This window comes from Kaistia soli DSM 19436 (assembly GCF_900129325.1).
Taxonomy (GTDB): Bacteria; Pseudomonadota; Alphaproteobacteria; order Rhizobiales; family Kaistiaceae; genus Kaistia; species Kaistia soli.
On sequence record NZ_FQUP01000001.1, the window covers coordinates 1,077,339 to 1,268,213 of the forward strand.

196 protein-coding genes, 2 tRNA genes and 1 pseudogene (1 of these 199 cut by a window edge) are annotated in these 190,875 nt (G+C 64.1%); 119 read left to right on the forward strand and 80 right to left on the reverse strand.

Annotated features, from left to right (window positions below):
• Positions 1 to 630, reverse strand: the 5' portion of a protein-coding gene (locus BUB39_RS05245) for an FAD-containing oxidoreductase (RefSeq protein WP_073051900.1). Its footprint begins 750 nt before the window's first position; only the first 630 of its 1,380 coding nucleotides appear in the window; its start codon is at positions 628 to 630; the stop codon falls past the left edge of the window.
• Positions 627 to 1,091, reverse strand: coding sequence for a DUF4126 domain-containing protein (locus BUB39_RS05250; protein ID WP_073051901.1), 465 nt, complete (start codon positions 1,089 to 1,091; stop codon positions 627 to 629). The genes BUB39_RS05245 and BUB39_RS05250 overlap by 4 nt, the downstream gene beginning before the upstream one ends.
• A 162-nt stretch (positions 1,092 to 1,253) precedes the next feature.
• On the opposite strand from BUB39_RS05250, the gene BUB39_RS05255 reads away from it, so the two are divergent.
• From BUB39_RS05255 to BUB39_RS05270, 4 genes are read left to right on the forward strand one after another with little or no spacing between them, the layout of a single operon-like run.
• The gene (locus BUB39_RS05255) at positions 1,254 to 1,979 is read left to right on the forward strand and encodes a CerR family C-terminal domain-containing protein (protein ID WP_084526898.1); all 726 of its coding nucleotides are present in this window, start codon (positions 1,254 to 1,256) and stop codon (positions 1,977 to 1,979) included.
• Positions 1,976 to 2,950 (forward strand): HlyD family secretion protein, encoded by a 975-nt coding sequence (locus BUB39_RS05260; protein WP_084526899.1) that lies wholly within the window; start codon positions 1,976 to 1,978, stop codon positions 2,948 to 2,950. The genes BUB39_RS05255 and BUB39_RS05260 overlap by 4 nt, the downstream gene beginning before the upstream one ends.
• The gene (locus BUB39_RS05265; RefSeq protein WP_084526900.1) at positions 2,947 to 3,909 is read left to right on the forward strand and encodes an ABC transporter ATP-binding protein; all 963 of its coding nucleotides are present in this window, start codon (positions 2,947 to 2,949) and stop codon (positions 3,907 to 3,909) included. The genes BUB39_RS05260 and BUB39_RS05265 overlap by 4 nt, the downstream gene beginning before the upstream one ends.
• The gene (locus BUB39_RS05270) at positions 3,906 to 5,048 is read left to right on the forward strand and encodes an ABC transporter permease (RefSeq protein WP_073051902.1); all 1,143 of its coding nucleotides are present in this window, start codon (positions 3,906 to 3,908) and stop codon (positions 5,046 to 5,048) included. Before BUB39_RS05265 ends, BUB39_RS05270 begins: the two co-directional genes overlap by 4 nt.
• Here BUB39_RS05270 and BUB39_RS05275 read toward each other — a convergent pair.
• From BUB39_RS05275 to zwf, 10 genes are all read right to left on the reverse strand, one after another.
• Positions 5,027 to 5,683, reverse strand: a complete 657-nt coding sequence (locus tag BUB39_RS05275; RefSeq protein WP_073051903.1) for an Asp/Glu racemase — start codon at positions 5,681 to 5,683, stop codon at positions 5,027 to 5,029. The two genes, BUB39_RS05270 and BUB39_RS05275, sit on opposite strands and share 22 nt — an antisense overlap.
• A 71-nt stretch (positions 5,684 to 5,754) precedes the next feature.
• On the reverse strand, positions 5,755 to 6,282 hold the full coding sequence (locus BUB39_RS05280; protein WP_073051904.1) for a DUF1269 domain-containing protein: 528 nt from the start codon (positions 6,280 to 6,282) through the stop codon (positions 5,755 to 5,757).
• A 129-nt stretch (positions 6,283 to 6,411) separates the two neighbouring features.
• Complete coding sequence (locus BUB39_RS05285) at positions 6,412 to 6,729, reverse strand: 2Fe-2S iron-sulfur cluster-binding protein (RefSeq protein ID WP_073051905.1); 318 nt, start codon at positions 6,727 to 6,729, stop codon at positions 6,412 to 6,414.
• Entirely contained in the window at positions 6,726 to 7,253 is a 528-nt protein-coding gene (locus tag BUB39_RS05290) for a DUF934 domain-containing protein (protein ID WP_073051906.1), read from the reverse strand. The genes BUB39_RS05285 and BUB39_RS05290 overlap by 4 nt, the downstream gene beginning before the upstream one ends.
• A gap of 1 nt (position 7,254) precedes the next feature.
• The gene (locus BUB39_RS05295; protein WP_084526901.1) at positions 7,255 to 8,022 is read right to left on the reverse strand and encodes a phosphoadenylyl-sulfate reductase; all 768 of its coding nucleotides are present in this window, start codon (positions 8,020 to 8,022) and stop codon (positions 7,255 to 7,257) included.
• Positions 8,009 to 9,667 (reverse strand): nitrite/sulfite reductase, encoded by a 1,659-nt coding sequence (locus BUB39_RS05300; RefSeq protein ID WP_073051907.1) that lies wholly within the window; start codon positions 9,665 to 9,667, stop codon positions 8,009 to 8,011. The genes BUB39_RS05295 and BUB39_RS05300 overlap by 14 nt, the downstream gene beginning before the upstream one ends.
• Before the next feature lie 5 nt (positions 9,668 to 9,672).
• Positions 9,673 to 9,987, reverse strand: a complete 315-nt coding sequence (locus BUB39_RS05305; RefSeq protein WP_073051908.1) for a DUF2849 domain-containing protein — start codon at positions 9,985 to 9,987, stop codon at positions 9,673 to 9,675.
• A gap of 19 nt (positions 9,988 to 10,006) precedes the next feature.
• Positions 10,007 to 11,428 (reverse strand): siroheme synthase CysG, encoded by a 1,422-nt coding sequence (cysG, locus tag BUB39_RS05310; protein ID WP_073051909.1) that lies wholly within the window; start codon positions 11,426 to 11,428, stop codon positions 10,007 to 10,009.
• Between the two features lie 290 nt (positions 11,429 to 11,718).
• Positions 11,719 to 13,530 carry a phosphogluconate dehydratase gene (edd, locus tag BUB39_RS05315; RefSeq protein ID WP_073051910.1) on the reverse strand — a complete coding sequence of 604 codons (1,812 nt, stop codon included), beginning with the start codon at positions 13,528 to 13,530 and terminating at the stop codon, positions 11,719 to 11,721.
• Between the two features lie 63 nt (positions 13,531 to 13,593).
• Complete coding sequence (zwf, locus tag BUB39_RS05320) at positions 13,594 to 15,075, reverse strand: glucose-6-phosphate dehydrogenase (protein WP_073051911.1); 1,482 nt, start codon at positions 15,073 to 15,075, stop codon at positions 13,594 to 13,596.
• A gap of 198 nt (positions 15,076 to 15,273) precedes the next feature.
• Here zwf and BUB39_RS05325 point away from each other — a divergent pair, with 198 nt between their 5' ends.
• From BUB39_RS05325 to BUB39_RS05345, 5 genes are all read left to right on the forward strand, one after another.
• Complete coding sequence (locus BUB39_RS05325) at positions 15,274 to 16,170, forward strand: SMP-30/gluconolactonase/LRE family protein (protein ID WP_073051912.1); 897 nt, start codon at positions 15,274 to 15,276, stop codon at positions 16,168 to 16,170.
• A 75-nt stretch (positions 16,171 to 16,245) separates the two neighbouring features.
• A complete protein-coding gene (locus tag BUB39_RS05330; RefSeq protein WP_073051913.1) occupies positions 16,246 to 16,797 on the forward strand; it encodes a hypothetical protein in 552 nt (183 codons plus the stop codon).
• Between the two features lie 7 nt (positions 16,798 to 16,804).
• Entirely contained in the window at positions 16,805 to 17,170 is a 366-nt protein-coding gene (locus BUB39_RS05335) for a VOC family protein (protein WP_073051914.1), read from the forward strand.
• Positions 17,171 to 17,226: 56 nt separating this feature from the next.
• Positions 17,227 to 17,745, forward strand: coding sequence for an MbcA/ParS/Xre antitoxin family protein (locus tag BUB39_RS05340; protein WP_073051915.1), 519 nt, complete (start codon positions 17,227 to 17,229; stop codon positions 17,743 to 17,745).
• Between the two features lie 2 nt (positions 17,746 to 17,747).
• Complete coding sequence (locus BUB39_RS05345) at positions 17,748 to 18,416, forward strand: RES family NAD+ phosphorylase (protein ID WP_073051916.1); 669 nt, start codon at positions 17,748 to 17,750, stop codon at positions 18,414 to 18,416.
• A 5-nt stretch (positions 18,417 to 18,421) separates the two neighbouring features.
• Here the strand turns inward: BUB39_RS05345 and BUB39_RS05350 are convergent, their stop codons facing one another.
• A complete protein-coding gene (locus tag BUB39_RS05350) occupies positions 18,422 to 19,024 on the reverse strand; it encodes a TetR/AcrR family transcriptional regulator (RefSeq protein ID WP_084526902.1) in 603 nt (200 codons plus the stop codon).
• Between the two features lie 93 nt (positions 19,025 to 19,117).
• Between BUB39_RS05350 and BUB39_RS05355 the strand changes: the two genes are divergently transcribed.
• Entirely contained in the window at positions 19,118 to 20,200 is a 1,083-nt protein-coding gene (locus BUB39_RS05355) for an SDR family oxidoreductase (protein WP_073052798.1), read from the forward strand.
• On the opposite strand, the gene BUB39_RS05360 is transcribed toward BUB39_RS05355, so the two are convergent.
• The 5 genes from BUB39_RS05360 to BUB39_RS05380 form a co-directional block, all read right to left on the reverse strand.
• Entirely contained in the window at positions 20,158 to 21,249 is a 1,092-nt protein-coding gene (locus BUB39_RS05360) for an ABC transporter ATP-binding protein (RefSeq protein ID WP_073051918.1), read from the reverse strand. The genes BUB39_RS05355 and BUB39_RS05360 overlap by 43 nt on opposite strands.
• 23 nt (positions 21,250 to 21,272) lie before the next feature.
• A complete protein-coding gene (bglA, locus tag BUB39_RS05365) occupies positions 21,273 to 22,940 on the reverse strand; it encodes a beta-galactosidase BglA (RefSeq protein WP_073052799.1) in 1,668 nt (555 codons plus the stop codon).
• Between the two features lie 2 nt (positions 22,941 to 22,942).
• Positions 22,943 to 23,773, reverse strand: a complete 831-nt coding sequence (locus tag BUB39_RS05370) for a carbohydrate ABC transporter permease (protein WP_073051919.1) — start codon at positions 23,771 to 23,773, stop codon at positions 22,943 to 22,945.
• On the reverse strand, positions 23,773 to 24,741 hold the full coding sequence (locus BUB39_RS05375) for a carbohydrate ABC transporter permease (RefSeq protein WP_139251341.1): 969 nt from the start codon (positions 24,739 to 24,741) through the stop codon (positions 23,773 to 23,775). The genes BUB39_RS05370 and BUB39_RS05375 overlap by 1 nt, the downstream gene beginning before the upstream one ends.
• A gap of 135 nt (positions 24,742 to 24,876) precedes the next feature.
• The gene (locus tag BUB39_RS05380) at positions 24,877 to 26,142 is read right to left on the reverse strand and encodes an ABC transporter substrate-binding protein (RefSeq protein ID WP_073051920.1); all 1,266 of its coding nucleotides are present in this window, start codon (positions 26,140 to 26,142) and stop codon (positions 24,877 to 24,879) included.
• A 396-nt stretch (positions 26,143 to 26,538) separates the two neighbouring features.
• Here BUB39_RS05380 and BUB39_RS05385 point away from each other — a divergent pair, with 396 nt between their 5' ends.
• The 4 genes from BUB39_RS05385 to BUB39_RS05400 all read left to right on the forward strand — a co-directional run bounded on the left by BUB39_RS05385 (position 26,539) and on the right by BUB39_RS05400 (position 29,570).
• On the forward strand, positions 26,539 to 27,561 hold the full coding sequence (locus BUB39_RS05385) for a LacI family DNA-binding transcriptional regulator (protein ID WP_073051921.1): 1,023 nt from the start codon (positions 26,539 to 26,541) through the stop codon (positions 27,559 to 27,561).
• A 76-nt stretch (positions 27,562 to 27,637) separates the two neighbouring features.
• Positions 27,638 to 28,600: a 2-dehydro-3-deoxygalactonokinase gene (locus BUB39_RS05390; RefSeq protein ID WP_073051922.1), complete on the forward strand. Its 963-nt coding sequence runs from the start codon at positions 27,638 to 27,640 to the stop codon at positions 28,598 to 28,600.
• Between the two features lie 13 nt (positions 28,601 to 28,613).
• A complete protein-coding gene (locus tag BUB39_RS05395; protein WP_073051923.1) occupies positions 28,614 to 29,237 on the forward strand; it encodes a 2-dehydro-3-deoxy-6-phosphogalactonate aldolase in 624 nt (207 codons plus the stop codon).
• Between the two features lie 132 nt (positions 29,238 to 29,369).
• Complete coding sequence (locus BUB39_RS05400; protein ID WP_073051924.1) at positions 29,370 to 29,570, forward strand: hypothetical protein; 201 nt, start codon at positions 29,370 to 29,372, stop codon at positions 29,568 to 29,570.
• On the opposite strand, the gene urtE is transcribed toward BUB39_RS05400, so the two are convergent.
• From urtE to urtA, 5 genes are all read right to left on the reverse strand, one after another.
• On the reverse strand, positions 29,560 to 30,255 hold the full coding sequence (urtE, locus tag BUB39_RS05405; protein WP_073052801.1) for an urea ABC transporter ATP-binding subunit UrtE: 696 nt from the start codon (positions 30,253 to 30,255) through the stop codon (positions 29,560 to 29,562). The genes BUB39_RS05400 and urtE overlap by 11 nt on opposite strands.
• A 44-nt stretch (positions 30,256 to 30,299) precedes the next feature.
• Positions 30,300 to 31,103, reverse strand: a complete 804-nt coding sequence (urtD, locus tag BUB39_RS05410; protein ID WP_084526903.1) for an urea ABC transporter ATP-binding protein UrtD — start codon at positions 31,101 to 31,103, stop codon at positions 30,300 to 30,302.
• A complete protein-coding gene (gene urtC / locus BUB39_RS05415; protein ID WP_073051925.1) occupies positions 31,100 to 32,260 on the reverse strand; it encodes an urea ABC transporter permease subunit UrtC in 1,161 nt (386 codons plus the stop codon). The genes urtD and urtC overlap by 4 nt, the downstream gene beginning before the upstream one ends.
• Before the next feature lie 148 nt (positions 32,261 to 32,408).
• On the reverse strand, positions 32,409 to 34,037 hold the full coding sequence (gene urtB, locus BUB39_RS05420; RefSeq protein WP_425292889.1) for an urea ABC transporter permease subunit UrtB: 1,629 nt from the start codon (positions 34,035 to 34,037) through the stop codon (positions 32,409 to 32,411).
• Positions 34,038 to 34,171: 134 nt separating this feature from the next.
• Positions 34,172 to 35,467: an urea ABC transporter substrate-binding protein gene (gene urtA / locus BUB39_RS05425; protein ID WP_073051926.1), complete on the reverse strand. Its 1,296-nt coding sequence runs from the start codon at positions 35,465 to 35,467 to the stop codon at positions 34,172 to 34,174.
• Positions 35,468 to 35,758: 291 nt separating this feature from the next.
• Here urtA and BUB39_RS05430 point away from each other — a divergent pair, with 291 nt between their 5' ends.
• From BUB39_RS05430 to BUB39_RS05450, 5 genes are all read left to right on the forward strand, one after another.
• Positions 35,759 to 39,121 (forward strand): ATP-binding protein, encoded by a 3,363-nt coding sequence (locus BUB39_RS05430; protein ID WP_073051927.1) that lies wholly within the window; start codon positions 35,759 to 35,761, stop codon positions 39,119 to 39,121.
• Positions 39,114 to 40,037 carry a response regulator gene (locus BUB39_RS05435; RefSeq protein WP_073051928.1) on the forward strand — a complete coding sequence of 308 codons (924 nt, stop codon included), beginning with the start codon at positions 39,114 to 39,116 and terminating at the stop codon, positions 40,035 to 40,037. The genes BUB39_RS05430 and BUB39_RS05435 overlap by 8 nt, the downstream gene beginning before the upstream one ends.
• Before the next feature lie 161 nt (positions 40,038 to 40,198).
• Complete coding sequence (locus BUB39_RS05440) at positions 40,199 to 45,700, forward strand: alpha-2-macroglobulin family protein (protein ID WP_073051929.1); 5,502 nt, start codon at positions 40,199 to 40,201, stop codon at positions 45,698 to 45,700.
• Positions 45,701 to 45,709: 9 nt separating this feature from the next.
• Entirely contained in the window at positions 45,710 to 47,851 is a 2,142-nt protein-coding gene (gene pbpC / locus BUB39_RS05445) for a penicillin-binding protein 1C (protein WP_084526905.1), read from the forward strand.
• Positions 47,852 to 47,866: 15 nt separating this feature from the next.
• On the forward strand, positions 47,867 to 48,523 hold the full coding sequence (locus BUB39_RS05450) for a DUF1345 domain-containing protein (RefSeq protein WP_084526906.1): 657 nt from the start codon (positions 47,867 to 47,869) through the stop codon (positions 48,521 to 48,523).
• On the opposite strand, the gene BUB39_RS05455 is transcribed toward BUB39_RS05450, so the two are convergent.
• On the reverse strand, positions 48,495 to 49,013 hold the full coding sequence (locus BUB39_RS05455) for an MgtC/SapB family protein (protein WP_073051930.1): 519 nt from the start codon (positions 49,011 to 49,013) through the stop codon (positions 48,495 to 48,497). The genes BUB39_RS05450 and BUB39_RS05455 overlap by 29 nt on opposite strands.
• 158 nt (positions 49,014 to 49,171) lie before the next feature.
• On the opposite strand from BUB39_RS05455, the gene BUB39_RS05460 reads away from it, so the two are divergent.
• A complete protein-coding gene (locus tag BUB39_RS05460) occupies positions 49,172 to 50,197 on the forward strand; it encodes a hydroxyacid dehydrogenase (protein WP_073051931.1) in 1,026 nt (341 codons plus the stop codon).
• Positions 50,198 to 50,284: 87 nt separating this feature from the next.
• Here the strand turns inward: BUB39_RS05460 and BUB39_RS05465 are convergent, their stop codons facing one another.
• The 5 genes from BUB39_RS05465 to BUB39_RS05485 all read right to left on the reverse strand — a co-directional run bounded on the left by BUB39_RS05465 (position 50,285) and on the right by BUB39_RS05485 (position 56,571).
• Positions 50,285 to 52,264 carry a glycoside hydrolase family 127 protein gene (locus tag BUB39_RS05465; protein WP_073051932.1) on the reverse strand — a complete coding sequence of 660 codons (1,980 nt, stop codon included), beginning with the start codon at positions 52,262 to 52,264 and terminating at the stop codon, positions 50,285 to 50,287.
• Between the two features lie 35 nt (positions 52,265 to 52,299).
• Positions 52,300 to 53,163, reverse strand: a complete 864-nt coding sequence (locus BUB39_RS05470) for a carbohydrate ABC transporter permease (protein ID WP_073051933.1) — start codon at positions 53,161 to 53,163, stop codon at positions 52,300 to 52,302.
• Positions 53,163 to 54,104, reverse strand: coding sequence for a carbohydrate ABC transporter permease (locus tag BUB39_RS05475; RefSeq protein ID WP_073051934.1), 942 nt, complete (start codon positions 54,102 to 54,104; stop codon positions 53,163 to 53,165). The genes BUB39_RS05470 and BUB39_RS05475 overlap by 1 nt, the downstream gene beginning before the upstream one ends.
• 107 nt (positions 54,105 to 54,211) lie before the next feature.
• The gene (locus BUB39_RS05480; protein ID WP_425292895.1) at positions 54,212 to 55,408 is read right to left on the reverse strand and encodes an ABC transporter substrate-binding protein; all 1,197 of its coding nucleotides are present in this window, start codon (positions 55,406 to 55,408) and stop codon (positions 54,212 to 54,214) included.
• A gap of 113 nt (positions 55,409 to 55,521) precedes the next feature.
• A complete protein-coding gene (locus BUB39_RS05485) occupies positions 55,522 to 56,571 on the reverse strand; it encodes a LacI family DNA-binding transcriptional regulator (RefSeq protein WP_073051936.1) in 1,050 nt (349 codons plus the stop codon).
• Between the two features lie 275 nt (positions 56,572 to 56,846).
• Here BUB39_RS05485 and BUB39_RS05490 point away from each other — a divergent pair, with 275 nt between their 5' ends.
• The 3 genes from BUB39_RS05490 to BUB39_RS05500 all read left to right on the forward strand — a co-directional run bounded on the left by BUB39_RS05490 (position 56,847) and on the right by BUB39_RS05500 (position 60,713).
• Positions 56,847 to 58,781: a beta-galactosidase gene (locus BUB39_RS05490; protein WP_073051937.1), complete on the forward strand. Its 1,935-nt coding sequence runs from the start codon at positions 56,847 to 56,849 to the stop codon at positions 58,779 to 58,781.
• Positions 58,778 to 59,461 (forward strand): TetR/AcrR family transcriptional regulator, encoded by a 684-nt coding sequence (locus BUB39_RS05495; protein ID WP_425292896.1) that lies wholly within the window; start codon positions 58,778 to 58,780, stop codon positions 59,459 to 59,461. The genes BUB39_RS05490 and BUB39_RS05495 overlap by 4 nt, the downstream gene beginning before the upstream one ends.
• Positions 59,462 to 59,540: 79 nt before the next feature.
• The gene (locus tag BUB39_RS05500) at positions 59,541 to 60,713 is read left to right on the forward strand and encodes a dihydrodipicolinate synthase family protein (RefSeq protein ID WP_073051939.1); all 1,173 of its coding nucleotides are present in this window, start codon (positions 59,541 to 59,543) and stop codon (positions 60,711 to 60,713) included.
• Here the strand turns inward: BUB39_RS05500 and BUB39_RS05505 are convergent.
• Complete coding sequence (locus tag BUB39_RS05505; protein ID WP_073051940.1) at positions 60,707 to 61,453, reverse strand: SDR family NAD(P)-dependent oxidoreductase; 747 nt, start codon at positions 61,451 to 61,453, stop codon at positions 60,707 to 60,709. The two genes, BUB39_RS05500 and BUB39_RS05505, sit on opposite strands and share 7 nt — an antisense overlap.
• 157 nt (positions 61,454 to 61,610) lie before the next feature.
• Entirely contained in the window at positions 61,611 to 61,928 is a 318-nt protein-coding gene (gene rhaM / locus BUB39_RS05510) for an L-rhamnose mutarotase (protein ID WP_073051941.1), read from the reverse strand.
• 185 nt (positions 61,929 to 62,113) lie between these two features.
• Here rhaM and BUB39_RS05515 point away from each other — a divergent pair, with 185 nt between their 5' ends.
• Complete coding sequence (locus BUB39_RS05515; protein ID WP_073051942.1) at positions 62,114 to 63,598, forward strand: DHA2 family efflux MFS transporter permease subunit; 1,485 nt, start codon at positions 62,114 to 62,116, stop codon at positions 63,596 to 63,598.
• A gap of 84 nt (positions 63,599 to 63,682) precedes the next feature.
• Here BUB39_RS05515 and BUB39_RS05520 read toward each other — a convergent pair whose 3' ends face one another.
• On the reverse strand, positions 63,683 to 63,862 hold the full coding sequence (locus tag BUB39_RS05520) for a DUF2158 domain-containing protein (RefSeq protein ID WP_073051943.1): 180 nt from the start codon (positions 63,860 to 63,862) through the stop codon (positions 63,683 to 63,685).
• 939 nt (positions 63,863 to 64,801) lie between these two features.
• On the opposite strand from BUB39_RS05520, the gene BUB39_RS05525 reads away from it, so the two are divergent.
• Positions 64,802 to 65,530, forward strand: coding sequence for a response regulator transcription factor (locus tag BUB39_RS05525; RefSeq protein WP_084526908.1), 729 nt, complete (start codon positions 64,802 to 64,804; stop codon positions 65,528 to 65,530).
• 174 nt (positions 65,531 to 65,704) lie between these two features.
• Here BUB39_RS05525 and BUB39_RS05530 read toward each other — a convergent pair whose 3' ends face one another.
• Positions 65,705 to 66,415 (reverse strand): phytanoyl-CoA dioxygenase, encoded by a 711-nt coding sequence (locus BUB39_RS05530; protein WP_244540154.1) that lies wholly within the window; start codon positions 66,413 to 66,415, stop codon positions 65,705 to 65,707.
• Between the two features lie 416 nt (positions 66,416 to 66,831).
• Between BUB39_RS05530 and BUB39_RS05535 the strand changes: the two genes are divergently transcribed.
• The 3 genes from BUB39_RS05535 to BUB39_RS05545 all read left to right on the forward strand — a co-directional run bounded on the left by BUB39_RS05535 (position 66,832) and on the right by BUB39_RS05545 (position 70,421).
• Positions 66,832 to 67,764, forward strand: a complete 933-nt coding sequence (locus BUB39_RS05535) for a WecB/TagA/CpsF family glycosyltransferase (protein WP_084526909.1) — start codon at positions 66,832 to 66,834, stop codon at positions 67,762 to 67,764.
• A gap of 242 nt (positions 67,765 to 68,006) precedes the next feature.
• Positions 68,007 to 69,287, forward strand: coding sequence for a sugar transferase (locus BUB39_RS05540; RefSeq protein WP_073051945.1), 1,281 nt, complete (start codon positions 68,007 to 68,009; stop codon positions 69,285 to 69,287).
• Positions 69,288 to 69,335: 48 nt separating this feature from the next.
• Positions 69,336 to 70,421, forward strand: coding sequence for a UDP-glucuronic acid decarboxylase family protein (locus tag BUB39_RS05545; RefSeq protein WP_084527129.1), 1,086 nt, complete (start codon positions 69,336 to 69,338; stop codon positions 70,419 to 70,421).
• 184 nt (positions 70,422 to 70,605) lie between these two features.
• Here BUB39_RS05545 and BUB39_RS05550 read toward each other — a convergent pair whose 3' ends face one another.
• Complete coding sequence (locus BUB39_RS05550) at positions 70,606 to 72,087, reverse strand: lipopolysaccharide biosynthesis protein (RefSeq protein WP_073051946.1); 1,482 nt, start codon at positions 72,085 to 72,087, stop codon at positions 70,606 to 70,608.
• Positions 72,084 to 74,426: a glycosyltransferase family protein gene (locus tag BUB39_RS05555; RefSeq protein ID WP_073051947.1), complete on the reverse strand. Its 2,343-nt coding sequence runs from the start codon at positions 74,424 to 74,426 to the stop codon at positions 72,084 to 72,086. The genes BUB39_RS05550 and BUB39_RS05555 overlap by 4 nt, the downstream gene beginning before the upstream one ends.
• A gap of 315 nt (positions 74,427 to 74,741) precedes the next feature.
• Here BUB39_RS05555 and BUB39_RS05560 point away from each other — a divergent pair, with 315 nt between their 5' ends.
• Positions 74,742 to 75,776, forward strand: a complete 1,035-nt coding sequence (locus BUB39_RS05560; protein ID WP_073051948.1) for a hypothetical protein — start codon at positions 74,742 to 74,744, stop codon at positions 75,774 to 75,776.
• Between the two features lie 78 nt (positions 75,777 to 75,854).
• On the opposite strand, the gene BUB39_RS05565 is transcribed toward BUB39_RS05560, so the two are convergent.
• From BUB39_RS05565 to BUB39_RS05580, 4 genes are all read right to left on the reverse strand, one after another.
• Positions 75,855 to 77,864, reverse strand: coding sequence for a GumC family protein (locus tag BUB39_RS05565; RefSeq protein ID WP_175561740.1), 2,010 nt, complete (start codon positions 77,862 to 77,864; stop codon positions 75,855 to 75,857).
• Positions 77,865 to 78,069: 205 nt separating this feature from the next.
• Positions 78,070 to 79,239 (reverse strand): glycosyltransferase family 4 protein, encoded by a 1,170-nt coding sequence (locus BUB39_RS05570; protein WP_084526912.1) that lies wholly within the window; start codon positions 79,237 to 79,239, stop codon positions 78,070 to 78,072.
• The gene (locus BUB39_RS05575; protein WP_073051950.1) at positions 79,224 to 80,333 is read right to left on the reverse strand and encodes a glycosyltransferase family 4 protein; all 1,110 of its coding nucleotides are present in this window, start codon (positions 80,331 to 80,333) and stop codon (positions 79,224 to 79,226) included. Before BUB39_RS05575 ends, BUB39_RS05570 begins: the two co-directional genes overlap by 16 nt.
• Before the next feature lie 79 nt (positions 80,334 to 80,412).
• Positions 80,413 to 81,627 (reverse strand): polysaccharide biosynthesis/export family protein, encoded by a 1,215-nt coding sequence (locus tag BUB39_RS05580; protein ID WP_073051951.1) that lies wholly within the window; start codon positions 81,625 to 81,627, stop codon positions 80,413 to 80,415.
• A 403-nt stretch (positions 81,628 to 82,030) separates the two neighbouring features.
• Here BUB39_RS05580 and BUB39_RS05585 point away from each other — a divergent pair, with 403 nt between their 5' ends.
• The 8 genes from BUB39_RS05585 to BUB39_RS05620 all read left to right on the forward strand — a co-directional run bounded on the left by BUB39_RS05585 (position 82,031) and on the right by BUB39_RS05620 (position 91,692).
• Positions 82,031 to 83,371, forward strand: coding sequence for an O-antigen ligase family protein (locus tag BUB39_RS05585; protein WP_073051952.1), 1,341 nt, complete (start codon positions 82,031 to 82,033; stop codon positions 83,369 to 83,371).
• Positions 83,368 to 85,527 (forward strand): right-handed parallel beta-helix repeat-containing protein, encoded by a 2,160-nt coding sequence (locus BUB39_RS05590; protein WP_073051953.1) that lies wholly within the window; start codon positions 83,368 to 83,370, stop codon positions 85,525 to 85,527. The genes BUB39_RS05585 and BUB39_RS05590 overlap by 4 nt, the downstream gene beginning before the upstream one ends.
• 298 nt (positions 85,528 to 85,825) lie before the next feature.
• On the forward strand, positions 85,826 to 86,383 hold the full coding sequence (locus tag BUB39_RS05595; RefSeq protein WP_073052808.1) for an acyltransferase: 558 nt from the start codon (positions 85,826 to 85,828) through the stop codon (positions 86,381 to 86,383).
• The gene (locus BUB39_RS05600) at positions 86,371 to 87,399 is read left to right on the forward strand and encodes a Gfo/Idh/MocA family protein (protein WP_073051954.1); all 1,029 of its coding nucleotides are present in this window, start codon (positions 86,371 to 86,373) and stop codon (positions 87,397 to 87,399) included. Before BUB39_RS05595 ends, BUB39_RS05600 begins: the two co-directional genes overlap by 13 nt.
• Positions 87,396 to 88,511 carry a DegT/DnrJ/EryC1/StrS family aminotransferase gene (locus BUB39_RS05605; RefSeq protein ID WP_073051955.1) on the forward strand — a complete coding sequence of 372 codons (1,116 nt, stop codon included), beginning with the start codon at positions 87,396 to 87,398 and terminating at the stop codon, positions 88,509 to 88,511. The genes BUB39_RS05600 and BUB39_RS05605 overlap by 4 nt, the downstream gene beginning before the upstream one ends.
• A gap of 24 nt (positions 88,512 to 88,535) precedes the next feature.
• Positions 88,536 to 89,522, forward strand: a complete 987-nt coding sequence (locus tag BUB39_RS05610; protein ID WP_073052809.1) for an SDR family NAD(P)-dependent oxidoreductase — start codon at positions 88,536 to 88,538, stop codon at positions 89,520 to 89,522.
• Positions 89,519 to 90,694: a DegT/DnrJ/EryC1/StrS family aminotransferase gene (locus BUB39_RS05615; protein WP_073051956.1), complete on the forward strand. Its 1,176-nt coding sequence runs from the start codon at positions 89,519 to 89,521 to the stop codon at positions 90,692 to 90,694. The genes BUB39_RS05610 and BUB39_RS05615 overlap by 4 nt, the downstream gene beginning before the upstream one ends.
• On the forward strand, positions 90,691 to 91,692 hold the full coding sequence (locus BUB39_RS05620) for a hypothetical protein (RefSeq protein WP_244540155.1): 1,002 nt from the start codon (positions 90,691 to 90,693) through the stop codon (positions 91,690 to 91,692). The genes BUB39_RS05615 and BUB39_RS05620 overlap by 4 nt, the downstream gene beginning before the upstream one ends.
• A gap of 289 nt (positions 91,693 to 91,981) precedes the next feature.
• Here BUB39_RS05620 and BUB39_RS05625 read toward each other — a convergent pair whose 3' ends face one another.
• The 27 genes and pseudogenes from BUB39_RS05625 to BUB39_RS05755 form a co-directional block, all read right to left on the reverse strand.
• Positions 91,982 to 92,725 (reverse strand): response regulator transcription factor, encoded by a 744-nt coding sequence (locus BUB39_RS05625; RefSeq protein WP_175561742.1) that lies wholly within the window; start codon positions 92,723 to 92,725, stop codon positions 91,982 to 91,984.
• Positions 92,726 to 93,512: 787 nt separating this feature from the next.
• Positions 93,513 to 94,919: an HlyD family type I secretion periplasmic adaptor subunit gene (locus BUB39_RS05630; protein WP_073051958.1), complete on the reverse strand. Its 1,407-nt coding sequence runs from the start codon at positions 94,917 to 94,919 to the stop codon at positions 93,513 to 93,515.
• On the reverse strand, positions 94,916 to 97,060 hold the full coding sequence (locus tag BUB39_RS05635) for a peptidase domain-containing ABC transporter (protein WP_073051959.1): 2,145 nt from the start codon (positions 97,058 to 97,060) through the stop codon (positions 94,916 to 94,918). Before BUB39_RS05635 ends, BUB39_RS05630 begins: the two co-directional genes overlap by 4 nt.
• A gap of 27 nt (positions 97,061 to 97,087) precedes the next feature.
• Positions 97,088 to 97,396 carry a hypothetical protein gene (locus BUB39_RS05640; protein WP_073051960.1) on the reverse strand — a complete coding sequence of 103 codons (309 nt, stop codon included), beginning with the start codon at positions 97,394 to 97,396 and terminating at the stop codon, positions 97,088 to 97,090.
• Positions 97,397 to 97,447: 51 nt separating this feature from the next.
• The gene (locus tag BUB39_RS05645) at positions 97,448 to 98,671 is read right to left on the reverse strand and encodes a GTP-binding protein (protein WP_073051961.1); all 1,224 of its coding nucleotides are present in this window, start codon (positions 98,669 to 98,671) and stop codon (positions 97,448 to 97,450) included.
• A 9-nt stretch (positions 98,672 to 98,680) separates the two neighbouring features.
• Complete coding sequence (locus tag BUB39_RS05650) at positions 98,681 to 103,699, reverse strand: DUF4082 domain-containing protein (RefSeq protein ID WP_425292890.1); 5,019 nt, start codon at positions 103,697 to 103,699, stop codon at positions 98,681 to 98,683.
• 1,066 nt (positions 103,700 to 104,765) lie between these two features.
• Entirely contained in the window at positions 104,766 to 105,698 is a 933-nt protein-coding gene (locus BUB39_RS05655) for a sensor domain-containing diguanylate cyclase (RefSeq protein ID WP_175561744.1), read from the reverse strand.
• Between the two features lie 586 nt (positions 105,699 to 106,284).
• Positions 106,285 to 106,869: a hypothetical protein gene (locus tag BUB39_RS25695; protein WP_244540157.1), complete on the reverse strand. Its 585-nt coding sequence runs from the start codon at positions 106,867 to 106,869 to the stop codon at positions 106,285 to 106,287.
• Positions 106,870 to 107,138: 269 nt separating this feature from the next.
• A complete protein-coding gene (locus tag BUB39_RS05665; protein ID WP_073051963.1) occupies positions 107,139 to 108,224 on the reverse strand; it encodes a tyrosine-type recombinase/integrase in 1,086 nt (361 codons plus the stop codon).
• Positions 108,225 to 108,241: 17 nt separating this feature from the next.
• Positions 108,242 to 108,391: pseudogene (locus BUB39_RS25970) on the reverse strand (helix-turn-helix domain-containing protein); the annotation flags it as partial.
• Entirely contained in the window at positions 108,388 to 108,567 is a 180-nt protein-coding gene (locus BUB39_RS05675) for a hypothetical protein (RefSeq protein ID WP_073051965.1), read from the reverse strand. The gene BUB39_RS05675 and the pseudogene BUB39_RS25970, both read right to left, overlap by 4 nt.
• Positions 108,564 to 108,965 carry a hypothetical protein gene (locus BUB39_RS05680; protein ID WP_073051966.1) on the reverse strand — a complete coding sequence of 134 codons (402 nt, stop codon included), beginning with the start codon at positions 108,963 to 108,965 and terminating at the stop codon, positions 108,564 to 108,566. The genes BUB39_RS05675 and BUB39_RS05680 overlap by 4 nt, the downstream gene beginning before the upstream one ends.
• A complete protein-coding gene (locus BUB39_RS05685; RefSeq protein ID WP_073051967.1) occupies positions 108,962 to 109,204 on the reverse strand; it encodes a hypothetical protein in 243 nt (80 codons plus the stop codon). The genes BUB39_RS05680 and BUB39_RS05685 overlap by 4 nt, the downstream gene beginning before the upstream one ends.
• A complete protein-coding gene (gene ssb / locus BUB39_RS05690; RefSeq protein ID WP_073051968.1) occupies positions 109,188 to 109,649 on the reverse strand; it encodes a single-stranded DNA-binding protein in 462 nt (153 codons plus the stop codon). The genes BUB39_RS05685 and ssb overlap by 17 nt, the downstream gene beginning before the upstream one ends.
• Entirely contained in the window at positions 109,646 to 110,656 is a 1,011-nt protein-coding gene (locus BUB39_RS05695) for a phage Gp37/Gp68 family protein (RefSeq protein WP_073051969.1), read from the reverse strand. Before BUB39_RS05695 ends, ssb begins: the two co-directional genes overlap by 4 nt.
• A 3-nt stretch (positions 110,657 to 110,659) precedes the next feature.
• Positions 110,660 to 111,781, reverse strand: coding sequence for a DNA polymerase III subunit beta (gene dnaN, locus BUB39_RS05700; RefSeq protein ID WP_073051970.1), 1,122 nt, complete (start codon positions 111,779 to 111,781; stop codon positions 110,660 to 110,662).
• A 57-nt stretch (positions 111,782 to 111,838) separates the two neighbouring features.
• Positions 111,839 to 112,768, reverse strand: a complete 930-nt coding sequence (locus BUB39_RS05705; protein WP_073051971.1) for a DUF2303 family protein — start codon at positions 112,766 to 112,768, stop codon at positions 111,839 to 111,841.
• Positions 112,769 to 112,807: 39 nt separating this feature from the next.
• Entirely contained in the window at positions 112,808 to 113,149 is a 342-nt protein-coding gene (locus BUB39_RS25410) for a hypothetical protein (RefSeq protein WP_073051972.1), read from the reverse strand.
• Positions 113,150 to 113,161: 12 nt separating this feature from the next.
• Positions 113,162 to 113,389 (reverse strand): hypothetical protein, encoded by a 228-nt coding sequence (locus BUB39_RS25415; RefSeq protein WP_073051973.1) that lies wholly within the window; start codon positions 113,387 to 113,389, stop codon positions 113,162 to 113,164.
• Positions 113,386 to 114,021 carry a hypothetical protein gene (locus tag BUB39_RS05720; RefSeq protein WP_073051974.1) on the reverse strand — a complete coding sequence of 212 codons (636 nt, stop codon included), beginning with the start codon at positions 114,019 to 114,021 and terminating at the stop codon, positions 113,386 to 113,388. Before BUB39_RS05720 ends, BUB39_RS25415 begins: the two co-directional genes overlap by 4 nt.
• Positions 114,018 to 114,332, reverse strand: coding sequence for a MazG nucleotide pyrophosphohydrolase domain-containing protein (locus BUB39_RS05725; protein ID WP_073051975.1), 315 nt, complete (start codon positions 114,330 to 114,332; stop codon positions 114,018 to 114,020). The genes BUB39_RS05720 and BUB39_RS05725 overlap by 4 nt, the downstream gene beginning before the upstream one ends.
• A complete protein-coding gene (locus BUB39_RS05730; protein WP_073051976.1) occupies positions 114,329 to 114,508 on the reverse strand; it encodes a hypothetical protein in 180 nt (59 codons plus the stop codon). Before BUB39_RS05730 ends, BUB39_RS05725 begins: the two co-directional genes overlap by 4 nt.
• Positions 114,505 to 114,762 (reverse strand): hypothetical protein, encoded by a 258-nt coding sequence (locus BUB39_RS05735; protein WP_073051977.1) that lies wholly within the window; start codon positions 114,760 to 114,762, stop codon positions 114,505 to 114,507. The genes BUB39_RS05730 and BUB39_RS05735 overlap by 4 nt, the downstream gene beginning before the upstream one ends.
• The gene (locus BUB39_RS05740) at positions 114,759 to 114,974 is read right to left on the reverse strand and encodes a hypothetical protein (protein ID WP_073051978.1); all 216 of its coding nucleotides are present in this window, start codon (positions 114,972 to 114,974) and stop codon (positions 114,759 to 114,761) included. Before BUB39_RS05740 ends, BUB39_RS05735 begins: the two co-directional genes overlap by 4 nt.
• Before the next feature lie 68 nt (positions 114,975 to 115,042).
• Positions 115,043 to 115,288, reverse strand: a complete 246-nt coding sequence (locus BUB39_RS05745) for a hypothetical protein (RefSeq protein ID WP_073051979.1) — start codon at positions 115,286 to 115,288, stop codon at positions 115,043 to 115,045.
• Between the two features lie 90 nt (positions 115,289 to 115,378).
• Complete coding sequence (locus BUB39_RS05750; RefSeq protein ID WP_139251343.1) at positions 115,379 to 115,651, reverse strand: hypothetical protein; 273 nt, start codon at positions 115,649 to 115,651, stop codon at positions 115,379 to 115,381.
• Positions 115,652 to 116,168: 517 nt separating this feature from the next.
• Positions 116,169 to 116,495 carry a helix-turn-helix domain-containing protein gene (locus BUB39_RS05755; RefSeq protein ID WP_073051981.1) on the reverse strand — a complete coding sequence of 109 codons (327 nt, stop codon included), beginning with the start codon at positions 116,493 to 116,495 and terminating at the stop codon, positions 116,169 to 116,171.
• 95 nt (positions 116,496 to 116,590) lie between these two features.
• Between BUB39_RS05755 and BUB39_RS05760 the strand changes: the two genes are divergently transcribed.
• The 24 genes from BUB39_RS05760 (at position 116,591) to BUB39_RS05875 (ending at position 135,331) form a co-directional block, all read left to right on the forward strand.
• A complete protein-coding gene (locus BUB39_RS05760; protein ID WP_073051982.1) occupies positions 116,591 to 116,794 on the forward strand; it encodes a hypothetical protein in 204 nt (67 codons plus the stop codon).
• The gene (locus tag BUB39_RS05765) at positions 116,791 to 117,111 is read left to right on the forward strand and encodes a hypothetical protein (RefSeq protein WP_073051983.1); all 321 of its coding nucleotides are present in this window, start codon (positions 116,791 to 116,793) and stop codon (positions 117,109 to 117,111) included. The genes BUB39_RS05760 and BUB39_RS05765 overlap by 4 nt, the downstream gene beginning before the upstream one ends.
• 97 nt (positions 117,112 to 117,208) lie before the next feature.
• On the forward strand, positions 117,209 to 117,694 hold the full coding sequence (locus BUB39_RS05770) for a hypothetical protein (protein WP_073051984.1): 486 nt from the start codon (positions 117,209 to 117,211) through the stop codon (positions 117,692 to 117,694).
• On the forward strand, positions 117,694 to 118,350 hold the full coding sequence (locus tag BUB39_RS05775) for a GcrA family cell cycle regulator (RefSeq protein WP_073051985.1): 657 nt from the start codon (positions 117,694 to 117,696) through the stop codon (positions 118,348 to 118,350). The genes BUB39_RS05770 and BUB39_RS05775 overlap by 1 nt, the downstream gene beginning before the upstream one ends.
• Entirely contained in the window at positions 118,347 to 119,084 is a 738-nt protein-coding gene (locus BUB39_RS05780) for a hypothetical protein (RefSeq protein ID WP_073051986.1), read from the forward strand. Before BUB39_RS05775 ends, BUB39_RS05780 begins: the two co-directional genes overlap by 4 nt.
• The gene (locus BUB39_RS05785; RefSeq protein ID WP_084526915.1) at positions 119,081 to 119,632 is read left to right on the forward strand and encodes a DNA methyltransferase; all 552 of its coding nucleotides are present in this window, start codon (positions 119,081 to 119,083) and stop codon (positions 119,630 to 119,632) included. The genes BUB39_RS05780 and BUB39_RS05785 overlap by 4 nt, the downstream gene beginning before the upstream one ends.
• Entirely contained in the window at positions 119,559 to 120,410 is an 852-nt protein-coding gene (locus BUB39_RS05790) for a DNA methyltransferase (protein ID WP_084526916.1), read from the forward strand. The genes BUB39_RS05785 and BUB39_RS05790 overlap by 74 nt, the downstream gene beginning before the upstream one ends.
• Before the next feature lie 205 nt (positions 120,411 to 120,615).
• Positions 120,616 to 121,797, forward strand: coding sequence for a DUF7146 domain-containing protein (locus BUB39_RS05800; protein WP_084526917.1), 1,182 nt, complete (start codon positions 120,616 to 120,618; stop codon positions 121,795 to 121,797).
• On the forward strand, positions 121,794 to 123,317 hold the full coding sequence (locus BUB39_RS05805; protein ID WP_073051989.1) for a primase-helicase family protein: 1,524 nt from the start codon (positions 121,794 to 121,796) through the stop codon (positions 123,315 to 123,317). Before BUB39_RS05800 ends, BUB39_RS05805 begins: the two co-directional genes overlap by 4 nt.
• 346 nt (positions 123,318 to 123,663) lie before the next feature.
• Entirely contained in the window at positions 123,664 to 124,266 is a 603-nt protein-coding gene (nusG, locus tag BUB39_RS05810; RefSeq protein ID WP_073051990.1) for a transcription termination/antitermination protein NusG, read from the forward strand.
• A gap of 157 nt (positions 124,267 to 124,423) precedes the next feature.
• A complete protein-coding gene (locus BUB39_RS05815; protein WP_073051991.1) occupies positions 124,424 to 124,759 on the forward strand; it encodes an HNH endonuclease in 336 nt (111 codons plus the stop codon).
• 187 nt (positions 124,760 to 124,946) lie between these two features.
• Positions 124,947 to 125,324, forward strand: coding sequence for a hypothetical protein (locus BUB39_RS05820; RefSeq protein WP_084526919.1), 378 nt, complete (start codon positions 124,947 to 124,949; stop codon positions 125,322 to 125,324).
• Positions 125,324 to 127,012, forward strand: coding sequence for a terminase large subunit (locus tag BUB39_RS05825; RefSeq protein WP_073051993.1), 1,689 nt, complete (start codon positions 125,324 to 125,326; stop codon positions 127,010 to 127,012). The genes BUB39_RS05820 and BUB39_RS05825 overlap by 1 nt, the downstream gene beginning before the upstream one ends.
• A gap of 1 nt (position 127,013) precedes the next feature.
• Positions 127,014 to 127,163, forward strand: coding sequence for a hypothetical protein (locus tag BUB39_RS25420; protein ID WP_175561746.1), 150 nt, complete (start codon positions 127,014 to 127,016; stop codon positions 127,161 to 127,163).
• Positions 127,163 to 128,446 carry a phage portal protein gene (locus BUB39_RS05830; protein WP_073051994.1) on the forward strand — a complete coding sequence of 428 codons (1,284 nt, stop codon included), beginning with the start codon at positions 127,163 to 127,165 and terminating at the stop codon, positions 128,444 to 128,446. Before BUB39_RS25420 ends, BUB39_RS05830 begins: the two co-directional genes overlap by 1 nt.
• Entirely contained in the window at positions 128,443 to 129,345 is a 903-nt protein-coding gene (locus BUB39_RS05835) for a S49 family peptidase (protein WP_073051995.1), read from the forward strand. The genes BUB39_RS05830 and BUB39_RS05835 overlap by 4 nt, the downstream gene beginning before the upstream one ends.
• Before the next feature lie 89 nt (positions 129,346 to 129,434).
• Positions 129,435 to 130,880: a phage major capsid protein gene (locus tag BUB39_RS05840; protein ID WP_244540158.1), complete on the forward strand. Its 1,446-nt coding sequence runs from the start codon at positions 129,435 to 129,437 to the stop codon at positions 130,878 to 130,880.
• Positions 130,881 to 130,958: 78 nt separating this feature from the next.
• Positions 130,959 to 131,384, forward strand: a complete 426-nt coding sequence (locus tag BUB39_RS05845) for a hypothetical protein (RefSeq protein ID WP_073051996.1) — start codon at positions 130,959 to 130,961, stop codon at positions 131,382 to 131,384.
• Positions 131,385 to 131,442: 58 nt separating this feature from the next.
• The gene (locus tag BUB39_RS05850) at positions 131,443 to 131,745 is read left to right on the forward strand and encodes a hypothetical protein (RefSeq protein WP_139251345.1); all 303 of its coding nucleotides are present in this window, start codon (positions 131,443 to 131,445) and stop codon (positions 131,743 to 131,745) included.
• A gap of 2 nt (positions 131,746 to 131,747) precedes the next feature.
• Positions 131,748 to 132,383, forward strand: coding sequence for a head-tail connector protein (locus tag BUB39_RS05855; protein WP_073051998.1), 636 nt, complete (start codon positions 131,748 to 131,750; stop codon positions 132,381 to 132,383).
• Positions 132,380 to 132,730 carry a hypothetical protein gene (locus BUB39_RS05860; RefSeq protein ID WP_073051999.1) on the forward strand — a complete coding sequence of 117 codons (351 nt, stop codon included), beginning with the start codon at positions 132,380 to 132,382 and terminating at the stop codon, positions 132,728 to 132,730. Before BUB39_RS05855 ends, BUB39_RS05860 begins: the two co-directional genes overlap by 4 nt.
• Positions 132,730 to 133,398: a hypothetical protein gene (locus BUB39_RS05865; protein ID WP_073052000.1), complete on the forward strand. Its 669-nt coding sequence runs from the start codon at positions 132,730 to 132,732 to the stop codon at positions 133,396 to 133,398. The genes BUB39_RS05860 and BUB39_RS05865 overlap by 1 nt, the downstream gene beginning before the upstream one ends.
• A complete protein-coding gene (locus BUB39_RS05870) occupies positions 133,399 to 133,833 on the forward strand; it encodes a phage tail terminator-like protein (protein ID WP_073052001.1) in 435 nt (144 codons plus the stop codon).
• A 28-nt stretch (positions 133,834 to 133,861) separates the two neighbouring features.
• Entirely contained in the window at positions 133,862 to 135,331 is a 1,470-nt protein-coding gene (locus tag BUB39_RS05875) for a phage tail tube protein (protein ID WP_073052002.1), read from the forward strand.
• On the opposite strand, the gene BUB39_RS05880 is transcribed toward BUB39_RS05875, so the two are convergent.
• Positions 135,328 to 135,771 carry a hypothetical protein gene (locus BUB39_RS05880; RefSeq protein ID WP_073052003.1) on the reverse strand — a complete coding sequence of 148 codons (444 nt, stop codon included), beginning with the start codon at positions 135,769 to 135,771 and terminating at the stop codon, positions 135,328 to 135,330. The genes BUB39_RS05875 and BUB39_RS05880 overlap by 4 nt on opposite strands.
• A 135-nt stretch (positions 135,772 to 135,906) precedes the next feature.
• Between BUB39_RS05880 and BUB39_RS05885 the strand changes: the two genes are divergently transcribed.
• The 18 genes from BUB39_RS05885 (at position 135,907) to BUB39_RS05970 (ending at position 151,472) form a co-directional block, all read left to right on the forward strand.
• On the forward strand, positions 135,907 to 136,251 hold the full coding sequence (locus tag BUB39_RS05885; RefSeq protein WP_175561748.1) for a hypothetical protein: 345 nt from the start codon (positions 135,907 to 135,909) through the stop codon (positions 136,249 to 136,251).
• Between the two features lie 92 nt (positions 136,252 to 136,343).
• A complete protein-coding gene (locus tag BUB39_RS05890) occupies positions 136,344 to 136,583 on the forward strand; it encodes a phage tail assembly chaperone (RefSeq protein ID WP_073052814.1) in 240 nt (79 codons plus the stop codon).
• Positions 136,583 to 140,020 carry a phage tail length tape measure family protein gene (locus BUB39_RS05895; RefSeq protein WP_073052006.1) on the forward strand — a complete coding sequence of 1,146 codons (3,438 nt, stop codon included), beginning with the start codon at positions 136,583 to 136,585 and terminating at the stop codon, positions 140,018 to 140,020. Before BUB39_RS05890 ends, BUB39_RS05895 begins: the two co-directional genes overlap by 1 nt.
• A 36-nt stretch (positions 140,021 to 140,056) precedes the next feature.
• Positions 140,057 to 140,458, forward strand: a complete 402-nt coding sequence (locus BUB39_RS05900) for a hypothetical protein (RefSeq protein ID WP_139251346.1) — start codon at positions 140,057 to 140,059, stop codon at positions 140,456 to 140,458.
• The gene (locus BUB39_RS05905) at positions 140,455 to 140,958 is read left to right on the forward strand and encodes a hypothetical protein (RefSeq protein WP_084526922.1); all 504 of its coding nucleotides are present in this window, start codon (positions 140,455 to 140,457) and stop codon (positions 140,956 to 140,958) included. The genes BUB39_RS05900 and BUB39_RS05905 overlap by 4 nt, the downstream gene beginning before the upstream one ends.
• Positions 140,955 to 141,362 (forward strand): NlpC/P60 family protein, encoded by a 408-nt coding sequence (locus tag BUB39_RS05910; protein WP_073052008.1) that lies wholly within the window; start codon positions 140,955 to 140,957, stop codon positions 141,360 to 141,362. The genes BUB39_RS05905 and BUB39_RS05910 overlap by 4 nt, the downstream gene beginning before the upstream one ends.
• Positions 141,355 to 143,679: a TipJ family phage tail tip protein gene (gene gpJ, locus BUB39_RS05915; protein ID WP_139251347.1), complete on the forward strand. Its 2,325-nt coding sequence runs from the start codon at positions 141,355 to 141,357 to the stop codon at positions 143,677 to 143,679. The genes BUB39_RS05910 and gpJ overlap by 8 nt, the downstream gene beginning before the upstream one ends.
• Complete coding sequence (locus BUB39_RS05920; RefSeq protein ID WP_073052011.1) at positions 143,672 to 144,391, forward strand: hypothetical protein; 720 nt, start codon at positions 143,672 to 143,674, stop codon at positions 144,389 to 144,391. The genes gpJ and BUB39_RS05920 overlap by 8 nt, the downstream gene beginning before the upstream one ends.
• A gap of 11 nt (positions 144,392 to 144,402) precedes the next feature.
• Positions 144,403 to 144,909: a hypothetical protein gene (locus BUB39_RS05925; protein WP_073052012.1), complete on the forward strand. Its 507-nt coding sequence runs from the start codon at positions 144,403 to 144,405 to the stop codon at positions 144,907 to 144,909.
• Positions 144,910 to 144,965: 56 nt separating this feature from the next.
• Positions 144,966 to 148,730, forward strand: a complete 3,765-nt coding sequence (locus BUB39_RS05930; RefSeq protein WP_073052013.1) for a hypothetical protein — start codon at positions 144,966 to 144,968, stop codon at positions 148,728 to 148,730.
• Between the two features lie 53 nt (positions 148,731 to 148,783).
• Positions 148,784 to 149,032, forward strand: coding sequence for a DUF7940 domain-containing protein (locus BUB39_RS05935; protein ID WP_073052014.1), 249 nt, complete (start codon positions 148,784 to 148,786; stop codon positions 149,030 to 149,032).
• Positions 149,019 to 149,546 carry a lysozyme gene (locus BUB39_RS05940; RefSeq protein WP_073052015.1) on the forward strand — a complete coding sequence of 176 codons (528 nt, stop codon included), beginning with the start codon at positions 149,019 to 149,021 and terminating at the stop codon, positions 149,544 to 149,546. Before BUB39_RS05935 ends, BUB39_RS05940 begins: the two co-directional genes overlap by 14 nt.
• The gene (locus BUB39_RS25700; protein ID WP_073052016.1) at positions 149,546 to 149,830 is read left to right on the forward strand and encodes a ubiquitination-like system serine protease family protein; all 285 of its coding nucleotides are present in this window, start codon (positions 149,546 to 149,548) and stop codon (positions 149,828 to 149,830) included. Before BUB39_RS05940 ends, BUB39_RS25700 begins: the two co-directional genes overlap by 1 nt.
• Entirely contained in the window at positions 149,827 to 150,168 is a 342-nt protein-coding gene (locus BUB39_RS05950) for a hypothetical protein (protein ID WP_073052017.1), read from the forward strand. Before BUB39_RS25700 ends, BUB39_RS05950 begins: the two co-directional genes overlap by 4 nt.
• Complete coding sequence (locus tag BUB39_RS05955) at positions 150,128 to 150,424, forward strand: hypothetical protein (protein ID WP_073052018.1); 297 nt, start codon at positions 150,128 to 150,130, stop codon at positions 150,422 to 150,424. The genes BUB39_RS05950 and BUB39_RS05955 overlap by 41 nt, the downstream gene beginning before the upstream one ends.
• The gene (locus BUB39_RS05960) at positions 150,421 to 150,732 is read left to right on the forward strand and encodes a hypothetical protein (RefSeq protein ID WP_073052020.1); all 312 of its coding nucleotides are present in this window, start codon (positions 150,421 to 150,423) and stop codon (positions 150,730 to 150,732) included. The genes BUB39_RS05955 and BUB39_RS05960 overlap by 4 nt, the downstream gene beginning before the upstream one ends.
• On the forward strand, positions 150,732 to 151,181 hold the full coding sequence (locus BUB39_RS05965) for a hypothetical protein (RefSeq protein WP_073052022.1): 450 nt from the start codon (positions 150,732 to 150,734) through the stop codon (positions 151,179 to 151,181). Before BUB39_RS05960 ends, BUB39_RS05965 begins: the two co-directional genes overlap by 1 nt.
• Positions 151,182 to 151,226: 45 nt before the next feature.
• Positions 151,227 to 151,472, forward strand: coding sequence for a DUF982 domain-containing protein (locus tag BUB39_RS05970; RefSeq protein ID WP_073052023.1), 246 nt, complete (start codon positions 151,227 to 151,229; stop codon positions 151,470 to 151,472).
• Between the two features lie 10 nt (positions 151,473 to 151,482).
• Here the strand turns inward: BUB39_RS05970 and BUB39_RS05975 are convergent, their stop codons facing one another.
• Together BUB39_RS05975 and BUB39_RS05980 are read right to left on the reverse strand one after the other, a co-directional pair.
• Positions 151,483 to 151,749, reverse strand: a complete 267-nt coding sequence (locus BUB39_RS05975) for a hypothetical protein (protein WP_073052024.1) — start codon at positions 151,747 to 151,749, stop codon at positions 151,483 to 151,485.
• A gap of 142 nt (positions 151,750 to 151,891) precedes the next feature.
• Positions 151,892 to 151,966, reverse strand: a tRNA-Thr gene (locus BUB39_RS05980).
• A 148-nt stretch (positions 151,967 to 152,114) separates the two neighbouring features.
• Between BUB39_RS05980 and BUB39_RS05985 the strand changes: the two genes are divergently transcribed.
• The 9 genes from BUB39_RS05985 (at position 152,115) to BUB39_RS06025 (ending at position 157,836) form a co-directional block, all read left to right on the forward strand.
• The gene (locus BUB39_RS05985; RefSeq protein ID WP_073052025.1) at positions 152,115 to 152,306 is read left to right on the forward strand and encodes a hypothetical protein; all 192 of its coding nucleotides are present in this window, start codon (positions 152,115 to 152,117) and stop codon (positions 152,304 to 152,306) included.
• 147 nt (positions 152,307 to 152,453) lie between these two features.
• Entirely contained in the window at positions 152,454 to 153,743 is a 1,290-nt protein-coding gene (gene murA / locus BUB39_RS05990) for a UDP-N-acetylglucosamine 1-carboxyvinyltransferase (protein ID WP_073052026.1), read from the forward strand.
• Between the two features lie 89 nt (positions 153,744 to 153,832).
• Positions 153,833 to 154,309, forward strand: coding sequence for a DUF2948 family protein (locus tag BUB39_RS05995; RefSeq protein WP_073052027.1), 477 nt, complete (start codon positions 153,833 to 153,835; stop codon positions 154,307 to 154,309).
• Positions 154,310 to 154,388: 79 nt separating this feature from the next.
• Positions 154,389 to 155,681: a histidinol dehydrogenase gene (hisD, locus tag BUB39_RS06000; protein WP_073052028.1), complete on the forward strand. Its 1,293-nt coding sequence runs from the start codon at positions 154,389 to 154,391 to the stop codon at positions 155,679 to 155,681.
• 46 nt (positions 155,682 to 155,727) lie between these two features.
• A complete protein-coding gene (locus BUB39_RS06005; RefSeq protein ID WP_073052029.1) occupies positions 155,728 to 156,216 on the forward strand; it encodes a UPF0262 family protein in 489 nt (162 codons plus the stop codon).
• Between the two features lie 4 nt (positions 156,217 to 156,220).
• Positions 156,221 to 156,709 carry an arsenate-mycothiol transferase ArsC gene (locus tag BUB39_RS06010; protein WP_073052031.1) on the forward strand — a complete coding sequence of 163 codons (489 nt, stop codon included), beginning with the start codon at positions 156,221 to 156,223 and terminating at the stop codon, positions 156,707 to 156,709.
• Positions 156,710 to 156,786: 77 nt separating this feature from the next.
• Complete coding sequence (locus BUB39_RS06015; protein WP_073052033.1) at positions 156,787 to 157,410, forward strand: Maf-like protein; 624 nt, start codon at positions 156,787 to 156,789, stop codon at positions 157,408 to 157,410.
• Positions 157,411 to 157,421: 11 nt separating this feature from the next.
• A complete protein-coding gene (yacG, locus tag BUB39_RS06020; protein ID WP_073052034.1) occupies positions 157,422 to 157,658 on the forward strand; it encodes a DNA gyrase inhibitor YacG in 237 nt (78 codons plus the stop codon).
• Positions 157,659 to 157,760: 102 nt separating this feature from the next.
• Positions 157,761 to 157,836, forward strand: a tRNA-Phe gene (locus BUB39_RS06025).
• A gap of 82 nt (positions 157,837 to 157,918) precedes the next feature.
• On the opposite strand, the gene BUB39_RS06030 is transcribed toward BUB39_RS06025, so the two are convergent.
• The 6 genes from BUB39_RS06030 to BUB39_RS25430 all read right to left on the reverse strand — a co-directional run bounded on the left by BUB39_RS06030 (position 157,919) and on the right by BUB39_RS25430 (position 160,858).
• Positions 157,919 to 158,803, reverse strand: coding sequence for a tyrosine-type recombinase/integrase (locus BUB39_RS06030; RefSeq protein WP_244540159.1), 885 nt, complete (start codon positions 158,801 to 158,803; stop codon positions 157,919 to 157,921).
• A gap of 457 nt (positions 158,804 to 159,260) precedes the next feature.
• Positions 159,261 to 159,434 carry a hypothetical protein gene (locus tag BUB39_RS25425; protein WP_175561750.1) on the reverse strand — a complete coding sequence of 58 codons (174 nt, stop codon included), beginning with the start codon at positions 159,432 to 159,434 and terminating at the stop codon, positions 159,261 to 159,263.
• Positions 159,431 to 159,691 (reverse strand): hypothetical protein, encoded by a 261-nt coding sequence (locus tag BUB39_RS06040; protein ID WP_073052038.1) that lies wholly within the window; start codon positions 159,689 to 159,691, stop codon positions 159,431 to 159,433. The genes BUB39_RS25425 and BUB39_RS06040 overlap by 4 nt, the downstream gene beginning before the upstream one ends.
• A complete protein-coding gene (locus BUB39_RS06045; protein WP_073052039.1) occupies positions 159,688 to 159,906 on the reverse strand; it encodes a hypothetical protein in 219 nt (72 codons plus the stop codon). Before BUB39_RS06045 ends, BUB39_RS06040 begins: the two co-directional genes overlap by 4 nt.
• The gene (locus tag BUB39_RS06050) at positions 159,903 to 160,580 is read right to left on the reverse strand and encodes a hypothetical protein (RefSeq protein ID WP_073052040.1); all 678 of its coding nucleotides are present in this window, start codon (positions 160,578 to 160,580) and stop codon (positions 159,903 to 159,905) included. The genes BUB39_RS06045 and BUB39_RS06050 overlap by 4 nt, the downstream gene beginning before the upstream one ends.
• Positions 160,581 to 160,717: 137 nt before the next feature.
• Positions 160,718 to 160,858 (reverse strand): hypothetical protein, encoded by a 141-nt coding sequence (locus BUB39_RS25430; protein ID WP_175561751.1) that lies wholly within the window; start codon positions 160,856 to 160,858, stop codon positions 160,718 to 160,720.
• Between the two features lie 227 nt (positions 160,859 to 161,085).
• Between BUB39_RS25430 and BUB39_RS06055 the strand changes: the two genes are divergently transcribed.
• Positions 161,086 to 161,616 (forward strand): hypothetical protein, encoded by a 531-nt coding sequence (locus BUB39_RS06055; RefSeq protein WP_175561753.1) that lies wholly within the window; start codon positions 161,086 to 161,088, stop codon positions 161,614 to 161,616.
• A gap of 13 nt (positions 161,617 to 161,629) precedes the next feature.
• Here BUB39_RS06055 and BUB39_RS06060 read toward each other — a convergent pair whose 3' ends face one another.
• The 3 genes from BUB39_RS06060 to BUB39_RS06070 are packed head-to-tail and all read right to left on the reverse strand — an operon-like array spanning position 161,630 to position 163,947.
• The gene (locus tag BUB39_RS06060) at positions 161,630 to 162,703 is read right to left on the reverse strand and encodes a DUF3102 domain-containing protein (protein WP_073052043.1); all 1,074 of its coding nucleotides are present in this window, start codon (positions 162,701 to 162,703) and stop codon (positions 161,630 to 161,632) included.
• Entirely contained in the window at positions 162,700 to 163,149 is a 450-nt protein-coding gene (locus tag BUB39_RS06065) for a hypothetical protein (RefSeq protein ID WP_073052044.1), read from the reverse strand. The genes BUB39_RS06060 and BUB39_RS06065 overlap by 4 nt, the downstream gene beginning before the upstream one ends.
• Before the next feature lie 60 nt (positions 163,150 to 163,209).
• The gene (locus tag BUB39_RS06070; protein WP_139251349.1) at positions 163,210 to 163,947 is read right to left on the reverse strand and encodes a helix-turn-helix domain-containing protein; all 738 of its coding nucleotides are present in this window, start codon (positions 163,945 to 163,947) and stop codon (positions 163,210 to 163,212) included.
• A 42-nt stretch (positions 163,948 to 163,989) separates the two neighbouring features.
• Between BUB39_RS06070 and BUB39_RS06075 the strand changes: the two genes are divergently transcribed.
• The 8 genes from BUB39_RS06075 to BUB39_RS06115 all read left to right on the forward strand — a co-directional run bounded on the left by BUB39_RS06075 (position 163,990) and on the right by BUB39_RS06115 (position 169,800).
• The gene (locus BUB39_RS06075) at positions 163,990 to 164,241 is read left to right on the forward strand and encodes a transcriptional regulator (protein WP_073052047.1); all 252 of its coding nucleotides are present in this window, start codon (positions 163,990 to 163,992) and stop codon (positions 164,239 to 164,241) included.
• A gap of 73 nt (positions 164,242 to 164,314) precedes the next feature.
• On the forward strand, positions 164,315 to 165,016 hold the full coding sequence (locus BUB39_RS06080) for a ribonuclease H family protein (protein ID WP_210187035.1): 702 nt from the start codon (positions 164,315 to 164,317) through the stop codon (positions 165,014 to 165,016).
• Complete coding sequence (locus BUB39_RS06085; protein WP_073052048.1) at positions 165,013 to 165,786, forward strand: hypothetical protein; 774 nt, start codon at positions 165,013 to 165,015, stop codon at positions 165,784 to 165,786. Before BUB39_RS06080 ends, BUB39_RS06085 begins: the two co-directional genes overlap by 4 nt.
• A gap of 229 nt (positions 165,787 to 166,015) precedes the next feature.
• Positions 166,016 to 166,984: a hypothetical protein gene (locus tag BUB39_RS06095; protein ID WP_139251350.1), complete on the forward strand. Its 969-nt coding sequence runs from the start codon at positions 166,016 to 166,018 to the stop codon at positions 166,982 to 166,984.
• Complete coding sequence (locus BUB39_RS06100) at positions 166,981 to 167,628, forward strand: hypothetical protein (protein ID WP_073052051.1); 648 nt, start codon at positions 166,981 to 166,983, stop codon at positions 167,626 to 167,628. Before BUB39_RS06095 ends, BUB39_RS06100 begins: the two co-directional genes overlap by 4 nt.
• 268 nt (positions 167,629 to 167,896) lie before the next feature.
• On the forward strand, positions 167,897 to 168,337 hold the full coding sequence (locus BUB39_RS06105) for a hypothetical protein (RefSeq protein WP_139251351.1): 441 nt from the start codon (positions 167,897 to 167,899) through the stop codon (positions 168,335 to 168,337).
• Between the two features lie 197 nt (positions 168,338 to 168,534).
• Entirely contained in the window at positions 168,535 to 169,260 is a 726-nt protein-coding gene (locus BUB39_RS06110) for a hypothetical protein (protein WP_139251352.1), read from the forward strand.
• A gap of 165 nt (positions 169,261 to 169,425) precedes the next feature.
• Positions 169,426 to 169,800: an HNH endonuclease gene (locus BUB39_RS06115; RefSeq protein ID WP_084527140.1), complete on the forward strand. Its 375-nt coding sequence runs from the start codon at positions 169,426 to 169,428 to the stop codon at positions 169,798 to 169,800.
• A gap of 66 nt (positions 169,801 to 169,866) precedes the next feature.
• On the opposite strand, the gene BUB39_RS06120 is transcribed toward BUB39_RS06115, so the two are convergent.
• Positions 169,867 to 170,364 (reverse strand): hypothetical protein, encoded by a 498-nt coding sequence (locus BUB39_RS06120; protein ID WP_073052056.1) that lies wholly within the window; start codon positions 170,362 to 170,364, stop codon positions 169,867 to 169,869.
• Positions 170,365 to 170,601: 237 nt separating this feature from the next.
• On the opposite strand from BUB39_RS06120, the gene BUB39_RS06125 reads away from it, so the two are divergent.
• From BUB39_RS06125 to BUB39_RS06195, 15 genes are all read left to right on the forward strand, one after another.
• The gene (locus tag BUB39_RS06125; RefSeq protein WP_073052818.1) at positions 170,602 to 171,045 is read left to right on the forward strand and encodes a P27 family phage terminase small subunit; all 444 of its coding nucleotides are present in this window, start codon (positions 170,602 to 170,604) and stop codon (positions 171,043 to 171,045) included.
• Positions 171,017 to 172,855: a terminase large subunit gene (locus BUB39_RS06130; RefSeq protein WP_084526923.1), complete on the forward strand. Its 1,839-nt coding sequence runs from the start codon at positions 171,017 to 171,019 to the stop codon at positions 172,853 to 172,855. The genes BUB39_RS06125 and BUB39_RS06130 overlap by 29 nt, the downstream gene beginning before the upstream one ends.
• 86 nt (positions 172,856 to 172,941) lie before the next feature.
• Positions 172,942 to 174,183, forward strand: coding sequence for a phage portal protein (locus BUB39_RS06135; RefSeq protein ID WP_244540160.1), 1,242 nt, complete (start codon positions 172,942 to 172,944; stop codon positions 174,181 to 174,183).
• On the forward strand, positions 174,170 to 175,021 hold the full coding sequence (locus BUB39_RS06140) for a head maturation protease, ClpP-related (protein WP_073052059.1): 852 nt from the start codon (positions 174,170 to 174,172) through the stop codon (positions 175,019 to 175,021). The genes BUB39_RS06135 and BUB39_RS06140 overlap by 14 nt, the downstream gene beginning before the upstream one ends.
• A gap of 9 nt (positions 175,022 to 175,030) precedes the next feature.
• Positions 175,031 to 176,350, forward strand: coding sequence for a phage major capsid protein (locus tag BUB39_RS06145; protein ID WP_073052060.1), 1,320 nt, complete (start codon positions 175,031 to 175,033; stop codon positions 176,348 to 176,350).
• Between the two features lie 54 nt (positions 176,351 to 176,404).
• The gene (locus BUB39_RS06150) at positions 176,405 to 176,617 is read left to right on the forward strand and encodes a hypothetical protein (RefSeq protein ID WP_073052061.1); all 213 of its coding nucleotides are present in this window, start codon (positions 176,405 to 176,407) and stop codon (positions 176,615 to 176,617) included.
• Positions 176,618 to 176,658: 41 nt separating this feature from the next.
• Positions 176,659 to 177,030 (forward strand): hypothetical protein, encoded by a 372-nt coding sequence (locus BUB39_RS06155; protein ID WP_073052062.1) that lies wholly within the window; start codon positions 176,659 to 176,661, stop codon positions 177,028 to 177,030.
• Between the two features lie 12 nt (positions 177,031 to 177,042).
• Positions 177,043 to 177,627 (forward strand): head-tail connector protein, encoded by a 585-nt coding sequence (locus BUB39_RS06160; protein WP_073052063.1) that lies wholly within the window; start codon positions 177,043 to 177,045, stop codon positions 177,625 to 177,627.
• 27 nt (positions 177,628 to 177,654) lie between these two features.
• Positions 177,655 to 178,065, forward strand: a complete 411-nt coding sequence (locus tag BUB39_RS06165; protein ID WP_073052064.1) for a hypothetical protein — start codon at positions 177,655 to 177,657, stop codon at positions 178,063 to 178,065.
• 6 nt (positions 178,066 to 178,071) lie between these two features.
• Complete coding sequence (locus tag BUB39_RS06170; RefSeq protein WP_073052066.1) at positions 178,072 to 178,263, forward strand: hypothetical protein; 192 nt, start codon at positions 178,072 to 178,074, stop codon at positions 178,261 to 178,263.
• Entirely contained in the window at positions 178,247 to 178,588 is a 342-nt protein-coding gene (locus BUB39_RS06175) for a head-tail adaptor protein (protein ID WP_073052067.1), read from the forward strand. Before BUB39_RS06170 ends, BUB39_RS06175 begins: the two co-directional genes overlap by 17 nt.
• The gene (locus tag BUB39_RS06180) at positions 178,585 to 179,049 is read left to right on the forward strand and encodes an HK97-gp10 family putative phage morphogenesis protein (RefSeq protein ID WP_210187036.1); all 465 of its coding nucleotides are present in this window, start codon (positions 178,585 to 178,587) and stop codon (positions 179,047 to 179,049) included. Before BUB39_RS06175 ends, BUB39_RS06180 begins: the two co-directional genes overlap by 4 nt.
• Positions 179,046 to 179,462: a DUF3168 domain-containing protein gene (locus tag BUB39_RS06185; protein WP_073052068.1), complete on the forward strand. Its 417-nt coding sequence runs from the start codon at positions 179,046 to 179,048 to the stop codon at positions 179,460 to 179,462. The genes BUB39_RS06180 and BUB39_RS06185 overlap by 4 nt, the downstream gene beginning before the upstream one ends.
• A gap of 20 nt (positions 179,463 to 179,482) precedes the next feature.
• The gene (locus BUB39_RS06190) at positions 179,483 to 179,932 is read left to right on the forward strand and encodes a phage tail tube protein (RefSeq protein ID WP_073052070.1); all 450 of its coding nucleotides are present in this window, start codon (positions 179,483 to 179,485) and stop codon (positions 179,930 to 179,932) included.
• Positions 179,932 to 180,336: a gene transfer agent family protein gene (locus tag BUB39_RS06195; protein ID WP_073052072.1), complete on the forward strand. Its 405-nt coding sequence runs from the start codon at positions 179,932 to 179,934 to the stop codon at positions 180,334 to 180,336. The genes BUB39_RS06190 and BUB39_RS06195 overlap by 1 nt, the downstream gene beginning before the upstream one ends.
• A gap of 155 nt (positions 180,337 to 180,491) precedes the next feature.
• On the opposite strand, the gene BUB39_RS25140 is transcribed toward BUB39_RS06195, so the two are convergent.
• Positions 180,492 to 180,914 carry a hypothetical protein gene (locus BUB39_RS25140; RefSeq protein ID WP_139251353.1) on the reverse strand — a complete coding sequence of 141 codons (423 nt, stop codon included), beginning with the start codon at positions 180,912 to 180,914 and terminating at the stop codon, positions 180,492 to 180,494.
• A 16-nt stretch (positions 180,915 to 180,930) separates the two neighbouring features.
• Between BUB39_RS25140 and BUB39_RS06200 the strand changes: the two genes are divergently transcribed.
• The 7 genes from BUB39_RS06200 to BUB39_RS06230 are packed head-to-tail and all read left to right on the forward strand — an operon-like array spanning position 180,931 to position 190,743.
• Positions 180,931 to 183,831: a phage tail tape measure protein gene (locus BUB39_RS06200; RefSeq protein ID WP_073052074.1), complete on the forward strand. Its 2,901-nt coding sequence runs from the start codon at positions 180,931 to 180,933 to the stop codon at positions 183,829 to 183,831.
• Positions 183,831 to 184,538 carry a hypothetical protein gene (locus BUB39_RS06205; protein ID WP_073052075.1) on the forward strand — a complete coding sequence of 236 codons (708 nt, stop codon included), beginning with the start codon at positions 183,831 to 183,833 and terminating at the stop codon, positions 184,536 to 184,538. The genes BUB39_RS06200 and BUB39_RS06205 overlap by 1 nt, the downstream gene beginning before the upstream one ends.
• On the forward strand, positions 184,528 to 185,100 hold the full coding sequence (locus tag BUB39_RS06210; protein WP_073052076.1) for a hypothetical protein: 573 nt from the start codon (positions 184,528 to 184,530) through the stop codon (positions 185,098 to 185,100). Before BUB39_RS06205 ends, BUB39_RS06210 begins: the two co-directional genes overlap by 11 nt.
• Entirely contained in the window at positions 185,100 to 185,486 is a 387-nt protein-coding gene (locus tag BUB39_RS06215) for a DUF6950 family protein (protein ID WP_073052077.1), read from the forward strand. The genes BUB39_RS06210 and BUB39_RS06215 overlap by 1 nt, the downstream gene beginning before the upstream one ends.
• Positions 185,486 to 187,591, forward strand: coding sequence for a phage tail protein (locus BUB39_RS06220; protein ID WP_073052079.1), 2,106 nt, complete (start codon positions 185,486 to 185,488; stop codon positions 187,589 to 187,591). Before BUB39_RS06215 ends, BUB39_RS06220 begins: the two co-directional genes overlap by 1 nt.
• Before the next feature lie 18 nt (positions 187,592 to 187,609).
• Positions 187,610 to 189,838 (forward strand): sialate O-acetylesterase, encoded by a 2,229-nt coding sequence (locus BUB39_RS06225; RefSeq protein ID WP_073052080.1) that lies wholly within the window; start codon positions 187,610 to 187,612, stop codon positions 189,836 to 189,838.
• Entirely contained in the window at positions 189,835 to 190,743 is a 909-nt protein-coding gene (locus BUB39_RS06230) for a hypothetical protein (RefSeq protein WP_073052082.1), read from the forward strand. The genes BUB39_RS06225 and BUB39_RS06230 overlap by 4 nt, the downstream gene beginning before the upstream one ends.
• Positions 190,744 to 190,875: the final 132 nt, after the last annotated feature.

Consider the following 190,875-nt stretch of genomic DNA (forward strand, 5'->3'; position numbering starts at 1 on the left):
GTCCTCGCGGCCGATCAGGCGCGACCCCTTCTCGACAATCGTGACTTCGCTGCCGAAGCGGCGGAACATCTGGCCGAATTCAAGCCCGATATAGCTACCGCCAACGACGACCAGATGGCGCGGCAGCTCCTCCAGCTGGAGGATCGAAGTGTTGGTGAGGAAATCCACCGAATCGACGCCGGGCATGTCGGGCACCAGCGCACGACCGCCGGTGTTGATGAAGATGCGCTCAGCCTCGAGCAGTTCGTCGCCGACGCGCACCGTCCGCGCGCTCTCGAAACGGGCATGGCCCTCGATCAGCGTGCAATTGGCCATGCCGCCGATCCAGGCCGAAAGACTGGCCTGCGACTTTGCGACGACCGCATCCTTGCGTGCCATCACGGCCTTGAGATCGACGCGGATATCCCCGGTGACCGTGAAGCCGTAGTCGGCGCCGCGCCGCGCGGTGTGGATCGCCTCGGCGCTGGCGACCAGCGTCTTGGTGGGCGTGCAGCCGGTATTGACGCAGGTGCCGCCGATCAGCTTGCGCTCGATCAGCGCGACACTCATGCCGGCGGCCGACAGGCGCCCGGCCAGCGGGATGCCGGCCTGCCCCCCGCCGATGACGATGGCATCGAAACGCCGGGTCATGCGACCGCGGAGACGATCAGGAAGGCCGCGACGATCGCCACCGCATCCTCGATCAGCGCGGCGGGCAGGTCCTTGCCGAAGGCGCGCGCAAGGCGCCCCCGGACATCCGCCCCGCCGAGCGTGCCGATCACCGCGCCGATCGCGCCAGCGATGAGCCCGCCCACAAGCATGCCACCTGCCGTCCCGATCACAGCGCCGCAGAATGCGCCACTCACGATCCGCGCGCCGAACTGCATCGGCACCTTACGGCTCGGCGTCGATGGCAACTGGTCGGTCACGAGCTCGACGAGCGCCAGCAGCGTGAACACGAGCACGGCGATCCAGTGCCCCATGAATGCGGCCCACGACCCCGACACCGCGATCCAGCCGAGATAGGCACCCCAACTCACAGCGGCGGGCGCCGTCATCGCGCGCAGCCCAGCGACCACACCTATCAGCAATGCAAGCAGGTAAACCGACATGGAAGCGCCCCCGTCTTCTCGTTGCGGTAAAGCGAGTGTCCTTCAGACGCGCTGCAATCGCAAGAGGAAGCTGATCTGGATCAATTAAATTCATACGATTGATTGACATTGAAGCGCCCTTCGGCCAGTCTGGGCCGCATCAGACAAAGGGAGCCTCGCGTCATGACCGACAGCGGAATGCCGGAGGCAGCCGCGAGCGAGCGATCGCGCCATTACCAGCGCGCCCGACAGGACCGTGGCGCCGAGACGCGGCAGCGCCTGATCGCAGCAGCGCTCGACATCTTCGGCCGTCAGGGCTTCGAGGCCGCTTCGACGCGCGAGATCGCCCGCAGCGCCGGGGCCAATCTGGCCGCGATCGTCTACCACTTCGGCAGCAAGGAGGGCCTTCACCTTGCGGTCGCCGAGCATGTGACGGGCGAGATCGGCCGGCGCATCGGTGTGACGATCGGCGACGCCTTGCATGCGCTATCGCAAGGCAATCCAGACAAGATCATGGCAAGACGCCTGCTGCAGCAGATCACGGAGGCGCATCTGGAGGCCATGCTGAGTACCAGGGACGCAGAGAACTGGGCGCGGTTCGTCGTCCGCGAGCAGATGGAGCCTTCGCCGGTTCTTGACGTCATCGTCGGCTTCATGGCGCCGGTGCACGCTGTGCTCCGCAGGCTTGTCGGCATCCTCACCGACAGTGATCCCGACAGCGACGAGACAGGCCTCCGGGTCTTTACGCTGATCGGCCAGATGCAGATCTTCCGGGTTGCCCAGCCCCTCGTGCTGCGCATCATGGGCCGCGACGAAATCGGCCCTGCCGATCGTCACAGCATCATGCGCGTCATCAACGCGAACATCGACCGCATTGTCGGCGTCACGGCCGAGGCGGCAAAATCATGATGCGCCGGTTCCTCGTTCGCGGCGCGGCAGCGACGGTCCTGCTCGGCCTCGTCGCGGGCTGCAGCAATGGCGGCGCGGCGCCGACCACACAAGGCTATGTCGAGGGCGACTTCGTGCGCATCGGACCTGAGGCGACGGGACGGCTGGTGTCGCTCGCGGTCGAGAAAGGCCATGCGGTCGCCGCGGGCGCGCCGCTCTTCACGCTGGATGATCGCGACGAACGAGCGGCGCTCTCGGAGGGCGAGGCGGAGCGTGCGGCGGCCGAGGCGAACCTCGCCGACCTCACCACCGGCAAGCGGCCGGAGGAGATCGCGGTGCTGGAGGCCCAGCTCAACGAAGCCGAAGCGCAGCAGCAGGCGGCCCAAAAGACCTTTACGCGCAACCAGGCGCTGGAAACGCGAGCCGTGTCATCGGCTGCCGCGCTCGACCAGGCAAAATCCGATCTCGACGCCGCCAATGCCCGCGTCGACGCGGCGACGCGCAATCTCGCCGTCGCCCGGCTGCCGGCGCGAACCGACGTCATCGAGGCCGCCCGTCAGACATTGGCCGCGCGCGAGGCGGCCGTCAGCGCCGCGAAGACGCGGCTGGCACGGCGGTCCGTCGCCGCGCCCGTCGCTGGCCTGGTCGACGACACGCTTTTTCGCGTCGGCGAGGTTGTTCCGGCCGGCAGCCCCGTCGTTTCGCTGCTGCCGCCCGAGAACCGCAAGATCGTGTTCTTTCTGCCTGAGCCGCAGCGTGCGGCGGTTCGTCCTGGCGATCGCGTCACGCTCGCCTGCGACGGCTGTGCTGCCGGCCTTGCCGCGACCGTGTCGCGGATTGCCGCCAGTGCCGAATTCGCGCCGCCGGTGATCTATTCTACCGAGAGCCGGGCCAAGCTGGTCTACCGGATCGAGGCGAAACCCGAGGGCGACGCGCTCCTGCTCTCGCCCGGCCAGCCGCTCGATGTCACGCTGGCGGGCCGCGCGCCGTGACGGACACCCGCGACGATACGGTGATCTCGATCGTCGGCCTCACGAAGCGGTTCAACGGTCGCACGGTGGTGGACGATGTCGCGCTCGAGGTACGGCGCGGCGAGATTGTCGGCTTTCTCGGCCCGAACGGCTCCGGCAAGACGACGACCATCCGCATGATCTGCGGCCTGCTCAAGCCCGATTCCGGCAGCGGAACCTGCCTCGGCCTCGACATCCTCACCCAGTCAACTCTGATCAAGCGCGAAGTCGGCTACATGACGCAGCGCTTTTCCTTCTACGAGGATCTGACGATCCGCGAGAATCTCGACTTCGTGGCGCGGGTCTATGATCTCGACGACCGGCAGAAGCGCGTCGCCGAAACGATTGCGCGGCTCGGCCTCGAACGACGGCGCGACCAGCTGGCAGGCTCGCTCTCAGGCGGATGGAAGCAGCGGCTGGCCCTCGCCGCCTCCGTCATGCACCAGCCGAAGCTGCTGTTGCTCGATGAGCCGACCGCCGGGGTCGATCCGCAAGCACGGCGCGAATTCTGGGACGAAATCCACCGCCTCGCCGCCGAAGGACTGACCGTGCTCGTCTCGACCCATTACATGGACGAGGCCGAGCGCTGCCACCGGATCGTCTATATCGCCTATGGCCGGATCGTGGCGCGGGGCACCGTCGCCGAGGTCATCGACCGGTCCGGGCTTTCGACGATTGTCGTCTCAGGCGCCAATGTGAACCGGATCGCAGCACTGGTGCGTGGCCGCGATGGCGTTGAACAGGTGGCCCCGTTCGGCAACGATCTCCACGTCGTCGGCCCTGACGCCGCGCTGTTGAAGCAGGCCGTCGATGCGGCTGTGGCGGAAGTCGGTGGCGGCGTGACGGCGGTACCTGGTGCGACCGGGCTTGAGGATGTCTTTATCCGCCTAATGCAGCAGGCTTCGGTCGAGGATCGTGCGGGCAATGGTAGGAGGCCATGAACGCCACCTCCGCCTTCTCGTTCTCCCGCGTGCTCGCGATGATGATCAAGGAATTCATCCAGTTGAAGCGCGACCGGATGACCTTCGCGATGATCCTCGCGATCCCCGTGATGCAGCTGGTGCTGTTCGGCTATGCCATTAACACCGACCCGAAGCGGTTGCCGACACTTGTCACATCGACCGAGAACGGTCCCGAGGTGCGCGCCGTGATCACCGCGCTGGCCACCTCTCGCTATTTCGCTCTCCAGCCCGGCTTCGTCAGCGAGGCGGAGGCCAGCCGCGCCCTCGTCGACGGCAGCGCCGCCTATGTGATCTCGATCCCGCCGGGCTTCGGCCGCGATCTCGCACGCGGGCTCAGGCCTCAACTCCTGATCGAGGCCGATGCGACCGATCCCTCGGCCTCCGCCAACGCGCTGGCCGCCCTCCCGGAGATCCTCGCCTCGGCGCTCTCGACCGTGCTGACCGGTCCGCTCGCCGCTGAGGCCGCCAGCGCTTCGCCCGTCGATCTGGTCATCCATCGCCGCTTCAATCCGGAGGGCGTCACCGCCTACAACATCGTACCGGGGCTGCTCGGCACCATCCTCACCATGACGACGATCTTGATGACCGCGCTGGCCCTGACACGAGAGCGCGAGCGCGGCACCCTCGAGAATCTCATGGCGACGCCAGCGACGCCGCTCGAAATCATGATCGGCAAGATCGTGCCTTATATCGGCATCGGGACGGTGCAGGTCGCGATCATCATCGTCTGCGCGCGCGTCCTTTTCGCGGTGCCGATGCAGGGATCGCTGATGCTTCTGATCGGCATCACCTTCCTGTTCATCGCGGCCAATGTAACGCTCGGCTACACCTTCTCGACCATCGCCAAGACGCAGATGCAGGCGATGCAGATGACCTTCTTCTGGTTCCTGCCCTCGATCCTGCTGTCCGGCTTCATGTTTCCCTTCCGCGGCATGCCGGATTGGGCGCAGACGCTGGGCGTCGTACTGCCGCTGACGCATTACATCCGCTCCGTCAGGGGAATCATGCTGAAGGGCAGCGGCCCTGCCGATCTCGTCGGTGAAATCTGGCCTCTGGCCGCCTTCTGGCTGGCGGTCGGGACCATCGCGCTCCTGCGCTATCGCCGGACGCTGGACTGAGCCGCCGCCACGGCCTGGCGCAGACCGGCCAGCGGGCTCGATGGGGGCTTCGGTCCGGCCGTCACGCGCGACGCGGCGGCAGCCATCGAGGCCTGCGCGAACGCCACCAGCGACGCGCCGTCGCGATAGGACGCATCGGCAGCCGCGGCGATGACAGTGAGGTAGTCCTCGCGCCTGCCGGCTCGGAAGAGGTCCCAGGCACCGTCGACCATGCGGATATCGACCGTGGCACCCGTCCAGGCAGCGGCGGCCGCGAAGAGTTTCGTCGTCGGCGCGATGGTCGTCGCGACGGCGCACAGCGCGACCACAAGGCCGCCCGCGGCGACGGCCTCAGCGGCAAGCGCCGCATCGGCGCGAAGAACCGGCACGGACGCTTCCGCTGCGGCCATGTCGGCGGCCGAACCCAGCGTCGAGCATGTCAGAAGAACGACATCCGCGCCTTCTGCCAACGCCAGCAAGGCCTCGGCCGTCCGGCGGCTGACCTCGTCAGTGACGCCGCCGCACTTCTCCGCCTCGGCGAGGAGTTCGGGGCGAACCACGTGAAGCAGGAGACCGGACGGCAAACCAAGCTCCGCCGCAGCGACGTCAAAGCCTGCGACATTGCTCTCATGCGTATGCAGGCAGGCGATCTTCAAGGGTGGGTCTCGATGAAACGATGGCGCGCGAGCGCGCCATCGACAGTCTCGCGTAAGGGCGCCGTTGCTGCTCAGACGGAGGGAGCCGGCGGAGCGACCGGGGCGTCGACATGAGCATGGCCGGCCAGCGCATTGCGCAGCGCGGTTTCCTTGTCGTTGTCGAGCGAGGTCTTCAGCACGACGCCGCCGTAGCCCTGGATTTCCTCGAGCACCTTGTCGGCGGTCATCGAACGGATCAGCAGGAACAGCGCCGCATTGCCGGGCTGCAGCGATTCCGACAGATCCTTCATGAACTTGTCGTTGATGCCGAAATCGGCGAGCAGGCCGCCAAGCGCGCCCGAGGCAGCGCCGATGACAACGCCGACGACCGGCATCAGGAATACCATGCCGACCAGAAGGCCCCAGAAGCTGCCCGAGGCAGCGCCGGTGGCGGTCGTGTTGACCATCTGGTGCAGCTTGACCTTGCCGTCTTCGGTCTTCACCGCAATGACGGCGTCATCGAGGCTGATCAGATATTCCTTCTGCAGCGTCAGGAATTCCTGGCGGACGGCTTCGGCCTTTTCCAGCGACGGATAGACGATGGCGACGAGATCGGACATGGAGACACCTCGGGATTGAAACGGGTCGAACGCCACGATCGCATAGCATGCATGATCGCCGCGTGACAGGCGCCAGCATAGCGGAAGGCCGCGCAAAGACGAGGCCCGTGGTGCCGTGGTGCTGCCGGATCAGGGCTCGCTGCCGGGCGCGAGGCGCACCTTGAGGCCGTCGAGTTCGTCCGACATCAGGATCTGGCAGGACAGCCGCGAATTCGACTTCACCAGCATGGCGTCGTCGAGACGCTCTTCCTCTTCCTCGGTCATCGGAACGAGGCGGTCGAACCATTCGGGATCGACATAGACATGGCAAGTGGCGCAGGCGAGCGCCCCCCCGCACTCCGCCTTGATCGGCAGACCCCAGTCCCGGATCACCTCCATGACACGCCAGCCTTCAAGCGCCTCGAGCTCGTGCTCGCCGCCGTCCTGATCGGTGACGAAAAGCTTCAAGACTGCGCACTCCCGCCGCTGGCGGGGCGGCGCGCCCAAGGGCGCTTGCCGGCGAGTTGTTCGCCATTGTCGGCGGCGGGCTGGAGATATTCGGCAACTTCCGGCCAACGCCCCTCTTCGAGGCCCCGGATGACAAGCGGATCGTCGGTGGCGAAGGACTCGAAGCCGACCCGCTTCAGGAACGGGATCTGGTCGAGGAAAAAGGCGCCGACGGCGCGCAGTTCACCGGTGAAGCCGTCGCGATCCCGCAGCAGGCGGCCGATCGAGAAGGCGCGACCATCGGCGAATTTCGGCAGGTCGGCTGCGACGACCGCGAAGCGCGGCAGATCGGCGACGATGTCCGACCAGTCGGCGCCGGGTTCGATGACGATGCCGAGCGGCGCGGCGCGCGCGATGAGTGTGTCGCGCTCGGCCCGAAACCGCGCCAGAGACACGATGATGGCGCCGTCGCCGGGGATCTCCGCGTCGTCGGCAAGACGCGTAAACGCGTCCTCGACAAAGCGGCCGTGCTTCCAAAGTGCCATTTCAGATTCCGCTGCCGTCGGCTTCGCCGAGATGGATGCCGCATTCGACCTTGTCGAGGCCCCGCCAGCGGCCGGCGCGTTCGTCCTCGCCCGGCTTGACCTTCGAGGTGCATGGCACGCAGCCGATCGAGGGATAGCCCTCGGCGACCAGCGGATGCGCCGGCAGGTTGTTGTCGGCGATATAGGCCTTGAGCTCAGCCGACGACCATGTCGCGAGCGGGTTGACCTTCACGCGCGCGCCGTCTTGCTCGAACAGCTGGATGCTGGCGCGCGTCGCCGCCTGGAAGCGCTTGCGGCCGGTGAACCAGGCATCGAAGCCGGTGAGCGCCCGGGCCAGCGGCTCGGTCTTGCGGATATGGCAGCAAAGATCAGCATTGCTCATCCAGGCCGCCTTGTAGGGGTCGTTGGCCTTAAGCACTGCTTCGTCCGGCGTCACGGTTCGGACATGCGTCAGTCCGATCCGCTCGACCAACGTGTCGCGATAGGCGAGCGTCTCGGGAAAGAGCCTGAGCGTATCGATAAATACGACCGGCACGTCGCGGCTGACCGAGGCAACGAGATGCAGCAGCACCGAGGATTCGGCGCCGAAGGATGAGACGAGCGCGATCTTGTCGCCGAAGAGCTCGAGCGCCTTGGCGACGGCCTCGCGCGAGGCGAGATGGCCGAAGCGGGCGTTGAGGACAGCAGCGTCCTCGAGGCCGGCATTGTCATGGTCGAAAGGTGGCGCGCCACCGGCAGCGCCGATGGCGGCGGGATCAAGCCGTGCCATAAAGCGCCTCCTTGAACGGGCCCTGGCCGAGGCGGCGATAGGCGGCGAGGAAGGTTTCCTCCGGCGCTTCACGGCGGGCGATATAGGTGTCGACAATGGTCTCGACCGCATCGACGATCTCATCGGTCGAGAAGCCGCGGCCGATGATGTCGCCGATCGCCGAGTTCTCGTCGCCTGAGCCGCCGAGCGAGATCTGGTAGAACTCCTCGCCTTTCTTCTCGACGCCGAGAATGCCGATATGGCCGACATGGTGATGGCCGCAGGCATTGATGCAGCCGGATATCTTGATCTTCAGCTCGCCGATCTCGCGCTGGCGCCCGATATCGCCGAAGCGCTGCGAGATGCGCTGCGCCACCGGGATCGAGCGCGCATTGGCCAGCGCGCAATAGTCGAGGCCCGGGCAGGCGATGATGTCGGTGACGAGCCCGGCATTGGCCGTGGCAAGGCCCGCCGCAACCAGACCATCGTAAACAGCGCGGAGATTGTCCTCCGCGACATGCGGCAGGATGAGGTTCTGCTCGTGGCTGACACGGATCTCGTCGAATGCAAACCGCTCGGCGAGATCGGCAACGACGTCCATCTGGTCGGCCGTGGCATCGCCCGGCGTGCCGCCGATCGGCTTCAGCGAGATCGTTGCCGAGACATGGCCGGCAACGCGATGCGGGAACGTGTTCTGCCGCACCCACGCGTCGAATTCAGGATCCGCCTGGCGCGCTGAGGCAAGGCTGGCGCTCGGCGCCTTCGCGGCGAGGCCTGCCGGCGCGGCGAAATATTCACGGATGCGCTCGACCTCGCCCTGCGGCAGCTTGAGCGCACCGTGGCGGATACGTTCCCATTCCTCCTCGACCTGGCGGGCGATTTCGCCGGCGCCGGTCTCATGCACCAGGATCTTGATACGGGCCTTATATTTGTTGTCGCGCCGGCCGTTCAGATTGTAGACGCGCAAGATCGCCTCCGAATAGGAGAGCAGGTCCTCCTCCGGCAGGAAGTCGCGAATCTTCTTGGCGATCATCGGGGTGCGACCCTGGCCGCCGCCGATATAGACGGCGAAGCCGAGACGGCCGTTCTCGTCCTTCTTCAGATGCAGGCCGATGTCGTGCACCTGGATGGCGGCGCGGTCGCGTTCCGCGCCGGTGACGGCGACCTTGAACTTGCGCGGCAGGAAGACGAATTCGGGATGCAGCGACGACCACTGGCGGAGGATCTCCGCATAGGGGCGCGGATCCGCGACCTCGTCAGCCGCGGCACCGGCGAAATGATCGGCGGTGACGTTGCGGATGCAGTTGCCCGAGGTCTGGATCGCGTGCATCTCGACCGAGGCGAGCTCGGCCAGGATGTCGGGGATGTCGGAGAGCTTCGGCCAGTTGAACTGCAGGTTCTGCCGCGTCGTGAAATGGCCGTAGCCGCGATCATAGCGGCGGGCGATGTCTCCAAGCTTGCGCATCTGGCGGCTGTCGAGCGTGCCGTAGGGCACGGCAATGCGCAGCATATAGGCGTGCAACTGCAGATAGACGCCGTTCATCAGCCTGAGCGGCTTGAACTGGTCCTCCGTCAGCTCGCCTGAAAGGCGGCGCTCCACCTGGTCGCGAAACTGCGCGACGCGGTCGGTCACAAAATCCTGGTCGAACTCGTCATAACGATACATGGACGTCAACCTGCCTTGCTCAGAGCGGCGCGTTCGGCGATTTCGGCTTCGCCATAAGCGACCGTTGGCCCCGCTGCGCGGATGCGCTCGCGCAGGCGGACCGGGACCGGGACGCCGTTCTCCAGCGTGACCTCGATATCATAGGGTTCCACGACGATGCGGGCGTCGTGCTGCGCCTTGCCATAGGCGACCGCCTCGGGCAGCGCATCGGGCCCGACGACGCGCGCATCGGCGAGCCGTTGCGACCACCCGCCATCGGCCGTCAGGAAGACAACGAGGCCGTTGCCGAGATCGTTCGCAGTGATGATGCTGTCGCTCATGATGTTCCGTTCGGGCGCGTCATGCCGCCATCGCGGCGAGCGGCAAAGGGGCGACGCCAAGGGCGCTTTCGGCAACCACGCGGCCGACGATGATAACGACCGGACCGTCGATTTCCGGCCGGTCGGCGATGCGGGCAAGTTCGTCCAGCCGTCCGGCATAGGCCTTGCGGTCGACCCGGGATGCATTCTCGATCACCGCGACCGGCGTCGAGGCGGCAAGGCCGTTCTCGATCAGCCGCGCGGCAACCTTGGAAGCAACGCTGCGCCCCATATAGACGGCGATGGTGGAGCCGGCGAGCGCGAGGCCGGCCCATTCCGGCAGAGTATCGCCGCGCATGTCATGCCCCGTGGCGAGCACGAAGGTCGACGCGACATCGCGTAGCGTCAGCGGGATTTCGTTCTCGGCCGCGGCCGCAATCGCAGCCGTCACGCCGGGCACGATATCGAAGGGGATACCAGCCGCACGGAGCGCCGCCATTTCCTCGCCAGCACGCCCGAAAATGAGCGGATCGCCGGACTTCAGGCGCACGATGCGGCGCCCGTCGCGCGCCTCCCGAACGAGGATCGCGTTGATCTCGTCCTGGCTGGCGGCATGCATGCCCTTGGCCTTGCCGACGTAGATGCGGAGCGCATCGCGCCGGCCCATGGCAACCACGGCCTCAGGCACCAGCTTGTCATAGACGATGACGTCGGCCTCCTGCAGCAGGCGCACGGCCCGCAGCGTCAGGAGGTCCTCAGCACCCGGACCGGCACCGACGAGGCTGACATGGCCGGCATGGCCCTTGGACGCGCTGGCGTCGATCGCCGCATCGGCTTCCGCATCGATGCCCTCGATCTGCCCCGCGAGCACTTTCGCGGCTGCGGGACCGGTGAAGAAATGCGCCCAGAAGCGACGCCGGGCATCGGATGTCGGAATACGTTCAGCGACGCGCTCGCGGAGACCTTCGGCCAGATGCGCGAGATCACCGATCGCGGGCGCGAGCAGGGATTCGATCCGGGCCCGAACATGGCGGGCCAACACGGGGGCCGCACCCTCCGTCGAAATCGCAACCGCCAGCGGCGCGCGATTGACCAGGGCCGGAACGTAGAAATCGCAAAGATCCGGCCGGTCGACGACATTGACCGGGATGCCGGCAGCTTTGCCGAGCGCGCGCACGGCGCTGTCCTGATCCAGGTCGCCCGTCGCGGCGAAGACGAGCGCCGCGCCCTCAAGATCGGAGGCAGCCGGCCAGCGTGGCTCGTGAAGCGCACCGGTCGCGACGACGTCAGCCGCAGCCTCGTCTTCAAGAACAGGCGCAAAGACAACCAGCACCGCGCTGGTTTCGGACAAGAGACGCAGCTTTGCAGCCGCCTCGCCGCCGCCACCGACGACCACGACCCGGCGCCCCTCCACTTTGTGGAAGGCTGGAAAGGTCGAAAGTCTCCGATGGGCAGTCGCCATCGATGTCTCCGGCAGCGCGTTCGGATGGAATGAGCAAAATTCTTGCACGGTATTTAGTGAATGCCGAGCGCAAACACGACAAAGGCGGTTCCAATTGCAAACCCCGCCTTGGAAAATCATTCCAGTCGGCTGCAGGAACCACAACGCACCGGTCTGTCGCGCAACCGCCGAAAGACCTTGGCGAGCAAGGCGCTGGCAGGCAGATCGACGCCCGGGGCACCGTCCACGGGCCTGTCTCGCCCGCTACATAGGCGACTAATCTGGTCGCCTATGTAGAATTTCGTTCCAGATCAGAACACGCCGGCCCCGAGCTCGGCGGCGCCGGCATGCGCGCGGAACATCTCGAAGAGTTCCCGGCCCATGCCATAGACCTCTTCCTCCGGACGAAGCGCCGCCGGCCGCGCCGCGAACTCCGCCGCGTCGACGAGGACGTCCAGCGCGCCGGTCGAGCAGTCGATACGGATCATGTCGCCGTCGCGGATCTTGGCGATCGGGCCGCCCGCCAATGCCTCGGGCGTGACATGGATCGCCGCCGGCACCTTGCCGGAGGCGCCGGACATGCGCCCGTCGGTCAGGAGCGCCACGCGCTGGCCGCGATCCTGCAGGATGCCGAGCGAAGGCGTCAGCTTGTGCAGTTCCGGCATGCCATTGGCCTTCGGGCCCTGGAAGCGGATGACAGCGACGAAATCTCCGGTGAGTTCGCCGGCCTTGAACGCCGTCAGCAGGTCGTCCTGCGCATCGAACACCTTGGCCGGCGCCTCGATGACATGGCGATCGGGCTTGACGGCCGAGATCTTGATGACGGCGCGCCCGATATTGCCGGAGAGAAGCTTCAGGCCACCCGTCGGCTGGAACGCCTTGGAAACCGGGGCCAGCACCTTCTCGTCAAGGCTCTCGCGGGCGCCTTCCTGCCAGGAAATACCGCCGGCCGCGTCCAGCTTCGGCTCCACAGTGTAAGCCGAGAGGCCATTGCCCCAGATCGTCTTGACGTCGTCATGCAGATAGCCGGCGTCGAGCAGCTCGCGGATCAGGAAGCTCATGCCGCCCGCCGCGTGGAAGTGATTCACGTCGGCGAGGCCATTCGGATAGACCCGGGTCAGCAACGGCACCACGTCGGAGAGATCCGAGAAATCGTCCCAGGTAAGCTGGATGCCGGCCGCCTTGGCGATCGCCACGAGATGCATGGTGTGGTTGGTCGAGCCGCCGGTGGCGTTGAGGCCGACGACGCCGTTGACGATCACCTTCTCGTCGACGATCTCGCCGATCGGCGTGAACTCGTTGCCGAGCGCCGTGATCGCGAGCGCGCGCTTGGTCGCGGCCTTGGTCAGTGCTTCGCGCAGCGGCGTGTTCGGATTGACGAAGGACGAGCCCGGCAGATGCAGGCCCATGATCTCCATCATCATCTGGTTGGTGTTGGCGGTACCGTAGAAGGTGCAGGTGCCTGGCCCGTGATAGGAGGCGCTTTCCGCCTCCAGCAGTTCGGGGCGGCCGACCTTGCCCTCGGCATAGAGCTGGCGGATACGCGCCTTCTCGCCGTTCGGCAGGCCGGTCGTCATTGGCCCGGCCGGAATGAACACCGTCGGCAGATGGCCGAACGAGAGCGCCGCGATCATCAGCCCCGGCACGATCTTGTCGCAGATGCCGAGAAAGACCGCCGCATCGAACATGTTGTGCGACAGGCCGATCGCCGCCGACATCGCAATGGCGTCGCGCGAGAACAGCGACAGCTCCATGCCGGTCTGGCCCTGCGTGACGCCATCACACATCGCGGGAACGCCGCCCGCGACCTGCGCGACGCCGCCGGCCTCGCGCGCCGCGTGGCGGATCAGCTCGGGATAGGTCTCGTAGGGCTGATGGGCCGAGAGCATGTCGTTATAGGCTGTGATGATGCCGAGATTGGGCACCACGTCGCCCTTCAGCGCCGCCTTGTCCTCGACGCCGCAGGCGGCAAAGCCATGGGCCAGGTTGCCGCAGGCAAGCGATCCACGCCGCGTACCCGCCTTGGCTGCAGCGGCGACGCGCTTCAGATAGAGCGCGCGACTTGCCACGCTGCGGGCGCGGATGCGCTCCGTGACTTCAGCGACCTTCGGATGAATGGTCATGGCACAACTCCACTTGGTGCCGGGCACGACCGCGCCCGGCATGCGGCGGTCCCGATCGGGCCGCTACTCGATTTCCTCATGCCAGGTCCGGCCGTCGCGCTCGATCAGCGCGATCGCGGCCGACGGCCCCCATGTACCGGCGGTGTAGGACTTCGGCGCTTCGCGCGAAGCCTGCCAGCCATCGAGGATCGGGTCGATCCACTTCCAGGCCGCCTCGACCTCGTCGCGGCGCATGAACAGCGTGGCATTGCCGCGGATCACGTCCATCAGCAGCCGCTCATAGGCCTCGGGGCTGCGCACCTTGAAGGTCTGGGCGAAGCTCATGTCGAGCGGCACATGACGCAGCCGCATGCCGCCCGGGCCCGGATCCTTGATCATCAGCCAGAGGCGGACGCCCTCGTCGGGCTGCAGGCGCATCACGAGCTGGTTCGAGACGAGCTGGCCGGCTGCATCGCCGAAGATCGAATGCGGGATCGCCTTGAACGAGACCACGATCTCGGAATTGCGCGCCGGCAGGCGCTTGCCGGTCCGGATGTAGAACGGCACGCCGGCCCAGCGCCAATTCTCGATCTCGGCCTTCAGCGCGACGAAGGTTTCGGTCATCGAATCGTCGCGGCCGAGTTCCTGCAAATAGCCGGGGACGGGCCCGCCGGCCGAAGCGCCGGCGCGATACTGGCCGCGCACGGTCACGGCCTCGAGCTCCTTCGCCGTGATCGGCTTCAGCGAGCGCAGGACTTTCAGCTTCTCGTCGCGCATCGCATCCGCCTCGAACTGGTTCGGCGGCTCCATGGCGACGAGGCAAAGCAGCTGCAGGATGTGGTTCTGCACCATGTCGCGCAACGCACCGGCGGTATCGTAATATCCGGCACGACTCTCGACGCCGAGATTCTCGGCGACGGTGATCTGCACATGATCGATATGGGCGGCGTTCCAGAGCGGCTCGAACAGCGCATTGGCGAAGCGCAGCGCCATCAGGTTCTGGACCGTCTCCTTCCCGAGATAGTGATCGATGCGGTAGATCTGGCTTTCCTTGAACACCTTGCCGACCGCGTCGTTGAGCGCAGTGGCCGAGGCGAGGCTCTTGCCGATCGGCTTCTCGATGATAACGCGCGTCTGCGGCGTGATCAGGCCATGCGCGCCGATCCCCTCGCAGATGACGCCGAACAGATCGGGCGAAACCGCGAGATAGAAGGCGCGGACGCGATCCTTGCCCTCTTCGAGGACGCGGGCGAGATCGGCCCAGCCGCTGTCATCGATCTTGGCATCGACGGAAACATAGGAAATGCGGGCGAGGAAGGATGCGACCTGCTCAGGCTCGCGCTCCTCGGCCGGCACAAACTTGGTCAGCGCCTCTTCCGTGAGCTTGCGATAATCGTCGTCGCTCAGATTACGGCGCGAGGCGGCGATGATCCGTGAGACCTCGGGGATCTGCTCGTCGCGATGGCGGTGATAAAGCGCCGGCAGCAGTTTGCGATAGGCAAGATCGCCGGTCGCACCGAACACGACGAGGTCGAAGGGGTCGACGGCGATGATTCGACTGGTCATTAAAACCCTCTTTCCCGATTCCGGACGTTTCGGCCAAGCCCGGCCACGCGTGTCCTAGCCAATTCCGCTTCATATGTTGAGGGAGAAAATTAGAGCATCGAAATAAAACTCCTGCGACCAGTTTGCCTTATCGTGCCGAGCGCCTCGCCGAAGCAGCGGCGATCATCAAGCAGGATATGGGCCAAAGGGAGATCACGGATGTCGGAACCTCAATGCATCGTGCCAGCGGGAGACCGCTGCGGCGAGGGCGTCGTCTGGCACGCAGCCGAACGCGCAGTCTACTGGACCGACATCAACCGCTTCCTGATCCATCGGCTCGACACGGAGAGCGGATCGATCCGCAGTTGGTTCTTCGACGAACCGGTGACGGCGATCGGAATCACCGACCGTGCGGACACGTTCATCATCGCCCTTGGCTCCAAGGTCATCCTCTGGCAGCCGGCCAAGGATGCCCGCGCCGACTTCGCACGGCCGGAAGCAAACACGCCGGCTGCCCGGCTGAATGACGGTCGGCCCGATCCGTTCGGTGACCTCATCGTCGGCTCGATGTTCAACAATGTCGCGCCGGACGGCTCTTCGGTCGACATTTCCGGACCGCCGCTCGGCGTACTCTACCGCGTCCGCGCCGACGGGTCGACGGAGACGATCAAGCGCGACATCGGCATCACCAACACGATGGCCTGGGATCTGAAGCGCGGCCGGTTTTATACGGCGGATACGCTCAAGAACGAGATCTGGGCCTTCGACTATGACGCGGCGACCGGCGCGCTGTCCGGCGAACGCGATCATTTCGCCGGCTTCGATCGTGGCTCTCCCGACGGTTCGCAGATCGACGCCGAGGGCCATCTCTGGAATGCCCGGTATGGCGGCGGCTGCGTCGTGCGCATCTCGCCGGAGGGAACAGTATCCAACGTGCTCGACATGCCGGTCGGCAATATCACCAACTGCACGTTCGGCGGCGACGACCTTAAGACGCTCTATATCACGACGGCGCAAGGTGGCTCCGGCCCGCTGGAGCGGCTGGCCGGCGGCCTGTTCGCCTATCGATCGGACGTCCCCGGCGTCGCGGAAACGGTCTTCCGTTTCGATCGCTAAAGCCTGATTGCGCCTCCCGGCGGCGCGGTGCATCGTGCCTGCCGCCGGGTAGACCCGGCGCGAGGAGAATCCCCTATGTCCGAAGCCGTTGCACATTCCCTGCGGATCGTTGCAACCGTGATCGCCTTGCCGCTGCTGGGGAGCATGGCGTCCGCCGCGCCGACCAGCGCGCAGCAGTCGGCGATCAAGTCATCCTGCCAGAGCGATTATCGCGCCAACTGCGCCAGCGTGCCGCCCGGCGGATCGGCAGCGCTGCAATGCCTGCAACAAAATCTCGGCAAGCTGTCACCCTCTTGCCAGCAGGCCGTGACCGCGGCCTCGGGCGGCGCAGCGCCGGCGCCGACCGCTGCCAACCCGCCGCCGCCACCGCCGGGGGCAACGCCGGGCGCGCCACCCCCGCCCAAGGCGCCCACGTCAGCCGCCAAGGCTCCGCCGCCACCGCCGCCGCCTGTGCAGATGTCGCCGCGCCAGGAGGCGATGCTGGTCCGACAATATTGCCGGGCCGACTTCGCGCGCTATTGCAGCACCGTTCGCCTTGGTGCCGGCAATGGTGCCGCCTGCCTCCGCGCCAATGCGGCGCGCCTGTCGCGCGGCTGCCAGCAGGCGCTTGCGGCGGCCATGCGCTAGCACAGTGATGGCGATCACCGACATCGACCATGTCCAGATCGCCATGCCGCGCGGCGAGGAGGAAGCCGCGCGGCAATTCTATGGCGCGATCCTAGGATTGGCCGAGATCGCCAAGCCGGCCATTCTCGCGCAGCGCGGCGGCGTCTGGTTCCTGGCCGGCGCGCGCCAGTTGCATCTCGGCGTCGAAGACGATTTCCGGCCGGCGCGGAAGGCCCATCCCGCCTTTCGCGTCGACAATCTCGATGAATTGCGCGCCCGATGCGTCGCTGCCGGCCTCGCCCCGATCGATGACGACGCCTTGCCGGGTTACCAGCGCTTCTACCTCTCCGACCCCTTCGGCAACCGGCTCGAGTTCCTGGCACTGGATATCTGACGCTTGCTTTTGTCCATATCTGGACTATATGATCCGGAGATGGACAGGAGCTGCTCATGATCCTTTCGGCAACGCCATCTGCCGCGACACCCGCAGGCGAATCCTGGCGTCACTTCTCGGCGGCCGACCGCAAGCGCCTCGGCGGGCCGGGACTGCGGAGCTTTGTCGCGATCGCGGATCTTTGGGGGCTAACGGAGGCGGAGCGCATGCGCATGCTCGGCCTGCCCGGCCGTTCGACCTATTTCGGCTGGCTCGCCAAGGCGCGCACCGATGCGCCGCTGATCCTGCCGCTCGATACGCTGCTTCGGATTTCGGCGGTGCTCGGCATTCACAAGGCGCTGCGCATCCTGTTTGCGAATGACGCAGACGCACAGTTCTGGCTGCGTGCGCCGAACAGCGGTCCACTTTTCGGCGGACAACCGCCTTTGGCGCTGGCCGCGAACGGTACGCAGGATGGACTGATGCTGCTGCGTCGCCATCTCGATGCCTGGCGCGGCGGCCTGTTCTCGGCCCCCCTGCCCGCGCTCGACGATGTCACAGCCCCGATCGACGACAGCGACATCGTCTGGGCCTGACGATGCGGCGCTTTCCAAACGCCCCGATCCCCGGCCCGACACAGCGGCTGATCCCGTCACGCTTTCCGCCGATCAGCGCCTTCGATGATGTCGCCGCCCCGGCCGAACTGGAAGCGGTGATGGAGCTCGAAGGCTGGACCAATGACCGTCTCGTCGCCGAGCGGCTGGCTCGGCTGCCGAAAAGCGAATGGGTCTATGGCAGGCCGAATGCCAGCGTCATCATGGCGTCGTTCCTGCACACGCCGCCGACCGGTCTCCGCTTTTCCTCCGGGGCGCTTGGCGCCTGGTATGGTGCCATGCGTGTCGAGACCGCGATCGCCGAGGTTTCGCACCACCTTCGACGCGAAATGATGCGCAGCGGCATGGAGCGGCACATCGCGACCTACCGCGTCTATGGCGCGCAGATCGCGGGACGCTATCGCGACATCCGCGGCCATGTCGCGGACGAACCCGGCCTCTATGCTACATCCGACTATGGTGTCTCGCAGGCCTTCGGCGAGAGCGTTCGAGCGAGTGGCGGCGATGGCATCCTCTATGCCAGCGTTCGTCACCGCGGCGGCGAGAATATCTGCGCCTATCGTCCATCGAAGATCGTCGACGTGACGCAGTCGGGCCATATCGAGTTGACGCTTCGCCTCGAGGGAAAGATCGTCGCCCGGCGGCTGGCTTAGGTAGATCAGCGCGCGCGCGTGGCGCTGGCCTTGATCAGCATGTCGAGGAACAGGCGCATCGAGCGGCCGGCATGCTGGTTCTGATGGCCTGCGGCGAGCGCTGAGCCGTTCGAGATCGCGATGAAGGTGTCCGCAATGTCCTTGATTGGCGCCGGCGGCGTCAGTTCGAGGCGCTCGAACACCACGGCGATGAACGCGACGAGTTCGTCGGAAAATCGCTTCTGCAATGCCTCATAGCCGGCCGCGAGGCTCTCGCTGCGACGGGCCTGCAATTCCAGCTCAGCTGCGAGAAGCGCAAAGTCTCGGTCGCCATGCAGCGCGTCGAGCCATGTCGTGAGCGTCTCCATCAGCTTGTCGCTGTCGACTTCGGCGATCATGGCGCGGACGGCCATGATCTCGCTCTGCTTACGCACTTCGAGCAGCGCCAGGAAAATCGCCTCCTTGGAGGCGAAGTTCGAATAGAACGCGCCCTTCGAAAAGCCCGCATCCTCGGCGATATCGTCGACGCTGGCGCCCGAATAGCCGGCGCGGGCGAAGGCGCGCGCTGCCGAGGCGAGCAGCATCTCCCGCGTCCTGACCCGGCTTTCCTCCCGCGACAACCGCGCCATTCGACGAAATCTCCAAACCACTTGAAATCCAGATACCGACTAGTATTCTAGATACCAATCGGTATTGGAATACACCACCGAATGGAGGACAAGATGGCATTTGCAAGCGCATTCGTCACCGGGGCAACGGGGCTGCTCGGCAACAATCTCGTCCGCCTGCTGGTCGAGCGGGGCGTCCGCGTCACGGCTCTGGTCCGATCGCGGGAGAAGGCCGAGCGTATGTTCGGCGATCTCGATATCACGGTGGTCGAAGGCGACATGGGCGCGGTCGGGGGCTTCGCCGACAAGCTCGCTGGTCATGACGTGCTCTTCCACACGGCCGCCTATTTCCGCGACAGCTACAAGGGTGGGCGTCATCGCGACGCGCTCATCGCGACCAATGTGTCGGCCACCGAAGCCCTGCTCGCTTCTGCCTATGCCGCCGGCATCCGCCGTTTCGTACACACCTCGTCGATCGCCGTCCTCAACGGTCCGCCGGGTGCGCCCATCGACGAAACCATGGCGCGCGACCTCGACGAGGCCGACGACTATTATGCCAGCAAGATCCTGTCCGACCGCGCCGTGCGCCGCTTCCTCGGCGACCATCCCGACATGACGGGCTGCTTCGTGCTGCCGGGATTCATGTTCGGCCCCGGTGATGCGGGACCGACGGCTTCCGGGCGCATCGTGCTCGACTACGCAAAGCGGCGTCTGCCGGGAATTCCGCCGGGCGGCTTTTCCGTGGTCGATGCGCGCGACGTCGCGCTCGCCGAGATCGCGGCAGCGGACAAAGGTCGGCGCGGCGAACTCTATCTTGCTGCCGGACAGCCCATGACGATGTCGGAACTGATCCGCCAGCTCGAACCGGCAACGGGCGTGCCGGCGCCGCGATGGAAGGTGCCGCTCGCGATGCTCTACGCGATTGGGGCGGTTGAGGAATTGGCGCAGCGGCTGTTGGGACGGCCTGCGCTGCTCAGCCTTGCCGCAGTGCGACTCATCGCCAAGGAGGACGGCCGCAACCTCTTCAGCGCCGAAAAATCAGCGCGCGAACTCGGTCTCAGCTTCCGGCCTTTCGAGGAGACTTTGGCCGATGTGGTCGGCTGGTATCGTCGCAATGGATGGCTCGACGCGCCGGCCGCGCCATCCGCACCGCTTCAGCTGCGCGGGAAGGCGACGCCGTTTTCGTCGAATACGTGAAGGTGGCGCTTCTCGGTGGTAAGCGAGACCTTCTGGCCCTTGGCGACCACCGCCTCATTCTCGATCTTGGCGACGATCGGCTCGCTGGTTCCGACATCGACATAGATGAGCGTCACTTCGCCGAGCTGCTCGACGATGTCGATGGTGCCGTGGAAGATCGCGTCTGAACCCTCGGTCAGAACGAGATCCTCCGGGCGGACGCCGAAGGTGCCGCGCTTGCCGGCGGCCGACGCCGGAATGACCGCTGCCACCGCGATCTTGTTGCAGCCATCCGGCTGCACCGATGCATCCGGACTGCCCGACACAATCGTGCAGGGAATCGTGTTCATCGACGGCGAGCCGAGGAAGCGGGCGACGAACAGATTGTCCGGCCGGTGATAGAGCTCCATCGGCGCGCCGACTTGCTCGACGCGTCCGGCATTCAGCACCACGATGCGGTCGGCAAGCGTCATCGCCTCGACCTGGTCATGCGTGACATAGATCATCGTCACGCCGGCCATGCGCTCATGCAGCTTGTTGATCTCGATGCGCGTCTGCACGCGGAGCGCCGCGTCGAGATTGGAGAGCGGCTCGTCGAAGAGGAACACTTTCGGGTCGCGGACGATGGCGCGGCCGATGGCCACGCGCTGGCGCTGGCCGCCCGAGAGCTGCTTCGGCAACCGGTCGAGATAGGGCGTGATCTGCAGGATGTCCGCCGCCCCGCGCACCCGCTTGTCGATCTCCGAGGCGTCGTGGCCCTTCGCCAGCTTCATGCCGAAGGCCATGTTGTCGTAGACCGTCATATGCGGATAGAGCGCATAGGACTGGAACACCATGGCGATGCCGCGCTTCGAGGGCGCAAGCTGGTTCACCACCTGACCGTCGATCTGCAGCGTGCCGCCGGTGATATCCTCAAGGCCCGCGATCAGGCGCAGCAAGGTCGACTTGCCGCAGCCCGAGGGACCGACAAAGACGATGAACTCGCCCGACTTGATGTCGAGATCGATGCCATGCAGCACCTTGACGGTGCCGTAGCTCTTCTTGATGCCGCGCAGCAGCAGTCCAGCCATGTTCGTTCCCCTTCCCAGCCCCGTCAGACAATCCTAGCGAAGAACGCGTCGCGTCCGTTCAGGCTGATGGTCCGTTCCTGTTGATGCAGCGTCGCGGTGAAACCGTGACCCTCGAGCGGTGCGACTTCGATGCCGGGCGGCAAATCGGCCGTAACCGGCGTCGTACCGAGATTAAACAGAGCAAGCACCTTCTCCTCGCCCGTGGCACGGATGAAGCCGAGCACGTCGTCCGGCGTGTCCACGAAGGCGATGCTGCCGCGAATGAGCGCTGGATGCGACTTGCGGAACGCGATCATGCGCCGATAGAGCGCCAGCACCGACTGATGGTCGGCGTCCTCGCGGTTGGCAGCGCGCGCGACATGTTCCTGCGGCACGGGCAGCCAGGGCTTGCCGGTCGAGAAGCCGGCATAGGTGCTGTTCGATTCCCACACCATCGGCGTGCGGCAACCGTCGCGACCCTTGTATTCCGGCCAGAAGCGGATGCCGTAGGGATCCTGCAGGTCCTCGAAGGCGATGTCCGCCTCGGTGAGGCCGAGTTCCTCGCCCTGATAGAGGCAAACCGAGCCGCGCAGCGACAGGAGGATCGCCGCCGCGATCTTGGCGACGCCGTCATAATCGCCGTCTGTCGTCCAGCGGCTGACGTGGCGCACGATATCGTGGTTCGAGAACGCCCAGCACGGCCAGCCATCGCCGACGATCGCCTCAAACGCCGTGACGCGCTTCACGAAATGCTCTTTCGTGAAGATCGGCGACAGGAAGTCGAAGGTATAGCACATGTGCAGCTTGTCGCCGCCGGACGTATAGGCCGCCATGGTCCTCAGCGAGCGCGGACCGTCGCCGATCTCGCCGACGGTCGTCTGGCCTGGATAGCGATCGAGCAGCGCGCGCAGCCGCTTCAGGAATTCGAGATTTTCCGGCTGGCTCTTGTCGTGGATATGGTCCTGCCAGTTATAGGGATTGACCGCCGGCGCCTCGGGCGAATTGCGATCTTCGGGGCGGGACGGCGGATTATCCTCGAGCGCCTGCGAATGAACGTAGAAATTCACCGTATCGAGGCGGAACCCGTCGACGCCGCGTTTCAGCCAGAACTCGACCGTCTCCAGCAGCGCATCCTGCACCGCCATGGTGTGAAAGTTGAGGTCCGGCTGCGAGGTGAGGAAGTTGTGCAAATAGTACTGGCAGCGGGTCGTGTCCCACTCCCAGCCCGAGCCGCCGAAGATTGACAGCCAGTTGTTGGGCGGCGTGCCGTCCGGCTTGGCGTCAGCCCAGACATACCAGTCGGCCTTGGCATTGTCCTTCGAGGAACGGCTTTCCTTGAACCAGGGATGTTGGTCCGAGCTGTGCGACAGCACCTGGTCGATCAGAACGCGGATGCCGCGGGCATGCGCCTCGGCGATCAGGTGGTCGAAATCCTCGATCGTGCCGAACAGGCCGTCTACGGCGCAATAGTCCGAGACGTCGTAGCCGAAATCCTTCATCGGCGACTTGAAGAACGGCGCGATCCAGATCGCATCCGCCCCAAGCGCCGCGATATGGCCAAGCCGGTCGGCGATGCCCTTCAGGTCGCCGACGCCGTCGCCAGTCGTATCCTGGAACGAGCGCGGATAGACCTGATAGATGACGGCGCCGCGCCACCAGTCGGGATCGGTCGAGAGGATCGATCCGGGCACTTGCTGCACAATCTGGCTCATCATCAGCCCTTCACGCCGCCGGCCGTCAGGCCCGAGATGATCTTGCGCTGGAAGATCAGCACGAGGACGACGAGCGGGACGGTGACGATGACCGACGCAGCCATGATGTTACCCCAGGGAATTTCATATTGCGTATTGCCCGACAGCAGGGCGATCGCCACCGGAACGGTGCGGGTGTTGTTCGACGAGGTGAAGGTCAGCGCGAACAGGAACTCGTTCCAGGCCGCGATGAAGGCGAGGAGACCGGTCGTCACCAGCGCGGGCCACATCAGCGGCAGAAACACCTTGGTGATGATGACCCACGGGCTGGCGCCATCGACGATCGCGGCTTCCTCGATCTCGATCGGCAGGTCACGCATGAAGGTGGTCAGGATCCACACGGTGAAGGGCAGCGTGAAGATCATGTAGGAAAAGATCAGCGCGAACGGCGTGTTGAAGATGCCGAAGAAGCGGACCAGTTCGAAGAGGCCCGAGAGCACGGCGATCTGCGGGAACATCGAGACCGCGAGGATCGTGAAGAGCAGGAGCGAGCGGCCGCCGAACCGGACACGCGACAGGGCAAACGACGCCGTCACGGCCAGCAGCAGCGAGATCGCCACCACCACCGAGGCGATCAGCAGTGAATTCGCGAGGTTGCGCGGGAAGCTGCCGGTCGTCAGCACCTGCGTATAGTTGGCCAGCGAGAAGCTCGTCGGCCAGTAATTGATCTCGAACAGCGCGGTTCCCGATTTGAACGACGTGATGATCGCGTAATAGAACGGGAATATCGAAATGAAGACAATGCCGATCACCAGCAGATAGAAGCCGGTGCGCTTGGTTGCATGCCAGAGCATCAGCGGCCTCCCTCGAAATTGACCTTGCCGACGATGATATAGACGACGGTGATGACCGTCAGGATCAGGAACAGCATCGTCGATGCGGCCGAGCCATAGGCAAACTTGTCGAAGTCGAACAAGTTCTCGCGTGCGAAGACCGACATCGTCTTGGTCTGCGCATTGTTCGCGGTCAGCACATAGATGAGATCGAAGATGCGCAGCGCATCGAGCATGCGGAAGATGATCGCGACCATCAGGGCCGGACGGACCAGCGGCAGCGTGACCTTGAAGAACACCTTCACCGGATGCACGCCGTCGATCTTGGCCGCCTCGTAGATGTCGCCCGGGATCATCTGCAGGCCAGCCAGGATGAGCAGCGCCATGAACGGCGTCGTCTTCCAGATGTCGACCATCAGCACCGCGAGCATCGCGGTATCGGGGTTGGCGGTCCAGGCGATCTTCTGAGAGATCAAGCCGAGATGCAGAAGGATATCGTTAATGATGCCGAACTGGTCGTTGAGCATCCAGGCCCACATCTTGGCCGAAACGATGGTCGGAATGGCCCAGGGGACGAGGATCGCGGCGCGCACGATACCGCGGCCACGGAATTCCGCATTGAGGACCAGCGCGACCATCATGCCGATGATCGTCTCCAGGATGACCGACACGACGGAGAAGCGGACGGTATTCCAGACCGACTTCCACCAGAGCGGATCGACGAGCAGGCCGTCATAGATGACGCGTCCGCTCTTCAGCGTCGTGATCGAAAGGTAGTTATCGAAGCCGACCCACTGCGCCGCTTCGATATTGGTCAGCGAGGCATTGGTGAAGGAGAAATAGATGCTTCGCAGCAGTGGCCAGCCGGCCACCACGGCCAGCACCACCAGCATCGGGGTCAAGAACAGCCAGGCCGAGCGAACGCGCTGGCGAAAGAGATCGGAACCGGCGCTTTTTTCAGCGACGTCGATGGTTTCAGCTATGGCCATGCTGATCGTCCCCCGTGGCCGGATCGGCCTGCAACTGGCGGGTTCCCGCCCTTATTTTCGGCAACGGTAGCGCCGAAGGCGGTGATTTCAACGAAAATCGCCCCCCGCGATCATGCGGGGGGCGAAAGATCGGGCTTACCAGTTGGCGCCCTTGAGCTTGGTCAGCTGGGCCTCGAGCAGTTCGAGATTGTCAGCTGCGCTGCCATTGCCGGAGATCGTGTTGTGCACGGCGGTCCAGAAGTTCGACGAGACCTCGTTGTACTTGACCTTGGTCGGCGCCGAGGGACGCGGAACGGCGTTCAGGAACACTTCCTTCCAGCGCGGGATGATCGGCACGGCCTTGGCGATGTCGGCATCGTCATAAAGGTCGATGATCGTCGGCAGGTTGGAGGCCTCGATCGCCTGCTTCTTCTGCATTTCCTTCGAAGTCAGGAACTTGACCAGATCGATGGCCTCTTTCTGGTTCTTCGAATACTTCGAGACGGCGAGGTTCCAGCCGCCGAGGGTCGCGGCCGAGGTGGCGCCTTCGGCGCTGCCTGCCGGCAGCGGAGCGACGTCGAACTTGCCCTTCACGGCCGAGTCAGCGCCATTGCCGAGCGAATAGGCATAAGGCCAGTTGCGCATGAACACGGCATTGCCGGTCTGCCAGACGCCACGGGACTCTTCTTCCTGATAGGCGAGCACGCCGGGCGGAGAGATGGTGTTGACCCAGCCCTTGACCGCTTCGAGCGCTTCAGCCGCCTTCGGGTTGTTGATCGAGATCGTGCCGTCGGCCTCGACGATCTGGCCGCCGCCGTTCGACTTGACCCATTCCAGCGCGTTGCAGGTCAGCCCTTCATAGGCATTACCCTGCCAGACGAAGCCCCAGATGTCCTTCGAGCCAGCCTCGCGCTCCTTGTCCTGGATTTCCTTCGCCGTCGTGGCGAGTTCGGCCCAGGTCTTCGGCACGGACTTGCCGTACTTGTCGAGCAGGTCCTTGCGGTAATAAAGCGCCGGCGCGTCGGTGAAGAGCGGCATCGCGACGAGCTTGCCGTTCACGGTCTGCGATTCGACGATCGACGGGAAATGCTGGCCGATGACGTCCTTGGTCGCTTCGGTCAGGTCGACGAGCTGATCGGCGAGCTGCGGAGCCCAGATGACGTCGGTCTGGTAAACGTCGATGTCGGAATTGCCGGCGGCGAGCCAGAGCTTGTACTGGCCGAACTGGTCGCTCGTCGACGAGGGCATCGGGACGATCGTGACCTTGTTGCCCGACGACTTCTCATAGATGTCGAGCTTTTCGCGCAGGACGGCGAGACCATTGCCAGTATCGCCCGAGACGATCGACAGGTTCGCGGCATTGGCGGCGCTGGCCACGGCAATCGCAGCAGCGAAGCCGAGGAGCGCGGATCGCATGTTCATGTTCAAAACCTCCCTGAGAAACAATCGAATCTCATGGGCGAGCAAGTGCTGGGATCCGTCCATTCCCGGACGCGCCCTCGCCACTCCCTCCTCCCAAAAAACGTCCTTTGATCACGTGCCAGAGGCAGCGACCCAAAGCGCTTTGAACCGAGTTTCAACAGGTGCAGCGAGAACTGTCAAGCTCCAGCAGCGCCGGATTGAAGACCCCGCCATCCTCATTGTCCTTGTATTCGTACGACAAATCGTTGCATTTCCTTGAATCAACTCAGAAATCGCTGGCCAAGCGGACGATGACCCCGTCGCTCGAGCCCGCGGCGGGCAGTGGACCGGGGCGAAGCGACTTGCAACGGAATTTGAAAGCGCTTTGAATAGGTTCAAGTGGGAGGAAGGAGCTCGATGAAGCTCAAGGATCTCGCCCAGCATCTCGGTCTGTCGCAGACGACCGTGAGCCGGGCGCTCAACGGCTATCCGGAAGTCAACGAGGAAACGCGTCGGCGGGTGCTCGACGCTGCCCGCCGTCATGGCTACCAGCCGAATGCGAATGCGCGCCGTCTCGCCACCGGACGCGCGAATGCGATCGGCATCGTGCTGCCGACCGATTGGAACATGCTGATCGATCCCCACTACATGGAGTTCCAGGCTGGCCTCGGCGAAACGCTGATGGCCGACGAAATCGACATTGTTCTCTCGCCGTCGCGTGGCGGCGATGAGACCGCCAATTACCAGCGCATGGCCGTCGGCTCGCGGGTCGACGGCGTCGTGCTGTCAAGTCCGCTGATTGCCGATGGTCGCATTCGCCTCCTGACCGAGCTCGGCCTGCCCTTCATCCTGCATGGCCGAACGGAATCGGAGGTACCGCATGCATGGATCGACATCGACAATGAGGGTGCGTTCCGCCATGCGACCAAGCATCTGCTAGACCTTGGCCACCGGCGCATCGGACTGATCAACGGAGAACCGCGCTTCACCTTCGCGCGCGACCGCGAGATCGGCTTTCGCTCGGCCCTTGCCGCGCGCGACATCACGCCAGAAGAGCTCTTCATTGCCGGCGGCGTGATGAGCGATGAGGTGGGCTTCCGGATCGCGGAGCGCTTCCTCTCCGAACGGCCCCGCCCGACGGCCTTGCTGGTCTCTTCCATGATGATGTCGCTCGGTGCCTTCCGCGCCATTCGCGCTGCTGGTCTCGAGCTTGGCCGCGACGTCTCGATGATCGCGCATGACGACGTCTTTCCGTTCCTCAACCCGGATTCAATGGTCCCGACCATGTCGACGACGCGGTCCTCGATCCGGGCGGCAGGTAAGCGCGTCGGCGAGTTGCTGATGGAGATCGTCGAGGGCCGCGCGCCGGAGACGATCCATGAACTCTGGCCGGTCGAACTCGTGATCCGCGCTTCGACAGGGCCTGTGCCTTCGGATTGACGGGGGCTGCTTGACAGGGACCGGCGAACGTCGAACAACGCTTTGACCTCTTCGGATCCGCCTTGCGAGTGCTGCCTTGAACGCCGCCCCTTCCTCTGCCGATCACCCCGTTCCCAATGCTGCCGACGCCGCGCTGATCGCGGTCGACTGGGGGACGTCGCGCTGCCGCGCGATGCTGCTCGACAAGGACGGCGGGCTGATCGCGGAGGCGGAAAGCGCCGACGGCATCGGGCCGCTCGGCGGGCTCGGCCATGAGGATGCCTTCGAGCGACTGACAAGCGGCTGGCCGCGCGTGCCCGTACTGATGGCGGGCATGGTCGGCAGCCGCCAGGGCTGGCGCGAGGCGGCCTATGTTCCCGTTCCCGCGACCAGCGAGGCCCTCGCGGCCGGACTGCACCGCTTCGAAGGGAGCGACCATCGCGCCCTCGCGATCGTCCCCGGCCTCGTGCTGCGGTCGGCGGTGCGCGATGGCGACGTGATCCGCGGCGAGGAAACGCAATTGGTCGGACTGATGGAGGAGGAGCCGGATTTCGCCGGCATCGCCATCCTGCCGGGCACGCATTCGAAATGGGCGGCCGTCGGCGGCGGGACCATCAGCGATTTCCAGACCTTCATGACCGGCGAGATGTTCGAGCTCCTCGCGCGGAAGTCGTTCCTGCGGCACTCGGTTGCCGAGCACGCCGACGACATCGCCGCGTCCGAACATTTCGCGCTCGCCGTCCGGCGCAGCGTCACCGAGGGCCTGCCCTTTCTCGGCGCCATCTTCTCGGTCCGCGTGCGGCAGTTGCTGGACGGCGTCTCGGGCGACGACAACCTCGCTTATCTCTCCGGCCTCGTCATCGGCGGCGAAATCGCCGCCGCGCGCGACGCGCGTCTGCTCGATGCCGATCAGCCGATCCGCATCATCGGCTCGCGCTCGCTCGCACGCGCTTATTCGGCCGCCTTCGCGGTTGCCGGTCATCACGCCGAAGCGCGTGACGGCTCGGCGCTGGTCAGGCGCGGCCTCGTGCGCATCGCGCGCGCCAACGGACTCCTTTGAAGGAACCTCGCCGATGACCCATCCTCTGTTCGGAAGCCACCGCCCGCTGGTCGCGATCCTGCGCGGCATCGCGCCGGGCGAAGCCGCGGCGGTGTTCGATGTGCTCGTCGAAGCCGGCATCACCCTGATCGAGGTTCCGCTCAACTCGCCGGAACCCTTCGTCTCGATCGAGACGATGGCAAAGCGCGCCGGAGGGCGCGCCAAGGTCGGCGCCGGCACGGTTCTGTCGGCAGCCCATGTCGATTCCGTCAAGGACAGCGGCGGCATGCTGATCGTCTCGCCGAACGCTAATCCCGAAGTTATCAGGCGCACCAAGGAACTCGGGCTCGAATCCTATCCCGGTGTCTTCACCCCGACCGAGGCCTTCGCGGCCATCGATGCCGGCGCCGATGCGCTGAAGTTCTTTCCGGCCGAATTGATCGGCACGGCCGGCATACGCGCGATGAAGGCGGTTCTGCCGAAGGACCTGCCAGTGCTCGCCGTTGGCGGCGCCAACGCTTCCAATTTCGGGGAGTATCTGAAGGCCGGCTGCGCCGGCTTCGGCATCGGCTCGTTTCTCTACAAGCCAGGTGCCAGCATTGCCGATGTCGCCGCCCGGGCCGCTGAACTGGTCGCCGCCTTCGACGCCGCAGCATAAGACGGCGAATTAGTACTGCTTCGCAGCATCAAACGATCGTGAACAGGCAGGAGCGCTTCCTTCTTACAAACGTCATCGAGTGCCGTAATGTTCGGGACGCACGCAAAGCCCGAACGCCCGAGGAGGTTCGTGATGAACGACTCCAATTCCTGCTACGGCAAGGATTCTTCGCTGAATGAACTTCTGCATGAGCCGATCATCGCCATGCTGATGTCGAGCGATGGCGTACGATCGGACGACATTCGCGCCCTCTTTCGCGATGTCGCGGCCAAGGACAGCAAACGGCCAGCATCCCGGCAGCGTCAGCTCTTCGAGACCTGCCTCAGACCGTGAGGTGGGCGCGAACGGCCTCGCTGCCCATTTCGGACTGAGGACCTGACGCCACCACTTCGCCGCGATCCATCACGGCGAAGGTGTCGGCAAGCTGGTGCGCGAAATCGAAATACTGCTCGACCAGCAGGATCGCCATGGTGCCCTGCTCGCGCAGCCATTCGATGGCGCGGCCGATATCCTTGATGATCGAGGGCTGGATGCCCTCAGTCGGCTCGTCGAGCACCAAGAGCCGCGGCCGCGTTACCAGCGCGCGGCCGATCGCCAGTTGCTGCTGCTGGCCGCCGGAGAGATCGCCGCCGCGACGGCCGAGCATGTCCTTCAGCACGGGAAAGAGCTCGAAGATGTAGTCGGGAATGTAGCGGTCCTTGCGCGCGAGCGGCGCGAAGCCGGTTTCGAGATTTTCCTTCACGGTGAGCAGTGGGAAGATCTCGCGGCCCTGCGGCACATAGGCGATGCCGGCGCGCGTGCGGTCATAGGCCGCCATGCGGCCGAGCACCCGGCCCTCCCAGACGATCTCGCCACCGGAAATCGGCCTCTGGCCGACAATGGCGCGCAGAAGGCTCGACTTGCCGACGCCGTTGCGGCCCATCAGGCAGGTGACCTTGCCGACTTCGGCGGTCAGCGAGACGCTGCGGAGCGCCTGCGCCGCGCCGTAATAGAGGTCGACATTCCTTGCCTCGAGCATCGACGGGGCGGCGGGTGCGGATTTCGCTTCAGGCATGATCATCCTCACCGGCCGAGATAAACTTCGATCACGGTCGGATCGGCCGAGACCGCGTCGAGCGTGCCTTCCGAGAGCACCGAGCCCTGGTGCAGCACGGTGACCTTGACGTCGAGTTCACGCACGAAGGACATGTCGTGCTCGACCACGACGACGGACTTCGTCTTCGCGATCTCGCGCAGCAACGCCGCCGTCTCGCGCGTCTCGGCGTCGGTCATGCCGGCGACCGGCTCGTCGACGAGCAGGAGCTGCGGTTCCTGCGCCAGCAGCATGCCAATCTCGAGCCACTGTTTCTGGCCGTGCGAGAGATTGGCGGCGAGCCATTCCTTCTTGTCGGCGAGGCGGATGATATCGAGGATCTCCTCGATGCGCGCCGTCTCGCGCAGGCTGGTACGATGAAACAGCGTCGCGAAGGGTCCGCGGACGCCAGCGAGTGCCAGATCGATATTGTTCCAGACGGTGTGGCTCTCGAACACCGTCGGCTTCTGGAACTTCCGGCCGATGCCGAGCGAGGCGATCGACGCCTCGTCCATCCGTGTCAGGTCGGTGTCGCCGGCGAAGTAGACGTCGCCCTCGTCCGGCTTGGTCTTGCCGGTGATGACGTCCATCATCGTCGTCTTGCCGGCGCCGTTCGGCCCGATGATGGCGCGCATCTCGCCGGGTTCGATCACCAGCGAGAGCGAGCGCAGCGCCTTGAAGCCATCGAAGGAGACCGAGACGCCGTCGAGATAGAGCAGCGAGTTCTTCGCCTTTTCGCGGCTCGCCTTCTCGCGCGCGGCAGGCGACGAGGTTTCGACATGGGTCGCGGTCATGCACCTTCCTCCGCTGCAATGCTGGCTTCGATCGGGGACACGGCGGCGGGCGCCGACGTCGATGTCGGCCTCGCCTTCGCCCGCGCCAGCAGGGTGCCGACGACGCCCTTCGGCAGGAACAGGGTGACGGCGACGAACAGCGCGCCAAGGACGAACAGCCAGTATTCGGCGAGCACGCCGCTCGTAAACCAGGTCTTGCCGAAATTCACGAGCAGCGCGCCGACGATCGGTCCGATCAATGTGCCGCGCCCCCCGACGGCGACCCAGATCACGGCCTCGATCGAATTGGCCGGTGCGAACTCGCCGGGATTGATGATGCCGATCTGCGGCACATAGAGCGAGCCGGCGACGCCGGCCATCATCGCCGACAGCACGAAGACGACCAGCTTGTAGCCCTCGACGCGGTAGCCAATGAACCGCGTCCGGCTTTCGGCGTCGCGCACGGCGATCAGCACCTTGCCGAATTTCGATGCGATGACGGCGCGGCAGATCAGGAAGCCGAGCGCCAGCGCCAGGGCCGAGGCGAAAAACAGCACGCCGCGGGTTGCCGGCGCCTGGATGTTGAAACCGAGAATGTCCTTGAAGTCTGTCAGGCCGTTATTGCCGCCAAAGCCCATGTCGTTGCGGAAGAAGGCGAGCAGCAGCGCATAGGTCATCGCCTGCGTGATGATCGACAGATAGACGCCGGTGACGCGCGAGCGGAAGGCGAACCAGCCGAAGACGAAGGCGAGCAGCCCCGGCACGGCAATGATCATGATCGCCGCGAACCAGAAGTGATCGAAGCCGTACCAGAACCAGGGCAGCTCGTTCCAGTTCAGGAACACCATGAAATCGGGCAGGATCGGGTTGGCGTAGACGCCGCGCGCACCGATCTGGCGCATCAGATACATGCCCATCGCATAGCCGCCGAGGGCGAAGAACGCGGCATGACCGAGCGAAAGGATGCCGCAATAGCCCCAGACGAGATCGACGGAGAGCGCGAGCAGCGCATAGCAGAGATATTTGCCGATCAGCGCGATGACATAGGTCGGCACATGCAGCGGGAAGGACGGATCGGTCAGGCTGAGCAGCGGCAGAAGGATGCCGACGGCGAGCAGCAGGCCGAGCACGATATAGGTGTTGCGGTCGAGCGCGCGGAAGATGAAGGCAGTGATCATCGGCTCGTCCCCGTCATCATGAAGCCCAGCCGTTGGAGCAGCCTCAGCAAGCCCGGAACCGCTTCGCTGCCGTTCGATCCGCTTTCCCTTTTCGCGGCCAGCAAGGTCGCATCCGCCTCAGCGAGAGCTCTTGCGATCATGATCATGCTCACGCCTCCACCGAACGGCCCTTGAGGGCGAACAGGCCGCGCGGCCGCTTCTGGATGAACAGGATGATGAAGACGAGGACGAGGATCTTGGCGAGCACTGCACCGGCATAGGGCTCGAGGAACTTGTTGGCGATGCCGAGCGTGAAAGCGCCGACCAGCGTGCCCCAGAGATTGCCGACCCCGCCGAACACCACCACCATGAAGCTGTCGATGATGTAGTTCTGGCCGAGATTGGGGCTGACATTGTCGATCTGCGACAGCGCCACGCCGGCGATACCCGCGATGCCGGAGCCGAGGCCGAAGGTCAGCGCGTCGACATAGGGCGTGCGGATGCCCATGGACGAAGCCATCGGCCGGTTCTGCGTCACGGCGCGGGTCTGCAGGCCGAAGGGCGTGCGCTTCAGCACCAGCATCAGCACCGCGAAGACGCCGAGCGCGAACACCACGATCCACATGCGGTTGTAGGTGATCGCGAGATGACCGAGATCGAAGGTGCCGGACATCCAGGAGGGGTTGCCGACCTCGCGGTTGTTGGGGCCGAAATAGGTGCGCACCGCCTGCTGCAGGATCAGCGAGATGCCCCAGGTGGCGAGCAGCGTTTCCAGCGGGCGGCCATAGAGGAAGCGGATCACCGACCGCTCGATGAGAACCCCGACGCCGCCGGAGACGAGAAAGGCGAGCGGCAGCGCGATGGCGAGCGACCAGTCGAAGAGGCCGGGATAACTGGTGCGGATGATCTCCTGCACGACATAGGTCGTGTAGGCGCCGAGCATGACCATCTCGCCATGCGCCATGTTGATGATGCCCATGACGCCGAAGGTGATCGCAAGGCCGATCGCCGCGAGCAGCAGCACCGAGCCGAGCGACACGCCGTACCAGATATTTTGCACGCCGTTCCAGAGCTGCAACTGGCCCTCGATCGAGCCGGCGGCGGCATCCGCGGCGGCCTTGACGGCCGGATCGGCGCCGGCGGCACCGGCCCCGGTGAGGATCGCCAACGCGTCCTGATCGCCGCGGGCGGCGATGATCGCCACGGCGGCGACCTTCTCGTCGCTGCTCATATCGGATTTCAGGACCGCGGCGGCGCGCGCCTGGACCAGCATCGCCTTGACGCCCGTATCCTTCTCGCCGGCGATGACGCTGTCGAGCAGCGGAATCTGCGCGGGATCGGCACTCTTGAAGACATCCGCGGCGGCCGCATAGCGCAGCTTCGGATCGGGATTCATCAAGGTGAGCGAGCCGGATGCGGCGCGGATCTGGCCGCGGATCTTGTTGTTGACCTTGATCTTCGTCACATCGCTACGGGCGGCGGTGCCGGCATCCGTTCCGGTGACGAGATCGGTCAGGGCGTAACCGTCGCCCGCCCTGACGGCCTTGAAGACGGCGCCATCCGATTTGCGGACATAGAGGTCGCCATTCGAGAGGGCGTCGAGGACGGCGGCCGCGGCGGGATCGCCGGTTGCGGCAAGCGCAGTGATGGCGCTTTCGAGGGCCGCGTAATCGCCTTGGCCGAGCGCGTTCACCTGCGGATGGACATCAGCGCCATAAGCCGGGCGGAACAGCGCAAACATGGCCAGGAGCGCGATGATAAACGCGAGGATCGGCTTGGTCGGGCGCAGGGTGGTCAATGCCATTCTCCCGGAAGCAGGGCCGGCCGGTTGGTCGGCGGAGGCCGGGAGGCGGCGGACCGCCTCCCGGATTGGATCACACGGCAGAGCCGGTTCCAGCTCGTGAAAGCAGGAACCGTGCCGCGCCCGTCGGCTCAGGAGCCGCCGCACTTTCCGGTTGCGACATTGAAGTTGCCGCAGGAGAGCGGGGCGCGCCAATCGGAGATCAGGTCCTTCGAGTCGGGGAGGTAGTCCGACCACTCGTCGCCAACCACGAGGCCAGGCGTCTGCCACACGACGTCGAGCTGGCCGTTGTCCTGGATCTCGCCGATATAGACCGGCTTGGTGATGTGATGGTTCGGCATCACGGTCGAGAAGCCGCCGGTGAGGTTGGGAACCGAGACGCCGATCAGCGCATCGATGACCTTGTCCGGATCGGTGGTGCCCGCCTTGGTGACGGCCTGAACCCAGGCGTTGAAGCCGATATAGGTGGCTTCCATCGGGTCATTGGTGGTGCGCTTGTCGTTCTTGATGAACGCATGCCACTTCTTGATGAAGTCCTCGTTCTCCGGCGTGTCGATCGACTGGAAGTAGTTCCAGGCGGCGAGATGGCCGACCAGCGGGGCGGTGTCGATGCCGGCGAGTTCTTCTTCGCCGACCGAGAAGGCGACGACCGGGATGTCCTCGGCCTTGATGCCCTGGTTGCCAAGTTCCTTGTAGAAGGGAACGTTGGCATCGCCATTGACGGTCGAGACGACGGCGGTCTTCTTGCCGGCCGAGCCGAACTTCTTGATGGAGGCGACTTCGGTCTGCCAGTCGGAGAAGCCGAACGGCGTGTAATTGACCATGATGTCCTCGGCGGCGACGCCCTTGGACTTCAGATAGGCCTCGAGGATCTTGTTGGTCGTGCGCGGATAGACATAGTCGGTGCCTTCGAGCACCCAGCGCTTCACGGCGCCACCTTCGTCGCTCATCAGGTAGTCGACGGCCGGGATCGCCTGCTGGTTTGGCGCGGCGCCGGTGTAGAACACGTTGCGCTCGCTCTCCTCGCCTTCATACTGGACCGGGTAGAACAGGATCGAGTCCAGTTCCTTGAAGACCGGCAGCACGGACTTGCGGGACACCGAGGTCCAGCAGCCGAACACGACCGAAACCTTGTCCTGGCTGATCAGCTCGCGGGCCTTCTCCGCGAAGAGCGGCCAGTTCGAAGCCGGATCGACGACGACAGCCTCGAGCTTCTTCCCGAGAACGCCGCCCTTCTTGTTCTGCTCGTCGATGAGGAAGAGCACCGTATCCTTGAGGGTCGTCTCCGAAATCGCCATCGTCCCCGACAGCGAATGAAGAATGCCGACCTTGATCGTATCGTCAGCGGCATGGGCGCCCGTAACGCCGGCGCCGATCAGGGCCGCCGTCGCGAGCGCGCCGAGTGTCCGGCCTACTCGTTTGAACATGAAGGAATTCCCCCTGCTGGGACGCCGCTCCCGGCAGAGGCCCGGGCGGTCGTCACGTCTGGCTTCATTTTTCCGAAACGACAGCGGCGAAGCCAAAGCTCGCCCTTCCTGACGCTCGCAGGGATTGTCGGCTGAATTTCGCAGTGCGGCATATACGTCGATTGACGTAGTTGCAGCGCGAGACGCCACAACGCAGACAACGGCACGGCTCCAATCCAAGGCTTGCGCGCCTCGAACGGATCGGTACTGTCGCTCGATCAATGTGCACGCCTCGAAAGTGGGCAGGAGACGATGGCGGGACGACAGCGGATCCTACCGGTCCGCCGCGAATATAATCGCTGGGTCGCCAACCAGACGCTGGAAGACTACGCCCTCCGCTTTACCGCGAAGAGCGCCCGGCGCTGGAAGACGTCGCGCGTCGCCCAGACGGCGATCGGCGCCATTTCCTTCCTGGCGCTGGAGGCGATCGGCGGCGCGATCACGCTTTCGCATGGCACCACGAATGCGCTCGCTGCGACGCTCGTCGTTGGCGTCGTGCTGTTCCTGACCGGGCTGCCGATCGCCCGCTATGCCGCGCGCTACGGTGTCGACATCGATCTGCTCACCCGCGGCGCGGGCTTCGGCTATATCGGCTCGACGATCACCTCGCTGATCTACGCCACCTTCACCTTCATCCTGTTCGCGATCGAAGCCTCGATCATGACGACGGCGCTGCAGCTCGCCTTCGGCATTCCGATCTGGCTCGGCTATATCCTCTCCGCCGCCGCCGTCATCCCGCTCGTCACGCACGGCATCACCTGGATCAGCCGATTCCAACTCGTGACGCAGCCTTTGTGGATCGTGCTCAATATCCTGCCGGTCGGATTCATCCTCTGGCAGGACGGCGGCTCGGTCGCATCCTGGCTTTCCTTTGAAGGCCTCATGCCAGGGGCGAGCGGCCACGGGCTCGATCTCGTCGCCTTCGGATCGGCCTGCTCGGTCATCCTCGGGCTGATGCCGCAGATCGGTGAGCAGGTCGACATCCTGCGCTTCCTGCCACCAGAGGGCCTGCGCGGCCGCCGGGGACGGATCGCGACAGTGCTGGCCGGCGCCGGCTGGATCATCGTCGGCGCGCCGAAGCTCCTGTTTGGCTCGTTCCTCGCGGTCCTGGCACTGCGCCACGGCGTGCCGGCGGATCATGCCGCCGAGCCGGCGCGCATGTATGTCGTCGCGTTCGGCTATGTGCTGCCATGGCCGGATGCGGCGCTGTTTCTCTCCGCCGCCTTCGTCGTGGTGTCGCAGCTCAAGATCAATGTGATGAACGCCTATGCGGGCTCGCTCGCCTGGTCGAATTTCTTCTCGCGACTGACGCACAGCCATCCCGGACGCGTCGTCTGGCTGATGTTCAATGTCGCGATCGCCCTTCTCCTGATGGAACTCGGCATCTACCGGGCGCTCGAACAGACACTCGGCCTCTTCTCGGTGGTGGCGGTCGCGTGGCTCGGCACCATCGTTGCGGACCTTGCGATCAACAAGCCGCTCGGCCTCTCGCCACCCGGCATCGAGTTCAAGCGCGCCCATCTCTATGACATCAACCCCGTCGGCGTCGGCGCGATGGGCATCGCGACCACGATCGCGCTCGTCGCAGCGATCGGGCTGTTCGGCGAGGTTGCGAAGGCGCTCGCGCCCTTCATCGCCCTCGGCCTCGCGCTCGTGACGGCGCCGGCGATCGCCTGGCTAACGAAGGGCCGTTATTACCTCGCCCGCAAGCCGCGCGCGCAGTGGATGCTAAGGACCGAGATCCAGTGCACGGTCTGCGAGCATTATTTCGAACCCGAGGACAGCGCCTATTGCCCGGCCTATTCCGGGCCGATCTGCTCGCTGTGCTGTTCGCTCGATGCGCGCTGCCACGATCTCTGCAAGCCGCATGCGCGGCTGCAGACCCAGGTCGCGACCGCCGTGTCCGCGGTGCTGCCCGACAGCGTCGCGCGGCGGATCAGCCCGCGCATCGTGCAGTATCTCGGCATCCTCACGCTATTCATGGCGGTGATCAGCCTTGTGCTGATGCTGATCCATGTGCAGGCGACGGCGCATGGCGGCGTTCACGACGCGATCATCGGCCAGACGCTCTGGGCGGCGTTCTTTATCCTGTTCATCGTCGCCGGAATCGCCTCCTGGTTCCTGGTGCTCGCCAACGAAAGCCGCCACGTGGCGCAGGAGGAATCGGCGCGCCAGAACACTCTGCTGCTCAGGGAAATCCAGGCGCACCGGAAGACCGACGCCGAGCTACAGCGCGCCAAGGAGGCGGCCGAGGCCGCCAATCTCGCCAAAAGCCGCTATCTCGTCGGTCTCAGCCATGAATTGCGCACGCCGCTCAACGCCGTCTTCGGCTATGCGCAGATCCTCGAGCGCGACGAGACCATCGCGCCGTCGCGGCAGGACCGCATCCGCGTCATCCGCCGCAGCGCCGAGCATCTCTCGGGTCTCATCGACGGGCTGCTCGAAATCTCGCGCATCGAGGCCGGCCGCCTCCAGCTGCAGCGCAACGAGGTCCGGCTCGGCGATTTTCTCGACCAGATCGTCGAGATGTTCCGCTTCCAGGCCGAGGGCAAGGGGCTCGGCTTCACCTTCGAACGGCCGCCCTACCTGCCGGAACTGGTCCACACCGACGAGAAGCGGCTCAGGCAGATCCTCGTCAACCTGCTCTCCAACGCGATCAAGTTCACCGAGACAGGCTCGGTCCGCCTCGCGATCGGCTATCGCAACCAAATCGCCAGTATCGTCGTCGAAGATACCGGCCCCGGCATCCCGGCCGAGGATATCGAGCGCATCTTCGAGCCGTTCGAGCGCGGGGCTTCCACCCGCTCGCGCGCCGTGCCCGGGACCGGCCTTGGCCTGACGATCACCAAGATGCTGGCGCAGCTGATGGGCGGCGACGTGACCGTGGCAAGCACGGTCGACGCCGGCAGTCGCTTCGAGGTTCGCCTGATGCTCGCCTCGATCGAGCGGCCTGTAGCCGAGCTGCCGCCGCCCGCGCTCCGCATCCACGGCTATGAGGGACCGCGCCGGACGATTCTCGTCGCCGACGACGACCAGGATCATCGCGATCTCGTGCGCTACATCCTCGAGCCGCTCGGCTTCATCGTGCTCGCGGTGCCCGACGGGCCGTCCTGTCTGGCCCTGACCGGCGACATCCGGCCCGACCTCTTCCTGCTCGATATCTCGATGCCGGGCATGAGCGGCTGGGACCTCGCACGGCGGCTGCGTGAGCTCGGCCATGTCGCACCGATCCTCATGCTCTCGGCCAATGTCGGCGAGACGCAGCCGGCGCCTGTCGAAAACGCCGTGCATGACGGCGCGCTGCCGAAGCCCTTCGAGGTCCGCCAGTTGCTCGACCGGATCCAGACGCTGCTGAAGCTCGACTGGAGCGACGAACTGCCGGCGGCGGTTCGCACCGAGGAACCGGCACCGATGAAAAGTCCGGGCGCCGATCATGTCGAGGAGCTTCTGCGGCTTGGCCGGATCGGCTATGTCCGCGGCATCGAGGCTAAGCTCGATCAGCTCGACAGCGATGCCGACAACCGCGTGTTCGTCGCGGCCATGCGCAGTCATCTGAAGAATTTCGATTTCGACCGCTATCATGCGGTTCTGGAGACGATGGGCGAGGATGGCTGAGATCGCAAAGGCGCGCGACATCGTGCTGGTCGTCGACGATTCGCCGGAGACGCTGAGCTTCCTCACCGACGCGCTGGAGCATTCCGGCGCCACCGTGCTGGTCGCGACCGAAGGCGCGCGCGCGCTCGCGCTCGTCGATCGCATCACGCCCGACATCATCCTGATGGACGCCGTCATGCCCGGCATGGACGGCTTCGAGACCTGCCGGCGCTTGAAGGCCAATGCAGCGCTGTCGCATGTGCCCGTCATCTTCATGACCGGGCTTTCGGAAGCCGAACACATCGTCGAGGGGCTGGAGGCCGGCGGCGTGGACTATGTGACGAAGCCGATCGTGCTCGACGTGCTGCTCGCCCGTATCCGCGTACACCTCGCCAATGCCCGCACGGCGCAGAGCGCGCGGCTCGCGCTCGACACGGCCGGCCGCTACCTCCTTGCCGCCAACGGCGCCGGCGAAATCCTCTGGTGCACGCCGCAGGCCGTGCGGCTCCTGGAAGCCGCGCTTCCGGCACAGGACGGCGTCATCCTGCTGCCCGAAAGCCTCAAGGTCTGGCTCAAGATCTCGGCCGGCCAGCGCGGCTCGATCCCGCCGCCGGCCCCGATCGTCGCCGCCGACGGCCAGCCGCTGCAGCTGTCCTATCTCGGCAATACCGGCGAGGGCGAATTCCTGTTCCGCCTGACGCGCGAGGATTCGGACGGCCAGGAAGCGCTGCTGCGCCGCCAGTTCGCCGTCACGGCGCGCGAGGCGGAGGTGCTGTTCTGGATCGCGCGCGGCAAGTCCAACCGCGATATCGGCGAGATCCTCGGCCTGTCGCCACGCACCGTGAACAAGCATCTGGAACAGATCTACCAGAAGCTCGGCGTCGAAAACCGCGCGTCCGCCGCCGTCATGGCGCTGACGGCGCTCGGGGAGGCGTGAGGGCTGTGACAGCTTTCACAGCAGCGACCGCAGTGCATTAAAAGTCGAATAGTCCCAGAATCTTAGCTGTCTTGCCGGTCTCCCGGGACGCTTTGACCGCGCACGCCCTCCGACGTAGACTGCCGGCCCTTGAGGGTGGCTGCTGCCACGGGGAGAAGATCATGGCTCGTCTTTTCGGCGCTCTTCAGCGCGTGGTGCTCGGCTTCGTGCTTGGTTCCGGGCTGCTGGCGATGCCGGCGGCCGAGGCCGCGGATCGCAGCGTGATAACAACCCGCGATGCCGACTATGCCGGGTTCGATACAAAGACGCTCAAGGATGTCGACCAGAAGGCCTGCGCCAGCGCGTGCATCGCTGACACCACCTGCCAGGCCTTCACGTACAACACCAAGGCGCGCTGGTGTTTCCTCAAGAGCGATTTCGGGCCGCTCGCCACCGCGACAGGCGCCGTTGCCGGACGCATCGTCACCACAAAGCCCCTCGCCGCCTCGGTCGCGAGTACGCGGACGGATGAACTGGCCTTCCTGGGCCCGGGCCCGTTCGACGAGGCGAAGGCGCAGCTTGGCGGCCTTGCACGCGCCTATCCCGCCAACGGCTTCGGCTACGACCAGATCGCGGCGACGACCGGAACGACGGCAGTCAGGAACGACCCGATCGTCGCGACGCGCGCCTATGGCGCGATGCTGGCGATCCTGCCGGACGATGCCGCGGTGTGGCGCGCCTTCGCCAACGCCTTCCTGCAGCAGAATTCGAACGACAGCGGCGAGCGCCAGCAGGCGACGACCGGCGCGACATCGGCCGCGATCAACGCCTATCTGCGCTCGGATGGCGCCAGCGACCAGGCGCTTGCCCTCGGCATCCTCGGCAAGGCGCTCGAACGGCGCGAGATGTGGCGGGAGGCAATCAAGACCTATCGCCTCGCCCTCACCTTCCGCGAGGACAAGACCGTTCGCGCCGCCTATGACGCGGCCCTGCGCGACCACGGCTTCCGCATCGTCTCGAACAGCGTCGACGCCGACGCCGCCTCGCCGCGCATGTGTGTCGTCTTCTCCGATCCGCTGCCGGTCGCCGATCCGAAGCTCAACGATTTCATCGTCGTCGAAGGTGGCAGCGGCCTCGCCGTCGAGCCCGAGGACAACCAGATCTGCGTCGACGGGCTGAAGCATGGCAGCCGCTACACGATCCGCGTCCGCGCCGGCCTGCCATCGGCCGAAGGCGAGACTCTGGCGCAGACCGCCGAGATTTCCAGCTATGTGCGCGATCGCGACCCCTGGGTCGGCTTCGCCGGCAATGCCTATGTGCTGCCGGCGGGCCAGGGCGCCTCGATCCCGATCGATTCGGTCAATACCAGCCGCATCGCCGCGACCGTCTACCGGATCGGCGACCGTTCGATCGCGGTCGCGGTGCGCGACGGCACGTTCCTGCGCCAGCTCGACACCTATTCGGCCGAACAGATCGCCAGCCAGTCTGGACAGGAGATCTGGAAGGGCGAAATCGAAACCGGCTCGAGGCTGAACGAGACCGTCACGACGGCGATTCCTATCGGCGACGCTCTGAAGACCGTCGAGCCGGGCGTCTATGTCATCACCGCGCGGGCCAAGCTCAACGAAACCGATTATTACGGCGACCTCGCGACACAATGGTTCATCGTCTCCGATCTCGGCCTGTCGGCGCTTTCGGGCAATGACGGCATCCACGCCATCGTCCGCTCGCTGAACACCGCCGAGGCGCTGGCCGGCGTCAATGTGAAGCTCGTCGCCACCAATGACGAGGTGCTGGGCGAGGCGAAAACCAATGCCGACGGCTATGTGCGCTTCGAGCCGGGCCTTGCGCGCGGTCAGGGCGGCATGGCGCCGCAACTCATCGTCGCCGAAACAGGCGCCGGCGACTACGCCTTCCTCGATCTGAAGAAGACCGCCTTCGACTTGACCGACCGCGGCGTCGACGGCCGCCCCGCCCCGGGCAAGCTCGACACGTTCATGACGACGGAGCGCGGCATCTATCGCCCCGGCGAGACCGTGCACCTGACCGCGCTGCTGCGCGACGCCGAGGCACGTGCCGTCACCGGGCTTCCGTTGACACTGGTCGTCGACCGGCCTGATGGCGTCGAATTCCTGCGCACGAAGCTCGGCGATGCCGGGCTCGGCGGCTACAGCGCCGACGTCACCATGCCCGACGGCGCACAGCGCGGCGCCTGGCGCTTCCAGCTCTATGCCGATCCCGATGGCGCGGCGCTCGCTGATATCTCGGCGCTCGTCGATGATTTCGAGCCCGAGCGGATCGCCTTCGAACTCTCGACCTCGGCGACACGCCTGACATCGGGCGACACCTTCCCGATCGACCTCACCGCTAAATATCTCTATGGCGCCAAGGCCACGGGCCTCGGTGTCGACGGCGACTTCATCGCGACGCCGACCTCGAGCGCCGCAGAATATCCCGGCTACAGCTTCGGTCTCTCCGACGACCCGGTCGAGGCGGTCCGCGATTCGCTCGGCGCCACGGCCGTCACCGACGACGAGGGCAATGCCTCGCTGGAAGCGACCGTGCCGGAATTGCCGGCGACGACCAAGCTCTTCGACGCCGAGATCGTCGTGCGCGTCACCGACACCAATGGCCGCGCCGTCGAGCGGCGGCTGAAGCTGCCGGCCAGCGCCGGTGGTCCGCATATCGGCATCAAGCCGGGCTTCGACGGCGACAGCGTGCCGGAAGGCGCTTCGGCTGCGTTCGAGCTCATCGCCATCGGCGCGGACGGCGCGCGAATCGCAGCGCCCGGCGCCACATGGTCGATCGAGAAGCTGGAAACCAACTACCAGTGGTATCGCCGCGACGGCGCCTGGAAATATGAGCCGATCACGACGTCGAGCCGCGTCGCGAACGGCACGGCCGACATTCCGGCCGAAGGATCGGTGCCGGTCGAGGCCAAGGTCAATTGGGGCCATTACCGGCTGACCGTCAGCCTACAAGGCAAGAACGAGACGTCCTCCAGCGTCGATTTCGACGCCGGCTGGTATGTGGACGCCGCCTCGCAGTCCGAGACGCCCGATATGCTCGCCGTGTCGATGGACAAGGCGCATTACAAGGTCGGCGAGACCGCCAAGCTGCGGCTCGATCCGCGGTTTCCGGGCATCGCGCAGATCATGGTCATCGATGACCGCGTCATCGACATGAAGACGGTGAGCGTGCCCGAGGGCGGCACGACGGTCGACCTGCCCGTGACGGCCAATTGGGGACCGGGCGCCTATGTCACGGCGGCGCTCTACCGGCCGATGGATATCGCCGCGAAGCGCATGCCGACGCGGGCGCTTGGCCTTGCCTGGGTTCCTGTCGATCCCGGCGACCGCAAGATCGCCATCACGCTCGACACCGACGACCAGATCCGGCCGCGCGGCCCGCTGACCATTCCGGTCACGCTCGCCAATGTCCCGGCCGGCACCGAGGCCTATGTCACGGTCGCCGCCGTCGATGTCGGCATCCTCAACCTCACAGGCTTCAAGACGCCGGCGCCGGACGAATGGTATTTCAGCCAGCGTCGCCTCGGCATGGAGATCCGCGACCTCTATGGACAGCTGATCGACCGCATGCAGGGCGTACCCGGCAAGCTGCGCTCAGGCGGCGATGGTGGCGCTCCCGGCCTCAAGGCCCCGCCGCCGACCGAGAAGCTGATCGCCTATTATTCGGGCGTGGTGAAGGTTGGCGCCGACGGCAAGACCACGATCACCTTTGACCTGCCTGACTTCAACGGCACGGTGCGCCTGATGGCGATGGCCTGGACCAAGGACGGCGTCGGCCATGCCGAGAAGGATGTCATCGTCCGCGATCCCATCGTGGTGATGGCGAGCCTGCCGCGCTTCCTGACGCCGGGGGACCAGAGCCGTATCCTCGTCGAGATCAACAATGTCGAGGGCGCGGCGGGCGACTATCGCCTCGCCGTCGATGCACCCGGCCTCACCTTGCAGGCCGGCGACAATGATCGCGGTGTGCGCCTCGAAACCGCGGCCAAGGCGACGCTCGCGCTGCCGATCACGGCCGAGGAGATCGGCGATCACCAGATCACGGTGACGCTGAATGGGCCTGATGGCGTGAGCTATGGGCGAACCTACATGCTGGGCATCCGCCCGGCTGGCCAGCCGATCTCGCGCCGCTCTCTGATCGCGCTTGCCCCGGGGGCCAAGCTCACCGTCGACGAGGGCGCCTTCGCCGAGTTCAAGCCGGGAACCACCAGCGCCACGCTGGCGGTCGGCGGCAACGCCCGGCTCGACGTGCCCGCTATCCTCGCCTCGCTCGATCGCTATCCCTATGGCTGCACCGAGCAGATCACGTCGAAGGCGATGCCCCTGCTCTACCTCAACCAAGTGGCGGCGACGATCGGCATCGCGCAGGACAGCGAGATCCGCAAGCGCGTGCAGGCTTCGATCGGCAAGGTGCTCGACAACCAGGCGGCCTCGGGCTCCTTCGGCCTGTGGGGTCCGGGCTATGACGATCTCTGGCTCGATGCGTTCGTCACCGACTTCCTGACCCGCGCCAAGGCGACCGGCTATGACGTGCCGGAGATCGCGTTCAACAACGCGCTCGACAACCTCGCCAATCGCGTCGGCTATGCGCAGGACTTCGAAAAGGGCGGCGAAGCCGTCGCCTATAGCCTCTATGTCCTCGCGGCCAACGGCAAGGCGGCCGTCGGAGACCTTCGCTACTATGCCGAGACCAAGCTCGGCAATTTCGCGACGCCGCTCGCCCAGGCGCAGATCGGTGCCGGCCTCGCGCTCTACGGCGACAAGGCCCGGGCCGAGACGGTGTTCAAGGTCGCCGTGGCCAACGTCCAGGCGGGCTATGGTGTGCAGCCGGCCTATCGCGATGACTACGGCTCCTATCTCCGCGATCAGGCAGCCGTGCTGACGCTCGTTGCCGAAACCGACGATGCGAGCGCCGACCTGCCCGCTCTCGTCGATACGGTCGCCGCGACGCGGGACCAGCGCCGCTTCATCTCCACCCAGGAACAGGGCTGGATGCTGATGGCCGCTGCCTCGCTGATGAAGGACGTCAAGAACGCCTCGCTCGATGTCGATGGCAACGCGGCGGAGGCGCCGCTCTATCGCAAGCTGCTCGGTTCCGATGTCGAGGGGCGTCCGCTCGTCGTCGAGAACACCAGCACGACGCCGCTTGAGGCGGCGCTGACGCTGACCGGCATTCCGATTGACCCGGAACCCGCCGGCGGCGAAGGCTTCACCATCGAGCGCAGCTATTTCCACACCGACGGCACCGAGGCGGACCCCGCGACGGTGGCTCAGAACGACCGGCTCGTCGTGGTTCTGCATGTGACGGCGAATGAGGCGCGGTTCGGCCGCCTGATGGTGGTCGATCCGCTTCCGGCCGGCTTCGAGATCGAGAACCCGAACATTTCGGCCTCGGGCGACACCTCAACCTACGAGTGGCTGTCGGTGGAGCGCAACGTCGCGCATACAGAAGCGCGCACGGACCGCTTCATGGCGGCGCTCAACCGGACCGCCCAGGATCCGGTCGAGTTCTCCGTTGCCTATGGCGTCCGCGCCGTGTCGCCGGGCAGCTTCGTGCACCCCGCCGCAACGGTCGAGGACATGTACGATCCGGACCGGCAGGCCCATACCGACACCGGCCGCGTCGAGGTCATCGGCCCGACGGTGACGAAGTAAGGCGGGACCATGGGCACCGGCGATCCCGTCGCCTCATCCTCCTATGGGGGAAGTGGCCGACCAAGGGCGTGGCGACGGCGGCTGACCCTTGCGGGGCTCGCCGTCGCGACCGTCGGCTATTTCTCCGCGGCCGGCATCGGCGGCGCCCTCCATGACATCCATGCCAGTCTCCCGGCCGTCCCAGCGCCGGAAAAGGTCGCGACCTCCGCCGTCGTCGTCGATCGTGCTGGCCAATTGCTGCGGCCCTACACGATCGCCGACGGGCGCTGGCGGCTTCCGGTAACGCTGGGTGATGTCGATCCGATGTTCATCACCATGCTGGAAGGCTATGAGGACCGCCGTTTCGCCGAACATCGCGGCATCGACTGGCGAGCGATCGGGCGCGCCGGCCTGCAGGTGATCCGGCATGGCCATATCGTCTCGGGCGGCTCGACGCTGACCATGCAGGTCGCGCGGCTCATCGACGGCATGTCGACGCGCGGCGCTTCCGGCAAGCTGCGCCAGATGGTGTTCGCCCGCACGATCGAGAACCGCCTCGACAAGAAGGCGATCCTCTCGCTTTATCTCGAACTTGCGCCCTATGGCGGCAATCTCGAAGGCATCAGGGCGGCCACCCTCGCCTATTTCGGCAAGGAGCCGAGGCGGTTGACGGTCGCCGAGGCGGCGCTGCTGGTCGCCTTGCCGCAAGCGCCCGAGGCCCGGCGACCGGACCGCGACCCGATGGCCGCCAAGGCAGCGCGCGACCGGGTGCTCGACCGGCTGGTCAGCGCCAGTGTCATCGACGCGGAGACGGCGGCCTCGGCCAAGACCGAACGGATCGCGACCGCCCGGAAAACCTTCCCGATGCTCGCCGCGCATCTCGGAGACGCCGCCCGCAAGAGTGATCCCGCCAATCCGGTGATCCGCCTGACGCTCGATGCGCGCCTGCAGGCGAAGCTCGAACAACTCGCCGCCGATCGCGCGGCGAAGGTCGGGGCGAAGGCGTCCGTTGCCATCCTCGTCGCCGATCATGTCACCGGCGATATCCTCGCCTCGGTCGGCTCCGCCGGCTTCATGGATGGCGATCGCAACGGCTTCGTCGACATGGTCAGCGCCATCCGCTCGCCGGGCTCGACGCTGAAGCCATTGATCTATGGCCTTGCCTTCGAACAGGGCCTCGCCCATCCGCAGAGCCTGATCGAGGACCGGCCGAGCGCCTTCGGCGGCTATGCGCCGGTCAATTTCGACGGTTTTTATCGCGGCACCGTGACAGTTCATGATGCGCTGACGCAGTCGCTGAACATCCCGGCCGTCACGGTGCTCGATGCCGTCGGCCCGGCGCGGCTGGTCGCGCGGCTGAAGCGGGCGGCGGCCAACCCGAAGCTCCCCGATCTTTCGGCCCCAGGCCTTGCCATCGGCCTCGGCGGCGTCGGTATTTCGCTCGAGGACCTCGTCAGCGTCTATGCCGCTCTCGCCCGCGGCGGTCGGCCCGTTGCGTTGCATGACGGGTCGGGGCCGCCGGCGAAGATCGAGGAGGGCGCGCCGGTGCTGGAGCCCCTCGCCGCCTGGTATGTGTCCGACATCCTCGCCGACGTGCCGCCGCCAACGATCGGTGCACGCGGGCGCATCGCCTACAAGACCGGCACGTCCTATGGCTATCGCGACGCCTGGTCGATTGGCTTCGATGGCCGCACGGTCATCGGCGTTTGGGTCGGCCGGGCCGATGGCGCGCCCGTGCCCGGGCTTTCAGGCATCGGCACCGCGGCGCCGATCCTGTTCGAGAGCTTCGACCGCGTCGGCGGCGACCGCGCGCCGCTCCGCCCTGCCCCGGCCGGTGCTCTCATCGCCTCCAATGGCGACCTGCCCGCGCCGCTCCGTCATTTCCGCACGCCTGACATGGTCGCCGGCAAGGCGCCGGACCGGCCCGAGATCGCGTTTCCGCCGGACGGCGTCCAGGTCGATCTCGGCATCCGCGCCGGCGATCCCGGCCCGCTCATCATCAAGATCCGCAACGGCAAGCCGCCCTTCACCTGGTTCGCCAATGGCAACCCGATCGCCCAGACGCCGTTCGCGCGCTCCGAAAGCTGGGAGCCGGACGGCCCCGGCTTCGTTACCTTGTCGGTTGTCGATTCGGCCGGACGGTCCGATCGGGTCACCGTGTTCGTCGAATAGGCACATTCAGCAATCGTGACGATCCTCAAGCGACACTGGCGGCAGCATGTCCGCTTCTATTGGGCTGTCGGCGCCGGCCTCATCGCCTATCTGGTCCTCAGCCAGTTCATGCAGCGGCTGGCGATGATCGGCGCGGGCGATGTCTTCTTCATCGTCTATCTCGGCGCGATGCTGCGGATGGCGGCGCGGTCGACGATCGCCAAGCTGCGCGACCGCGCCCGCAACGAGGACGAAGGCATCGCGCTCATCGTTGGGCTGACGGCGCTCGCGATCGGTTTCTCGTTTTCATCGATGTTCTCGCTGCTCGGCAAGGACGCCAACCCGACCACGATCCATCTTCTGGTGGCAATCGCCAGCATTCCGCTCGGTTGGGCGGTGCTGCACATGCTGTTCGCCTATCATTATGCGCGGCTCTACTACACGCCCGCCTCGGCCTCGGACGGCAAGAGCAAGGATGCCGGCGGACTGAACTTCCTGGATACGGAAGAACCCGGCATCATCGAGTTCATCTATTTTTCCTTCACCATCGGCGCGACGGCGCAGACCGCGGATGTCGATTTGAAATCGACCGATTTCCGGCGCGTCGTGCTGTTCCACGCCATCGCGTCGTTCGTCTTCAACACCGTCTTGCTGGCGCTGGCCGTCAATGTAGGGGCGAGCCTGATCCAGTAGCAGGAGGGTCCGGCGCCTTCTCCTTCTCTTCGAGGCCGAAGCGGCTCAGAATCCAGCGCTCGATCGGCTTCGCGACGATCAGGATCACGAAGACGAAGCCGAGCGCGACCAGCACCAGCGGCCAGCGCGCGAGACCGCAGGCAATGCCGAGCGCGGCGGCCATCCAGACCGTCGCCGCTGTCGTGACCCCATGCACAATCTCCTCGTGCCGGCCATGGCGCAGAATGGCGCCGGCGCCGATGAAGCCGATGCCGGCCAGAACGCCCTGGATGGCGCCCTGAAGCACACGGCTCTCGGCATCGGCATGGCCGCCGAAGTCAGGATGGGTCGCCGCGGCCATCGTCACCAAAGCGGCGCCGAGCGCCACGAGCCCCAACGTTCGCATGCCAGCCGTCTTGGCCTTGGCGTCGCGGTTGATGCCGATCAGGAGCCCGCAAAGACTGGCAAGACCCAGGCGAATGATGGCGTCGATAAGCTCGGGCGAGGTCAATGGATCGCGGCTTCCCTGATGCGTGCAGGCGATTGTGCCGCCAAAGCGTTCACAAGGCCATGGCCGAGCATTGGACCGGCACGAACGACGATTCCACTGCGCGTTGATCCGGTCTAGCCTTCGCCGCGCCAACAAGCATGCACGGGAGGAAAGACGACATGACTGAACCGGTGATCCTGGTCGATCCGCTGCCGCGGACGCTCGATCTCATCATGGAACCGGATGTGCGGGCGCGGCTGGAGCGGCTCGGGCGGCTCGTCATCTCCGAGGACAAGCCGATGGACGCGGCGACCATCGATGCCCTGTTGCCCGAGACGGTGCTGATCTTCGGCCAGACGGACATGCCGCGCGAGCGGCTCGACCGCGCGCCGAAGCTGAAGGCGATCATCAATGTCGAAAGCAATTTCCTGCCGAATGTCGACTATGAGGCGTGCCAGCAGCGGGGCATCGCGGTCATCACCCCCGGCTCGGCCTTTGCCTCGCCGGTGGCCGAAGCTGCGCTCGGCCTCGCGCTCGACCTCGCCCGCGGCATCACGGCCGCCGACCGCGCCTTTCGTGCCGGCAAGGAGGAATATGGCCTTGCGGGCAACCGCGACACGTTCCGCTTCGCCGGCGCGCCGGTCGGGCTCATCGGCTTCGGCGATCTCGGACGCACGCTGCGCGACCTGATCCGTCCGTTCCGCAATCCGGTCAAGGTCTATGACCCCTGGCTGCCGGCCGAGATCATCGAGCGCAGCGATTGCATGGCGGCGAGCCTCGACGAGGTGCTCGCGACATCGAAGGTGATCTTCGTCTTCGCCAGCGTCACCAGCGAGAACCAGCACTTCATCGGCGCGGCGGAATTCGCCCGCATGCAGAAGGGAACCGCCTTCCTGCTGATGAGCCGCGCGGCGGTCGTCGACTTCCCGGCGATGCTGGAGGCGATCGAGAGCGGTCACATCACCGCCGCCGTCGACGTCTTCCCCGAGGAGCCCGTGGCGCCCGACGATCCGGTGCGGCAGATCGAGGGCATGATCCTCTCGGCGCATCGCACCGGCGGCACGGTCGACGCCCTTTATGCGATCGGCCGCATGGCTGTTGCCGATGCCGAACTCATCCTGCGCGGCCTGCCACCTCAGCTTTGCCGGCGCGCCGACCCGGCGATCGCCAGCCGGCTTCGGTCGAAGCCCGTGAGCGTCACCTGAAAAAGGGCCGCACCGGACCCGTGCGGGTCCGGTGCGGCTCAGATCGTCCGGGGGAGGAGAACCGGACGGGTATCGATCGACAGCGGCCTAGCCGCCGCGCAGCCAGACGAGCATTTCGCCCGGCTCGCGATTGTCCCAGGCGTAATAGGGCACCGCTTTGATCGGGACCGGCTCGCTCTTCGGCGGTTCGGTGCGATAGAGTGTGCCGCTCCAGCCTGCGACGCTGTCATCCTTGGCCTCGGCCGTCAGCGTGACGACGCCACCGAGCAGGTCCGGCTCGAAGCGCGCTTCGAACGGTGTATCGCCCGGCACCTTGATGCGGTTGAGCGCCACCGTGTTGTCGATGCCCTCGAGGCAATAGACGAGCGGCCCGCGCTTCAGCGTGATGCGGCCAGCATCAGGACGCACTTCCGGATGGGCGTAGAGACGCTCGACGGCGAGTTCGAGATCAAGCGAAACCGTGTCGCCGGCCTTCCATTCGCGATCGATGCGCGCATAGCCGTCGGCGGTGACGGCGGCCAGATCGATCGCCTCGCCATTGACCGAAAGGCTCGCCTTGCGGCACCAGCCGGGAATGCGCAGGCTGAGGACGAAGCGCGTCGGCTTGTCCAGATCGACCGTGATGCCCACCGCGCCATCCCAGGGATAGCGCGACTGCTGCTTCAGGCGCACCTCGGTCCCGCCGATATCGAGTCGTGCATCGGCATCGCCATAGAGATGGACCGCGATCTCGCCATCGGCGACGCCATACATATAGCTGCCAATCGACGCGACCATGCGGCCGACATTCGGCGGGCAGCACGGGCAGCGGTGCCACTTCCAGCGATTATGACCGCCACGGCTTTCGAGCGGGTTCTCATAGAAGAACAGCGAGCCATCGAGCGAGAGGCCGGAGATCGAACCGTTATAGAGCGCCAGCTCCATCACGTCGGCATAGCGGGTGTTCGGCCCCATGCCGAGCATGCGGTTGGCCCAGAAGGCGAGCGCGACCGCCGCGCAGGTCTCGGCATAGGCGGTCTCGTTCGGCAGGTCGTAGTCGCTCGTGAAGCCCTCGTTCTTGTCGGACGGGCCGAGGCCTCCGGTCACATAGAGACTCTTCGAGTTCAAGTCGTCCCAAAGCCGGTCGAGCGCGACGCGGAGCGTGTCGTCGCCGAACTCGGTCGCGATATCGGCCATGCCGGAATAGAGATACATCGCGCGGACGGCGTGGCCGACGACCTTGTCCTGCTCGCGCACCGGCTTGTGCGACTGGTTGTAGTCGTAGGTCTTGAAGTGGAAGTTCTTCGGATCCGATCCGCGGGCCCTTGCTTCCTCGTCGAAATAGTGCGGCTGCTGGCCGCGCTGGTCGATGAAGTACTTCGCCAGCTTCATGTAGCGGTCGTTGCCGGTGACGCGGGCGAGCTTGACCAGCGCCAGCTCGATCTCCTCATGGCCGCAATAGCCCTTCTTCTTCTCGGGCTCGGGACCGAACATCGAGTCGATGTGATCGGCGTAGCGGCTCATGACGTCGAGCAGCTTGCGCTTGCCGGTCGCCTGGTAATAGGCAACGGCGCCCTCGATGAGGTGGCCGGCGCAATAAAGCTCATGGCAGTCGCGCAGGTTCGTCCAGCGAAGGCCCGGCTGCATGCGCTGATACCAGCTCGACAGATAGCCATCCGGCTGCTGCAGCTTCTCATACATGTCGATCACGGCGTCGATCTTCGCTTCGAGCGCCGGATTGGGCTTGCGGTAGAGCGAATAGGCCGCCGTCTCGATGGTCTTGCCGAGATCGGAATCCCAGAACATCTGCGTCGTGACAGTGCCCGAGGTGAAGAGCGGCTTGCCGTCGGCGGCCGCAGCTGGCGACATCGACATGAACGGAATGCGCAGCTCCGGGACCGGCCGGTCGGGATCAATCTGGTCGAGCATGCCGGCCTCGACGCAGCGCTCATAGAGGATGTCGGCGGTCTTGTCGGCGACAGCATCGACGCGGCTGCCCCAGAAGCCGTGCACATCGACCTGGGGAACGGACGGGGGACGGAAGCGCGCGCGCGGCACTTCGCGATCGGGGGCGGGCTGGGCACTCATGAGGTTCTCCATAGATATCAGGGCAAGGTATGGCGCTATTTCACGGCGCCGGCCGTCAGGCCGCGGATGTAGAAGCGCTGCAGCAACAGGAAGAGGATCAGGCAGGGGATCATCATCACGGTGACGCCCGCCTGGACGGCGCCCCAGTTGACCGCGCCGAAGCGGCCGGACTGCACGGCCGTCATCATGATCGGCAGGGTGAACTTGTCCTGGTCGGTCATCAGCACCAGCGCCGCGATGAACTCGTTCCAGGTGTTCAGGAAGGCAAACAGCGCCACCGTGACGATGCCCGGCCAGACGAGCGGCAGCATGATCTTGGTCAAGAGCGCCACGCTGCGCGCGCCATCGATGCGAGCTGCTTCCTCGATCTCCTTCGGCACCGCGTCGAAGGCGTTGCGCATCATGAAGATCGAGAAGGGCAGCTGCAGCGTGACATAGACGAGGACCAGCCCCGACAGCGTGTTCTGCAGCTTGAACGTCGCCAGGAGCAGGAAGATCGGCGTCAGGATCGACTGGAACGGGATCATGATCGTCGAGAGGATCATGACGAAGAACAGGTTCTTCAACGGAAATCGGAAGCGCGAGAAACCGTAGCCAGCGAGAAGGCTGATCGCTGCGGTGAGCACGACGCTCGAGACCGAGACGAAGATGCTGTTCTGCGCCGAATGCCAGAGACCCGCGCCGAACGTGTCGAGGGCCGCATAGTTCTCGAACGAAACGCCGGTGGTCGGCCATGGCGGCAGCGGCGGCTGGCGTGCCTCCGGTGGCCGCTTCAGCGAGGACAGGAAGGTCCAGAAGATCGGCGCGATGAAGATCGCGGAAAGGAACAGGCCGATTGAATGCTCGCTGATGAAGCGGCCGATCGAGCGATCGGGGGCGGTGTTGGTCGTGGTGGCCATCACGTGCCCTCCGGATTACGCAGCAGCCGTAACTGCACGAGGCTGATCACCACGAGGATCACCAGCAGCACGACCGACAGCGCGGCGCCATAGCCAAGCTTGAAGGACACGAAGGACTGGTTGAAGATCCAGTAGACCGCGGTGAGCGTCGAGTTGCGCGGGCCGCCGCGCAAGATGATGTAGAACTGGTCGAAGGCGAGGATCGAACCGGCAACGGAGAGGATCAGCGCCAGCGCCAGCGTCCGTCGCATCAGGGGCAGCGTGATGCTGGTAAAGCGCTGCCAGCCACTCGCGCCGTCGATCTTGGCGGCTTCCATGAGGTCGCCTGGGATCGACTGCAGGCCCGTCATCAGGATGATCATGGTGAAGCCGGCAACCTTCCAGACCACCATGACGATGATCGACCAGAAGGCCGGATCGAAGGTCGCCAGCAGGTTGAACTTCTTCTCGGTCAGGCCGAGGCGGAAGGCGGCGGGGCTGAAGAGACCCGCATCGACGTTGAGCAGCCAGGCCCAGAGGAGGCTCGCCGAAGCGAAGCCGACGACGACCGGCATGAAGAAGGCGGTGCGATAGAGTCCGTTCAGCGGCCGCGGCTTCTCGACGAAGAGCGCCAGCGGGAAGGCGACGGCGAAGATCGCGATGGTGACGATCACCGTATAATAGAGCGTGAACTTCAGCGCGTTCCAGAAGCGCGTGTCCTTGGTGATCGCGACATAGTTGTCGAGCCCAATGAAGGTGTGCCCACCCATCAGCGGCCAGTTGTGCAGCGACATCCAGATCGTCATGACGAGCGGAATGACGAAGAAGATGGCAACCAGAATGATCGCTGGCGCGATGTAGAGGAGGCCGATCCACTGACTGCGATCGACGCGCGGCCGGGCCTTGGCGGCGGCGGCCTGCGCGCCAGCATCCCTGTCGGATTTGGCCGAGATCGAGGACATGTCGGTCTCCCTGGAGCGTGAGCCGCGTGATGGGAACGGGCGCCGGGCGCCCGCTCCCTTTCGACGTGAGGCTGAAGCCTGCGGCCGCTTACTTGGCCGCGGGTGCTTTACTTCGCCGCGCCGTCGATGATGCCCTGCATCGTGTCCTGCGCGTTGGTGATCGCGCCGTCGACGTCATCGCCGTAGAAGACTTCGCTGATCATCTGGGCCCAGGGACCATTGGCCGAATTGATGATGTCGTTGAACACCACCGAGTAGGGCGTCTGTCCCTTGGCCATCGCCTCGGCCGCAATCTGGTAGCGCGGATCGAGATCCTTCAGGGCTTCCTTGGCGATATCGCCACGCACCGGCAGGCTGCCGAGGCTGGCGAGCAGCGTCTGGCCTTCCAGCGAATAGGAGAAGTCGAGGAATTCCTGCAGCACCTTCACCTTGGGCGTGCCCTTGGTGACGACGAAATTGTCGCCGCCGGCGAAGGACGACCAGCCGCCATCCTTGCCAGGAAGGAAGGTGACGCCGTAGTCGATGTCCTTGTACTGCGTGTTGAGCGCGCCGATGGCGAAGGCACCGGACGGCGAGATGCCGATATTGCCGCCCGCAAAGGCCGCGAAGAAGTTAGCGCCGGTATCCGTCTGCGCGCCCTCGGGTACGAGACCCTTCTTGATCATGTCGCGATAGAAATCGATCGCCTCGCGCAGCTTCGGATCGTTCAGCGTCGCCTTCGAGCCATCATCCGACAGCACGCTGCCGCCTGAAGCCCAGACCAGCGGGGTGAAGGTGAAGATGTTGCAGCCGGGGCACGAGCCGGAGAAGTAGAAACCCTTCACGTCGCCGCCGAGCGCATTGACCTTCTCGGCATCGGCCTCGATTTCCGCCCAGGTGGTCGGGCCCTTGTCAGGATCGAGACCGGCCTTCTTGAACAGGTTCTTGTTCCAGATCAGTACCGACGAATCCGCCGAATAGGGCAGACCATAGACGCGGTCCTTGTAGGTGCCCGTCTTCACATGCGCCGGCGAAAGCTCCTTGAAATAAGGCAGCGACTTGGCCCAGTCGGTGATGTCCTCGAGCTGGCCCGCGGCGGCGAAGGCCGGCGTATAGATGAGGTCGAGCGCGAGACCGTCAGGCGCGGTGCCGCCCGCGACCGCGGTCGCGTATTTCTGGACCAACTCACCGGTTGGAATGATGTCGAGCTTGATCTGGTCCTCGTGGCTCTTGTTGAAGGCCTCGACGATCTTCGGCATGAAATTGGATCCGTCCGAGCGGACCCAGATATTCGCCGTCTCGGCGGCGCCCGCGAGCGCGGTCATCGACAGTAGCGCCGCAGTCGCGGCCACCAGGCTGGTAAAGCGTCTCATGTTCCCGTTCCTCCCTCTATGATCGCCGCCCGCGGCTCCTCCGGCGGGCTGGCGCGGATGCCTGATCAGCCGTCCAATGGACGGCCGCATGACTGCCGGACCACCAGGCGGCATGGCAGTTTTCGAATGCCCGGCTCGACGGGCTTGCCGTCGACGAGCGAAAGCAATGTCATCCCGGCCTCGCGACCGAGCGTGACGAGATTCATATCGACCGTCGTGAGCGGCGGCCGCGATTCAGCCGCGACGATCTCCCAATTGTCGAAGCCGACGACGCCGACCGAACCCGGCACATCGATGCCGCGCTCGCGCAGCGCGTCGATGACGCCACGCGCGATCTGGTCGTTGCCGCAGAAGATGGCGTCCGGTGCAGACCCGCCTTCGCCGAAGAGCTCGGCGACCGCATCGCGCCCCCAGCTCTCCGACCATCGCCCCATCAGCACCGGCCCGACCGGCAGCCCTGCCTCCGCCAGCACGGCACGATAGGCCTCGGCCCGGCGATGCACGACGGTAAAGGTCGTCGGCCCCGTGACATGGGCGATGCGCCGGCGGCCGAGGCGGATGAAATGCTCCACGGCAAGACGCGCGCCGCCCTCGTCGTCGGAGACGAAGGCGATCGAATTGGGATCGGGCTCAGTGAAGGCATAAATGACGGGAACACCGAGTCGGGAAAGATCGACCGGCAGTTGACGATCGATCCGCTTACCGGTCGCGATGATGCCGTCGACGCGCTTCTCGAGCATGGCGTCGACATGTAGCTGACCGAGGCGCGGATCGTCCTCGACATTGCAGAGGAACACCGACACGCCGTTATCGACCAAGGCTTCCGAAATACCGGCCATAACCGGCAGGGAAAAACGCCCATAGGTGTCATTGGTCAGCATGCCGACCGTGAAGCTGCGCCGGCGCAGCAGGCTCTGCGCGAGTCCGTTCGGACGAAAGCCGAGTCGCCGTGCCGCTTCCTGAATGCGCGTCCGGGTCTCGGCCGTCATGCGGCCCTGGTCATTGAGGGCCTTCGAGGCCGTGGCAACGCTGACGCCGGCATCCTTCGCGACGTCGCGCAAGGTCACCGGCCGCCCGCGCGGCGCGACAACATCGCGTTCCATCCCGTCCGACATGCACCACTCCCTGCAGCATGTTGAGAAAAGCTTTTCTCAGCATGCTGTTAAAAAAGGCAGTCACCGGTCGGAGACCGCCCCGAAGAGCTTGAGAAACCCTTTTCTCAGCGCACGCTATTAGCAGTCGAACGATGAATCAAGGGGCGATGCGACCCGATCTGCACAGAGAGTGAGATTTGCCCCGGCGAAGCGCGAGGCGCTCTTTCCAGGCAGGGCAGAAGCGGTGCTATATGCAGGAAGGCGACCTCAAAACCTTTCAATCACGGAATCCTTCCATGCTCGGCGTCTGCTACTACCCGGAACATTGGCCCGAGAGCTGGTGGGCCCGCGACGCCGCCGAGATGGCGGCGCTCGGCATCCGCTATGTCCGGATCGGAGAATTCGCCTGGAGCCGCATCGAGCCCGAGTCCGGCCATTTCGAATGGGAATGGCTCGACCGGGCGATCGAGACGCTCGGCGCCGCCGGCCTCAAGGTCGTGCTCGGCACGCCGACGGCGACACCGCCGAAATGGCTGATTGATCTCTATCCCGAGATCCTGCCGCATGCCGAGAATGGCGCGGCGCGCGGTTTCGGCTCGCGCCGCCACTACACCTTCTCCAGCGCGGTCTGGTATCGCGAAAGCGCGCGCATCGTGACGGCGATGGCAGAGCGCTATGGAGAGAGCCCGCATGTCGCCGGCTGGCAGACGGACAATGAATATGGCTGCCACGACACCGTTCTCTCATGGGGACCGGAGGATCTCACCGCGTTCAAGGGCTGGCTACGCCGCCGCTACCAGACGCCGGAAGCGCTGAACGAGGCCTGGGGGAATGTCTTCTGGTCGATGGAACTGGCGAGCTTCGACGAGGTCGAGCTGCCGGTTCGCACCGTCACCGAAACGGCGCCGGCCGCGCGGCTCGATTACTGGCGCTTCGCCTCGGAGCAAGTGGTTCGCTACAACGAGATGCAGGTCGGCATCCTGCGCCGTCTGTCGCCCGGACGGTTCATCACCCACAACTATATGGGCTTCTTCCACGATTTCGATCATCACGCGGTCAGCGAAACGCTCGACTTCGCGTCCTGGGATTCCTATCCGCTCGGCTTCCTGGAGAAATTCCCTTTCTCCGAGCAAGAGCGCACGCGCTTCACGCGTACCTCGCACCCCGACGTACCGACCTTCCATCACGATCTCTATCGCGGCATGGCCGGCAACCGCTTCTGGGTCATGGAGCAGCAGCCGGGCCCGGTGAACTGGGCGCCGTGGAATGCCGTCCCCGCGCCGGGCATGGTCCGGCTCTGGGCCTGGGAGGCCTTCGCACATGGGGCGGAGGTGGTGAGTTATTTCCGCTGGCGGCAGGCACCGTTTGGGCAGGAGCAGATGCATGCCGGGCTCAATCGCCCGGATCGCGTCCGCTCGCCGGGTGGCGAGGAGGCCGCGCAGGTCGGCGCGGAACTGAAGGCCTTCGGCGCGCTGCCGGAAAACCGCCCCTCCCCCGTCGCGCTGGTCTTTGACTACGAAGCGTCGTGGATCACGCGCATCCAGCCGCAGGGGAAGGACTATCGCCACGAGGAGATCTGCTTCCGCTGGTACGAGGCCGTGCGGCGGCTTGGCCTCGACGTCGACATCGTCCGGCCCGGCGCGGACCTCTCTGGCTACAGCCTCGTGCTGCTGCCGAGCCTGCCGCATGTCGGCGAGGCGATGCTGGAGACGCTGAAGACGACCGAGGCGGTGATCCTCATCGGCCCGCGCGCCGGTTCCAAGACACGCAATTACGCCTTCCCGGACAATCTCGCACCCGGACCGCTCGCCGAACTCATTCCCATCAAGGTGATCGAGGTGGCTTCGATGCGTCCGGCGCTCCATGCCGTTGGCGGCGAGGTCAGCGGCCATGCAGCGCGCTGGCGCGAATGGCTGGAGACGGACCTGCCGGCACTTGCGAGCTTCGAGGATGGCGGCGCCGCAGTGGTCGCGACGGATCGCGTCATCTATTGCGCGACCTGGGCCGAGGGGGACCTGCTCAGCGAGATTCTGACGACGATTGCTCTGCCCAAGGCTGGGCTCGTGCCGGTCGACATTCCGGATACGATCCGCATCCGGCGCCGCGGCGACCTCACCTTCGCCTTCAACTACGGCACGGAGGCGTGGACGATCCCTGACGCGGCGGCGAAGCGCTTCCTGCTAGGCGGCGCAACCATCGCTCCGCAGGACCTCGCCTGCTGGGAGGGCTGAGCGCTTTGGCGGGCCGAGGAGAGCCTGCCGCGGCGCCGACCCGCACGGCGGCGACGCGGGATCCCGACGGAACGGCGCGGGCGATCCTCGCGGCGGCCACTGAGGAATTCGCGGAAAAAGGCCTTTCCGGCGCGCGGGTCGACGCAATCGCCTCGCGCGCGGGCATCAACAAGCGGATGCTCTACCACTATTACGGGAACAAGGAGGCTCTCTATCTCGCAGTGCTGGAGGCCGCCTATGGCCGCATCCGCGCTGCCGAGGCGGAGCTTGAGCTCGACGCGCTCGAGCCCGAGGCGAGCCTTGCCCGTCTCGCGGCGTTCACCTTCGACTACTACCTCGCCAATCCCGATTTCTTGAGCCTGCTCGCCACGGAAAACCTTCATCGCGCGGCGCATATCCGCACCTCGGAGCGGCTTCGGACCATGCATGCCACCTTCATCGGCGATCTCGACCGCGTCTTGGCACGCGGCGCTGCCATCGGGGTGTTCCGCCCCGGAATCGATGCCGTCGACATCTACATCACCATTGCCGCGCTCGGGGTTTTCTATCTCTCGAACCGCTGGACGCTCGGCACGGTCTTCGGCCGCGACCTGAGCGCAGCCGATCGGATCGACGCATGGCGCAGCCATATGGGCGACGTGGTGCGGGCCTTTGCGCGGGCAACTCCGGCAGCGTCTTGACAGGCCATGCGACCACTTGTAACTAGTTGGTTACAAGTGGCGCTGGGAGGAGACTGGCGCCCTCATCGCGGGGCCCGACATGACCAGCATCCTGCTTCCGACCAGCGCCGGCGCCGCCGAGCGTTACGTGATTCAGAACATGCCGCTGACGGCCCTGCCGAAAGGCACGGCACCAGCGTTCAACCGGGTCGCCTATGCCGCGGCGCATGTGGTGGTCGACCCTTTCGCTGACAACACTCCGACGCTCGACGTTGCCTTCGACTGGGAGCGGACTCTCGCCTTCCGGCATCACCTCTGGGATCTCGGATTCGGGGTCGCCGAGGCGATGGATACGGCGCAGCGCGGCATGGGTCTTTCCTGGTCGCAGGCGCTGGAGCTTTCGCAGCGCGCGATCGCCGAAGCGAAAAGCCGTCCGGGCGCCCTGATCGCCTGCGGCGCCGGCACGGATCATCTCGAGCCAGGCCCCGACGTCACGATCGACGACGTCATCGCCGCCTATGAGCTGCAAGTCGAGGCGATCGAGGCCGCGGGCGGCCGGATCATTCTGATGGCAAGCCGTGCGCTCGCCCGGGCCGCGAAAGGACCCGACGACTACATCCGCGTCTATGACCGCATCCTTTCCGCAGTGAAGGAACCGATCGTCATCCACTGGCTCGGCGAGATGTTCGATCCGGCATTGGCCGGCTACTGGGGCAGCGCCGACCACATGGCGGCGATGGAGACTGCGCTTTCCATCATCAACAGCCATACCGACAAAGTGGATGGAGTGAAGATCTCGCTGCTTTCGGCAGAGAAGGAAATCGCCATGCGGAGGCGTTTGGCCCCCGGCGTGAAGATGTATACAGGCGATGATTTCAACTATGCCCAATTGATCGCTGGTGACAGCGAGGGCTATTCGCACGCACTGCTCGGCATTTTCGATGCGATTGCGCCTGCCGCCTCACTGGCTCTCACGAAGCTCAGTGCCGGCGACGAAGCAGGCTTTCACGAGATCCTCGGACCGACTGTGCCGCTGTCACGGCACATCTTCAAGGCGCCGACTCGCTTCTACAAGACGGGCGTCGTCTTCCTGGCCTGGTTGAATGGCCACCAGAAGCATTTCCTGATGGCTGGCGGGCAGCAAAGCGCACGCTCGCTTGTTCATTTCGCCGAACTTTTCCGTCTCGCCGATGCCGCGCACTGCCTCGCCGACCCGGATCAGGCGGCCAGCCGCATGGCCAGCCTCCTGAGAGTCGGTGGGCTCGATCAATAGGTCGCGCGGCCGCCCGAGAGGTCGAACACTGAAGCGGTGGTGAAGCTGTTCTCGCGGCTGACCAGCCAGGCGACCATGTTGGCCGCCTCATTGACCTCAAGAAAGCGGCCACGCGGAATACGCGAGAGCATGTAGTCGATGAATTCCGGCTTCAGTTCGTCGAGGATGCGCGTCTTGGCGGTCGCCGGCGTGATCGCGTTGACGGCGATGTCGTATTTGGCGACTTCCTTGCCGAGCGCCTTGGTCATGCCGATGACGCCCGCCTTGGCGGCGGCATAGGCCGACGCATTGGGGTTGCCCTCCTTGCCGGCGATCGAGGCGATGTTGACGATGCGGCCGTAGTTGCGCGCCTTCATCCCCGGAATGACGGCGCGATTGACATAGAAGGCGCCGTTCAAATCGATGTCGATGACGCGGCGCCACTCGTCGAGGTCATACTCTTCCAGCGGTGCGTTCTTTCCCGCGATCCCGGCCGAATGGACGAGGATGTCGATGGGCCCCACCTTCGCCTCGGTCTCAACAACCGCCGCGGCGACCGCATCATAATTGGCGATGTTGACGGTGACCGCCTGGGCGGGCTGGCCGAGGCGGCCGACAGCCGCAGCAAGCAATTCCGCATTCATGTCCCACAGGGCCACCTTGGCGCCGGACGCGACGAGCCGTTCGGCGATGGCATAGCCGATGCCCTGCGCACCGCCCGTGACAACCGCGGTCTGGCCGACGAGATCGATCTGATTCATTTTGTTGTTTTGCCTCCCGGAAATTCGTTCAAGTCATAGGCAACGGCCGGGAGGCGACGACAGCCGCCGAATCCCGGCGCGCCGCCGATGTCACGCCATATTAGCGAGGTTTCGGCGCGGCTGAACAGCATGTCGGCACCCCGCCGGTCTGTGGCGATCACTCCAGGTGGAAAACCTGATCAAGCCGCACGACGGTCGGCGTGCCGTCGGGATTGTAGTCCATGATATCGTCCATGAAGGCCCACCAGCGCTTGTTCGCGTCGGTCTTCGGCAGGTCGGCCATGGTGTGGTCGTCGGAGCGAATGAGCGTCGCAAAGAGACAATCCGTCTCCGGGTCATGCCAGATCGAATAGTCGGTAATGCCGGCGGCGCGCAGCGCGTCGACCAGTTCCGGCCAGATCTCATCGTGACGCTTCTTGTATTCGGCGATCCTGCCGGGATGCACCTTCATGCGGAAGGCAATGCGTTCGCTCATGCTGTTTCGTCCCTCGGTATATCCTGGCTGAGGTTCATTCCACGCTCCCGTGGCGCCTGCCGGGCTGCCTAGCAGCGCCACATCGCCCCACCGCTCGCGAATATGACCGCAATGGTTGCGCAGCGTGTCGGAATCTGCGACGCCAGTTCGTCCTTTGGCAACGCCCCACGATCAGCGGATGCATCATGACCGTCGACAGTCCAGCCGTCGCGACCGAGACGGACGCCCTTCTCCCCCATGAGCGCGCCGCCCGCAATCGCCTGGTCATAGGGCTGCTGCTGGTCTCGGCCTTCGTGGTGATCCTCAACGAGACCATCATGGGTGTCGCGCTGCCGCGCATGATGGTCAGCCTCGACATCACGGCAAGCACGGCGCAATGGCTGACGACGGCGTTCATGCTGACCATGGCCGTCGTGATTCCGATCACCGGGCTGCTGCTGCAGCGACTCAACACGCGGCCGGTGTTCATGCTGGCAATGTCGCTGTTCTCTGCCGGTACGCTGATTTCCGCGCTGGCACCAGGTTTCGGCGTCTTGGTCGTAGGCCGCATCGTTCAGGCATCGGGCACGGCGATCATGATGCCTCTGCTGATGACGACGGTCATGAACCTCGTTCCGCCCGAGTCCCGCGGCCGGACGATGGGCAACATCTCGATCGTCATCTCTGTCGCGCCAGCCATCGGACCGACGATTTCGGGCTTGATCCTCTCCGTGCTCGACTGGCGCTGGTTGTTCATCCTCGTCTTGCCGATCGCGCTCGCGGCCCTGGCGCTCGGCGCGAAGCGGATCGTCAATGTGACGACGCCGTCCACGGCGCGCATCGACGCGCTCTCGGTGCTGCTCTCCGCGGTCGGTTTCGGTGGGCTCGTCTACGGTCTCAGCGAGTTCGGGGAAAGCGCGCTGCATCCAACCGCGGTGCCGCCGGTCATCCCGCTCGTCGTCGGCGTCGTGGTCGTTGGCCTGTTCGTCTGGCGTCAACTGGTCCTTCAGCGCGAGAATCGCGCCTTGCTCGATCTGCGCACACTGACCAATCCGACCTTCACGATCGCCACGGTCATGATGGCGATCCTGATGATGGCGATGTTCGGCGCCTTCATTCTGCTGCCGATCTACCTGCAGAACGTTCTCGGCCTGTCGACCCTGCAGACCGGGCTGTTGCTGCTGCCGGGCGGTCTGATCATGGGCCTCTGCGCACCGACCGTGGGCAGCCTCTTCGATCGCCATGGACCGGCGCGACTCGTCATCCCCGGCGCCTTTCTGGTCGCGGCAGCTCTCTGGGGCCTGACGCTCGTTCAGCCGCATACGTCGGTCTGGCTGTTGCTGGCCGCTCATCTGGTGCTCAGCGTCGGCCTCGCGCTGATGTTCACGCCGCTCTTCACCGTCAGCCTCGGGGCACTTCCGCCCAATCTCTACTCGCATGGCAGCGCGATGATCGGCGCAACGCAGCAGGTTGCGGGCGCGGCCGGCACGGCCCTCTTCGTCGCGGTGATGACGTTGCAGACGGCCAAGCTCACGGCGTCGGGAACCGACCCGGGCACGGCGCTGACGTCCGGCATCGCCACTGCCTTTCTCTGCGGAGCGGTCATCTCGCTTGCCGCAGTCGTCGCCGCGTTCTTTGTCCGCCTGCCAAAGGATGCGAATGGCAGCGCAGGCGCTGCCGCAGGCCATTAACGGCGGCGGCGCGATTAGCGCGCCGGCCCCGTTCTCTGCCACCTGAACCGATCCCTGGCCGGATCGCCGCCATATGCAGATCGATCAGTTGATCGAAATGAGGCGATCCATCGAGACCTCGATCGGCTTCTCGGTGGGCGCACGAAGTGGTGCACAGCCGATCAGCACCGTGTCGTTCGGCGTTCTAACCACCGACGTCACGATCATTTCGGGGCCGCCAGTCTTCAAACTGACGATATCCCCGACCTTCAACTCGTCCGACATTCCCGAACCTCAAGACGGTTCCTGCCCCACACTGAGATAAGTCAGGTTTCAGCGGATGGCGACAACCAATTTCTGACAATCTGAGAGACGAGCCGACATTTCACCGACAAATTGCATTTGTCAGTGCTGATAAATCGCAAGGCGGGCGATGCTGCGGTGCAGACCTTTGCTACCGCACGATTCTGGTTCCGGTCGACGGCACCTCCGGAAGCGTGGCAGCAAGGGCGGCCGAACCACCCAGGCATGAGTTCCGCCTCCGATCGATCCCTTCACATACAGAACCCCATCGGCGCGTCACGAAGGCAGTGAAGCCACTCCGTCAGACGAATGGAGCGAGGGCCGTTTCCGGCAGAGATCCGCTGTAGGGGCGGAGCTCTCGGCGGATAGCCGCCTCGCGCCATGACTGTCCTCGAGGGCGGCAGGGATGACCATGCACTCATCCGTCGAGACGCCCTCGGCAATGCGCGGAACCCGGATCGGCCAATCGGATGGTCCTCCAGCCAAATGACTGTTGGGAAACGACGCCGAACGGCGTCTGCCCGCGGAGGCGAAGAGCATTTCCACCGCGTCAACGTGGCAAGGACCGCTCGCGGGAAACTGCTTTCGCCACGCCCGCGCTATTCGGCGCGCGAGATGGGATGCACCGCCTCGGAAACCGACCCCCGCGGCTGGACGAGCGGCAGGTCATCCGCCGTTCGGCCGCCCCCATAACCCTTTCGAATAAAAGCGGCATCAATCCGATCAGCGCGCATCGAACTTCGCATAGTCTATTGAAGATATTGCCGGCATACCAATTCAATGTAGATTTAGTTGGAGAGACATGTGATTTATATTATTGGCGTGCGATTAACCCCTACGCTACATGTATAACTATTCATACCCAAGCCTTTAACTTCCGGAGCAGGGTTCGCCTGCCGGGAAACACCGAGGATAACAACGGTGAATACGAGCTTCGATCTGAACCGGCCCATGTCGGCAGTCTCGGGCTCCAAAACAACTCAGATGGAAAATCGCCATACGCTCGTACTCGTCGATCTCAATGTGCTCAGCCGAGACTGCATCGGCCGGGCACTCAGCTCTTTTGGCGGCCTGGAATTGGTCGGCAGCTTTGGAACAGTGTCCGAGTGGCTCGGCGCACAAGCAACGAAGGCCAATCTGGCGGTCATCGTGCAACGAGGCGAGCGTCCGTCTGCAAGCGAACTGCAGCGCGACATCGAGCGGCTGCGGGGCGCGACTATCGAAGCGCCCATCATTCTCATCTCCGATGACGAAGATCCAAATACCATCCTTCGATCGCTGGATTTCGGCGTGAGCGGCTACATCCCGAGCAGCGTCGGCCTCGACGTCGCTTTCGAGGCGATGCGGCTGGTGGTGGCGGGCGGCGTCTTTGTTCCCGCCAACAGCTTGCTGGCTTACCGGCAATCGGTGCAGAAGGAGAATATCCCGCCAGCACCGCAGAAATCGCCCTTCACGGCGCGACAGGACGCCGTCGTCCAGCTGCTACGCCTCGGCAAGAGCAACAAGGCGATTGCCGCAGAGCTTAACATGCGCGAGAGCACGGTGAAGGTTCACATTCGCAATGTGATGAAGATCATGCGCGCCAAGAATCGGACGGAAATCGCGGTCCGCACCAAATACCTGGACCGCGCCGACGGCGACGATAAATAGATCTCGACGGTGACCGGAGGGCGGCGGTCATGCGCGCCCCGGTGTGGCCGGTCGAGGTAGTCAACATAAGCAACCAAAATAAACTTCGGTCGACGTAACCCTCGCGAGAGGATCGCCGACCGAAGTCAATGACCGTTGCAAACCGCGACCCGTCAGGTCGCGGCAACGATCCGTTCAGGTAGGCGCGATGACATGATCACGGGCAAGGCGAGACAGCACCGTCTCATCAAGCGTCCGCGCAAACTCCTTATGGCGATTCCGAGCGGCATCGGCATAGGCATGGGTCCAGGCCTCGGATGGGCCGAACGTCATGAAGACCGCCATGCGATCCGACATATGTCCCGTGGCGGCCCTCAAGAAGGAGCGGGATCTCGTGAATGCCTTCTGAACATCGAAATGCAAACGAGGCCCGAACGCCTCAAGCGTCTTGCGCAGCATCCGGTCGGTCAGGCTTGGCATCTGCCCGACATGGTCGATACGGACGTCGAAGATGACGGCATCGCCCGGACGAACCGAGGTGCCCTCGACCGGAAGGTCCATGCCGTCGACGCGCATATGCGAGCCCGGCCTGACCTTGAGCGTGGAGGGAGAATCGCTGGCCTGCTCCTGCAGGTAGAATGCGATCTTGTAGATGTGAAAGGCCTCGTCCGAGAAGACACGGCTGTCGGGGTAAGCAGGATGATGGACGATGTCCTTGTGCCAGGTGGACGTCGTGTTGATCATCAAGTCACACTCGAAAGTCAGCTCGACATCGAGCGGATGAGCGATCTCCTTGAGAACGCCCAGCACGCTTTCGGAGGTGAGTATCCCGGCCAGGCCAGGGACGACATGCATGGCCTGAACCTGAAGTTTGCCGCCATAATTGTACCAGCCCGCTGACTTCAAGTGCCGCCCGGTCATAGCCCGGAGTTCGCGGACTTGGTCCTGCGTCAGGACGTTCCTGACCACGGCAAAACCGTTCGCTTTGAGATCTCGCTGGAGTCTGGTTGCCACATCAACCGGCCTGTCCAGAACGCTTGCCTGATCCATGACGCCTTGTCCTTCCCCCACAATATGCGACGCCGCATTTGACGCGACACTCAACCTGCGCCGGCCTCGGGTCAAACCGCACTTTCGGCTTATCGATCAACTGAAAGTATAAGGGGATATAGATGGGCGGCTTGTCTCTCATGAAATCCGACACGATTTGCCTATCCCCCGTACCCGTAAGGTCAAGTAGGGGGTGACTAAGAACAAAAATATGCTTGCGCCAATAAACACCGCGGGCCTTGGGCCAACGCGGCGACAGGGAAGCGCAGGCTATGAGCGAATTGAAGACTGGCTGGGGCTCGCCACGACCCAATGTCAGGCTGAGCCCAACTGCATCGACCAATGTCCTTGGCGTTCGCATCTCGGCCGTCAATCTTCAGACGGCGATCGCCCGTATCCAGCTTGCGATCGCCGAGCGCAGAAAGGCCTATGTCTGCGTGCGCGACGCCCATGGGGTCATACGCAGCCAGAAGGACCGAGAGCTTCGCGCCATCCACAATCGCGCTTTTCTGGTGACGCCCGACGGGATGCCGCTGGTCTGGGCGCTGCGGCATGACGGGCATTCGTCAGCCGGCCGCGTCTACGGCCCCGACCTCATGCTGGCTCTGTTCGAAGCGGGCCTTGCGCAGAACCTGAAGCATTTTCTCTATGGCGCCGAGCCGGAGACGCTCCGGGCGCTTCAGACGCGTCTGACGAACCAGTTTCCGGATGCAAATATCACCGGCGCCTATGCGCCGCCGTTCCGCGAACTTGTGCCCCATGAGGAAGCCGCTGTGGCGGATGCCATCAACCGGTCCGGGGCCGACGTCGTCTGGGTGGGTCTCAGCACACCCAAGCAGGAGCGCTGGATGGCGCGAATGAGCGACCGGCTCGACGCTCCGATGCTGATCGGTGTCGGCGCAGCATTTGATTTCCACGCTGGCAAAAAGCGGCAGGCGCCACGCTTCATCCAGAGAAGCGGCTTCGAATGGGTCTTTCGCCTTGCCTGTGAGCCGCGCCGGCTATGGCGCCGCTATGCCGTGGTTGTCCCGAGCTTTCTTGCGCTGAGCGCGATGCAACGACTGGGGCTGAGGCAATTCCCGATCGACGAGACGCCTGGCGATGTATCGGCCGGCGCCACCGCCACCTCATGCGGCCCCACCTCACCCGCCACTGTCGGTTTCGCATTCGGGCGCGCGAGCCACGCAAACGCACCCAAGGAATAGGCCTCATGTCCCTATCCGCCACCGCTGCGACAGAAGTCGACCAGGCTGTAACCGGAGCCCCCGTGTCTCCCACTCCGCGATCTGTGCATGCGGACCTGCGGATGGCAACAGACGGGATCGCTACGAGGCTCGACCCCTCACCCTCAGCGATCCGAAGCACGGTGAAGGAAGGGGTCACGCGTAACCGCGGCTTACTCGCGTCGTGCGGGCGCACGGCATCCCGGCGGATCGTGGCCCTGCTGATGGCCGCCGGCGATGCCGCCGCCTATGGCGCGGCCTATGTCCTGATAATGCCGTTTCACCTTGGCGCATCCGCCATGTCATTCGGCCTTACCGGCATCGCGGCACTCGTCTTCTATGCGTTGGAGCGGGTCTATCCTGGCTATCGGCTCTACGGCCACGAACTCATTCGCCGCAAGGCGACCGCCTCGCTCAAGACTGCGCTCGTCGTCGTTTCAGCCGCATTTGCCCTGACCGGCGACTGGCGCCAGGCATCGCTTCTGGCTGCATTCCTGGTGGCAGGATTGATCCTGCAGCTGTTCACACATGGCATCGCACGCCAGATCTGCTGCCAGATCGGCGTCTGGGGCGAGCGCGCCGCGATCATCGCTGACCCCCTCATGGCGGAACGGCTGATGTCGTACTTCCGCCGCCACTGGCAATACGGAATCCGACCTGAGCTTGTCGAGCTCTCGGGATTACAGGGATCGGATACCGAGCAGCGGCGCATTGCCCTTGTCACCGGCGCCAGCGGTCCCGGCTCAGAGGCGCTCGCAGCCATGCGCCGGGAATTCGCCGAGGTCGTGCTGCTCGCCGACACGCCCAATCTGAGACTCTCCGGTCTCCAACCAGCCGATTTCAACGGCGAGATCGGCTTGCGGCTGGCCAGCGGCGAAAAGCGCCCCTCCGTGGGCCCGGCCCGACGCGCGCTCGATCTTGCCATCGCTCTGCCAGCGGCGCTGCTGGTCGCCCCGATCATCGCAATCGCCGGCGCAGCCATCTATGCGGCCGATCCAGGTGCCATCTTCTACTGGCAGAAGCGCGAGGGACTGGGCGGCAAACCGGTCCGCGTCCTCAAGCTGCGCACCATGTATCAGGACGCCGAAAGCCGGCTGGAGATGTTGTTCGACGCCGAGCCCGACTTGCGCGCCGAATGGTTGGCACATTTCAAGCTTCGGGAAGATCCCCGCATCCTGCCGATCGTCGGCCATATCCTGCGCTCGACGAGTTGCGATGAGCTACCCCAGTTGCTCAATGTCATCGCCGGGCAGATGAGCCTCGTCGGCCCCCGTCCGTTCCCGGAATATCATCTCCTCGCCATGAATGCCGAGTTTCGGCACAAGCGCCGGTCGGTCGTCCCTGGCCTCACCGGGCTTTGGCAGATCTCCGAACGAAGCAATGCCGATATCGAGCTGCAACGGCAACTCGACGAATTCTACATCGACAACAGGTCCATCTGGCTCGACCTGCATATCATCATCAGCACTATTCCAGCCGTCTTGAGGCGAGGCGGCGCTTACTGAACAGCCCCGTTTGATTACAGGCAGTTGAACCGAAAAAGGAGAATGTCGATGCACGATCGAAAGCGGGTTCTGGTTACCGGCGGCGCCGGGTTTCTCGGCTCTTTCCTGTGCGAGCGTCTAATCCGGGACGGACATGACGTTCTCTGCGTGGACAATTACTTCACCGGTTCTCGTGAGAACGTCCAGCATCTCCTCGATGATCCCCATTTCGAACTGGTCCGGCACGACGTCACGTTTCCGCTTTACGTCGAGGTCGACGAGATCTTCAACCTCGCCTGCCCGGCCTCGCCAGTTCACTACCAGTTCGATCCGGTTCAGACCGTGAAGACCAATGTCCATGGCGCGATCAACATGCTCGGCCTCGCCAAGCGAACGGGCGCGAGGATTTTCCAGGCCTCGACCAGCGAGGTCTATGGTGATCCCGACATCCACCCGCAGCCGGAACTCTATCGCGGCAGCGTCAATCCGATTGGCCCGCGCGCCTGCTATGACGAGGGCAAGCGGTGTGCCGAGACGCTCTTCTTCGATTATCACCGCCAGTATGGCGTCGACATCCGTGTCGCCCGGATCTTCAACACCTACGGACCGCGGATGCATCCCAATGACGGCCGAGTGGTCTCGAACTTCATCGTGCAGGCGCTGCAGGACCAGCCGATCACGATCTTCGGCGATGGAACGCAAACTCGCTCCTTCTGCTATGTCGAGGACCTTATCGAGGGCTTCGTCCGCCTGATGGGCGCGCCGCGCGGCGTCACGGGCCCGATCAATCTCGGCAACCCAAGCGAATTCGAGGTGCGTGAGCTGGCGGAGTTGGTGATCGCATTGACGGGATCGCGGTCTGAGATCGTGTACCGGCCGCTGCCGACCGACGACCCGACCCGGCGCAAGCCGGACATCGGCCGAGCCCGGGAAGAGCTCGGTTGGGAGCCGACGATTTCGCTTCGCGACGGCCTTGAGAAGACGATCATCTATTTCGACTGGAAGCTCTCGGAGCGTCGTGTCAGCCCGCCGGCGGCACGGGCCGAAGAAGCGATTTCGGTTTCGCGAGCGCCTGATGCGGCAAGGGTGCCGGTGAACGCGGCGCTGGCGGGCCTCAACGGTGCTCACCTCTCGATCGGTTCCCATCCCTTGTAAGGGGCAAGGGACCATCGGCGCGCGCCAGGCTAGCGCGCGCCGATGAACTAGAATGCCGGTAGTATCGAACTGATCGAAGTGCCTCGCCGGCTTAACCGCCGCGAGGCACTTTTTCTTATGCTGTTTCGGCGGGCGACCTGTCCGTCGCCCTTGGCAGGATCAGGCTGGCCTGAAGGTTCCTGCTTTACTCGGGGCTGGCCACATTCATGGCCGGCCGCTGAAGGCGCAATGCGCCGAAGACGTGCCGCACGACGACGGCAATTTCCTGGCCGAGCGGATGGTTGCCGACCAGGAGCGCCGCTCCCCATCCGACGGCCGCTCCCAGAAGGGCGCCGCAGGTCTGGAGCCAATCGAGATCGAAGCCGCGTGGCGACCAGACCAGGATGAGGCAGGGGACGAGCGCTGTGCCGAGGGTCAGGAATCCGCTCGAGCATGCGGCGCTAGCGAGTTCTCTGAATGTAAGACCGATGGCACGCCGGATGAACAGCAACGAGATCAGCATCTGGAGCGGCGCAATGACGAGCAGACTCGCCGCAACCCCGAGAAGGCCGTAGACTTTGGCGGCGTATATGACGAGCAGGATCGAGGGCGGTACCGAGATCACGCTGATATAGACAGTGTCGCGGATTCGCCCCGACGCGACGAGGACGGGATATGTGAGAAACGCCGGCGCGAGCGCCATCGTTCCGATGGCAACCAGGCGGACCAGCGGCGGAACCGCGCCCCACTGGCTGCCGAGAAGGACTTTGACGGCGGGATCAGCGAGAATCGCCAGCATCAGCAGCATTGGCCACTGCACGGCGGACATCAGTTCGAAGCCATGAAGATAGGCTGGCTTCAATTGGCGCCCTTCGCGCGCTTGGCCGGCCATCGCTGGTAGAACGACCGGCTGCAGAGCCGCGACGATCGCCCGGTCCGGCAACTGGCACACCGCAATGGCTCTTGAGTAGAGGCCCACGGCATCGAAGCCGAGCAGCTTGCCGAACGCCAGCCGCGGAAGCATCTCATAGGCCATCGTGATGAGCGTCACCGAGCTTGAAGCCACGCCAAATGATAGCAGGCGCCTGATGCCCGACAGCGAAGGCCGATACATCCAGAGTTCGGGCCGGAACGAGTAGGCGGCGAATGCCATGATCGCGTTGGCGGCAACATAGCCCCACATGTAGCTGATGGCGCCATAGCCTCCGAGGCCGAGCACGATGGTGACGATCGTGTTGCCCACGGCCGCGAGCACATTGATGATCGCGAGCGCCCGGAACGCGAGATCCCGGCGCAGCAGCGAGAGCACCGGCGTTGCGAAGGGGATCACCAGGAAGGAGAGCGTAGCCGCTTCGATGAGCGGCTTCAGATGCGGTTCGCCATAAAACGCCGAAAGGGCATCGGCGCCGAGAAAGAAGCCCGCGCCGATCACCAGCGAAAGCCCGCAGGTGACGGTGAAGGCGCATTGTACCATGGCACGGCTGATCGTCCGCTCCTGGACGATATAATTGCTGACGCCAAACTCCCGGAAATTGTCAGCGAGAACGATCACCGCGTTGGCGACGAAGAACAGGCCCGTTTCAGCCGGTGTCAGGATGCGCGCCATGACCATTGTGGTGCCGATCGTCAGCACCTGTGTCAGGTACCGGTCGAGCGCCGAGAAAGCGATGGATCGACGGACGCTCATGAGACGGACACGGGCTGGCTGTCGGCCCACGCCGCGCTGCCGGAAAGGCCAGGGCGAGCGAGCGACTCCGGCAGGGGCAGCGGGGTGCGCCAGCGATCGAAGACGGCGTATCCCGCCCCATAGGCCGGGTCATGCGCCAAAAGCACATGGGTGCCGGCTTGCACAATCGCCCGGCAAAGGGCGGAGCTGCCGGGATCGCCTATCCCGCTGAGGATGACGCAGCCGGCTGCGAGGCAAAGGCCCTGCAGATCCGCCACTTCGGCGGGAACGTCCTCGACGAATACGAGATCGAAAGGTTCGAGGCCCCGCTGCGGAAGATCGGTAAGTGGGATTTGCAGCACTTCTCGCGCTCCGAGGCGCGCCGCGGCGAGTCCCGGGGCTGACGGTCCGCCGACGACGTGTAACGATCCAAGATCGGGATTGACGGCAAGGCCTGCCAGGAACTCCTCGACATAGATCGACGGCGACGCGCCCGGCAGGAGAAGCGTTTGCGCTGCGTCGACCCTTGGAACGAGGCCGCGCAGCACAGCGACGAAGTCGTCGAATTTCCTGAACCGCCGCGCAAAGGGCAGCCTCCTGAATTTCGGCAGCCGGCCATCGCGCGTCATCGCACGGGCAAGACGCGCCATGACGGGCGCCATGGCCTTGTGGCGGGCGATCGCCGCAAGCGATGGCGCCATCGTTCCGCGCCTCGGTGCTCGTGGGCGCGGGGGATGGATCTGGCGACCCTGCTGCCCATTTTGCGCAACTGGCGTCTCACCCACCCGCTCCGTCACCTTCCGGGCGAGATCAGGACGGCCGCAGGCGACCATCATCGCCTGCAGTTCGGCTAGCCAGCTGGACGCATCGCTGTGAAGTCTACCGTGAACAGACGGGCTCAGCATGATCTCCGCCGGGTGTTCGGGACTATCCAGAAGGCCATCGCGTAGCGCCGCTGCGGCAGCCGTGGCCCATGCGATCTCGGAGTGGACGAGGTTCGGAAACAGCGCGAGACGCCGGGCCGCCTCATCGACCTCTCCCGCGCAGAGGAGACCGGCGATCAGCAGCGCATATTCAACCGGATCGGGCGCCTCGGCCTGGTAGCGGGCAAGGACGTTGTCTATCCAGTTGCCGAGCAGCTCGACGGCGTCGCTCGGTCGACCAAGATGCAGCTGGCAACGCGCACGCCCAACGAGAGCCTCCGGCAGCGGATGAAAGTTGAGGCATCGTGTGAAGGCGCGTTCGGCCTCGTCATAAGACTTGCCGGCAAATGCGCGGCGCCCCTCGTCCAGAAGCTGCCGCAGGTGGCCAAATTGTGCCGGCGGGGCCACGCGCCGGTGCATCAATGGGGAGAGCGACAGTGGCGCAAAAGGCGTCTTCTGGACGATCCGCTGGCCATCGTTGGCGATCGAGCGCAGCCGTAGCCACTGCAGCACCTGGTCGCGATGATGAATGGTATGGCGATCATGCACCAGGCGATGCCCTGCATCGGTGATCGCCGCCATCCGGCCCGGATCACGCAGCAGCATCTCCAGTTTTTCGACAACGTCATCCGGCTCTGCGAAGAGACAGTTCTCCATGTCGACGAAGCCTGCCGCGAGTGTGCCGGCGGTTCGTTCGGTGACGAGCAACGACCGGCAGGCCGGAATTTCGAAGTGCTTCCGCACGATCTCGTCGGCGATGGTGCCGCAGGTCGGGGTGACATGCGAAAAATTGATGAGCCTTGCATATTCCGTTCCGGTCGCGACCTTGGTGACGGCCTGTGCATCGAACCAGCCGGGATGAGGACAGCTCATGATCGGATAGCGCGGCGCCAACTTCTGGCGGATGCGGTTCCGCCACGGATAGTGCGACGCGAGGCTGCCCGTGAAGAGCACCGGGATTGCCTTTGGAAGGCCGTAGTCCCGATGAACCGCGGGATCGATGAAGTTCGGCCAGTAGAAGATGTCGGCGTCTTCATCGGTCAGATATTCGGCGAGCCGCGTGCTCAGCGTGAAATAGGTGTTGATCTGCAACCGACGCATGGCCTGAAGAAAGATCAGCCGCGACGAGCAATAGGGATCGCCGTTGAAGAACCCGACCTTCGGCACCTGCGGCTGCGCGAGCGCGTTGGCAATGCTCGATCGGGCCGCATAGATGCCGGATTCGAACATCGCAATATCGGGTTGGTGCAGATCGCACAGGCGATCATAGTCGCAGTCGCCCTCGATCAACGTCACATCGAACGACAGACGCAGGCAGTCGAGCTGCTGTTTCAGGTGTTCGACGATGAAGCCCGAGATGTTGCGGTCAACGGTCCTGAAAAACAGCATTCTCGGCTTGAGCGCCCGATCGATCCCGGGCGGCGCGTGGGTGTTCATGCCGTCGTTCCATCATCGAAGCGCCAATTGCATGACCTCGCGCCCGCAGGCGACGGTGTCCCATCACTGCCTCCCGCATGCCTGTGCATGCAGGCTGAGGACCCATGATCGGCAGGTTGGCTTTGAGGCTAGCACCCGGCCGCTGGTCAAAGAAGTAATCCTATCGGCGCAGCCCTTTTGTATTATGGACAATCCAGAACTGCTGAATTGATCTCGTACAACAGCCTTCGGATATTCCGGACTCTGCGCCGAGTGCCCGGGCAAATCTTGCCAGCGGCGGCGTTGGGTGTCTTGGCTCGGATTCAGGAGGCGCATGTGCAGGACGGGGACCTCGCCGCGAAGGACGCCCTCCAGGCCGGACCGGGACCGGAGGAGCAGCGCAATTCCTCCGCTGCGGCGGGGGGGTCGGCGCGTCACGTCGTGTGTACGCTTGGCGAGGGCTCCTATCTCCTTGGCATCGCCGGGCTAGTGAACTCGCTTGTTCACGCAGGCTTCGCCGGAGATATCCTCATCGGGTATCGCGGCGCCCTGCCTTCGTGGGTCGAACCGTTCCGAAAGGGTGCCAGCGACACATCATTCCAGATCACGCCCGATGTCCTCGTCAGGATGATCGTCGTCGAGGGCGACTGGCACCTCAACAACACCAAGGCGCATTTCATGGCCGATATCGCCGAGCGCCATGCCGCCGATGCGGAGCTCATCTACTATCTCGACTCGGATATCGTTGTGACGCATCCATGGCCGGCCTTCGCCGAGTGGGCGATGCAGGGCGTCGTCCTGGTCCACGATATCGCCGACAGCACCATGTCTCCCCATCATGCCTATCGCTATGCCTGGCGCGACCTCGCAGCGGCGAACGGCTACGAATGCCGCGCAGTCACTGGCTATTTCAACGGCGGTTGTATCGGCTTCTGCCGGAGGGACATGCGGTTTGTGCTGGCGTGGCGCACCTTGATGGACGCGGCCGCGCGGGCCGGCATCGATATGACGACGATGAAGGATACCGGCGGACGGCTGGAATTCGCGCGCCGCGATCAGGACGTGCTCAACGTTGCCGTCATGGCGACCGACGTCCCGCTGGCGCTGCTCGGCTTCGAGGCCATGGGGCAATATCCGTGGGTGAACACGATCATCCCGCACGCCATCAACTTCAGAAAGCCGTGGCTGCGGAACTACATCGTTGATGCACTTCGTGGCTTTCCCGCCAATCGGACGCACCTCGCCTATTGGCGGTTCGTCGAAGGCCCTCTGTGGCCGTTCACGCCGGCTCAGATCGCGTCGAAGAAGCGCCAGCTCGCGATCGCGCGCCTTATCTCGCTCCTGCATGTCAGGAGCTTTCGCGACCTCTGACGACCTCATGAACCCGCTGGCATGAAGGCAAGGTCCGAACTATCGCGGCCGGGTCGATCCCGGGCGGGCCCAGCGGGATCAGACCGAGTTGTGATAGGCCTGGATCGAGGGCGCGAACATCTCGGCGTCCTTATATCCGTATAGCTTGTGCTTGCTCGGGTTGACGCGGTTCATAACAACCATGATCTCGCCCTTGCTCGTTCCCTCGAGCCGATCGGCGGCGAACTCAACCGACCGCATCCGCGTCCGCGCCCACTGGACGACGAGCACAGTGCGTTCGACCTGTCCGGCCAGATAGAGGGTGTCCGTGGAGGCGAGGACCGGAGCACTGTCGATGATGACGAGCCTCGCCTCCGACTGGGCGAGCTTCAAGAGGCGGGAGAGATCCGCAAGGTAGAGGCCGCGGCGAATACGGGTCTTGCCGCGGGGCACAATGTCGATGCCGCTGCTCGCGTCGTGATGAATGATAGCGGAGATGTCGGCGTCGCCGGCGAGATAGTCCCCAAGCCCTTCGGCATGATCGAGATGGAACGCCGTGCTCAAGCTGCCGCGCAGGAGATCTCCGTCGATCAAGAGGACCGGCTGGCCAGCCGCAACAAGCTCGGCGGCCAGGGCACGCGCGACGAAAGTCTTGCCTTCGCCGTCAAGTGCCGAACTGACGATGAGGCTTGCCGGAAGGCGACCGCCATTCGACTGCTTCAGTGAAATGATGATCGAGCGAACGGCCTCGCCGAACGGGCCGCCAGGTCGCATCCGCGTACCGGACTGCCTGTCCTTCCCGAACCACCGCGGGGCGATTGGTAGCAGACCCGCGGGAGCGAGAGACGAGAAGCGGCTCAATTGCTGTGCGCTGCGCACCCTCTGGTCCAGCATCTCGCGGATGAAAGCCACGGTGACGGCGATCGAAAGCGAAGCCAGCAGAGCACCAATCAGATAAAAGGAGCGGCCTCGACCCTGCGGAAACTGCGGAACCGTGGCGGGCGACAGCAATTCGACGTCCGCCTCCGGCATCATCGCCTGGTCAGACAGCGAGCGTCGGCGTTGTTCCAGCTTATCGAGCGCGGTCTGTTCGGTGGCAGCCGCGCGAACCAGTTCCTCGAGATCAGCCTGCTCCATGGCGGAGCGCGCAAGTTGATCCTCCGCCAGCCGCAACGCCTCGTTCACCTCACGACTTTCCCGGTTGAGGCTCGCGAGCTTGGCGCGCTCGGACTGGACATAACGCGAGATCTCGAGATCCAGCGCCGACCTGGACGCCTCCAGCTTCTGCTTCTGGGCGATGACCTCATCGGCACCATTGCCGAAGGTCTTCAGCAGCCGATCGAGATCCACTTGTTCGCGGGCGATCTGGCGCTGCAGTTCGGCTATTGCGTCCGGCACGACGATTTCTTGCAACGCTTGCTCGCGGCCCGGCCCCTGCAGCGCAGCAATTGTCGTCAGCGTCTCTTTCGTGCTTTGAGCGATGTCCCCCGCCTTGGCGCTGAGATCGGCCGCCGCTTTCACCTGCTCGGCCCGCGCATCGAGAGACATCGCGCCGCGGCTTTCGCGATATGACTGGACGGCAGCGCGCGCCTCCTGGACACGCTGCTGCTGCTCGGCGATGCGGTGCGTAACCCATTGCTGGGTCGCTTCCAGGCGGCGACGGTCATTGTCGCCCCGTTCATCGAGATAGACGTTGAGAAGCGTGTTGGGCACGGCGGCGGCCAGTTTCGGATCCCGCGAGGTGAAGCCGATCTGGATAACGCTGGAAACCGGGTCCCGACTGACCGAAAGCGCGCGCTCATATTCCTCGACGACGCGGTTGTCGTCCGCATTTGACGTCGGTGTTTCCTCGGAAGTGCCCATCAAGTTGCGAAGGGCATCGCGCCACTCCGCGATCATGCTCGGCTTGCGCAAGGCGGGGTTGAATTCTTCCCGATCGGCCAGCTTGAGTTCTCGGACCATGCGCTCCGACGTGCTCCGCGCCAGCATCCGCTCGGTCTCCGACGAGAGTTCGAGTGTGTCGGTTCGGCCAGCCTCCCGCGCATCGAGCGTGTTGGCGAGCGAGTTGCGGATGATCAGGCGGGTATCAGCATGGTAGACCGGTTTCATGGAGATGATCGCCGGCGAAATCGCGGCCGTAAGCAGCAGTGTCAAAACAACGATAAGAACGATTCTCCGCCTGATAAGCCGGAAGCCAGATGTAAGGTCGAAATCTTCCGGTCGTGCTTCCATGGCATCTGGTGATGAATAGCGTACGAAAGTTCGAGATATACTGTCGTTTGATGGGATCGCTACGGTCATCGGAGGCGTACCACTACCTGGTTCCATTAGTGACAGTTTCATAGATTCGCTCCAGGGACCGGCGATAGGACGCCATGCTGAATTGGGCGAGATAGGCCGCGCGTGCCTGCATCGAGAGCGCGCGCCGCGTTTCGGGCTCGCTGACGAGGCGAGCCAGGGCCGAGGCCAGAGCGTCCACATCGCCGGGCGGCACGAAAAGGCCGGAGCTGCCATCGGTGATGACTTCCTCATGCGCGCCGACCCGTGTGGTGACGATGGCGAGGCCATGCGCCAGCCCCTCGACGACCGCCATCGCCAGACCCTCGGCATGGGAGGGCAGCGTGAGAATATCTGCGCGAGCGCAGAGCGCCCGCGTCTCGTCCGGACCAAGCCAGCCGGGCATCTCGACCCGGTCCGCAATTCCGAGCTCGCGGGCCTGCCGCCGGTATTCGTCCACCGGTCCGTCACCAGCAAGGACCGCCCGCCAGCGGAGCTGCATCATCGTGGGATGGCTCAATGCCCGAAGCAGTTCGGGAACGCCCTTGCGCTCGCTGAGCCGCCCAAGGAACACGATCCTTGTCTCGTCATTGTCGCGAAGCCTCGGCCCGCCCGGGTCGGGAACGCAGTTGGGGAGAACGGACACGCGGCGCTGATCGACCCCGAGCACGGTCGTCAGCGTCTGATGATCACGCCGGCCAAGCGCCACGACGTGATCTGCCTTCTTGAACATCGGCAGAACCGCTGCCTGGTCCGCGGCGGAGCGGGCGTTGAAGTCGGCGGCGTAGTCGTAATCGTGCAAGTGAACGAGATGACGGCATCCAAGTCGGCGTGCGGCGGCCGTCAGGATACGCTTGCGCACCGTGCTGCCCCTGCCCGCAACGTGGATATGATGCACGCGCCGGGGCGACACGACACGGTCGCGGGTCATCAGCAGGATCGCAAAGGCGAGCCTCGGCAATGAGGTCAGCGGAAACCAGCGAGGCCCGCGCGTATCCGTCACGACATGGACGATTCCGTCCTTGCCGAAGCTGTCGACGATATAGCCTGCCATGCGGCCGATGCCGCCGCCATGCTCACGGCCGCCGGCGACGTAATGGCGGACGGATAAGGCACCGGCTCTGGTCGACCTGTCGTCGACGCCGGCCGGAATAGCCGTGCCATGCACGGTTTCCGGCCCGGAAATGCTGTTCAGCTCGGCGCGCATGGATCCACCACCTTGCGATAGAGCGAGGCCGCGGCGGCTCCGACAGCCTTGGGTGCGTTGGGGCCATTCGCCCAGGCAAGGGCGCTTGCTCCGAGCTCGGCCCGAAGGTCGGCGCCATGAGCCAGGAGTTTGATGGCGTGCGCCAGCTGCTGCGGATCGCCCGGCGGAACCACAAGTCCGAGACCGTTCTGCGTCACGCTGGCGCGGAGTTCTCCGACATCGGTCACGACGACAGGCTTGCCGAATGCGGCCGCGAGGTTGAGGACGCCGCTTTGCGAGGCCTCCGTATAGGGCAGCACGACGATGTCGGTGTCCGTGAAGAGCTGCGCCACTTCGGCGTCCTCGATGAAGTGATTGCGAATGTCGTAGCGATCCGGGTGGCCCATCAGGCCCCGAAAGGCCCAGGGATCATCCCCGCGGCCGGCGATCGTGATGCGGAGATTGGGCACGGTCTCGCCGAGCGCCGCCTCGGCCCGGATCAAATGCTCCAGGCCCTTATAGGCAAAGATCCGGCCGAACAGCAGGACGCGAAAAGCGTCGTCGCCTTGCGGCCGTGTCAGCTGCCTCTGGCGCGCGAAGTCCGCGTAACGCTGGATGCTCGGATGGGACAGCACATGGACGTGGTCGACAGGTTTCGCATAACGCTGCAGGACCATCTTCCGAAGGCTCTCGCCGTGGACGACGATGTGGCCGGACTGGCGGACCATCAGTTCGGTCGCCCATCGCGGCAAGGTTCGGCTGTCGGCGTCTCCCGGATGCAGCTCGACGTCATGCACCGTGGTGACCAGGGGAATCGGGCGCCAGAACGGCGCGGCAAAGTTCAGCCAAAGCGTCGAGTTGCTGAGGAGATGGATCAGCGTCGGCGCTTCCTGCCTGATGAGTTGCGAAAGCTTCAGGAGAAAGATCGGGTTGGCGGGCGAGCGATGTCGCGGCCAGTCCAACAGCCTCAGATCGACGGCGGGATCGAACCAAGACTCCAGATGAGCATAGCGGCGCTTCGGAACACCCAAGACCACAGGCAGATGCTGCGCGACGCCATTCACGAAGGCGATCGTGTAGTCCTCGAGTTCGGCGACGAGCATCAGCACTTTCATCGCCGCACCTCCACCGTACGGGCGAAGCGGCCGTCCTCGATGCGCCTTTGGGAAGCCAAGACGTGATGAAAGGTCAGCATCAGCCTGATCCCTTCAGGAAGGATATGTCGAGGACGTCGCCCGGCATGATCTCGGTATCCATCGACGCGGCGATTGGTGCCTTCTGTCCGGCGTTCGGCCGGTAGATTTCGACGACGGTCTGGAACTGGCGATCCGTCGCCTCGGACAGGTCGTCGCCTGCATTGAGAATTTGGCTCGAAAGAGCCTCGAGCTCGGCCTTCAAACGGGTTCGATCGGCCATCGCCTCCCGCATCTGCTGACTAATTTCCATTCGCCAATTGATGTCAGCGGTCTTCAACTCGTACTCGACCGTGGCCCGACTTTGCCGCGCGCGCGCCATGAAGGCTTGGTTCTCAAGAAGATCCTGCGAGGCCTGCGACTGCACATGCTCCAGTTCCTGCAGGCGCGGCAGCGGCACCAGCCCCTTCTCAACCAGCGCCCGGGTCGTCTCGACCTGCCGGCCCGTCAGATCCCGCTCGTTCTTCTGCAGGCCCGACTGTTGGTCGAGAACATCGATCTCTAGATCGTAGAGGGCGAGCGCATCGCGCAAGTGCACCTGGTTTTCCGTCCAGGTCTGGAGGCGGTCCTTCAGAATGTTGCCGTCGAGCGACGCAAGAGCGTCGCGGTCCTGCGCCGGCACGCTTCCAGCCGCCGCGGGTGGCGCAGCCGTCTCGCGCCTTGCCAGCTCGGAGTCGAGGCGGGCGATGCGACTGTTGACCTGCAACAACTGATAGGAAACCGTCTTCCATTTCGCCCGCAGCTCGGGGATGTCGACCGCCGCCGCGTTCTGCTCCTGGTCCTGCCCGGCACCTCCGGCAAGGATCAGCGCATGGCGAACCGTCATTCCGGGCTCGAAGTCGATTGATCCGGGCCGCCGAACCTTGCCGCCGACATAGACAGGCCGGTATTTGGTCATTTCGACGAGGACGTTCGGCGCCTTCAGAATATCGCGCTTGGCGAGTTCCTCTGCGATGCGCGCCCCGGCTTCCTCGAGGCGCAGACCCTGGACGGCGATACCGCCGAGCTGCGGCATCATGATCCTGCCGTCGACATCAACCCTGCGATCGCCATCGAATCTGGAAGCATCGGCCACAGATATGTGAACCGTGTCGCCGGGCTCGATCAGGAGGTCGGCCCGGCAGGGCGACATCCCCATCGTTAGAATCGCGAAGACAGCGAGCAGCGCTGCGCGGATATCCGGCTGAAGCAGGCTGGAACGGCATGTTGGCATCATCGGGCTCTCTCACCCTGGAGACCGCCCTTCACAGGAAGGCCCCGGTCGGACCAGGCTTCGCATCACGCCATCGGCGGCTGTTCGGGACGCTTTAGGGCAGCCTCCGACATTCGGCGGCCACGGGAAAAGACTAGCGGAGATGCGACACGGGCCGCAGTTGGGCATATGGCGCATGCCGGCGATCGGTCCCTCGTCCATCGTCATCAGCCACACGAAACGCCGCAGCCAAATGTCGTTCGCGGCTAATGCTTTCGGCGACGATGCCTCGTCCTTTGGCGCCTCCCCCGAAATCGATTGACTCCGTTTCGCGTGGCGCCGCCGCGGACGATGCTGAGCTGTGTCGCCAGAAAGGCGGGCCGCCACGCGAAGCGGAGCCGCGACCTTGCAGACAGAGGCAAGCTTGATGAGATCGTTGACTTACCGCGGAGATGGCAAGCTGTCGGTGCGCTGGCGGACCATCGAATGGTGGGGCGCGGGCATCTGCCTCCTCCTGCAGACGGGCGCATTCTTTCCGCTGCTGATGGCTGGTCCGGTGGGCGAACTCAGTGATGCCGGCAAGGCGAAGCTTCGGCTGGTGTCTCTCCCGGTCTATGCCTTCACGCTTCTGATCCTGTCGCAGAATGTCCGGCCCTTCCTGATCGCGCTCGCGCGCAATGTGCCGCTGCAACTGCTGACGCTGCTGCCCCTCGCCTCAGTGGTCTGGTCGGTCAGTCCGTCGACGACGCTGAGGCGTGCCATCGGCCTCTTGTTCAGCATCCTGCTCGCTTATGTGCTGGCGATCCGCTTCACACCGCGACAGCTGCTCCTATTGCTGATGATCGTGATCGGGGTCTGCATCGTCGCGAGCCTCGGTGCGGTTGTGGCTTTGCCGAGCTACGCCAGGACACCGACCGACGGAACGATCCGTGGTGTGTTCCTCACCAAGAATACGCTCGGCTGGTATGCAAGCGTCCTGGCGCTGATCTGCGGTGTGATCGCGCTCGACGGCTCGATGGGATATCGGAAGACGGCATTGGCTCTGCTGGTCGCAAGCCTTGCCTGTCTCGCCGGTTCCACCTCGATGACAGCGATCATCGCGACAACGTCGGCGGCCTGCGTCTATGTCATCTATGCCCTGCTGCCGAAGGTCCGCGGCGTGGTGCGGGTCGTGTATGTCCTGGTTGTCATCCAGACAGCGGTGCTGATCCTCGTCGTGATGCACGAATATCTGGTGCCTCTCCTCACGGCGCTCGGCAAGGACGCGACGCTGACGGGGCGCGTGCCGCTCTGGGAACTGGTCGATGCCGAGATCAGCAGGCATCTGCTTCTCGGCTTCGGCTTTCAGGCATTCTGGACCGAGGGGAACCCCTTGGCCTGGGCGATCTGGAACAAGGTCGCCTGGATGCCTCCCCATGCCCACAACGGCTATCGCGACATCCTGCTCAGCTTCGGCGTGGGCGGCTTCGTCCTGTTTTGCGGCGTCGTTATGCGCGCAGTCCATCAAGGCGCAGTGCTGCAGTGCCGGGAGCCTCAGGAGGGCTGGCTATGGCTAAACGTGTTCCTGATCATGGTGCTGGTCATGAACCTCACGGAGAGCCTGTTCCTGAATCAGAACGACTGCATCGCGACGATGTTCGCGACCGCGATCATCATGTTTTCCGTCTGCGCCCCTGTCCGCGCGGATCAGATCATTCGCTATTCGCCGGTGGCAGAGCCGGACTTCGCGCCGCCCCTCTCCCCCGCTACCAACGAGTCGAACCCGTGAGCCGCCATCTTGCCGCCGCAGCGCTTGTCTGCATCCTGCTTCATTCCGGACGGTCGGACGCGTGGGCGGACACCGCTGGCGCGACAGAAGCGGTTTCGGCCACGGTCACGCCTGGCCGGTCCTTCCCGCCCGAACTCGCGCCCGAATTTGGCAAAGGATGGCCGTGCGGCGACGGCAGCCCTTCGTCAACTGCGCAAGGGTCCATAGCTCAAAAAGCGACGGGCGCCGTGTTCCATGTCTCGACGGAAGGACGGGACGACTGGAGCGGCCGTCTTGCGAAGCCGAACGACGCCGGCAGCGACGGCCCTTTCGCCAGCATCGAAGCGGCACGTGACGCCGTGCGTACAGCCGCCGTCCCCGGCCGGATCGTCGTTGCGGGCGGCGATTACTATCTGACACAGCCGGTGCTGTTCAATGCTGAAGACAGGGGGCTGGCGATCGTCGCAGCCTGTGGCGAGAGGCCGGTGCTGCATGGTGGCACGCTTGTGGAAGGATGGACGAAGACCGACCAAGGCCGCTGGACAGCTGCGCTGCCGCCATCCATCCGGGACAGCAACGTCACAGCCTTGTTCGTCGACGGCGATGCGCGCCCGCTCGCGCGCTATCCCGATGCACCGACCGCCGGCGATCCGCGGAAGGGGTGGCTCTTCGCCGCCAAGCCGACAGCCGACCAATGGCAGGGCAACACTGAGTTTCGCTATCATCGTGAGGATCTGCCCAAAATCGAGGAGCCGAAACGGGTTGTCGCGCATATTCTCGGCGGCTTCAGCCCGGGCAGCCAATGGGGCAGCGACACGCTGCCGGTGACCGCGATCGATACCACGACTGACACCGTGCATACTGAAGGGACGGGCTATTTCTTCACTGCCGAAGGCAGCCGTTACTTTCTTGCCGGCGCACAGGAATTTCTCACTGCGCCGGGGGAGTGGTGGCAAGACAGGGATGCCGGACGGATCGACTATATAGCCGACGATCCGACATTTCCGCGCGCCAAAGTCATTGCCGGCGTCCTGCCGACATTCTTCCGGCTGCAAGGGGCCGATCAAATGCTGATCGCCGGGCTGGAGCTGCGCGACGGCGCACCGCTCGGCAGCGGCAAGCTTGGCACCGATACGCGCGGCTTTGGCGCCATCCGGTTGGAACAGGCCAATGGTGTAGCGGTCGTCGACAATGTCATCGAAAATGTCGGCGTCGGCATCCATGTCTCGGAGAGTGCCGATGTCCTGATCGCGGGCAACGAGATCAGCCATATTGCCGGCACTGGCATCTATATCGGCACCGAATACGGTCGCTTCGGCAAGTCGATTGGCGCGCGGGTCCTGTCGAACCACATCCACGATATCGGCACCGTCTATTTCGAGAGCGCCGGAATCTTCTTCCAGGCGGCCGACACGATCAGGATCGCGGATAACCTGATCGAGGATCTGTCGCAGTTCGGCATTGCGGGTGGGTCGATCTGGGGCAGTGACGACAGCGTCCACGACGCCGTCATCGAGGACAATGCCGTGCACCGGGCCAATCAGCAGACGGCGGATGGGGGGGCCATCAAGCTGATGGGCATGCAGGCCGATTCCCTCGATAGCATCATCCGCCGCAATCTCGTCACCGATACCGACCAGCTGATGAATCGTGCCGACGGAACATTCTGGCCGGCGCGTTATGAGAGCACGAGCGAGTGGCCAACGCCCATCAGCTGGGCGATCTATCTCGACGGCAAGGCCAGTGGCGTCCTGATCGAGGACAACACCCTGTCGCGGAATGTGTCAGCCATCGGTATCAATGGCGGCTGGAGCAATGTGGTGCGAGGCAACCGGATTTCCGATGGCTTCGGCTCGGCCTTCCGCATCGACGACGGCTCGGGCCGTGATTGGCGCCCAGACTGGGCCGAGCCAAACCGCATCGAAGACAACAGCGTGACCCTCACGGCGGAAGACGGTCTGGCCGCTTCGGTCTATGCCCCCGGACATGGCGCCAGCTATGTCCATTTCGTGCGCAATCACTATTTCGGTCCTCTGGACAGCCACAGCTTCCAGTATCAGCCAAACGTCATGGCCTCCGGGCAGTTCGGCAGCCTCGCCGACCTCCAGAGCGCGGGGCTCGACGAGGGCAGCAGCATCATGCCGGCGGACCCGGCGTCGCCGGAAGTGCTGCCATAGTTTGGCACTGCAGGCTCGCGCGGCTGCGTATGGCGGCCTTCACATTCGTGCATCGGATCTTTGGCAGCCGAGACCATGTTCCCACATGGGCCGAGGCGCTTTGCGCATTCTCAAACGGCAGATGATCCCTTTGGCCGGATGGATGTCCGTCTCTAACCCCCATCCACCTTAGGAAGTAGGCAACGCCCCATCGGGCAATGCCCATTTTGGTCGGGTTTCAGCGACCCGGAAACCGGCTATCTCAAAGATGTTCAATAGCAACGGCAACAACATCTCACGACTCGAGGGCCGCTCAACGATGCCGATCAATTCAAGCTCTATCGCAGACGACGTCGTTATTTCTTATCCAGATCTCGTCAACATCTATGGCTGCCAAATCGGCGCCGGGTCACGGGTCGGCCCCTTCGTCGAAATCCAGAAGGGCAGCAAGATCGGCCGTCGCTGCAAGATATCATCACACTCCTTCATCTGCGAAGGTGTCACGATCGAGGACGAGGTGATGGTGGCGCATGGCGTCATGTTCACCAATGGCCTCTACCCGCGCTCGACGAATCCGGATGGTTCGCTGCAGCGGGACGGCGACTGGGAGTGTACGCCGACACTGGTGAAGCGCGGCGCGTCGCTCGGCTCGAATTCCACCATCGTGTGTGGTGTCACCATCGGGGCCAATGCCCTGGTCGGGGCCGGAGCCGTGGTGACACGAGATGTGCCGGACTTCGCCATCGTCGCCGGCGTCCCTGCGCGCATCATCGGCGATGTGCGGTCCGGAAGCCCGGACGCCCCTCATCCCAACAGCTTGCGAAACACGAATGGCGGTCATTCCGCAGCCAAGGTGGACGAACCATGCCAGGCATAGGTCTCATCGGATACGGCTATTGGGGGCCCAACCTTGCCCGGGCGATCGCCGAAGTCGACGCGGCCGCGCTTAGCGCGATCGCTGACATGTCGCCAGCGGCGCTCGAACGTGCCGGGCGCCGTCATCCATCGGCGCGCCTGCTCACCGACTGGCGCGACCTCATCGCGGATCCCGCGATCGACGCCGTCGTGATCTCGACGCCGGTCAGCACGCATTTCGACATGGCGCTCGCTGCGCTTCGCGCTGGCAAGCATGTCCTCGTCGAAAAGCCGATCACCGACAACGTCTTCAAGGCATCGCTGCTGGTCGAGGAGGCGGCACGCCGATCGCTCGTCCTGATGGTCGATCACACCTTCATCTACACAGGCGCGGTCCGGAAGATCAAAGACCTCATCACCGACGGCTCGATCGGCGACGTCTATTGCTATGATGCGACGCGGGTCAATCTCGGCCTTCTCCAGAAAGACGTCAGCGTCATCTGGGACCTTGCGGTGCATGACTTCGCGATCCTCGATTTCCTCATCGAGGCACGCCCGGTTGCCATCTCCGCAAGCGCCGCAGCGTTCCTGCCCAACAGCCCCGAGACGATGGCGCATCTTTCCATCTATTTCGACGACGGCGCCATGGCCCATCTCAACGTCAACTGGATGTCGCCGGTCAAGATCAGGCAGACGCTGATCAGCGGCCGCCAGCGCATGATCATCTATGACGACATGCAGAACAGCGAGAAGATCAAGGTTTATGATCGCGGCGTCGATCTTGCCGAAGGCCAAGATGACGATCGCGAGCGGCGGGTTTCCTATCGGATGGGTGAGATGTGGGCGCCCCAGATCTCGACCAAGGAAGCGCTGATCACGGAAATCGAGCAGTTCGTGCACAGCATCGAGAGCGCGGAGCGGCCCCCCTCGGATGGCGAGAGCGGACTGCGCGTCGTCGAGATGCTGGCGGCAGCGACCCGATCGGCCGCGCTGCGCGGTCAGCCCATGGAACTCGTTGATCTGAGGCGTGCATCATGATTCCTTTCCTTGATCTTCGCGCGCAATATGCCTCGATCGGCCCTCAGCTCGAGGCGGCCGTGATCGCGACCATGCGCGACGGCACCTTCGTCCTTGGCGAGCGCGTCGAGCGCTTCGAGAACAATTTCGCCGCCTATTGCGGCACGGACCACGCCGTGGCGGTCAACTCCGGCACGTCGGCTCTTCACCTAGCGCTCCTCGCCGCCGGCATCGGTCCGGGCGACGAGGTGATCACCGTGCCGGCGACCTTCGTCGCGACCACCGCGGCGATCGTCTATACCGGCGCAACGCCTGTGTTCGTCGACATCGATCCGATCACCTGGACCATGTCGCCCGAGCTCATCGCCGACAAGGTGACCAGCCGGACCAAGGCGATCATGCCGGTGCATCTGCACGGCCGGCTGGCCGACATGGCATCCATCTGCGCCATGGCCCGTCTTCTCGGCCTCATAGTGATCGAAGACGCCGCCCAGGCGCACGGAGCCGAGCGAGACGGCACACGCGCCGGCGCCTTCGGGGACATCGGCTGCTTCAGCTTCTATCCCGGCAAGAATCTTGGCGGTTGCGGCGAAGGCGGCATCGTCACCACCAACCGGGCCGACTTTGCGGCCACCATCCGCTCGTTGCGCGACTGGGGCCAGGAGGGCAAGTACAACCATGTCCGCCATGGCTTCAACTTCCGGATGGACACGGTCCAGGGTGCCGTCCTCGACGTGAAGCTGCCCCATCTTGATCGCTGGAACAGCCAGCGACGGCGGATCGCCAACATCTACAACGATCATCTTCGCGGACGGCTGGGCCTCCCGGCCGGGCCGATCGGTCTTGATCATTCCTGCCATGTCTATGCGGTCCAGTCCGAGGAGCGCGGCGACTTGCGGGCGACCCTCAACGATGCCGGCATCGCGACGGGCATTCACTATCCCGTGCCCGTTCATCTCCAGCCGGCCTATGCGCAGCTCGGCTACAGGGCTGGCGATTTTCCTGTCGCCGAGGCGCTGGCGCGCCGGTCGCTGTCTCTGCCGCTCTTTCCCGAACTATCGGACGACCAGGTCGCCTTCATCGTCGATGTCGTCAACGACGCGACGCTGCAGGACATCGTCCAGACCGCCTGAACCCTTGAGGAGGCACTCGTGAACATGCTGAACGGGGCGCGCGTCCTGGTGACCGGCGGCGCCGGATTCATCGGGTCCCATATCGTCGATCAACTGGTGACGGCCGGCTGCCGTGAGATTGTCGTCATCGACAATATGATCCGAGGTCGGGCCGCCAATCTTGCCGGGGCGCTCAAATCCAGCCGGGTTGAGATCATCGAAGGCGACATCCGCGATACCGCCTTGATGGAGAGGCTCGTCGCGAACACCGACACGGTGTTCCATCAGGCGGCATTGCGCATCACGCATTGCGCCGCCGAGCCCGACGAGGCGATGCAGGTCATGGTGGATGCCACATATCGTCTGCTGCGCCTCTGCACCGAGTGCAACGTTCGCAAGGTCGTCATGGCCTCCTCGGCGTCGATCTACGGCATGGCAGCGCATTTCCCGACGACGGAGAGCGACCATCCGTACGCGAACCGGACGCTTTACGGCGCGGCGAAGTCTTTCGGCGAGGGTCTGCTGCGTTCGTTCAACGACATGTACGGACTCGATTATGTCGCGCTGCGGTATTTCAACGTCTACGGCCCGCGCATGGACATCCACGGCCGCTACACCGAGGTGATGGTGCGCTGGATGGAGCGGATTGAGGCCGGAGAGCCGCCGCTGATCTTCGGCGACGGCCTGCAGACCATGGACATGATCCACGTCACCGACGTGGCGCGCGCCAACATTCTTGCCGCTACCGCGCCGGCCACCGACGCCGTCTTCAATGTCGGCTCGGGCACGGAGACCTCGCTGCTCGAACTCGCCGGGATCTTTGCAGTCGCAATGGGGCGCCCCGCCCTGCAGCCTGTCCATCAGGAAGCCCGCTCGATCAATCCCGTGCCGCGCCGGCTTGCCTCGACCAAGGCAGCGGAGGAAGCCCTGGGTTTCCGCGCTCGTGTCGGTCAACAGGAGGGAATCAGCGATCTCGTCGCCTGGTGGCGCGGCGAGAAGAAGGCGCAACAGGTCGAGGAGATGGCATCGTGATTCCGATTGCAAAACCTCTGCTCGGCCAGGAGGAAGCCGACGCGGCCAGCCGGACGATCCTTTCGGGCTGGCTGACGCAAGGGCCGCAGGTCGCGGCCTTCGAAGCCGAGTTCGCCACGCTCGTCGGCGCCGACTACGCCTGCGCGGTTGCCAATTGCACCGTGGCGCTTCATCTCGCGCTGCTGGCGCTCGAGGTCGGCGAGGGCGACGAGGTTATCACTGTCAGCCACACCTTCATCGCGACCGCCAATGCGGTTCGGCAGTGCGGCGCCACGCCCGTTTTCATCGATATCGGGCCCGACGGCTTCAACATGGACCCGAAGCTCATCGCAAGGGCGATCACCCCGCGCACCAAGGCGATCCTCTGCGTGCACCAGATGGGCATGCCATGCGACATGCGTTCCATCATGCGGGTGGCGCGGGCACACGGCCTTGCCGTAATCGAGGATGCCGCCTGTGCGATTGGTTCACAGATCCGCGTCGGCTCCGAGTGGCAGGCGATCGGCGCGCCCCAGGGCGATATCGTCTGCTTCTCCTTCCATCCCCGTAAGGTCCTGACCGTCGGCGACGGGGGCATGCTGACCACACGCAATCCGCAATGGGATGCTTTGTTCCGCCTCTGGCGCCAGCATGGCATGTCAGTCTCCGACACGGTGCGTCATGACAGCCGCAAAGTGCTTTTCGAGACCTATCCGGTGCGCGGCTTCAATTACCGGATGACGGACATCCAGGCTGCCGTCGGACGTGAGCAGTTGAAGCGCCTGCCCCAGATCATCGCCGCACGGCGGCGGCGGGCCGAGATCTACACCGCGGCGATCGCCCGGATGGATGGACTCGTCGCACCGAACGAACCGGATTGGGCCATGTCCAACTGGCAGAGCTACTGCGTGATGCTGGCACCCTGGCTCGATCAGCGCGCGATCATGCAGGCGATGCTGGACGAAGGCATCTCAACGCGGCGCGGCATCATGTGCGTTCATATGGAAGACGCCTATTCCGACCTGCCAAGACAGCATTCGCTGCGTCGCTCCGAAATCGCGCGCGACCAATCGATCATTCTGCCGCTCTACCCGCAGCTCACCAATGAAGAGCAGCTGAAAGTCATCGAGACGCTTGCCGGTGCAGTCACAAAGTCGGCCAGTTCGCCGCTCAGGGCGGCCCAATCCTCATGACAATGGAACCCGCCGAAACGCATCCCGGCACCGAGGACGAGATGCTTCACAGCATGAGGCGCCGCATCGACATCCTGCATCTCGATCTCTCGAAGCTCCAGGTCGTCACAGAGGCGGCGACGGGCGCCTATGCCGCCACCGCCGTGATCGCCGCCATGGCGGGCGCGGAGGTCCATGCCTGCGCCCGCGACACCGTTCATCACGGCAGCGCCCGCGACGCGATCGATGCGACGCGGCGCTTGGCCCGCCTCGCCGGCGTCGAGACGCGGATTTCCTTTTCGATCGGCGTCTCCACGGCAGCGCTGAACAGCTGCAGTATTCTCACGAATTCGGGCCGTCTTCGGCCGATCACGCGCGATGTCATCCGATTTCTGCCGCGTGAGGCCGTGATCGCCCTGATGTTCGAGGCATGGGAATTCCGTGGGACCGACTTCGATCTCCCGGCCTGCCGCGAGAACGGGATCCGTATCGCAGCGGTCAACGAGCGCCACCCCGACGTCGCTGTGTTTCCGTTCCTGGGGCCGCTTTGCGTGCGCCTGCTCCGAGACGGCGACATGAACGTCGACGGCAAGCGCATCGCCGTGCTCTGCGACAACCCATTTGCCGAATTTCTGATCGAGGGGCTCAGGGAAGCCGGTGCGACTGCCGAGCTTTTCAACGACATTACGCCGATGCGTGAAGACAGCTGGGACGCGGTGGTGCTTTCGATGACGCCGCGCGACCGGCCGCTTGGCCGGGCCTCGATGGACATGATCGCCCGACGCGCTCCTGGCGCGCTTCTCGCCCAGTTCTGGGGCGACATCGACCGCGCCGCGGCGCGCGTTGCCAGCCTTCGCGTCTGGCCCCTGACCGAGCCCGGCCAGGGTCATATGGGAATCCTCCTGAACCGCCTCGGCCCGGAGCCGATCATTCGCCTGCAGGCCGGAAGCCTCAAGGCAGCCGAGATGGTCTTTCGAGGCGAGCCCCTGCCGGCGGACGGCGTCGCCTCGCTTCTCTAGGTCCGAACCCAAAGGACGGTCGCTGAAGTCGGCGGATGCGCTCGGCCTATTGCCCGACGGTCGGCAAAACATACCGGCCTCAGGGCAGGACGGCGCAAATACTTCCGAGGCTTCATCCCGAGTTTCCGCCGGACGAGCCGTGACCATCGCGCCGCTGAACGATGATCGCATGCAATATCCGACCAGCATAAAAAGGCCCGACATCAACAGCGGCGCTCGTCGAGAGCCCCGAACAAGAAAGTCCGGCGGCCGCGGCAAGGTCCCGTCCCTGTCGCGACCATTTGCCAATCTATCGCGGCGAGTCACCCTCCGGAAGGAACATGCCGTTGGTCATGAACGCCACTTCGGTCCGATTGCGGGCATTGAGCTTCTTCATGATGTTGCGGATGTGAACCTTGACGGTGCACTCCCCCATGTTGAGCTCATAGGCGATCAACTTGTTCGGCTGGCCACGACGCAGCGCTTTGACCACCTCGGCCTGGCGCGCGGTGAACAGCGAGCGCTCGCCCTCCTTGCGCGATGCGACCTGATCTGCCGCCGTGCGGCTCTTGAGAAGCGCGCTGGCGGGAATGAACACCCCTCCCGCGCGGACCAGACGTATGGCCTTTACGGCCACGTCAAGATGGATGCTGCTCGGAATATATCCGCTCGCGCCATGCTCGATCGCATCCAACATCTGATCGGGATTTTCGCTATCCGACATGATGACGAACCGCGCCTGCGGATCGATCATCTTCATCCTCGCCAAATCGCGATGCAGGACATTCTCGGTTGCGGATAGTCCAACTGCACAAAGGAGTACGATTGAACTTCCTGCCCCCCGATCAAACCGCTGCCATTCGTCCACGTCAGCAAATGTCAGGATGGCGCAGTCGCTTTCGATATCGCAGAGACAGCGCGCCAAACAATCACGAGCGAACGCATTCTCATCGATAATGGCGATACTGTCCTTTATATCGAACCCTTCGGACAGATTATTCCCGTCTCTACCACTATCGATCACATTTTCCGGCAGTGCTTCAATCAGGCTCATTTTATGTGGAACGGAATTATGCCTGTTCATCAACATTTTGACATACCCGATTGCTAGTGTGTCGATTAATTCCCTGCCCAGTGGCCTCAGCTACTCGTCGAAAAACAGCCAGTCGGTGGATGACGAGTTCGAAAGCTTAACAGAATGCAACTTATAGCAGTTTAATGAATCGATCAACCTCGATCGCGGTACAGCTGTGGGGCCATGAGGATTACTCCGTCTATCCACCAAACGAATTACTCACATCCCTTGAATCCAGAGGGGCGACTTTGGCCGCAATCCTTGGTTAAATACGAAACTTTCAGCACGACTGGTCCAAAATGATGCCATGCGACATCCATATTGCACCGCAGCATATTATTTTCATCCATATAAGTCCAGTCGATTCTCTCGACGACGCTTGTCGGTCGAGAAGACATTGAATTTATACTGCTTAAGCTGAGAGTCTTCCTGCGCCGCAACAGTCGTCCAGTCGACTGGATAGTCCCCTGGGCGGGGCCGTTACGTCCCGGCCAACGGGGAGCATCCGCGGGATGTGTATTCGCAGCAGCAGGCCGGTAACCGGTAAGGACAAGCCTCGGACGGTTGCCAGATTGCGTCCTGCCTCACCCGGCCGGGACGTGCCACCCGCGCAGTATGTCGGAGACCTGGGAGATTTCTTAAGGATGGACCAAATTCAACCACCGCATCGCCCATAAGGCGAGCTTAGCTGGCCGCATTAGTCATTCATGGATGCTTAAATGACCGCAGCTCTGCTTCGATCTAATCCTTTTGGCCGATACCGACATCAGGGCTCGCGAATGGCGTTGTCAAGCCCGCGAAGGATCGGGTAGAGCAGATAGGACATCACCGTCCGGCGGCCGACTTTGATTTCCGACGAGACCGACATGCCTGGCAGCAGCGAAACCGGCACGCCATCCACCTTGAGCCTGTTGTCCGAGAGCGCGACGCGCGCGCGGAAATACGGCAACGCAGACTGGCTGGCTGTCGTCTCCTGCTGGTTCGGCGTAAATGCGTCCCGACTGATCGTGCGGATCGATCCGGCTGCCGTCCCGTATTTCTGAAACGGATAGGCGTCGAACTTGACCCGCACCGCATCACCGGTTTCGATCCGACCAATGTCGCGGGCGTTGACCGAAACCTCAGCTTCCAACGGCACGTTGAGCGGTACGAGCGTGACGATCGGCTCAGCCTCACGCACCACAGAGCCGATCGAGCGCTGAGCCAGATCGAGCACGACAGCATCAGCCGGCGCGGTCAGCGCGACGAGGTTACGACGGAGCTTCATCTTCTTGAGCTCCTCATCGACCGTATCGCGTTGATTGCGAACCTCGACCAGCTTCTCCATGGTCGTGCGGCGAAAGTCGTCGATGAAGGCCTGCCGATCGGCCTTCAGCTTCGCCAAAAGATGGGTTCCCTGCGCGCGTTTGCCGTGGAGCGCCGCGATGCTTGCGTCGACATCGAGGCGTGCGTCGCGCGAGCTGAGCAGATTGACCAGCGAGCCGAACTCCTTCTTGTAGAGCGTGTCGCGCGCCGTCTCGATCAGCTGCAGGTTTTCACGCCGTGCCGCGAGAATCGCCTCCTGCTCCGTGCCCGACTGCAGGTCGGCCGCCTGCCCTGCGATCTGCTGGTCGAAATTTTGCAATTGCGACAGCCGAAAGGCCTGCCGCTGGCCGAAAAGTTCGACTTGCAGCAATTCGTCGGCCGTGTTGCCAGCCCCCAGACCGTAGTCGTCGCCGCGGATCTCTGCTTCCATCCGCTTCACCTGGGCATCGAAAGCCCTGAACTTCGCCTCGAGCTGGTCGACATCGGATTGACTGAAGGTCGCGTCAAGCCGCGCCAGCGTCTGGCCTGCATGAACGGTCTCGCCAACGGCGACATCGATCGAGCGAATGATCGAGGTTTCAAGAGGCTGGACGACGATTGTAGGCTTGGTGGTGACGAGCTTGCCCGGCGCGACCACGACTTCGTCGACAGAGGCGAGCGAGGCCCATAATGCGGTCGAACCCAGAAGGGCGATGATGCCATAGAGTGTGATGCGTGCGACGCGGGGCGGATCGCGCTCCTCGAGTTCGAGCGCGTCGGACTGGAATTCCGCGATAACAGTGCGATGCAGCGGAACGGGAACTAACGAGGAGCGGCGCTCCGGGGGAACCGGCTCGCTGCCTTCGGTCGATCGGACATTGGCGTTCATGCGAGCTGCCTTGTCTGCTGGGACCAGAGATGCCGGTAGATCTGGCAGCGCGCGACAAGGGCCTCGTGGCGTCCAAGATCAGCGATGCGGCCGCGTTCGATAACGAGAATGGCGTCGGCATCGGTCAGAGTCGAAAGCCGGTGCGAGACGATGATCACCGTTCGTCCCTCGGCGATGCGCCTGAGGTTCTGGCGGATGATCGCCTCGCTGTCGGGGTCGAGCGCGCTCGTCGCCTCATCGAGGATGAGCAGCCGCGGATTGGTGATCAGCGCACGAGCGATCGCCAGGCGCTGTTTCTGCCCGCCGGAAAGGTTCGCGGCGTTCTCCTCCAGCATGGTTTCGAGACCGCGCGGCAGACGCTCGATGAATTCGTCGGCGCCGGCGATCCGGGCAGCCTCGGCGATCTCCTCGATGCTCGCGTCGGGCTTGGCCGCCGCGATATTATCGCGCACAGACCCGCGGAACAGGAAGCTGTCCTGCAGGACGACGCCGATGCTCTTGCGGAGATGTACAAGATCGAGTTCGCGGCTGTCATACCCATCGAGGCGGACGAGCCCCTGCTGGATGCCATAGAGGCCCTGGATGAGCCGGGTGACTGTTGTCTTGCCTGAGCCGCTCTTGCCAACGATGCCGAAGACGGATCCGGCCGGAACCGTGAAGGAAACATCGTCGAGCGCCGGCGTTCCCTCGGTGCCATAGCGGAAGGAGACGTTGGCAAATTCGACCCGGCCCGCTAGACGCGGCTGCAGCCCCCGTCCCCGCCCGAACTGCTCGCGTCGCTGGTTCATGATCTCGCCCAGCATACGCACGGAAAGCGCGACGTCCTGGTATTCGTGCACCATGGTCACGATCTGGACCAGCGGGCCGGAGACGCGTCCAGCCAGCATGTTGAACGCGACCAGCGCGCCGATCGTCATGCTTCCATTGAAGACGTCGAGCGCGCCAAGACCAATGATTGCGACGCTCATCAGCTTTTCCAGGAGGCCGGTAACGGCCTGCGCAATGGTCGAGATCTTCTCGACGCGGAAGCGGACCGACACGGCCTGGGCCGACCCATCGTCCCAGGCCCGGCGTTGACGCGGCTCGAGCGCCAGGGACTTGACGGTGCGCATGCCATGCACCGATTCAACGAGTTGGGCCTGGCGCTCGCCCTCGGCCTCATACAGGGCCTTCAGGCGGCGGCGGAACGGACCGACCAGCATCATCACGACGAGGCCGACCAAGGCCGTGAAGCCGAGCACGACCAGGGTCAACTTCACGCTGTACAGCATCAGGACTGGCAGGAAGACGAACAGGGAAAGCCCGTCGAGCAGGGTCAGGAACAGCCGACCGGTCAGGAACTCGCGGATGCGGCCGACCTGCTGCATGTGCTTGACGAGAACGCCGGCAGAGGTCTGCTCGAAGAGCGCGATCGGGAGGTCAAGCAGATGCCCGAATGTCCGCGTTGCGACCCGGATGTCGATCTTGTTGGTGGCGTAGAGCAGCAGGTAGCGGCGAAGGAACGTGAATGCGGCGTCGAAGATCAAGGCCGCGCCGACGCCGATCGTCAGCACCGTCAGCGTCGCATAGCTTTGGTGCACCAGAACCTTGTCGATGACGATCTGGAAGAAGATCGGCGTCGCCAGTCCGAGCGCATAAAGTACGAGCGCTGCGAGTGCCACATCGCGGAACAGCTTGCGCTGACGGACAAGCTCAGGAATGAACCAGCGGAACCCGAAAGGCTGCTCTTCGTCGAGCAGCCCGTGCGACCGCTTGAGGAGGATCACTGTCCCGTCCCAGACGCCCGAAAGCCGCCTCTGATCGAGCAGCAGCATTTCGGGCCGGACCGCGAGGGGATCGAGCACGCGGACCAGCGTCTCGCCATTGCTCTCCAGGAGCCCCGCGATCACCACCCAGTTGCCATTCTCGAGCCGCGCCAGGATCGGATAGGCGCCGCCGAGCTTTGTCAAAGCCGCGAAGCTCAGCCGGGCCTGCTTCGCGCGAAGGCCCGCGCCCTTTGCCATGCGCAACAACTGCCTGGCAGCGACCGGCGACCCGTCGAGCGAATGATCATGCATCAAACGTTCGGGCGAGAGGTCGACCCCGTGGTGACGGGCGACGAGGGCCAGGCATTGAAGCCCGGTATGAGGGGTGCCGGCCATGATCTGCCTTGAACGGGGGTTGCCGCGTCAGTTGAAATTCGGCGAGGCGTTGACGGCGCTGGCAGCCTCACGGCCGATCTCTGCAACCGGCGCCTTCGGCATGTCGGCGACCCGGCGGATCGCCCCGGCCTCGACGAGACCGTTCAGGGCCTTCTGCAGCAGGTCCATCGAATTGGCGAAGGCATCGACAGGCATGATCACGCGCTGGCGGAAGACAGCCTTCGGATTGTTGTTCTGGTCTCGCTCTTCGGGCGAAAGACTCACGAAGTCGATGCGTACGATCGAACCGGTTATCGTGATCTCGCCGACGCCATCGGCATAGATTTCGTCAGACATGGGACTCTCCTTTGCTGAATCTCAGAAAATGGAACAGCCCGCGGTGGCCAGTCAGGCATGCGCGGTCAGTTGCCAGGGTGGGAACGGATCGATGAGATGGGTGGCGGACGCGGGGTCGAAGCCGGTTTCCGGACCGACAAGGGCGGAGTCGAGCGCCGCACGCAGCGCCGCTTCGTCGAGGCCCGCGCCGATGAAGACAAGCTCCTGCCGACGATCGCCCCAGCCCGCACGCCAATGACGCTCGATCAAGGCACGAAAGATCGGGCTCGCCGGCCACGCGGCGCGCGGCACGGTCGCCCACCAGAAGCCTTTTGAATCGAACCGTCGCTGGGTTCCCGCGATCGAGAGAAGCCCGACCTGATCCGGGCGCGTTGCCAGCCAGAAATGCCCCTTGGCGCGCAGCAGGCCCGGCCAATCCGTCTCGATGACGGCGAGAAGGCGTGCCGGATCGAAAGGACGCCGCGCCCGGTATACAAAGCTGCTGATGCCATATTCTTCGGTCTCGGGCACATGGTCCGAAGCGCCGAAGAGTTCCTTGTGCCAGAGGGGATGACGTGCCGCTCTGGCGGCGTCGAACAATCCGGTATCAAGCACGGCACCAGCCGGCAGATCACCGAAGTCGGTTTCGATGACGCGCGCATCGGCGTTGAGCGCCGCGATGATGCGACGGACAGCGAGGCGGTCGGCAGCGCTCGCCGAGGAGATCTTGTTGACGACCACGATGTCAGCGAACTCGACCTGCTCGACGAGGAGGTCAGTCAGGCTGCGCGTGTCGTCGCCGTCGCGGCTCTCCCCCCGGTCCACAAGGCGCTCGCGGCTCCCGAAGATCGTGAGGAAGTTCGCAGCATCCACCACCGTGACCATCGTGTCGAGGCGTGCGATGTCGGCCAGCGCCGCTCCCGCCTGGTCGCGGAACGAAAAGGTGGCGGCAATCGGCAGCGGCTCTGCGATACCCGTCGCCTCGATCAGCAGGTAGTCAAACCGGCCCTCGGCGGCCAGGCGGCGAACCTCGCCGAGGAGGTCGTCGCGCAGGGTGCAGCAGATGCAGCCATTCGACAGTTCGACCAGCGTTTCCTCGGTTCGCGAGAGATTGCCACCATCACGCACGAGGTCGGCGTCAATGTTGACCTCGCTCATGTCGTTGACGATCACCGCGACGCGGCGGCCCTCGCGGTTGCAGAGAACATGGTTCAGGAGGGTCGTCTTGCCCGACCCGAGAAAGCCGGTGAGGACCGTGACAGGCAGCCGATGGTCCTGTGCAAGGGGAAGCGCCATGCTGTCCCCCTATGCCGCCAGCTGTTGCCGGAAGACGACATCCACATAGTAGTTGGTGTCGTTGTAGCTGCTGGTGGGGAACGCTCCCGAAGACCCATAGGAATAGACGCCGTTGCCGCCCGACAGGATGGAGGCGAGAGCACGGAGGTCGCCGTTTGCGATCTGCGAGGCAAGGCCTTGCGACGTAGCTGAGTAATGACCATCGGTGCTGTAGGAGACCACATAGGTCGTGTCGGCGTTGACCGCGACCGGCGTATCGAGGGTTGCCTGCTGCCAGCCGCTCGCGGTCTCGTTCGAGAAGGTCACCGATGAGAGCAAAGTGCCGCTGGCGGTCCAGAGATAGCCGGTATGGGTGCCGGTGTTGTCGGCGGCTTTGTAGAAGCGGATATCGGTAATCCAACCGGCAACGTCGGTCTGGAACTTCATGCCAAGGTTGACCGGATTGGTGTCTGACGCCGAGACAAGGGTCGGCGTGGTGTTCGAGGTAAAGATGCTCTGGGGCAGGCTTTGTCCGCCCTGCGGCAGCACCGAAAGGGAAACCTGCGCCGAAGCCGTCCCGCTATGGCCATCCGAGATCGAATAGGTGAAGCCGGCCGTGCCGGAATAACCATCGGTCGGCGTGAACGTGATCGTATTCGACTGAGCATTGAAGACGGCATTGCCGTTGCTGGCATTGCTGACGCCCGTCACGTGGAGCGCGTCGCCGTTGGCGTCGCTGTCATTGGCGAGCAAGGCCGAGGCCTGAATGACGAGCGAGGTATTGCCTGGCGTCGACAAGCCACTGTCATTGGTCGCCACGGGGGCCAGATTGCCAGTCGCCGGTGAATAGACAACGTCGACCCAATAATTGGTCGCATTGTAGTTCTGATTGGGAAACTCGTTCCCGGATCCATAGGCGTAGACGCCGTTGCCCCCGCTGCTGCCGCTCGAAGGTGCCGTCAGCGGTCCGCTGGTGTGGCTGCTGGAGAAATAGTTTGCCGTGACAGCATAGCTGCCGTTCGACTGGTAACTGGCGATATAAGTCGACCCCGCCGCGATCGCGACCGGCTGCGAGAGTGTGGCCGTCTGCCAGCCGCTTGCGCTCTCATTGGAGAAGGTGACGGTGGCAAGAAGCGTTCCGTTGCTGGACCACAGCGATCCCGTATGCGTTCCCGTGTCCTGCGCGCTCTTGTAGTAGCGCAGGCCCGTGATGGTGCCGGCTCCAGATGCGATGAACTTGACGCCGAGCTCAACCGGGGAGCCGTCATTGACGGACGCAACCGCCGGCGTATCGCCCGCCTCGAAGAGGCTCACCGCCGTGCTGGGTACCTCGATCAACATCGATGCGTTGGCCGAGGCACTGCCACCATGCCCGTCCGAGACGGTGTAGGTGAAGCTCGCCGGTCCGGCATAGCCGGCCGCAGGGGTGAAGGTGATCGTCGAGGCCTGCGCATTGAGCTGGACAGTGCCATTGCTCGGGTTGCTGACAGCGGAGATCGTCAGCGCATCGCCATTGGCGTCGGTGTCATTGGCAAGCAGCTCACCAAAGGTGAAGACACGCGGCACGTCCTGTGTCGCCGAGAGACCGTTATCATTGACGGCCACCGGCGCGACGTTTTCCATCGCATGATTGAAGACGACGTCGACCCAGTAATTGCTGGCATTGTAGCTGTTGGTCGGGAAAACACTGGACGAGGAATAGGCGTAAAGGCCATTTCCGCCGGAAGATGCCGACGACGGTGCCGTCAATGTGTCATTGCCACGGCTGGTAGAGAAGTAGTTGCCTGTCGCCACATAGGTGCCGGTGGTGTGATAGGAGGCGATATAGGTCGTCCCCGCCGTGACCTGGACCGGATTGGACAGGACGGCAGTCTGCCAGCCGCTCGCCGTCTCGTTGACGAAGGTGACGGTGGCAAGGCGGGTTCCAGTAGCGGTCCAGAGCGAGCCGGAATGGCTGCCGGTGTCCCCTGCGGCCTTGTAGAACTTGATGCCGGTGATGGTGCCATCGGTCGAGGACACGAACTTCATGCCGAGTTCGACCGGCTGCCCCGTTTCGGAACCGCCGCTCGGACCGTCGGTCGATTGGAAGACCGAGACGCTGACAGGCGCGGCATCGATCGAGAGGCCGACATTGGCCTGGCTGGTGCCGCCGCGCCCGTCGGAGATCGTGTAGCTGAAGCCTCCCGTACCCGAATAGCCCGATGTCGGCGTGAACGTGATCGTGCCGGCCGCCTGGTTGAGACTGACGGTGCCGTTCAAAGCCTGTCCGACCGTTGTGATCTTCAGCGCGTCATCATTGGGGTCGTTGTCGTTGGCGAGAAGCGCAGCGATCGAAAACGTGCGTGCGATGTTCTTTTCGACGAGCAGCCCGGTGTCGTCCGTGGCCGTCGGCGCCGTGTTCGGCCCCGCGTCAAGAACCACATCGACCCAGTAATTGGCGCCGCTCGCGCTGTCGGTTGGGACATTCGTCGGGAAAGCGCTGGTCGCCCCATAGGCGTAGACGCCGCCGCCCGGCTGCACAGTGACCTGGCCGTTGGAATAGGTCGTGTTGAAATAGCCGTCGTCGACGGAATAAAAGCCGTCGCTGTGATAGGAGGCGACATAGGTCGTCCCGGCGGCGATCGCGACGGGACTGGAGAACGTGACGGTCTGCCAGCCGGACAGGGATTCTCCGGTCGAGACCCCCGTTGCCAGCAGTGTGCCGTCCACGGTCCAGAGACTGACCGAATGCGAACCGGTATTGTAGAAGCCCTTATAGAAGCGGATGCCTTCGACAAGGCCGCCGTTCTTCGTCTGGAAGCGGACGCCGAGTTCCACGCCATCGCGATCACGCGCGGTTTCCACGGTTGGCTTCGCCGCCATGGTCCACAGACCCGTCTCGTTCGGGAGCGTGACCGAAACCTGCTTGCCGGCGGAAGGGGTTTCCAGATTGAGGCTGTCATCGACGGCCCGCGACAGGATCGTATAGGTCCCGCTAGCCTGAACGACCCAGTTGTAGCTCCAGTTGTTTCGCCCAGTGGCCTTGAACCAATGAGCACCACCATCAGTTGAAATCTCGACGCCGGCGATCACGCCGCCGCCACCGTCCTGCGCAGTGCCCGTGATGGTGACGTGCTGCCCCTCGGTGAACGAGCTGCCGACATTCGGCGAGGTGATGCTGGAGGTCGGCTTGGTATGGTCAGTCGATTGCGTGGCAAGGACCAGGCTGGCATCGAGCGTTGATGGCTGAATGCCCATGTCGGCAAACATGTTGACCATCGCCTGCTGCACATTCGGATCCGTCTCGGTGGCGGGTCCCTCGTGATCAGCATTGAGACCCCATGACCAGAAGACGGTGCCGGCACTGAACACCAGCGCACCACTGTCGTCGCGATACATGGTCAGGCTGTGTGTCGCATCGGCCGGTCCGATGCTGCTGCCATAGTCGCGCAGATAAGTGTCGACCGAAACCGTGGTCTGCGAGAGGTTTACCAGCCCCGCCGGCCGATAGCCGTTCTCGACATCCGAATTCCATTCATAGCCGAGGATGTTCTTCGAAAGCTGGACCGACTCGCCCGGCTGCAGATCAGCCACATCGGTGTTGCGCCAGAATCGGAGGTTCGAATAGTCATACCCAACCGTGATCGCGTCCTGACGATAGGCATCGACCTGGAACATCGTGCCGATCAGCGCATTCTCGGGCTCTTGTCCCGGGGCGGCATTGTTCGGATCGCGCCAGGTTCCTGTCGCGGTGCCGGTCGGGTCGCTGGTGGTGCCCCAGGTGTCCTTGTAGGTGACCATGGTGCGGTACGGCGTTCCACTGCCGTCGATGCTCGTTTCCCAGCGCACCTTCCAATACATGTCGTTCCCGCCCCAGAAGGCGAGATTGACGCCGGCATCGCGGGCCGCCTCGACATTCGAGCGCTGCTCTGCCGACCAGTATTCGTCATGGCCAACCGAGAGGAACGCGTCGTGATTGAGAAGCTGCGCGCCGGAGCGCGCAGTGTCGACGCCTGAAATGTAGGAAACGTCGTAGCCGTTCTGCTCCAACCACTCGATCGCGGACAGCTCGACGCCGAAGACATAGTCGTGTGTGCCGCCGACCGGGCTGGTGTTGGTGACGATCGGCCTGTTGTAACTGACCGCAGTGGCCCGCCCGATGGCGGTGATACCGCAGCTGCAGTTCGGCGGCAGATAGCCGATCATATTGGCCGGATCGACCGGCACTTCCCCGAAATAGAGGCTCGCGCCGCCCCAGGCGTTGTAGGCCTGCCAGGTGGTGTCCGACGTCTGGAAGACGATGTCGCTGGTCGAGCCGTCATCGCGGACGATGAACGGCACAATGCTGGATCCCTCGGTGCCGTCCTCGCGCACCAGCTTGGCGAAATAAACGCCTGAGACGGCATCGCTCGGGATCTGCCAGCTCGCCGAGACCGACCAGTTGCCGGCATCGATGAGCCCCTTGCTCATATCGACGATCGGATGCGGCTGTACCTGGGCGCTGGTGAGCGACTTGTCGACTGTCGCGACCTTGCGGGCGCCGTCGCCGCCGTAATAGCCCATGCGATAGATATCGAGCCGGTAATGCGTCGAGTCGGTGGCTATCTTGAAGTCGACCGTGCCGCCGATATTGGTGCTGATCTCCGTCGCGAAGCCCTGGATACTGGCGTCGCCGTCGCCATCGACAGCCCATTCGCTGCGCGGCGTTCCCTGCTTCGCGTTCTCGATCGTGATCTTGTTCGGAGCGCCGGTCTGGACGGTCGCCACCGGTTCCGACTGAATGACGTCAGGATCGCTTCCCGTCACCGGCACGACGATCCCAGACGGGACCTCGCTCGTGACCGAATTGACATGCACGACCGGCGGCGGTCCATCGACCGTGGCGGCGTCCGCAGTCGTGGCTGCGATCACATCCGCCGTCTCCGCTGTCGCAAAAAGCGTCGCAGAAGGCTCGGCCGCCATGGTCGAGGCGGTCATTGGGGCGTCGACGGCCACGGCAGATTCCGCCGGCGCCAAAGCCGCAGCGGCACTCGCCGTTGATGGGGTGGAAAGGGCCGTCGACGTTGTCATGGTGCCGGCGGTGGGTACCGACGAACGGGATGCCGAAGAGGGCTCCGTGGTCACCCAGGAGGAGATCGCAGTCGTCGCGCTCGACGCAGCCAGAGGGTCGGCGATTGCGGCGCCGACGAGACCCGAGGAACTATCATGGCTCGCGAGAATCGCAGCCCCAGCGCCCGAGGACCACGCGGGCGAAAAGAGACCTTTGGGCGAAGTGGTCAGCTCGGAAAGCCAGGCGGGTCTGGATGACGTTCCAGCGCCGGCCGATGGATCTTTCCCGAAGAGATCATGTCCGTCAGGCGCAAGGAGCCGCTGGCGGGATCGCGGCGTATGCCCGGCGCCTGCATGAGCTTCCGCGGCACCGGATGCAGGCCGTTGATCGGACGACAAATGCCTGGGGGCATCGAGTGACATGTCCGAGGCGGCCGCGAGGCCAGCATGCGCCGAGCCGTCGGCATCATCCGGCGCGGCCGGCGTGACTTGGCTTTCGTCGGCTACTACCGTGTCCGCCTGCGTGGAAGCGGCGACAGCTGCGCGCGGGGGCGCATCAGCTCGGTAGGTCGCAATGAAATCGCCCCGCCCATCGTCGCAGGATCCGTCTGCCGCCGCGTCCTTGACGGGATTATCCGCTCGGACACTGATTACCGGCCCCGTGATGAAGCCGGATCCGCGGGGAAAGATCCTCGCCGAGGAACTCGAAACGCTCACATAGTCGTGCTGCGCGGGATTGAAGCGGATCATCTTGTGCGTTCCGATATCGGCCGCTCCGAGGATTGGAACAGCCCTAGATCAGCACAGACTTTGCCAGCCTTCTCGATCCGTTGAACGCTGGCAAACCGGATGCGATCCCCCCCTAAACGGCGGGTCGGTTTCCGGTGGGCTCCCCCATTCAGATGAGGCCGATACGGCCGTAGCATCCGACCTGAACAGCCACCCCCGACCATCGGCATCGACCAATGCCAGAAAGGCGACGGAAGCCGGCGAAAATCCGCCGTTTGCGGCCCCGCGGCCAAGCGCCCGGAAGGCCCAAGCCGGACGGTTCCGAAGCCGGCTGATCACTGATCGGGGAGCAGGGTGGCTAGAGCGATTGCGCCTGGGCCCGGCCACCCGCCTTGGCCGCATAGAGGGCGCGATCCGCCCGCGTCCACCAGTTGACGTGGTCTTCGTCACTGCGCAACGTCGCACATCCGATACTTGTCGTGATGACCTTGCGCAAAGGGTGCGGCAACGCGATAGCGTCCAGCGCGCGAATAATCGCATCAGCAACCTTGGCAGCGCCCGGCTCATCGGAGCCTGCCAGAATCAGCGCGAATTCTTCACCGCCGACGCGCGCGGCGAGATCATCCGGCCTTGCGGCGAAGGAGGACAAGAATCGGCCAAACTTGGCCAAGACCTGGTCCCCGGCCTGATGCCCCGCCGTGTCGTTGACCTCCTTGAAATGATCGAGGTCGAGCAACAGAAGCGACGTCGAAACGCCCGTCCGGCGGGCGCGGCGCCAGCTGCGATGAAATTCCTGGTCGAACATCCTCCGGTTGGGGAGGCCGGTCAGCGCGTCGGTGTTCGACAGCTGGTGCAGTTCCGTGTTCCGGCGCGCGAGTGTGAGTTCGTGGCTGGAGATGTCGGCGAGATCGCGCAGGACATCGATGTTAAACGCGGGCGGTGCGCCCGGCTCTTCACGCAAGATGCACAGCGTTCCAATGACGCTGCCTTCTTCGCCGCGCAGGGGCACGCCGGCATAAAAGCGCCAGGGGATGTCCCGCGCCACGGGATGGCCCTCGAGCATCGGATCCTGACGCATATCCTCGATGACCATTTCAGCGCCGGACGCGACGACCATGGTGCAGATGCTGCGGTCACGCTCGATATGATCACTGAGGGCGTCCGACGTCTTGGACTTCATCCATTGCTGGTCGGCATCCACAAAGCTCAGGAAAGCGACATCGGCACCATAGACCCGCGCCGCGATGCGCGTGATCCGGTCAAACCGTTCGTCAGGGGGCGTGTCGAGCATCCGGTAGCTGGAGAGATCGGCCAGACGACGAGATTCAGCCGCGGGCGGCAGTGGGGGAGTCCAAGCCAAGCTTCTCATCCGGGATCGATGCAGGTCATTCGCACGATGGCAGAGCAACGGCACCGTGTGAAGGCGCGAGGTGCAAGTTCGAGCGAATCCGCCCGGCTCGGGACGATCCTCTCAAGCCGTCACATTTGCGAGCTTCGTTGGGACGCTGCGCTCCGCAAGATGCCAGCAGCGAAATCGCCGAACTCGGGTTCAATGGCCGAGACGCAGTCTCGAACTGCCCCGTTTTCGCCTGTCCCTGGTCGGGAACTCCCGCGTCGGATCGACGCCGACCCCCGGATCGATTTCGCCCAGCACGTTCCTTGGACATCTCTGTCCCATGCTGCCTGCGCCGCACCGATTCCTTGGTAGTTGATCAGGCGAACCGCATCGACCTTGAGCGAACGCCCGAACATGCATCGTTGCATCTTCTGCCCGCAGCTCCATGAAACGCTCCAGTCGGGCGTCCACGAAACCGGCCGCAGGCCACAGCCTGCATTTCCTCTGACTGGCAGGGATGGGCTGGTGACGAGCCGTTTAACTATTCGCCATCGCTGGTCATGGCCATGACGTCGATGAAGCGCCCGCCCTTGTCGAACCGGCACATGAATTTCTTGATTCCATTGCTGCCTTGGTCGACCGTGCCGCCAATTGAGAAGATGCCGTTTTTGGCTTTGACGATCTTGCCGGTTTTCACGTAGCTCGGCTTGGTGCTGTACATGCTTGATACCTCGCCGCGGCAGAACGCAGGCATGTTGCCTCGGGTGATGGCCGCACTGCTCGCGGCTGGGCTGGTGGACGCGCCATTCGCCGCAGCGCCGCTGGGCATGCCATTTGCCAACTGGCAGACACCGTTGCCTCCGCCCGATCTCGTATAAGAAATGTCGGGCGAGCCATCTGGATTGATCGCGAGGGAAATTGTGACGCCACCTCCACGGGCCTCGTAGTAGTTCTTATTGAACACCTTCAGCTTGGCCTCTTTGCCATTGATATAGATCGGGCCACCCTGATCGGCATGGACTTCGATCCCACCCGGACAGGTCGCATTGACTTGTGGGATGTCGGCCCTTGCCGTGGTCAAGGACATCAGAGTGAGCAGCGAGACCGTCAACAGAAGCCGTGGCATGTTATCCTCCGCCTAGACGCTGTCTCCTGCCAGAACGCTCGCTGTTTTGCTTCGCCAATGCAAGTCTCCAGTCTAGAACTGCTTGCTCTCTGCCGAGGTGAACGGATGCAGCGCAACCAGCTTGCGCATTCTCAACGTCCATCCTGCGCCGCAGTGGCCGAGCAGCAGCGCAATCATCGCCAATGAGGCATTTGGAAGACTAAAAAAGAATGGTGCTGCAAGAGAGGATTGAACTCTCGACCTCTCCCTTACCAAGGCCGCGGGTAGGTCTATGCTACGGCTTTGTTTATGCTCTTCTTTCGCTTTACGATCGGGCGACTATGCACGGATTTTGTCGCGAGGTGCGGAAGCTTGTGCACCGCCGAAATCATCTCTTCGCGGGGCACATGGGCATAGCGGCGACCTATGCTCGCCGATGCATGGCCCATCAACTCGTCGCGGACGCGCTCGCTCACACCGGCGACCGTGAGCCATGTTGAGAAGGTATGCCGCAGGGTGTGCGGCGTGACGCCGACGACCTTCGCCCGCTTGCACATGCCGCGCCATGCGGTTTTCGTCTGGCCGCCGGCGAGGCGCTCGGCGTCGTAATAGGGTTCGCCCTTATGCGTGCGGAAGACACGGCCTTCGCGATGCGAGAGATTCGCCAGGGCGACGATCGCTGATGGATGCAGCGGCACGCCGCGCGGCTCGCCGCGTTTGGTGATGCGGAAGACGCACCATCCTGCCGACAGGTCGACATCGGCCCATTCGAGCTCGAGCGCTTCGGCCATGCGGGCGCCGGTAAGCGCGAGGAAGGTGACGAGCGGCGCCAAATGCGGCGAGGCGGCGCCGACCATCCGCTCGACCTCCTGCTTCGTCGCCCATCGATCGCGCGGCGGCGCCGTCATTTTCGGCCGTATCCATTCGCGCGGATCGCAGAGCCCTCGCTTGGCGGCGTCGCGCCAGATGGCGATGAAGGGCGTATAAACCTGACGATTGCGGGTCTCGGGCTTTGCGTCGGCACTCACCAGCTTGCGGGCGGCGTTGTCGAGATCGGCCTGCGTGATCGTCGCGAGTCGCTTGCTGCCGAAATGTCCGATCAGCCCGGACCATTTGCCCGTCGCCGCGTCGCGCTCGCCGACGAAGCGCATGGAACGCCCAGTATCAAGATAGGCATTGGCGGCCTCTATGAAGGTCGCGACCGCGCGGTCTCCATAGACACTACGGTCGAGGATGTCTTTTTCCGTGGTGATGCGGATCGCTTCCGCTGCCGCGCGGTCGCGTGTGCCTGTAGTTTCATATACAGCTTTGCCTCGGACGGTGCCGCGGAGGTACCAGTATGGACTGCCCTTTCGGGCGACGATGTCGAGGGGCAACGCATGGCCTCCCAGAGAGACGCGATATCGGATTCGGAGAAGAGCTTACGCCGCCCGTTGGACGCATAGAACGGGTGAACGCGGATGAGATCCTGAAACGCCCGGCGGCTCATGCGCAACCGGGCGGCAGCCTCCTCGATCGTCAGGATTTCGCCTGGGCCGGTCATAGGGCTTTCTCCTGTCGGTCGGCAGCGTCTAGAACGAGGCGCAGCTCATCGGCCTTGCGCATTGTCTCGCGCGAGATCAGGCCTCCATTGCCGCCGCGGCCGTTCGATCCGCTGTCATCGAATGTGACTGCGTCGAGCAGCGCGCGGGCGGCCTTCGCAATCTCGGCCGTGCTCATGGGGATGCCTTGGCCTGTTTGGCCTTCTCGATGACGGCGTGAATTGCGCTGATGTCGCTGCGATATCCGAGCGTCGGATCGAGCAGGGCAATCAGCAGGTTGCCCGACTTCATGCCCTGGTCCCATTTGTCGTGGATCTCGTCGAGGATTGGTCCAAGGCTTTTCAGCGCGGCCAACATCTCGTCGACGAGGTCTTCCGAATCGCGGGCGCGCTGCAGATAGCGGTTGTTCGCCTCGAGCAGTTCCTGCGCGCGTTCGGACGTGTTGTTGCGCGCGGGAATCCGCTCATAGGCGAGCGCGAAATAGCGATTTTCCCACTCGTTTCGCTCTATCGTCATCGCCCTAAGCCGGTCCTCAAGATCGGCAATACGATCAGGCGCCGCAATATCGCTGCTCATTCCCCTGCCTCCTGGAACATATCGGGCTCGGCCGCGGCGCGGCTGGTCCGGTGGCGCTTCAGCGGTGCGGCGCGGGCGAGGTTGATCTCGGCCGCGAGCTGTGCATGCGTCGCCTGGCGCAGCTTGGCGGCCGTCTTGCCTGCGCCGCGATGCTGGCGCCGGGCCTTGTCATAATCCGCCGTCAGGCGGGCGCGGCGGCGGGCGAGCGCGCCGATGCGGTCGCTAGAACGGGATGTCATCGTCAAGATCCGCGCTGTAGGAGGATGGGGCCGGCTGGCTGGCGGCCGAGCGGGTCGTGCCGTAGCTCTGTTCATCCGGCGTCGGGGCGCGCTCGCTGCGATCGAGCAGGGTCAACTGCCCGCGGAACCGTGCGAGCACGATCTCGGTCGAATATTTCTCGACGCCGGCCTGATCGGTCCATTTGCGGGTGCGCAGCTCGCCCTCGACATAAACCGAGGATCCCTTCTTCAGATATTGCTCAGCGACCTTGGCGAGCCCTTCATTGAAGATGACGATGCGATGCCACTCGGTGCGCTCCTTGCGCTCACTGGTGGCCTTGTCGGTCCACCGCTCGGACGTCGCGAGGCTGAGATTGACAATCGGATCGCCGGCCTGATTGCGGCGCACCTCGGGATCGCGGCCGAGATGGCCGACGAGGATGACCTTGTTGACGCTGCCGCTCATGCTGCCACCATCATTTTAGGCATTGCGTTGTGCTCGATGCCGTCGAGAAGGCGGCCGGCGCGCTTCTTGCCGACACGCGTCATTCGGGCGAGATCGCCAGAGCGCGGTGGAGTCGATCCAAACCATGGTGCAGGCCATGTCTCCGATCCATCCTTCGCCGGGACAATGCGAAACTCGCCCCACTGCTTGAAGAAGAACGGCACGTCGGCCGCGGCGCATTGATCGCGGATCGACCGCGCCCAATCGGGATGCGTCGGCCGCGCGCCGGGGCCGCTCTCGCCGCCGACGATGATCCAGTCGATGTGCGGGGCAACATCGTACACACTCGACAGCGCGTTGAACGCGATCGGGATGCCGTCCACCACGCCATCGGGAATGCTCGTGAAGTCGATTCCCCCGAGCAACGGCTCGGCCGAGACGAACCGCACGGCCGCCGGCGTCGCCAGAAGATCCGGAACGCGCTCATCGGCGCGGCGCTGATCCTCGGCCGAGATGCCAAGCCAGACATTGGGCAGAGGCAACCTGATCGCGCGGCACGGCGGGATCACCCCCTCCATGACCATGTTGGCTGAAGCGAGATCAATGCCTACCCGGCGCCCAAGGCCGCCAACATCGCTCGCGAAATAGGCCCGCATCCGCGCCGAACGCTTGGTCAGCACCTGAAACGTGTGCTGCGGCGCCAGAGCCATGATGGCGAAGATGCGGTCGACCCACTCATCGGGCACGCTCTCATGAAAGAGATCGCCCATGGAGTTGACGAAATAGGTGGTCGGCTTCTTCCGGTGCAGCGGCTCGATCAGGATATGATCCGGCGCCAAGGCGACCTTGCCTGTCCAGACGGCGCCGGCCTTGCTCGATTGCGTCGTGCCGTCGTAATGCGCGGTGTTGCCCATGGCCTCGATGCGCGCAGCCATCCGCATCGCGTAGCAGTGCGTGCAGCCGGGCGAGACGATGGAGCAGCCGACGATCGGATTCCACGTCGCTTCGGTCCATTCGATCTTGCTCATCGCTCACACCCTCATCGGCATGATGACCAGCTCGACGGAAGGGTCGAGCGGGTTGGTGATGAGGGCCGGGTTGCCGGCGTCGCCTAGGCGGATCTGCACCTGGTCGCAGGCGATGCAGTCGAGCACGTCGGCCAGATAGCGTGAGTTGAAGCCGATGCGCAGCGGCTCGGCCTCATAGGTGACGTCGAGCGTTTCCTCGGCCGTGCCGTGATCGGCATTGTTGACCGCGAGGCGTGCCGTGCCAGCCTCCAGCTCGAGCACGACCGCCCTGCCCTTGTCGCTCGACAGGGTCGAGACGCGATCGAGCGCGGCGGCGAGGCTCGGCCGATCGGCGGTCAACAGGCGATCATTGCCGCGCGGCATGACGCGGGCATAATCCGGATAGGTCGCGTCGATGAGCTTCGATGTCAGCACCGTTCCGCCGGCCGTCGCGCGGATCTTGGTGTCCGAGACTTCGAAGGTGATGTCGCCCTCAAAGCCCTTCGCCATCTCGCGCAGGCGGCTAACCGTCTTGGTCGGCACGATGACGCCGGGCATGCCTTCCGTTCCCGGAGGCGCTGTTATTTCGACCTTGGCGAGGCGGTGGCCGTCCGTCGCGACAGCACAGAGCATTGGGCCATCGGCGCCACCGCGGACATGCCAATAGATGCCGCAGAGGTAGTAGCGCGTCTCCTCGCTGGAGATCGCGAATTCGGTTTTCGCGATGATGCGCGCCAGCGTCGCGGCCGGCAGCAGCCATCCGTCCGGCATCGGCGCGACGGTGATCGAGGGATAGTCGCTTTCGGGCAGCATCTGCAGATGAAATTCAGAGCGCTCGGCCGCGACACGCAGTTTCTGGCCGTCGGGCGCGGTGGCGAGGCTGATCACGGCCTTGTCGGAAAACTTGCGGACGATATCGAACAGCAGATGCGCCTCGACTGTCGTCGCGCCTGCCTTCTCAGGCGTCACGCCCTCGATGCGCACCTTGATCTCGATGTCGAGATCGGTGGCGACGACCGTGAAGCTGTCCTTCTCGGCGCGCAGCAGGACATTGGAGAGAATCGGGATCGTGTTGCGCTTCTCGACGACGGCCTTGACCTGGCCGAGGGCGGCGAACAGCGCGGAGCGCGGAAGGGAAATCTGCATGGCGTCCTCGGGACCGAAGGGGAAAGCGGGCGGCGACGGGCGCCGCCCGGCTGATGATCAGGACTGCGGTTCGGGGCTGCCTTCGAAGACCGGCAGCCCGGTGTCGTCGCCGGCCTGTTTCAGCGCCTGCCGCACCTCGACGCGCAGCCATTCTTCCCAACGATAGAGCTCGTAAAACCAGACGATGCCACCCTTGAGGCGGTAGTTGAGCCGGACGGGAATGCGGATCGGATCGCCGCTGACGAAGGCGCGCATCTGAATCATGAAGATGCCGGGAATATCGACGGGCTCACCCTTGGCGTTGACATGCTCATCGGCAAATTCGAGCACGCGCTCGCCGGTCTGCAGGTTATTGGCCTGCTTGACCTTGGCGTTGACGAACACTTCGAGCGATCGGGATAGCGCCAGCACTTCGGACGGGGTCGCGATCTTGCGGCGGAACAGTTGCTCGTATTCGACCCTCTCGGCATCGAAGGGTGCCGACAGCTCGGCGGCGTGCTCCTCGAGGAAGGTGGCGAATTCCGCCTGTTCCATCGCCCGCTTGTTGTTGTCGATCCAGATCTTCAGCTCGTCGGTGAGCGGGAAGGAATAGACAATGCGATGTTCGCCCCAGAAGGGCGCCTTGCCGGTGTTGTAATCGAGTACGGCGGTGAGCTTCGGCTCGCGGCCGATGGTGGCGGCGAAGATGGCGCTGCGCTCATCCTTGTGCCGCTCGATCAGGTCGATGAAGCTCTGCAGCGTATCGACCTTGGCGGTGCCCTTGCGGCGCGCCGGCGCCTGCCGGGCGGCGTTGAGCGTGGCCTGCACGTCAATCACGCGCTGGTTGGTATGATCCCAGAGCGCGGGGACGATCGGCGGCAAGCCTTCGCCGAGACCATCGGTCTTGATCTCGATGAGCACTGGCGTGCTCGCGGTGCGGGCGAGATCGGCGATCAGGCCGGCGGCGCCGGCTTGCGGGATATCATTCAAGAGCGGCTTGTCGGCCATGGGTCAGGCTCCGGTTTCAGGAAGGGAGAAGGGTCGCCGTCAGGCGGTTTCGCGCTCGTCGGCCGAGGCCGAGGCGTCGCGCGGGAACATGTCGGACTGGCTCGGATGCTCGACCGAAAGGCCGCCTTCCGCCGTCCAGAAGGGCGTTGCGTTGAATGCCTTGTCGGCGGGGAGTTTCAGCTTGGCCGCCGGGACGATGTCGACGCGGCCCGCCTGATACTTGACCTTGATCTCGATCGTCAGCGTCGCCTCGCCCTTCTCTTCGGGCAGGTTTTCCAGCGTCGTGATCGCCTCGGCGAGCTTCTCGTCGCACTTTTCCATGAACTTGCCGCGGCTGAGCAGGCCGAGGATCTTGTCGAGCTTACGGATTGGTCGGGCCATAGGCCGCTCCCTTCACTGTTGATGCAGGATGACGAGGCCGGCGAGCGCGCCGATCGCGGCGCCGGCGATGGCGATGAACTGCCCCACGGCACTGACGGCAGCGATGCCGCCTTCAAAAACGAGGTTCGGGTCGAGGAAGGCGAGCGACAGCGCGGCGACGATCGAGCCGATGAGCGCGCCGACGCCAGCGACAAACAGCATCAGGACGAGGCGATAGAGCAGCGCGGCGGCGAGGCTCATGATTTCACCGCCGCCGCATCAAGCCATGCCAGGAAGCGCAACCGCCACGATTGCGCGGCATCGGCGGCTGTCCAGCAAATAAGAGGGGCGAGGCCTTCGATCGGCTTCGGGGGTGGCGCTCCGCCATCCAGCCGAAAGCCCGATGTCGGCAAGAGCCGGACACACTCATAATGAAGCATGCGTCGGTCCATCTCGCGCACCGCAGCAGAGATCTCGGGGGATGGCGGATAAGTCACGCCGATGGATGAGAAAATGGCTCCGTCAATCCGCGCCTTCAGCACGCGGATGGCGTCTCGCATCAAGCCTTTTGACTTTCCGAAGCTGATTTCCTCGGCGACGGCATCCACCGCTGAGACAAGCGGCGTCGTCAGGTCGCCGCAGTAAGCCTCATGCGCGTCGTGCATGAGGAAATGAAAGGCGAGCGCGGCGTCGCCGGTTTCGGCTGCCAGAACATCGGCGCCAAGGCAGCAGTGTTGAGCGACGGAATAGCCGATATCCGCCGCCCCAGCCTGCCCGCTGAAGCGTTTGGCAAGAGAAAGTGCCACGGAAATATCAGCGGCGATGTTGACGCTCTCAGCGGCCGGGCGCGCGAGATTGAAGATCAACCCGGAACGGGTCGGAAGGGCTGTCATGGCTTTTGCTCCTCCTTGGCGATGTCTGCGTCATGCCATGCATGGAACAGCTTGAGCTTCTCATCGCGGCGGGCAGCGATCGCGTCGTAGTCAAGTGGGTTGACAGCGACCACGAACTCGATCGCGGCCAATAAATCTGCCAATTCCTCCTGCATCCGCTTTCGCAGGTCGGAGCCGTCGAAGTGAATCACCTCGCCGTGCGACCCGACGAGCTTTCCGCAGACTTGCATGACCTCGCCGCATTCTTCCGTGAGCTTGGAAATGCCGGGCCAGACGGCACTGCCAATACTGAAATCTCCGGACCCCTTCATGCGGGCCTCCCGATGAGAGCGGTTGCGACGAGGGCGAGCGAGGCGGCCGTGGTGGCGAGGCCGAGCCAATAGAGCGTGCTGGCGTGGCCGGGCCTGAGCGCTGGGCCGGATGTCGCGAGCAGCGCGCCGCCTGCGATCAGCAGCGCGATCAGGAGGTAAGAGAGCGCGGCTGTCATGGCCGCACCGGCCGGGCAGCAAGGAGATTGACCAGGTCGAGCGTGAAAGTGTCGAGCAACGCGGCAGTATCGCGCCTGTCAAAGCCGTTGGAATCTTCCATGGCCGCAAACATCGAAACTGTGAGGATGCTTATAGCGGAAAACGCATCTGCCTCCGTTGCGTCCCGCCGCTCGATCTCGGTGCGAAGCGTGGCAAGCAAGCTTAGCGCGACGTCCATAATACTGTGATTGTCGAGGCGGCGGATCGCGCTCATGCCGCCCTCGCCGTCGTGGTGCCTTGCGACGAGGCGAAGAGGCGCATGTCGATTTCGCCCTTGGAATAGCCGAGCGACAGCAGGCGGGCGCCGAGCGAGGCGTCGTCGGCGAGGATGCGCGGCTCGGCCGTGACGATCTCGGTGATGTGCAGAGACATCAGCACCGGCAGCAGGCCGTGATCGCGCGCGATGTCGAGGCAGGTTCGGGGCATGATGGGGATCTCCGATCGTCCGGTGATCGCCGCTGCTGGCGCGGCGGCGACTGCGAGACGGTCTGGGGTCAGAACTTCGTCAGGTCGGCGCCGAGGGCTTCGAGATCGCGGCGAATGCTCGTACGCTCGACATGCAAGTCGGTGAGCTTGTCGATCGTCTGCTCGATCTCCATCGCCACCACATTGGTGCGCGCTCCAAGCACGTTCATCCGCCCGTAAATTGCATTGAGGGCTGTCTCGGAAAGCCGGCGATGCGTCCTGCCGCCATCGGTGGCCTGCATATCGACGCTCTCTTTTGCCTTCGTATCGTCCATGGCTTGCTCCTGTCGGAACCGATCGTCCGGTGATCGCCGCCAGCGGGGAGGAGGTCGCTGGCGGCGACTGCGAGACGGTCTAGGGAGGAGCTAGGCCGCCTCGTTCACCTGGCGCATCGCCATCTGGCGCGCGGCCATCTTGTGGGCGTCGATCTCGGCCTGCTTGAAGCCGGCCATCAGGAGGTCATCTTCGGTGCATCCGCCATTCAGCGCGGAGCGACGCTCGACCATGGTCGCAGCCATCAGGTCGACAAGCGCCTTGGTGCCGGACATGCGGGCCTTTTCGACCGGCGTCAGCACGGGGAGGCGCGGCGGCATGCGGCCGCCGGCGAATGGGTCTTTCATGAGAATGCTGTGGCGCATGCCAGCCTCCATCGAGCCTAAGGGTGAAAGGGCTCGACGCGATCCGTGGGCTGGTCGGCGCTGCTGATTTAGATGCCCACCGACCGCGTCGATGGGGAGAAAGTGCGCTTGATACACATTTCATGTCAAGCGAAAAGTGCGCTACACACACATTGGCAAACAAAACAAAGCCCGCAGAGGCGGGCTTGGTTTCATTTCACGATGGACGCGACGCTATTAGCCAGGAGTGGGGAACGGAATAACGTCATGGTTTGCAGCTACAGGATGCTTTCCTCCGCTGCAGAACAACCTGATTGTCTGGACGTAGGTTAGAACACGATCCACCTCATCGGGATCGGTCGGCAGAAGTGCGGCGATGCAGACGGCGGTATGACGCAATCTCTGGTCGAATTCATGCTTGCTAGTGCGTCCCTGCACCTTGCGTTTAGACATTTCACTCCCCTGTTTATTTACAGTATTTTGCCCGCTGTCCCACATTGACGCACAAATTTGATCCGTTTCAAAGGAAATCTGTAAATCAGCCTGCCTTGCGCAGCGCCTGGAGCATGGTCAGGGCAATTTTCTGCTGTTCTTCGGGGATTGCGCGCAGCGTGTCATAGATCGACCAGACCGGGCTTTTCGGATCGCGCATCAAAAGGTCAGCTGGTTCGCATGCAAGCGCTTCGGCCAGTTGCTCGAGCAGATCCTGATTGTAGGGGATCAGTCCGCGCTCGACGCGGCTGTAATTCTCGCGCGACATGTCGATGCGCTCGACGAGCTGTTCCTGCGTCAAGCCACGATATTTCCGCCACTCCCGAAGGAAGTGACGTTGGCGTTCGCGCGTAGGTTTTGGAAATGGAGCCATAATTCAACTTTGTAACTTTGTGCGGTCGGCGCACAATGGCACCCGGCGCACAAGGTGCTTGACACACACCGTGTGTCTGACACACATTTGCGCCCATGAAACTCGCCAGCTATCTCGCGGATCAGAAACTGACGGATCGGGCTTTTGCTGCCGTGATCGGCAAAGAACGTTCTGTCGTCACCCGCTATCGCACGGGCGAATTGCGGCCGCCGCTCGAGGTGATCGAGGCGATTCGCATCGCGACCGGCGGCGCGGTTTCATATGAGGATTTCCTCGTGAGGACGGAGGCCGCCGAATGAGCGCGCCCGTCGCAATCACCTGGGATGTCTCGGCGCGGCTCGACGACACGGCGGCTGGCGACATGCTCATGGCCTTAGTGCAGCTTGCGGCCTGGCGTCAGGATCTCGCCGAGGCGCTGAAGCGCTTCTTCGGCTCGGGCGCGAACGCCTTCCGTGTCGCTTGCCTCAACATCGAAATTCGCCCGGCAGACGGGGCAATCATCCTGCACCTGGTTCAGCTTCTTCATGAGGAACTCGGTGCGCTTCTGGCCGCAGGCCGGGCAGACATTCGGCATTCGGGGCATGGCGCGGCGCCTTCGCTTGTGGGTGGACCATGACGAGCGGCCGACATCTGCGCGGGCCGCCGTGATCTGACGCCCAGACCGTCGCATTCCCCGTTTGTTTTCGCACCGAAAAAACCATGGAGCGTTTTTCGTGGACAAGCCTGCTTTGCCTGTCGGGCTCATCACCCAGATCAAGGCCACGACGCGCGCCATGGTTCTCGCGGCGGGCGGCGACGCGGAGGTCGAGGCGCTGACCGGCGCCTCGCGCGGCCAGATTTCGAAATGGAAGCTCGATCACCATCCCGACCTGATGCCGATCTGGGCGATCGCCGCCATCGCCTTCAAGACGCAGGACATCAGCTTTGCGGCGATGCTGGCCGAGATGGCGTCGCATCAGGTTGTCCCCGTCGTCGGCGACGGGCCGAGCGATGCGAACGCGGCCGATTTCGTCGATGACCTGATCGGCCTTGCGCGCACCGGCGCCGAGATGAAATCGGCGCTTGGCGAAGCGATGTCCGACCGCAGCGTCACGCCCGCCGAGGCGCGGGTCGTGCTCAGCGAGATCAGCAAGCACAAGCAGACGATCACGCGCACCGAGCGCCGGCTCGCCCGTGTCGCCGCGCGGGGGAACCGCTGATGGCCTGGACACCAGAGACGGAACGGGATCTGCGGCGGCTATGGGCGCGGGGCGACACGGCAACGATGATCGGCATCGCGCTCCATTGCAGCCGCAACGCCGTGCTCGGCAAGGTGCACCGGCTGAAGCTCGAGGCGCGGGCGCCTGACGGCGGGCCGGGCGGCAAGCCGCGCACGGAGCCGAAGGCCGTGAAGGCGGGGCAGCCGGCGGCGGTTCGCGCGCTTGTCGATCCCGCTGGCGACAAGGGCCGCGCCGGGCGCCGGCATGGGCCGCCGAAGGGGCGGAAGCCGGCGAACAATTTCGGCTTCTTCGGCAAGCCGGCGGCCGCGCCGCTGCCGCCTCGGCTTGACCTCGTTGAGGCCGAGCCTACGCGGTCGGGGGCTATTCCAATCGATGACGCGATCGGCGGGCAATGCCACTGGCCGCTGTGGGGCAGCGTGCCGGTCGCCGATCTGCCGCCCTCCGAGCGGCTCGTCTGCGCAGCGCCTGCGAGGGTGATATGCGAGGGCGAGGGCGGCAAGATCCTCGACATCTACTGCGAAGCACATCGATCGCGCGCCTCGGCGCCGGGCAAGCCTGTGCGGCTCGGGCCGCCGCCGTTGCCGCGCGACATGGCCGATGGCGGGCATACCAGCACGCGGCGGGGTGCGCTGTGACGCGCGCGGCCGACATCAAGGTCGTCTCGCTTGCGGGCGACGACGGAAAGCGGCGCAGCGTCGCCGAGCGGATCTGCGGCAATTGCGGTGCACGGGGCCATGTGCCGAGCCGCGGTGCCACCGGGCGCGGCATGCCGCCTGAGGCCATCAATCGCATGTTCCGGGCCAAGGGCTGGGAACTCGGCATCGCCGCCTTCAGCGAACGCTGCCCGGACTGTGTCGCCGCCGCGAAAATCTCCGAGACGATGGAGGAGCCGGCCATGCCGGAGATCAAATCCCCGAACAGCATCGCGGCGATTGCAGCGCTTCCTGCCACCGCACCGCGCAGCATTACGCCCGACGATCGCCGGCTGATCTTCGTCAAGCTCGGCGACGTCTATGACGACGGCGCCGGCGGCTATGTCGTGGGCTGGACCGACAAGCGCGTTTCGCAGGATCTTGGGTGTCCCCTCGCCTGGGTGAGCGAGGTCCGCGAACAGATGTTCGGGCCGCTGAAGGCCAATCCGGAGATTCTGGCGCTGCTCGAGGAGTGTCGCAGGATCTTGGACAAGGCCGAGGAACGGTTCATGGCCGCGCAGCGCCAGCACAATGAGACCGTGCTTGCGATCAGCGCGGCCGACAAGCGGCTCTCTGCCGAGGGCGCCCGCGTTGTCGATGTCTTCCGGGGCATTACCGAAGACATGGACCGGACGCGGGCCAAGCTGCGCAAGATCGAGCAGGCGGTGTTGCCATGAGCGAGCCGCGCCTTTTCCTCGGTGGCCGCGTGACGCTCCATCCCGGCGATTGCCGCGAGATGATCCGGCGCATTCCCGATGCCTCGATCGACAGCGTCGTCACTGATCCGCCCTATGCGCTTGTCTCGATCGGCAAGCGATTCGGCAAGGAAGGCGCCGCGCCCTCGAAGCCCGGCAAGACGGGCGCCTATGCCCGCGCCTCGGCGGGCTTCATGGGCAAGGCCTGGGACACCGGCGAGACGGCGTTTGCGGAGGAATTCTGGGCCGAGGTGCTGCGCGTGCTGAAGCCCGGCGGCCATGTCGTGGCCTTCGGCGGCACGCGCTCCTATCACCGGCTCGCCTGCGCGATCGAGGATGCCGGATTTGAGATCCGCGATCAGTTGGCGTGGTGTTACGGCGCGGGATTTCCCAAATCGCACGACATTGCCAAGGCGATCGACAAGAGGGGGGGGGCATTACCGCGGCAAGCGCGGGATGCCGATACCTTTCCAGTCGAGTGCAAAGGGGCAGGAATACGAGCGCACCGAGAAGGGCTCGGCTGTGCTTGACGACGCGAAGGCTTGGGAAGGCTGGGGCACAGCGCTCAAGCCGGCCTGGGAACCGATCGTGCTGGCGCGCAAGGCGCTTGTCGGCACCGTCGCCGAGACCGTGCTTGCGCATGGCTGCGGCGGGTTGAACATCGACGGATGCAGAATCCCGGTTGGCGATGGCGATCGACTTGTCAGTTTCGAGCGCGCCGCTGGCGATGTCAGTCGGGAGAACTGGCGCAAAGGCACGTGCGTCGGTGGCGGCAAGCCGGTCGATCATGGCCGCTGGCCGGCGAACATCCTGCATGACGGCAGCGATGAGGTGCTTGCGGCGTTCCCGGAGTCGGGCGGCAGCGTGCAGCGCACCGGAAAGCGCACCGGGGTGCTTGGCGACTTTGGAGGCCAGGCGCAAGTCGTCATGGGGCACGACGACGCTGGTGGCTCGGCTGCCCGGTTTTTCTATTCGGCCAAGGCGGACGCGCATGACCGGATCGGCTCCAAGCATCCGACCGTCAAGCCTGTCGACCTGATGCAATGGCTTTGCCGGCTGGTGACGCCGCCGGGCGGCACGGTGCTCGATCCCTTCGCCGGCAGCGGCACGACCGGCGAGGCGGCCTGGCGCGAGGGCTTTTTCGCCGTGCTGATCGAGCGCGAGGCCGAATACCAGGCCGACATCGCGCGGCGGATGGATCTCGCCACCGCCGGCCCGGCGACCCGCAAGGCCGAGAGCACGAAGGCGCGCGGCCGCGCCGCCGACATGGCCGGGACGCTTTTCGACCAGCCGGAGGCAGCGGAGTGACCGTCAAACGCCCGATCGCGATCGCGTTGTCAGATTCCGAACTCGCTCTCCTGCAAGAGAGCGTCTGGGTTTGGGAGGACTCGTATCGGTCATCACGGTTCAAGGCGAAGGCCCAGGGCCGCGCCGATGACGTGCGCCACTGTGACAGGAAGATCGCTGCGCTGCGGAACCTGAAGGCGCGGCTTTATCGCGTCAAGGCAGCGTCATGACCATCTCCGATGCCATGCGGGCCTTTGTCGAGGAGGCGCGCGCCGTCTCGATCGACACCGAGGTTTCCCGCCGCGGCCTGAAGCTGATGCGACACGGAAGCGAGCTGGTCGGCCCCTGCCCTGTCTGCGGCGGACGGGATCGCTTCTCCGTCAATTTGCGCAAGGGCGTCTTCATGTGCCGCCAGGGCGGCGTCGCGGGCGACGTCATCGCCTTGGTCGAATATCTCGATGCGACGGATTTCCTTGGCGCTTGCGAGACCTTGACCGGCAGACCGCCGCCGAAGGGCGAAAGCCGCGGGCCGGACCCGGAAGAGCTGGCGCGGCGCGAAGCACTGCGGCTTGCCGCCGAGGCCGAGCGGGAACGCGGCGAGCGCGACTATCGCGAGGAAGAACGGGCGCGGATGTGGCGGCTTTGGACCGCTGCTGCCGCTGTGACCGATGGCTCGCCCGTCGACCGCTATCTCGAGCGGCGACGCCTGCCACTGATGCGCGGCGTGGCGCTGAAGGTGATCGACTCGCAGCCCTATTTCGAGGGCGGCAGCGAGATCTGGCGCGGCCCGGCGATGATCGCGGCCATCGTCGATGGCGCCGGCACCTTCAGCGGCGCGCATCTGACCTGGATCGACCCGGTCACCTTCGGCAAGGCCGAGATCGTCGACCCGGCGACCGGCGAGGTGCTGCCGGCCAAGAAGGTGCGCGGCTCGATGCGCGGCGGGCATATTCCGCTCTCGAAGCCGCTGGCGCCCTGTCGCCTCGTCATTGGCGAGGGGATCGAGACCGTGCTCTCCGTCCGCCATGCCATGCAGCATGTGCATGGCGGCGGCTATGACGCGGCGACGCTCTATTGGTCGGCGGTTTCGCTCGGCAATCTCGGCGGGCGGGCAAGCGAGACCATCCCGCATCCGACGCTCGCCACAACCGACAAGCTCGGCCGCCGGCGGCGGGTCAAGGTGCCCGGCCCTATCCCGGCCGAGGACAGCGACGGGCGGCCGGGGCTGATGCCGCCAGAGGCGATCGACGAGGTGATCATCCTTGGCGATGGCGACAGCGACCGCTTCACGACCGAGCAGCACCTGGCGCGGGCCTCTGCCCGCTGGAAGCGCGCCGGGCGGCGGATCCGCATCGCCTTCGCGCCGTCCGGCCATGATTTCAATGATGTCCTGCGGAGAACAGCATGACCAGAAGCCCCGCAGAGACGGACCCCGGCGATGTCGAGACGGTGGCAGCGATTGTCGGGGGCGGGGAAGCCGATTCCCTTGGTGAACCCCTTTCGGAAGAGACCGGGTTTGAAGGGGTGGAAGCGCTTGACGAGATCCAGCCCGAGGAGGGCGACGGCGGTAAGCCGACCGAGCCGCAGGCCTGGGGCTTCGATATCGACTGGATGAACGACAACTTCGCCCTGGTCCTGATGGGATCGAAGGCCGTCGTCATTCGCGAGCAGAACGTCGGGCCGATCGAGGATCGGGTGCGCATTTTGTCGATCGACGCGTTCAGGGAGAAGTTTCTCAACAAAAGGACGCAGATCATGTCGGGAGACAAGGTCAAGACGGTCACATGGGCCGATCGTTGGCGCACGCATACCAAGCGGCGGACCTTCGACGGGATCGAGTTCTTTCCGAATCCCGATGGCGCCCTATCGACGCCCGGTTATTTGAACCTCTATCGCGGCTTCAGCGTGACGCCGAAGGCCAAGCCGCACGGCTATGACGTGCTGCTCGACCATATGCGCAACAATATCTGCCATGGCGACGCCGAGCTGTTCCGATGGCTGTTCGGCTGGTTCGCGCACATGATGCAGCGGCCGCGCGAGCGGATCGGCACGGCGCTTGTCGTGCGCGGGCGCATGGGCGCCGGCAAGACGATCGTCGGCGAGTTCATGGGCTCGCTGATCGCCTCGCACTACTTCCTCGTCGGCGACGCGCGCTACATCACCGGCAACTTCAACGCCCATATGGCGAGCTGCCTGCTGTTGCAGGCCGAGGAAGCGGTCTGGGCCGGCGACAAGGCGGCCGAGGGCCGGCTGAAGGATCTCGTCACGGCCGAGATCCAGATGATCGAACAGAAGTCGATCGACCCGATTCGGCTGAAGAACTTTGTCCGCCTGATCATGACGTCGAACGAGGATTGGGTCGTGCCGGCGGGCAAGGATGAGCGGCGCTTTGCCGTCTTCGACGTGCATCCGCGCTGTGCGCAGAACCATGACTATTTCCGCGAGATGCGGGAGGAGATGGATAATGGCGGGCGCGAGGCGCTGCTCGCCGACCTGCTCGCCTTCGATCTCTCGACGGTCAACCTTCGCCAGATCCCGATGACGTCGGCGCTGCTTGAGCAGAAGTTCCGCTCGCTCGACACGGTCGAGGCCTGGTGGCTCGAGCGGCTCATGGATGGCTCGACGAAGCGCGGCGGCGGCGATTGGAAGGCCGAGGTCGCGGTCGACACGCTCTATGACGACTATGTGGCGCAGGCCGAGAAGATCGGCGTCAAGCGCAAGGCCGAGAAGGTCCAGTTTGCGATCAAGCTCGGCAAGCTCGTGCCAGGCCTGCAGAAGACCCGGCCGTGGGTGACGGACGATCACAACGTGCGCCGACGCACCTGGTCTTACGTGCTGCCTGACCTTGCCACCTGCCGCGCTTTGCTCACCCGCGCCGTCGGACAGGAGATCGACTGGCCGGATATGGGCGACGAGGAGGCGGCATGAGCCGATTTTCCGCGTTTTGGTCCAAGGTTACTTGGACCGCGCGCCGTCACTTGGACCAAAATTCGTCAATGAAATCAACGGCCGGTCCAGGCTGTCCAAGTGGTCCAAGTAAAAAGCCTCACGGGCGCGCGAAGCGGCCGCGACAGCCCCAAAAATTGCCCCTTCCCGCTCTCGGGGGAAAGAGACGCCGATGAGACAAATACCAGCAACCTCAAAATTACCTGGACCACTTGGACCACTTGGACCGGCTCAACAAAATCAACGGGTTAACATGGTCCAGGTACTCTCTTTTCTCTCAATCAACCTTGGACCACTTGGACCAAGCCGGAACGGGGATGAAACGGCGATGACGAACGGCAGGACGTGGCGGATTGGCGATCTGGTCGACATGCTGCCGCCTCTGGCCGAGGCCGAGATAGCCGCGCCGGGGCTAAATGGCAGCCAATGGTTCGTGCTTTCGGTTGAGCCGCGATGCGAGCGCCGCGTGCTGGCCGACCTCGGCAAGGCGCGCATGCCGGGCTATGTGCCCGAGCAGGCCGTCATGCGGAAGGCGCCGCATCGCCGCCGCTATGCGCGCTGCCTGATGCCGCTGCTGCCCGGCTATGTGTTCGTCGACCTTGCGCCTACGCCGGACGCATGGGCCGCGGCGCGGGCCGTGCGCGGCGTCAATAGCTTCGTCAAGGGCGCGAACGGCATCAATCCGCTGTGCGTTCCTGATGATGTTGTCGGCGATATCATGTCGGCCGAGGCGCGCGGGATGTTCGCCGACGATGACCGCCGCATCGTCAAGACGGGCGTGCGGGTGGCGGTCATAGGCGGGCCGTATGACGGCATGGCCGGTGTCGTCACGCGCGGCGGGCTGGTGACGGCACAGCTGCGGTTCGATGATTGGTCGGCCAAGCGTGCGCCGATCACGATCGCCGTTGACCGACTCGGTGTTCTCGCGTAACGCTCAAGGCAGGATCTGCGAGAGATCTTGTCGCGCTCGGCTTCGGCTTTGAGGAATGCGCTGCTCGCACCCGGAAGACGGCCCTAGCCGCTCTTCGCGATGGAAATGTATTGCCCGGATGCAGAGATGCAGGCCGGGCATTTGTGTGTCTAGGGGTATGACGCACAACCGGCCGCGGCTGCAGACATTGAAGCCGGCTATCGCGACGCTCGACACGCGCACGGCGATGCCGCCGCCTAAGGTCGCCAATCCCTTCTATCTGTCGACCGCATGGCGCGCTCTGGTCGCCGAAGTGACTGCCGAGCGCGGTCCTCTATGCCAGGATCCATTGTGCAAGCGGGCCAGTCGGTACGCATCGCGTGTCTTCGCTGATCACGTTGTAGAGCTTCAGGACGGCGGCGCGCCTCTCGACAAGGGCAACATCCTCCTGCGCTGCGGATCGTGCCACACGCGCAAGACGCTGGCCGTGAGGGCCGAGCGGCAGCGCGCCTGACCAGAGGGAGGGGTGGGGTCAAAGTCTGGGGGTCCAAGGGGCCTCCAACCGCTTGGGGTCTCACCCGCACAATTTTTTTGCCATGGCAGACAATTTCGACCTCTTTGGCGACACGGTTCCTAACCACTTCGGTGGAAGGGGTCGGCCTCCGCATGTCCCGACCAACGAAAACCGTAACAAAGTCAAGATGTTGCTGGCGTTGGGCTGGGAGAATGAGCGGATCGCCAATGCCCTTTCGATCACGCCGCCGACGCTGAAGAAGCATTATTTTCGCGAAATGAAGTTCCGCGACGAGATGCGCGATCGGCTCGAAAGCCGCTACGCCATGATCGTCTGGATGGGTGTTGAGGAGCGGAGCGGGGCGGCGTTCAAGGAGTTCCGCCGCATCATCGATCACAGCGCCGCCGAGAATGCGGACGGGCGCGTTCGTGGCCGTGGCGCTCCGAAAGCGCCGAAGCCGCCAAAGCTTGGCAAAAAGGAAGAGCGGAAGCTCGCCGCCGAGAGCGTCGGCGGCAAATTCTCGCCGCCAGCGCCGCCCAAACTGATTGTGGACAATAACCGCTGATGCAGTGGTCGACCGCGTGTCGCGATTGGGAACGGCGGATCGTCGAGGGTCGATCGCTGATCGCCTTCGATCCTCTGTTCCCGGACGAGGCAGAGGCAGCCCTCGCCGTCTTCAAGTCGCTCCGCATCGTCGATGCGCCAGGCCAGCCAACTTTTGGCGAGGCCTGCGATGAATGGGTATTCGACTTCGTCCGGGCGATCTTCGGTGCCTATGATCACGGCACCGCGCGCCGCCTGATCCGCGAGTTCTTCCTGCTGATCAGCAAGAAGAACTCAAAGTCGACGATTGCCGCCGGGATCATGTTGACGGCGCTCATCCGAAACTGGCGGTTTTCGGCGGAACTGCTGATCCTGGCGCCGACGCTCGAGATCGCCAACAACAGCTACAAGCCAGCGGCCGATATGGTTCGTGCCGATCCCGAGCTCGACGCTCTTCTGCATATTCAGGATAATTTCCGGCAGATCACGCACCGGATAACCGGCGCGGTGCTTAAGGTCGTGGCGGCCGACACCGATACGGTCGGCGGCAAGAAGGCGGCTTTCGTCCTGATCGACGAGCTGTGGATCTTCGGAAAGCGGCCGAACGCCGACGCGATGCTGCGCGAGGCAACGGGCGGGCTGGTTTCCCGTCCAGAGGGCTTCGTCATCTATCTCTCGACGCAGTCTGACACGCCGCCCGCGGGCGTCTTCAAGGCCAAGCTCGATTATTTCCGGGCTGTGCGCGATGGCGACGTCGAGGACAATAAGAGCCTTGGCGTGATCTACGAGTTCCCGAAGGCGATGATCGCGGCCAAGGCGTACCTGGTGCCCGCGAACTTCTACATCACCAACCCGAATATCGGTCGATCGGTCGATCGGGAGTGGATCGAAGGCGAGTTGGTTAAGGAGTTAGGAACGACAGGCGGCGGCACGCTGCAAACGTTCCTGTCAAAGCATCTCAATATCGAGATCGGGCTCAATCTCCGGAATGATCGCTGGGCTGGTGTCGATCATTGGGATGCCGCGGTCGAGCCCGAGATGACGCTCAGTGAGCTTCTCGATCGTGCCGAGGTGGTGACGATCGGCATCGACGGCGGCGGCCTCGACGATCTGTTTGGCCTGGCTGTCATCGGTCGTGAGGCTGAAACGCAGCGCTGGCTGCATTGGTCGAAGTCATGGGCTTATGAGGTGGCGCTCGAACGCCGCAAGGCCGAGGCAGCCCGCTTACAGGATTTCGCGACGCAAGGCGATCTGGTCATCGTCAAGCGGCTCGGCGACGACATCGAAGAGATCGCCGACCTGGTCGCCAGCATCGAAGAGACCGGCAAGCTTGCTCAGGTCGGCCTCGATCCGGTTGGTATCGGCGCCATCGTCGACGCCATGGCGCTTCGCGGTATCGAGGGCGCCGAGCGGATCCACGGCATCTCGCAGGGTTGGAAGATGTCGGGAGCCATCAAGACGCTGGAGCGCAAGCTTGCCGACGGCACGTTTGTCCATTGCGGGCAGCCGATCATGGCATGGGCGGTCGCGAATGCCCGTGTCGAGCCGAAGGGCAATGCCGTCACGATCACGAAGCAAATTTCCGGCTCCGGCAAAATTGATCCGCTGATGGCGACGTTCAACGCTGCGGCCCTTATGAGCCGCAACCCCGCCGCAATCGGCGGCCCGTCCGTCTATGAAACCCGTGGCATCCTCGAGGTCGAGATCTGACATGAGCCGTCCTTCGGTATCCGATCTCGTCGCGATCGTCGGCGTCGGTCTCATCGGCTTTGGCGCCTGGCTGATATTCCCGCCGGCTGGATACATCGTTGTCGGGTCGCTGCTGCTCGCCGGCGCGGTGCTTGGGGCTAGGGGCGCCTGATGTCGTTCCTCGCGAGCATCTTCGGGCAAACGAGTTCGGTCGCCGATAACTCGGGATGGTTTGTCCGCGCCGTCGGCTTCGGCAAGACGAAGGCGGGCACGGTCGTTTCTGAGCACAATGCCCGCAATCAGCCGGTGGTCTATGCCTGCGTCAACCGGATCGCCAATCCGATCGCCCGGTTTCCGCTCAAGATGTTCAAGCGGGACAAGGACGGCGGCTCCAAAGAGGTCACGAGCGAGCAGCATCCGCTCGCGCGCGGTCTGGCGATGCGGCCGAACGAATTTATGTCGTCGCGAACGCTCCGGAAGACGGTCCAGGGTCACGCGCTCCTGTGGGGCAATGGCTATGTCGAGATTGAGCGCAACCAGCGAGGTCAGTCGGTTGGTCTCTGGCCTCTTCTCCCAGATCGCACACGTCCGGTGCGCGAGGGGAATGCATTCTTCTACCGGACGAACATTGCTGGTGAGACATTTGATATCGATTCCGGCAACGTCATCCATGTGATGGACCAGAGCCATGATGGCTATGTTGGTCAATCGCCGATCTGGCATGCGCGTAATGCGCTCGGCCTGGCCTTTGCGATGGAGGAGTTCGGCTCCAAGTTCTTTGCGAACGACGCCAAGAGCGGCGGGTTCCTCCAGCATCCAGGAAGGCTAGGCACCGAGGCGCGCGCCAACCTGAAAAAGGCGCCGGAGGAGCGGACGGACGCGGGTGCCAGCCTTGAACGACAGGGCGGGCTCGACAATGCGCACCGGGTCAAGATCCTTGAGGAGGGCATGAAATTCGTCTCGACGACGATCCCCCAGGATGATGCGCAGTTTCTTGGGTCGCGCGAATTCCAGATTGCCGAGATCGCCCGCATCTTTGACGTGCCGCTTGTGCTGCTGCAGAGCCATGAGAAGTCCACTTCATGGGGATCCGGCATCGAGCAACTGATGATCGGGTTCGTGCGTCAGACGATCGACCCCTGGGTCGATGCCTGGGAACAGGAACTCAACTGGAAGCTCTTCACCGAGGAGGAGCGAAGCGAAGGCTTCTTCGTGAAGTTCAACATGAACGCGATTCTGCGGGGCGACATGGCCGCGCGCGCCGCGTTTTATGGCGGACTGTTCCAGGTCGGCGCGATCTCGCCCAACCAGGTGCTGGCGCTCGAGGATTTCGAAGGGATCGGCCCGGACGGCGATCACCATTTCGTGCCAGCCGCCATGACGCCGCTCGATCGCGCCATCAACCCGCCCGAGCCGCCGCCGCAGTTGCCATCACCGCCAAAGGAACCAGCATGAGATATGCTCACATATTGCTTGCGGTCACCGAGGAGCGCTGGGCGATCCGCGAGGAAAAGCTGCAGGCAATCCTCGACTTTCTGGCTCTGCAGGCGGCGGGCGGCAAGCTCTCGGCCGAAGAGATCGAAGCGCGGGTCACCAAGCAGACGGAGCGCGATGTCGCGCGCCAGCAGGGCAGCGTCGCCATCCTCCCGCTGCGCGGCGTCATCGCGAACCGCATGTCGATGATGGACGATATTTCGGGGGGCACCTCGTCCGAAGGCTTTGGTCGCTTGTTCCAGGCGGCGGTTCGCGACGGGAGCACGAAAGCGATCGTCATCGACGTGGATTCGCCTGGCGGCGCTGTCAGTGGCAGCGACGAGCTTGCGAGCCTGATCTACAGCGCGCGCGGCCAGAAGCCGATCATTGCGCATGTGAACGCGACGGCCGCCAGCGCTGCCTACTGGATCGCATCGGCTGCCGACGAGGTCGTTGTGACGCCCTCGGGCAGCGTCGGTTCGATCGGCGTGTTTGGCGTGCACAACGATGTCAGCGGCGCACTGACAGCGCAGGGCGTCAAGAAAACACTTGTGAGCGCCGGCAAGTTCAAGACGGCGGGCAACCCCTATGAGCCGCTCGACGAGGAAACCCGGGCGCGCATGCAGGCGCGCGTCGATACTGCCTACGAGATGTTCGTCCGGACGGTCGCCCGCAACCGTGGCGTCGCCCTGAATTCTGTGCGCAACGGTTTCGGCCAGGGCGACATGGTCGACGCCGAGCCTGCGGTTGCCGAAGGCATGGCCGACCGAGTCGGAACGCTCGAGGAGACGCTGCAGCGCTTCGGCGCCTCGCTTTATGCGCCGGTCGCGAAGCGCAAGGCTTTTGCTCCGCAACGCGAGCGCCGCGCGCTCGATCTCTGATCTCATCACTCGCCTGCCCTCGCAGGGAGGTCGTTCGCGTGCCGGCGCGAGCGATCGCTGTTGTTCGTCCGGCCTCACCCGAGGGTAACATGGGAAAATATCGCAACACCGGCCTGCTCGCTGTGGTGACGGCCGCCCTTCTCGTCGCCGTTGTCGTCATGGTCGGCATCGACGGATCGACGCTGCATCACGCCATCGCGTCGATTGCGGATCCGCACGCGATGTCTGTTGCATCGCTTGCCGCACTGGCGCCGCTCCGCGAAAAGCGCGTGGCGCTCGTCAAGGGCATGAAAGACATGCTCGCACTCACCGAAGCCGAAAATCGTGATCTCTCGGCTGAGGAACAGACGTCCTATGACGGCCTCAAGGCCGAAAAGGACGCTCTCGATAAGCGCATTGCCCGCCTTGATGAGCTGATGGATGCGGACGCCGCCCTTGACGCTGTTGTCCCGGCCGCTGGCCGTCGTTCTGGCATCGAGGCGCCGCGCCGCCCCAACGAGGCGAAAAAGGACTTCGAGAACTTCGGCGAGTTCATGAACGCTGTTCGCTTCAATCCGAACGATCAGCGCCTCAACTTCGTCGAGAGCGCGGGCCGCGGCGAGGATGATCTCTCTGCCGAGATGCGGATGGACACCAACACGCAGGGCGGCTTCATGGTGCCACCGCAGTTGCGGCAGACGCTTATGTCGGTCCCGCCACAGGATGCGCTCGTCCGTCCGCGCGCCAACGTCATCCCTGCCGGGTCGCCGCCGGATGCGGGCATCACCATGCCGGCCCTCGATCAGACGGGCTCCAATCCCGGCAACATGTTCGGCGGCATGACCTTCAACTGGATCGAGGAGGGCGGCGAGAAGCCGGAGACCGATGCCAAGCTCCGCGAGGTCACGCTGACTCCGCACGAAATCGCGGGCTTCGTCACCGTCACCGACAAGCTGTTGCGCAACTGGCAGGCTGCGAACAGCTTCGTCGAGTCGCTGATGCGCGCCGGCGTCATCGCTGCAGAAGACTATGCCTTCCTGCAGGGCTCCGGCATCGGCAAGCCGCTGGGCATTATCAATGCCGGCGTGACCCGCTGGATCAATCGCGCCACCGCCAACCATGTCGCCTATCTCGACCTGGTCACGATGGCGTCGCGCCTGCTGATGCGCGGCGTAAGTTCGCCTGTCTGGTCGATGCCGCAGTCGGCTCTGGTCGACATTGCGACGATGACCGATCCGGAAGGGCACTATATCTGGCAGGCCAATGCCAAGGACGGCTTTGCAGGCACCCTGCTCGGCTATCCGGTGCGTTGGAACAACCGCGCTCCGGCCCTTGGCTCGAAGGGCGACATCATCCTTGCTGACTGGTCCTACTACCTGATCAAGGATGGCTCCGGCCCGTTCGTCGCGGCTTCCGAGCACGTCAAGTTCACCTCGAACAAGACGGTCATCAAGATCTTCTGGAACGTCGACGGGTCGCCCTGGCTCACCGCGCCGATCAAGGAAGAGAACGGCTACGAGGTCTCGCCCTTCGTCGGCTTGGACGTTCCGGCCTGATCCGGCGCGATCGCGCTGCCCGGACAGGTGCTGGGCAGCTCCCACTTCCCCTTCCCCTCTTTGGAAAGGATCGGCGCGATGCGCGACCTCCTCAATTCTATCCATCCGGTCCGGGCCATCAGCCCGGCCGCCGCGGTGGCCGACAATACGCCTATCGTCTCCCAGATCATCGATACGGCCGGCTATGAAAGCCTGACGTTCCTGATCTTGATCGGCGCACTTGCAGACGCCGACGCGGCCTTCGCCGTCAGCCTGACCCATGGCGATGCTGCCAATCTCTCGGATGGTGTGGCGGTCCCCGCCGCGAATATCCTTGGCGGCCTCGCCAATGCGAACTTCACCTTCTCCGATGACGACAAGGTCCGGAAGGTCGGTTACCTCGGCTCGAAGCGCTATGTGCGCCTCACGATCACGCCGGCGAACAATACGGGCAACGCCTTCGTCTCGGCACTGGCGCTGCTTGGTGCGGGACGCTTCCGTCCGACGTCGAACCCGCCCGCCTAATCCATCATTCCTGCGCACTGACGGAGGCAATCGCCTCCGTCCTTTCATGGAGTTGATCATGGCTTACAAAGTCATTGCCGAATGTGTTGATCAGCGCAGCGGCGTGCGGCTCTTCCCTGGCGACCTCTTCGAGGATCCGACCGAAGAGCAGTTTGCCCGGCTCGTCCGGGCGGGATGCCTTCACCCGAAGAAGGTGTCGGCGAAGGCCAAGCCCGCAAAGGATGCGCCCGGCGCCGATGACCAGTCCGGTGCGGGCGCCTCGTCGGCTGGGGCCGGAAGCGATGCCTCCGCGGACGACGCGGGCGCCAATGGCGGTGACGACTCTGGCCAGAGCGGCGCCGATCAGGGCGCGACCGGCTGATCATGATGCTGGTTGAGGTCACGCCGCCCGAGGCGCTGCCGATTTCCGCCGCCGACGCAAGGTCGAGGCTCGGCCTTGGCGCCGGCGTGTCGGAAGATCTGCTCGAAGCGCTGATCGGCGCCGTGACGGGCAAGGTCGACGGTCCTGACGGCGTCCTTGGCCGGGCGCTCGTCACCCAGGTCTGGAACCTCGTTTTGCCGTCATGGCCGGAGGGCGATGTCATCATCCCGATGCTGCCTTTGCAGGCGATCGAGGCCGTGACCTATCGCGACCCTGACGGCGTCACCCAGACAATGCCTGTCGGCGACTATCAGGTTGTTCTTGGCTCGCGCGGATCTCCGGGCCGTGTGGCGCGCGGCTATGGGCGTTCGTGGCCGTCGATCCGGCCATGCAGAGATGCCGTGACTGTGCGCTTTCGTGCCGGCTATGGCGAGCCGGAAGACGTGCCAGAGGCCATTCGCACGGCCATCGTTCTTCAAGTCTCGCACCTGCAGTCGATGTCGTCGCCAGACGGCTTCGTGATCCGGGAGCGCGTCGACGGCGTGGGGCAAACCGACTTCGCCGACAAGGGGGTCTCAGGTCAGGCGCTCTGCGGCGCGGCCGAGGCGATGCTAGCGCCCTTCAAGGTATATCTGTGACGCCCGAAACCGCCCTAGCGATGTATCGCCGCCAGATCGACAAGCATGGCGAGCCTGTCGCGCTGCGGCGGGTCAATCGACGTCCGGATCCTGACGCGGATCTTCCTATTCGCGCGCGTGTCCTGAGCCAAGCGAAGCCCGACGATCTCGTCAATGCCGTGTCGCAGTCCAATCGTGTCATCGTGATGCTCGCGGCAGACATCGAGGCGAGCGATTGGCCTGGCCCGCCGCTGAAGGGTGACAAGGTCATCCTGCGCGGGCGCGCGCTCACCATCACGGCGGTCGACGACGACAAGCGGCGTATCGCCGGCGTGCTCATCGCCTATGAGATCACGGCAGGCGGTTGATGGCGGTCCGGACCAAGATCGAGCCGATCGAGCGCGACGTGCGGATCATTATCGACGATCTGCTATCGCCGGAGGCGCAGAGCGCGGCTTTTGCGGGCTTTGCCCGCACACATCTCGCCGAAGCCGAGCGAGTCAATGCTGCAGCCCTCGGCTTCGTGCCGCCGCACGAGCAATATGTTGATGGGCGCCGCGGTGCCGTGCTCGAGACGGTCCGTCCTGACGGCGTGATCATTTTCGAGTTCGAGCTTCTGCCGGACATCTTCGCGTGGATCGGCAAGGCCCTCGTCGAGGCGTCGCCGCGCAAGACCGGGAAATACAGCGAGTCGCATCTGTTTCTCGCCGACGGCGTCGTCGTACCGCCCGGCGCAGCGGCTCCGCAGGCGAGCGAGTATGTCTTCGTCAACAGCCAGCCCTATGCGCGCAAGATCGACCGCGGCCTGTCGAACCAAGCTCCCGACGGGGTCTATCAGGCCGTTGCGGTGCTGGCCCGGCAGCGCTTCGGGAACATAGCCATGATTTCGTTTGGCTATGAGGCGCTGCAGACGGGGGCCATCCATGATTGGGCGGGCAGCGCGCGCGGCGCGGCCTGGGCGCGGCGGCATCGCCGGAAGCGCGACGCGGCGCAGTGGTTGCGCAAGCAGCCGGCTATCTTCATCAGGAGCCACTAGATGCCGCTTGCAGGCGTTGTTGCCGCCGTCGAGGGGCGGCTCGCGGACTTTTGGAGCCGCTGCCCTGTGCGTGGTTTCCAGAGCGACGACGGCAGTGCGCCGCTCGATGGATCGGCCTTCCTCGAGGTGCAGTATCCTTATGCGAGTTCGGACCAGATCACGATCGGCGCGCCCGGCAACAACATGTTCCGCGAGGAAGGCGCATTTCGCCTGGTGCTGAACGTCCCGCGCGACACCAATGGCCGCGCGGACGCATTGCCATGGTCGGACGAGCTTGCCGCGCTGTTCCGCAGCAAGCATTTCGGCGGAATTCCCGGGCTGACAGGCATCACGACCTGGTCGCCCTCAAGCCCGGTGATCGACGACGCCACCGATGACGGCAACTATCTCGTGCTCGCCATCGCGGTTCCCTACCAGGCCAATTTCCTCGCCTGATCTTCTCTCATCCTGACGGAGACGTTTCATGCCCGACCTTCAGTCGACGAACCGCGTTGCCATCGCGAAGGTCCGCGAGACGACCTTCGGCGTCATCCCGGCCAACCCTGCCTTCAAGGCGATCCGGCAGACATCGTCGCCGTTGTCCGCCTCGCCGCAGACAGTAGTTTCCGACGAGATCCGCGGCGACCGGCAGGTGACTGACCTCATCTTGGTCGGCCAGCAGGCCGGCGGCGACATTGCCGGCGAGCTCTCGTTCCGCAGCAATGATGATGATCTCGAGGAGGCCTTGCAGGGCTCCTGGTCGAATAACCCGGTCATCACCAATGTGACGGCCGATACGGAGATCTCCGACGTCAGCACGACGGCTCTGACTGTAGCCGCCGGCGGCGCGGCGTTCGTCGCCGGCATGCTGGTGTTGCTGTCCGGCTTCGCGACCGCGGGCAACAACAAGGTGGCGCGCGTCGCCGCCTCGACGGGCACGTCTGTCACCTTCCCTGCCGCCACCTTCACGGCCGAAGGTGTGGTTCCGGTCGGCGCCGCGGCCCGCGTCGTCGGTTTCGCAGGTGCCGCCGGCGATCTTGTCGCGACGGTGACGGGCGGCAACGCCCTGACCTCGACCCTGCTCGATTTCACGACGCTCGGCCTCTCGGTCGGCGAATGGGTCAGGATTGGCGGCGCATCGGCCGGCAGCCAGTTTGCGACGGCGGCAGCGAACGGCTGGGCGCGCGTCTCGGCAGTCGCCGCCGGCCGGCTTTCCTTCGATCGCGTGCCGCTGGGCTTCGGCGCGGACGCGGGCACGGGCAAGACGATCGAGGTCTATACCGGCGACTTCCTGGTCAACGGATCGACGAAGCGCTCGAACACGATTGAGCGGCAGTTTCTCGACCATTCGCCCGTGAGCTACGAATATCTGCGCGGTATGACGCTGGACTCCTTCGTGCTCGATCTGCCCGCGCAGCAGATCGCCAAGGTAACGCGGACCTATGTCGGCAAAGATGCGACGGTCGGGTCGGCGCGGACGGCAGGCGCCACGGATATCGCGGCGCCGACCAATGACGTGATGAACACCTCGTCCAATGTTGGGCGCATAGGCCTCGGCGGCGCGGCCGTCGCCGGCCCCAATTATGTGATGTCGGCGCGGATCGAGTTCCGCAACAATATCCGCCGCCAGAACGCGATTGGCGATGTTGGCGCAGTTGGTACCGGCAACGGCGAATTCACCTGTACCGGCGCGATCGAGAGCTATTTCGGCGATCGGACCGAATACGCCAAGGTGCTCAGCAACGAGGAAACATCGTTCGATGTCCGCCTCGGCGGCACCGATGCCAATGGGGAGGCGCTGCTGTTCGACCTTCCCAAAGTCAAATATGCCGGCGGCGCGCCCTCCGTCTCCGGAAAGAACGCCGACGTCATGATCAACGCCTCGTTTCAGGCGCTGCGCGATCCGGTGCTCGGCTACACGGCTTCGGTCGGCCGCTTCTGGTACCTGCCCTAAGAGACGGGTGCCGCAGCCTTTGCCGGCGCCCGTCGGCTCGGCCTTGCCGGCTTGGCGGGCGCGGCAACCGGCTCCAGCTTGATGATAACCGGATTGGGGAAGTGGTCGTTGATCGCGCCCGTCGCAGCATCGACGCCGATCCCGATCAACCCGCCGACGACGAGATTGCCGGCCATGCCGGCGGTCCCTGCCCCAGTGGCGTGAACGCCTACAGGAACAACCTGGCTGGCATAGCCGGGCGCTTCGGCGGTAACGACAAAGGATTTGTTACGCGGCGCCTTCACCAGACATGACCCGGTGCAGACGTTCCCAAGGGTTGTGGTGATCTTGGCGGTGGCCGGTGTCACCTGGATCGAGACATCTTCATTGGCGCCACGCGTAATCGTGCCGCATCCGGCGAGCGCAAGGCCCGCCGCTACTACTGAAACCAGCTTGAACATTGAGCCCCCACGGCTTTTCGGAAGGCCAGCATCCTTGCAAGGCCGCAACCGGAAGTCGATAGCCATTTGAGGTATGACGCGATGGAACTCTCTAATCTCCGGGTAAACCTTGTAAACATCGAGCAGGGCGCCTGGGTGAACAAGATCCCTGGACTTGGCGATATGGCACTGAAGGTTCGGGGCTTCGGCAATGCCGACTACGAGCGCGTCAGTTCGGAGCTTGTGGCGGCCCTGCCCCTGGCGGCGCGCGGTGATGAGAAGGAATCAAACCGGATCGCGACGACGCTGCTCGTCGAGACGGTGTTGCTCGACTGGAGCGGGTTGACCGCCGACGCAAAGCCGGTTCCGTTCTCCAAGGAGAAGGCGTTCGAGTTGCTTTCCGATCCTGCGTACCGGGATCTCGCCAACGGCGTCTCGTGGGCTGCGCAGCGCGTCGCGCGGATCTTCGACGACAGCATCGAGGCCGACGCAAAAAACTGACAGAGGCGCTCGCTTGGTACCTTGATTGGGGTGACCAGGCCGAGCGCATCGCGGCTGCTGCCGGTCCGGAGGGCGCAGCCGACTTGCCGTTCATGCAATCGCGCCCTGCCCTTGCCCGTCATCTCTTGTTCGAGTGGACGGCCTTTCGCCGTCTGGCGCTCGACCGCCCCCGGGGCTTCGGTATTGCCCCGATCCCATGGTCGTCGATCGATCGCTACGCCAATCGCTTCGGCATCGCCGACCCTGATCGCTTCGAGCGCTTTTCCCGTCTGATGATGGCAATGGACGCCGCTGTGCTGCGGATCGCCACCGAAAAGGACGTCGCCCCCTGATGGCCACCGAACTTGAAACCATCCGCCGCGTTCGCGTCGAGGCGACGACCTCCGGTGTCGAAAAGGCGACGGCGGCGCTCGAGGGCCTGGCTGGCGCGCAGCAGCAGGTCGGGACGAGCGGCGTGCAAATGGGCGCGTCGACTGATACCGGGGCAAAGAAGATCACGTCGGCCGCCGGCGCCTATCAGCGCCTCGTCCTCACGATCGATGCGGCTGCCAAGTCGCAGTTCGAGTTCGAGCGCGGCCAGCGCAAGATCACGAATGCACTGGAACAGGGGCTCATCAGCACGCAGGAGGCGGCGCGTTCGACCGACCTGCTGCGCGCCAAATGGGTGCTGAACGACAATGCCGTGCAGGCGGCCGGCAAGAGTTCCGGCCGGACGGCAGCGCAGCTTTCCAACCTGTCGTTTCAGTTGAACGACATCGCGTCCGGTCTCGCGATGGGGCAGTCGCCATTCACGATCCTGGCGCAGCAGGGCGGCCAGCTTCTGCAAGTTCTGCAGATGGGCGAAGGCGGCATTTCCGGCACCTTCGCCAAGGTAGCAGCGTCCATTGCCGCTGTCGCGACGCCCGCCAATATCGCGGGCGCCGCGGTTGTTGCGCTCGGCGCCGGCTTTCTCGCCTATAGCGCGCTCAGCCGCAGCACATTGCCGACCGTCGATGAGGCGATCAAAACCCACACCGACCTTATCGCCAAGATCAAGGAACAGTATGGCGAGGCGACGATCGCCGCCAACGAATATGCCCGCGACAGCAAGGCGGTGGTGGGCGCCGCCCTAAGGGGCGACATCACCGCGCTGCAAAAGCAGGCGCAGGCTGCCACGACGGATTTTGTCAATTCGGTCACCTCCCAGCAGTCCCAATCCAGATCGGGACAAGGCCCCCGCGTCGTTTCGGGGGAATTCGCCGCTTTCAAGGCTGAGATCGAAGATTTTCGTCGCTCGATCAAGGATGGGATTGGCGACTTCTCCGCCTTACGCGAAGCCATCGCGGTGAAGATGAACGCTGAGCCAGCCAACAAGTCGTTGCAGGAACTCGGCGCGCGCTTCATGGAGAATTCCAAGGAGCTTCTGAAGGTTACTGGCAATCTCGACCAGGCCAGCGGCACGATGGACAAGTTCGCTCGCGACGCCGCCACGGCGGCGCTGAACGTCAAGGCGCTCACGAAAGCGCTGAACGACATGGCCGATGTCGCCAAGATCGCGCCGACCGACGAAGAACAGGCGCGAAACGCATATGCGCGCGGGCTGCTGACGGCAAGGACAGCAGGTGACTTCGAGCGGGTGCGCGCAGCCAACGCGGCGGCTCAGGATCGCATTGCCGGCGCCAATATGCCGTTGCCGGGCAAGAAGCCCAATCTGACCGACTATGACACCGACGCCCCTTACACCGCCCAATTCCGCGGTGCGCAGGATCGGATCCGAGATCTGCTGCTCGAGACGACGGCCCTCGGCAAGGCCTCCGGAGCGGCTGAAAGCTATCGCCTGCAGCAAAAGATTCTGACCGAGTTGCAGCGCGACGGCGGCGTTGTAACGGAAGATCAGCGCAAGCAGATCGAGCAACTCGCTGACGCCTACGGAGTCTTGGTTGAGGCGCAGAAGCGAGCGGCTCTGACCCGTGATCTGAACTTCGAAAAGGAGCAGATCGGCCGCAATCCTGTCGATCAGAACATCGCAACGCAGATGCGGGCGATCTATGGCGATAGCTATCTCCAGCACATGGAGGATTTTGGCGCCATCCAGATCCGCAACAATGCGGCGCTCAAGGCGATGGCTGATGCCGGCAAGTCAGCGCGCGACGCCATGGAAACGCTGCAGCTCCGCCTGGCACTGATCGGAAAGCCGGCAGAAGAGGCAGCGGCGGCGATGGCCGGCCTTCAGGCCGATCAGCAGGCGCGCGATGCTGGCATCGCCGGCACCAGCCAGGCCGCCAGCATTCGAGAAGCGGCTGTTGCCCAGGCCCATTATAATTCAGTCGCCGAACGAACCGTCGCGGCCTGGGACGAGATCAAGGATACGGGCGGCAGCGCGATCGACAGCTTCGTCGACAAGATCGCCGACGGGACGCTCTCGCTTGAATCGTTCCTCGATGTCGCAAAGGACATCGGCAAGGAAATCCTGAAGCTTGGGGTCGCCAATCCGCTGAAGAATGCCTTGTTCGGCGATAATCTGCCGACGCTCGACGATGCGCGGGGGGTGCTCGGCCAAGTCTTCGGCGGGAAGTCCAATCCGATCACCGACGCCGCGTCGTCGCTCGCGACTTCTGCTGTTGCATCGATGAATGTGACGGCCGCCTCCGTCGTCATCAATGGCGGTATCGGCGCGGCGCTGGGGGCAAACGACAACATCCTTCCCAAGGGGATCGGCTCTGACGCCGTTGCGGGCGGCGCGCTGAATTATGCCCGCGGAAGCTTCCAGCAGGTCAATGACAAGCTGAAGGATATCCTGCAGACGGCGGCGTCGCAGTTCCCGATGAAGGTCGACGCCATCAGCGGTTTCCGCGCTGGCGATCCGCGCTTCCACGGTCAGGGCCTTGCGACCGATGTTCAGATTTTTGACAAGCTCGGCAAGGCGATCCCGAATTATCAGAGTGGCGCGGGCTTCCGGACTTATGAGCAGTTCGCCCAGACGGCGCGGCAAGTGCAGCTCGAGAAATACCCGGAGCTGACGGACCAGTTTCGCTGGGGCGGCTACTTCTCGGGACCGAAAGGCAAATACGGCGCCGCCGACGCGATGCACTTCGATCTTGGGGGAAACAAGGTCGGCATGGGCGGCGGGTCATGGGAGGGCGGCCTCAATTCGGCGCAGCGCAATTACTTCCCGGAAGCCGAGAGCGTCGGCAAGTCTTTCCGATCCGTTGCGGCAGCATCGGACGTAGCCGCGAAGTCAGCATCCGGGCTCGGTGGTGGTCTCGGGGATCTGACGAACAGCGTCTCCGGGGCGGCGTCGAAGATCGGCCAGCTGGCGGGCGGAGGCAGCGGGATCTCGCTGGGAGGCCTCAACTATGCCGCCCTCGGCGCACCTGCGGCCGGCGGCGTCTATGCCAAAGGTGATGCCTTCCTCCATGGTGCGCCGATGCGCTTTGCGCGCGGCGATATCTTCCACAAGAGCACGCTGTTCCCGATGGCCAATGGCGGCGTCGGCGAGATGGGCGAGGCTGGCCCGGAGGCGATCATGCCGCTGCGCCGGGATGCCAGCGGCCGGCTCGGCGTGGCAAGTACTGGCAAGGGTGGCGGCGGGATGAACGTCGTCATCAACAACAACCATTCCGGCGCCAAGGTGACGGCAGAAGAGCGGGTCAATGAAAAGACCGGCCAGCGCGAACTGGTGGCGACGGTCGATGAGATGACCGCGACCAGCATTCGCCGCCGCGGCGGTGCCACCTCGCGCGAACTTGCCGGCATGGGCGTCGCCCCGCGCACGCGGAAGCTCGGCTAAGTCATGGCTTATCCAAGCTGGCCGAGCAGCCTGCCGATGTTCATTCAGCGCGACGGCTTCCGTCGTCAGCGCGCCGATGGGCGTCTGCGTTCGCCGACCGATCTCGGCCCGGGGAAGGTGCGCCGGAAGTCCACCGCCACGGTGCGCACCATCACGCCGCAGATCTGGATGACGCGCGTACAGCTTGAGCGGTTCGGCACATTCTGGGACGTCGACACCAAGGGTGGGGCACTGCCGTTCTGGTTTCCCGAGCCGGGCCGCCACGGCTTTCCGATGCGCAGCGACGACGGTGGCGTGCTGCTTGCCGCCGACGGCTCGCCCCTGCTGATTTCTGCCTGGGTGCTCGTCATGTTCTCGCCTGATGCAGAGCCGCCGCAGGACACGACGACTGCTGACGATCTGTGGCCGGTCAGCCTCTCCCTGGACATCATGCCGTGACGGAAATCAGCCTCGATCTTCGGCAGCAGATGAATGCCGAGCAAGCTGGTGCTGTTCCGATCACCTTGCTCACCTTCGAGCACGACGCTTTGCCAGCGCCGATCAGGATCTCCTCCGACAGGACCGGACGCGTGTCCGACTCGCCGCTGGTCTATGGCACCGTGTCCCGTGGGGAGACCTATCTCTGGGTGCCGCTGTCCGCGATTCTTCCGGATGAGAATGACCAGGCGCCGCCAGAACTGCGGATATCGATCGCGACCATTGATCGCTCGATCTTTCCGGTGATCCGCTCCTCGTCCGAGCCGGCGACGGTGACGATGGAGCTCGTCTATGACGGCGATCTCGACACGGTGCAGGTCTCGATCGGAAACCTCAAGACGCAGGCGGCGCCTTATGACGAAGGGCAGGTCTCGATCGTGATGGGGCAGGATGACTTTGCGCTCGTGAACTTTCCGCGCGGGCGCATGAACCCGATCGTTGCGCCGGGATTGCATCGATGAGCTGGTCGGATGGTTTCATCGGCATTCCCTGGTCACGCGGCGACCATGGGACGAAGAGCACGCATTGCTGGGGGCTGGTCCGTCTCGCGTTTGCCGAGCGGTTCGGCATCACGCTTGCCGACTATGGCCCTGCCCAGGGTCTCGCTCTGGATGCCTCCGCCATCGCCGCGCATCGTGATGTCTGGCCGTGGCGAAAGGTCGAGCATCCGCAGGATGGCGATGTCGTCGTGATCCGGAATGGCGTCGTCGACGATCATGTCGGCGTCATGGTTGGGCGCCGGCTGATGCTGCATGTGCAGCGGGGCAAGAGCGCCGAGTTGGTCGAGATCGACATGGCGCATTGGAAAAACCGCGTCTCGGGCTTCTACAGGCATGCAGCCGTGGGAGATGACGAGCATGTCTAAGGCCCTGCTGACATTTACGCATCCCGAGATACTCAACCCTATTAAGCTGGTCGCTGATCGGACAGTGAAGCCGGATTCGCGTGGCGTCGCCGTTATCAGCCGGCTCAGGTTTGATCCATCGATCGAGCGCAGCCTGTCGCGGCCGGAAGGTGCGACGCTGGCCGAGATCGTCGCCGAGGAGATGGCGGGGGCCGTGGCGCCTGACCTCGACTTCCTCGTCGTTTCGTTGCACGGGCCGAAAAGCGTTGCCGTTGTCGAGCGCCGTCACTGGCATCTGGTGCGGCCGAAGGCTGGCACGACGGTGACGCTCCGCATGCGCCCTGCCGGCGGCGGCGCGCTCAGGAGCGTGTTGTCGATCGCGATCATGGCGGCGACTGCCCTTTTCGCCGCATGGGCGCTGCCGGTGATCGGGCCGCTCGCAACCGCCCTTGCCAGCACAGCGATCGGCGTCGGCGCCAACTATCTGCTGTCGAGCCTCTTCCAGCGCGATGACAAGAAGACGGAGGACAAATACACGATCGCCGGCACGCGCAACCAGGCCAATCCATGGGGGCCGGTGCCACAAGTCTACGGGCAGCATCGCGTCTATCCGCCTTATTGGGCTTTACCCTTCACGCGGGTGATCGGCGATGAGCAGTATCTCGTCGCGCTCTTCGTCATTGGAGAGGGGCAGCATAGCCTCGAGCAATTCCGCATCGGCGAGACGGGGATCGACGCCTATCACGACATCACGACGGAGATCCGCTACGGGCTCGATACCGACACCCCGATCACCCTCTATGAAGAGGTGACCTTCGAGGATGCGGTGGGCGTCGAGCTTGCCTTCGATGATGGCTTCTCGATCCGCACCACGGCCAGCAATGTCGATGCGATTTCCGTCGACATCTATTTCCCGGGCGGCCTGTTCTGGACGGATGCCGATGGCGAGCTGCGGGAAATGGCGGCTTCCTGCGAGGTGCAATATCGGCGCAAGGGTGTCGACTTCGCCCCGGATGGGCCCTGGGTCTATGTGGACGTGATCTTTGTCAACGCGGCCAAGAAGGAATCCTTCTGGCGCACGCTCCGCTGGGAGGTCGACGGCGGTCCGGGCACATTCGACGTCCAGATCAAGCGCGGGAACGTCGAGAGCGACGACAGCAATACGACCGACACCATGCAGTGGACGGTCGTGCGGGGCATGCGCTACCAGCATCCGGTCAATTATCCGCGTCCGCTCTGCCTGGTTGCGGTCCAGATCAAGGCGAGCAAGCAACTTTCTGGCACGATCGACACCTTCAGTGTCGTCGTCGCGAGCCATATCCCGGACTGGAATGGCTCGGCCTGGGTGTCGCGCCCGACGAGCAACCCGGCGTCGGTCTACCGCCATGTGTTGCAGGGGCATGCGACGGCGCTGGCCCGGTCGGATGCGGAGGTTAATCTCGACGCGCTCGCCGAATGGCACGCATGGTGCGAGTCCAAGAGCCTCACCTATCAACGGGTGCACGACTTCGACGCATCGGTGCGCGACGTGCTGCAACAGGTGTCGGCAGCGGGGCGCGCGACGCCCTCGCAGCCCGTGCTTGGCGGTGGAAAATGGTCAGTCGTGATCGACCGGATCCAGACGGTGCTGCGCGCCCACATCACGCCGCGCAACGCCCATAGCTTTTCCGGGGAGGTCAACTATCAGAAGCTGCCCGATGCCTACCGCGTCAAGTTCCTGAACCGCACCAAGTTCTGGACGGCCGACGAACGCATCGTCTTGCGGCCGGGACTTGTCGGCGACCCGCAGCTCTATGAGGAGATCGAGCTGCCCGGGGCGACATTGCCCGTGGTTGTCGATCGTGAGGCAGGGCGGCGCTTCCGCATCCAGCAGAGCCGCTATGAGACCTGGTATGCGTCGCAGGATTTCGAGCACCTCGTCGCGCCGCGCGGTTCGCTGGTGCGCATGGCATGGCCGATCATCATGCCAATAGGGAGCGGCGAGCCGTCGCGCGTCAAGTCAATCGAAACGGCCTACACGGCAGATGGCGAAAAGCGCATCGTCACTCTCGACGAGCTTGTCACCATGGAAGCAGGCAAGGATTATTGCATCCGTTTCCGACAGGACGACGGCCAAACGTCTCTATGGGTCATCATAACCGAGGATGGCGAAACCAACACCGTCACCCTCGATAGCGGTGGGGCAGAGCCACAGCCCGGCGATTTGGCCTTCTTTGGCGAACTCGACGCCGATTCCATTGACTGTGTCATTGCCAATATCGAGGCGCAGCGCGACCTCGGTGCGCGGTTGACCCTGGTCCGGCATGCGCCGGAGATCGAGAGCCTCGCCGATGCCTAGCCCTCCCTGGGCCGCGCGTGCGCCCGGCGCCCCTGTCATTGTCGCAGTTCAATCGGGCTCGGCATCGGTCGCGATCGACAGCGGCTCGGCGCCGACGCCCTTGCTGGTCCGCCTGCGTCCGGGGCCGGGATTCGTGCCGGTGCACCACTATGTCGTCACGGCAACGCCGGCCGGCGGCGCGCCGATCGAGGTGACCGTTCCCGCGGCCTCGGCGCGGGCACAGTTCAACGACATCGCTGCGGGGACGGAAGTCGCGATCACTGCCGTCGCCGTCAACGCCTATGGCGTCGAAAGCGACCCTGTCGACCAGAGCGGCGTGATCGTTCAGGTGCGCGACGATCTGCCGGCCAATGCCGTCAACCTTCGCTATACCGGCCTCGTCGGCGGTGTCAGGCGCTTTACATGGGATGCCGACCCGGCATCGACCGCGGCGCAGCTCAACCGCATATCGCAGTTCGTCATGCGGTCCCGGCCGGGCTCCGGCTGGTCATGGGCTGACCTTCGCCCAATGCGTTTGCTTGTCGGCTACCCGCCCTTCGACACGGTCGAGCCCCTCACGGCCGGGCCGCACACGATCGGCATCGCGGCTGCCGACATCTATGGCCGCCTGTCGCTCGTCCCTGCCGTCGTCGACGTGACGCTCGACACCAGCGCGGAGTCGCGCGTCGGCAAGCTCGATCTGTCCAACCCGGCAAATTCCGCCTGGATCTAGGGATCATCATCATGACTTTGACCACAATCCCCATCCTTGACGGGACGGGGGCAGCCTTCGATCACTCTGCGGTCGACGACGGCAGCGGCAACATCCTGCTCGGCCGGGTGGCCTTTACGGCGGATGGTCTGACCCCGGTCAATCCGAGCTCGGAAGAGAAGCAGGACGCGATCATTGCGGCGATCGCCGGCCTCTCAGCCGCGCGCTGGCAGAGCGGCCCCGTCGTGCTCACGAATGCCGATCAGGCGCTTAAGGCCGCCGGTGCTGCCGGGGTCAAGAATTGGACGACCTGGGGCGTCCTGATCTGCGATGCGACATGGACTGCCAACACGGTCGATATCCGCGACGGCACGACTGTACTCTTCAGCCTGCCGCTGCCGGCCGGCGCTGGCTATTACCCGATGCCGGCGGGGCTCGCTCTTGTCGGTTCGGCGGCGACGGCACTCAACATCAAGGCGGCATCCGCCGTGACCGGCACCTGTACGGCCAATTTCGGCGGCCATTTCGGCTCAGCCTAACCCTTCACGCTTGCCCCTTCATCTTCGCCTCGTCGATCGAGAGAGGTCGTCTCCGCATGCCCGACAATTTCGCGAACCTGCTGCCGCTCGTTTCGTCTGTCGACGATCTGATGGGCAACAAGACGGTAGACGGCGTCACCTCGACAGTGCGTGTCCCGCGCGCCAACATCACGAACGGAGCGTCGCCGGCGGATATCATTGCGGTTGCCGACCGCGCAACCGCGCTCGAGGCGGACCTTGCCCCTGGCGCCCGGGTGATGCGTGGCGGCGCCAATATCGCGTCGGCCGCGTCCATCGATCTCGGCGCGGCGACAGGCGACTTCGCGGCTATCACCGGCACGACGACGATCGCCTCGCTCGGAACGGCGCCGGCCGGGATCGAGCGGACGGTCTATTTTACGGGCGTGCTGACGCTGACGCACAGCGGCACACTGGTGCTCCCGACTGGCGCCAATATCACGACGGCGGTCGGTGACGTTGCGGTATTCCGCTCGCATGGGTCGGGAGCTTGGCGGTGCGTCAGCTATATGCGCGCGGATGGCAACCCGGTCACCGGGTCGATGGGCGGCAAGGTCGACAAGACGACGACCGTGTCGGCGTCCGGCATGGCGTCGGGTGGCGGGGCGCTCGACGCCAACCGCACCATCACCGTAACCGCGGCGACCGATGCCGAGATCCTCGCCCGCACGGCGAACAAGGCTGCCGATGCGCGCGGCGTCGGTGTCCTCGTCGACGCGGCCGTACGCGGCCTTCGCCAGAACCGCATTCCCAACGCCTATTTCACGCGCGACTTGATCGGGCAGGTACTGCCCTACGGCTACACGTCGGCCTTCTCGTCCTCCGGTGGCGGCGTGCTCGCCGCGTCGGCAATCGCGGCTTTTGCCAACAAGCCGCTCAAGACCGCCAATGCGCTCAAGGTTTCGTCGTTCTACAACGGCACCAACAAGACCGACTTTCAGCTGCGCTCGCCGATCTTCACCGTGCCGGATGCCCTCGCCGGCGACACTACGGCGACTGTCCGCTATGTGTGCCAGCTTTATCTCGGCTCGGCCAACGTCTCCGTCACGGCCCTCTCGTCTGGCTATGCCAATGCTGACGGCACTGGCACGACTTATACGCTGACGCCGACCAAGATCTCGACCGATGTCGTCGGCGGCTGGGCGACGGTGATCTTCGACGTGCCGATCAGCAATGCCGCAGTGCGTTCGCTCTTCATCGCGCTGCGCCTGATGGCGCTCACCTCCGGCGGCAACTTCTCGGCCGACAGCTATGTCGTCGGCATGTTCGCCGACTTCAATCGGTCTGACGTCGACACACCGGATTTCAGCGCCGGCGAGCAACTGGTGATTGATGCGGGACAGGTTTCGCCTGCCATTGGCAAGCCGCATCTGCTCGGCGGCAACCGCATCCGCAATCCCCTGTTCACCGCCGATCCGGTCGGCGCCAGCTATACCGGGCCGCCTTCCGAATACACCGTTGGAATCGGAAGCGGCTTTTCCTTGGCGCCCTGGTCGATTGTCTCGACGGTGACGCCCTTCAAGACGAAGCAGGCGTTTCGGGCTTCCATCTCCTATGACGGCACGACCAAGACCGAAGTGCAGCTTCGGCAGACGGTCGATCTCCCGCCCGATCTCGTCGGCGACACAACGGCCGTCGCGCGCCTGATCTTCTATGTGAAGGTCGACGACCTCTCCAAGGTCGCGCTCTCGATCGTAACCGCGATGCTCAATGACGCGCTTGCGTCACAGGGCACGCCGACGCCGGTCAAGCGCTCCTCGGATGGTCCGAACGCGACGTGGTTCCCGATCATCTATGACATCCCGATCACGGTCGGAACGACGACGAAACTGCAAGTCTTCATGCGCCTGTCTGCGCTTTCGACGGCCGGGAATTTCACGGGCACGATTGATGTCACTGGCGTCTTCCTCGGCTTCAACCGGCCTGAACAGACGGTCTATGACAAGAACGCCGACTATGACGCCGAGCTGGCGGCCAAGAAGGCGCTGCCGAATATCGCCAGCAACTCGGCCGCCTTCTTCGGCTCGAACAAGGCCAAGAATGCCCTGTTCATGGGCGATGCCATCGGCCTGACAGCGGCGCCTGCTGGATGGGCTCTCAGTTCGGGCGGAACCGGCGCGACGAAACCGAACACCGAGATCGTCGCGACGCAGACGCCGTGGTCGGGAGTCGAGCAGGCGCTTCGCGTCTACCTGACCTCGACCGGCGCCGCCTGGTCGGACCTTCAGCCGCGGCAGACGATCGCTGTCCCCAGGGAACTTCAAGGGCGGACGGATGCTGTCCTCAAACTGATCTTCTTCGTGCGCGCCGACGCGGCGCAGGTGGCGCAGGGCTTCAACCAGATCACCGGCCTCGTCACGATGTATGACGCTTCCGGGGTCTCGCTGGGTTCGGCGACCATCACCAAGGTCTCGACCGACAATCTGGTCGCCGACACCTGGTTTCCGGTCATCATCACCGCGCCGATCACAAACGCCTCGGCCCGGTCGCTGCTGGTCTCGGCCCGCGTGCAAACGGCGCATGGTGCCTATGCCGGCGGCCTCTGCGATCTCACCGGCTTCTTCATGGGGTTCAATCGGCCTGAGCTCACGACCTTCGAGCGCAACCTCAACGACGATATCGATCAGCGTGCCAAGGTGCAGGCGCTCGCCGTCAACGCCGGCAGCTCCAACCTGACCCGAGTCAGCACTTTCGACCAGTATTCGGACATCCTCGGCAATATCCTGCCGATGATCCCCGACAGCATCATCAACTGCCCCGGCGACAGCCTCACCGATCTCGATTGGGCGGCGGTCATCGCTGCGGCTTATGCTGCAGCCGGGCAGACGCGCACCGTCCGCAACCTCGGTATCGGCGGCGAGGCAAGCTATGAAATCGTCAATCGAGCGCAGGGCTACCAGCCCTATGTGACCGGCATCACCTGGTCGACCGGGACGATCCGTTTGCGTGCCCGGCGCGCTGTACCGGCACGCACCTTCAACACGACGTATCGCGCCTACTGGGAGGCCTACGGGGCGCGGATCGCCGAGCCGACCGCCGTCGAGTTCTTCAACGCCAACGGGCGCATCGGCAAGAGCTTCAGCCGGCTGTCGGCCTCCGGCGCGGTGTCGGGCGCGACGATCACCGCCAACGGCCATCCTTTCGCCAATGGCGATACCATCTTCGTCCGCGACGCCGTCGTTCCGACCGGCATGTACAAGTACAAGCCCTATTACGTCCGCGACGTGACCACGAACACCTTTGCCGTGGCCGAAGTGAGCGGCGGCGCCGCGATCACCTTCACCTCGGCGGTGACAGTCACCTTCCTTGGCGATTTCTACCTCGATTGGGATTACACGACCGGCGTCGATCACACGATCACGGCCGTTACGCATACCAATTGGGACAAGAGCGCCCAGATTACGATGGCCTCCGTCAACACCATCAACAAGATGGGGTCGCCGGCGGCTGACTTGGCGCAGCTCAAGGCGGACACCCGCGCGCTGATCGCGCAGCTCAAGACACTCTCGAAGCGGTTCCTGATCCTGACGCTTTCGGTCGATGCGAGCTGGACGATCGGCACGCCCGAATACGACACCGTGATGGCCTACAACGCCTGGGTGCTCGCCGAGTACCCGAACAATTCGGCCGACCTCTACGCCTTCCTGCGGACACTCGGCGACGGCTCGGCCAACGACAATGCCGACATCGCCGCCGGCATCATCCCGCGTTCTCTCCGGGTCGACAGTGTCCATTGGAACAACGCGACGACTCAGGTCGGCAACTGGATCTATTCATCCTTTCTGGCGCCGCGCGGCTGGTAGCGCCCCGCGGATTACGGCCTCCCGTCTGAACTCATCCACCTTCGGAGTTATCCATGCAGCTCGTCAGTGATTGGCGCGCGTTGCTCAAGCACGCGTGGACGGTTCGATTTTTCGCGCTTGCAGCGATCTGCGCCGGCGCAACGCAGGCTCTGCCGGCGCTCATCGATGTCATCCCGCCCTGGCCCTATGCCGCCCTGATGTTCATCGCTCAGGCCGGCAGCATCGTCTTTCCGGTCCTCGGCATCCCCGCGCGCGTGGTTGCGCAGCCCAAGACGCTCGGAGGTGACGATGCCGGTCAATAAGATCCAGAGCAGCCGGCGGGCGAGAACAGCGATCGCCGGAGCCGGAGCGGCCGGCGCCGTGGCTTTGGCAAGCGTTGTCCTGATCCAGCCATGGGAGGGCCGCAGCCTCGTCGCCTATCGCGATATCGTCGGCGTGCTGACGATCTGCGACGGCGACACGGCGAATGTCCGCCCTGGCATGAAGGTGACGCCCGCCGAATGCGATCGGCGCCTCGCCGTCCGTGTCCGCCGCGATTATTTCGAGCCGCTCAAGGGTTGCATCTTCGGTTTCGAGAAGCGGCCGATCAGCTGGCAGGCGAGCATGATCTCGCTTGCCTACAATGTCGGGACCGGCGCGGCCTGCAACTCGAGCGCGGCCCGGCTCGCCCGGCTCGGCAAGCTGCGCGAGAGCTGCGAAGCGGCGACGGCCTTCAACAAGGCTGGCGGCAAGACGGTTTCCGGCCTCGTCAAGCGCCGCGAGATGGGCGACGCGACCCGGATCGGCGAAGCCGAGCTTTGCGTGAGCGGGCTGTGATGGGTGCGCTCTCGCCGATCCTTCGCAGCATCGATAGAGCCGGCAAGTTGGCGTTCTACTGCCCAGGCTGCCGTACCGAGCATGTCGTCCGCCTGAAAACGCACGGTGGCCCTCATGAATGGGATGGAAACGCTAAAGCGCCGACGCTCACGCCAAGCATCCTCTATCCCGGAGCCTGCCATTCCTTCGTGACGAACGGACGCATCCAGTTCCTCGGCGATTGCGCGCATGAGCTCGCTGGGCAAACGGTCGACCTGCCGCCGTGGCCGGGAGCCGACCCATGAGCCTCCCCTCCGTCTTGGGCCTCAAGGGCTTGGCGATCGCCATCGTCGTCGGCGCGGCGGTCGGCGGCTTCGCTTCCTACAAGGTGACGCGGGCCTTCGCCGATCGCGAGATCGCCGCCTACAAAGCGGCCGCCGTCCAGTCCCGTCTCAATGCCGCAAAGGCCGATCTTCGCATCGACAAGGGCGCCCGCGTCGACGCCGCGGCCGATGCCGATGTCATCGCCGAGACGGACCGTCGCAATCAGGAGATCCTGCATGCCCCGCCCGCGTCTTCTGGTTCTGATTGCGACGACACTGTTGGCGACGCTGGCGCTCGCTGGATGCGATCGATCCGATAGATATCTCGCGATCGAGCAGCGCAGCCTGCCGGCAAAGCCGGACTATGTCCGCGAAGTCTTTGTCGCCGATCCGCAACCGACGGCGAAATGGCGCGACGTCGCCGGCGCCGAGCGGGCCGGCCGGGTCAAAGCGAACAAGATCATCGACTGTTTCGGCCGCTGGTACGATCGCCAGCGCGAGCAATACGCGATGATCGGCGAGCGGGCAGCGACGGCAACGGTCGAGGTCTGCAAGGCCGGGGTGGTGCCGAAATGATCCTGCCCGACGAAGACTATCAGGTACTGCCGTCGGAGAAGCATACCGACATCCCGAAATGGACGCGCGACCTCCTGGACGAGCTGCGGCCGGAGGAGGTCGAGGCGCTCCGGCGCGTCGCACGGCTCGGACCGGAGGGCACGGCACAGCTGCTGGCGGCGATCGAGCTCGCCCGCTCGGTCGGCACGGTCGCGAAGTTCGTCAAATGGCTGGTGATCGGCTGCCTCGGCATCTTCTTCGCCTCGATGCTGTTCGCCGAGAAGATCATCACGCTCCTCTCCTGGATCAGCAAGGGAAAGGGCCAGTGATGCGCACGACCCGCATTGTCCTGATCTTCGCCTTCGGCGTCATTGCCGCCATGCTCGGCGTGTGGGCCGGCGACCGCAACCCGGCGACGGAAAGCCTCCTCGCCGAGGCGCGACCGCCGGACGTTTTGCCGGGCGGCCAACTGCACATCGCCTATGAGTTCCGCCGCTACCGGCTTTGCCCGCGCGAGACACAGCGGACGATCTTCGACGGGCAGAATATCCGCTTTGACCTCGGGACGCAGATGCGGGCTCTATCCGGGCCGGTCGGTGCGGACAGTTATGTCCAGCCGATCACGGTCCCGCCGGCCGCCGCACCGGGGCCAGCGCGCTATCGCGTCATGATCTATGACTACTGCAATCCGCTGCACCGGCTATGGCCGCTCTCGAAGGTGATCGAGATCCCGTTCACGATCCTGCCGGAGACGCCTCTCCCCTCGAATCGGAACTGATTCGCTCGGCCCGCCTTGAGTCCCCCGACTCGACAGGAGGCGACCATGGGCCATCCATTCCCGCGCGTATCAGTCTGGGAGACGGCGACCGCGAGCCGCGGCCTGACCGATGTCGAGGGCGCGGCGCGCTGGCTGCTCGATCAATGGCCGGATAGGGTCCGTCGTCCGCGAAGCTATCGGCCGGCTCTGAAAGCCTGCCTCGATGTGCTCGAGGGCAATGGCACGGTCGAGCGCGCCCGCGCTGCGCTGATCAAAGCCGCGGCCGATGCGGACATCCTCGACAAGGCATGATGGCGTGCGTCTACGGCGGTCCGTGCGGCCCAGCCTCGACCTTCTCCCACATCTCGCGCCAGGCATCCATTGCCGCCTCGATCGACGCGGCCATGCCGTTCTGCACGCCGGGCGGACGGCCGACGATCGCGGTGACTGACCAGGTCACATGATAGCTTGGCAGCTTGTGCTCGATGATCGTCCCGACCGTGCGGCCGTCAAGCATGACGCGGTAGATCTGCGACGGGTCGACCGGGTTCGATTTGATGCGACGCAGGCGGAAGCGGGTGTCATTCATGACGGAGGCTAGTGAACGAGTCGGGAACGAGACTGCACGGATATTGCACGAATATCTGTGCAGGTTCACGCCATGTTCTGCCGTTCCGTGCCGAATGCGATGATATGGCAAACCGAGAAGGCATTGAAATCATTAGGAAAAATGGTGCTGCAAGAGAGGATTGAACTCTCGACCTCTCCCTTACCAAGGGAGTGCTCTACCACTGAGCTACTGCAGCGTCGCGGCGCGCTTGGCGCGGACGGCGGCCTTACTGCCACAGTGGGGCGGGCGGATCAAGCGGCGTCGGGGGCCGGGGCGCGCTTTCCTCGCGCCTGTGGATGGCCGGTGGTTTTCCGATCGGTGATTCGGGGTTAGGGTTCGTGAACATGACTGACAAGATCCAACCGCCCGAAAAGGCGAAATCCAGCGCGAACACTCAGGGACAGCGCGAGAAGGATGCTCGCGCCGCGCGGCTGGCCGCAGCGCTCCGCGCCAATCTCGGCAAGCGCAAGGCGGCCGCCCGCGCCGCTGCCGTCACGCCGCCTTTGGAAGGCGTGCCCGACGACAAGATGCCCTGACGGCTTGCGCAGTTCAGGCGCGATGCCGGCCTGCGGAACGCCGGAGCCCGCTATCCTTGAGTCGGCCCCAATCCTCATGTAATCAGGCCGGCTTCAAGCTTCGGCGGCTGTCCGCCTTGCCGGTGATTCGAACACGGGGCCCCCTTCATGGACAAGATTCGCATCGTCGGCGGCGCGCGCCTCAACGGCACGATCCCGATCTCCGGCGCCAAGAATGCCGCGCTGCCTCTGATGATCGCGAGCCTTCTGACGGATGAGACGCTGACGCTGGCGAATCTGCCGCGCCTTGCCGATGTCGCGCTTCTAAAGCGCATCCTCGGCAATCATGGCGTCGACATGACAATCTCCGGCAAGCGCATCGGCGAGGCCGAGCTTTCCGGCGAAACGGCCCACTTCACGGCCCGTACGATCGTCGATACGACGGCGCCCTATGAACTCGTCTCGAAGATGCGTGCCAGCTTCTGGGTGATCGGGCCGCTGCTCGCCCGCGAGCGCTTCGCCAAGGTTTCGCTGCCTGGCGGCTGCGCTATCGGAACGCGGCCCGTCGATCTTTTCCTTGAGGCGCTGACGAGCCTCGGTGCGTCGATCGAGATCGATGCTGGCTATGTCATTGCCCGCGCCCCGGACGGGCTCAAGGGCGGACGTGTCGTCTTCCCGAAGGTCACTGTCGGCGCAACGCATGTGACGATGATGGCCGCGACCCTGGCGCATGGCGAGACGGTCATCGAAAATGCCGCCCGCGAGCCGGAAATCGTCGATCTCGCCGACTGCCTGATCAAGATGGGCGCCAAGATCACGGGCGCTGGCACCTCGACCATTCGCGTTGAGGGCGTTGATCGCCTGCATGGCGCCCGCCATGCCGTGATGCCTGACCGCATCGAGGCTGGCACTTATGCGATGGCCGTGGCGATGACCGGCGGCGACGTGCTGCTCGAAGGCGCGCGGCACGACACGCTGGTGACGCCGCTCGAAGTGCTGTCCGAAGTCGGTGCCGAGGTCACGGTTACCAATACCGGCATCCGCATCTATCGCAACGGCGCCGACCTGCAGCCGGTCGACGTCGTGACGGAGCCCTTCCCTGGCTTCCCGACCGATCTGCAGGCGCAGCTGATGGCGCTCGTCTGCCGCGCCAAGGGCACGTCGCATATCCGCGAGACGATCTTCGAGAATCGCTTCATGCATGTCCAGGAACTGGCCCGGCTTGGCGCCGAGATCCATCTCGACGGCCAGAACGCGACGATCGTTGGCGTACCGGTGCTGAAAGGCGCGCCTGTCATGGCGACCGATCTTCGCGCATCGGTCTCGCTGGTCATCGCGGGTCTCGCCGCCGAGGGCGAGACGATGGTCAACCGCGTCTATCATCTCGATCGCGGCTTCGAGCGGCTCGAGGACAAGCTCTCGCGCTGCGGCGCCACGATCGAGCGCATCAGCGGCTAGGTGAGTCTTCCCAAGAAGAGCTTGCGCTTTCAACGCGCCATTCCCACCTTCGGGCCAGAACATTGGCTGTGCCAAAGGGGTGCGTAGTGATGGATAGACTGAAGCTCGTCGCTTTCGATCAGGACGATCTCGCTGTCGTTTCGGCACATGTCCAGGATGCGGTGCTGAAGGTCAAAGACATGACTTTCCTACCCAAGGAAGGTCGTTTCGCTGCCGTCATCAACCGCTTCGTCTGGGAAAAGCCCGCTGAGGGCACGGTTCGCAAGAGCTGGGAGCGGCGGCGTGCTGGCTTTCATTTCGACCGCGTCTCGGCCGTCCGCTCGATTGGCATCGACCGCAGCAATCCCGACGCCGTGCTCGACCTCCTCGCCATCGCCTTCGACAAGGCGGAAGAGCCCGCCGGAACCGTCACGCTGATCTTCGCCGGCGGCGGCGCCATCGCGCTGGACGTTGAATGCATCGAAGCCTCGATCAGCGATTTCGGCCCGGCCTGGGCCACGGCTTGCTGCCCGCAGCATGACGTCGATACCGCCGACGCCAAGGCTCCAGCGACGATGAAGGCCTGAGAGGGACTGCCTAGCAGATAGTCTTCCGCCCGCGGGCCAACCGCGCTAGACACGTCGCGCCATCAGAAGGAGCCGTGTCTTGGCCATTCGTCTCGATCAGTCCGAAGCCGATTTCGAGCAGCGTTTCGTCGCGCTGCTCTCCGCCAAGCGCGAGGTTTCCGAGGATGTCGATGCGACCGTGCGCGCTATCCTCGCCGATATTCGCGCCCGTGGCGATGCAGCCGTTCTCGAATATACGGCGCGCTTCGACCGCCTGCCCCTGACGGCCGAGAAGCTGCGCGTCAGCGAGGCCGAATTTGAGGATGCGGCGCTCGCCGTCGAGGACAAGACGCTGGCGGCGCTGACCTTGGCTCGCGACCGCATCCGCGCCCATCATGCTCGCCAGAAGCCAGTCGACGATCGTTATGTCGATGCGCTCGGCGTCGAGCTCGGCTCGCGCTGGACGGCCATCGAGGCGGTTGGGCTTTATGTGCCAGGCGGCACCGCGTCCTATCCGAGTTCCGTGCTGATGAACGCCGTCCCGGCCAAGGTCGCCGGCGTCGACCGTGTCGTCATGGTTGTTCCCTCGCCGGACGGCATCATCAATCCGCTGGTTCTGGTCGCTGCGAAGCTTGCCGGTGTCGACGAACTCTACCGGATCGGCGGCGCGCAGGCGATCGGTGCGCTCGCCTATGGGACGAAATCCATCCCGCCGGTCTACAAGATCGTCGGGCCGGGCAATGCCTATGTGGCGGCCGCCAAGCGGCAGGTATTCGGAACGGTCGGCATCGACATGATCGCCGGCCCGTCGGAGGTACTGGTGATCGCGGATGGCGACAACGATCCGGACTGGATCGCCGCCGACCTCCTGGCGCAGGCCGAGCATGACACGGCGGCGCAATCGATCCTCATCACCGACGATGCAGGCTTTGCCACCGCGGTCGAAGCGGCCGTCGAACGGCAGCTGAAGACATTGCCGCGTGGTGAGACGGCCGCGGCCAGCTGGCGCGATTATGGCGCGGTGATCCTCGTCGCTTCGCTCGCCGACGCCGTGCCGCTGGCCAACCGCATCGCGCCGGAGCATCTCGAAATCGCCGTGGCCGATGCCGGGCCCTATCTCGAAGGCGTTCGCAATGCCGGGGCGATCTTCATCGGCCGCTCGACGCCCGAGGTGATCGGCGACTATGTCGGCGGCTCGAACCATGTCCTGCCGACCGCGCGCTCGGCCCGCTTTTCCTCCGGTCTCTCGGTGCTCGATTTCATGAAGCGCACGTCGCTGCTGAAAACCGGGCCGGAGCAGCTGCGCGCGCTCGGTCCAGCGGCGATCACCCTGGCCGAAGCTGAGGGGCTCGGGGCCCATGCCCGGTCGGTGGCTATCCGGCTCAATTTGTAGCAGGATCGCGGGCGGAAGCGCGCCAGGGGGGCCGGACCGGAGACCGATGACGGACGGGAGCGAGGACGAGGCAGGACGACTGGTCGCCGTCGAGCTGGACGGCGCCTCGATCGGGCGCTCGACGCCCGATGTCGAGCATGAACGGCGGATCGCGATCTACGACCTGATCGAGGATAACCGCTTCGTGCTGCCCGGCCATCCGACGGGCGCTTATCGGCTGCATCTCGCCGTACGCGACAGCCGCCTCGTCTTCGACGTGCGCGACGCCGACGACGGGCCGCTGGTGCTGCACATCCTGTCGCTGACGCCGCTCCGCAAGATCGTACGCGACTATTTCACCATCTGCGACAGCTACTATGCGGCCATTCGAACCGCGACGCCGAGCCAGATCGAGACCATCGACATGGGGCGGCGCGGCGTTCATGACGAAGGTTCGCAGCTGTTGATGGATCGCCTCGCCGGCAAGATCATCGTCGATTTCGAGACGGCACGGCGGCTGTTCACCCTCGTCTGCGCGCTGCACTGGAAGGGTTGAGCGCTTGGGCGCGGGGACCGACGGCGCCGTTGCACCGCCTCCTGCCCCGGCGACAGCCCGGCCCCCGCGCTCCGTCCTCTTCGTCTGCGGCATGAACAGCGTGCGCTCCCCGATGGGGGCAGCCATCACACGGAGGCTGTTTCCACGCGGGCTCTATGTCGCCTCGGCCGGCGTCCGCAAGGGCGAGCCGGACATGTTCGCCGTCTCAGTCATGGAGGAAGACGGCATCGACATCTCCCGTCACCGGTCGCAGACGATCGAGGATCTCGAGGATACCAATTTCGACGTCGTCATCACGCTTGCGCCCGAAGCGCATCACCGCGCGCTCGAATTGACCCGCACCATGGCGGTGTCGGTCGAATACTGGCCGACCGCCGATCCGACGCTGACAAGCGGCACGCGTGAACAGATCCTCGACGCCTATCGGGCGGTTCGCGACCAGCTCGCCGAGCGGATCAAGGCGCGCTTCGGCTGGATGCCAACGGGCAGCTGATTGGGGCGCCGGCGCTATGCCTTTGTGGACGAAATGATTAGTGTCCGCCGCGTGATTGTTCTCATTCCGGATTTCCGATGACCGATACGCCGAAGCTCCTGCTCGCCTCCGCCAGCCCGCGGCGCCTGCAGCTCCTTGCCCAGGCGGGAATCGAGCCGGATGGGCTGATTCCGACCTCGCTCGACGAGACGCCGCTGAAGAACGAGTTGCCGCGCAGTCTCGCCAAGCGTCTCGCACGCGCCAAGGCAGAGGCGGCGCTGACGCTGTCCGCGCGCAATCCCGAGCAGGCCGGCTCCTATATCCTGGCCGCCGACACGGTCGTCGCCGTTGGGCGGCGCATCCTGCCTAAGGCCGAGTTTCAGGAGGAGGCGTCGGAGTGCCTGCTGCTGCTGTCGGGCCGATCGCACCATGTCTATACGGCGGTTGCCCTCGCAACGCCGAAGGGCACGATACGCCAGCGCCTCGTCGAAACGAAAGTTCGCTTCAAGCGACTTTCCCGGCTTGAGATGGAGACCTATCTAGCCTCCGGAGAGTGGCGCGGCAAAGCCGGCGGCTATGCGATCCAGGGGCTTGCCGGCAGCTTCGTCGTGAAGCTCGTCGGATCCTACCCTTCCGTGGTCGGCCTGCCGCTCTTCGAAACGATCACCATGCTGGAGGGCGAAGGCTATCCAGCCAAGAAGGGTTGGCTCGAGCCTGCCTGACGGACCAAGAGATGACCGACGACAAGACGACACCCGCGCGCGCGGCCGATATCCTGCCGCTCCGCCCACGCCGCCCCTGCCCGATCTGCGGCAAGGATTCGCAGCGCGATGCCTATCCGTTCTGCTCCAAGCGCTGCAAGGATATTGACCTCAATTCTTGGCTTTCCGGCCGCTACGCGATTCCCGCCGTCGAAAGCGAGGACAGCGACCCGGTTCTCGACGACGATGGCGCGGCCGACGATCGGTGAGCGGACAAACCATCCACAACGAGCGTTTCGAGGCTCTGGACAGGTTCGGCGCGCTCCCCTATAAGGCCGCAGTCTTCGCAGCGCCAAGCGCGCCGCGCGGGGGCCTGGGTAGCTCAGTTGGTAGAGCAGCGGATTGAAAATCCGCGTGTCGGTGGTTCGATTCCGCCCCCAGGCACCAAAGACCTTTGAAATCAAACAGTTGGGCCGGTTGGAATCCCTGAAATATCCCAACCTGTTCACGGTCTATTCGGCTGCCGTTTTTAGCTGGCGTCGTTGATCCGACGCAGAACGTTCTCAGCCATCTTCCGCTGCCGAGCGCTGCGCGTGTAGCGGTCGATTTCCTTCGTGGTCGTGTGGCCGGTGATCGACATGATTTCCCGGTCGGAACAGCCGAGCTCCGCGAGCCGAGCGGCAGCCGCTTTCCTCAGACCATGCGACGAACAGTCCGACAGTCCGGCATCGTTGCACCACTTGCGCATCCGGTTGCCAAAACCGTTGCCGGTGAACGGCTTCCCGAATGTCGTCTTCAGATAGGTCAAGTCGCCCGTGGGGCTGGCGTCGATGATACGCTGAAGCTCCGGGATGATCGGTATCTCCATACGGGCCGGCTTGCGGTTTCTGCCCTTGAATTGTGTGAAAATCAGCCAACCGTCGCGGACGTGCTGCCTGCCGAGAACGACGATGTCGGAGCGCCGCTGGCCGGTATAGAGCAGCAGCGCCATGGCGAGACGCGCCGTCGTCCCGACAGGGTAATGCTCTTCGAACCTCTCGACCTCATCTAGCGTCCACGCATGGAAGCCGTCGCCCTGCCGCGGCTTGTAAGCGACATCGCGCGCGTGGTTGGCAGTGAGCTTCTCCGTCGTCTCGGCTTCCATAGCCCAGGCGAAAATCTGTCGGAATGCTTTGACGCGGACGTTCGCCGCCTCTGGCAGTCGCGCCTTCCTGTCACGCAGGACCTTGATCGCCTTCGGTGTCATCCGGTCGAGCGGGAAATCGGCATAGAGCGTCTTCGCGCCAGGCTCTGTCGGCTCGTTCAAGCAGTGTTCGACCACCTGCTTGCGGACATACCGGGTTCGCTCATCGAGCGACATGAAGGCGTCCGACTGGTAGTACGCCTCGCAGAGCCACCGGAGGGTGTCTGGCATTGCCGCGCGCAGACGCCGTCCCTCCTCCTTCGCTCTCATCGGCTTCGGCGCAATCCGACCTGCGCAAGCTTCTTGGTATGCCGCGATCATCTCGGGCGAGTTGGGCTCGCCAGGCAATGCGATCTTCCTGCCCCCTGGCGGCTTGTAGTAGTATCTTATTCGTCCGTGCCGATCGGTGTCGGCATGGACATACTTCGGCAAATCTCTTGCCATAGCCATGCGCTCCTACGCCCGCACGCTCCCCCATGGATCGTCGCGGGCGTTTTCATCAGGGAGCGCATCAAAGCACTGGTCAAGCCTGCGCAGATCCCAAATGGTCCGAGCGTTAACGCGCTTCGGTCCGGGCATGCGTCCATCTTTGACCATCTCGTCGAACAGGGTGGGGGAGACGCCGACATAGGCGGCTGCTTCGGCTCGGTTCAGCCCCCTTGGCGCCAGAGATCGGGGCAAGACGTCTTTAGCCTGTGCCATGCTGCCCTACCACCAGCGAGCCTCGTCGATATCCGAGAATCTCGGCTGCTCGAAAGTGATTGGCGACGAGCACCTGGGCAAGGCTGCCCTTGCCTACCGGGAAGCGGGCGAACCGCCGGCCGGCAATGATGAGCGTCATGGCGTGCAGGATATGGTTCATGCCACCATGCCCCGTCTGATCAGTTCATCACGGAGATCCTGCTTCTCGGCTTCGGTGCGAGGCCGTAGCGAGCCGGTGAGCCGCATCACTGCGTCGGCAGCTTCACGGTCGAATGGGCGATCGAGATCGACGTCGAAGCCGCGCGGGTAGAAGTTCGTGTAGATGGCATCCCTGCCATCCGTCCATCCGCCTCGAACGAGTAGGAGTGAATGGCCTTCGGCTTCGACGGCGGCGATATAGTCGGCGGCCCGGTTCATGTGGCACCCCCCTTCTGCTTTGGGGGCAGCGCCTCGAGGTCGTCACGGACCTTCTCGCCGAGGTCACGAGCAACCCAAAGCAGAGCCGACAGTCGAGGCCATTCGCCTTGACCGCCGGCGCCCGCTTCCTCCAGGACCATGTCGACCATCGTGTCGAGCAAATGATAGAGGTGTCCAGCATCGCTGCTGATGTCGTCGAGCGTGGCCTGAGTCATGCCGCACCGCCCTCAGGCTGCGCCACGATCTCGCCGATCAGGCTTGAGATAAGCGATCCCAGGATGGTAGAGGCGGTGCTGGTGCCATCTTCGTCTGCCCAATGTCGAATGGGATCGTCCGCGGCCGCGATCGAAGCCCAGGCTCTTGCCTTGACCCGGAAGTCATCCAGCGTCACTGCGGGCTGGGTTGCAATGTCGTCTAGCAGGCCGAAATACTCGTCGGCGGCCGCGTCGTAACCCCTCTCGACGACGTCATGCCCGTTGTCGAGCTCGAAGGCTGTAAAAGCCCTCCGCCAACCGTCGCGGGCGAACGCCAGTTCCTCGACCCGCTTGCGCACTTCGTCCGTGAGATTCGGTCTACCGCCGACGGCAGCGGACACCAGGCGGTCAATCGCATAATCGCTGTATGGCCTGCCCAACTCCGGGGTCAACCCCGGATTGAACAGGCGGCGATCAGCAGGCAATGCGGTAAGCGCCGCAGGTCTCATCGCGCTGATAAACCGGCTGCGGCTTGCGTTCACGGCACTCATATCCGCCTCAGCCTGCCGATAAGCTGGCAGTATCGCTCCAAGCCTTTCGCCGAGCTCCACCAGAGACTGAAGTGCCGTCGCGGCGTCGGCGCATGCGCCCTCTTTCGCCGGCGAGGCCGACGTACTATCTTCCTGCCTTGTCATCTTCGGGTTCTCCCGTTGGTGCCGGCGACGACGGGGCTTGTTCCGCCAAGATCACTGCCCCGTCGCCGCACCCCTCAGCAGTGCCGGATGGCGCCCGCCAAACTCGAAATCATCCTGCCTGCTTGCTCGCGGCCGGTTCATGTCCCCGCTTCGGGGGCAGACGACGCGGCAACGCTCTTCATCCCCTCGTCGATCAGGAACCGGATCGCCTCGGCACGGCTGTTCAGCCGACGGGCGAACCGGATGTCGTCGACCGCCTTCACCTCGCTCTGGCTCATGTGAAGCGCGATTCGTTCGGATCTAACATCCTCAGCGCGGGGATCATTCATCCGTGGTTACCTTGTGCCAGTGGCACTTCATGTGCCGTTAACGATGATGCTAGTTGTGCCAGTTGTGCTAGTCAACGACGATTCAGCGCTGCTTGTGCTATCTGTGCCTGTAGCGTATGTTGCGCCGCATGACTGACGAGCCCAAAGATGAGCCGAGAGATCAGCGGATACCGATCATGATGTCGGCGTCCGAGGTACAGGCGATTGATGACTGGATGTTCGCCAACCGCATCAGAACGAGAGCGGAAGCGGTCCGCCGGCTGTGCGAGACGGGTATTGCGGTTGACAGGCATGTACTCTTCGAGAGCCGCCTCGCGTTGGCGGACGCGTTCTCCGGTCTGGTCCGCGCTCTCGTCGACCCGGAGCAGGTCGAACCGAACAGACTCAAATTCGAGGGCGCTGGCGCGGCCACAGAGCGACATATCCTGGATAGTTTGAAGGAATTGGCTGCGGCGTGTTTAGCGGTCGACAGCCAACTTGAAGTGCTGTTAATAGCCCGTGGCATCGGGGACATTGCATCCGCCAAGCAGATGGGTGCGAGGCCTGCCGAATTTATGTCGTTTGTTCGCCGCATCGAAGAAATTGAGGAGCGGGAACGTGGGGAGCGCCAACAGGCCCGAAAGAACTCCCGTCGCGCACTGCAACTGGACGAGGATTCAAACGAGGCGATCGAGGCTCGAACGACAGACGATACGACACGCGAGTGAATTGGCCTGGTGATCATGACTTCGCGCCATCCAAATCGGTGACGTCGGCATCGAACGTCATGCGTGCGCTGCCAATCGAGGCGATCATCTGAGCCAGCCGGCCGCAGCGTTCGGCTACACCATGGGCGATGCCAGCGACCTTGCCGCTGTGCTGGTACTCCAGTCCCTCGATGACAACTGCCAGTCGGGTCATGGTCTGGTCGAAGTCGCCGAGCTGATCAAGGAGATTGCGGGCCTCGACGTCGGAGTTCTCCTGCGCGCTGAGAAATGCTCTGTGCGTCTCGACAGATTTCCGCAGGGCCTCCTCGATACCGCGCAGTCGATCGGCGCTGGCCTTCGCCTCCGCTTCTTTGCGGCGCGCCTCGCGGACGTCCTCAGCGACTTCGGCCAACGCAGCCCGCGCGGCGGCGGCGCCCTGCGCTTCGGCGGCAGCCGCGGCTTCAGCCCTTACCTTCTCGATCTCGCCGGCTAGTCGTTCGATTTCCGCCTTCGCTGCGACCTCGGCTTCCGCGCGCGCTTGCACGCGCACGAGCTCGGCGTTCTCCGCCAGGGCCTCTGCCTGCTTCTTAAAGCTGGCCATGTCGGCCCAAGCCTGCTGAGCATCGGCGCGCGCCCTCTCAGCCGTTCCAGTTGCACGAGCCGCTCTCGCCTCTGCTTCAGCGGCGTCGCCGAGTGTCTTGGCCAGCTCCTTTTTGAGCCGCTTGATCTCGACAGCTGATGTCGGATCTCCTTCACCGGCGCGAGCAAGCACGTCCTCGACGACATCGTCGGGAGTTGAGGGCGCTGCGAGTTCGTAGAGAGCGGTAACAGGCAAATTGCCCAGCGTGAGCATTTTGGCGCCGAACCGATCCGCCACCGCCATGAAGCGCTCGGCACTCTGCCTGCTCATGCCAAACTCAGCTTCGATCCATGCGAGAAACTTCCCATGGCCGAGCTCGGCCTTCACGAAGTGCAGGTCCCGGCCAATTTCGATTATGTCGGATGCCGAACGCTGCATCCGAAGCCGGATGCGCGCCGCGGCCTCGCGAATGCTTCCCGTATCGTCCAGCCCGAGCGAGTGATAGTCGAAGGTCGCGACCTGGTTCACCGTGCGCCTCCCCGGAGTTTGCGAAGGGCGTCGAGCTGAACGGCGAACTGCTCTGCCATCTCCTTGACCCTCGCCTTAATCTCGGCGCGGGTCCATGACGCGGCGATTCCGGCGAGGATCACTTCGGCCGCCGTGCGTTCCGCTACCTGCAGGAAGCTCAGTTCCGTGGCGCTAAAGGTGTCGCGCGAATCGTCAGGGATCTCCTTTGCCTCGCGCGCCTTCACATTCAGGCCAAAAGGCGCGTAGATCGTGCGCGTCATGTTGACATAGGCGAGATCGGGCCGGCTCGCACCCTCGCCGTTGCCGTCGATATATTCGACGAACGCTTGAATGGCTTCGGTCAGAGCAGCACGGTCGGCCTTGCCGGCTTCGCGAATAGCCTCAAGGTGCCGAGACCGCGGAGCTGAGACGCCGCCGTTCGAAGAGTGACTTGCCAGGATATTCATTGAAGCTCCGCCGCATGAGAACGGAGCAATTCAAGCACGACTTGATCTCTTCGTCAAGCGTCACTTGATATTCGTCTGACCCCCTCGGAATCTCCGATGCTCGACCAGCACTCCGATAATCCGGTCGTAACTGTCATCAAGCGAAATCGTCTCGGTCAGAAAATCGGGATTGCAAGGCACCAGATCGGCGAGAAGGTCACCCTCCTTCGATCGGCGCAGCATCCGAAGCTGCCGCAAACGAGGAAGGGGATGGTCTAGGCCCCTGAAGAACACCATGTCGCCCGGCTCTGCTGTTATGCCAGTGTCCCCGATAACCAAATCTCCGATAATATAGTCGGGCGAATTGCTCTTGTCCGCAACAGAAAGGGCGAACAAATCCCCTATTCCGTCTCGTTGCGCCAACACTGTAGTATCATCGATCTCCGATGTTGGTGTTTCCCGACCCCACTGACCGAACGACTTGAGTTCTAACCAGTCAATCATCTTGGCGACACGTCTTCGGTAGGGTTCGATATCAAATTCTCGCCCCTTCGGAACGCGCTTTTCGGCTCCGCCGTTGACGAGCCACTCGTAGTCGACAGCATAGAGCTCAGACAAGAGCATCATGCGATCCATTGCCGGCCTGGTCCGCCCAGTCTCCCATTGCGAAACGGACTGAACACTGATGTTCAGCCGATCCGCGACGACCTGCTGCGACAAGCCGGCAAATTGGCGGGCCTCTCGGAGGCGGTCGCCCAAGGTTTTCTTTTCATCGGTCATGGCGGCAGCATAAAGCGCCGCTTCATCAGCCGATATCAAGTTTCACTTGAATTCGTGCTTAATTTCTGCTTGATATCAAGAATGAGCAAAAAACCCCCGGCAATTTCCCTCGCGATCCAGGCTGTCGGCAGCGCCAAGGCGCTGGCGGAACAGCTTGGAATCTCCCTTCAAGCCGTTTCTCAATGGAAGTGCATCCCGTCAGGCAGGGTGCTGGCCGTTGAGCGCGTGACGGGGGTGCCCCGCCACGTCTTGCGTCCGGATATCTATCCGGCCCAACGGGAACGCTTCGTGGAGTTGGGTCAATCCGACATCCATAAGGTCCAGCCCCAATGACATCGATCTATCTCGACTGTCCAAACGGTGTGTGGGCCTTCGAAAAAAGTCCTGCTAGCGATAGAGGCGCCGCATGACCAAGATGCGTTGGGATCTTGCGAAGCGGCCGAAGCCGGAATTACAGACTCCGTTCGGCGGCGGGTTTGCCTTTCTGTCTCATCCGCGCCCCCGGCGGGCGTCGACGCGTAGGGAGGCACTGAGTGCCGAGGCGGCAGCCGCTGCGGCAGCGTTCGGACCAGTTAACGTCATCAAGGCGCCAGTCGCTGGCGAGGTGCGGCGACTGCATGTGAGGTCCGATGAGGACATCATGCGAGCTCGGTCGCTGCTTGCCGATCACGTCGGAGCCGACATTGAGGTCTTCACCGACGGCGGCTGCTCGCCCAACCCAGGCGCTGGCGGCTGGGGCGTCGTCGTGCTGGTCGAGGGCTTCACAGCCCTGAGCCTCTATGGCGGCGACCCGCGCACGACGAACAACAGGATGGAGATGACGGCAGCGATTGTGGCCCTGCGCATCCTGCCGCCGGCCCGGATCAGCATTCACAGCGATAGCCGGTACGTCATCGATGGCGTGACCAAATGGGCCACCGGATGGAAGCGGAAGGGGCTTCTCGATAACCCGTCCGAAAGCAAGCTGAAGAACGCCGCCCTATGGCTGAAGCTGATCACGAATTCCGATCTTCTTGGGCCGTATTGGTCGTGGGTGCGAGGACACGATGGCAATCACGGCAACGAGCTTGCTGATCAGCTCGCGACCTTGGGTCGGGAGGGTGCATGAGCGAGGACAACGCAACATCGCTCGCCACCCGGAAATTCGAGTTCGAGGACATCGTCAACGCCGATCCGCTTTGCCCGCCTGCGGCGCTCAAGGTGGTGAGGGCCTATCTCGGCTTTATCAAGGACTTTGAGAGGGATGCCGTCTATCGGTCCCTCATCGATCTTCAGGTCGCCACCGGCCTCAGCAGGCGTCATCTCATCGACACGCGGCGCCTCCTGATCAAGCTTGGCTACCTCGAGGAGGCCGCCAAGAGCCGCACTGGCGTGGCGAGATATCGCTTCAGAAAGCCTCGCGAGAACCTGGTGCTGGATCACCAGTTGGAGGCCAGGGAGAAGCTGCGCGAGATCGAGGCCGAGCGGCAGGAGAGCCAGCGTCTCAGGCGGCGCCATCATGTGAGTGAAGATAGTTCACTCACAACGCCCGATCCTGTGAGTGAAGATAGTTCACGTACGCAGGCTGCCTGTGAGTGCAGAAATCTCACGTACGTGAGTGAAGATTCTGCACCCAATTACCTAGAAGAATACCTGGAAGATTCTCTCTCTGAACAGGAAGGCTCTATCAGGATAGAGGATACGCGAGAGCCAGGCGACGGCAGCCAGCACGTCCCATATCCGCCTCCTCAGACCGTGGATGACCTCGAGCAACAACTTGCCGACCTGTTCGACGGGTGCCAGCTCTCGCCGAACCTCCTGGTGGGAATGCGCAAGCTGCTGATTGCCGGCCGGCTGACCCCGGCGATCGTGGCGCAACAGCGCAAGGTAGCATCATGAAGCCGACCGCAGAGCCAGATCCGCGGCAGCTCGATCTCTTCGATTGGGCAGACCAGAGACCGACTGCGCAAATCTTCACGATCATAAAGGGGCTCGCAAAGCGCATGTGGCGCGAGCGGCACATGGAGCAGCCGCACTATCCCAACCCCTGCATAATCCCGTGGAGGAAGCGAGCATGAGCCATCGCCGAATAGCCGCCATCGACCTGCCTGAGGAATTCTCTCCGGGCATGTCCGCAACGGCCGAACCGATCTTCGAACTCGTTGATCCGTCGATCCTGCTGGTCGACGAGCAGTATCAGCGCGATATGTCGCCCGCCGGCCTGGCTCTGATCCGGCGCATGGTTGGCGAATGGGATTGGGCCAAGTTCAAGCCGCCGACAGCCGTCCTGACGGAGGCCGGTCTCGAGCTCATCGACGGCCAGCACACGAGCATTGCGGCCGTGACGCATCCAGGAATTAGCGTGATCCCTGTCCAGATAGTTACCGCCCCGGAGGTGGAGGATCGGGCCAAGGCCTTCATTGGCATCAATCGCGACCGCATCGCTGTCACCACGGCGCAGCTGCACCATGCGGCGGTGGCGGCGGGCGACAAACAGGCTGTTGCAATCGCCGAGGTGGCGCGCGAAGCCGGTGCGAAGATCCTGCACGGCTCGCCCGGGGCCGGCCTGTTCAAGCCGCGGGACACGCTTGCCGTCGCGGCTCTCGGTGCTCTGATCGCAGAGGCCGGCCGGGACCGGGCGCGGCAGGTCTTGGCTATCCTGGTCGATGCCGGGTTGGCGCCAATCCGCACGGACCATATCAAGGCGCTGCACCTGCTGCTGACGGAGCCGGACTTCGCCGCCCTCGACGTCGAAGCTGCGCCGTCGACGATCCGATCGATGAACGGCACCGGCGCAGCGGACCGGGAAGCCAAAGCATTCGCTGAGACGCACCGAATTCCACGGTGGCGCGCGCTGGCGAGCGTCTGGTTCAAGGCGGCGAAGAAGCGGCGCGCCGGCAGCGAGCAAGCCGCGGGTGCACCTCCCTCCCGCCACGGTGCGCCGACTGTCGACGGGCGCGAACCCCGCCCTGCCTTCGGCGGATGGCAGCCGGGACGCTTCTCGCGGCGCTGCCGACATTGCGATCAGCTTTTTACCGGGGCCCAGGCGGCCACGTCCTGCGAGCCGTGCGCCTGTGCGGAGACCGAAGCGGCATGAGGAAGGTCCGGAAATCGGAGGCCAAAGCAAAGCCGAAGGCGAAGACGCGCGCCGAGATGCGGCCAATGCGTTCGGCCAAGGTCGAAAGCCCGTACGGTCTTGGCCATGACCGCGTGCAGCGCGTCGTCGACGCCGTCACGGCAATGCATGCTCGTCGGCAGATCGATGATCGCCAACTGCGTGCGGCCGAAGTCTATCGCGCCGCCTATGACGTCGCCGCATCTGCCGGCGGCGGCACCATGGGCGAGCGTTCCGGAGGTGCCACGCGCACGACGCTGTCAGAAGCGAAGATCGCTGCGGGCGAAACACTGAACGATGCGGCGCGTCTGCTAGGCGTTGAGGACGGGCGCATCGTGAGATTGGTCGTCGGCGAGGGGCACAGCATTGCCGAAGTTGCCGGGTCGGGTGCACCGGAAATTGCGAGGCGCGTTGCGGGCGAGCGGCTGCGCAAAGGTCTTGATACCCTCGCCGACGCCTGGCACATCGCCGACAAGGCCGCTGGAGGAGGATCCGGGAGGACCCGGAGCAAGATGGCCGAAGGCGCGAGGCCGGAACCCAGCGGCGTGACCGGCAAGATCGAGCGTGGTCGCGTCGGCTTCGGCACGGCCCAGTCAGCCGGCTTCTACGACGCCGGCGACACTTGACATGCCGTACAGTCAAGGCTAATGGGAGTTCATTCCTAGGAATTGGGTTCTGAAACAGAGCGACAAGCACTCTCGTTGAGCGGGCTTCGCTCGCAGGCCGGACATTCGTCGCGTCGCCGCCAACCACCGGCCGCGAGGCCCCGCTATGCTGCCCCATCTGTCCAGCGAACGCCTTCTACGATGACGCTCTTCCGTGTTGGAACGAGGGTGTTTTCGATAGCAAGATATGCTAATGCTCGCGACAGCTGTATGGCTATGGGGGGCAATAATGGACCCGATTTCTGCGATTGTATCCGCGTTGGTGGCCGGTGCTACTTTAGCGGCTTCAGAGACCGCCAGTATGGCGGTCAAAGATGCCTATTCAGCTCTGAAGGCTGTCTTGATTGCGAGCTACAAGTTCGTCTCCGTGCCACTACTAGAGCAGAACCCGGGCGACGCCACCTACCAAGCCGCTGCTCGAAACGAAATTGCCAGTAAGCCCGGCATTATAGACGATCCGGGTGTGCTTGGTAAGTTGGAGGAGTTGCTTGACGCGCTCAAGAACGCGCCCACGTCAGATTTACGCTCTGCAGGAATCAACATAGACTTTGTTGATGCGGGAAAGAACATTGTTGCCCAACGCACAGGCGCTATTCGGGGGAAACGGTGGACTGCAAAAGAGGACGTGCGCTTTGTTGACGTTGGTAGGGAACCTCAATCGGGAAAGTAGCCGCGGGGCCCGAGCAGGAGCTATCGGTCCCCGGAAGCCAGTCGAGATCGACAGCCGACATAGGCAGTCCTCAGCTCAACCTTCAATCTTATGACAACGCCTTAGCCGGCGATGGCATCGTGCAAGCGTCGGCGGGCCGAGATGTGGTCCAATCTACGTCGACCTATGCGCCGCCACCGCCTGGCGCAGCCGACGAAGTGACAAGAGCATTGCTCCTTCCGGCCAGCGCCGTTATTGGAGAAATGTTCGCACAGTTTACCCGTCAGGCCTTCACGATCAAAGATCGTTCGAATATCGATTCGCACGTTGATAGCGTCGAAGATGCTGGGGTCAAGATTGATCCTGATGAGCTGACTAGAAAGAAGACAGAGCGGCTTGTCGACTGGGCCAGAGAAGCTTCCGATATCGACCCTGATGTTGATCAACTCATGGCGGCCGCTTGGAGGGCCGCTCTCGACGAGATCCTAAACGAGGACGATAAGCGAATTCTTGGGATAGTCAGAAACCTGAATCCCGAAGAAGTTCATGCAATGATGGATATGCTCTCTGACTTTTTGTACGATGCAGATATCGGATCGCGGCTTAGGTCTCTCGGGCTGGCAACGAGAGAATTCCTCAAAGCTCATAGGTCCCGGGTGAGAGCTTATGTTGTTCTTGCACTCATCTCTAATACAGCCGCACTTTTTGTTCTTTCAGAAATTTTGCCGTTCTTTCAGAATAGTGCAACAGTATATTATGATGACGTTGCACGTTTCGTTCAGATCTTTAAGTGGGCGGCATTGTTTGGATCTATAATTTTCACTGGAATAGTTATATTACGCGACAGTCAATCATTTTTTTCTTATTCGTTGACGGAATTTGGCTTTCGCATAGCTACCAAGATTAAGAAATACTATGATGGTATGGAGGTTGAAAAGAGATAGGCCAAATAATGACCAGTTTGATAATAGCGGCTAATCCTGTTTGACGTTGGTTCAGATCCGCAACCAATTCGCAGACTTATTTGCGATGGTCGGGTCTATCGCCGCGTGGCACTTGATGATCACCGTCAATCCCGCCTTTTGGCCTGTAGCTTAATCTCTGCGGCCATGAGGAGCCGCAGAGAGGGCGTAGACTGTCATCTTCGCTCCGCCGAGGCTAAAGTCTACCGTGCATTCTATGCCTCGCCGGTGTGGAAGGCGTTACGCGCAGAAGCGCTGGGCCGCGACCTGTTCACCTGCCAACGCTGCCGCTGCACGCTGGTCCAAGGTAAATCCCGCGATCGCCATACGCCTACCGTCCACCATATCATCCCGCACAAGGGCGACCGGGCGCTCTTCTTCGACCTCTCCAATCTGGAGAGCGTCTGCAAGGGCTGCCACGACAAGCGGATCCAGATCGAGGAGACACGTGGCACCGTGCTCGGTCACGACGGGAATGGCCGGCCGGTCGACCCTGAACATCCTTGGAATCGGCTGCGCTAGTGAACCGCGTTCCCGCCCGCGTCATGCAAGTCTCGATCTCCGTCACACGGAGGGGATAATAGCTCGCTATTGAGAACCCGCGTTTAGGTCGACAATCTCTTTCAAAACTTCGACCTTCAGGCCGTGTTGCATATCCGGGACCCCATTCATGATTGGAAACAACATGGCTGCGGGTTTGCAGATCACGACTTTGCCGCTTCCGCCATTCGCGGCAAGGGGCCTGACCAAGCTGCCAACTGAAGTGATGGCGCCGGAGACTGCTGTGATCGTCTCGGGTATCTTTGTGTCCGTCTTCTGACCCACGCTCGCTATCATCCCGTTGGATAGCGCCACAGAAAGATCGGCCGAGCCGTACCCGGACTTCAAATTAACAGACCGGCGCTCGGATGGAATCATCACGACGGTTGCCGTCGAGACACAATCCTTATTCGTCGACGTGAAGAGGTAAGGTTTCCCGTCGAAGTAGTTGAGGGCCCCATCTTTCGGCTCGGGATTAAATTGTAGGCCGGCGCACCCCTGTAGGGCCGTAGCTGCAATTAGCATCCCTATCGAGACCACCTTCATTGCTGTTCTCCCCCGTTTGAGGACACTCCTAACGTCCTTCGGGTGCGAATTTTACTCCAATGCAGCGGCAACTAAAGCGTGCAATTTGGACGACCCTCCCTTCACTGTCAGGCTTGCTTTGGGGAGGGTGGGTCTAAAGTCAGGGGCGGCCCTACCGTGCACCCGCGCCCCCGGTCCATCCGCACTGCAACGATTTTTGGAATGGGGGGATGATCGCCATCCCCGTAGGGGATGATGATGTCCATCGCTGTGGTCGACGGTGGCGCGGGAATGCCGAGCCAGCCTGACTGGGAATCGCTCTATTCGGACGAGCTCGACGTCGCCGCGGCGCGAGAGGAGTGGGGCGTCGTCACCCGAGAGCTTCAGTCGGTGGCGGGCCTGACGGTAGCGAACGGCCATGCCATCCAGCGCCTGGTCGAGTTCCGTGTGCAGTATCGCCGGGCATCTCAGCATGTCGCTGAGCACGGCGCGATCCTCGCGGCGAAGCGTGCCGGCAGCAAAGCGAAGGTCGGACAGTGGAACCCCTATTGGTCTGTGATGCGCCAGTGCGACGAGTCGATCCGCGTGCTCGAGGCCGAGTTGGGGCTCGCGCCGACGCGCCGCGGCAAGATCGCGAAGGCGGAGCGCAAGCAGCGGGCGCCGCGAGCGGCCGATGAGTTCCTCAAGCATCGAGCCGGATGACCCGACGACGGCATGGGCCAAAGACGCCGTTGCGGGCAAGTTCGTCATCGGCGAACTGGTTCAGCACGCGGCGGAGCGCCACCTGCGCGATCTCCGTGATGGTGGGAAGCGAGGACTGGTCTGGTCGCCGGCCCATGCCGGCAGGGTGCTTCGGTTCATGCCGGGAATGCTCACGATCACGGAAGGCAGTCACGAGGGCCGACCGTTCAATCCGCTGCCTTGGCAAGTGTTCGCTGCAGGGTCGCTGTTCGGTTGGCGCAACACGAGCGGCAGGATGCGATTCCGCAGCGGGTGGCTGGAGACCGGCAAGGGCCAGGCGAAGAGCCCGTTCATGGCGGCGATCGGCCTGTTCATGGCCGGCTTCTATGGCATTCCGCGCGCCAAGGCTTTCGCGATTGGGCAGGATCGCAGCACGGCGAACGTGCTGTTCAAGGATGCGGTGGCGATGTGCCGCGCTCCGATCCCGGTTAACGATGGCGAGAAGCTCGACGCCAGCGATACGCTGGTCGAGCGCGGCGTCGCAGTGATCCGCGGCGAGTTCGACAACGCATGGAAGATCGAGTTCCCAGAGAGCGGCTCGCTGTTCCAGAGCCTCGCGAATGGCGAAGCGGTATCCGGTCCGAAGCCGACGCTGGTCGCGGCCGATGAGATTCACGAGTTCAAGTCGAGCAGCTCGATCGAGACCTGGAAAGCGGCCATCGCCAAGATGCCGGGCGATGCGCTGATGCTGCTCGGGACGAACACACCGGCCAGCAATCAGATCGTCGGGACCGAATATTCGGAGTTCTACCAGAAGGTCGCCAAGGGCGAGATCCTCGACGACGAGGCCTTCGCCTTCGTGGCGCGGGTTGATGCGGCCGATCGCGAGACGGTATTCGACAACGAGGCATGCTGGCCGAAAGCTTTGCCGGCGCTCGGCGTGACGTTCCCGATCGAGAACGTGCGCGGCATGGTGACGACGGCACGGGCGCTGCTCTCAACGGCGCTCTCGACCAAGCGCCTCTATTTCGGCATCCCGGTTGGGACGGCTGGTTTTTGGACGACGGAAGAAGCCTGGGTCTCCTGCCAGGGCGAGTTCGACATTGCCGATATGGTCGGGCTGCCATGCTGGCTCGGTCTCGACCTCTCGAAGAAAAACGACCTGACGGCACTGTCGGCCTGCTGGCGCGGCGAAAGGGGCGGAAGGCCGCACCTCTTCGTCAAGACCTGGTACTTCACGACGAAGGCTGGTCTCGCCGATCGGGCGCGCGATGACAACGCGCCATATCTGCAATGGTCCGAAGGCGACCGCTACCTGACAGCCACGCCAGGCGCGACCATCGACTACGAGTTCGTCGCCGCACGCGTTAAGGCGCTCGACGATGAGCACGATGTCCAGTTCCTCGCCTTCGACGCTGCGAAGATCGGTGATTTCATCGACGCCAGCGGCCGCATCGACTTCCCGGCTTGGAAGTTCGAGGGACCGGACAAGCCGGCGGGAGTCGGGCTCCGGCTGGTCGGCCACGGACAGGGACCGCGGATTGTCTTCCAGGATCGCGCTCTCTGTATGCCCCGGTCGATCGAGCAGCTCGAGGACACGATTCTGAATGGCGCCATCACGATCGAGACGAACCCGGTGACGACAATGTGCGCGTCGAACGCCGTCGTCGTCGCGGATGCGATGAATAATCGGGCCTTCGACAAGCGCACCAGCCGCGGCCGGATCGACGGAATGATCTCGATCACCGAGGCGGTCGGCGCTGCTCATGCGGAATTTGAGGAGGAAGACGATTTGAACGACTTCCTCACCGATCCGATCATGGTGGCCTGATGTCGCGCCGTCGGAACCGACAGAAGTTTGCCCACGCCCCGGCGAACATGACCGAACAGCAGATTGTCGCGAAGGATCGGCGGCTCATGCTTCAGGACGGGCAGGCTTGGGCATCTTTCGCCGGCTTCGATAATCACGCCGGTAAGACGGTCACACTCAACTCGGCGCTTCAGCTCTCGACCGTTTGGGCCTGCATTCGTCTTACGGCGCAGGCGGTCTCATGTCTGCCGGCTGGCGTCTATGACAAGGCCGAACACGACAGCCGGGAAAAGGTCGACGACGATCTCTCTGATCTCCTCTGCGAGAGCCCCAACGAGGATCAGACGCCGCTTGAGTTCTGGGAGACGCAGGTTGCCTGGCTTCTCGCCGATGGCAACGCCTATGCGGAGAAGAACAGCATCGGCAAGCGTCTTGTCGCGCTGCAGCCGATGGCGAGCAGCCAGTGCTCGCCTTATCGGAAGGCGGACGGGACGCTCGTCTATCGTTTTGTCGATCGCGGCAAGATGGAGGAACTGCCTCGCGAGAAGGTTTTTCACCTGCGCGGCATGAGCTTTGGCGGCGACCGCGGCCTGTCGCCGATCCGGTTTGGTGCGCAGAGCTTCGGCTCCGCAATGGCCATGTCGGAAACGACTGGCAAAATGTATGGCTGCGGCCTTCAGAGCACAGGCTTCCTGAAGATGCCGCCGGGCGTGAAGCTAGACAAGGAGCAACGCGACCAACTGCAGGACATCATGAGCAAGTTCGCCGGCTCGTCGAATGCCGGCAAGCTCATGGTGCTTGAAGGGGGTATGGACTTCACGCCGCTCGCGCTAGCGCCTGTCGATGCGCAGATGCTGGAAAGCCTTCGCTTCAGCGTCGAAGAACTCTGTCGCTGGTTCGGCATGCCTCCGATCATCATCGGCCATGCCGCGCAAGGGCAGACAATGTGGGGCACCGGCGTCGAGGCCATCCTCACCGCCTGGTCGACGCTCGGCATCGATCCCGTCTGCGACCGCATCGAGGCCCGGGTGAAGAAGGATCTGATCAGGCCGACCGGTAACAGGCGCCGCTATTTCGAGTTCAACCGCGAGGCACTGCTCCAGATGGACAGCGACGCGAAAGCCAAGTTCCTCTCGGCGATGACGCAGAACGGTCTGATGACCCGCAACGAAGGCCGCGGCAAGCTCAACCTTCCATGGAAAGAAGGCGGCGACGCTCTCACGGCGCAGACCAATCTCGCGCCGCTTGATCAGCTTGGCGGCGCCGGCAGCGAGGGTGCACAGGCGCGCGCGGCCATCCGGTCTTGGCTCGGTATCAAGGAACAGGATCTCTCGCATGAGCAAGCGTGATCTGCCGGCCGCCAAGGCCCCGACGCGGCCGGGCCTTCGCACCGAACTGTCGCCCGTTGCCCTCGATCGCTGGAATCCGGATGTGCACGCCGCAGCGACGGCGGCCGACGAGAACACGATCTCGATCCTTGACCCGATCGGCGCCGATTGGTTCGGTGATGGCGTCACGGCGAAGCGTGTCGCCGGGGCGTTGCGGGCGATCGGCAAGAAGGATGTGACGGTCGTCATCAACTCGCCGGGCGGCGACTATTTCGAGGGGCTCGCGATCTACAATCTGCTGCGCGATCATCCGGCGAATGTCACGGTCAAGGTCGTCGGCATCGCCGCCTCTGCCGCGTCGGTCATCGCCATGGCCGGCGATGATATCCAGATCGCGCGAGCCGGCTTCATGATGATTCACAACACCTGGGTAATCGCCGCCGGCGACCGCAACGCGCTGCGCGATATCGCCGACTGGCTGGAGCCCTTCGACGCAATGGCGGTCGATATCTATGGCGCCCGCACGGGCGTCGACAGCAAGGCGCTGGCCAAGATGCTCGATCGAGAAACATGGATCGGCGGGGCCGATGCCGTCGACCAGGGCTTCGCCGATGCGCTCTTGCCGGTCGACGAAGTCGATACCGCCGCCAAGAATTCAACAGAGGGCAAGCCGATCGCGGCGGCCCACAAGGTTGATACCCTTCTGGCCAGGCTGAACGTGCCGCGTTCCGAGCGGCGCGAGCTCATCCAGGCCTTGAAAGGCGGCACGCACAACGCTGCCGCAGCCGGCATGCCGGGCGCTGCCGTCGTCGAGGAGGTCGAGAGCCTCCTGCAAAGCCTCAAGTCCATCCGGTCATAGGAGACCAGCATGACCAAGCATTTCATGCCGCGAGCCTCGCTCGCGGCCCTTCTGGCTGCGCGCCCGGCCGGCATCGTCGGGTCCGTCCGCAGTGAAGCCAATGTCGACGCCGCCAAGCTGGAAAAGCTTCTCGGTGACGTGAAGTCCGAGCTGACGCGCGTTGGCGACGAAGTGAAGAAGACCGCCGAGCAGGCGCTGCAGCAGGCGAAGGACGCCGGCAAGACTTCGGATGAGGTCAAGTCCAAGGCCGACGAACTGCTCACCGCTCAGTCGAAGCTGAATGATGCCCAGAAGAAGATCGAGGGCAAGATCGAGCAGCTCGAAACCCGCAATACGGATCTCGAACAGCGCCTCGCAGCGCGTCGCGGTGGGGGCGGCAACGACGGCGCGAAGTCGCTCGGCCAGATGGTCTGCGAATCCGATGACGTGAAGAACTTCGTTGCCAAGAGCGGCGCGAAGGGAACGATCCGCGTCACGGTGCAGAATGCGATCACTTCGGCGACCGGCTCGGCCGGCGACCTCATCACTCCGCAGCGCGACACCGAGATCGTCGGCATCCCGCGCCGTCAGATGACGATCCGCCAGTTGCTTTCGGTTGGCCGCACGATCTCCAACTCGATCGAATATGCGCGCATGGTAGCGCGGACGAACAATGCGGCTGTCGTTGCCGAGAACACCCTGAAGGCCGAGTCGGGCTATACTTGGGAACCGCGCGACGCGCCCGTGCGCACCATTGCGCATTGGGTGCCCGTCTCGCGCAATGCCATGGACGATATTCCCCAGCTGCAGGGCGAAATCGACGGCGAGCTGCGCTATGGTCTCGACCTCGTCGAGGAAAACGAGATCCTCAAGGGCGACGGCACCGGCCAGCATCTGCTCGGTCTCGTTCCAGAGGCGACAGCCTATTCGCCTGCCTTCGCTCCGGCAGACGAGACGGATATCGACACGCTTCGCCTCGCGCTGCTGCAGGCCTCGCTTGCCGAATATCCCGCAGACGGCATGGTGCTGCATCCGACCCGCTGGGCAAAGATCGAGCTGACCAAAGACGCTCAGCTTCGATACGTCTTCGCGAATGTGATCCAGATGGCGGGGCCGCAGCTCTGGGGTCGCCCGGTCATCGCCACGCAGGCGATGGATGAGGATGAGTTCCTCACCGGCGCCTTCCGTGTTGCGGCCAAGATCTATGACCGCATGGACACGGAAGTCCTGATCTCGAGCGAGGATCGGGACAACTTCGTCAAGAACATGCTGACGGTTCGCGGCGAAAAGCGGCTTGCCCTCGCGGTCAAGCGGCCCGCCGCGCTGGTCACCGGCGCGTTCAACGGCTGACCCGCCAAGGAGGCGCGGGGCCGAGCCCCGCCCTCACTCTCAAGGAGCGCCATCATGAAACAGTATCGCGTCACCCGGTCGATTTATGGCGAACTCGGAAGTCTCCGTCGCGGCGAGGTGCTGCCCGGTGACGACCCGCGCATCGTGAACAATAGCCGGCACGTCAAGGATCTTGTCGCCCGGAAGCTCCTCGTCGCGGAAGACGAGGACGAAAAGCCGGATGCCCCGAAGGGCAAGGCCAAGGGCGGCCGCGGCGACAGCGCCTGAACAGCCCGCCATCCCCACCATTCGAGCGCAGGAGAGCGCAGATGCGTCGCATTCTGGTCAATGTCACCACGGCCGCCGATGGAACGGCGACGGTCCTCTCGCCGAAGGTGAGCGGCAAGCTTCACAGCATCACCTATCTGAAGGACGGCACGACCGCCTTCACCGATGGTGTCGACTTCACCATCACGGCAAACGTCTCGGGCGAAAACCTCTGGACCGAGTCGAACGTCAATGCAGGCACGACCCGCTATCCGCGTGCGCCGACGCACACGCAGGCGGGTGCAGCGGCGCTTTATGCCGCCGGTGGCGTCGCCGTGCTCGACAAGATTGGCCTCGCCAATGATCAGGCGAAGATCCAGATCGCCCAGGGCGGCAACGCCAAGAAGGGCGCTTTCCTCTTCCTGGTCGACTGATCGGCGAACGTCATGTTGAAGCGCCTCGGTCCGTCGCAAGGTGCGGTCATCTCGCTGGAAGATCTGAAATCTCACCTTCGGATCGATACCGGCGACGATGACAACTTGCTGAAGACCTATCTCGCCGCAGCAACCGCGACGGCCGAGGCAGCAACCGGACGCGTCTTTCTGCCGACCGCATTCGAGTTTTCGGCCGACGGCTTCGGTTGCGCTCTTGCGATCCCTGCTGTGCCGCTGCGCGGCGATGTCGTGCTCGCCTATTTGGACCCGGCCAACCAGGAACAGACGGTCGACACAGCGGAGTTCTATGCGGTCGAAGATACCGCAGGCTTTTCTGTCATCACGACCGACACCTTCACATGGCCGGACCTCTCGCCGCGAGCGCGCCCGGTGCGTGTTCGCTTCCGTGCCGGATACGATTCAGCCGATCCGGCGAGCGACCCGGCCATCATGCCGCTGGATCCGCGCGATCGCCAAATGGTGATCATGTTGGTTGGCCACTGGTACGAACACCGCGAAACGGTCGGCGAGGCTTCGGTTGCCTCGGCGCCCCTCGCCTTTGATCTCCTGGCGTCGCAGCGCCGCATCTATCGCTGATCTCCCCTCACCCAAGGAAAACCGACCATGACCGATATTGTCATCACGGCGGCGAATGTCGTTGCCGGTAGCGATTCCGTGCGCGGCGATGGCGTCGCCGGCGAGACGATCGCCGCCGGCAAGCAGGTGTATTTCTCGTCGGCCACGAAGAAGTGGATGATCGCCGACAGCAACTCGGCGACGGTCGAGGCGCGCAAGGCGACCGGCACGGCCCTCAACGGTGCCTCGCTCAACCAGCCGATCGCCGTGCACAAGTCTGGCGACATCACCATCGGCGCGACGCTCACGCCCGGTACGGCCTATTATCTCAGCGACACACCTGGCGGCATCTGCCCGCTCGCCGATGTCGGTTCGGGCGAATATGTCTGTCTGATCGGAATCGCCAAGTCAGCCTCCGTGCTGGCGGTCGACTACAAGTTCCCGAACGTCGCGCTCTGATCGTTCATGCCCTGGCTGCACTTCACTGCGCCATTCGACTTCTCGCCTGCGGCGAAGGGCGGCCGGATGACGATCGCCTATCGGGCCGGAATGGTGAAGCTCGTCACGCGCGAGTGCGAGCAGGCGGCGGTCGCCGCCGGCAAGGCGCAGCGGACGATCTCACCGCGGAGGAGTGCAGACCATGCCCGGCGCGGGTGATCTCGACTGGCGCATGCGCTTCGAAGCGCCGACCTCCGGTTCTGATGGCGGCGGCGGCGTCATTGCCGGCTGGGCGCCGCGGTTCACCGTATGGGCGGGACTTTTCGGCGCCGGCGGTTCGGAAGCCGTAATGGCCGCCCGCCTTGCCGGTCGGGCGCTGGCGCGGGTGCGGGTTCGCGAATCCAGCAACACACGGCAGATCACGACCGATTGGCGGATGGTCGACGCGCGCTCAAACGAGGTGTGGAACATCCGCGAGGTCGACCCGATCAGCGAGGCGCGCCGCTTCATTCTGCTCTCGATCGAGAAGGGCGTCGCATCGTGAAGTTCAAGAATGCGGATCGGTTCAGGCGCCGGATCGCCGCGATGGCGCCGGCCGCGCGGGCCGAGATCCAGAAAGCGCTTGTCGAGGGCGGCAATGAGATCGCCGGCATGGCGAAATCATTCGCGCCGAAGAAGAGCGGTGACCTGGCGGCCTCGATCGGCGTGACGATCGGCAACTATGTGACCGAGAATGCGAATGTGCGCGGCGTCCAGGCGACGGGCGGCGGCCATGATCTTTCGGTGACGATCCATGCTGGCGACGGCCGCGCGTTCTATGCCGCCTTCGTCGAGTTCGGCACAGCGCCGCATGAGGTCGGCGGCATCTTCAAGGGCGCGCAGCATCCCGGATCGCGGGCGCATCCGTTCTTCTTTCCGGCCTTTCGGCTCGGCAAGAAGCGCGCCAAGAGCCGGATTTCGCGCGCCGTCAACAAAGCAGCCAAGAAAGCGGCGACAGCGTCATGATCGGGGCGGAACTGCAGAAGGCGATCTTCTCCGCGCTCACGGCCGATCCGGCGCTGTGCGATGGCCGCGTCTATGACAATCCGCCGGATGATGCGCAGCGCCTTGCCGCTACCGGCGCCGCCTGGCCGTATCTCGCGATCGGCGACGATCAGGTCGTCGACGACGGGAACACATGTAGCGACGGCTGGGAAGCCTTCGCCGATATCCATGTGTGGTCGCGAGCGCTGCCGCGATCGAAGATCGAGGCGAAGACGCTGATCGCTGCTGTTGTCGAGCGCCTGTCGCTGCTTTCCACGGTCGATGGCTTTGATGTGCTGGTAGCAGCGTTGGAGACGTCCCGCACCTTTCGAGACCCTGACGGCATCACCGAGCACGGTGTCGTCACGATGCGCTTCCTGCTCGATCCTGCCTGACCCCTCATAGGAGCCCGACCATGGCACCCGTCAAAACCATCAACGGGCAGAAGCTGCTCGTGCAGATCGGCAACGGCGCCGATCCGGAAGTCTTCGCCGTCGACTGCCTAATCAATACCGAGCGCGGCATCCAGTTCTCGTCCGACTCCAACGAGTTCGTGGTTGCGGATTGCGAAGATCCGGATGCGCCCGCATGGAAAGAACGGACGAAGGACGGTCTTTCCGCGACGATCAGCGGCGCCGGCATGCTCCACACCAGTTCGATCGAAACCTGGTTCGACTGGTTCGCCAGCCCCGACACGAAGAACGCCCGCGTCAAAGTCGATGTGCCCGGCGCGAGCGGCGGCGGCTATTGGCAGGGCGCTTTCCATCTGACCGCCTTTGAAATCACCGGCAACCGCAACGATAAGGCGACCGTTTCGGTAACGCTGGAATCGAGCGGCGTCGTCACTTGGGTCAATGCCACCTGATGCGGCGGCACGGGGCGATCGAGCTCGATTTCGGAGACGGAACTTTTATGTTCCGTCTCGGCCTCGCCGAGATCGAGGAACTCGAGGAAAAGTGCGGCGCGTCGCTGTTCACCATCACGCGGCGCCTTGATCCGGCGCTGCGCGAGGCGCGCCTCGTCGACATCATGAATGTTATCCGCCTCGGCCTGATCGGTGGCGGCATGACGCCCGTCGATGCCTTGGTCAAGGTGCGCCGCTATGTCGATGCGAGGCCGCTCGATGAAGGTCGCGACGTGGCCTTCGCCGTGGTGCTTGCCGGTCTCGCGCGCGTGCACTCGGATCGTTTGGCGGATGACCCGCCGGGGGAAGCCCCGGCGCCGGAGGCGAGCGGCTCGACTTCGGCGTCATCAGAGCCTCAGCCGTGATGATGGGGGTCGGCGACCCGATGGGTCTGTCGATCGGAGAATGGACGGCCATTTGCGCGGGCTGGGACAAGGCGCATGGCAGGACGTCGGATCAGCCACCCAGCGAAGACGAGTTCGATGCGGCTGTGATGGCTGCAAGGGGCTCTTAGCTCGATCTATGCCGCGCGTTCGAGCTCTGGGAATGGGCCATATTGCAGGCGCGCATCGGTGCAGGCTGGGTCATCAGTCGAGCTGTTCTGTACGATAGAGCCGTTCAGCAGAATAGCTGTCGTTCTAAGTCCGGTATATGCGCCCATCCTGTTCTTTGCATTGGCACGCAAGCAGATCAGGTTCTTGGCTGGATCCGATCCAGAAAGCGCATTTGAGATGCTGACGTCGCGCATCGAGTATGGGTCAAAGAAATCTGTCTTGACGTAGTTGAGGACCGCTGCCCGTTCTGCTGCCGATAGTGGTCTCTGCATCCCGTATATGGACGCCTTTTGCTGTTCAGTGACGCAACCACTGATTCCGATACACGCGATCATTACTGTAGCAATGCGAACCCTGCGCCCCATTTTATTCCCTCGCTCGATGTTCAACCAATGGTAGCTCACAATGGCGATTGAAGTCGAACGGATGGTCGCGACGCTTGAGGCGCGCATCGACAAATACGAGAAGAACCTCGCCAAGGCCAGCCGGACAACCGACAAGGAGTTTTCCGCAATTGAGCGGCGCGGCAAGAAGATGCAGGCCTCACTCGCGTCTTCCTTCGCCAGCAACTTCGGCAAAGGCTTTCTTGTCGGCGCCGCCGGTGCCGTGGGGGTTGGTGCTCTTTCGGATATTCCCGGCGCCATCCGCGAAATCGTTGCAGAAGGCGCAGGGCTCGTCGACACGGCCAATAAGGTCGGCCTGACGACGACGGCATTGCAGGAGTTGCACTTTGCGGCCACGCAGGGTGGTGCGTCGGTCGACGACATGGACAAGGCGCTCGGCTTCTTCACGAAGACGGTCGGCGCCTCGATCGATGGCAGCGGCGAGCTCGGGACTATCTTGCGCGAGAACAATATCGCAATCCGCGATCAGGGAGGCCGTGTTCGCTCGACCGCAGACCTGCTGCGCGATTACGCCGATATCATCAAGAATGCCCGCTCGGAACAGGAGCGCGCGCGGCTGACGACGGTCGCCTTCGGGCGGTCTGGCGCTGACCTCGCCAATGTGTTTCGCGACGGCGCGGCTGGCATTGATGCGTCGACCGCCGCCTACAAGGAGTTGGGCGGCGCGATCGGCGACGATACACTTCAGCAAATTGCAGCGATCGATGATCAGTGGGATCAGTTCACTACCATGCTCGAGACGCGCACCCGCCGCGCGATCCTTGAGACTGTTGCTGCAATGGATGACTTGTCCAAAGGTCGCAGCCGCGTGCCGGGCCTGTCGGTCCCCATCCCCAAGAATCTGCAGCCGAACCTGCCGCAGAATATGTCCCCGGAACTCGCGCAGGCAAATGCCGAGATGGCTAAGGCCACGCGGGCTTTTCGAGACACGCTCGAATCGTTTTACGCGGCCAGCAACGCCGATGGACCTTTTGGCGAGACTGCCAAGGAAGTGCTTGCCCTTAAAGACCGGATGATCGAGGGCAAGATCACATCCGAGGAATTCGCCAAGCAACTCGATGCCATTGCCCAATCGGTTCCCGAGTTCGGGCCGCGCATCGCGGACCTCAAGAAATACAATGCTGAGGTCGACAGCCTCGCAAAGAAACTCACCGAGGTGAAGGCAATTGAGGCTGAAACGTTGCCTGGGCCCCTGCCGAACCGGCGCGCGGGCATTGGCGCCGATCATATCACTCTTGCTGCCCGCAGCGCCCAAGGCCGTGTAGCGCTTGCTGATGCTTCAAAGGATCCCGCTCTATCAACGGCGGAAAAGCGTCTCGCAGATGAGATGAGACGGCTGCGCGAGGCAATCCAAAAGGACCGCCCCGGGGCCATCGTCACGGACGCACAGCTCCGCACGCAGGCGAAGCGGAACATCGCCGCCAGCGACTTCAACAAGACGATCGAGGATTATGTCAGCGACGTCGTGAAGGCCGAGAGCGGCGGAATCGCAAATGCGCGCAACCCGAATTCGAGCGCGACCGGCGTTGGCCAGTTCATCACTGACACCTGGGTGCGGCTGTTCAAGGCCAACTTCCCGGATCGCGCGGCCGGCCTCAACGATGCGGCGATCGCCGCGCTGCGCACCGAGTCGGACACGTCGAAAACCCTTATCGAGGCTTATGCCCGCGAAAATGCGGCGGTGCTGCAGAAGGCGGGCGTCACCGTCACCGAGGCAGCGCTGCAATTGTCGCATTTCCTCGGCGCCGGCGACGCGGCCAAGGTTCTCTCGGCCGCACCCGGAACGCCGCTCAAGGGTCTGATCTCGCAGGCTTCGATCAATGCCAATCCGACCGTGCTTGGCGGCGGGCGAACGGTCGACGACGCGATTGCCTATGCGCAGAGCCGGGTTGGTCAGTCGACGCCGGGCGCGCAGCGCTATGACGCCAATGCTGGCTTCGGCGCCTCGTTGGCCGATCAGGAGAAGGGCCTCGCACTCACGAAGGAAGAGCTGGAGTTGCGTCGCCAGCTCGGGCCGGAGACGCTGGCGAATGCCCGCGCCTATGGCGAATTCCGCATGGCCTCGCAGTTGCTCGCTGCAGCGCAGCAGGAGGGCTCGGCGGCCGGCCAGGAATTGCACACCGTCAACGAGTTGCTGCATGGCGATCTCACGAAACTGACGCCGGCGGCGCGCGACGCGGCGATCGAAATGCGCAAGCTGGCCGCTGCGGCGGGCGCCCAGGCGAGCGAGAGCGCCGCGATCGACTTCAGCGAGTCTGTCGACAAAACGAGGGCGGCCGCCAACTCGACGGCTGAACTTGGCCGCGACGCGATCGGCGGGCTGATCTCGGATCTGCGCGAGGGCAAGTCGGCGGCGGAAGCGTTCTCGAACGCGCTCGATGACATCGCGGACCAGGTCATCAACATGGCGCTCGACGCGGCCTTTGGGCAGGGCGGCGGCGGTGGTGGCGGCGGTTTTCTCTCATCTCTGCTCGGCGCCCTCACCGGGCTCGGGGCGCCGGGCACCGGCGGCGTCTTTGCCGATGGCGGCTATACAGGCCCGGGCGGCAAGTATCAGCCGGCAGGCACCGTTCACAAGGGCGAGTATGTATTCGACGCTGCGGCCACGCGGCGGCTCGGGGTGCGTAACCTCGAGGCGCTGCGCAGGGGCTACGCCGATGGCGGCCTGGTTGGCCCGCGCGACATAACGGCGGCGCGGCGCACGGCCTCCTCTGCCGCGAGCGCCTCGGCACGCGGCCCCTCGCTCACCTTCGCGCCAGTCTCGCAGATCGACGCACGCGGCTCGAATATGAGCGAGGCGCAGTTGCGGTCGATCCTCAAGGAGAACAACACGCAGATGGCGAAGCATGTCGAGCGCGTTGTGCTGCCGCAATATGATGCCAACCGCTGGCGGAAGTCCTGATGGTGCTTGCCTGGCCGTCGATCCTGCGGCCGCAGGAAGTGATGCCGCATCTAATGCCGATGTCCGCCTTGGGCCCTGTCGCGAGCAAGGGGCTCCGGCAGGTCGTGGCCTCCGATGCCGGCTTCTGGCAGATGACGCTGACCGGCGTTCCGATCCGCACGGCCGACCAGGTGCGGGAATGGCGCTGGCTGGTGACGGCTGCGCAAGGCGGGCTCGAGGATATTGTCGTCGGCGTGTTCGATTGCCGGCAGGCGCCGCGGCCGATCGCGCATGCCGGCGTGGAGATCACCGGCATCCCGCATTCCGATGGTGCCTTGTTCAGCGATGGCTCCGGCTATACGCAGAGTCTGGTCCGGACATGGCTGCATGACAATGCGGCGCTGCGCGCCACAGCGATCACTGTCGACGTCGAGATCGCCGGGCCGATCCGGCGCGGCATGTTCTTCTCGATCAATGACCGGCTCTACATGGTGACGAGCATCCCGGCGATCATCGTCGGCGGCGGCGCCTTCGGCGTCGGCCAGCGCGTGACGTTCGACTTCCTGCCACCGCTGCGAGTGGCCGCTGGATACGGGACCCCTGTCGAATTTGGCAAGCCGAAGGCGACGATGCGGCTTGCCTCACCCGACACGGGACAGCTTTCGCTACGCATCGGCCGGTTCGGCGATCCCGATATCGATTTGGTCGAGGCGTGGGATGGATTTTAGCGAGACCGTCAAGGCGCAGCTCGCCGGTCGCACGGTGCGCGTCGCGCCGCTCATCCGGTTTGATTTCGCGAGCGGGACGCAGCGCTATTGGCTCGGCTTCGGTTCGCTCGTTGCCGGCGGCGAGACATGGATCGGCACGCAGAACCTGGCGCAGATCGGCGAGGTCGTCGCCTCGGCCAATGGCTCGGCACCGGAACAGACTTTCACGCTTTCGGGCGTCGATGCGACCTTTGTCGCCGAGGCGCAGGCGGCGCGGGCCGAATATTACGGACGCCTCGCCTTCATCTATTTCCAGTTCTTTGATGCGGCCTGGCAGGTGCTCGATAGTCCCGTGCCCTTCTGGTGGGGGCGCATGTACAGCCTTACGGTCAAGCAGGTCTCGGAGGAGGACGGCTTTACGCGGACGATCACGCTCTCGGCCGAGACTCTGTTCGCCTCGCGGCGGCGGCCGCGCAATTCCTATTACACCGATCGCGATCAACAGGGTCGCTTCCCCGGCGACAAGGGCTGCGAGCGGGTGCTCGGCATGCAATCGAAGATCATCACCTTCCCGGATTATTGATGCTCGTCACCTTTCTGGCAGACCTTGCCCGGCGGCCGTTCCGCTGGGGTGAATGCGACTGCTCGCTCATCATCGCCGACTGGTGGCGCGTCAATCACGGCGTCGACCCGGCAGCGCATCTGCGCGGCACCTATGCCGATGAGCCCGCGTGCGAGGCGCTGCTTGCCCGCGAGGGTGGCCGGCGCGCACTTGTGACGCGGCTCGCGACAAGCGTCGGCGCCCTTCCGACCGACACTCCGTCGCCCGGCGATTTCGGGGTCGTCTCCGGCGGTGTCGTCACAGAGATGCCGGCGATCATGACGCCGGATGGCAAATGGGCGGTCAAGAGCCGGCGCGGGCTGATCGTGTTCGCCCCTGCAGAGATCAATGCGAGCTGGAGGATCTGATGGCTCGCGCACTCTTCATTTCAGTCGTGTTCTGGCTGGCGCTCGTGATGCCGGCAACGGCCGGGCCGCTGGCCGGGCTCATCGCGGCAATCCCTGCGATTGCGGCTCTCGGTTCGACCGCCGCCAGCCTGATTGGTTGGGGCGTCACGGCCGCGCTGGCGATCGGCGCAAGCCTGCTGTTGGCCCCGAAGGCGCAGACGCCAACGCCATCCGATGTTTCCGGCGTCGTCAAGCAGGACGTGCCTGCGCGCTGGGTGCATCGCGGCCGTCGCCGTGTCGGCGGGGCGCTGCTCTTTGCTGAGGTAAAGGCCGGCAATCTGCATCTGCTGATCGCAAATCAGCATGGGCGCTGCGAGGCGTTCGAACGGACCCTGCTCGACGGCCACGAAGTCGTGCTCGACGGACTCGGCCTCGTCACTGGCATCGTCGGATCGGGGGAAAACCCCTATCCACTTTATACGATTCAGGTGGTCACACGTCCGGGCACCGATGATCAGACGGCAGTCGGCGAGCTGACCGGAACCTTTCCGGAGCTCTGGACATCCGATCATCGCGTGCGCGGAACAGCGCTGACTTATATCTGGCAAGGCTATGTCGACCCCGAGAATTTCTCGAAGGTCTATCCGAACCGAATCATTCAGGTTGAGCAGATCGGCCGCTTTGGCCAGGCCTATGACCCGCGCGACGCGACGACGGCATGGACGCAGAATATCGCTCTGCTGCTTGGCGACTATCTCACCAGTGCCGATGGGATGCAGATCGCGTCTGGCTACATCAACATGCCCCGGCTCGCCGCCGCGGCGGATCTTTGCGACGAAGAGGTGCCGATCAAAGGCGGCAGCACGATCCCGCGCTATAATGGCGGCCTCTCCTATTCCATGGACGCCGACCCTGCTTCAATCATCAGCCGCTATCTGACGGCGATGGATGGCCGGTTGACACTGCTTGCCGATGGCACGGTCGGCATCGACGCGGGCGCCTTTAGCGAGCCGACCGTCATCTTCGATGACAGCTGCATCATCGGCTACGAGCTGCGCGCCGGCGGCGATCCGGCGAGCGAGGCGAACGATATCCGGGCGCAGTTCACCTTCGCTGGCGCCGACTATGTGGCGGCCGACGCCGACCCCTGGCGCGACGAGGCTGATATCGCAGCGAGCGGCGAGGCGAAGACGGCGACGCTGAGCCTGTTCGAAGTCGAGCATCACAATCATGCCCGGCGGCTGATGAAGCTTGCTGCCGCCCGCGCCCTGCCCGCCTATCAGGGCTCGATCACGACCAACCTCAAAGGCCTCGAGGCCTGGGATCAGCGCTTCGTCCGCATCCGCGGCACCCTCTATAGCCTCGATCACACATTCGAGGTGCTCAATATCGCGCTTGATCCCGCGACTATGACTGTGACGCTGCAAGTCGTCTCCCTTGCCGCTGCTGCCTATGCGTTCGATGCCGAAACGGAAGAGGGAACGGCACCGACGATCCCCGACGATGATGATGCGGCGACGATCGGCCCGCCCGAAGGCCTAACGGTGACGCGGTCCTATCGCACCGTCTCAAGCGGCGTGCGGGCGCCCGTTCTGGAAGTCGCCTGGGATGCGCCGCTTCGGGCCTATTCGACGGCGCAGGCGCAGATCTCGGTGCATGGCGCCGGTGCCTGGCGCGACATTACCTTGGTGCGTGACGCCAACCCGCCGCAGGCGGGATTGGCCGAGAGCGTCTCGGACGGCACGGAATATGATGTGCGCGTGCGCTGGCGGGCGCCGGATACCGACTGGTCGACGATCTCGACCGAAACGGCGATCGGCGACCCCGACGCTCCCGATGCGCCGACCGCCGTCGCCGCAACCCCTGTCGGCGGCGGCTCGGTCGATATCCTCTGGTTGGCGCCGGTCTCGGCTCGTTATGCCGGGGCGCGCATCTATGGCAACGACGTCGACGATTTCGCGACAGCCGATCTGCTGTCCGATCTACCCGGCGCGCCATCGCCGAACCTGCAGAGCCACAGACTGACCGGACTTGCCGCCGACACCTGGTATTTTTGGGTCACAGCGGTCAACGGCTCCGGCGTCGAGAGCGCGGAAGCCGGCTCTGGCGCGACGACCATCACCTGACATTCACCGGAGAGAACCATGGCCACTTATCCGCACGGCGGCGCGTCGTCGGTTTTCCGTGATTTCGATCAGGCGGGAAATCCTGTCAGCGGCGTTCGCGAGCCGCTGAAGAACGATATCCGCGATCTGCTCGCCTTCTACGAGACCCTGTTGAACGTCCTTGAAGGCGCCACGGGCGATGCGGCGGCGATCGCGGAGATTCTGGCGGCCTTTGCCAACAAGGCCGACAAGGGAACAGACGTGGCCACCGGCGCGCGGGCGGGTGTCGCTGGCGCAAATATCGCGTCGGCCGCGACTACCGATCTCGGCGCAGCCACCGGCGACTTCGCAGCCATCACCGGCACGACGACGATCTCCTCGCTTGGCACGGCGCCTGCCGGTATCGAGCGGACGGTCTACTTCACGGGTGTGCTGACCCTCACCCACTCTGGCACGCTGGTGCTCCCGACGGGCGCCAACATCACGACTGCGGGCGGTGACGTTGCGGTATTCCGCTCGCATGGCGGCGGCGCATGGAGGTGCGTCAGCTTTTTGCGGGCGAACGGAGTATCCGTGGGACTGAACAAGGCGGCTGCCGAGGTCGTCATTATCGGAGCAGACGACAATCAGTATGTGACGTCGCTCGGCGTCAAGGGCGCGCTGGATGCGCGTATCAATCCAATTGATGCCCTCCTTTTTTGGCTTGATTCGCGTATCAGCCCGATCGAGGGGGGTCTCGCGCCCATGGTCGACTTTACGGGCTCAGACGACAGTATCCCCTTCTTCGTTGACGACGCGTATGGCCTGCTGCTTGGCGTTTCCAAGAGCACAGGGCTGCCGCTTGGATCAGTCCTCGACAAGATCGTGACGGACCTGCGCTGGAAGAGTGCCGCAAGTGAAGCTGTAGGCGCTCCGTTGCAGAATCTGCTGGTTTATCGCGGGAGTTCTGCGGTCCTGCCGATCATCGTTGACGCAAACTACGGTTTGGTGCTCGGCGTCGACACCACGACGGGAGTGGCCACCGGGTCGATGGTCTCGAGCTTTGGCAGCGGCGGCTCGTCGATCGTCATTCCCCGCACGGACCGGACCGGCATCATTTCTTATGGCCAGTCGCTTTCGGTCGGCGCGCAGGGCCAGCCGCCACTTTCTACTTCGCAGCCCTACAGTAATCTTACCTTTATCGATGGTCCCAAGGCCGCGGTAGGAACGGGTACGGCAGCATCGAAGCCGCTCGTTGAGGACAGCCTGGCGGAAGGTGCTGTCGGGACTGGCAATCGTGGTGAAACGCCCTGCTCCGGCATGGCGAACTATGCGGTGCAGCTCGCGGCGCTAGAAAACGGCGTCATTCCCTCGGACTTCGTCGTCTTTTCCTCCGCGCCTGGGCAGGGCGGCCGAACGATCGCCGAGCTTTCCAAGGGGACTTCCTACTATGACCGACTGATCGGCCATGTAACTGCCGCCAAGGCGCTCGCGACGGCGGCAGGCAAGTCCTATTCGGTCCCGGTCATCGGCTGGATTCAGGGCGAAACCGATTGCGACAATGCAACGTCGCGCGCGGCCTATCTCGCCAGCTTGCTGCAGCTCGTCAGCGACCTGAATACCGACATCCGACCGATCACCGGCCAGTCAAGCGCGGTTCATCTCGTCATCTACCAGACGAGCTACAAGGCAGTGACGTCGTCCGCCGCTATCGCTCTTGCACAGATGGACGCTGTTGCGCAGAGCAGCCACATTCATTTCGGGACGCCAATCTACGATCTTGCCTTCAACGCCGGCGATCAGACGCATCTCGACAATATCAGCTATCTCCGCCTCGGCCGCCGACTTGGCCGGGCGGCCAAGCAGCTCGTCATCGATCAGCGCGTTCCGGATTGCGTCTGGCCTGTCTCGGCAACGGCCAAGGGCACGGCGCTGCACCTTGCCATGCGCGCGCCGACGCCGCTCGCGATCGACACCACCAATCTGGCGGCGGCGACGAACAACGGCTTCAAGGTGATCGACGACACGGGAACGCTCGCCCTTTCGGGCATCGCGGTCGATGGCGCCGCCGGCGTCAATTTCACGCTCAACCGGGCTCTCGGCGCCAATCCGAAGATCCGTTACGCGCTCGATTACCTCGGCAGCGGCCTGCACATACTCGGCGGTGCCTCCGGCAATCTGCGCGATACGACGGCCGGCACTGCCAAGATCAGCGGGACCGATTATCCGCTCTGGCATGTCGCGCCGGCCTTCGAGCTTCCCATCACCGTTTTGGATGCATCCACATGAGCAACCTCTGCTTTAGACTGTCTTCGGTCATCCCCGGCGCCAGTGCATTCCCGCTGGCGCCATCCGACTTTCAGGCCATCGTCCCCGCGCCGGCCGCGCGGCCGTTCGATGCCCTCAACGCAGCTGCGCCCGCCTATGCGCTGCATAGCTTCCGCAAGATGCTGCTCACCTATGACGGCCCGGCCTGTCGCCTGCGCCGCAGCTCGGACAATGTCGAGCTCAACTTCGCGCCGGACACCTTGTCATCGGTCATCACGACTTGGCTCGCGGGCGCGACCGCCTTCCTGGTCCGTATGTATGATCACAGCGGCAACAACCGCGATCTCTATCAGCCGTCGGCGAGCGCGCAACCGAGCATCATTCTCAGTGGCGCCTATCCCTTCGCCGATTTCGATGGATCTGACGACTATATCGATCTGGTCAATGGTCTCGGCTTTGCCAGAAACCGCGCCGGTCTGACTGTAGCGGCGCTGGCCAACCCCGATACTGTCGCCGGCAACAAGGCAATCGCCTTCTGGGCTACCACTGGAGGCACCAGCGGCACAATTGATGTCGGTAGCGTCTCGGGAACGAGCAAGGCTTCGTTCGGTCGCACCAGTTCGACGCAATCCACGGCCAATGTGCCGATCACGGCCGCCGCTTGGCACCGGATGATCGGCCGCGCGGATTGGACGACGCCAATCCTCTCGGCCCAGATCGACGGAACCGAAGGCACGGTCACTGCCAGCGTCACGACGGGTGTGACGGCCGACGTCGATCTGACGCTTAATCCGTCTGTCGGACGGCATCAGACCGTCTCGCGCTGGTGGGATGGCAAGTTCGCGGCGTCCGCCTGGTACACATCCGCGATCTCGGATGCCAACCGGACCCTGCTTAACACGGCGCTGGCGGCAATCAGCCCGTAACGGATCCAAGGCCGTTGGGCGGCGGTATCTCAGGACGCCACTGACGGGCTGAATCCTTCTCATTCTCCGGAGTTCAAAATGAAGCTCGTCAGTGACTGGCGCGCGGTGCTGAAGCACGCGTGGTCGATCAAA

Coding starts and splice junctions, on each gene's coding strand:
- BUB39_RS05250 (WP_073051901.1), bottom strand. CDS start 1,091: ATGTCGGTTTACCTGCTTGCATTGCTGATAGGTGTGGTCGCTGGGCTG.
- BUB39_RS05255 (WP_084526898.1), top strand. CDS start 1,254: ATGACCGACAGCGGAATGCCGGAGGCAGCCGCGAGCGAGCGATCGCGC.
- BUB39_RS05260 (WP_084526899.1), top strand. CDS start 1,976: ATGATGCGCCGGTTCCTCGTTCGCGGCGCGGCAGCGACGGTCCTGCTC.
- BUB39_RS05270 (WP_073051902.1), top strand. CDS start 3,906: ATGAACGCCACCTCCGCCTTCTCGTTCTCCCGCGTGCTCGCGATGATG.
- BUB39_RS05280 (WP_073051904.1), bottom strand. CDS start 6,282: ATGTCCGATCTCGTCGCCATCGTCTATCCGTCGCTGGAAAAGGCCGAA.
- BUB39_RS05290 (WP_073051906.1), bottom strand. CDS start 7,253: ATGGCACTTTGGAAGCACGGCCGCTTTGTCGAGGACGCGTTTACGCGT.
- BUB39_RS05295 (WP_084526901.1), bottom strand. CDS start 8,022: ATGGCACGGCTTGATCCCGCCGCCATCGGCGCTGCCGGTGGCGCGCCA.
- BUB39_RS05300 (WP_073051907.1), bottom strand. CDS start 9,667: ATGTATCGTTATGACGAGTTCGACCAGGATTTTGTGACCGACCGCGTC.
- BUB39_RS05305 (WP_073051908.1), bottom strand. CDS start 9,987: ATGAGCGACAGCATCATCACTGCGAACGATCTCGGCAACGGCCTCGTT.
- cysG (WP_073051909.1), bottom strand. CDS start 11,428: ATGGCGACTGCCCATCGGAGACTTTCGACCTTTCCAGCCTTCCACAAA.
- edd (WP_073051910.1), bottom strand. CDS start 13,530: ATGACCATTCATCCGAAGGTCGCTGAAGTCACGGAGCGCATCCGCGCC.
- zwf (WP_073051911.1), bottom strand. CDS start 15,075: ATGACCAGTCGAATCATCGCCGTCGACCCCTTCGACCTCGTCGTGTTC.
- BUB39_RS05325 (WP_073051912.1), top strand. CDS start 15,274: ATGTCGGAACCTCAATGCATCGTGCCAGCGGGAGACCGCTGCGGCGAG.
- BUB39_RS05330 (WP_073051913.1), top strand. CDS start 16,246: ATGTCCGAAGCCGTTGCACATTCCCTGCGGATCGTTGCAACCGTGATC.
- BUB39_RS05335 (WP_073051914.1), top strand. CDS start 16,805: ATGGCGATCACCGACATCGACCATGTCCAGATCGCCATGCCGCGCGGC.
- BUB39_RS05340 (WP_073051915.1), top strand. CDS start 17,227: ATGATCCTTTCGGCAACGCCATCTGCCGCGACACCCGCAGGCGAATCC.
- BUB39_RS05345 (WP_073051916.1), top strand. CDS start 17,748: ATGCGGCGCTTTCCAAACGCCCCGATCCCCGGCCCGACACAGCGGCTG.
- BUB39_RS05350 (WP_084526902.1), bottom strand. CDS start 19,024: ATGGCGCGGTTGTCGCGGGAGGAAAGCCGGGTCAGGACGCGGGAGATG.
- BUB39_RS05355 (WP_073052798.1), top strand. CDS start 19,118: ATGGCATTTGCAAGCGCATTCGTCACCGGGGCAACGGGGCTGCTCGGC.
- BUB39_RS05360 (WP_073051918.1), bottom strand. CDS start 21,249: ATGGCTGGACTGCTGCTGCGCGGCATCAAGAAGAGCTACGGCACCGTC.
- bglA (WP_073052799.1), bottom strand. CDS start 22,940: ATGAGCCAGATTGTGCAGCAAGTGCCCGGATCGATCCTCTCGACCGAT.
- BUB39_RS05370 (WP_073051919.1), bottom strand. CDS start 23,773: ATGCTCTGGCATGCAACCAAGCGCACCGGCTTCTATCTGCTGGTGATC.
- BUB39_RS05375 (WP_139251341.1), bottom strand. CDS start 24,741: ATGGCCATAGCTGAAACCATCGACGTCGCTGAAAAAAGCGCCGGTTCC.
- BUB39_RS05380 (WP_073051920.1), bottom strand. CDS start 26,142: ATGAACATGCGATCCGCGCTCCTCGGCTTCGCTGCTGCGATTGCCGTG.
- BUB39_RS05385 (WP_073051921.1), top strand. CDS start 26,539: ATGAAGCTCAAGGATCTCGCCCAGCATCTCGGTCTGTCGCAGACGACC.
- BUB39_RS05395 (WP_073051923.1), top strand. CDS start 28,614: ATGACCCATCCTCTGTTCGGAAGCCACCGCCCGCTGGTCGCGATCCTG.
- BUB39_RS05400 (WP_073051924.1), top strand. CDS start 29,370: ATGAACGACTCCAATTCCTGCTACGGCAAGGATTCTTCGCTGAATGAA.
- urtE (WP_073052801.1), bottom strand. CDS start 30,255: ATGCTCGAGGCAAGGAATGTCGACCTCTATTACGGCGCGGCGCAGGCG.
- urtD (WP_084526903.1), bottom strand. CDS start 31,103: ATGACCGCGACCCATGTCGAAACCTCGTCGCCTGCCGCGCGCGAGAAG.
- urtC (WP_073051925.1), bottom strand. CDS start 32,260: ATGATCACTGCCTTCATCTTCCGCGCGCTCGACCGCAACACCTATATC.
- urtA (WP_073051926.1), bottom strand. CDS start 35,467: ATGTTCAAACGAGTAGGCCGGACACTCGGCGCGCTCGCGACGGCGGCC.
- BUB39_RS05430 (WP_073051927.1), top strand. CDS start 35,759: ATGGCGGGACGACAGCGGATCCTACCGGTCCGCCGCGAATATAATCGC.
- BUB39_RS05435 (WP_073051928.1), top strand. CDS start 39,114: ATGGCTGAGATCGCAAAGGCGCGCGACATCGTGCTGGTCGTCGACGAT.
- BUB39_RS05440 (WP_073051929.1), top strand. CDS start 40,199: ATGGCTCGTCTTTTCGGCGCTCTTCAGCGCGTGGTGCTCGGCTTCGTG.
- pbpC (WP_084526905.1), top strand. CDS start 45,710: ATGGGCACCGGCGATCCCGTCGCCTCATCCTCCTATGGGGGAAGTGGC.
- BUB39_RS05460 (WP_073051931.1), top strand. CDS start 49,172: ATGACTGAACCGGTGATCCTGGTCGATCCGCTGCCGCGGACGCTCGAT.
- BUB39_RS05465 (WP_073051932.1), bottom strand. CDS start 52,264: ATGAGTGCCCAGCCCGCCCCCGATCGCGAAGTGCCGCGCGCGCGCTTC.
- BUB39_RS05470 (WP_073051933.1), bottom strand. CDS start 53,163: ATGGCCACCACGACCAACACCGCCCCCGATCGCTCGATCGGCCGCTTC.
- BUB39_RS05475 (WP_073051934.1), bottom strand. CDS start 54,104: ATGTCCTCGATCTCGGCCAAATCCGACAGGGATGCTGGCGCGCAGGCC.
- BUB39_RS05480 (WP_425292895.1), bottom strand. CDS start 55,408: ATGACCGCGCTCGCGGGCGCCGCCGAGACGGCGAATATCTGGGTCCGC.
- BUB39_RS05485 (WP_073051936.1), bottom strand. CDS start 56,571: ATGTCGGACGGGATGGAACGCGATGTTGTCGCGCCGCGCGGGCGGCCG.
- BUB39_RS05490 (WP_073051937.1), top strand. CDS start 56,847: ATGCTCGGCGTCTGCTACTACCCGGAACATTGGCCCGAGAGCTGGTGG.
- BUB39_RS05500 (WP_073051939.1), top strand. CDS start 59,541: ATGACCAGCATCCTGCTTCCGACCAGCGCCGGCGCCGCCGAGCGTTAC.
- BUB39_RS05505 (WP_073051940.1), bottom strand. CDS start 61,453: ATGAATCAGATCGATCTCGTCGGCCAGACCGCGGTTGTCACGGGCGGT.
- rhaM (WP_073051941.1), bottom strand. CDS start 61,928: ATGAGCGAACGCATTGCCTTCCGCATGAAGGTGCATCCCGGCAGGATC.
- BUB39_RS05515 (WP_073051942.1), top strand. CDS start 62,114: ATGACCGTCGACAGTCCAGCCGTCGCGACCGAGACGGACGCCCTTCTC.
- BUB39_RS05520 (WP_073051943.1), bottom strand. CDS start 63,862: ATGTCGGACGAGTTGAAGGTCGGGGATATCGTCAGTTTGAAGACTGGC.
- BUB39_RS05535 (WP_084526909.1), top strand. CDS start 66,832: ATGAGCGAATTGAAGACTGGCTGGGGCTCGCCACGACCCAATGTCAGG.
- BUB39_RS05540 (WP_073051945.1), top strand. CDS start 68,007: ATGGCCGCCGGCGATGCCGCCGCCTATGGCGCGGCCTATGTCCTGATA.
- BUB39_RS05545 (WP_084527129.1), top strand. CDS start 69,336: ATGCACGATCGAAAGCGGGTTCTGGTTACCGGCGGCGCCGGGTTTCTC.
- BUB39_RS05550 (WP_073051946.1), bottom strand. CDS start 72,087: ATGAGCGTCCGTCGATCCATCGCTTTCTCGGCGCTCGACCGGTACCTG.
- BUB39_RS05555 (WP_073051947.1), bottom strand. CDS start 74,426: ATGAACACCCACGCGCCGCCCGGGATCGATCGGGCGCTCAAGCCGAGA.
- BUB39_RS05565 (WP_175561740.1), bottom strand. CDS start 77,864: ATGAAACCGGTCTACCATGCTGATACCCGCCTGATCATCCGCAACTCG.
- BUB39_RS05570 (WP_084526912.1), bottom strand. CDS start 79,239: ATGCGCGCCGAGCTGAACAGCATTTCCGGGCCGGAAACCGTGCATGGC.
- BUB39_RS05575 (WP_073051950.1), bottom strand. CDS start 80,333: ATGAAAGTGCTGATGCTCGTCGCCGAACTCGAGGACTACACGATCGCC.
- BUB39_RS05580 (WP_073051951.1), bottom strand. CDS start 81,627: ATGATGCCAACATGCCGTTCCAGCCTGCTTCAGCCGGATATCCGCGCA.
- BUB39_RS05585 (WP_073051952.1), top strand. CDS start 82,031: ATGAGATCGTTGACTTACCGCGGAGATGGCAAGCTGTCGGTGCGCTGG.
- BUB39_RS05595 (WP_073052808.1), top strand. CDS start 85,826: ATGCCGATCAATTCAAGCTCTATCGCAGACGACGTCGTTATTTCTTAT.
- BUB39_RS05600 (WP_073051954.1), top strand. CDS start 86,371: ATGCCAGGCATAGGTCTCATCGGATACGGCTATTGGGGGCCCAACCTT.
- BUB39_RS05605 (WP_073051955.1), top strand. CDS start 87,396: ATGATTCCTTTCCTTGATCTTCGCGCGCAATATGCCTCGATCGGCCCT.
- BUB39_RS05610 (WP_073052809.1), top strand. CDS start 88,536: ATGCTGAACGGGGCGCGCGTCCTGGTGACCGGCGGCGCCGGATTCATC.
- BUB39_RS05620 (WP_244540155.1), top strand. CDS start 90,691: ATGACAATGGAACCCGCCGAAACGCATCCCGGCACCGAGGACGAGATG.
- BUB39_RS05625 (WP_175561742.1), bottom strand. CDS start 92,725: ATGAGCCTGATTGAAGCACTGCCGGAAAATGTGATCGATAGTGGTAGA.
- BUB39_RS05630 (WP_073051958.1), bottom strand. CDS start 94,919: ATGAACGCCAATGTCCGATCGACCGAAGGCAGCGAGCCGGTTCCCCCG.
- BUB39_RS05635 (WP_073051959.1), bottom strand. CDS start 97,060: ATGGCCGGCACCCCTCATACCGGGCTTCAATGCCTGGCCCTCGTCGCC.
- BUB39_RS05640 (WP_073051960.1), bottom strand. CDS start 97,396: ATGTCTGACGAAATCTATGCCGATGGCGTCGGCGAGATCACGATAACC.
- BUB39_RS05645 (WP_073051961.1), bottom strand. CDS start 98,671: ATGGCGCTTCCCCTTGCACAGGACCATCGGCTGCCTGTCACGGTCCTC.
- BUB39_RS05650 (WP_425292890.1), bottom strand. CDS start 103,699: ATGACAACGTCGACGGCCCTTTCCACCCCATCAACGGCGAGTGCCGCT.
- BUB39_RS05655 (WP_175561744.1), bottom strand. CDS start 105,698: ATGCTCGACACGCCCCCTGACGAACGGTTTGACCGGATCACGCGCATC.
- BUB39_RS25695 (WP_244540157.1), bottom strand. CDS start 106,869: ATGCCACGGCTTCTGTTGACGGTCTCGCTGCTCACTCTGATGTCCTTG.
- BUB39_RS05675 (WP_073051965.1), bottom strand. CDS start 108,567: ATGAGCACGGCCGAGATTGCGAAGGCCGCCCGCGCGCTGCTCGACGCA.
- BUB39_RS05680 (WP_073051966.1), bottom strand. CDS start 108,965: ATGAGCAGCGATATTGCGGCGCCTGATCGTATTGCCGATCTTGAGGAC.
- BUB39_RS05685 (WP_073051967.1), bottom strand. CDS start 109,204: ATGACATCCCGTTCTAGCGACCGCATCGGCGCGCTCGCCCGCCGCCGC.
- ssb (WP_073051968.1), bottom strand. CDS start 109,649: ATGAGCGGCAGCGTCAACAAGGTCATCCTCGTCGGCCATCTCGGCCGC.
- BUB39_RS05695 (WP_073051969.1), bottom strand. CDS start 110,656: ATGAGCAAGATCGAATGGACCGAAGCGACGTGGAATCCGATCGTCGGC.
- dnaN (WP_073051970.1), bottom strand. CDS start 111,781: ATGCAGATTTCCCTTCCGCGCTCCGCGCTGTTCGCCGCCCTCGGCCAG.
- BUB39_RS05705 (WP_073051971.1), bottom strand. CDS start 112,768: ATGGCCGACAAGCCGCTCTTGAATGATATCCCGCAAGCCGGCGCCGCC.
- BUB39_RS25410 (WP_073051972.1), bottom strand. CDS start 113,149: ATGGCCCGACCAATCCGTAAGCTCGACAAGATCCTCGGCCTGCTCAGC.
- BUB39_RS25415 (WP_073051973.1), bottom strand. CDS start 113,389: ATGAGCCTCGCCGCCGCGCTGCTCTATCGCCTCGTCCTGATGCTGTTT.
- BUB39_RS05720 (WP_073051974.1), bottom strand. CDS start 114,021: ATGACAGCCCTTCCGACCCGTTCCGGGTTGATCTTCAATCTCGCGCGC.
- BUB39_RS05725 (WP_073051975.1), bottom strand. CDS start 114,332: ATGAAGGGGTCCGGAGATTTCAGTATTGGCAGTGCCGTCTGGCCCGGC.
- BUB39_RS05730 (WP_073051976.1), bottom strand. CDS start 114,508: ATGACAGCCGCGCTCTCTTACCTCCTGATCGCGCTGCTGATCGCAGGC.
- BUB39_RS05735 (WP_073051977.1), bottom strand. CDS start 114,762: ATGAGCGCGATCCGCCGCCTCGACAATCACAGTATTATGGACGTCGCG.
- BUB39_RS05740 (WP_073051978.1), bottom strand. CDS start 114,974: ATGCCCCGAACCTGCCTCGACATCGCGCGCGATCACGGCCTGCTGCCG.
- BUB39_RS05745 (WP_073051979.1), bottom strand. CDS start 115,288: ATGGACGATACGAAGGCAAAAGAGAGCGTCGATATGCAGGCCACCGAT.
- BUB39_RS05750 (WP_139251343.1), bottom strand. CDS start 115,651: ATGCGCCACAGCATTCTCATGAAAGACCCATTCGCCGGCGGCCGCATG.
- BUB39_RS05755 (WP_073051981.1), bottom strand. CDS start 116,495: ATGGCTCCATTTCCAAAACCTACGCGCGAACGCCAACGTCACTTCCTT.
- BUB39_RS05760 (WP_073051982.1), top strand. CDS start 116,591: ATGAAACTCGCCAGCTATCTCGCGGATCAGAAACTGACGGATCGGGCT.
- BUB39_RS05765 (WP_073051983.1), top strand. CDS start 116,791: ATGAGCGCGCCCGTCGCAATCACCTGGGATGTCTCGGCGCGGCTCGAC.
- BUB39_RS05775 (WP_073051985.1), top strand. CDS start 117,694: ATGGCCTGGACACCAGAGACGGAACGGGATCTGCGGCGGCTATGGGCG.
- BUB39_RS05785 (WP_084526915.1), top strand. CDS start 119,081: ATGAGCGAGCCGCGCCTTTTCCTCGGTGGCCGCGTGACGCTCCATCCC.
- BUB39_RS05790 (WP_084526916.1), top strand. CDS start 119,559: ATGCCGATACCTTTCCAGTCGAGTGCAAAGGGGCAGGAATACGAGCGC.
- BUB39_RS05800 (WP_084526917.1), top strand. CDS start 120,616: ATGACCATCTCCGATGCCATGCGGGCCTTTGTCGAGGAGGCGCGCGCC.
- BUB39_RS05805 (WP_073051989.1), top strand. CDS start 121,794: ATGACCAGAAGCCCCGCAGAGACGGACCCCGGCGATGTCGAGACGGTG.
- nusG (WP_073051990.1), top strand. CDS start 123,664: ATGACGAACGGCAGGACGTGGCGGATTGGCGATCTGGTCGACATGCTG.
- BUB39_RS05815 (WP_073051991.1), top strand. CDS start 124,424: ATGACGCACAACCGGCCGCGGCTGCAGACATTGAAGCCGGCTATCGCG.
- BUB39_RS05820 (WP_084526919.1), top strand. CDS start 124,947: ATGTTGCTGGCGTTGGGCTGGGAGAATGAGCGGATCGCCAATGCCCTT.
- BUB39_RS05825 (WP_073051993.1), top strand. CDS start 125,324: ATGCAGTGGTCGACCGCGTGTCGCGATTGGGAACGGCGGATCGTCGAG.
- BUB39_RS25420 (WP_175561746.1), top strand. CDS start 127,014: ATGAGCCGTCCTTCGGTATCCGATCTCGTCGCGATCGTCGGCGTCGGT.
- BUB39_RS05830 (WP_073051994.1), top strand. CDS start 127,163: ATGTCGTTCCTCGCGAGCATCTTCGGGCAAACGAGTTCGGTCGCCGAT.
- BUB39_RS05835 (WP_073051995.1), top strand. CDS start 128,443: ATGAGATATGCTCACATATTGCTTGCGGTCACCGAGGAGCGCTGGGCG.
- BUB39_RS05840 (WP_244540158.1), top strand. CDS start 129,435: ATGGGAAAATATCGCAACACCGGCCTGCTCGCTGTGGTGACGGCCGCC.
- BUB39_RS05845 (WP_073051996.1), top strand. CDS start 130,959: ATGCGCGACCTCCTCAATTCTATCCATCCGGTCCGGGCCATCAGCCCG.
- BUB39_RS05850 (WP_139251345.1), top strand. CDS start 131,443: ATGGCTTACAAAGTCATTGCCGAATGTGTTGATCAGCGCAGCGGCGTG.
- BUB39_RS05855 (WP_073051998.1), top strand. CDS start 131,748: ATGATGCTGGTTGAGGTCACGCCGCCCGAGGCGCTGCCGATTTCCGCC.
- BUB39_RS05865 (WP_073052000.1), top strand. CDS start 132,730: ATGGCGGTCCGGACCAAGATCGAGCCGATCGAGCGCGACGTGCGGATC.
- BUB39_RS05870 (WP_073052001.1), top strand. CDS start 133,399: ATGCCGCTTGCAGGCGTTGTTGCCGCCGTCGAGGGGCGGCTCGCGGAC.
- BUB39_RS05875 (WP_073052002.1), top strand. CDS start 133,862: ATGCCCGACCTTCAGTCGACGAACCGCGTTGCCATCGCGAAGGTCCGC.
- BUB39_RS05880 (WP_073052003.1), bottom strand. CDS start 135,771: ATGTTCAAGCTGGTTTCAGTAGTAGCGGCGGGCCTTGCGCTCGCCGGA.
- BUB39_RS05890 (WP_073052814.1), top strand. CDS start 136,344: ATGCAATCGCGCCCTGCCCTTGCCCGTCATCTCTTGTTCGAGTGGACG.
- BUB39_RS05895 (WP_073052006.1), top strand. CDS start 136,583: ATGGCCACCGAACTTGAAACCATCCGCCGCGTTCGCGTCGAGGCGACG.
- BUB39_RS05900 (WP_139251346.1), top strand. CDS start 140,057: ATGTTCATTCAGCGCGACGGCTTCCGTCGTCAGCGCGCCGATGGGCGT.
- BUB39_RS05910 (WP_073052008.1), top strand. CDS start 140,955: ATGAGCTGGTCGGATGGTTTCATCGGCATTCCCTGGTCACGCGGCGAC.
- gpJ (WP_139251347.1), top strand. CDS start 141,355: ATGTCTAAGGCCCTGCTGACATTTACGCATCCCGAGATACTCAACCCT.
- BUB39_RS05920 (WP_073052011.1), top strand. CDS start 143,672: ATGCCTAGCCCTCCCTGGGCCGCGCGTGCGCCCGGCGCCCCTGTCATT.
- BUB39_RS05925 (WP_073052012.1), top strand. CDS start 144,403: ATGACTTTGACCACAATCCCCATCCTTGACGGGACGGGGGCAGCCTTC.
- BUB39_RS05930 (WP_073052013.1), top strand. CDS start 144,966: ATGCCCGACAATTTCGCGAACCTGCTGCCGCTCGTTTCGTCTGTCGAC.
- BUB39_RS05935 (WP_073052014.1), top strand. CDS start 148,784: ATGCAGCTCGTCAGTGATTGGCGCGCGTTGCTCAAGCACGCGTGGACG.
- BUB39_RS05940 (WP_073052015.1), top strand. CDS start 149,019: ATGCCGGTCAATAAGATCCAGAGCAGCCGGCGGGCGAGAACAGCGATC.
- BUB39_RS25700 (WP_073052016.1), top strand. CDS start 149,546: ATGGGTGCGCTCTCGCCGATCCTTCGCAGCATCGATAGAGCCGGCAAG.
- BUB39_RS05950 (WP_073052017.1), top strand. CDS start 149,827: ATGAGCCTCCCCTCCGTCTTGGGCCTCAAGGGCTTGGCGATCGCCATC.
- BUB39_RS05960 (WP_073052020.1), top strand. CDS start 150,421: ATGATCCTGCCCGACGAAGACTATCAGGTACTGCCGTCGGAGAAGCAT.
- BUB39_RS05965 (WP_073052022.1), top strand. CDS start 150,732: ATGCGCACGACCCGCATTGTCCTGATCTTCGCCTTCGGCGTCATTGCC.
- BUB39_RS05970 (WP_073052023.1), top strand. CDS start 151,227: ATGGGCCATCCATTCCCGCGCGTATCAGTCTGGGAGACGGCGACCGCG.
- BUB39_RS05975 (WP_073052024.1), bottom strand. CDS start 151,749: ATGAATGACACCCGCTTCCGCCTGCGTCGCATCAAATCGAACCCGGTC.
- BUB39_RS05985 (WP_073052025.1), top strand. CDS start 152,115: ATGACTGACAAGATCCAACCGCCCGAAAAGGCGAAATCCAGCGCGAAC.
- murA (WP_073052026.1), top strand. CDS start 152,454: ATGGACAAGATTCGCATCGTCGGCGGCGCGCGCCTCAACGGCACGATC.
- BUB39_RS05995 (WP_073052027.1), top strand. CDS start 153,833: ATGGATAGACTGAAGCTCGTCGCTTTCGATCAGGACGATCTCGCTGTC.
- BUB39_RS06005 (WP_073052029.1), top strand. CDS start 155,728: ATGACGGACGGGAGCGAGGACGAGGCAGGACGACTGGTCGCCGTCGAG.
- BUB39_RS06015 (WP_073052033.1), top strand. CDS start 156,787: ATGACCGATACGCCGAAGCTCCTGCTCGCCTCCGCCAGCCCGCGGCGC.
- yacG (WP_073052034.1), top strand. CDS start 157,422: ATGACCGACGACAAGACGACACCCGCGCGCGCGGCCGATATCCTGCCG.
- BUB39_RS06030 (WP_244540159.1), bottom strand. CDS start 158,803: ATGCCAGACACCCTCCGGTGGCTCTGCGAGGCGTACTACCAGTCGGAC.
- BUB39_RS25425 (WP_175561750.1), bottom strand. CDS start 159,434: ATGAACCATATCCTGCACGCCATGACGCTCATCATTGCCGGCCGGCGG.
- BUB39_RS06040 (WP_073052038.1), bottom strand. CDS start 159,691: ATGAACCGGGCCGCCGACTATATCGCCGCCGTCGAAGCCGAAGGCCAT.
- BUB39_RS06045 (WP_073052039.1), bottom strand. CDS start 159,906: ATGACTCAGGCCACGCTCGACGACATCAGCAGCGATGCTGGACACCTC.
- BUB39_RS06050 (WP_073052040.1), bottom strand. CDS start 160,580: ATGACAAGGCAGGAAGATAGTACGTCGGCCTCGCCGGCGAAAGAGGGC.
- BUB39_RS25430 (WP_175561751.1), bottom strand. CDS start 160,858: ATGAGCCAGAGCGAGGTGAAGGCGGTCGACGACATCCGGTTCGCCCGT.
- BUB39_RS06055 (WP_175561753.1), top strand. CDS start 161,086: ATGATGTCGGCGTCCGAGGTACAGGCGATTGATGACTGGATGTTCGCC.
- BUB39_RS06065 (WP_073052044.1), bottom strand. CDS start 163,149: ATGAATATCCTGGCAAGTCACTCTTCGAACGGCGGCGTCTCAGCTCCG.
- BUB39_RS06075 (WP_073052047.1), top strand. CDS start 163,990: ATGAGCAAAAAACCCCCGGCAATTTCCCTCGCGATCCAGGCTGTCGGC.
- BUB39_RS06080 (WP_210187035.1), top strand. CDS start 164,315: ATGACCAAGATGCGTTGGGATCTTGCGAAGCGGCCGAAGCCGGAATTA.
- BUB39_RS06085 (WP_073052048.1), top strand. CDS start 165,013: ATGAGCGAGGACAACGCAACATCGCTCGCCACCCGGAAATTCGAGTTC.
- BUB39_RS06095 (WP_139251350.1), top strand. CDS start 166,016: ATGTCCGCAACGGCCGAACCGATCTTCGAACTCGTTGATCCGTCGATC.
- BUB39_RS06100 (WP_073052051.1), top strand. CDS start 166,981: ATGAGGAAGGTCCGGAAATCGGAGGCCAAAGCAAAGCCGAAGGCGAAG.
- BUB39_RS06105 (WP_139251351.1), top strand. CDS start 167,897: ATGGACCCGATTTCTGCGATTGTATCCGCGTTGGTGGCCGGTGCTACT.
- BUB39_RS06115 (WP_084527140.1), top strand. CDS start 169,426: ATGAGGAGCCGCAGAGAGGGCGTAGACTGTCATCTTCGCTCCGCCGAG.
- BUB39_RS06120 (WP_073052056.1), bottom strand. CDS start 170,364: ATGAAGGTGGTCTCGATAGGGATGCTAATTGCAGCTACGGCCCTACAG.
- BUB39_RS06125 (WP_073052818.1), top strand. CDS start 170,602: ATGTCCATCGCTGTGGTCGACGGTGGCGCGGGAATGCCGAGCCAGCCT.
- BUB39_RS06130 (WP_084526923.1), top strand. CDS start 171,017: ATGAGTTCCTCAAGCATCGAGCCGGATGACCCGACGACGGCATGGGCC.
- BUB39_RS06135 (WP_244540160.1), top strand. CDS start 172,942: ATGCTTCAGGACGGGCAGGCTTGGGCATCTTTCGCCGGCTTCGATAAT.
- BUB39_RS06140 (WP_073052059.1), top strand. CDS start 174,170: ATGAGCAAGCGTGATCTGCCGGCCGCCAAGGCCCCGACGCGGCCGGGC.
- BUB39_RS06145 (WP_073052060.1), top strand. CDS start 175,031: ATGACCAAGCATTTCATGCCGCGAGCCTCGCTCGCGGCCCTTCTGGCT.
- BUB39_RS06150 (WP_073052061.1), top strand. CDS start 176,405: ATGAAACAGTATCGCGTCACCCGGTCGATTTATGGCGAACTCGGAAGT.
- BUB39_RS06155 (WP_073052062.1), top strand. CDS start 176,659: ATGCGTCGCATTCTGGTCAATGTCACCACGGCCGCCGATGGAACGGCG.
- BUB39_RS06160 (WP_073052063.1), top strand. CDS start 177,043: ATGTTGAAGCGCCTCGGTCCGTCGCAAGGTGCGGTCATCTCGCTGGAA.
- BUB39_RS06165 (WP_073052064.1), top strand. CDS start 177,655: ATGACCGATATTGTCATCACGGCGGCGAATGTCGTTGCCGGTAGCGAT.
- BUB39_RS06170 (WP_073052066.1), top strand. CDS start 178,072: ATGCCCTGGCTGCACTTCACTGCGCCATTCGACTTCTCGCCTGCGGCG.
- BUB39_RS06175 (WP_073052067.1), top strand. CDS start 178,247: ATGCCCGGCGCGGGTGATCTCGACTGGCGCATGCGCTTCGAAGCGCCG.
- BUB39_RS06185 (WP_073052068.1), top strand. CDS start 179,046: ATGATCGGGGCGGAACTGCAGAAGGCGATCTTCTCCGCGCTCACGGCC.
- BUB39_RS06190 (WP_073052070.1), top strand. CDS start 179,483: ATGGCACCCGTCAAAACCATCAACGGGCAGAAGCTGCTCGTGCAGATC.
- BUB39_RS06195 (WP_073052072.1), top strand. CDS start 179,932: ATGCGGCGGCACGGGGCGATCGAGCTCGATTTCGGAGACGGAACTTTT.
- BUB39_RS06200 (WP_073052074.1), top strand. CDS start 180,931: ATGGCGATTGAAGTCGAACGGATGGTCGCGACGCTTGAGGCGCGCATC.
- BUB39_RS06205 (WP_073052075.1), top strand. CDS start 183,831: ATGGTGCTTGCCTGGCCGTCGATCCTGCGGCCGCAGGAAGTGATGCCG.
- BUB39_RS06210 (WP_073052076.1), top strand. CDS start 184,528: ATGGATTTTAGCGAGACCGTCAAGGCGCAGCTCGCCGGTCGCACGGTG.
- BUB39_RS06215 (WP_073052077.1), top strand. CDS start 185,100: ATGCTCGTCACCTTTCTGGCAGACCTTGCCCGGCGGCCGTTCCGCTGG.
- BUB39_RS06220 (WP_073052079.1), top strand. CDS start 185,486: ATGGCTCGCGCACTCTTCATTTCAGTCGTGTTCTGGCTGGCGCTCGTG.
- BUB39_RS06225 (WP_073052080.1), top strand. CDS start 187,610: ATGGCCACTTATCCGCACGGCGGCGCGTCGTCGGTTTTCCGTGATTTC.
- BUB39_RS06230 (WP_073052082.1), top strand. CDS start 189,835: ATGAGCAACCTCTGCTTTAGACTGTCTTCGGTCATCCCCGGCGCCAGT.